We start from the raw sequence: 230,686 nt of genomic DNA, 5'->3' as shown, positions 1-230,686 counted from the left end.
CGTCTTCGCCGGGTTGGTGACGATGGTGGAGAAAAACCCCGACGATCAAGCCTTCCAGTACGAGCTGATCCTCGAGTGCCGACGCCGGCCGGAACTGCGCCCGTACGTCGAGTCGATCTACCAGGCGTACATCGATGGGCTCCAGTTCGAGCTCGAGTGCGCCGGGATGGACCCCGACCCCGCCTTGAGCCACCTGATCTATGCGGCCGCCGACGGCCTGGTTTTCCATCAGATCACCATCGGCTGCCCCGAGTTGACCGAACGATCCCTCACGCATCTGCGAGCCCTGCTCCAGCAGAGCAGATCCGGGCGAGGAGTATCGCCGTCTTCGTCGAAGCCGGCGGAGCACCTGCACTCCGGTATCGAGGACCGAGTCAACTATGGGTGAGATCGTCGAACGTCGGAATCGATCCGTCGATCTCGACACGTTCCGAGCGTCGGTGATCGACAGCTTCGTCCCCCTGGAGACGTCGATTGCCCCGGACACCGATTTCGAGGGCTACATCCACGGCACCTCCCTCGGTCAGGTCCAGGTTGCCGAGGTTGTCGCGTCGGCGCACACCGTGCGCCGCACTCCGAGGACGATCCGCGCGAGCGATCCGGGTTTCTACAAGGTGGGGTTGCAGGTCCGCGGCTACTGCGTGCTGACGCAGGACGACCGTGAGGCAGCGTTGACCCGGGTGACTTCGCGATCTACGACACGACGAGGCCCTATCAACTCTCGTTCGACGATCGGTTCCGGATGCTGGTCATGATGTTCCCGCGCGAGCTGCTGCGGGTCCCGCCCACAGGAATAGCCGAGCTCACGGCGCGGAGGATCTCCGGCCGCCAGGGCATAGGCGCGCTGGTCGCTCCGTTCGTCAAGGATCTGGGGGAGCGGGTCTTCGATACCGCGCCCGCCGTGGCGGTGCATCTCAACGACGCGGTCCTCGATGTGCTCGCCGCGGCATTTGCCGAACAGCTGCAGATCACCGACAGCCTGTCGCTCGAATCGCGGCACACGGCTCTCCGCGTTCGGGTCGGTTCGTTCATCGAGGATCACCTGTCGGATCCGGGCCTCGATACGGCGATGGTCGCTGCCGCGCATCACATTTCGGTGCGGCATCTGCAGAAGATCTTCGAGGCGGACGGCACCCCCGTTGGCGGGTGGATCCGGGAGCGCCGACTCGAGCAGTGTCGGCGAGATCTCCTCGATCCGCGACATTGCCACCTCCCGGTGGCCGCCGTGGGAGCGCGCTGGGGGTTCTCCGACCCGGCGCACTTCTCCAGGTTGTTCAAGACCCGTTTCGGAGTCACCGCCGGCCGCTATCGGTCTGCCGGCGGTGCCCTCGATCAGGCTCTTGACTGAAAGTGCTTGTTCAGCAGCATTGTTTGTTGTCGCCTACTCGACCATCTGCGGAACCGGCGTGGTGACGACAGGCGTGGCGATCCGCCGGGGTTGGGCAGCGATGATCAGTGCCAGCGACAGGACCAGTCCCGCAGCACTGACCGCGATCAACGTTCCGTATCCGCCTGCGCTCTCGACGAGGCGGCCTCCCATGAACGGGCCGATCGCGAAGCCGCCGCCGATTGCGATGTTGGCCAGGTTCACCACCCGCCCCGACCGGTCCAGGCCGGACAGGGTGGACATGATGTAGGGGAGAATGAACGTCCAGGTGAACTTGAAAAGGAGTGCTGCAATGGTGAACCGGAGCAGCCCGGGCATTCCGGCGAGCAGGCCGACCGACAGCGTCATCGCCACATACCCGACGAGGAGGTTGGTTCTCGTGCTCGGCCGGGAGCCCAGGACAGTGGCCAGCGCAGAACCGGCGATACCCAGGACGGTGGCGACCGACAGGATCGAACTCGAGGTTTCGGTGTCGATGGTGGATGCCGCGGCAACGCCGCCGACGAACGTCCAGACTCCGCTGAGGCTCACGTAGAAGGCGAGCACGGCGACGAGTCCGAGTGCGGCGCGCAGCACGTAGTTGCGCGTCGGTCCGGTCTCGTCGTTGCCGTCGTGGTCGGCCGTGACGTTGCGCTCCGGCAGGAATCGTGCGAGCGGGAGAACGAGGATCATCAGCACGGCGAGGGTCCAGTACACGATGCCGATTCCGAAGCTGCCGAAGAAGTGCGGAAGCACCGCCAATCCGATCGCCCCGAAGGACAATTGCCCCATCACCCACAGTCCGTACACGCGGTTGCGGTCGCGGGTCTGGGCGGCGAGCGACATGCACAGGACCATCAACGACCCGCCCGCGAGGGAGGTGAGAAAGCGTACGGCGAGTAGGGTGCCGTAGTCATCGATGTACGCGGAGCTGACGTTGCCGGCGATGAAGATCACGCCGAAGATCGTGGACATCGTCCGGATGTTGAATCTCTTCATCCACCACAGTGCGGGGATCGAGGCGAAGCTCATCGCACCGAGTTCGGCAGAGAACAAGTCACCCGTCTGCGAGGGATTCAGTCCCAGCTGAAGTTGGAGCTGACTGGCCACGGCAGGAGCCATGAGCAGGAGAGTGCCGACAACGGAGGAGAAGAGAACGATCAGTGCCACGCGTCCCCTGGAGTTGGGATCGGTGCTGTCGAAGGGGGTGCGTCGACCGTCGAGAGTGTGGGGCATCGGGTGGTCCTTCGTGATTGGGGGAAGTTGGATTCACTGCAGTCCGAGCTGGGTGAGAACGGTGAGCTGATCCCAATACCGCCGGGTCGAAGCGATCCGGCCGTTCTCGACCCGGTGGATGTCGCAGAAGGGAACCGACAGTGTGCGACCGGTGGGGCGGATGTCGTCTCCGTCCGGGGTCGGGAGGGGGCCGGTGTGGGTGCCGACGGCGACGAACTCCGTGACGACAAGACCGTCCCCCCCCGCGAAGGTCAGCTTCTCGCACGTTCCGTCGCGGAACGGCCCGTCCCAGTGCCGGTAGTTGTCCGCCATCCCGTCGTGGCCCGCATGGATCTCTCCGGTGGGCAGATTCGTCCAGGTCGCGTCGGGGGTGAAGGAATCGACCCAGGCCGCGATGTCTCGGGTGTTCCACGCCTCGTACAAGGCTGCGACGATGTCGAAATCGGGATTGGACACGGTGGGTCCTCCAGGATTGGTCAACGGTTGGTAGGGGTGTACTGCGCTCAGCGCTGATGAAGATCGGTGGCGGTCGATATTTCGGCGTCGAAGACGGTGCGCCCCTCGAAGAGGGTCCGCAGCACCTGCGTGGATCCGACGTGCTCGGAAGGGACCTCGAAGATGTTGCGGTCGAGCACGATCAGGTCGCCGGACTTCCCGGGGGTGATCGTGCCCTGCACGTGGTCGCGACCGACGACCCGTGCGCCGCCGAGGGTCATCAGATACACAGCGGTGGCGAGATCGACGGCCTCGTCTCCGCGTTGCAGCATGCCCTGAAGGGCAGGGAACAGGTTCGGATTCGGGGTGATGATCCAGTCCGAGCCAACGGTCATCGTGGCACCCGAGTCGAGGATGGTGCGGAATTTGAATGCATCGTCGTGCCCGGGAATGTCGAGGTGCCAGATCGCGGGCGACATCTCGGCGATCACGTCGAGCTGGCCGAATCTCTTGTAGTCGTCGTCGTGGATGAATGGGCAGTGCGCGATCTCGTGAGCTGGGCCGCGTGTGCCGTTGATCCGGCGGACGGTCTCGAAGGCGTCGAGTGCGGCGCGCACGGAACCCGCACCGGCGCAGTGAATTTTCACCGACAATCCGGCCGCGTCGAATCCGCGTAGCACCTCGGTGAGTTGATCTTCGTCGACGAGAATGTTGGTGGGGTCGACGCTGCCGTGGGCGTCGAGGTCCGCCTGTGTCATGTGCGGCGGCAGGGGTGACCCGTCGAGCCAGATCTTGATGCGTTCGGTGTCCAGATGTTCACTGGTGAACGTCGCCCGTTCGGCGATGGTGCGGTCGAGTTCGGCGGTATCGGCCATGCCGAAACCCTCCTCCTTCCAGACCAGGTGCGCGGCAACGTGCAAGTTCAGTGCGCCGTCCCGGTCGAGGTCCCGGTAGGCCGCGAGCGCCTGCGGAGACGCGGAGGCCTCCTGGACGGACGTGATGCCGTACCGATGGCACACCGACGCCGCCCAGGCAACCGCGTCACGATAGATGTCGGCACGGTAATCGGACATGGCGCGCATGACGGGCCAGCGGGCCTGCTCGACGAGTTCCCCGGTCAGCTCGTTCGTCCCTTCCCGGCGGACCAGTCGGCCACCAGGTGGGTCCACCGAGTCTTCGGAGAGCCCGGCGAGGTCGAGTGCGGTGGAGTTGGCCAGGGCGTGGTGAATGGTGTAGTCGTACAAGAACACCGGCTGATCAGGAAACGCTTCGTCGAGGAATTTGCGGTCCAGTTCTCCCGCGGCGAAGTCGGCAGGAACGAACTCGCCGCCGACGATCCAGGGCTGCACGTCCTCGTCGACGAGTTCGGCGCATCTGCAGTGACCGAGGTCGTGCACGATCTCCTTCGGGGAGCCACCCGGTGTCAGGCGGGTCTCGTAGCGAAACTTCAACCCGCTGAACAGCAGATGGGTATGGGCATCGTGCAGTCCGGGCATCGCCATGCGGCCGTCGAGGTCGACGAATTCGGTACCGTCCGGGGCGGCGTCACGGACGTCGTCGTCGGACCCGACGACCGTGAAGACGCCGTTGTCGACCAGAACGGCCTGCACCCAGGGTGCGGCCGGGTCGACGGTGTAGATGCGGCCGTTGAGCAACGCGGTAGGCATCGGTTCTTCTTTCCATCGTGGGTAGGGGCGTCGATTTGAGCAGTTCGCACTGTGGTCCGTCAGGGCATGGGGACGGCGAGCGAGAATCGTGGGTCGAGGGAGACGGTGCCGACGTCGACCGCGCTGTGCCCGCCGTCCACCGGCAGCACGGCGGCGTTGACATAGGAAGCGGCGGGGGAGAGCAGCCACGCAATGGTGGCGGCAACTTCGGCGGCATACGCGGGCCGAGGCAACGGGACGAGTGCGGAGGCGAGGCGATAGGCCTGCTCCGCGTCGACGCCGCGTTCACCGCCGAGTTGGGCCATTTCCTCGTCGGCCATCTCGGTGCGGGTCCAACCGGGGCAGACGACGTTGGCGCGCACTCCTCGCGGCCCGTAGTCGACGGCGACCGACTGCAGCAACATGCTCAGTCCCGCCTTGGTGGCGTTGTAGCCGGGGGTTCCGCCCGAGGCGCGCAGCCCGCTGACCGAGGACACGCCGACTACTGCCCCGCTGCTCCTGACGAGGTGCGGCAGGGCGGTGTGCAGCAGGCGGTAGGGGGCGGTGAGGTTGGTCTCGACCATCGCCGCCCAATCGCTGTCGGACAATTCGCCGACCGGCCCGGGGCGGACGACTCCGGCGTTGAGGACCAGTCCGTCCAGGCGCCCGAAGCGGGTGACGGTGCTCTCGACGAGGCGGGCCACGGCGGCCTTGTCGGTGGTGTCGGTGACGATCGGATGTGCCCCGGTGGCGTCGGCCACGCGCTCGAGGGCTTCCGCCCGCCGCCCGCAGATCGCAACGGACCAGCCGACGGCCGTGAGCGCCTGCGCGGTGGCAGCGCCGATCCCGCTCCCGCCGCCGGTGACGATGGCGACTGCGCCGGACGCCTCCCGGTCAGTGAGTGTGGCCTGCGGTTCGTGGTCCGCCGTGTTCGTCATGGTGGGGGCTCCTTCTGAGTGCCGAGGGCAATGGCGCGGTCGAAGCGGACCGCGAGCGAAGAGAGGCGAAATATCCAGATGGATAGATGTGATCAGTGGCACAAATATGCCCCGTGCTGTACAACTAGTCAAGTGGATAGATGAAAAGAATGTTGGAGGACACCGATGACCGCTGTTGCGTCCACACCGGGTCGGAGTTCGCCGATGTATGGCGAGGGCAGGCAGGCGCTGCTCGCCGCCGCCGTCCGTGTCGTCGCCGCCCAGGGGTTGCGACATCTGACCTACCGCGGCGTCGCCCGCGAGGCGAACGTCACGCACGGCCTCGTCGCCCACCACTTCGGCAGCCGCGACGCCCTGCTCGAAGCTGCCCTGCAGTATTCCGTCGAGAACAGCGTCACCTCGATCAGTACCCGGCCCGGCACCGGTGATCTCGACGCGATCTTCGCCGGACTGATCGGGATGGTCGTAGTCAATCCTGACGAGCAGGCCTTCCAGTACGAACTGATCCTCGAATCGCGGCGCAGTCCCGAGCTGCGTCCGCACGTCGAGTCTCTGTACGGCACCTATCGGCAGGCCCTCCGTGAGGAGTTGGCGCACGGCGGAATCGACTGCGACGAGGCGATGGCTCAGCTGTTCATCGCGGCCGCCGACGGACTGATCTTTCAGCAGATCACCCTTGACCGCCCCGAACTCAACGAGGCCGCGCTCGCGCACCTGCGCCGGTTTCTGCGCACGCTTGTCGAGTGAGGTGCGTGGCTCCGTGCTCCCTCAAATAGGTTCTGGTGACATGGTATTCGCCTCCGGTCGTCGTGCGTTGTCGCTTCGCCGCCCGCCCCGCCTCGTCGTCCGTCGGCCGTGGCGCTCTCGATTGACCTGTCGCCGCCGAAGGTGTGCGGGATTAGTCAATGCTTGTACGGACTTCGGCAATGCATTCCCACAGATCCCGGAGCAGAGTGAGACTCACGTCACGTGACCTGGTCACGAGTATTTCGAGGAGTTCTCACAATGGATGTGCGCGAGCAGTTGCTGATCGACGGCCGGTGGGTTCCGGCCCGGTCCGGTGCCGAGTTCAAGACCTACGATCCGGCGACGGGTGAGCCTCTGGGCACGGTCGCGGACGCCGGCGCAGCGGACGTCGACGCCGCGGTCGCGGCGGCGCGGCAGGCGCTGACCGATCCGGCGTGGAAGGCACTGGTGCCCGCCGCCCGCGCACGGCTGCTGTGGAAGGTCGCCGACCTGATCGAGCAGCACGCGGACGAACTCGCCGAACTCGAAACCCGCGACCAGGGCCAGCCGCTCGGGGTCGCGAAGACCGTCAGCCTCACCATGGCCGCCGAGGTCTTCCGCTACTACGCCGGCTGGTGCACCAAGATCGAGGGCAAGAACTCGGCGGTGTCGATCCCCAACACGATGCACTACACCCGCCGGGAACCGGTCGGAGTGTGTGCCCTGATCACTCCGTGGAACTTCCCGCTGATGATCGCCGCCTGGAAGCTGGCCCCGGCGCTGGCCTGCGGCAACACGGTGATCCTCAAGCCCGCCGAACAGACGCCGCTGAGCACCGTGTTCCTGGCCGGGCTGTGCGTGGACGCCGGTTTCCCGCCCGGAGTCGTGAACTGCCTGACCGGCGGCCCCGAGGCGGGCAAGGCCCTCACCGAGCACGTCGACGTCGACAAGGTGTCGTTCACCGGGTCGACCGCGGTCGGTAAGCAGATCGTCGTCGCCGCCTCGGGCAACCTCAAGCGCGTCACCCTCGAACTCGGCGGCAAGGCACCGAGTGTCATTGCGCGAGATGCGGATATCGACGCAGCGGTCGCGGGGAACCTACAGGGCGCCCTGCTCAACAGCGGTCAGGTGTGTGCCGCCTACACGCGGTTCTTCGTCGACTCGAAGAGGGTGGACGAGTTCACCGAGAAGATCGCCGCGGCGGCGAGCGTGCTGCCGATCGGTCCCGGCATGTCGCCCGAGACGGTGATCGGCCCGCTGGCCTCGCCCGAGCACGCCGACCACGTCGAGCGGCTGGTCAACGCCGGGGTCGCCGAGGGCGCGCAGTTGGTGACCGGCGGCAGCCGCGTCGGCGGAGAGTTGTCCGGCGGGAACTTCTTCGCGCCCACCGTGTTCTCGGGTGTGCGTGACGACATGACCATCGCCCGGGAAGAGATCTTCGGGCCGGTGTTGTCGATCCTGTCCTATGACGACGCCGACGAGCTCGCCGCCCGCGCCAACGACACCGATTACGGTCTGGCCGCCTGCATTTGGACCAAGGACCTCGAGCTGGCGCACAACCTCGCCGCGTCGATCCACGCCGGCAGTGTCTTCGTCAACATGCTGCCGTTCCTCGATCCCGCCGCCCCGTGGGGCGGATTCGGTTCCAGCGGATGGGGCCGGGAGATGAGCTCCAACGCCATCGACGAATTCACCGAGACCAAGGGCGTCTGGGTCAACCTCGGCTGACCCGGCCCCGAACGACCCACCGGAAATCCCTCCACAGATTCAAGGACACCTGACACCATGAGCACCTCCACTACCTCGGCCTTCAGCTGGAACAAGGACGACTGGGCGTCGCTGAGCGAGATGGCCGACGGCTTCGACGAATACCGGCCCGCCTACAGCCGCGCCCTCGACGGCCGGGAACTCAGCCTGAACGCCCGCTTCGTGGATTCGGGTGACGAGTTCACCCTCACCCACGCATTTTCCGAAGGAGAACTGAGCTGGCGCACCGGCGAGCAGGCCGGCACCGAGACTTACGAACTGTTCGAGATGCAACCCGGACTGTTCTACCTGCACTACCGGCGCAGCGGCGAGGACCACCCGGTCGTCGTCAGCGCGGCGCTCGATCTGACCACCGGTCAGGTCACCGGCGCGGTCGGCGAACTCGGACTCGGCCCCAACCCTCACCTCGCCCGCCAGCGGTGGTTCCAGGGCCAGATCGCCGGCAGCACCGCCACCGCGGCCGACGCCCACGAGCCGACCGACGAGCTGATCGGGCGCCGGGTGCGCTACGCCTACAGCGGCGACGACGTCTACGACCACGTCTACCTCAACGAGAACCTCTTCACCTGGCTGTGCATCGGCGGTGCCGAGCTGGGAGTGGGGGACACCGACAGCTGCACCTACTGGAAGCTGCGCGAGAACACGTACCTGTTCTCCTGGCTGGAGAAGAACGTCGGCGTCGAGGGCATGGTCCTGGTCGACCTGAACGCTCTCCGCACCGTCGGCATCCAATTCGGCATCGACCAGCAGAGCGGTGACCTGGTCAACATAACCATGGGCTCGTACGCGCGCGAATTCGAACGCACCCCGTCCGTCGACGACGCCCGCCCCGGACCCACGGCCTGACGCGGATCCGTCCGCCAACTGTCAACCACGAACACGCCGCGACACCCACCCCGCACTACCCCGCGAATGTCTTTCTTCGGAGGCTCCAATGTCCACCCCTCCCCACCAGGCCGTCCCGCCGCAGAACACCGGTCACAACGAGCCCCCCGGGGAGGGGCGGGCGGGGTTGCGGGCCGGCAGGCTCGGGGTCGCGGCGATCGTGTTCTTCGTCGTCGCCGCAGTCGCCCCGATGGCCGCGATCGTCGGCGCCTCTCCCGTCGTCTTCTCCGTCAACGGCGTCGCCGCCCCCGCGACGTATCTGCTGGCGGCCCTGTTGTTCGTCGTCTTCTCCGTGGGGTATGTGACGATGAGCCGGCACATCACCAATGCCGGCGGCTTCGTCGCGTACATCGCGCAGGGATTCGGGCCGCGACTGGCCACTGCCGCCGCCGGGCTGGCCATCCTGGCCTATACGGCGCTGCAGGCGGCCCTGTGGTCCCAGTACTCGGTGTTCGCGCAACAGTTGATCACCGACAAACTCGGTGTCGACGTGCCGGCGTGGGTGCTGCTGTTCGCCACCTTGGCCGTGGTCACCGCACTCACCGTCCGCGGTGTCGACGTCAGCCTGAAGGTGCTGGGGCTGCTCGTGCTGCTCGAGGTCGCCGCCTTCGTCGTCCTGGACGTCGCGATCATTTTCGGGGGCGGCGTCTCGGGGAACTCGCTGGCGGCCTTCGATCCGTCCGCGCTGGTCGGTCCGGGGCTCGGTGTGGCGTTCCTGTTCTGCATCACCTGCTTCACCGGTTTCGAGGCCACCGTCGTCTTCTCCGAGGAGGCGAAGGACCCACACCGCACCATTCCTCGCGCCGTGTACACCTCGATCGCGTTCATCGGCGTCTTCTACGCCCTGACGACCTGGGCGCTGGGCAACTCAGTCGGCGCGGACGCCGTCCAGGCCGCCGCCACCGACGACCCGGCCGGATTCGTGTTCGCCATCGCCGAGGCCGAAGTCGGTGCCTGGTTGAGCACGGTGATGGAAATCCTGGTGGTCACCAGTTTCATCGCCATGCTCATCGGCTTCCAGAACATGCTCTCCCGCTACCTCTATGCGCTGGGACGAGCGAAAGTGCTGCCGCACCGCCTCGGTGAAGCCAACGCCAAGACCGGCACCCCCGCTGCGGCCGCCTTGGTAGTCGGCGTCGCGCTCGCGATCATCCTCGCTGTCTTCGAACTCGCCGGCGCGGACCCGATCACCGTCACCTTCAGCTGGTTGCTGTCCCTGGGCACCGTCTCGCTCATCGTGATCCTCGCCCTCACCTCGGCGTCGATCATCGCCTTCTTCGCCCGCACCCGCCTGGAGACGAGCATCTGGAAAACCAAGGTGGCACCCGCCGGCGCACTCCTCGGGTTCGCGGTGGTCGGATGGCTCGCCGTGCAGAACTACGACGTCCTGCTCGGCGGACAGGGCGGCGTCGCACGATGGCTGCTGCTGCTGATCCAGCTCTGCGCGGCACTGGGATTCGGCTGGGCGGCACTACGTCCGGACATCGACTACCAGGCCGAACTCGTCTGACCCTCACCCCTACTCCGCCGCCCACACAGTCGCGGGGCGTGCCCCAGCCGGCACCCACACACCACCTCGGACATCGCGAATGACCTCACCGCTCACTCCTGCCTCGACACCAGCGATCATCCTCGCCCTCCCACCACACGGTGAGGCGTCACTCATCACCCGGCTCTCAGCCGACGCCGGCTTCCGCGTGATCCGCGGAGCAGCCGTGCAGTCCACGCCTGAGCGACCCGATGTCGTCATCATCGACTCCCGAGTCCCGTGCTTCGACGGCCTCGCGGTTTTACGGGACGTCAGAATTGCAGAACCGGACATCGGCATCGTGGTGATCACCGGACCGCAACCGACCGGCTCCGACAGCGTGTGCGAGTTCCTCGAGGCGGGCGCCGACGACGTCTTGATTGCCCCGGTTGTCCACGATGAAGCCATCGCCAGGCTACGCGCGTTGCTCCGGCGCCTCGCACCCCCGGCACTGAATCCGTCACACCCCGCGTACATCGCCCTGGATGTTGCGCGCAGGGCAGCCGAAATACACGACGCCCGAATTCTCCTGACCAGAACCGAATTCGAACTGATGGGCATCCTCACCGAGAACGCGGGCCGTGTCGTCAGCCGCCCACACCTCCTCCGTACCGTCTGGGGCTATCCCGGCGAAGCCCGCACCAACGTGCTCAACATGTGCGTCAGCTCGTTGCGCCGCAAGCTCGCATCGAGCGGCATCCCGCCCCTCATCCACACCGTCCGCGGGATCGGCTTCACACTGCACGCCTGATCTACGCCGGGCATCGTGCGGATCCGGAAGGGCGACATCGATATCGGCGGCCGAGCTGGGTGTCCGGCCGCCGATACCGGTCACGTCAGGCCGGTGCCATGCCGGCCCGGCGGAGGTGGCGGGCGAAGAACCGGGCCGAGCTGTCACGCTCGTACTCGGGCACCTGGTTGTACCCGCCCGGGTGGGCGTGCAGTGTCTTCTCCCTCGAGCCGAAGGCGTCGAACAACGCGAGACCGGCTCGGCGGTCAATGTATTCGTCGTCCCACGGAATCCGGTACTCGACCGGGACGGTGATCGTTCGTGCCGTCTCGATCAGAGCGTCGTCCACGAAGACCGCACCGATGCTCAGGGCAGCGATCCGGGGTTCGACCGTCGCCAACATCAGCCCGGTCACGACACCCAACGTCATGCCGCCGTAGCCGACGGGCGCTCCGGAGCCGATCTCGGGCAGCGCCTGCAGTGCGTCGAGGGTTTCCTGCCATTCCGGCACCGCACGCTCCGCGAGCGAGGTGTTGTAGTCGATGACGATCGGGGCGATCGGCTCGCCCGCCGCCCGGGCCTGATGGATCGCGTCGCCCCACCGCTGATCCTGAGGGCTCCGCGGCCGGTCACCGTGTCCGGGCGCGTCGATGGCGGCGACGGTGTACCCGTAGGTGCTCACGCAGTGGAGTGCGCCGGCCACCAGTCCGGGCGCCTTCTTGTGCATGCCGCCGCTGTGCCCCGACAGCAGCAGCGGTGCGCCGACCGTTCCGGATGCGGGTGACCAGAGCACGCCGGTGATCTCGCCCAGGGTGAAGTTGCGTTCGATGACACCGTTCGACGATGTCTCAGAGGTGAAGTGCATGGTGTTGCCTTTCGGGATTGCCTTGTTGTCGAGGCGCTCCCGGCGACATCTACGTCGATCGCCCGGCCGTGAAGAGGGGGAGCACCCACCTGCGTACTGCGTTCATGGGTCTCACCTCCTCGCTCGAAGTCACGGTCCTCCGAACGTTAGCAGTGCGGGCTTCGTGCCCGCCAACCATTTTCCGGCCGCCCGTCGGGTCTCACGACCGTCTCCCCGCAATCGCTGACATGCCGAAATGGCGCGTGGCCTGTGGTGCCCGCGCCTTGTTCCATCCGACTTCTCGGGAGCTGTGGCGCCTTGACAACCACCGCCCTCTGTGACCACGATTACTCCATCACGTGATAGACGTTATCACAGTATGAGAGGAAATTATGAAGGTCGCTGTTCTCGGGCTCGGTGAAGCCGGAAGTCTCTACTCGTCGGGATTCCTCGCGAAGGGCTGGGAGGTGACCGGCTTCGACCCCGCAGACACCGCCACCCCGGCGGGGGTGCTGCGCTTCGACGCCGTCGCCGACGCTGTCCGGGGCGCGGATCTGGTGCTCAGCCTGACCAGTGCGAAGGTGGCCGTGCGGGCCGCCACCGACGCTGCCCCCCATCTGTCGGACGGCGTCTGCTTTGCGGACATGAATGCCGCTGCGGCCGAGATCAAGGCGCAGGTCGCCCACGTGGTCACCGCAGCCGGTGCCTCGTTCGCCGACGTCGCAGTCGTCGGCTCGGTTCCCGCCAACGGGGCGCGCACCGCGCTCGTGATCAGCGGCGACGGATCAGCATCGGCAACAGCATATTTCGAGGAACTCGGCGCCTCGGTCGAGGACATCGGCAGCGCCCCCGGGGACGCCTCGAACCGCAAGCTGCTGCGCAGCACCTTCATGAAGGGCCTCGGCGCGTTGATCGTCGAATCGGTCGATGCCGGGATCGCCGCCGACGCCGAGCAGTGGGTGCGTGCCCAGATCGCCGGCGAGCTGTCCGGCAGCTTCGCGGCCCTGGACCGGTTGCGGGACGGCACCCGCAAGCACGCCGCACGACGCTCGGTGGAGGCGACCGCCTCGGTCGAACTCCTCGACACGCTCGGCGTCCGCCCGGTCCTCACATCCGCAACGGCACAGGCCCACCGCACGCTCGCCGATGCGAACGGCCGCGCCGCCGACGAACTGCTCGACTCCTACGCCGGGCTCCCGGTCGCCAACATCGGCGACGCCCGCCAGCGCATGGGAATGGTCGATTCGGGTATCCACGCAATGTGGAAGGGTGCACGTATCGTCGGTCGCGCCCGCACGGTGTGGACCCGCGCCGGTGACAACAAGGCGCTGCACGAGGCGCTGGCGAAGGTGCAGCCGGGTGAGGTGATCGTCATCAACGGACAGGGCGACCAGAATCGGGCCCTGATGGGTGAACTGATCGCCGAACGCGCCCGCTCCCGCGGCTGCGTCGGCATGATCATCGACGGCGCCGCCCGCGACATCGACGTCCTGCAGGAAATCGGGTTCGGCGTCTGGGCCCGCGCGGTCAACCCGGCAGGCCCCTACAAGGACGGCCCCGGCAAGATCGACGTCCCGGTCGCGGTCGGCGGTGTCGTCTGCGCCCCCGGCGATCTGGTCGTCGCCGACGACGACGGCGTCATCATCGTCCCGGCCGCCGAGGCGTTCACCAGCCTCGCCGGTGGCCGCGCGGTCGAAGCCGACGAGGCGCAGCGCCGCGCCGCGATCATCGCCGCGCGCAAGGTCGCATCATGATCGCCATCTGGGCGTTGCTGGCGTTCATCGCCTCCATCGTCTTCTGGAATGCGGTCCTCAAACGCAACATCGGCGAGGCGATGATCGTCGGGTTCGTCGTCGTCGGTGCGTTCGCCGGTCGCGACGCCCCGAAATACATGTGGGACGGCTTCGTCGATTCGATGCAGGAGGAAGTGACGTTCGCCGGTTTGGCGTTCATCTTCATGAGTTTCATCCTCGCGAAGACGCCGGTGCTGGATCGGCTCATCGACATCCTCAACTCCTTCCTGGGACGGCTGCGCGGCGGCCCGATCTACACCTCCACTGTCGCGGGCGGCATGTTCGGTGCCATCGCCCACGTCGGGGCCTCGGTCACCGCAGCGGTCGGCTCGGTCACCGTGCCGTGGATGAAACGCTCCGGCGTCAGCGGTGAACTGTCCGCCACCGTCGTCGCCGGCTGCGCCGGCATGGGTGTGACCTTCCCGTTCAGTGCGACCATGTTCATCCTGGTCGGGTCGAGCACCGTCACCGGCATGATGGCCGCCGACGACATCATCGTCCCGCTCGCGATCGCCGGCCTCTGGTGCCTCGGCTACCGGCTGGTGCTGAGCTACTACCTGGTGCGAAAGAACGGCCTGCAGCCCATCGCCCCCGAGGACCGCATCCCGGTCAAGCGGAGTCTGCGCGTCGGCTGGACCTCGCTGTTGCTGTTCGTCCCGATCGTGATCCCGCTGCTGCTCACCCGCGGGCCGATCGCCGCCCCCATCGCGCACTACACCGACCTGGTGATGTCGAGTGCCCTGAGCCTGATCACCTGGATCCCGGTCCTGATGATCCTGCTGGTGCTCTTCCTCGGCCGCCGGCACCTGCCCAAGACCACCACGGGCTGGTGGAAGGTCCTCGGCGACGCGGCACCCCAGTTCGGCGTCATCGGCATCACCATCGTCGCCGCGTTCTCCGCTTCGGCGGTGCTGGCCAAGCTGAAGCTGCCTCAGCAACTGACCGCGATGCTCGAAAGCCTCAGCGCACCGTCCTGGTTGATGGCGATCCTCGTCGGCATCATCATCGTCATCATCGCGATCCCGCTGACCGCCTCCGCCACCATGGCCTCGGTCGGCCCCGTCGCAGTCGCCGCACTGGTCGGCACCGGCATCGCCGCCCCCGTGGCCGCGGCCGCCGTCCTGGTGTTCGCGTCCACCGAAGGCGCCTCCCCGCCGTCCGGCGCCCCGATCTACGTCGCCTCCGGCATCGCCCGGATCGACCCGTCGAAGATCTTCATGCCGCTCCTGAAGTACTACTGCGTCCCCATTCTTGGCATCGGAGTGCTCATCGCCCTCGGCCTCCTCCCCGTCTGACCCTCGCGACAGGACACGTCATGTTCCAGAAAAGCTTCTCCACCCTCTTCCGCATCAGCGTCGTCGCATTCCTGCTCGGCGGACTGGCGATCGTGCTCGGCCAGACCGTCGGCCTGATCCTCGGTGACGGCCACATCGTCACCCACGTCGAGGAACTGCTCGCCTCCTACGCCTACGGCGCCGCGGGCATCGCCGGACTACTCGCCTTCGTACTGTCGTACTTCCACCACGGCGGAGAGGAGGACGCCCTCGGAAACGAGGACTCTCCCGCCCGCGCCGCCGAGCACGTCGGATGACCAGTCCCGTGAGCACGATCGGCCCCGACTCCACCTACACCGACCTGTGCGCCCGCACCGACGGCGCCCCGGCGGGGTCGAGCTGGGGAGTCTTCGACGACCCCGACCGGGGGACGGCGAATTTCGCCGGCCCCGAACAGGTCCGGGCCGCCGCGGAGCTCGTCCGCCGCGGAGCCGTGTTCGCCCTCGACCATCCGCTCGGCGCGTTCGATCCGCCGATGGCGCGGTCGCGCACGGCGCCGAAGCACACCATCGTCTCCGCGCACGCCGAATCCCGCGACGACCTCCTCGACGGCTTCTACCTGCAGGCCAGTAGTCACCTCGACGGGCTGCGCCACCGACGGGTGTCCGGACACGGCTTCTACGACGGCACCCCCGACGGCCAGGTCACCGAGAACGCCCCCGCTCTCGGAATACAGGCCTGGTCACAGAACCCGATCGTCGGCCGCGGACTGCTCCTCGACCTCGAGGGGCTGTTCGCGGACCGGGGCACCCCACTCGATCACGTTCGCGGACCGGCGGTCCAGGCCGCCGACCTCGACGCCGCCCTCGACCGTCAGAACACCCGGATCCAGGACGGAGATCTGATCCTCGTCCACACCGGCTGGGCGCACTGGTACCTGACCGCCACCGACGACCAGCGCAACGAGGTCCGCGCCGGCCGCCGCTCCACCGGATTCGCACAGAGCCGCGAACTCGCACGATGGTTGTGGGACGACAAGATCGCCCTGTTCGGCACCGACACCTTTGCCGTCGAGGTCCTGCCCGTCGTCCCAGGCAGCCCCTTCGCCGAGTCCGCTCCCGAGGACGCCGGCATGATGCACCAGGAACTGATCGGCAAACTCGGCGTCCCACTCGGCGAACTGTGGAACCTCACGGCCCTCGTCGAGGACAGCCGCCGCACCGGTACCTGGGACGCCCTCGTCACCGTGAAACCGCTCAACTTCGTCGGTGGCGTGGGTTCACCGTGCAACGCGACCGCCATCCGCTGACCGTTCTCGCACAATGATAAGTTCGATCGAAAGTGGGTCCATCGAGGAGGACAAATGGCGGTGCCGACCAACAACATGCGCTCCCTGGACCGCGCGTTCGACGTCCTCGGCGTCCTGCAGGACGCCAAGCAGCCACTGCGATTGAGTGAGGTCGCCCGGCATGCCTCTCTGCACGTCGCCACCGTCCAGCGCATCCTCGGGGTGCTCCTCGACCGCGGCTACGCGGCCCGGATCGGCGACACCTACACCGCAGGCCCCGCCGCGCTGGCGGTCGCCCACGCATTCATGGTCACCAACCCGCTCAGCGTCCTCGCCCAGCCCACGCTGCAACAACTCGCCGCCAACACCGGTTTCACCGCGTCGATGTACGTGCGGGTCGAAAACTCGCGAGTCCTGATCGCCCGAGTCGAAAGCGAACACCCGCTCAGCTACATACTTCCCGTCGGCGAGCGCCTCCCGCTGTACCTCGGCGGCGCCGGCAAGACCATCCTCGCCCACCTCGGCGCCGAGGAACTCGAGACGATCCTCGCCGGCATCGGCGACGTCCCCCTCGCCGGCGGCGGCACACTGCGGAAGGACGAACTGCCCGCCCAGCTCGACAAGATCCGCAGCGACGGCTTCGCGGTCTCGGTCAGCGAACGCCTCTTCGGCATCGTTTCCGTCACCGCTCCCGTCCGGGCCGCCGACGGCACCCTCGTCGCCGTCCTCGGCGTCACCGGACCCACCGACGCCCTCGACGACGCCCAGATCGCGCACCTGATCCCCGAAGTCCGTCGCGCCGCCACCACCCTCGGCGCCCGGGTACCGGTCACCGGCTAGCGGATCTCTCCACCCCGCGGTTCCCGCGCGACCCGTGTGGGCGGCGCGGATCGGTGAGGACGCCATGGATCGTTAGGGTGTTGCCATGGAGCGCCGGATCGACGAAGCCGTGGTCCATTGGGTCGAGCACGGCGGTGGTGTGCCGATTGTCGCCCTGCACGGCGCCGGCGTGGATCATCGTGAGATCGAGGCGGCGATCGAGGCCGTCGTCCCGGGCACGGGGTACCGGCGGATCTACCCGGACCTGCCGGGGATGGGCCTGTCGACAGCAGACGGGCTGACCTGCAACGACGATGTGGTGACGCTGCTCGGCGACTTCATCGACGGCCTCGGGGCGGGCCCGGTGACGCTGGTGGGGCATTCGTACGGCGCCTATCTGGCTCGCGGTGTGGCCGCGCAGAGGCCAGACGTGGTGCTCGGTCTGGCGTTGTTGTGTCCGGTCGGCGAGCGGTCGCGGAACGTACCCGACCACACTGTGGTTCGTCGGGACGCCGATGCCTACGACGAACTCGACCGTGCGCAGTGGGCGGGGTTCGACGAGTACTTCGTCGTTCACACCCGGGCCACCGCTCGCCGCTACCGCGACCATGTGGTGCCGGGTTCGACGCTCGTCGACGAGGAGGCGCTCGGACGTATCTTTGCCGGGTGGGCGGTCGACGTCGGGTCGAGTGTGTTCCCGGGGCCGACGGTGATCGTGGCCGGCAGGCGCGATTCGGTCGCCGGGTACGCCGACGCGTGTGAATTGCTCGAGCGCTATCCGCACGCCGCCCTGGCTGTCATCGAGGACGCCGGTCATGCGCTCGTGCACGAGCGGCCCGAACTGCTCGCCCCGCTGCTCGGCAACTGGCTCGATCGCCTCGATCGAAAATAGTCCCGGAGACGATGTCGAGAACCGGTGATCGGCTCCGTCCCTGTGGTGAATGCGGCCAGAATGGGTCGCACCCGTACCGAGGAGAACATGATGGCCAAGTACCTTCTGCTCAAGCACTACCGCGGCGCGCCGGCGGCGGTCAACGACGTGCCGATGGCGGAGTGGACGCCGGAGGAGATCTCGGCGCACGTGCAGTACATGCAGGATTTCGCGACCAAGCTGGAGGGGACCGGGGAGTTCGTCGACGGTCAGGCGCTTGCTCCGGAGGGGACGTTCGTCCGCTACGACGGTGAGGGACGGCCGCCGGTCACCGACGGCCCGTTCGCGGAGACGAAGGACCTGATCGCGGGCTGGATGGTGATCGACGTCGAGACCCACGAGCGCGCGCTCGAACTGGCCGGCGAGCTGTCGGCGGCGCCGGGTGCGGGCGGGAAGCCGATCCACGAATGGCTCGAGCTGCGGCCGTTCCTGTCCGCGCCGCCGACCATCTCGGACTGCCACGGTGGATCAGGCCTCGAGGCCTGACGCATTTCGGCCGGCATCGAAGCCCCGTGGCAGGCTGGGGCGAGGGGAACCGATTCGGACGACCCCCTCGGCCTGGCCACACGAAAGGGGACGTCGCTGATGACCGTCCGTACCGTGAATACAGAGGCGGGGCGACTCTCCGGTGACCACACCGACGGGGTCGCCCGCTTCCTGGGAATCCCCTACGCGGCAGCCCCGGCGGGCGAACGCCGATTCGCACCGCCGGCCCCGGCCGAACGATGGGCAGGGACCAGGGACGCCACCGGCTACGGCGCGACCGCACCCCAGCCGCAGTTGCATCCCACTCAGGCGTGTCTGGCGCCGCTGGTCGGGCCCGGATGGGTAACCGGAGACGGCAACTACCTCAATCTCAACGTCTGGACACCCGACCCCGGCACGAGCGGGCTCCCGGTGATGGTCTACCTCCACGGCGGCGGGTTCATGATCGGTTCGGGTGCCGCACCGGCGTTCGACGGCACCGCGTTCGCGCGCGACGGCGTCGTCCTGGTCACCGTCAACTACCGACTCGGCGCGGAGGGCTTCCTCGCGCTGCCCGGTGAGATCACGAACATCGGACTGCGCGACCAGATCGCCGCACTGCACTGGGTTCGCGACAACATCGCCGGGTTCGGCGGGAACCCGGACAACGTCACCGTCTTCGGCGAATCGGCCGGCGGCACCTCGGTCGCGTTCCTGCTGCACTCCCCGCCGGCCACCGGACTGTTCCGGCGTGCGATCGTCCAGAGCGGACACGACGAGATGGCCCGCCCGCTCGCGCTCACCGAAGAACTGACGAAGGCAGTCGCCGCCCGGCTCGGAACCTCCCCGACCGCAGACGCATTCCGAGCATGCTCTGCCCCCGACCTGCTGCGCGCGCAGGGCGCCCTGCTCAGAACCGCACCCCGCCCAGACCTGCGCGACGACAACGGTTTCGACCCGGGCCACGGACGCGCACTGTTCCTCCCCACCACGGGGGACGACGTCCTCCCCGACCCGGTCGGGGTCCCGAGCACCCACGCGCGCGGCGGCGAGCTGTTGATCGGCACGACACTCGAGGAAGCCAACCTCGGTTTCGGTGCCGACGGGTTCGCCGCCTTCGACGCGGACGACGCGGTCGCCGAACTGGCCGCCACCTACCCCGAGGCCGAAGCGCTCCTGGAACGACACCGTCTCCACGACCCGGCCGTGACCCCCGCGCAGGCACTCACCGCCGCCTACACGGACCTGATGTTCCGGTCGCCGAGCCGCCGCACCGCGCACCGTCACCCCGGCCCCGCTTACGTCTACGAATTCGCATGGCGATCACCACTGCACGGCGCAGCACACGGCCTCGACGTTCCCTTCGTCTTCGACACCACACAGACATGCCGCGGCCTCGTCGGCGACGACGCTCCGGACGCCCTCACCCGTGCGATGCACCGAACCTGGCTCGACTTCGCAGCGCACGGGGATCCCGGCTGGCCCACCTACGACATCGCCGGACAAGCGATGAGGTTCGACGCCGACCCCCGACTCGGCGAGGACACCGCTCCCGACGACATCGGCGCCGGATTCAGTCGGTGGCCTCGTCCCGTCGGCGAGCAGGAAACACGACACGAACGGTCAGTGCGCTGCCGGTGAGGAGTGCTCCGACAGCGCACCACGGTGCGGCGAGGGGCCACCCGGTGGACGGCACGGCGTCGATCAGGGCGCCGACGGCGACGGATCCCAGCAGGACGGCGGCTCCACCGATGGAGGCGAACACGCCGTAGTACGTTCCGAGCCGGCGGCCGGAGGCCATGCGGGCAATCGCATCTCGTGCGACGGGCATGGCGATCATCTGGCCGAGTGCGAGCAGGAGTACGAACGCGGCGGGTGGAATCAGTCCGGGTATCCCGCGGGGTTGCGCGGGGACGGCGACGGCCATGACGGCGAAACCGACGGCCATGACGGCGAGGCCGAGGGGAAGCGCGGCGTGGGTGTGCGCCCGTTTCGTGATGGGGAGTTGGGCGGCGACGACGAATACCGAGGACAGGGCGAAGAACCAGCCGAGCGGGGATTGCGAGCCCCAGGCCCGCTCCACCTCCAGCGGCAGTAGCAGGTACAGCTGGTTGTACGCGACCAACTGCGTGCTCATCGCCGCGGCGAAGAGGAGGAACGGCCTGTTTCCGAGTACTTCCCGCCAGCCGTCGCGCCAACTGTCGGTGGCGTGGACGCCGGGCCCGGACGGCAGCCACCGCAGGTGCGCGAGCATGATTGCGACGAATACCCCGGCTGCGGAGAGGCACGCGGCCGAGAAGTCGGCGAGCAGCAGGACCGATCCGACGAGCGGCCCGGCGAACGACCCGATCTGCCCGCACACGTTGAACAGTGCGAACGCGTCCACCCGGGACCGTCCCCCGTCCTCGGTTCCGCCGGCGGCCGTGGCGAGCGCCGATTCGACAGCGGGCGAGAACAGCGCGCCCGCGAACCCGGTCAGGACGGTCGCGACCACGATCCCGGGCACGGACGTGAACAGTGCCAACCCGGCGAAACCGAGGATGCGGCAGACACAACCGGTGAGGACCACCGGTTTGACGCCCCAGCGGTCGGCGAGCGAACCGCCGACGAAGAACAGCCCCTGCTGCGAGAAGGTGCGGAGACCGAGCACGGCGCCGACGAACGCCGCCCGCAGACCGAGATCCTCGAACAGGTACACCGACAGGTAGGGCAGCACCATGAAGAAGCCGACGTTGAACGCGAGTTGGGTGAGGACGAGCAGCCGGACCTCCGGGGTCGCCGCGGCCAGACTGCTCAGCAGCGACCATCGACCCACGAAGCGCCGGCGGGTGTCCGTCTCCGTCACGAGTTGTCGTTCCTCAGTGGACGGGAACGGGAACCGGACCCGGCTCGAACAGGATGGACAACCGCCCCTTGGGCTCGTCGACGAGTACCTCGGCCCGGACGTTGTACATCTGGGCGATCAGGTCCGACGTCAGCACGTCGGCGGGGGTTCCGCCGGCGACGACGCGACCCTCCTTCAGCACGATGACGGTGTCGCAGAACATGGCGGCGAGATTGAGGTCGTGCAGGGCGATCACGCTCGTGACCGGCAGCCGCGTGACGAGCGAGAGCAACTCCAGCTGGTGATGGATGTCGAGGTGATTGGTCGGCTCGTCGAGGAGCAGCTCGCGCGGTTGTTGCGCTAGGGCACGGGCGATCTGCACTCGTTGCTTCTCGCCGCCGGACAGTCTGTGCCAGAGGCGATCCGCCTTCGCTGCGAGGCCGGTGTGCTCGAGAGCGGCGGCGACGGCGGCCTCGTCGGCGGCCGGGTTGCCGCCGAACGTTCCGCGGTGCGGGATGCGTCCGAGTCGCACCACGTCGCGCACGCTGATGTCGACGTCGGTGTCGGCGTGCTGGCTCACGACGGCGACGGCGCGCGCAATGTCCTTGCGACGCACGGTGGTGAGGTCGTTGCCGTCGAGGGTCACGACACCCGAGGTGGGGCGGACGACGCCGTTCAGCAGGCGCAGGAGCGAGGACTTGCCGGATCCGTTGGGTCCGAGCAGACCCACCGTCGCACCCTGTGCCGGTGTGACGGTGACACCGTCGACGACCAGTGCGCCCCCACGATTCCAGGTGACGCCGTTTGCGTGGAGTGTCACTGGGCTCTCCTTCGCCGGGACAGGATGAGGATGAACGCGGGAACGCCGACGAGGGCGGTGCCGACACCCACCGGCAGCGGTGTGGGTGCGAACGCGACCCGGGAGACGGCGTCCACCCACACCATGAAGACGGCGCCCATCACCGCGGTCGCCGGGATCAGCCGACTGTGTGTGGGGCCCACGAGGAATCGTGCGGCGTGGGGGAGTACGAGTCCGACGAAGCCGATCGCGCCGGCGACGCTGACGAGGGTCGCGGTGATGATCGCCGTGACGACCAGCAGCAGGAGGCGGACCTTGCCGACGGCGATGCCGAGCGACGCTGCCACCTCGTCGCCGAAGGAGAAGGCGTCGAGGACGTACGCGTAGCGCAGGCACAGGGCGGTGCCGGCGAACACGACGATCGCGCACAGGGTCACGTCGTCCCAGCGGACGCCCTCGAGGGAGCCGAGTAGCCAGAACATCACGCCGCGGGTCTCGTCGGAATCGGCGAACGCGAAGATGACGAACGACGTGAGCGCCGAGAACAATTGGGTGCTCGCGACGCCCGCGAGGATGACACGGTCGTTGTTGCCGCCGGAGATGTGGGCGAGCAGCAACACGAGCCCGAACGCGACCAGTGCGCCGATGAATGCGCCTCCGGACAGTCCGAGCGCGGCGCCACCGACCCCGAGCACACCCACCACCACCGCGCCGGTCGACGCACCCGACGAGATCCCCAGCACGAATGGATCGGCGAGGGGATTGCGCAGCAGTGACTGCATGATGACGCCGCAGAGTCCGAGTCCGGCGCCGCACGCGGCGGCGACCAGTGCCCGGGGCAGGCGCTCCTCCCACACGATCGCGTTCTTCGACAGCCGCACCGGAATATCCGCCAGCCCGGTGTGATTGAGCAGCACGTCGCGGACGTTGACCAGTGAGACGTCCGCCGGTCCGAGCGTGACTGCGACGAGAATCGACAGTCCGAGCGCGACGATCCCGCCGGCCGCGATCAGGGTCCCGAACACCCACCGCCGCCGAACCGGTGCGGGGACACCGGTGTCGGCGTGGTCGAGGGTGGCGGTCAGGACGGGACCTTCTGATCGCGCAGGCCGGCAGCGACCTTCTCGAGGCCGTCGACCGCGCGGATGGACGGGTTCATCTCGGCGCCGTGCAGGGCGATGTACCGCTTGTTGCGCACCGCGTCGAGGTTCTGCGTCACCGGATCGGATTCGAGGAACGCGATCTTGTCCGCCAGCAGGTCGCCGGGGAAGCGGTTGCGGAGCAGGTCGCCGAGGATCAGGACGTCCGGGTTCCGTTCCACCACGATCTCCCAGCCCACGGGCGACCAGTCGTCGGTGAGATCGGAGAACACGTTGGTGGCACCGACGGAGCGGGCGAGGAGGCTCGCGGACCCCAGACCGCCGGCCACGTACGGACTCTTGGTGTCGGCGAACCAGAATGCCGTCGACGCAGTCGACTTCTCGATGGACGCCAGTGCGGCGGTTTCTCGTTCTTTCAATTCGTCGATCAGCTGTGTGCCGCGCTCGGTCACGTCGAACACCGCGGCGAGCTCACCGATTTCCTGGTACAGCGCTTCCATGGTCAGCGGGTTCGTGCGCTTGCCGCCGCCGTTGATGCTGACCCCGTTGTCGCAGTCGGTGGGAGACAGGTACGACTCGACTCCGGTCTCGGCGAACCGGGCGCGCTCCGCCACGCCACCCTGCTTGAAATGCCGGCCGAACGACGCCGTCACGAAGTCGGGATCGGCGTCCAGGACCACCTCGTACGTCGGGGCGTTGTCCGCGAGCCGCGGCACCGACGCGTTGGCCACCGCGAGGTTCTCGCGGATCGGGTCCGTCCATGACGCCGTGCCCACCAGCCGGTCGGCGAGGCCGAGCGACAGCAGGATTTCGGTCGAACCCTGGTCCAGTGACACCACCCGCTGCGGCGCGGCGTCGACGGTGACCTGCTGTCCGCAGTTGTCGAGGACGAGGGGGTAGCTCGTGCTGCCCTCGCCGGTCGACGCGGCGCCGGAGTCGTCGACGGTTTCGGATTGCCCACAGGCGGCCAGGGTGCTCGCCAGTACTGCAGTGATGGCCACGAGGCCGATTCGGCCCACGGATGTTCTCACGCTCGTCATGCTTTCTGTTCGTCCAGGATCAGCGCCCCACTCGGGCGTCGATCCCGGCTGTCGAACGAAAAGAGCGATCAGCACGTGCACGCGAGGAAGCGCGTGAACGTTATCACGAAGTAAACCTAACCTAATTTACTGGTGTGGTCTCGGCCTACTTCGTCGAGGCCAGCGAGCGCAGGAAGAACGCCAGGTTGGCGGGGCGTTCGGCGAGGCGGCGCATGAAGTAGCCGTACCACTGCTCGCCGTAGGGGAGGTAGACCCGCAGGTGCTGCTGCTCACCGATGAGCCGCAGTTGTTCGGCGTCCCGGATGCCGTAGAGCATCTGGAGTTCGAATTCGTCGACGTCGCGGCCGTTCGCCTCTGCGTACTGCAGTGCGGCGTTGATCATGGCGGGGTCGTGCGAGGCGACCATCGGGTAGCCACGGCCGTTCATCAGGATCTGCAGGCACCGCAGGTAGGCGTCGTCGACGGCGGCCTTGCCCTGGTACGCGACCGAGGCCGGTTCTTTGTAGGCGCCCTTGCACAGCCGGATCCGGGATCCGGGGCCGGAAAGATCCTTGCAGTCGGCCTCGGTGCGCTTGAGGTAGGCCTGCAGTACGGTGCCCAGCGACGGGAAGTCCTGCCGCAGCTCGCGCACGATGGACAGGGTCGAGTCGGTGGTGGTGTGGTCCTCGGCGTCGACGGTGACCCATGCCCCGGCTTCCTCGGCGGCGGCGCAGATCTTGTGTGCGTTCTCGAGCGCCACCTTGTGCCCGTCCCGGGGCAGGAACTGACCGAGTGCCGACAGCTTCAGGGAGACCTCGATGTTGCGTGGCTCACCGGTGTGCGCACCGGCGGGTGCGAATTGCGCCAGCGAGGACAGCAGCGTGAGGTAGTGCGAGACGGTGCTGTTCGCCTGGGCGAGGTCGGTGGTGTCTTCGCCGAGGTAGTCGATGGTGATGTAGCGGCCGGAATCGAGGATGCCCGTGGACGCGGTGACGGCCTGGTCCTCGGTTTCGCCGGCGACGAACCGGTCGACGAGGTTGCGGGTCACCGGGATCTTGGTGATGGTGCGTTCCATGCGGGGGGAGCGGGCGGCGGCGAGCAGCGCCGGACGGAGCAGATCGGAGGCGGCCATCAGATGTCCTGGTGGGGGTAGTGGTGGTCGGTGGCGGGGACGAACGTTTCCTTGATGGTGCGGGCGGAGGCCCAGCGCAGCAGGTTCTGCGGGGAGCCGGCCTTGTCGTTGGTGCCCGACGCCCGGGCTCCTCCGAAGGGTTGCTGTCCGACGACGGCGCCGGTGGGCTTGTCGTTGATGTAGAAGTTGCCGGCCGCGAATCGCAGGTCCTCGGTGGCTTTCGCGACGGCGGTGCGGTCGTCGGCGATGATCGAGCCGGTCAGCGCATACTTCGAGCCCTTGTCGACCAGGTCGAGCACGGTGTCGAAGGATCCGGCGGCCGAGTCGTCGTAGACGTGTACCGCCAGGATCGGCCCGAAGTATTCGGTGCGGAACGCGTCGTCGGTGGGGTCGTCACCGAGCAGCACGGTGGGGTCGACGAAGTAGCCGACGGAGTCGTCGGCGTGGCCGCCTGCGGCGATGGTCAGGCTGGGGGTGGCCTTGGCGCGGGTGAGGGCGTCGGCGTTGCGGTCGAAGGCCCGCTTGTCGATGACGGCGCCGCCGAAGTTCGAGAAGTCGGTGACGTCGCCGTATGTCAGCGTCGACGCCTTGTCGATGAAGTCGTTGCCCATTTTCGCCCACACCGATTTCGGGACGAACGCGCGGGAGGCGGCGGAGCACTTCTGCCCCTGGTAGTCGAAGGCGCCGCGGATCAGGGCGGTGGTGAGGGTGTCCGGGTCGGCGGAGCTGTGGGCGAGGACGAAATCCTTGCCGCCGGTTTCGCCGACCAGGCGCGGGTAGGAGTCGTAGTGGGCGATGTTGGTGCCGACCTGACGCCACAGGTGCTGGAACGTGGCGGTGGAGCCGGTGAAGTGGATCCCGGCCAGGCGACGGTCGGCCAAAACGACGTCGGAGACGGCGGCGCCGGGGCCGTTGACGAGGTTGATCACGCCGGGCGGCAGGCCGGCGGCCTCGAGGAGTTTCATCGTCCAGTACGCGGCCACGGCCTGGGTCTCGGAGGGCTTCCAGATCACGGTGTTGCCCATCAGGGCGGGGGCGGTGGGCAGGTTGCCGGCGATGGCGGTGAAGTTGAACGGGGTGATGGCGTAGACGAAGCCCTCGAGGGGGCGGTATTCGACCTTGTTCCACACGCCGGGGGAGGAGATGGGTTGGTCGGCGAGGATCTGCCGGGCGAAGTGGACGTTGAACCGCCAGAAGTCGATCAGCTCGCACGGGGTGTCGATCTCGGCCTGGTACGCGGTCTTGGATTGGCCGAGCATGGTTGCGGCGGAGAGTGTTTCGCGCCAGGGACCGGACAGCAGGTCGGCGGCGCGGAGGAACACCGCGGCGCGGTCCTCGAAGGAGAGGGCTCGCCAGGCCGGGGCGGCGGCGGTGGCGGCGGTGACGGCGTCCTGGATGTCCCGGGCGCCGGCGTTGGTGAAGGTGCCCAGCACCGCGGCGTGCCGGTGCGGCTGCACCACGTCGATCGTCGGGCCGTTGCCGCGTCGGTGCTGCCCGCCGATCACGTGGTGGATCTCGGTGGGGTTCGATCCGAGTTCGGCGAGCTTGGCCTGCAGCCGCGCCCGCTCGGGGCTGCCCGGCGTGAAACTGCCGACCGGCTCGTTGACCGGCTGCGGGGTGGTGGTGACGGCGTCCATGAAACCTCCTACGAGATGTGGCGGCGAGTGGACCGCCGCAACGAACTAGTCACAGTGAACACCGGAAAAGCCGCTGGTTGATGAGTCAGCCGAACAAATTATGGTTCACTGAGTTGTACGCTTGGCCAAGCTGCTTTTCGATTTCCGAACTGGAGACATCACCATGAGCCGCCGCGATCGACCCGTATCTCCGATCCCGGAGAAGGCACCGGACGAGGTCGAGATCATCACTCTGCGTGAGCTTCTCAGTGCTCTCGACACCGCGGTCGTCGAACTGGTCGAGGCTCCCGCCGGTGACGACGTCGTCCTCGAATCGGTCGCCCTGGTCGACGGCACCGATCTGGCCGCCGAGATCGAATCGCAATCTCCGCTGCCGGACCTGCTGTTGCACGTCGGGGTCGGCAAGGCCGAGGCGGTGCGCTGGTTCGATCGCGTTGCGCAGCGGCCACCGGGACAGCGACCGCGCGCAGTGATGTCGAAAACGGCAGTCGACCCGCGCGCACTTCAGGCCGCGGCTCGCCGCGCCGGTGTCGCGCTGGTGGCCGTGCACCCGAGGGCCCGGTGGGACCATGTGTTTCCCCTGGTGCAGCGCATGCTGGACCGTTCCCGTCGGCTGCAGACCGGTCTGGGAGACCAGGAACTGCTGGCCACCGACACCGACCTGTTCGGACTCGCCCAGATCGTGGCCCAGAACTCCGGCGGGATGGTGTCGATCGAGGACGCGCAGTCGCGCGTGCTGGCGTATTCGTCGTCCGACGAGTCGGCGGACGAGCTGCGGATGCTGTCGATCCTCGGCCGCGAGGGACCGCGGGACTATCTGCGCGTGCTGCGGAAATGGGGCGTGTTCGACCGGCTTCGCAAGAGCGACGAGGTCATCGACGTCCCGGCACACCCGAAGCTCGGTACCAAGCGGCGGCTGGTGGTCAGCATCCGGGAAACCACCGAAGGGGCGAGTGTGTCCCGGCTGCTCGGCTCGATCTGGGTGCAGCAGGGCGACGCACCACTGACGCCGGACGCGGCCGACGTGCTGCGGGGCGCGTCGGCGATTGCCGCACGGATCATCTCACGCACCCTCAACGCCCCGTCCACGGAGGCGTTGCTGATCCAACGGCTGTTCGGTGCGCGCGGGGGAGGGGTGGACGTCCCGTCGGTGGCCAGTGCCCTGAATCTGCCGGTGACCGGCCCGGCCGCCGTCGTCGGGTTCGCTCCGACCGCCACGGACACGGCAGCGCCGATCGGCGACTTCGCGGAATCGGGCAGCATGCTGCGCCTGCACGCCAGTTCCTTCAGCCGCGACTCGGTGGCCACCATCATCGGCGACCGCGCGTATGTGCTGTTGCCGCGCTACAAATCGGCGAACACCGTCGCCGCTTGGACCCGGCAACTCGTCGACCAGTTCGAAACGAAACGGTCGATCGTCCTCCGGGCGGCGATCGCCGTCCCGGTCATGGATCTCGGGCACGTCGCCGGCGCGCGGACCGAGGTCGACCGGGTCCTCGACGGCACCGCCGCCACCTTCCCGGAGGGGCGGGTGACCACCCTCGCCGAATCGCGCACCGCGGTGCTGCTCGGCGAGATCCTGGACCTCGTCGATCAGCACCCCGAACTTCACGATCCACGATTGGATGCTCTGTTCGAGTACGACACCACACACGCGTCGAACCTGAGCGAGAGTGCTGAAAGCTACCTCGCGCATTACGGCGACGTCCGCAGCGCCGCGGCGGCCGTGCAGGTGCATCCGAACACCCTGCGGTACCGGATCCGCCGCGTCGAGGAAATCGTCGGGGTGGATCTCCAGGACGCCTCCGATCGCCTGCTCCTCGAGTTGCAACTCACCCTGCGCCGACGCCGCGATCGGGAGAAGCCCGCCACCTGAACGGGTTCGGAACCGTGAGACAAGTACTGCAAGTACCCAAGGGTGAACCTGCCATTCGACGGAAACAGCATGACTGGTCCGTGACTGTCCCGGGGGTCCTCCGTCCATTTCGAACGGCGGAATGCCTATCCGACGTGCGAAGCCGAGGTCCGCGGCCCTCGTGGGCGCGGACCGGGGGAGACACCGAGCACGACGAGCGGGCGACGCTCTTCGTCCGGCAGCGCGTCGGCCCGCCACTTCTTCACCGCTCGATAGAGCCACTGGCCCACCTGTTCTCCGTCGGCGGTGACGTAGTTCGCAGGAACGAGTGCGTTGCCGTGCTCTTCGCGGTAGGCGGCGATGGCGGTGAGCATTCGTCGCCGCTTGCTGTCGGCCGGTGACACGGCCGGGAGCGGGACGGCGTCATCGCTCCACAGGAAGCCGATCGCGTCGAGTTGCTGGATGCGTTGGGGCGGCAGGGTGCCCAGCATGCGGGCCACGCGCTGGCGATCCTGCCAACGTCCGAGTCGGAAACCGCAGTCGGTGACGTAGTCGGAGGGCATCACGCTGCGCGGATGCTGGTGTCGAAAGGCGCAGTAGAGTTGCAAGGCGGAGGCTGCGGACTGGTTATCTCGCATCGAGATCGCATCCTTGTGAGAGCCGTGAAACATTGTCCGGGTAGTCATTAGTTCAAGTATGTCAAACACATTGACGATCTGTCACGGAAGTCGGCTCGTGTTGGGGTGCAATTGTGTGCGAATGACCGTCCTTGCGGGCGTTACACCGCCATCTCCCGTGTCTTCTGCGCCAGCTCGCCGAGGCGCCGGGCCCGGGCGATCTCGGCCGGCGTGAACGGCTCGTCCGCCGACCGCACGAAGATGAGCAGCTCATCACCCGACGGGATCTCGACACTCGCTGCCGTGGTGGGAACGTCGCTCACGCGCGTATCGACGTATTGGGCCCCGAGGAGTTCCGCGATCGACAGGGGAAGTTCGGACGGATCGGCCACCACCCGCGACGCCAACGTCAACGCCTTGGTCTGGCCGTCGATCAGGGCGAGCGCCGATGCCGGCCAGATGCCGACATCGTGACCGCCGCCTGCGCGAACGGCATTCGACAGCGCCTCGGGCGACGTGTCCCGGCACGCTCCGACGATCAATTCGTCGAGTGAACCGCCGTCCAGGTGATGGACGTGCACGGTCAGGATGTTGGCGTCCAGCTCCGCGAGGTTGCGGGCCAGCGATTCCAGCTGCCCCGGGCGATCGCTCACCCGGACACGGATGCGCCAGAGCGACTGTCCGGTCGCGAGGTGGCCGTGCTTACCGTCCGCGGGACCGTGCAGCCACCCGCCGAGGAGCCGCATCGCCGACGGCTCGACCACCCAGATGACCAACACGGTGGTGGTGACGGTGAGAACCGCGACGGTGATCAGATAGGAGACGTGGAAATGAATGACCAAGGCATGGAGCAACAGCTCGACGGGAAATATGGCGCACAGCTTCGCCAGCGCCAGACGAACGCGGCGGGGATGCGGAAGCCGGCCGCACGCCTCGCACGCGTTGACGTGAACTCCGGGTTCTCTCACGGGATCGTTCATGCACCCACTGTCGTCCCGCAGTGTTGCGAAGCGGTTTCCTCGCACGGTCGGCGATGTGACGGTCATCGTGAAATACGTTGGCGTGCAGCGGACATGTGGCGCGGCAGACATGTGGTGCGGAAAACACCGCGCGGCCGGTGTGAGCGGGAACATGGAAGCGCCGCTGCCGCCGGGGACTGGCGCCCGGCAGCAGCGGCGTGTTCGGGGAGAACTCAGCGCAGTGACGCCGCGTCGCTCAGGTCCGTTCCCCGAGTCTCCGGGGCCATGAGGAAGCTGACGAGTGCGCCCACTCCGGCGATGCCCGCGGCGATGTACATCGTTGCGGAGAGTCCGAGGTTGGACAGCGCCCACGGGGTGGCGAACGTGCCGATCGCCGCACCGATCCGGCTGATTCCCGTGCACAGGCCGACGGCGGTGGCCCGCACCTCGGTGGGGAACAGTTCGTTGGGGTAGATCCATTCGAGGATGGAGGGTCCGCCGTTGAAGAGCGCATAGATCGCGAACGCGAATGCGATCACCCACAGGCCCGCGTCCGGCTTGATCGCGAGGAACAGCAGTCCGAGACCGGAGAGCACGAAACCCCAGATCAGGATCGGCCGTCGCCCCAGTCGATCGACGAGGAGCAGTGCGACGACATTGCCGATCAGGAAGAACAGGTTGATGAGGCCGTATCCGATGTGGGCGAGATTTCCGGAACCGAGGTTGAAGAGTTCGAGGATCTGCGGGCCGAAAGCGTAGATGGCGAACAGCGTCACGATCGTGCACGTCCAGAAGATCGAGATGAACACGACGCGCTTCAGGTATACGCCGCGCATCAATCCGCGGATGGACGTGCTTCCCTCCTCGTCGGGCAGGTCGTCCAGCGTGGCATCCGTCCCGATCGTCTTTCGCAGCACGGTGAGTGCCTCGTCGGACCGCCCCTTGCTCAGCAGCCACCGGGGAGACTCGGGGATGCTCGTGCGTGCGACGACGATCAGGGTGGCGGGAACCGCGGAGGAGAGCAGCATCCACTTCCATCCGTCGGGGTTGCTGAGCAGCAGGTATCCGACGAACGCGGCTGCCGTTGCACCGACGAACCACATGGCGTTGAGGCCGCCGACGAGTTTGGCGCGCCACGCCTTCGGCGCGAATTCCGTCACCAGCGCGGTGGCGATCGGATAGTCGGCGCCGACCGCGATGCCGATGATCAAGCGCAGTATGAACAACTGCATCTCGTCCGCGGCGAAGAACTGCAGTACCGAGCAGACGATGATCACGATCAGGTCGATGGTGTACATCAACTTCCGGCCGATCCGATCGGTCACCGCACCGAACACGGCCCCACCGAGGAACACCCCGATGAGCGCGGAGGATCCGATGAGGCCGGCCCACAGTGCGCTCATGTCCCACTGTGCCTGGATCTGCACCATCGCGATGCCGATGATGCTGAGGATGTAGCCGTCGAGGAAGGGGCCGCCCGAGGAGAAGAGGGCGAGCTTGGCGTGAAAGCCGTTGAGTCTGGCGCTGTCCAGTGTGACGCCCGATCGGGCGGAGACGGTGGTGTCGAGGTTCATCTGAGGAATCCCATCGGGGGTGTGGGCTTGAGGGTGTGTCCCCACGTGATGTGGTTGCTGCCACAGTAGGAAGAGAATTCGCGGCGCGGAATTACCAATCTCCTACCAATTCATGCTCTGTGCTTATCAATTCGCCGGGTCGACGGCCGCGATCCCGTCGATCTCGATTCGCTTGTCGCCGCGGAACCGAGCAACCTCGACAGTCGTCCGCGGCGGCAGGGGAATGCCGTCCAGCCGGGCCAGGTACGCGGTGTTGTATTCGTCGAACTCCGACAGGTCGGCCAGGTACACCGTGGCCTTCAGAAGGGTGTGCAGGCCACCGCCCGCAGTGTGGAGGGTGGCCTCCAGATTGTCGAGCGCGACCCGGACCTGGTCGCCGATCGCGGTCGGGGTCCGTCCGTCCGCGGTGGTGGGGATCTGCCCGCAGGCCCAGATGGTGCCGGCGAACACCGCCGCCCGCGCGTACGGTCGCTCGGTGCCCGCGGGATGTGGGACGAGTTCACGCTGATCGGTCACGAATGTGCCTCCGGGACGAGGAATCGCCTGCCGAGTTCGTAGGCGCGCGACCACGTCGCGGCGTCGACGAACACGCCGTAGGAGACGGCGTGGCGGTAACGCGTCTCCCGTTCGGCGGCGGTGTGGACGGGACGGGACAGGTGTGCAGCGGGCGGTGCGGTCTGGAGGAGCGTTCCCGCGATGGCCGGTACGCCGGTGGTGAGCGCCGCGGCGGCGGCGTCGCGGTACATGTCGCCCGCCTCCGTCACGACGGTCGCGCCGGCCGGGTGCCCACCGTCGTCGAGCGTGATCAGGCGCAACGTGGCACCGGACCGGGAGACGGCGTGCAGGGCGTACCAGGCGACGGCCTCGTGATCGACGATCCGGGGCAGGAGAACCGGACGAGACTGCGACAGCGCCAGATCGACCGCCGGCGGACCCGTGAGCAGTGCACTCCGCGGTGACCGGGCGACGATGTCGACTTCCGGACCTCTCGTCAGCGTGACGTCAGCGGCCCCGGCCGGTGACTCGAGTTCGGCGATCGTCGTCAGGAGTGTGTCGATGCCGTTGCGGGCGTGAAGTTGCATCGCCGTCACGACGTCGGCCGCGCCACCGGCTTCGCCTGCGCTTACGCCCGCGGCGTAAAGGGCGCGGAACGCCGTCTCGCGAACCTCCCGTACCGCCAGCCTGATTCGGTTTCCCGGCGGGAGAGCGGTGACGTCTTCGAGGGTGTGGGTGAGCATGTCGGTCATCGGCGTTCCTGTGATTCGGGCAGTCCGGGGAAGACGTCGTCGAAGATCCGCAACCAGTTCTCGCCGAGGATCTTCGCGATGGTCGCGTCGTCGAGGCCGACCTTCTGCAGGCACTCGGTGAGAACCGGAAAGTCCGCCGGACCCGAGAACCAGTTCGGCCACATCGGCCACTCGGGCTCGACCGGATTCTGGCTGGGCGGTCGCCAGCGACCGTTCCGCAACCACGCGACGTAGTCCTCCGACCAGTTGCGGGTGCAGTCACTACCGATCGCGACGTGGTCGGGACCGATCTGGTCGACGAGCCGCGCGACCATGACCGCGAAATCCGCGCTGGACGTCGCTTCCCCACCCAGGACGTTCGGGTAGAGGCAGCAGCCGATCACACCGCCGCGCGCGGCCAGCGCGTCGATGACCTCGTCCGGTTTGTTGCGGGGACTGTCGACGAACCAGGTCGGGTTCGAATGCGTGATCGCGACGGGCGTGCGCGAGGCGTCGATCGCGTCCAGGCAGGTGCGGTTCCCGACGTGGGAGAGGTCGACGAGCATGCCGACCCGATTCATCTCCGCAATCATGATGCGCCCGAACGCGGTGAGTCCAGAATCGTGCTCGTCGTAGCAGGCGCCGCCCGCCAGGTTCTGAATGTTGTAGGTGAGCTGCGCGACGCGCACCCCCAGCCGGTGGAAGATCTCCACCATGCGATAGTCGTCCCCGAACGGCGACGAATTCTGGAACCCGAGCAGCACGGCGATCCGGTTGTCCCGCTTCGCGTTGCGAATGTCGTCGGAGATTTCCGCGAGGGTGACGATGTCGTCGTTGTCGGCGGCGAGCTGATACCACTGTGCGACGGCGCCGAGCGTGTCGGCCGGACCGTCCCACACCGCGCAGGTGGCATTCACGCCGGTGACCCCACCGGCGCGCAGTTCTTCGAGGACTTTCCGGTCCCAGTTGTTGATCCGTGAGTCTTTCGGCGCAAACCCGGTCCTTCAGGGCCGGGGTAGCCGATCCGACTTTGTCGGACCGTGTGGCTAGTGTCTGGGTCATGGCGGGGAAGGTGGTGAAGCGGGCGTTCAAATACCGCTTCTATCCGACTGCAGTGCAGGCGGAACAGCTTGCTCGGACGTTCGGGTGCACCCGGTATGTCTACAACCGGGCACTGGCCGAGCGGACGCGGGCCTGGTCGCAGGAGCAACGGCGGGTCACCTACGCGGACACCTCGAAGATGCTCACCGGATGGAAACGCGACACCGAGACCGCGTGGTTGTCGGAGCCGTCGAAGGGGCCGCTGCAGGAATCGCTGCGGCAACTGCAGGGCGCGTTCGAGAAGTTCTGGCGCAAGCAGACCCGCTACCCGCAATTCAAGAAGAAGGGCCAGTCGAAGGATTCGGCGACCTACTTCTCGAACTGCTTCACCTACCGGGGTGGGCAGGTCCGGTTGGCCAAGCAGTCCGAACCGCTGGATATTCGGTGGTCGAGGCCGCTACCGCAGGGGGTGACACCGTCGCAGGTGACGGTGTCGCGCAATGCTCGTGGTCAGTACCACATCTCGATTCTCGTCGAGGACACCATCAGCGAACTCGAGCCGGTCGATCGGGTGGTCGGGCTCGATGCCGGGATCACGAGCCTCTACACGCTCTCGACGGGGGAGAAGATCACCAACCCGCGCCACGAGCGCGCGGACCGTGCGCGGTTGGTGAAGGCGCAGCGGGCACTGGCCAAGAAGGAGAAGGGATCGCGTAATCGGGCCAAGGCCCGACTGAAGGTCGCGAAGATTCATGGTCGGATCGCTGATCGGCGTCGCGATTATCTGCACAAACTTTCCACTCGGCTGGTGCGCGAAAATCAAGTGATCGCCATCGAGGATCTGAGTGTGCGGAACATGGTGAAGATTCGGTCGTTGTCGCGGGCGATCTCGGATGCGGGGTGGTCGGAGTTCCGGTCGATGCTCGAGTACCAGGCCGAGTGGTACGGGCGGCGGGTGGTGGCGGTCGATCGGTTCTGTCCGTCGTCGAAGACCTGCTCGGTGTGCGGGGTGATCGCGTCGGCGATGCCGCTGGATGTGCGGGTGTGGGCGTGCCGGTGCGGCGTCGTCCATGATCGGGATGTGAATGCGGCGAGGAATATTTTGGCCGTCGGACTGGCGGTGGCAGCCTGCGGAGATGGTGTGAGACCGCCTCGCACATAACGTGTGGGGCGGCGACTGTCGGTGAAACAGGAATCTCGGGACGTGAGTTCCGAGGGGAATCTCGGTCGTTCACTGCCGAGAGGAGGTCAACTGGAGTCCGTCCACCACCAGCAGGTCGGAGTGTGTGAGCGTGTGCACTAGGCGTCCTTTCGCGGCTTGCGGGTGAAGATCCAGTCGTCGTCCACCCCGGCGGCGACGTCTTCGGCCCGTGGGGCTCCCGAGTAGAGGGTCACCCGGAGCCAGTCGGTCGATTGCGGCATGTAGTTGTCCATCCCGTACATCGCCAGCTGGAAGCGCTGCAGATTCAGGGGCAGGAAGTTCCGGGCGAGCAGGTTGTCGTGGGCCTCCGCGTACGGGACGCCGGTGAGCGTCTGCACGCGGGCGACGATGCCGCGGTGCCGCGGATGTTCGACGAGAAACGCGGCGACCGTGGTCTCGTCGCGGGCGGACGCCAGATCGCGTTCCAGGGCGGTCACGGATCGGGCGACATCGATCGGATGCTCGACGTGCTCGCCCGGATCGACACCGCGGCGTCCCCGGCGCGGCTCCTCGTTGTTCTCGGACGAGAACCAGAAATGGGCCTGCTCGTCGGGATCGTCGAAGTCGAACCGCTGCACCCACGCGTAACGGTCCCGGAGGACGGCGCGGAGTTCGGCGCAGGTCTGCGCCGGTTCGACGGCCAGCCGCTGATCGCAGCACAGCAATTCATCGACCTCGGTGTCGAGTTCCGGATGGACCTCGACGATCACGGAGTCCATCACTCCGCGGGCCTCCGCGCCGATCGACGCGGCCCGGTCGTGCAGCGCCCGCCAGGCGTGGTCGGTCGGCGTCCCGCCGACGGTCCCCGACCCGATGTACTCGGACAGCAGGTCCCGGAGCACGGCGAGTTGGGAGGCAAGCTCGCCGCAGGTGACAAAGGGCGCGGTCGACATGTCTGCTCGCTCGCCGAAGTAGAGCGTGGCACGGTCGAGCAGGTCACGGGCGCGGTGGATGCGCGGGCCGCCGGGTGCGGTCGTCTGCGCCAGCGCATGCGCGAGAGGCAGTTCGCGGGTGGCGCACCAGGCGTCGAGCACCTGCGGATGATTGACGACGTACGGCACCATGCCGAGACCGGTCGCATTGCCGAGCCCGAGGTAGCGTCGCCAGTCTCCGGACAGCCGCGCCGCCCGCGGGTTCCGGGCCCGGGCACAGTGCTCGACCAGGTCGTAGCTGAACTCACGCAGCAACCAGGCGGTCAGCATGTGTGCCCGGTACGGCAGTCGCAGGGGATGGTCGGCACCGAGCCGATCGAAATCTGCCAGCCCGAACTTCCCGTTGCTGTAGAACGCGGTGCTCCGCAGGATGTAGGCGGCGTCGCCCATCGTCTTTATGTCCGGTTGACCGCCCGCGGACAGGCGATCGGCGACGTAGTCGAAGAACCGTGCGCTGCGATTCGCCCGGGTCCAGATGAGGGTGCCGTCGTCCGCCCGGCCTTCTTCCTGACGCGGCACCTGCATTCGCAGTGCGCTCGAACGACTCTCGGTGAGCGGCCCCTCGATCAGGGCTGCGGTGACGTCCCAGGCCTTGGCGATGACGCGGTCAGTTCGGTCGCGCTCGGCGAGGGTCGTCGAGAACACGACGAATCTCACCTCCCGCGCGCCGATCCCGACGCGGTAGACGACCTCGCCGCGGCCGTCGGCGTCGACGTCCCACCGCTCGCGTTCGACCCGCCAGTTCTCGGCGGCCGCGGTTCTGAGGAAGGACCGCGCGAAGCTGTGCCGGGTGTAGCGGGCGGCTCCCATGTCGGCCGGGTCCAGACCTGTTCGGGTGACCGGGCGGATGTCTGCGTCCGCCGCAGCAGTTCGGTCGGTCTCATGCCTCGCTCCTCGGTGTTCCGGTGCGGGAGTAAGCGATCTTGCTCCAGGTGAAGAACTCGGCGCTCGTCGCCGCATTCTGCTCTCGGGGAGCGGGGAACGACGAATCCTTGAGTCCGCCGAAGGGAGCGTGCAGTTCGGACCCGGTGTTGGGTGCGTTGACCTTGATCAGGCCGGCGTCGAGGTCCCGGATGCAGCGGCGGACGGCCCGCTCGTCGCACGTGAAAACCGCGGCGGTGAGACCGAACGACGTCGCGTTCGCGAGGGCGATGGCCTCGTCGAGGTCGCGCGCACGCAGGACGAGGGTGACCGGACCGAACACCTCGTCCCGGCTGATGGTCAGCGCCGGCGTGCCGGCGAGCAGTGTCGGGGCCACGAAGGCCGCACCCGACTTGGGGAGTGGTGCAGACCCCAGCAGTTCCGCGCCCTCGGACAGCGCCTGGTCGATCGCGGCAGTCACTTCCTTTGCCGCGCGGGCGGAGACGAGCGGGCCGATCTGCGACTCCGGGGCAAGCCCGTCGCCGACGACCAATTGCTCGACCCGTGCGACGAGTTCGGGCACGAGGTCGTCATAAGCGTCGCCGACGGCGATGATCCTCCGCGTCGCCGTGCATTTCTGGCCACTGCTACCCATCGCCCCGGCGATCAGGACCGCCGCTGCTTCCCTCGGATCGACGTCGGGGAGCACGATTGCCGCGTTGTGCCCGCCGAGTTCCATCTGCACCTTCGCGCCGCGCGGCACCGCGGCGGCCTGGATCGACCTGCCCACCGGAACCGATCCGGTGAAGGTGACTCCCGAGATCTCCTCCCGCGCCACCAGTTCGGCGCCGATCGTCCCCGGGCCCAGGATCATGTTGAGGACACCCGCCGGAACACCCGCTGCGGCAAGGACTTCGGCGAAGACTGCCGCGACCGCGACCGTGTCGCTGGCGGGTTTCCAGACCACCGTGTTGCCCCACAGCAGCGCCGGCGCGAGCTTCCACGCCGGAATCTGCAGCGGGAAGTTCCACGGGGTGATCGCGGCGACCACGCCGAGCGGTCGGCGGACCGTGCGGATCACCTCCTCGGGATGCGAGGAGGGGAACGTGGCGCCGTCGGCGTTGCGCGCCTGCGCCGCGTGGTAGTGCAGGGTCTCGACGGTGGCTCCCACCTCGGCCCGCGATTCGGGGAGCGTCTTGCCCTGCTCCCGGGTCATGAGTTCCGCGACCGCGTCGGCACGCTCGGCGAGGATCTCGGCCGCCCGGCGGAGGACGAGTCCGCGTGCGATGATTCCGCGGTCGTCCCACTCGCGGCGTGCCGACACCGCGGCAGCCACCGCCGCGTCGAGGAGCCGGCTGTCGGCCGGATGGTATTCCGCGACGACCGTCTCGTCGGCCGGGTTCGTCGTCGCTGCGACCGGACCGTCGCCGTCCACCCACTCGCCGCCGATCAGGTGGCGGAGACGGGTGTCCGTGTCTGGTGCGGTGAGATGGTGCTCCACTGCTGACTCCTCGAAGGGCTGGTAATTCGGTGCCCTCAACGCTAGGCCCGGCGACCACCGTGCAGAAGTACCTATTGTCAACCGACTGATAAGTTGCAAGTATCAATCGGGTGGAACTGCGGCAGCTTCGATACTTCGTCACGGTGGCCGAGGAGATGAACTTCAGGCGCGCCGCGGAACGCCTGCACATCGCGCAGCCCGCGCTCAGTCAGCAGATCAGCAAGTTCGAGAAAGAACTGCGCACCACCCTGTTCGAGCGGACGACGCGACGCGTCGAGCTCACCGACGCGGGTCGGGTACTCCTGGACGAGGGCAGGCGTGTCCTCGCGGAAGCCGATCACGCGCTCGCCGCGGTGGAACAGGTCGCCCACGGGGAGGTGGGGCTGCTCCGCATCGGTTTCGTCAGTTCCGCGGCACTGCGAATCGTCCCCGCGACCATGCTCGCCCTGCAGAAGGAGTGGCCCGGAGTTCAGGTGGAGTTGTCCGAGTCGACGACCGACCGCCAGCTGTCGGCGATCACGGACGGCATCCTCGACATCGGGCTGGTCCGCGAAGTCGACCGCGCGGACGGCATCGTGGTCCGGCCGCTGACCCGCGAGCCTCTGCTGGTGGCGATGCACTCGTCGCACCCCTTCGCCGCCCGGGAGTCGGTGCGGCTCGTGGAATTGCGCGACGAACGGTTCCTCACGTTTCCGCGCGGCCAGGTGTCACGACTGTACGACCACATCGCCGCCCTGTGCCATCACGCGGGCTTCCGGCTGGAGGCCGCGCAGGAGGCCGTCCAGTTTCCCACCCTCCTCGGGTTGGTGGCGGCGAACACCGGCGTCACCATCGTTCCGGCCAGCCTCCGGGCCCTGCACCTCCCGGACCTGCGGTACGTCGCACTCTCCGACGCGCAGGCGGTATCGACGGTGTCGGTCGCGTATCGCGCCGACCGGCAACAGATCCCGGCGATCCGGCACTTCCTCGACGTGGCGACCGCGCTCGACCTGTCCTAGCGTCCAGGACAGTCGGGCGTCCGGGGTCGTCGGGGCGGCTACTCGACGTCGAAGTCGTTAGACGTCCCGGTGAACGAGGTGACCGCTCCCGCCGCGTTCCGGCTGTCGCCGTAGTGCTGCACTCGGTATCGGCCTGCGGGCGTTCCGGGCGGAACGTCCCACGTGATGCGCGCGACCGACCGGTGGGGCTCGGTGCGTGTCCAGTGGTACTTGGTCGACCAGTCGCCGTCGTCGGCGTGCCGGAGCCAGTGGTCTCCGCTCAGGCGCTGGATCTCGAAGAACGTTCCCCCACGGCGCGGGTTGTCGCGCGGGTGTCCGGTGACGAACTCGACGGTGACCTGTTGGCCCGACTGTGTTTTCGTGGCCGGCTGGGTGAGTGTGTCGCCGAAGGCGCGGCCGGCGGGTCGCTCGTCGTGGTCGATGCCGGGACCGAAATACGGCTGGAACTGCGACAGGTCGCGAGGTGCCGGGCCGCGCGGGACGTCGCTGCCGGAGTAGCCCATCATCCCGACGTCGGCGACCGGCCCGGTGGCGTCGGAAATGCCGACGCCGACCAGGAATTCGCCGGAGTCAGGGCCGCGCCCACGAGCACGCTGCGTCGTGTGATCTGCACTACCGGTCGTCCTTTCGGCGGCAACCCCACGTGAGTGACAAAGCGTGCCGGGGCACACTTTGCCACTCACCTGCGGGTCAGGCGGGCTGCGCGTCCCCGAACGTCATCTTCAGTTCGGGAATCGACGACGTGAGGAGCGCCCGCTTCGGAAGTCCCAGCGACCGCAGTTCGTCGGCGATCGGGTGGCTGCCCAGTTTCAGTTCCGCGCCTCCCGGCCGGGAGCGGACGCCGGTCGGGCTCATGTCCCAGGTGGTGAACCGGGTGAGTCCGTCGAGGTGCGAATAGGCGGCGAGTGACGTACTCGCGCCCGAACCCGGCACCGGAATGCCCTGTTTGACACTCAATTGGGCGATCAGCCGACCGCCCTGGCTCACCGACCCACGTTTGACGGAGCCGGAATGGTCGACGTCGAAATGGGCGAGGACCTTCGGGAAGCCCCAGATGCCGCGGCCGGCGGCCAGGGTGAAGTCGCCGTCGACCGGCAGGTGGTGGATCAGCGCCCCGGCCCGGCCCTGGGTCAGCGCCTTCAGATCCTGCGGGACCGAGGTCCCGGCGGCCCGGTGGTCGCGGACGAGGAACGACACCCCGAATTCGTTGTACGGGCCGAGGTCGCCGTCCACGTAGTCGACGAACACCAGCACGCACACGCCGCGCCCGGGCCGGAACTGCAGGATCTCCAGTCCGGTGGAGTCGATCAGCGACTGGGCCGCGGCGGTCGGCACCGAATACATCGCCGTGAACGCCGATGCCGCCCGGATCTCCACGGGCATGTCGACCTGCTTGCCCAGAACCAGGTGCGACGTCACGGCGCGACCACCCCGCGCAGGCCGTCGGCGCCGAACATGGGCTCGAACATCGACCCGAAGTCGGGGCCGCGCCGCAGCATCTGCCCGCCGTCGACGTTGATGATCTGACCCGTGATCCAGGTGGAGTCGGGGCCGAGGAGGAACTTGGCGAGCGCGGCGATGTCGGTGACCTCGCCGACCCGCGAGATCGGGGTGTTGGCCAGGTAGTCGTCCAGGACGGGTCCGCCGTCGGTGATGAGCGCGACGAGGTCGGTGCGGGTGAGTCCGGGGCGGATGCAGTTGACGCGGACGTTGCTGGCCCCGAGTTCGTCGGCGGCGAGTCGCGTCAGGTTGTCGACGCCCGCCTTCGACGGGCCGTACGCGCCGAACCAGCGGTGGGTGTTGCTGCTCGCGATCGAGGAGATGGTGACGATGGAACCGCCGCCCCCGGCGACCAGTGCCCGGGCGGAATGCTTGATCGTCAGCATCGTGCCGGTGACATTGAGATCGACGGTTCTGCGCCAGGCGTCGACGTCGAGTTGGGTCACGGGCCCCACCGTCTCGTTGCCGCCCGCGCAGGTGACGACGCCGTCGAGTTGCCCGGTGCGCTCGCACGCCTTCGTGACCGCGCGGACGACGTCGTCCTCGTTCGTGACGTCGGCGGTCACCGCGTCGACCGTCCCCGTCGGGTTGTCGGCGCTGATCTGCTCCGCCGCGCGTGCCAGCTTCTCCTCGTTCCGACCGCAGATCGTGACGTGGACGCCCTCGGCGGCCAGTGCGGTGGCGATGCCCAGTCCGATGCCACTGCCGCCGCCGGTGACGAGCACGGACGTCTTCGCGAGCCCGCTGCTGCCGTCGTTGGTAACCACGCACACCTCCAGGTAATAGAACTCGTGTCAATTCTCGAGCCGTGGATCTGTGAAAACTGCCGCTATACCTCTGCGTCATAGTAGGAACACGTTCTATTATCGGGGCACGAACGGCGGGATTCAATGCGGAGGAGCGTCTCGATGACGGACAGGCCGGAATTCGATCTCATCGACGGACGGTTCTACTCGGGCGAACTCGGCGACCCCCGGCAGGCATACGCCTGGATGCGCGCCCACGAACCGGTGTACCGGACAGGCGGCATTCTCGGCGCCGCGTCGTACGAGGCCGTCCTGGCCGCCGAACGCGATCCGGAGTTGTTCTCGAACGCGGGCGGAATCCGGCCCGGGGTGGGCCCGCTGCCCCAGATGATCGACATGGACGACCCCCAGCACCTGCAGCATCGCCGACTCGTCAACGCCGGCTTCACCCGCAAACAGGTGGAGGCGAAGGTCGGCCGGATCCGCGAGATCTGCGACCACCTCATCGACGCCGCGTGCGACAAGGAGGAAGTGGACTTCGTGCGCGATCTGGCGGCGCCGCTGCCCATGGCCGTCGTCGGCGACATGCTCGGCGTGCGCCCCCAGGAACGCGACCTGTTCCTGCAGTGGTCCGACGACCTGATGAATGCGCTCGGCAGCAACGCCACCCCGGAAGGACTGCAGGCACAGGCCAACGCCTACCTCGCGTTCAACGAATTCACGCTCCGCACCATCGAGGAACGGCGGCAGAACCCGACGGACGACCTCACCAGCATCCTCGTGCACAGCGAGATCGACGGGCACCGGCTGAGCGACGCGGACATCGTCGGCGAAACCCTGCTGATCCTCATCGGCGGCGACGAGACCACCCGGCACGTCCTCAGCGGCGGCATGGAACAACTGCTGCGCCACCCCGAACAGCAGGCGCGTCTCGTGAACGACCCCGACGGCATCCCGACGGCGGTCGAGGAGATGCTGCGCTGGTCGTCGCCGATCAAGAACATGTGCCGCACCGTCACCCGCGACGTCGACTTCTTCGGAACCGCCCTCCGCGAGGGCGAGAAGATGATGCTGCTGTTCGAATCCGCCAACTTCGACGAGGCGGTATTCCACAACCCCGACGTGTTCGACATCGGACGGTCCCCGAACCCGCACGTCGCATTCGGCTTCGGCACCCACTTTTGCCTCGGCAACCAACTCGCCCGGCTCGAAGCGAAGATCATGTTCGAGCAACTGCTGTCGCGGCTACCCGACATGATGCTCGTCGACGACACCCCGCTGCGGCGTCGTCCTGCCAACTTCGTGTCCGGGCTCGAGGAGATGCCGGTCAAGCTGTAGGCGCTTCGCGCCCGTGAGTGGTTGAGGAGTCTCTGGACTCGCTAACCGCGCACGGGCGCGAAGCGCCTATTCCGGGGCGCCGATGTTCAACTCGTCCGGGTGGGCTCCGACGCGGGCGCCGTCGTCCATCGTCTCGATCTCGCTGAGGTCCTGCTCGCTGAGTTCGAAATCGAACACGTCGATGTTCTCGCGGATCCGCGACTCGTGGACCGACTTGGGGATGACGATCAGCCCGCTCTGCAGATGCCAGCGGATCAGCACCTGGGCAGGGCTCTTACTGTGCCGGTCGCCGATGCGCGTGATGATCGGATCGGTGAGCAGGACGTTCGGCTTCGAGTCGTCGCCCCACCCCGAGTTGCTGGTGCCGCCGAGCGGGCTCCACGATTCGACGGCGATGCCGTGCTCGACCGCGTACGTCCGGATCTCCTGCTGGGCCAGATGCGGGTGCAACTCCACCTGGTCGACCGCCGGGACGACGCCGCCCCGGTCGATCAGCAACTGCAGGTGGCGCGGTTCGAAATTGCACACACCGATCGCCTTCGCGCGCCCGGACTCGGCGATCTTCTCCAGCGCGTCCCACGTGCGGAGGATGCGGTCGTCGTCCTGCAGCGGCCAATGGATCAGGTACAGGTCGACGTAGTCGACACCGAGACGTCCGAGGCTGGCGTCGAACGCTTTCAGCGCCGGCTCGTAGCCCTGGTCCGAGTTCCACAACTTGGTGGTGAGGAAGATGTCCTCGCGCGGGACTCCCGAGTTCGCGATGCCGCGGCCGACCCCCTCCTCGTTGCCGTACGCGGCGGCCGTGTCGATGTGCCGGTAGCCCGCCTCGTCCAGGGCGAACCCGACGGCGTGTTCGGTCTCGTCGTTGTCGGCCTGCCAGACCCCCAAGCCGAGCTGGGGGACGATGGTTCCGGAATTCAGCACGATGCTGGGTACTCGAGGACTCATGCTGTCCAGGCTATCGACTGCGATGGGGTCGTGAGGGGTACATGCGCCGCCTGGCATCATGCGGAGGTGACCCGAATTCGGCTATTGGCGACGGACCTCGACGGCACCCTGCTGCGATCGGACCGCACGATCTCCCCGCGCACCGCGCAGGCGATGGAGGATGCCCGACGGTCGGGGGTCGAGGTGGTGTGGGCCACGGCCCGCGCCCGGCATTCGGTGCACGAACTCGCGCAGTCGTGCGGATTCCGCGGCAAGGCGATCTGCGCGAACGGTGCGGTCGTCCTCGACCTGGCCGACGGCACCCCGGTGATCACGGCGACGACGACCATCGCGATGGCGTCGGCCGCCGCGGCAATGGACCGGGTGCGGACGCTGATGCCCGGTGTCGTATTCGCGAACATCGGCCCGACGCGCTTCGTCGCCGAACCGGCGTACGCGGCACTGTGCGAGTTCGCCGACCACCACCGGCATCCGCACGAGATGATGCTGTCGGAACTGCTGCCCGATATCGACGAGCCGATGGTGAAGATCGTCGCCCGGCACCCCGAGGTTCCCAGCGCGGACCTGTACCGCGCGGCGGTGGCCGCCGGCGTCGACGGCGTCGAACTGACGCACTCCGGTGCGCCGTACGTCGAGATGGCGGCGTCCGGTGTGTCCAAGGCGAGTGCGCTCGCCGAACTGTGCGCCGTCGACGGGATCTCGACGGACGAGGTCGCCGTCGCCGGGGACGCCATCAACGACGTCCCGATGCTGACATGGGCGGGCACGGCGCTGTGCCCGTCCAACGCGCTGCCCGAAGTTCTCGCCCTCGCCGACCACGTCCTGCCCAGCAACGACGAGGACGGGGTCGCCAGCTACCTGGAGGGGCTGCGCCCGTGAGTGGTTGACGAGTGCAGAGACTCGTGAACCACGCACGGGCGGCGGAGCCGCCTAGAGTCCGGCGGCGGTAGCGAGCTCGGCGAGGTAGTCGCGCGGCTGCCCGAAGAGCTGCGCGCTCCCGTGCGCGCGTTTGAAGTACAACTGCGCGTCGTGCTCCCAGGTGATGGCGATGCCGCCGTGCAGCTGGATGGCCTCGGCCGCGACGTTCTGAAGCGCCTCCGAGCAGTACACCTTCGCGACGACGGCATCGTCGTGCGTCCCCGACAGCGCCGCCGCGTACGACATCGACCGGGCCGTCTCGACGAGCGCGTACATGTCGGCCATGCGGTGTTTCAGTGCCTGGAAGGATCCGATGGCGCGCCCGAACTGCTTGCGCGACTTCGCATATTCGACCGTCTGTTCCAGCGCCGCGGACGCCGCGCCGACCTGTTCCGCCGACAGCGCGACCAGCGCGACGGTGCGCAACTGGTCGACGAGGTCGGTGGGGGAGACGAGCCTACGCGCCGCGACGCCGTCGAACACGACCTCCGACAGCGCGCGCGTCGGGTCCATCGCCGGGACGCGACGACGCGTCACGCCGTCCGCCGCCGGGTCGACCTCGAACAGGCCTTCGGATGTAAGAACCAGCAGCACGTCCGCGACGTCACCGCCGAGCACGTACGACGCCGTCCCCGACAGCGTCTCGCCCGATGCGGTGACCCCGAAACCGGACCAGCCGTCCGGGCCCGCCCAGCACAGCGCGGCCACCGAACCCGCCGCGATGCCGGGGAGCAGCCGGGCGCACGCGTCGTCGTCCCCCGACAACACCAGCGCCTGCGCGGCCAGCACGGCGCTGCCGAGCATCGGCGACGGCGTCAGCGTGCGGCCCAGTTCTTCCTGCACCACATGGACTTCCAGCAGCGACGCCCCGACGCCGTCGTACTTCTCCGGGATGGCGAGCGCGGCGACACCGATCTGCTCGCACAATCTGGACCACAGCGCGTCGTCGTAGCCGTGCCCGGTGGTGATCGCCCGGCGGACGGCGGCGGAGTCGGAGTGCTTGCCGAGCAGGTCCCGGACCGACGACCGGAGCGCGGCGCGTTCCTCGTTGTCGAAACTCATGATGCCTCCACGAGCGAGTCGACGACACGACCGCGGTGGAACGCCGGCGTGCCCCAGGCGGTGATCAGTGCCCGGACCTTGGTGAGCCACAGCGACAGGTCGTGCTCCTGGGTGTACCCGATGGCGCCGTGTACCTGCAGCGCCGCCCGCGCGGCCCGGTACGCGGCATCTCCGCACGCCACCTTCGCGGCCGACACGTCCCGGGAACTGTCTGCGGAGCCGTCCCGCACGGCCAGCGCCGCACCGTGCAGAAGCGGCCGCGACATCTCCAGCCCGACAGCCACTTCCGCCAGGTGATGTTTGATGGCCTGGAACTGTCCGATCGGCTTGCCGAACTGCTTGCGCTGCTTGGCGTAGTCGGTGGTGACGTCGAGCAGGGTCTGGCCGAGTCCCTGCAGTTGGGCCGCGGTCGCGAGGGCGCCGAGGTCGAACGCGGGTGCGAAGTCCACGTCACCGAGGGTCTCGCCGGCGGTCAGCGGGAACAGCCGCCGAGACTGATCCACCGAGTTCTGCACCGCACCGGCCTGTCCGAGAGACAGGGTGGCACCGTCGACGAGCAGGACCAGATCGGCCGAGTCCGCGTCCACCGCGAACGGCACGTGCGGGCCGGCGGCGACTGTGGCGAGCAAACCGGAAGCCAACGCCGACAGCCGGTCCGATGACACCTGCGCGAGCAGCGCCGGCGCGACGGCGACGGTCTCGGCCACCGGGCCGGGGACCGCGTGGCGTCCGAGTTGTTCGACGGCCACCGCGAGGTCGACGGCGTCGGCGCCGAGGCCGTCGTGTTCCTCGGACACCAGCAATCCGTTCACGCCCGTCTCGGCGAGGCGCTGCCACACCTTCAGGCCGGGGCCGGTGTCGCCGGTGTTCCACGACCGGATCACCGCCGGCATGTCGGCCTTCGACAGCAGTGCGTCGATGCTGGACGCGAAGTCCTGATGGGAGGAGTCGAGTGTGAATCTCATCGATCCGCCTTCGGTAGGCCGAGCAGGCGCTCGGCGATCACGTTCTTCTGAATCTCGTTGGTGCCGGCGTAGATCGGGCCGGACAGGGAGAACAGGTAGCCGTCCGTCCAGTTGTCGGCGAGCTCCGCCGAGGCGCCCTGCAGCTCGAGCGCAGTCTCGTGCGTGGTGATGTCCCACTCCGACCAGAACACCTTGTTGATCGACGACTCGGCCCCGAGTTGGCCGCCGTCCGCGAGCCGGGTGACGGTGCCGAACGTGTTCAGCTGGTACGCGCGGGCACCGATCCAGGCGTCGGCGACCCGGTCGCGCAGCGCGGTGTCGTCGGTGCGTCCGGAGGTCTCGAACAGCGCGACCAGCCGGTCCACCGTGGCAAGGAACCGTCCCGGGCTGCGCAGCGACAGTCCGCGCTCGTTGGACGCGGTGCTCATCGCGACCCGCCAGCCCTCGTTCACACCGCCGATCACTCCTGACTCGCCGGGGTTCGCGGGGTCGTCCGGCACGAAGACGTCCTCGAGGAAGATTTCCGCGAACCCGGGTTCGCCGTCCAGCTGGTCGATCGGGCGGACGGTGACACCCTGCGACCGCAGGTCGAACATGAAGTACGTGATGCCCTTGTGCCGCTGGGCGTCCGGGTCGGACCGGAACAGCCCGAAACCCCAGTCAGCAAAGCTCGCGCGGGAGCTCCACGTCTTCTGCCCGTTCAGCACCCAGCCGCCGTCGACACGGCGGGCGGTGGAGCGGAGCGACGCGAGGTCACTGCCCGACTCCGGTTCCGACCAGGCCTGCGCCCAGATGTCGTCGGCGCGGGCCATCCGCGGCATGATGCGGGCCAGCTGCTCGGCGTTCGCGTGCTCGAACAGCGTCGGGGCGAGCAGGAAGATGCCGTTCTGGCTGACGCGTCCGGGTGCACCGGAGCGGTAGTACTCCTCCTCGAACACCACCCATTCCAGCAGCGACGCGTCGCGTCCGCCCAGTTCCTCCGGCCACGACACCACGGACAGCCGGGCGTCGGCGAGAGTGCGTTCCCACGCGCGGTGCGCCTCGAAACCCTCCGCGGTGTCCATCGACGGTAGCGGCTCGGCGGGAACGTTGTCGCGCAGAAAGGTTCGCACCTCCTCGCGGAAGGCGACGGTGGCGTCGTCGAACTCGAGATCCACTTACTTGGCTCCTTCGTTCGAGTTGCGGGCGCTGGCGGCCATCGACTTGGCGTCCATGCCGCCGAGCGGATCGGTGTCGATCTCCGCGTTGTGCGCGTGCGCGAAGTGGTGGAGGCCGAAGACGGAGTCCATGCCGTTCCGCATGCCCATCTGGTCTTCGCACTGGTTGACGGCCTTCTTGGTGAGCGCGAGACCGAACCGGGGCATCGCGGCGATGCGGCCGGCGATCGCCAGGGTCTCCGTCTCGAGGTCCTCGCGCGGCACGACGCGGTTGACCATGCCCACCTCGTACGCGCGCTGCGCGGTGAACCGGTCGCCGGTGAAGAGGATTTCCTTCGCAAACCGCGGTCCGAGCATCCACGGGTGCGCGAAGTACTCGACTCCGGGGATGCCCATACGTACGACCGGATCGGAGAAGAAGGCGTCGTCCGACGCGACGATCAGGTCGCACACCCACGCCAGCATCAGGCCGCCGGCGATGCAGGCGCCCTGGATCATCGCGATGGTCGGCTTCGGGATCTCGCGCCAGCGACGGCACATCCCGAGATACACCTCCATCTCGCGGGCGTAGCGCTGGTCGCCGCCGGGCTTGTCGACGTGGTCCCACCACATCACGGCCTTGTTGTCGTAATGGACGTGATGGTCGCGGCCCGGGGTGCCGATGTCGTGCCCGGCGCTGAAGTGCTTGCCGTTGCCTGCGAGGACGATCACCTTCACGTCGTCGTCCTCGACGGCCCGCTCGAACGCGGCGTCGAGCGCGTACGTCATCACCGAGTTCTGGGCGTTGCGGTAGTCGGGGCGGTTGAGCGTCACGAATGCGACACCGTCGCGCACGTCGTAGGTGACGACGTCACCCTCGTCCGGAACCGTCATTTCTTCTCCTCACGCAGAACGTTTTTCATGACCTTCCCGGAGGGGTTCCGGGGGAGGGAGTCGACGAAGCGCACCGAGCGGGGCACCTTGAAGTTGGCGAGGCGTTCCTTGCAGAACGCGATCACGTCGGCCTCGGCGAGCGCGGTACCCGCCTTCGCCACGACGAACGCGCGCCCGACCTCGCCCATCCGCTGGTCGGGAACACCGATGACGGCAGACTCCGCGACACCGTCGAGCCTGGCAAGGGCGTTCTCCACCTCAGCGGGATACACATTGAACCCGCCGGAGATGTACATGTCCTTGAGACGGTCGGTGATGTCGACGTATCCGCGGTCGTCGAGGGTGCCGACGTCGCCGGTGTGCAGCCAGCCGTCGGCGTCGATGGTCTTGGCGGTGGCTTCGGGGTCGTCGAGGTAACCGAGCATCACGTTCTCGCCGCGCACCAGGATCTCGCCGTGATCGCCGATCCGGACCTCCATCCCGGGGATCGCGCGACCGGACGTGGTCGAGACGGTCACCGGGTCGTCGTCGGTCCGGCACATGGTGACCACCACGGCCTCGGTCTGGCCGTAGGCGGTGAGGACGGCGTCGAAGCTGAGTTCCGACTGCATGCGTTCCACCAGGGCGACGGGCACCGCGGCCGCGCCCGTGATCGCGACCCGCAGGCTGGACAGGTCGTACTTCGGGCGGTCGGGGTGGTCGAGGATCGACTGGAAGATCGTGGGGGCGCCGGGCAGCACCGTGATCTGCTCGTCGTGCACGGTCGCCATCACCTTGGGGACGTCGAACACGGCCATCGGCACGACGGTGACCCCGTTCAGCAGGCACACCAGGAACCCGGCCTTGTAGCCGAAGGTGTGGAAGAACGGGTTGATGATGAGGTAGTTGTCGTCCGACGTCACCTCCGCGCACTCACCCCACGCCCGGGCGATGCCCACCGACTGCCGGTGCGCGCTCATCACCCCCTTGCTCCGGCCCGTGGTGCCCGACGTGAACATGACGTCGGAGACGTCGTCGGGGGAGACGGCGGCCGCGCGGGCGTCGGCCTCGGCGCGGGTGTCCTCGTCGGCGAGGGCGAGGAAGTCGTCGAAGTCGACGACACCCGGGGTCGGGGTGTCGCCGCCGTCGACAGGTACGCGGACGACCGTCGGCAGGTCGAGGGTGCTCGACTCGTCGCGCAGCGACGCGTACCGGTCGGTGCCGAGGAAGTTGCCCGCGACGACGAGTGCGGTCGTCTTGGTGCGCTCGAGGATGTCGAGGGTCTCCGGTGCGGTGTACCGGGTGTTGATCGGGACGAGCGTCGCGCCGGCGTAGTGGATGCCGAGCGCGGCGACCACCCAGTGATACGTGTTGGGCGACCACACCGCGACGTGGTCGCCGGGCCGCACGTCCTGCGAGCAGAGTGCGGCGGCGAAATCGCGGACACGGTCGTGCAGTTGTGTGAAGGTCAGACGGACGTCGCCGTCGGACACCGCCGGAAGCTCGCCGTATGCACGCGCGGCGTGGATGACGGCGGACGGGATGGTTCTCGGATGTTCGGTCACTGGGCTCCCTACCTACCTAGCAAGTGCTTGGTAGGTTATCTTACAGACGTGGACCAGAGCGAGAGCCCGGACGGGCTGATCACCGACGACGACTTCGCCGAGAGCGTCAGAACGTGGCTGAAAAACAATCTGACCGGCGACTTCGCCCGGCTGAAGGGCAAGGGCGGCCCCGGTAGCGAGCACGAGTTCTTCGAGGAACGGCTCGCCTGGGACCGGCACCTGGCGGCCGCCGGATGGACGTGCCTCGGCTGGCCGAAGGAATACGGCGGGCGCGGAGCGACGCTGGCTCAGCAGGTCGTGTTCCACGAGGAATACGCGAAGGCAGGGGCACCGGCACGCGTCAGTCACGTCGGCGAGGAATTGCTCGGACCGACGCTCATCGCGTTCGGCACCGAGGAGCAGAAACGACGCTTCCTGCCGGGGATCAACACCGTCACCGAACTGTGGGCGCAGGGCTACTCCGAGCCCGGTGCCGGCTCCGACCTCGCCAACGTCGCGACCACCGCACGACTCGACGGCGACAAGTGGGTGATCAACGGCCAGAAGGTGTGGACGTCGCTCGCGCGCGTCGCGCAGTGGGCGTTCGTGCTGTGCCGCACGGAACCCGGGTCGAAGCGGCACCAGGGGCTGAGCTTCCTGCTCGTGCCTCTGGACCAGCCCGGCGTCACCGTCCGGCCCATCCAGCAACTCACCGGCACGTCCGAGTTCAACGAGGTGTTCTTCGACGACGCCGTCACCGACGCCGATCTGGTGGTCGGGGAACCCGGCGACGGCTGGCGGGTCGCGATGGGGCTGCTCACCTTCGAACGCGGCGTGTCCACGCTCGGGCAGCAGATCGGATTCGCCCGCGAACTGCAGGGCGTCGTCGACCTCGCGAAAACCACCGGCGCAGCGTCCGACCCGAACATTCGCGAGAAGATCGCCCGCGCCTGGGTGGGGCTGCGCGTGATGCGCGCCCACGCCCTGCGGACCCTCGAGGCCGTCGACGCCGGAACGTCCGGGCCCGAGGCGTCCGTCGCGAAACTGCTGTGGGCCAACTGGCACCGCGACCTCGGACAGCTGGCGATGGAGGTGCAGGGTGCGTCGTCGCTCCTCGCCCCCGTCGACCCGACGTCCGACATCACCGATCCCGAACATCTCGAACTCGGCGGATGGCAGCGGCTGTTCCTGTTCACCCGCGCCGACACCATCTATGGCGGATCCAACGAGATCCAGCGCAACATCATCTCCGAGCGCGTGCTCGGACTCCCCCGAGAGGCACGACCGTGACAAAACCCGCACCGCTCGCCACCGCACCCTTCGAGACGCCGGGCCACGACCTGCTGAAAGGAAAGAAGGTCGTCGTCACCGCCGCCGCGGGCACCGGCATCGGCTACGCGTCCGCGCATCGTGCCCTGCTCGAGGGCGCCGACGTCCTGGTGTCGGACTGGCACGAACGACGGCTCCGCGAGACCCAGGAGAAGCTCGCCGCCGAGTTTCCCGGGCAGGCCGTCGAGGCGCTGACGTGCGACGTGTCGAGTACCGAACAGGTGGACGCCCTGATCGCCGGGGCGGCCGACGCCCTCGGCCGGATCGACGTCCTCGTCAACAATGCCGGACTCGGCGGTGAGACGCCGCTCGTCGACATGACCGACGAGGAGTGGGACCGCGTCCTCGACATCACCCTGAACGGGACATTCCGCGCCACCCGCGCGGCGCTGCGCTACTTCAAGGGCGTCGAGCACAACGGAGTGCTCGTCAACAACGCGTCCGTCCTCGGCTGGCGGGCGCAGCACTCGCAGGCCCACTACGCGGCGGCGAAGGCCGGCGTCATGGCCCTCACTCGGTGCAGCGCGATCGAGGCCGCCGAATACGGGGTCCGGATCAACGCCGTCGCACCGTCCATCGCGCGGCACGCCTTCCTCGCCAAGGTCACCAGCGAGGAACTCCTCGACAAACTGGCATCCGACGAGGCCTTCGGCCGCGCCGCTGAGGTGTGGGAAATCGCCGCCACCATCGCCATGCTGGCCAGCGACTACACCACCTACCTCACTGGCGAGGTCGTGTCGATCTCGTCGCAGAGGGCGTAGCCGCCCCGTGCGCCTTTTTGGTAGCTCCGACAACCAGAAAGGCGCACGGGGCCGGAGGCCCTAGCAAGCGCTTGGTTGATAGGATGTGACGATGACCCCACCCCTCGACGACACGACCGGCAAGACCGGACGCAGGGCCGAACTCCTCGACATCGCGGCCACCCTCTTCGCCGAACGCGGCCTGCGGGCCACCACCGTGCGCGACATCGCCGACGCCGCGGGCATCCTGTCGGGCAGCCTGTACCACCACTTCGACTCCAAGGAGTCGATGGTCGACGAAATCCTACGGGGCTTCCTCGACGACCTGTTCGGCAAGTACCGCGAGATCGTCGCATCCGGACTCGACAGTCGCGCGACCCTCGAAGCGCTGGTCACTACGTCCTACGAGGCGATCGACGCGTCGCATTCGGCGGTCGCGATCTACCAGGACGAGGTGAAGCATCTCGTCGCCAACGAGCGCTTCACGTACCTGTCCGAACTGAACACCGAATTCCGCGACCTATGGATGGGTGTGCTCGAGGCGGGGGTGAAGGACGGCAGCTTCCGGGCCGACATCGACGTCGAACTCGCCTTCCGTTTCCTCCGCGACACCGCCTGGGTCGCCGTCCGCTGGTACCGCCCCGGCGGTTCCGTCACGGTCGACACCGTGGCCAAGCAATACCTCTCGATCGTCCTGGACGGACTCGCGAGTCCCCAACACTGACTAGGAGTTTCACATGACCGAGGCCTACATCGTCGACGCCGTTCGCACCCCGATCGGCAAGAAGAACGGTGGCCTGTCCGGCGTGCATCCCGCCGACCTGGGTGCGCACGTCATCAAGGCCGTCGTCGAGCGCACGGGCATCGACCCGGCCGGTGTCGACGACGTCGTCTTCGGTTGTGTCGACGCGATCGGCGGACAGGCAGGCAACATCGCCCGCACCGCGTGGCTCGCCGCCGGCTACCCGGAAGAGGTCCCGGGGGTCACGGTCGACCGGCAGTGCGGGTCGAGCCAGCAGGCCGTCCACTTCGGTGCGCAGGCGATCCTCAGCGGCACCGCCGACCTGATCGTCGCGGGCGGTGTGCAGAACATGAGCCAGATCCCGATCGCGTCGGCGATGGTGGTCGGGCAGCAGTACGGATTCGACACCCCGTTCGGCGGATCGACGGGCTGGGCCGAGCGCTACGGCGACCAGGAGGTGTCGCAGTTCCACGGCGCCGAACTGATCGCGGACAAGTGGGACATCAGCCGCGAGGCACTCGAACGCTGGGCGCTGCAGAGCCACGAGCGGGCGCGGACCGCCATCGCCGAGGGTCGCTTCGACCGCGAGATCGTGCCGGTGGGCGACTTCACCACGGACGAGGGTCCGCGCGAGACCAGCCTCGAGAAGATGGCCGCCCTGAAGACCCTCACCGACGGCGGACGTCTCACGGCTGCGGTCGCGAGCCAGATCTCCGACGGTGCGAGCGCGGTGCTGCTGGCCTCACCGGAAGCGGTCGAGCGGTACGGCCTGACGCCCCGCGCCCGCATCCACCACCTCAGCGCCCGCGGCGCCGACCCGATCTTCATGCTCAGCGCGCCGATCCCCGCGACCCGCTACGCGCTGGAGAAGACCGGCCTGAGCATCGACGACATCGACCTGGTCGAGATCAACGAGGCCTTCGCGCCGGTGGTCCTCGCGTGGCTCGCGGAGATCGGCGCCGACCCGGCGAAGGTCAACGTCAACGGCGGCGCGATCGCCCTCGGCCACCCACTCGGCGCGACCGGCACCAAGCTGATGGCGACGCTCCTCAACGAACTCGAACGCACCGGCGGCCGCTACGGTCTGCAGACCATCTGCGAAGGCGGTGGCACCGCGAACGTCACCATCATCGAACGCCTGTGAGTACTTGTTAACCGCCCGCGGTTAACAAGTACTCACGGGTGCGAAGCGCTACGCTCGAACAGGATAGTGACGAGTCCTGAACGGGGCCGTGATGCACGAATTGGCAATCACCCAGAGCGTCGTCGACGCCGTCTGCGAGACCGCTGCGGGACGGACGGTCCACAGCGTGCGGGTGCAGGTGGGGGCGCTGACTGCGGTGGTCGCCGATTCGATGCAGTTCTGTTTCGAACTGGTCACCGAAGGGACCGTCGCGCACGGTGCCCGTCTCGACATCGACCACACGCCGGGCGGTGCGCACTGCCGTGAATGCGGCGACGACTTCGTGCTCACGGACCTGGTGTTGCTGTGCCCGTGCGGAAGTGCGGACGTGGAGGTCACGTCGGGTCGGGAACTACGAATCCTCTCGATGGAAGTGAGCTGACGCAAATGTGTGCCACCTGTGGATGCGGAGACGAGACGGGGACCAGGATCACGGTGCCCCACGAGCACCCCCACGACCACGAGCACCCGCACGACCACGAGCACCCGCACGAGCACACTCACGAACACCCCCACGACCACGAGCACGCACACACTCACGAGCACACGACCGAGACGGTCACCCTCGAACAGAAGGTGCTGGCGAAGAACGACCTCACGGCCGAGCGCAACCGGGGCTGGCTGGCGGGGCGCGGGGTGCTCGCCCTCAATGTGATGAGTTCGCCCGGGTCCGGGAAGACGACGCTGCTCGAACGCACCATCGCCGACATCGGTGGGCAGCGTCGGGTCTCGGTGGTGGAGGGCGACCAGGAGACGATGCTCGACGCCAACCGCATCAAGGCGACGGGATGTGCTGTGGTGCAGGTGAACACGGGCGCCGGGTGTCATCTCGACGCCGAGATGATGCGGGACGCGCTGACCGCCCTGGACCCCGAGCCGAATTCGCTGCTGTTCATCGAGAACGTGGGGAATCTCGTCTGTCCGGCACTGTTCGATCTCGGTGAGAAGAGCCGGGTGGTGGTGATCTCGGTGACCGAGGGGACGGACAAGCCGCTGAAGTATCCGCACATGTTCGCGGCGGCGAACCTGGTGATCGTGAACAAGGCGGACCTGTTGCCGTACGTGGACTTCGACGTCGACCTCTGCACGAAGTACGCCCGGTCGGTAAACCCGGACCTGCAGATGATCACATTGTCGGCGACGACCGGTCAGGGCATTCGGCAGTGGTACGACTGGATCGCGAAGCAATGAAGCCACTACACGACGGGGCCGGACGACGCGGCGCGACGCGCCGGGGACCGTTGACATCCGCTCGGCGGCGGAGCTAAATAAATATCAGCGCCACGCAGGTGGGCCGACGGTCGACTCCGGTGGCGACAGGAGTTGTGTTCACTCCGGAAAGCGACCTGATATGCCGACACAGGAAGCAATCAACGCCGAGGACACCCTGATTCACGTGCTGTGGATCAATGCGGGACTCAGTTGCGACGGCGATTCGGTGGCCTTGACGGCTGCGACGCAGCCCAGTGTCGAGGAGATTGCCCTGGGGGCCCTGCCGGGCCTGCCCAAAGTGGCCGTGCACTGGCCGCTGATCGACTTCGACAACGGTCCGGAGGGCGGCGCCAACGACTTCCTGGAATGGTTCTGGAAGGCGGACCGCGGCGAACTCGAACCCTTCGTGCTGGTGGTGGAGGGTTCCATCCCGAACGAGCAACTTCACGACGAGGGTTACTGGTGCGGCTTCGGCAACAATCCCGAGACCGGTCAGCCGGTGACGACGAGTGAGTGGCTCGATCGTCTGGCTCCGAAGGCGACGGCGATCGTCGCGGCGGGCACGTGCGCGACGTACGGCGGCATCCACGCGATGGCGGGCAACCCGACCGGGGCGATGGGTGTTCCCGATTATCTCGGCTGGGACTGGAAGTCGAAGGCGGGCATTCCGATCGTCTGCGTTCCCGGTTGCCCGATCCAGCCGGACAATCTGTCGGAGACGTTGACGTATCTCCTCTACATGGCCACCGAGCAGGCGCCCATGATTCCGCTCGACGACGCGCTGCGTCCGCAATGGCTGTTCGGCGCCACGGTGCACGAGGGCTGCGACCGCGCCGGCTACTACGAGCAGGGTGATTTCGCCACCGAGTACGGCTCACCGAAGTGCATCGTGAAGCTGGGGTGCTGGGGTCCTGTCGTCAAGTGCAACGTCCCGAAGCGGGGCTGGATCAACGGTGTGGGTGGGTGCCCGAATGTGGGTGGTATCTGCATCGGGTGCACGATGCCGGGCTTCCCGGACAAGTTCATGCCGTTCATGGACGAACCGCCGGGCGGCAAACTCTCCACTACGGCGTCCGGACTGTACGGATCCGCCATTCGCAGTTTGCGCAAGATCACCAAGAACACGTTGGACAAAGAGCCGCACTGGCGCAGTCGCGGTACGAAACTGACCACGGGCGCGACACGCACCTGGTAGTCCCGCTCGGGGTCTCGGGCGGTGGTCCGCCGGCCTCGAACACTGAGAGGTACGTCGATGACAACGATCATTCCGGAACCTTCGCACAAGTCGGAATCCGACGGCCTGGTCGAGATGGCGTGGGATCCGATCACGCGCATCGTGGGTAGCCTGGGCATCTATACGAAGATCGACTTCAAGCAGAAGGAAGTCGTGGAGTGCCACAGCACTTCGTCGATCTTCCGCGGCTATTCGATTTTCATGAAGGGTAAGGACCCCCGAGACGCCCACTTCATCACGAGCCGGATCTGCGGCATCTGCGGTGACAACCACGCGACGTGTTCGTGCTACACCCAGAACATGGCCTACGGTGTGAAGCCCCCGAACATCGGCGAGTGGATCGTCAACCTCGGCGAGGCCGCGGAATACATGTTCGATCACAACATCTTTCAGGAGAACCTCGTCGGTGTGGACTTCTGCGAGAAGATGGTCTCCGAGACGAATCCGGGGGTGCTGGCGCAGGCCGAGAAGACCGAGGCGCCGCACGCCGGGGAGCACGGCTACAAGACCATCGCCGACATCATGCGGTCGCTGAACCCGTTCACCGGTGAGTTCTACCGGGAGGCGTTGCAGGTCAGCCGGTGGACCCGAGAGATGTTCTGTCTCATGGAGGGTCGGCACGTGCACCCGTCCACCCTGTACCCGGGTGGTGTGGGAACGGTCGCGACGATTCAGCTGATGACCGACTACACGACGCGTCTGATGCGCTACGTGGAGTTCATGAAGAAGGTCGTCCCCATGCACGACGACCTGTTCGACTTCTTCTACGAGGCGATGCCCGGCTACGAGAAGGTCGGCCTGCGCCGGACCCTCCTCGGCTGCTGGGGGTCGTTCCAGGATCCCGCGGTGTGCAACTTCTCCTACAAGGACATGGAGAAGTGGGGTCGGGCGATGTTCGTGACGCCTGGCGTCGTGGTGGACGGAAAGCTGGTCACGACGTCGCTCGTCGACATCAACCTCGGTATCCGAATCCTGTTGGGCAGTTCGTATTACGACGACTGGACCGACCAGGAGATGTTCGTGAGGAACGATCCGCTCGGGAACCAGGTCGACCGCAGGCATCCGTGGAACCAGCACACCAACCCGCACCCGCAGAAACGCGACATGGAGGACAAGTACAGCTGGGTGATGTCGCCGCGCTGGTTCGACGGCACCGACCACCTCGCGCTGGACACCGGCGGCGGGCCACTGGCCCGGCTCTGGAGTACCGCCCTCGCGGGCCTCGTCGACATCGGGTACGTGCAGTCGACCGGTCACAGCGTGAAGATCAACCTGCCGAAGACCGCGCTGAAGGGCCCGGTCGAGTTCGAATGGAAGATCCCGCAGTACGGCAGCAACACGATCGAGCGGGACCGGGCGCGGACCTACTTCCAGGCCTACGCGGCGGCGTGCGCGCTGCACTTCGCGGAGCAGGCGCTCGCCGAGATCCGGGCCGGGCACACGAAGACCTGGGAGAAGTTCGACGTCCCCGACGAGGGGATCGGCTGCGGCTTCACGGAGGCGGTGCGCGGAGTCCTGTCGCACCACATGGTGATTCGCGACGGCAAGATCGCGAACTATCACCCGTATCCGCCGACGCCGTGGAACGCCAACCCCCGCGACAGCTTCGGTACACCGGGGCCGTACGAGGACGCGGTGCAGGGCCAGCCGATCTTCGAGGAGAACGACCGGGAGCACTTCAAGGGCATCGACATCATGCGGACCGTCCGCAGTTTCGACCCCTGCCTGCCGTGCGGTGTGCACATGTATCTCGGTGAGGGAAAGACGCTGGAGAAGCTGCATTCGCCCACCCAGTCCGTGACCGGCGAGTGACGGGGTACGCATGGAGAGTGGCGGATCGGAGACGTGGGGGAGTGACGAAGTAGCAGACGACCCCGATCGGTGGCGGACAGCCGGCGAACGGATCGACAGCCTGTTGGACGCGAGTTCGACAGGTGGCTCGGTGGCCCGCGAGCGCGCCGAGCAATTGGTCCGGGAGGTGGTCGAACTCTACGGCGCCGGGTTGCAGCGTGTCCTCGACATCATCGGTGACCGCGACGACGACCTCGTAGAACGTCTCGCCGCCGACGAACTCGTGGCCAGCCTGCTCCTCGTGAACGGACTCCATCCGCACGATGTCGAGACGAGGGTTGCCTCCGCACTCGACAGCGTGCGCCCCTACCTGGGCTCCCACGGCGGTGACGTGGAATTGCTCGGCGTGGTGGACGGTGTGGTGCGGTTGCGGCTGACCGGCAGTTGTCAGAGCTGCCCGTCGTCTGCGGTGACGTTGGAACTCGCCGTCAAGGACGCCGTGCTGGCGGCCGCGCCGGAGACCGTGGACATCGAGGTGGTGGGCGCCACCCCGGCCGCCGGTTCCGGGCTGATCGCCGCGGAATCGCTGTTCTCCCATGTTCATCCGAACGGATTGGACGGGTCGAGCGGCACCGGGACGTGGGTGTCGGTGCCCGAACTCGAGGAACTGACACCCGGGGAGGTGGCCGGGTTCTCCGTCGCCGGGCTGCCGATCCTGGTGTGCCGGATCGGGGAGCAGTTGTTCGCCTACCGCGACCGGTGCGCCGCCTGCACCCACTCGCTGGCCGGGGCCACGCTGCAACGGAAGGCGGGCGGTCAGGTGGGGGACGCGGTGCTGCGCTGCCCGTCGTGCCGGGCGCATTTCGACCCGCGTCGCGCGGGCCTGCGCCTGGACGGCGACGCGGACGCCGAAACGCTCTCGCCGCTCCCGGTCCTCGTGCGCGACGGCGTCGTCTCCGTGGCCGTGCCCGCCGCGGAGGTGGCGTGATGAGCCCGTCGGGGAACGGGCTGCGCATTCTGCAGCGCATCGCGTCCGAGCGGCCCAAACCGGTGGTCGGGGAACGGTGCGACATGTGCGCCGTGCCGATCGCCGACGCCCACCAGCACGTCGTGAACGTGCAGGACCGGCAACTGATGTGCGTGTGCCGCGGGTGCTACCTGCTGTTCACCGACGAAAACGCCGAACTGCGCTTCCGGGCCGTGCCGGAACGCTACCTGTCGTTTCCGAACTTCGAACTCGCCCCCGGTCGCTGGGACGAACTGGAGATCCCCGTCGGGCTCGCGTTCGTGTTCCGGAATTCGCTGCTGGCCAAGACCGTCGCGTTCTATCCCGGTCCGGCGGGCGCGACCGAATCGGAACTGCCCCTCGACGCCTGGGACGGTGTGCTCGCGGTGAACCCCGCGCTCGGCCGGCTGTCCGCCGACACGGAAGCCCTGTTGCTGCGGGTCCCCGAACACGGCGAGGGCGACCCCGAGTGCTACCTCGTACCCATCGACGCCTGCTACCAGTTGGTGGGGCAGTTGCGGCAGGTGTGGCGGGGATTCGACGGCGGCCAGGACGCACGGCGGGTCATCGACACGTTCTTCGACGACGTGCGGGCGCGCAGTCGCGTCGCGAAGGAGCCGACGTGACCGAGTTGACGTTCCGTGTGGCGGACGTGTTTCCGGAACCGTTCGCGGTTGCGCCGAATCTGACTGCGCGGGTGGAGGTGACGGAGTCCAGCGATGCTGTCGTGCATGCGATGGCCGTCCGCTGCCAGGTCCGCATCGACCCGCAACGCCGCCGGTACACGGACGGCGAGGCGGAGGGCCTCCTCGATCTGTTCGGGCCCCGCGAGCGGTGGACGGCCACGCTGAAGCCGTTCCAGTGGATGCAGACCAGCACCGTGGCCCAGGGGTTCACCGGGTCGAGCGTGGTGGAGTTGCCGCTGCCGTGCACGTACGACTTCGAGGTGACAGTCTCGAAGTACCTGCACGCCCTGGATGAGGCCGGGTCGACGGTGCCGCTGGTGTTCCTGTTCAGCGGAACGGTCTTCACGCGCGGGGTCGCCGGGTTCGGCGTGGAACGGATCCCGTGGGACCGCGAATCGACGTACGACCTGCCGGTGGCGGTGTGGCGCGAACTCGTCCAGGCGCACTACCCGAATACGGGCTGGGTGCGCCTCGATCACGACACGCTGGCGGCACTGGCGAAATACAAGGCGGCGCACGGACTGCTCGGACTGGACGTCGCCATCGCAAACCTGCTGCAGGGAGCCGGGGAGGTGATCGCATGATCTCCCCGGCGTCCCTGCAGCGAGTACGGGCCGTGGCCGACGCGGTCCTCTACGAGGGCTACCTGCTGTATCCGTATCGTGCGAGTTCGTCGAAGAACCAATCCCGGTGGCAGTTCGGCGTCCTCGGACCGCCGGGTGCGGCGGAATCGGGAGTCGGCGAGGAACCGCGCCTGTCCTGTCAGACGCTGATGCGCCCCCGTCGGGGTCAGCGGTCCGGCGTGTCGGTGACCGTCCGGTTCCTGCAACTGCAGGTGCGTGAGGTGGAGAAGGCCGCGGGGTCCGGGTTCGAGCCGGTCGGGGAACTCACCGTCGCCGGCCGCAGCTGGCTGTCGTGGGACGAGGCGGTGGAACGCGAGATCGATCTGGGCGCGGTGTTCCCGGCCGAGGAGCTCGAGGACTGCCGGCTCGACGTGGACGTCGAGGGGGGAGTGGACGTCGAGGAGTTGCGCGAGGACGACGGCACCCTCGCCGGGCGCGTGGTGCGGACCAGGTGGCCGCTGCGCGCCGTCGTCCGCGTCGGCAGCGACCGGCACGACGGACTGGACCTACTGCGGGTGTCGATCGAGAACGTGAAGATCGACGCGATCGGCACGTGGTCGAAGGATTCGGCCATCAGGCACTCGCTGATCGGGGCGCACCTGATGTTGGCTGCGGAGGACGCCGAGTTCGTCTCGCTGCTCGAGCCGCCCGACGACGCCGCGCCGCTCGCGTCGACCTGCCATCAGGAACGCTGCTACCCCGTGCTGGCCGGGCTGCCGGGGGAGACGGACCTCGTCCTGGTGTCGCCGATCATCCTGTACGACCACCCGGAGGTGGCCGAGCAGAGCGACGGCGCCCTGTTCGACGCCACCGAGATCGACGAGATCCTCACCCTGCGGGTCATGACGCTCACCGAGGAGGAGAAGCGTCAGGCGCGCGCCACCGACCCGCTCGCCGCCCAGATCATCGACCGCTGCGAGCAGATGTCGCCGGCGACGCTCGCCCAGATGCACGGCGTCCTGCGAAACCCGCATTTCCCGAGCCGCGACATCCCGGAGCAAGGTAACGCCGAGCGCGGCCTCCCCGACATGGGTCTCGTCCCGGAACTGACCGACGACGTGCCGTGGTGGGATCCGGACGCCGACACCGCCGTGCGCCCCGACATCGACGGTGTGATCGTCAACGGCGTCCGGGTGGCGAAGGGCACCGTCGTGCGGATCCATCCGTCGCGCCGCGCCGACGCCCAGGACCTGTTCTTCGCGGGACAGCTCGCTCGGGTGGTGACCGTGCACGCCGACGTCGACGGTGGCACCCACGTCGGCGTCGTGCTGATGGACGATCCCGCTTCCGAGTTGCACGAGTGGTACGGCAGGTATCTGTACTTCGCCCCGGACGAGGTGGAGCCCGTATCGGCAGACACCGGAAAGGAAGAACAGTCATGAAGATTCTCGGAGAGGCCACCACCGCCGCGCTGGCGTTGCTGGCGGTCGCCGGTGTGGCGGTCGCCGTCTTCTCGCTTCCCGACATCAAGCGGTACCTGCGTATGCGCAAGATGTGAGGCCACGTGACGGACAGGCGGGTGCTGGTTGCCGGTGTGGGCAACATCTTCTTCGGCGACGACGGATTCGGTCCCGAGGTGCTGCGTGGTGTCGCGACGAGGTCGCTGCCGCCGGGAGTCCGGGCCGTCGATTTCGGCATCCGTGGAACACATCTGGCGTACGAACTGCTCGACGGGTGGGGTGCACTCCTGCTGGTCGACGCCGTTCCCGATCGAGGTGAGCCGGGGGCATTGAGGGCGTTCGAGGTGGGACCCGATTCGGTGCCCGCGGCGCCGCTCGACGCGCACAGCATGGATCCGGGGGCGGTGTTCGCCAGTCTCCGCGCGCTTGGCGGAACCCTGCCGCGCGCCGTGGTCCTCGGCTGCCAGGTGGACAACACCGACGAGGGAATCGGGCTGTCACCGCGCGTCGCCGCCGCCGTCGCACCGGCCGTCGACACGGTCTTCGAAATCGTGGACCAACTGCTGGCGCCCCACGCAGCGACGCTGCAACCGGAGAAGACGGAGGGCTGAATCGTGTGTCTCGGAATTCCCGGCCGGGTGGTGCGCATGCTGGAGGGCTACGGCAACCAACTCGCGCTCGTCGACGTCGTCGGCGAACAGCGCAAGGTGAACGTCGGCATGCTGCCCGAGGACGTCAGCCTGGAACCGGGCGACTGGATCGTCATCCACATGGGATTCGCGATGGAGAAGGTGGACGAGGCAGGCGCCGAAAAGGCGATGGCGGGACTGGAGATGATGGGACGCTCGCGGACGGCGGACGAAGACTAGCTCTGCGTTCCGGCGTGGCGGGGGTCCGGCGGTCCGGCGACGAAGTCGCGCGCCCGATTCCAGCGGGCGTGGTAACGCTCCCCGAACCGCGCCTGGGAGCGCGCCAGCCGGCGCGGTCGGGTCCCGTAGCGGCGCACTGCCCACCAGGAATCGGGCTTGGCCAGGCGAATCGCGCCGACGATCGCGACGGGCTGGAACACGATCCCCACGATCCCCGTGACGAACTTGCCCTTGAGCAGGCAGATCAACGAGATGCCGAGTGAGATGAGCAGATAGCCGATCGACGTCCACCACTGGGCGGTGCCGATCTGCCCGCTCACGAGTTCGGCGCCCCCGATCATCAGACCGGTGATCATGAGCGCGCAGAAGATCGCGTCCACCGACTTTCGTCCGGACGTGCTCCAGTACACGTCGTCGAGGTGTACCCACAGAGCGAACTCGTCGAAGGTCAGTGCGAGACCGACCCCGAACAGCGCGGCGAAGACGTTGAGTGCCGTGCCCTCCGGGGTGGTCGCGATCAGTGCCAGCCCCGCCAGCGTCATGAACAGGATCCCGAAAACCTGGTGGTGCAGGTGCACCCCGCCGACGGTGATGTCACCGATCAGACCGCCCCCCGAGTCCGCGGCGTCGTCCGTGGGCTCCGCTCCCGTTTGCGAGCGAATACGGCGGGTGATGATCCGGGTGACCACGAACGTCACCAGAACCGCGATGAACAGCCACATCACGGGATACAGGACCACTATCCGGCTGTCGCCTTCGGTGTCCACGACGATTTCGGCGAGAAGGGCCATCTCGACACTCCGTCAGGTGGGGGAAATCGATCTCTATCCGGGTATACACCCCGACCGCGGACCGCAAACGACGTTCCGCCCACCGACTTCCTGCCGGACCTCGTCACGCCGGGAGACCGGCCAAAGGGCGGTGGCCGAAGGCCGTGCCGGTGGCGGTCAGCAGGCGGGTGGGGTCGTACCAGTGGTCGCGGCCGATCAGATCGAGGTGCCGTTCGGTGAGGCCGTGCCGGGTTCCGGCGGTGACGGCGTCGTCGAAGGTGAGAGAGCTGCCCAGCAGTCGGAGGCGTCCGGAGTCCGCGAGTGCCCGGCCGAGTTCGCGGACGGTGACAGGGTCGGGATGGCAGGCGTGGAACACGTCGCCGGAATGTGCCGGGGCCTGCGCGGCGAGGGTCGCGAGAATCCGGGCGAGGTCGGTCACCGCGACGACCGAGATCCGGGACCGCCCCTCGTCCACCCAGGCGCCCAGCGTCTCGAGGATCCGGATGAATCCGGGGACGAACCAGCGGTCGCCGGGCCCGTGGACGAATCCCGGCCGGACGACGCAGCCGCCCGATGCGAGGACGCGGTGTTCGGCGGTCAGCCTGCTCGCGCTCAGCGCCGAAACGGGTGCGGGCGTGGCGTCGAACTCACCGATACCGCTGTGCGGTCCGGGGCCGTACACGCCGATGGTGCTGACGTAGAGCACCCGGCGGATACCGTTCCGCGCGGCGGCGGCAAGGAGATTCTCGGTGCCGTCGACGTTCACCGCGATGCAGTGCGCCGGGTCGCTGCCGGTGTAGGAGGCGGCGTGGATCACGACGTCGACGCCGGTGAGCGCCCTGCGGAGGCTCACCGGATCGGTCAGATCCGCCTGCGCGGACGGCACGCCCGGAATGTCCTGATCCGACGGTGTGCGCGCGACCGCGGTGCACGCAATCCCGGCCGATACGAGGGCCCGCACGGTGGCGGATCCGATGAAGCCCGTCGCTCCCACGACCGCGACACGCACCGGCGCGGAGGGTGTTCGACCGCGCTCGCTCGCGGTCGACGCTGGTACCGTCTCTCCGGGCAATGGGCGCGTGTTCCGTGCTTTCATCGTCATCGTTCTTCTCTCGTGCGGCAGGGAAAGGTGTGAACGTGGTTCAGCAGGCGCGTGCTGCGGCGACTCGACAGCAGATCGTCCGCGGGGCGGCGGAGATGTTCGAGAAGTCGGGTTTCGAAGGAGCCAGACTCGGCAACATCGTCGAGAACGCCGGAATCACGAAGGGGGCCTTGTACTTCCATTTCCGTTCGAAAGAGGATCTGGCGCGTTTCATCATCGGTGAGCAACACCGGATCTCCATCGCGTCGGTCGAGGCGATCGGCCGCGAGCAGGTGTCGGCGATCGAGCAGATCGTGATGCTCTGTCACGAGATGGCTCGGCAGATCGTGAACGACCCGATTGTGCGAGCCGGTATCCGGATCACCCTCGAACTCAGTGCCGACGACCAGGGCCCCGCGGATCCCTATCTCGACTGGATCAACAGTTGCGAGATGCTCGCCACTCGGGCAGTCGAGCAGGGGGATCTCCGCGCGGACATCGACCCGCCGAGGCTGGCGCGGTTCATCATCGGCGCCTTCACCGGCGTCCAGACCGTCTCCCAGGTGTTGACGCAGCGCACGGACCTCGAACAGCGCGTCGACGACATGTGGGGGTTCCTGCTCCCCGGGATCATGCCCGCGACCCGGCACCAGGACATCGCCCGGATCCGGCGGGCCCGCTGGGTACCGGACGACGCCGACTAGCCGGACGCGCATGCGCTCACCGCGGTAGGTGCGAGCGCCGCGGTTCCGCGCACGACCGCCACACCGCCCTGCCGTATCGACCCGCTGATGGACAACGCGCCGTCGTCCATTACGTCCAGCCGGATCGTGGTCCGTTCGTCGAGTTCGGCGAAACGGTGGAACGTGGCGCCCAGGGACGCGAGATGCGCGTCCGGCAGGCCGAGTCGGGCGCAGGCCGCCTGCCGCATCGCCTCGAGCAGCAGCATCCCGGGAATGTGATCGCACGGATGGTCGAACAGCACGGGGTGCGCGTCGTCGATCCGCAACTCCCACTCGCTCTCGGAGCGTCGCGGACCGAGGACCACGTGCGCGTCGTCGACGTGACCGACCACCCCCGCCGGGACGGGAGCGGGACACCGCGGCGCTCCGATCGCCCGCGGGCCGCGCTCACCCCACCGGGCGCGTGAGTACGCGGCCGGAGGGAAAACTACCGCGTGACCCGTCGCGGAGCCGGCATCCTGTCCGTCGATCCGGAACCGCAGGTCGACGCGGAACGCGGACAGCGCCCCGCCGCGGTACACGTGCTGGGACACGGTGACCTCGACGACCACATCCGCGGCCGCCGCACCCACCGCGAGCGCGCCGGGTACCGCATGCACCTCGAGGTGCTGCATGACGAACCGGTTCGGCAGGGGGACGGAGAAGCGGGTGTGTCCCAGGTAGATGGCGGTCTGCCGGAGCGTTTCCGCCAGCAGCATGGTGTCGTAGTGCCCGTCTCGGGCGCGGTAGAAGCCGTGCAGGCGGGGCCACTGCGCGGCGACGACGAACCGATCCGGCGCAGGCAGCGAGACGCAGTCGGTGAGGAAGACCTCGGCCACGGATTGGCGGTGCACGTACCTGCGGGGCACGGTCCGCTCGAACGACATCGGAGGAAGGGCATCGGGTACCGGACGGGAAATTCGCGCCACAACCCCATCTCCCCACAGAACCGGTCGGCCCGATGCCGCGGACCGCCCGAACTATAGAACACAGACCGCGCGGTCTGTGATGTGGGGAGTGCGTTGCTACCGGCCCTTCAAGCTGCCGATTCGAAGCGATCCGGGGTTGTCGTCCTCGTCGAGGTCCTCTTCGATCTCGCGGACGTACTCCTTCGGGTCCTTGTCCGAGGTGTCCACCTCCGACACGGTGCGGTGAACGAGGAAGTATTCGGCGAACCGCCGCCCGAGCGACTCGCGAAGATCATCCGGTGCGGTCCGGAAATCGGCCAGGCCCTCCCGTTCCTCCTCGGCCATGTGTTCGTCGTTGGCCCGGCGCGTCCGTCCGACTGCCGCCCACCACTCCTCGGAGAGGACGGGGTTCCCCGCCGCCGCCCGGACGCCGTCGCGGATGTCGTTGTGGTCCCCGATCGCGTCGAGGGTCTCGGCTTCCGCCTCCGCGTCCTCGCCGACACGAAGGAGTTGGGGATAGAAGATTTCCTCTTCCGCTGCAGCGTGCAGATCCAGGCGTTTCGCCAACGGCGTCCACACCGCCTCCACGGCCGTGATCTCCACCCGGCGCCGAGACTTCAATTCGTCCAGTGCGGCGAACTGCCGCCGGAACCACTCGTGGTCGTCGAAAATCAACTCGATGATGTCGGTCATGATTCGATCCTGCATCTCTTCAGGCGGCTTCGCCGCCCGTGCGCCTTTTTGGTAGCGCGAACAACCAGAAAGGCGCACGGGCGCGGAGCGCCTGTCAGTCCCCGGTCGCCGCCTTCAGATGCGCGGCGGAGGCCGCCTTGAGATGGGTGAGATCGGACGCGACGGTCGCGAACGTGTATCCCTCCGCGAGTCGGCGGGCTGCTACCGAACCGTCGGGGGTGTGGATGCCCGCCGCGATGCCTGCCGCCGCGGCGGCTTCGCGGACGCGGACCAGGGCCGCCTCGAACTCGTCGTCGACGCTCGGATCGTTCGGGTGCGCACCACCCACGGCGAGGCGCAGGTCGGACGGCCCCACGTAGACGCCGTCGAGTCCGGGGACGGCGCAGATCTCTTCCACATTCGCCAGGCCCTGCGGCGTCTCGATCATCACGACGACGACAGTGTCGCGGTTGGCATCCGACGGGGTCGGGCCGATCCGCAGTTGCGAGCGCATCGGCCCGTACGAGCGCACGCCGGCGGGCGGGTAGGTTGCGGCAGCAACGGCGCGGGCAGCTTCCTCTGCCGTGTTCACCAGCGGAACGATCACTCCCGCCGCGCCGGCGTCGAGGGCCCGGCCGATCGGCGTCGGGTCGTTCGACTCGACCCGGATCATGCCGACGGTGGAAGCGGAGGCATCGATGGCGGTGAGTCCCGCGACCATGCCGGAGTATCCGATCAGGCCGTGCTGGAGGTCGAGGGCGATGTAGTCCCAGCCGACGTGGGCGAGCCACTCCGTCGACACCGGGCTGTCGATCACGGACCAATAGCCGACGATCCGTTCCCGGCCGCGGAGTCGGGCGGCGAATTCCTGGGCGCTCATGTGGGCGATTTCTCCTAGCGGTTGTAGTTGGGCATGGGTCCGCGCAGGGCGCTGCCCACTTCGTCGCACGCGTCGATCAGTTCGTCGTCGAGTGTGCCCTTCGCGACAGCGGCGATGTTCGACTGCAGGTGCGCGACCTTGGATCCCCCGAGGAGGATCGGCCCCGCCGCCGGCTTGGACACCAGCCAGCGCAGAGCGAGTTCGGTGAGCGGGATGCCGGCCTTGTCGGCGATCACCGACAGCTGGGTGATCGCATCGAAGATCGCGGTGTTCCAGTACCGGTCCTTGTACATCTGCGCCAGCCGCGAATCACCGAAGCGGCCGTCCGCCGGCTTCGTGTCGAACGAGTGCCGTCCGGTGAGGAGACCGCCGCCGAGCGGGTTGTAGACCATCGTGATCAGTCCGGTGACCGCGGCGAATTCGACGTACTCCTCCTCGATGCGCCGGGCCAGCAGGTTGTAGAGCTGCTGGGCGACGATCGGGCGGGGTGCGCCGACGGCGTCGGCGGTGTGGTTCAGTTCGGCGATCTGCCAGGCTGCGAAGTTGGAGACACCGAGGGCGCGGATCTTTCCCTCCGACACGAGTTCCGCGACGGTGGACAGGGTGTCGGCCAGGGGTGTGGCGCGGTCGGGCTGGTGGAGATAGAACAGGTCGACGTGATCGGTGTCCAGTCGTTTCAGGCTCGCTTCGACGCTCGACCGGAGACCGGCGGGGGACAGCGGTGAGTGGTCGCCCGCGTCGGGGTGGGGCATCCCGGCCTTGGTGGCGAGGGTGACGCGGTCGCGCCGGGTGGCCAGCAGCCGGGCGAGGATCTTCTCGGACTCTCCGCCGGCGTAACCGTTGGCGGTGTCGATGTGCGTGATTCCGGCATCGAGCGCAGCGTCGACCATCGCTGCGGCGCCGTCGAAGTCGACGGTGTCGCCGAAGGTCATCGTGCCGAGCACGAGTGAGGTCAGGTCGAGTTCGGGCATCAAGCTACTCCTCGGGATGTGGTGCGGGAAACGTCGGCAGCGCCGGGTGAACGCGAGACGAGGTGGCGGGGTTTGATCCCGACCATGGTGGTGGGGTCGAGCGCGGCGGCGCGCAGGGCCCGGGTGTACGGCTCGGCGGGACGTTCGAGAACGTCGGTGGTGGAACCGCTTTCGACCACCTGTCCGCGGGACATGACGATCACGGTGTCGCTGATCTCGCGGACGACGCCGAGGTTGTGGGAGATGAAGACGTAGGTCAGGCCGGTGTCGTGCTGGATCTCGCGGAGCAGATCGAGCACCTGAGCCTGCACCGACACGTCCAGTGCGCTGGTGGCCTCGTCGCACACGAGGAGTTCCGGCCCGCTCGCCAGGGCCCGGGCGATGCCGATGCGTTGCCGCTGACCGCCGGAGAACTCGGCGGGGCGGCGATGAAGCGCCGTGGCGGGCAGGCCGACGCGATCGATCAGCTCCGCGGCCCTGCGCGCCCGCTCGGACTTGCTCCGGACGCCCTGCAGGCGGAGCGGTTCGCCGACGATGTCGACGGCCGTCAGGTGCGGGTCCAGTGAGCCGTACGGGTCCTGGAACACCATCTGCACGCGAGACCGGAAGGGCCGCAGCGCCTTCTCCGACAGCTGCGCGATGTCGGCACCGTCGACGAGGATCCGGCCGAAGGTGGGGGTGAGCAGCCGGACGATCGATTTCGCGATAGTCGATTTCCCGCACCCCGACTCACCGACGACGGCGAGGGTCGCGCCCTTGTCCACCGAGAAGCTGACGGTGTCGACGGCGCGGAACACACCGTCGGGGACCGGGTATTCGACGACGAGGTCCTCGACGGACAGCAGAGGGGCATTCATGTCGACGCTCCTACGGTCGTGGTGAAGTCGCCGAGCCGCGGCACGGCGTCGAGCAGTTTCTTGGTGTAGGCGCTGCGAGGGTGGAGAACGAGGTCCTCGGCTCCGCCGTTCTCGACGAACCGGCCGTCCTTCATGACGTAGATGCGGTCCGACATCAAGCGGGCGACGCCGAGATCGTGGGTGATGACGAGCATTCCGACGCCGGTGCGCTCCTGGAGTTCGAGCAGCAGGTCGAGGATGCTGGCCTGCACGGTCACGTCGAGGGCGCTGGTGGGTTCGTCGGCGACGATCAGTTCGGGACCCGACGCGAGCGAGCAGGCGATCAGCACGCGTTGCAGCATTCCGCCGGACAACTGGTGCGGGTATTTCCCGAGTTGGCCGGCCGGGTTCTGGATCCGCACCTGTTCGAGCAGTTCGACGGCCCGCGCGGTTTCCTTCGACTTTCCGGTGATTCCGCTGTGGCGCACCGCCTCCCGCAGCTGGGATCCGATGGTGTGCACCGGGCTCAGCGCCGTCATCGGGTCCTGCGGGATCAGGGCGATGTGCCGTCCCCGGACCTTCGCGAGCGCTTTCTTCTGTCCGAGGATGTCGCAGTCCTTGAACCGCACCGCGCCGGAGAGGACGGCGAGGTCGTCGGGCAGCAGACCGAGGAGGCCCATCGCCGTGGTCGATTTTCCCGACCCGGATTCGCCGATGATCGTCACCGTTTCGCCGGCGTCGATGCTGAACGACACGCCGTCCACTGCGCGGATGACGCCCCGGGCGGTGATGAGTTCGATCTGCAGTTCGTCGACTCGCAGCAGATTCGTCATGTCACGCAATTCCCTTCCACGCCCGGAGTCGCTGTAGTACGCCCGGTTGCAGTCGCAGCGACTTCGGCCGATCCCGGAGCCCGTCGCCGAGCAGGTTGACACCGACGACGAGCAGCACGATGACGAGGCCGGGGAGGGTCACCAGCCACCACGAGGTGGTGATGTAGTCCTGCCCGTCGGAGATGATCCGGCCCCAGGTGGCGAATGGACGTTGCGGTCCGGCACCGAGGTAGCTCAGCGCGCTCTCGAGGAGCACGGCCTGCGCGAGCAGCAGCAGCACGACGAGGGACGCCTGCTTGATGATGTTGGGGACGATGTGGCGGAGCAGGATGGCGGTGCGTCCGAGTCCGAGCACGCGGGACGCCGCGATATACGGTTTCTCGCGTTCGACGAGGACGAGTGAACGGGTCAGCCGGGCGATCTCCGGCCACTGGGCAATGGCGATGACGAACGTGATGACCGGGATCGACGGGCCGAACAGGGCGACGACGAGCAGCAGCATCATGAGGAGCGGCAGCGACAGCTGGGCTTCGAGGAGACGGCTGACAACGGTATCGGCCCAGCCGCCGAGGTAGCCGGCGAGTGCGCCGAGGCACAGGCCGATCAGTCCGGACACGACCACCGCGAGAATTCCGACGGTGAGCGATACCTGCCCGCCGTAGAGGACGCGGGAGAGGAGGTCGCGGCCGAGTTGGTCGGTGCCGAACAGGTGCCCGGGTGTCAGCGGTGGCAGCCGGCGCTGGGCGAGGTCGGTGGCGTCCGGAGACGGCAGGGGCAGTAATTGTGCGCAGGCGACCGGCAGAATGACGGCCAGGGCGCAGATGCTGCCGATCCAGATCTTCACCCGGCTGTCGCGAGCGACTCGGGTGGCACCGGCCCGGGCGATGTCGCGGCGGGTGACCGTGGACGGGCGCGCATGCGCCGGGGGATCGACGATGGTGGTCATTTACTCGTTCCCTTTCCGAGTCGGACGCGCGGGTCGAGGAGCGGATAGCAGAGGTCGACGAGAAGCTGGACGAGAACGGCGAGTACTGCGGTCACCAGGACGGTGGCCTGGATGAGGGGGTAGTCCCTCGTCTCGAGTGCCCGTACGACCAGCGATCCGACGCCGGGCCACGCGAAGACGACCTCGACCACGACGACACCGTTGAGCATGGATGCGAACCGGGTGCCGAGAGCGGTCAGCACGGGGATCGCGGAGTTCCGCAGCGCGTACCGCCAGATGAGCTCCCGCTCCGGGACACCCCGCGAGCGGGCCACTGTCATGTACGGCGAGGAGAACGCGCCGACCATCTCGCGGCGGACCATGCGGGAGATCAGGGCAATCTGCAGGACGGCCACGGTCACGGTGGGCAACACCAGGCTGGACCAGGTCGTGAATCCGGCCGCGGGAAAAATCGGGATCAGGACAGCGAACACGGTGATGAGCATCAGCCCGGTCCAGAAGTCGGGCATGGACTGGCCGGCGATCGTGACGACGTTGGCGCCGAGTTCGCGCCTCGTGTCGGCGCGGCGCGCCATCCACACGCCCAGCGGGATGGCCACCAGCGTGGTGAGCACGATCGCCGCGACGGACAGGGTGATCGTGTATGGCAGCCGGGCGAGGACGACGTCGAAGGCGGGTGCCTGGAACGAGTACGAGGTGCCGAGATCGAGGTGGAGAAGGCCGCGGAGATACAGCAGGTACTGGGTGAACACGGACTGGTCGAGGCCCATGTCCGCCCTGATGCGAGCCAGGTCCTCGGTGCTGGCCAGTGGCCCGGCCATCGAGTAGGCGGGATCGCCGGGCGCCATCCGGATGAGGACGAACACGGTGGTCAGCGTCAGGAAGACGGCCAGCGCGCTCTGTCCGAGGCGTTTGACGACGTAGCGGGGCATGGCCGCCGTCAGCACCCTCGGGGCGCGGGAGGTCCGGGTCCGGCGGGGAGCCGATGATGCCGAGTCCGGGGGCTGGGCTGCAAGCGCCGTGTCGGCGGCGTGCTGCGTCATGAGGTCACCGGCCGTTCGGGGTCTGCGTGAGGGGTCATCGTCGACCTTTCGATAACGCCGGCGATGGAGGAGTCGACACCGCGGCGTGTCGGGTACAGCAGCTTCGTTTGTAACTCAGCTCACAATCGCACTAATGCGCGTTGTGCGCAAGTCCCGCTCGCCATCTTGCGCATCTCAAGCAACTCTGAGTAGAGTTTGGATGTGCCGGCGATCACATCGCCTGGTGGGCAACCGCCTCGCGCCGTGCCTGATCGCTGCGCCCCACACCCATAGTCCCGAGAGGTCGACGATGACCAATTCTCTTTTCGAACAGCGTTTTTCGAGGAGAACGCTGCTCAGGTCGGGTCTCCTGCTCGGCGCCGGCCTCACGCTCGGTTCCGCAGCGGGCTGCGCGACGCCGACCGGAACACCCGGACCGAGGACCGTGAGCCTGGCCCTGAACCGATCGCTCGTGAGCCTCGACAACAAGCTGAACCAGTTCGATGCGGCACTGACGGTGCAGCGGGGGGTGCGGCAGGCCCTCACCGAAATCGACCGCGACCTGCGGCCCCGGCTCGTTCTGGCCGACCGGTTCGAACTCGTCGCACCCACCCAGTGGTACGTGCACCTGCGGCCCGGCATCCGCTATTCGGACGGAACGCCGGTGCGGGTGCAGGACGTCGCGACGGCCCTGCAGATGTACAGCCAGGTCGACGGATCCTTCGTCGGCGGATTCTTTCCCGAGTGGCCCACGGTCGACCAGATCGACGACACCAGCTTCACCCTCAATACCGAACGTCCCGTCCCCGTGCTCGACTACCTCATGTCGAACATTCTCGTCACCCCGGCGGCCGCGAACCTTCCCGAGGAACTGCAGTCCGGTGTGGGAACCGGACCGTATGTCGTGACCGAAAGCGACCGCGGCACCGGCAACTACACACTGGTGCGCAACGAGAACTACTGGGGAACGCCGGCGCAGATCGAATCGGTGCGTGTCCGCTTCGTCCCGGACGAGTCGAACCGCGTCGTGACGTTGCGGAGTGGCGAGGTCGACGTCATCGACTCCATCACCCCGGACGCGGCGGACCAGCTCGCCGGACTGTCGGGTGTCTCGATCGACCGGATCGACGGCGTGCGACTGAATCAACTCTTCTTCAATTTCCGGAAGCCGCAGGGGCATCCGCTGGCCGACGCGCGGGTGCGCAGGGCCCTGACCTACGCGATCGACGGGCGAGCCCTCGTCGACCAGGTTCTCCAGGGCTCCGCCACCCAGTCGCGCGGGGTCATTCCCCTCACCCTCGACGGCGCTGTCGAGACCGGCGAATACAGCTACGACCCGGCGCGTGCCCGCGGCGAACTCGACGCCCTCGGGGTCCGCGACCTGGAGCTGAAGATCATCTGGGAGACAGGCGAGTTCGCCGCCGACACCGACATCATGGAATCGGTGCTGCAGATGCTGTCCGCGGTCGGTGTGCGAACCACCCTGCAGCAGTTCGAACCCGGCGGCGACATCTCGCAGTGGCGTCAGGGCAAGGCCGGCGACTGGGACGTCCTCGGCAACGGCTTCCCGAGCCCGACCGGTCTGGCCCTGACCATCATGCAGGGCATGTACGCCGGCACCGCGGAGAAGGAAGCGACCCGGGACACCTACCACGGGTACATCTTTCCCGAGATCACCCAGACCATCACCCAGGCCTCCGAGGAGGCCGACGCCACCCGGCGCGGCGAACTTCTCGCGGATGCGCAACGCCGGATCTGGGACACGTGCCCGTGTCTGTGGTCGTTCGTCCCGAAAGCGGTCCTCGCGCGCCGCTCGCGGATCGACGGTGTCGCGTTGCGGCCCACGAATTCCTACGACCTGAGTGTCGCGGCGCTGCATGCCTAGACGTGACGCGACCGCCGCCGTCGACAACCCGCCCGCCACCATCCACGCACTGGAGACGCAGATGACCACACCGAGTCCCGCAACCGATACCCGGCCCACCGACGGCGTCCTACGCGACGTCGCCGAGGCGGGTCGACGCGACGCTCTGCTCCCCGCGCCACAGGTGCAGAATCACGCGGCCAATCTCACGGTCCTGCCCGACGGGTCCCTCGGGTGCGTGTGGTTCGCAGGCACCCAGGAGGGCGTGCCGGACATCAGCGTCTGGTTCTCCCGGCTCGCCCCGGGCGTGGGCGTGTGGTCCGGGCCGGTGCAGCTGTCCGATGATCCGACGCGGTCGGAGCAGAATCCCGTTCTGCACGTGACGAAGACGGGCGCCGTGTGGTTGCTGTGGACGTCCCAGCACGCCGGCAACCAGGACACGGCGCGGGTCATGCGGCGCATCTCCGCCGACGGCGGCCGGACGTGGGGCGAGGCGCACATCCTGCTGCCGGAGACCGACGCCGGCGGCGTGTTCGTGCGGCAACCGGTCATCGCACTCCCCACCGGGCGGCTCCTGCTGCCCGTGTTCCACTGCGTCCGCATCGAGGGCCGCAAATGGGTGGGCGATCGCGACTACAGCAGCGTGATGATCTCCGACGACGGCGAGTCCTGGCGGGAGGTGGTCGTGCCGGGCAGCGTCGGCTGTGTGCACATGAACATCGGACGCCTCTCCAACGGCACCCTCGTCGCCCTCTACCGCAGCCGCTGGGCGGACTCGATCTACCGCAGCGTCTCGACGGACGACGGCGACACCTGGACCGAGCCGGAGGCCACCGAACTGCCCAACAATAATTCGTCCATCCAGTTCGTCGTGCTGTCCGACGACCGGCTCGCCCTGGTGTTCAACGAGTCCAGCGCCGTGAACGCCACCGCGCGGCGGACGTCCCTGTACGACGAGATCGACGACGACGGACTCGCCGACGCACCGCCCGCGGCGGCGGACGCGGAACCGGAACCACTCGACGACGGCGACAGCCGCAGCGCGTTCTGGGGTGCCCCCCGCGCGCCGATGACGCTGGCGATGTCCGAGGACGGTGGCCGGACGTGGCCGCATCGCCGCGACATCGAGGTCGGCGACGGCTACTGCCTGTCCAACAACTCCCGCGACGGCCTGAACCGTGAGTACTCGTACCCCAGCATCACCGCCGGGAACGACGGTCACCTGCACGTGGCGTTCACCCGGTTCCGTCAGGCGATCGAGTACGTCGAACTCGAGGCGGGCTGGATTGCCGACGGGGGCCGGTCGTGACGGGGGATGCGAAGCGGGCGGTCGTGACCGGGGTCAGCTCCGGCATCGGCGCCGCCACCGCCCGCCGGCTTCTGGACGACGGGTGGTCGGTCACCGGATTCAGCAGGCGGGATCCCGGCATCGATCACGATCGGTTCGCCCGGGTTGCCGTCGATCTCGGTGATCTCGACGCGTTGTCCGCGGAGGCGACGGCGGTCGGTCCGGTGGACGCCGTCATCCATGCGGCCGGACTGCAGTCCTCGGCGCCCCTGGGGAAACTCCGGGTGGAGGACGGCCTGGACATGTGGCGTATCCACGTCGCGGCCGCCGAGGTCCTCGTCAACGGGCTCGTGCCGTCGATGCGCGACGGTGGCCGGGTGGTCCTGGTCGGGAGCCGCACGATGTCCGGGGCGGCGGGCAAGAGTCAGTACGCCGCCACCAAGTCGGCCCTCGTGGGGATGTCGCGGTCCTGGGCCGCCGAGTTGGTGCACCGGGCGATCACGGTCAACGTGGTCGCGCCGGGGCCGACGGACACCCCGATGCTGAACGATCCGGCACGCACGTCGACGCCCCCGAAGCTTCCGCCGCTCGGCCGTTTCATCGCGCCGGAGGAGGTGGCGGGGCTGATCGGCTTCCTCGTCGGACCGCTCGGCGGGAGCATCACGGGTCAGGCGATCGTGCAGTGCGCGGGGGCTTCACTGTGAACATGCTGCGCGCAACGCGCATAACTGCTAGCATTCGATGCACGGAACGCGCACATAATCGGGCAAAGGCGGCGTCATGAGACCGAACTCGATCGGACCGGATCCGGCCGTCGCGGTCTTCGCCGACGACCTGTCCGGTGCGGCGGAAGTGGCGAGCGCCTTTCTCGACCGGAGTGCGCCCCTGTCGCTTCTTCTCGGCGCCGGCGAGGCGCACGCGGCGGGCGGAGTCGTCATCGCGGATCTCGACACCCGGTCGATGAGCGCCGAGGGTGCGGCCCGGACGATGCGCCGTGCCCTCGACGGCGTTCCGTCCGGCACGCTCGTGGTGAAGAAGATCGACTCACTTCTGCGCGGGAACATCGGGGCCGAGGTGGGAATTCTCGCCGACAGCGGTCCGGTGGTTTTCGCGGCGGGCCTGCCCGCACTCGACCGGACCGTGCGCGGCGGCGTCGTGCACGTCGGTTCGACGCCACTCCATGCCGCCGGCGTCTGGTCGGCGGAACCCACCCCGCCGCCGGAATCGGTGGCCGCACTCTTCCCGGGCCGTCCCACGCGGTGCGTGCCCCGCGGTCCCGGCGTCGGCCAGGCGCTGGCCCGCGCGGCGTCCGACGGCGCCATCGCGATCTGCGACGTCGAGACCGAGACCGACCTCGACTCGATCGTCCTGGCCTGCCGCACCATTCCCGGAGTGCGACTGGCCGGGACGTCCGCCCTCGCCGCGGCCGTGGCGCGCACCCTGCCCCGACGCGACGTCACCGCTCCCGCGGTCACGCCCGCGGACTCCGTCCTGACCGTCGTCGGAACGGCGGAACCCATTGCTGTGCAACAGGTTGCATCACTCGTCGCCGACGGTGCCCGGCACATCCCCGTCGGCGCCCGCAACCTTCTCCTCGGCGACGTCGACACCGGGCCCCTGAGCCGCGCACTCGACAGCGGTCACGCAGTCCTGACGGTCACCGGAGACGTCGACCCGTCGAACGCGCGGACGCTGTCGGCGGCGCTCGGCCGACTGGTCGCCGCCCTGCAGAACGGCCACCGCTCCGATCTTGTGCTCACCGGCGGGGAGACGGCGCGGGCCATCGTCGACGCGCTGGGCATCACGTCACTCCGGCCGGTCCACGAGGTGCACCACGGCGCCGTCGCCTCCGTCGCGTCCGACGGCCGTCGCGTCGTCACCAAGCCCGGCAGCTTCGGCGACACCACCAGTCTCTCCGCGATCGCGGCCTACCTGCGCGGCCATGAGCCGCCCACCCACACTCCCACACAGCGAGGACCTCACATGAGCGCGTCAACCGATACCGCGAACCTGCCCATCGTCGCCGTCACCATGGGCGACGGCGCCGGAATCGGCCCCGAGGTGATCGTCCCCGCCCTGCTGGACGAGGCCACCCTGTCCTGGTGCAAGCCCGTCGTCATCGGCGATGCGAAGCGGCTGCGTCTCGCGGCGAACGTGCTCGGCATCGACGTCGACATCGTGACCGTCGAATCGATCGCCGACGCGCAGTCGGTGCCCGGGCGCGTCAACGTCATCGATCTCGACCTCCTGCCCGAAGACCTGGCGTGGGGCGAACTGTCCCCGGTCGCCGGTCACGCCGCGTACGAGTACATCCGCGTCGCCAGCGAACTCGCGGTGCGCGGGGAGGTGCAGGCCATCTGCACGGCCCCGCTCAACAAGGAGGCCCTGCACGCCGCAGGCCACATCTTCCCGGGGCACACGGAACTCCTCGCGCACCTCACCGGCACCGAGGAGGTGTCCATGATGCTGTCGACGCCGAAGCTGAAGGTGATCCACGTGACCACCCACATCGGCCTGCTCGACGCCGTCGCGAAGATCGAACCCGGACTCGTCGAGCGGACGATCCGGCGTGGGCACGAGGCGCTCGTGCGCTCCGGAATCCCGGAACCGAAGATCGGGGTGTGCGGCATCAATCCGCACGCCGGCGAGCACGGGCTGTTCGGCTACGGGGAGGAGGAGCAGAAGATCATTCCCGCGGTCGAGCTGCTGAAGGCGGACGGCATCGACGTCCACGGACCCCTGCCTGCCGACACCGCATTCTTCCTCGCGGGACGCGGCGACTACGACCTGATCGTGGCGATGTACCACGATCAGGGGCACGGGCCGGTGAAGGTCCTCGGCATCGAGGCGGGTGTCAACATCACGGTCGGGCTGCCCGTCATCCGGACGTCCGTCGACCACGGCACCGCCTTCGACATCGCAGGCAAGGGTATTGCGGAGGCCGGTAGTATGGTCGAAGCTCTTCGTCAGGCTGCCGAATTGGCAACCAGCACAGCGGTTGTGAAGTAGGGGGACGAAACATGGCGGTTCGCGAGTCGGAAGCACGCCGATCCGAGATCGTGCGGCTGGCCCGGTCGAGCGGGCTGGCCAGCGTCGACGACCTGTCGGCACAGTTCGGTGTCACCGCCTCCACCATCCGGCGGGACCTGAGCCAGCTCACTTCCCAGGGGCTGATCGCCCGCACCTACGGTGGCGCCATCGCGCTCGACCCCCAGCAGGAATCGTCACTCCGCCAGCGCGCTCTCGAGGGTTTCGACGCGAAGCGCGCTATCGCGGAATGGTCCGCCAGCCAGGTCCGGCCGGGCGAGACCATCCTGCTCGACGCGGGCACCACGGTGGGTGCGATGGGGGAGTTTCTGCGCGACATCGAAGACATCACGGTCATCGCGGCCGGTCTGACCGCCCTCGAATCGCTCGCCGACGCCGACTCCGTGCGCGTCGAGTGCATCGGGGGAACACTCCGCCATCTCAGTCAGGGGTTCGTCGGACCGCTGGCGGAGGCCACCCTCCAACGTGTCACGTTCGATCGCGCGTTCCTCGGGGCGGATGCCGTCACCGCGGATCTGGGCATCTGCGAAGCCGAACTGGAGCAGACGCGCCTCAAGGAAATCATGATCGCCCGCGCGGACGAGGTGTACGTGCTGGCGCACGCGGCAAAACTCGGGCAGCGCCCGTTCCATGCGTGGGCGCCGATCCCACCCGGAACCACCATCGTCACCGACGACTCCGCCGACATCGGGGAGACGGCGTCCTTCGAAGCCGCAGGGATGCGTGTCGTGCGCGTCTGACGCCGGTTTACCGCTTGTCCTTCTTCGCTTGTTTCCGTGCGCCCGCGGCGATGGTGGAGGCTTCGAATTTCTTGCGGCCGGACGATTTCCGGGTGGCGTCGACGCGGGCCTTGCCGGACGAGCCGACCTTGCCGTCACTGTCGCCGAGTTCGCTGAAGGAGGGGGAGTCGCTGCGGGCGCGGGCGAGTCGTTCGTCCTTCAAGTCCTGAGCGCTGGCGCGTGCCGCCGTCGCCAACTGGCGGCTCACCCGGCTGAGTGCTGCCTCGAAGACTTCGGCCTTGTCGGCGTTGCGGACGTTGGCCGCCTTACCGGCCCCACGCGCTCCCTTGTCCTCGACCTTCGCTGCGCCTTCCTGGCGGTACAGCTTGACGTGCTTGTTGCGGGCGCGGCGAACGCGGGTGTGCAGCTTGATCAGCTTGTCCTCGTCCAAGCCGGCCATCTGCGCCTTCTTGGTCTCGCGAATCAGCACGAACTCGTCCTCGGACAGGGAATTGAGAATCTTCTTCATGTCGGCTCCGATCCGGCCACAGGCCGTGAGTTGTAGTCATGGTAACCGGGAAACGTTCCCGTCGGTCCGTTTCGGTGAAGTGGTGGTCACCTCCCGGTCGAGTCGTCGATTGGTCTGTGCAAGTTGCCATTCCGTCTGCCGGGCCAACCGCTCGACCTGGTCCGGGTCGAGGCGGTCGCACACGAAATCCCAGTGCACCGCCACCCGGTCGCCCACGGCGAGATCGTGCACGAAAGTTCCCTCGGGCACGCGGTAGTCGGCCGGGTCGTCCTGCTCGGGGCCGAGCGACAGCCGGGTTCCGTCCCACGACAGGCGGCGCGACCGGACAAGCGCACGATCGGTGTCGACCCCCACCACCTCACCCCAGCGGATGCGGCAGGAGTCGAGAACCTGCAGTGGCTGCGGCATTCCGGTGTCCAGCAGCCGCGACCACGGGTACACCCCGAACACGTGAAAGTTGTGGGTGGGCGCCGCCTCCCCGAGCAGGTCCGAGGTGAGGTGCTTCCAGTAGTGACCGGCCTGCGACGCGAGGCGGGACAGCAGGGCGGAGCCGAACTCGGCCCGGTCGATGTGGTCGGAGAGTTCGTCCGCGATCCAGTACCCCCGGACAACCCTCTCGTCCAATGGGTCCGCGATTCCGGCGAGCCGGGCGATCACCTCCTGGTACGGCCACGCGCCGCTGAACTGCCTCGCCATCGCCACCACATCGGTCTCCGGCGTGCCGCCGCACGCGACGGCCTGCAGTCGCTCCGAGCCGGGAGGACCGCAGTACCCCAGGGCATTCGGGGCGTGCGCGTACTGCGCGAACACGCGGTGCCCGGGAGGGATCACCTGGTCAGCCTCGCTGACCCAGCAATTGCGCCGTCTCGCGGTGGAGCCGGCCGAAGTTGTAGTACGCGGCGCACGCACCCTCGGGGGAGACCATGCACGTGCCGATCGGAGTCTCCGGGGTGCACGCCGTCCCGAACACCTTGCATTCCCAGGGTTTGATGACGCCCTTGAGGACCTCGCCGCACTGGCAGGCCTTCGGATCAGCCACCCGCACACCCGGCATCGAGAACTTCTCCTCGGCGTCGAACTCGGCGTAGTTCCGGTGGACCTTGAGCGCGCTCTGCGAGATGAAACCGAGTCCGCGCCATTCGAAGTGCGGGCGCAGTTCGAACGTCTCGGCCATCAGCTTCAGTGCCTGCACGTTGCCCTCCGCGCGCACCACCCGCTTGTACTGGTTCTCGATCTCACAGCGGCCCTCGCGAATCTGCTGGAGCAGCATGTGCACCGACGCGAGGATGTCGAGAGGCTCGAAGCCCGCGACCACCATCGGCTTTCCGTACACCTCGGACACGAACCGGTACGGCCGCAGCCCCACCACGGTGGACACGTGGCCCGGGCCGAGGAAACCCGACAACCGCAGGTCGGGGGATTCGAGGATGGCCTTGATCGGCGGAACGATCGTGACGTGGTTGCAGAACACGCTGAAGTTCTGCACGCCCAGCGCCCGCGCGCGCACCAGGGTCACCGCGGTGGACGGCGCGGTGGTCTCGAACCCGACGGCGAAGAACACCACCTGGTGGTCGGGGTTGTCGAGGGCCACCTTCAGCGCGTCCAGCGGCGAGTACACGAAGCGGACGTCCGCGCCGCGGGCCTTCGCCTCGATGAGGTTTCCCCTGGATCCGGGCACCCGCATCATGTCGCCGAACGTCGTGAAGATGACGTCGGGTTGCTCGGCCAGCCACATGGCGTCGTCGACTCGGCCCATCGGGATGACGCACACCGGGCATCCGGGGCCGTGCACCAACTCCACGGACTCCGGAAGCAGGTGTTCGATGCCGTGCCGGTAGATGGTGTGGGTGTGCCCGCCGCACACCTCCATGAACTTGAACTCGTCACCGCGGGCCAGTTCGGTGATGGATTTGACCAGGGCGCGCGCCGCCGCCGGGTCCCGGAATTCGTCGACGAACTTCATCCCTGTTACCTCGTTCTTGCTGTTGTCACGCGATTTCGGACGAGTTGAACGCGTCGATCTCGTTCACGTAGTCGGCGCCCATCTTCTGCACCTGATCCAGCGTCAGCTGCGCCTCGATCTCGTCGATCTTCGCCATCGCGAAGCCGACGTGCACGAGCACCCAGTCACCGACGACGAGACCCTCTTCGGCGAGCAGTCGCACACTGATCGTTCTCTGGACGCCGTTCACGTCCACCTTGGCCAGATGCTGTTCGGCGTCGACGATGTCGACCACCTGACCGGGTATCCCCAGACACATCGTGGTTCTCCTTCTCGGGCTGTTCTTCAGCAGATTCGGGGGAGCGGGTCACCGACGAGCATGTCGACGATCCGGCTGCCGCCGAACGAGGTTCGCAGTGCGACGATTCCCGGCGGTTCGGCCAGGATCTCGCCCACCGCGGTCGCGTCGGCTCCCCGCGGGTGGGCTCGCAGCGCCGCGACGGCCGCGTCCGCCTCCTCCGCCGCGACGATGGCGACGAACTTGCCCTCGTTCGCGACGTACAGCGGGTCGATGCCGAGCATGTCGCAGGCACCGAGCACCTGAGGCTCGATGGGCAGCGACTGCTCGTCGATGATCACGGCGAGCTGGCAGGCATGGGCCAGTTCGTTGCACACGGTGCCGACGCCGCCGCGGGTGGCGTCGCGCATCCACCGCGTCGACGGGGCCGCCTCCAGCAGCGTCTCCACCAGGGAATTGACGGGGGCCGTGTCGGAGGCGATGTCGGCCTCGATGGCCAGGTCGCCGCGGGCGAGCATCACGGCCATCCCGTGTGCGCCGATCGTGCCCGACAGCAGCACCTTGTCGCCCGCGCGCACGAGGTCGGGCGACAGCCGCCTGCCCTCCGGGATGACACCGACGCCGGCGGTGGAGATGTAGACCCCGTCGGCGGCGCCCTTGCCGACGACCTTGGTGTCGCCGGTGACGATCTGCACCCCGGACAGGACGGCCGCCTCGCTCATGTCGGCGACGATCTCCCGCAGTTCGGCGATCGGGAAACCCTCCTCGATGACGAACGCCGCCGACAGCCACCGCGGGCGCGCACCGGACACGGCGAGATCGTTGACGGTCCCGTGCACCGCGAGATGCCCGATGGAACCGCCGGGAAACCGCAGCGGCTGAACCACGTACGAGTCGGTGGAGAACGCGAGCCGCTCACCCGAGGGCATGGTGAGCGCAGCGGCGTCGCCGAGTTGCTCGAGTTCCTCGTTGCGGAACGCCTCGACGAACACCGCGTCGACGAGCGCGGCCGACGACTTTCCGCCCGCACCGTGGGCGAGTGTCACCACCTCGTCGAGCAGCCGGGGCCTGCGCTGCCGGAACTTGTCGATCCGCTCCAGCACCCGGTCTTCGCGTTCCGCCGACGTGGCCGGTTCAGTTGTGCTCATGAAGCCTCCACGGAGTTGGGAGCGGGCCGCGTCATGTGTTCCTGGGCCACCGACCACAGCCGGTACCCGAGCATCGCGTGGCTCTCCTGAATCCGGTGGATGCTCTGCGAATGGACGGTGTAGCAGAAATCGAGTTCGCCTGCGGACGCCATCGCCGCCATCCGGCCGCCCTCGTGCCCGGCGAACCCGATGGTCAACAGCCCCCGCTGCTTCGCCTCGGTGAGCGCGGTCATCAGGTCGTCCGAGTTCCCCGACGTCGACAGCGCGATCGCGACGTCGCGGTCCCGGGCGTGGGCGATGATCTGCCGTTTGAAGATCAGATCGAAGCCCACGTCGTTGCCGAGCGCCGTCACCACGGCCTGATCGGCGGCGAGCGACCAGGCCGCCACCGGGCGTCCGCGGGCGGGACGGCTGAACAGCGACGCCAGCGTGGCGGCGTCGGTGGAGCTGCCGCCGTTGCCGAACGTGTAGAGGCGGCCGCCGCGGCGGAACCGGTCGGCCATATCGATCCCGGCCGCCGTGAGACCGTCCCCGTACTCGTCGAGGGACGCCTTCTGCAGGCGCGCGCTCTCGGCGGCCTTCCCACGGGCGGATGCGGCGAGGTCGTCGAGGAGGCTCTGGGCGTCGGTTTCCTCCGAGTCGATGAACGGGTAGAGGAAGCTGGTGCTCTCCGAGTCGTGGGTGGTCATCGGTTCGCCTCCGGACTCGTGTCGTCGAGTCGCGTGATCGCCGCGCCCGCGTGCACCAGGACGAGGTCGTTGGGCCGGACGTCGCCGAGGACGCTGACGTCCACCCATTCCTCGCCGGCGGCCGTGCGGACCAGGGCGGGGCCGAGGGGTTCGGCGGGCTCGATCACCACTTCACCGAGACGGCCCTCGTCGCTGCACGTGACGCAGACCGTCTCGTCGCACTCCTCGGCGTCGGGCTTCAGCAGTCCCGAGTGCTCGAAGCAGACGTGCGTGAGTTCCCACAGCAGGTGGTACATGAGGACGAACCGTCCGGTGGCGGGGACCATCGGGTCGTCCGAGTCGACCCAGAGGATGTGGTTCGCCGCGCCGGCCGGTGGCCGCGGGCCCGCCCCGATCCACATCGTCATCGCCCCCCACGCCGGTGCGCGGCGCATGGCGTCGACCACGGCGGGTTCGTTCGCCGACGCCACCGCCAGCAGGATGTCGCCGGGCCTGCTCGCCACCCGGGCCTGCGCCACCGGATCGGGTTCGACGAGGGCCACCGACGGCAGCGCCCGTTTGCCCATGATCACGGGATGGACGAATTCGACGGCGACGTGATGGGCGTGCGGTTCCCACTGCGGTGAGATCACCCAGAGCGTCGCCCCGTCATGGAATTTGCGGGCGAGCGACAACGCCGCGGCGGCGAGATCCGCGGACAGGTCCGTGTCGACGAGGTGCCCGCCCGCCTCTGCGGTGGTGGTCATTCACTAGCTCCCGTCCCGGGCCGTCCGGTCGGGGGCTGCCGACGTCACGGTCCGCGCATGGTTGCCGCGGCACCGATCACCGCCTGGCCGAGGGAGAGTCCTCCGTCGTTGGGAGGCACCCGGTGGTGGGTGAGGACTCGATAACCGCTGCTCTCCCAGTGTGCTCTCACCAGTGCGAGGAATAAACGGTTTTGAAAGACTCCTCCGGTCAGCCCGATCGTCGACGCACCGGTCGCGGTGGCGGCCCGGTCGACGAGGTCCGCCGTCGCGCCCGCGAGGGCATGGTGGAAGCCGAGCGCGAGCGCCGCGGGCGGGGTTCCGTCGCGCAGACTTGTGACGATGCCGGACACCAGAAGAGGCAGAGTGAGCTGGTCGTTCTCCACCTGCATGGTGAGGGGCGCGGGGTGCGGGGCGGTCCGGGCGAGGGCCTCGAGTTCGATGGCCGCCTGCGCCTCGTACGTGACGCGGTGCCGGACCCCGAGCAGCGACGCGACGCCGTCGAACAGGCGGCCCGCGCTCGTCGTCCTGATGCATCCGACACCCGAGACGAGTTGCGATTCCACGGCCGCGCGTTCCGCGGCGGGGATCGCCGTCACGCAGGGCAGTCCGCCGACGTCGGTGATGCCGCACTCGTGCAGCAGCGCGAGTGCCACCCGCACCGGATTCCGGACGGCCGCGTCGCCACCCGGCAGTGAGAACGGCTGCACGTGTCCGACCCGCCGCGAGTCGAGGATGTCCGGGCCGACGAGGAGGAGTTCGCCGCCCCACACGGTGGTGTCGCAGCCGTACCCGGTCCCGTCGAACGCGACACCGAGCACCGTCGTCCCGACCAGTCCGTGTTCGGCCATCAGCGATGCGACGTGCGCGTGGTGGTGCTGCACGGTGAGCAGCGGGACGCCGGTGCTGTCGCTGTAGCGCCGGGCCCAGTGGCGCGTCGAATATCCGGGGTGCCGGTCGGCGACCACGGCCTCCGGGGTGATGCCGTGCAGCTGCGTCAGCTGCCGCACCGACGTCTCGAAGGCGCGCTGACTCTCCAGGCTGCCCATGTCTCCGAGGTGCGCCGAACAGAACGCGTAGTCCTGCCGGGTCAGGCAGAAGGTGTTCTTGATCTCCGCGCCCACCGCCAGGATCTCCGGGCCGTGCGCGGGCAGCACCACCGGCAGCGGCGCGAACCCGCGCGAGCGCCGGATCGGCAGCACCGCCGCATCCGCCACCGCCAGCACGGAATCCTCGCACGGCACCGCGATCCGGCGGTCGTGCATCAGGAACACGTCGGCGATGTCCCGCAGCCGGGTACGGGCGTCGTCGTTGTCGAAACACAGCGGTTCGCCGCTGAGGTTGCCGGACGTCATGACCAGCACCCGCGGTGGGTCGACGTCGCTGCCGGGGGTCCGGGTGAAGAGCAGGTGATGCAGGGGGGTGTACGGCAGCATCACGCCGAGGTCGTCGATCCCGGGCGCGATTCCGTCGGCAATCGTGGCAGTATTCCGCTTGTGCAGCAACAGGATCGGCCGGGCCGCGTGCCGCAGCAGCGCGCTCTCGGGTTCGGAGATCTCGCACAGTTCGGCGGCGATGGACAGGTCTGCCGTCATCACCGCGAACGGCTTGTCCGGGCGGTGCTTGCGTGCCCGGAGGGTCGCCACGGCGGACGCGTCGGCGGCCTCGCACACGAGGTGGAACCCGCCGAGGCCCTTGACCGCCACGATCCGGCCGCCCCGCAACGCCCCCTGCACCGCGGTGATCACGGCGTCGTCCCCGTCCACCCGGCGACCGTCGATCTCGGCGAACAGGTGCGGACCGCAGTCGGGGCAGCACACCGGTTGCGCGTGGAACCGGCGATCGGCAGGGTCGCGGTACTCGGCCAGGCACGCCGCGCACAGCGGGAACTCGGCCATCGTGGTGTTCGGCCGGTCGTAGGGCAGGTCGGTGATCACCGTGAACCGCGGCCCGCAGTTGGTGCAATTGACGAACGGGTGCCGATACCGGCGGTCGTGCGGATCGGCCAGTTCGCGAAGGCAATCCGCGCACGTCGCTACGTCCGGCGACACCAGCGTCCGTGCGCCGGGGACGTGCCTGCTGTCGATGATCCGGAACGACTCGTCCCCGCGCACCGGCACGGGCTGGACCGTCGCGTCCACGATCACGGCCATCGGCGGCGCGTCCGTGCGGAGCCGCCGCACGAACTCCGACACCGACGCGGACTTGCCCTCGATCTCGATGAACACGCTGACGTCGTCGTTGCCGCAGTGGCCGTGCAACCCCAGGTCACCGGCCAGTCGCGCGACGAACGGGCGGAAACCGACCCCCTGCACGACCCCGTGGACCGTGATGCGCGATCGTTCGACCGTCATCCTCGGATGATTCCCCCGCCGAGGTGCGGGGCGCAAGAGCCGCGCCCGCGGTCCGCCTGCCGGATCACTCGCCTTCGACGGTGCGCGCACCGGTGATCGTGTCGATCAGCCCGTAGTCGCGGGCCTCGTCGGCGGTGAGGATCCGGTGGTCCCGCATGTCTGCGATCACCGTGTCGACGGGACGCCGGCAGGAGTCGGCGATCCGCTGCTGGAGTCTGCGCAGCTGTTGCTCGTGCTGTTCCGCGGCGATGGCGACGTCCGACGCCGGACCGGTGCAGGACGTCCGCGGTTCGAGGAGGTGGAACGTGGCGTGCGCCGCCGCCGTCCGGCGGTCGGCAGGCGCGAGGAGAGCGATCGCCGTTCCGCGGACGTCGCCGCGGCAGTGCACGTGCAGCCGGACGCCCATCAGGTCCAGGGTGTCGAGGAGCGTGGCGGCCGCGTCGACGTCGGCGTCGACGCCCTGCAGCCACAACTGGACCTCGTCGTCGCCGGACGCGTCGAGCAACGCCAGCGACGCCGCCGCGCGGTTCGTGGCCTCCGCGTCGAGCCGGCCGGTGAGCGAGACGATCCGCTTGTCGAACAGGCGCTCGGCCAGCCAGTCGGGACCACCGGTAGCGCCGACGGACGTGACGGGCATCGGTGCCGACGGTAACCGGGGGTCCGGCTGCCAGGGCGTGTGAAAAGGCGGGACCGACGGTGGGGTGGGTGGTGGCCAGATCATGGTGACTCCCGGTGCGGTGAGATCGTCCAGTCGACCGTCCCGCCCACGGCCTCGGCATACCGTTCGAGTGTCGACAGGCGGGGATCGACGTCGCCGCGTTCGAGCCGTGCCACGGCCGACTGCGACGTGCCCATGTGGGCGGCGATCTCCGTCTGCGTCAGACCCCGCTCGCGGCGGGTGGTGACGAGTTCGTCCAGCAGCGCTCGACGCCGATCGGACAGGTTCCCCAGTCCGGGAAAAGACGTGCGTCGAGGGGTGGTCGACATACCATCGATGGTATCTCGAAAACGGTATACGGAGGGGTGCTCATGGCGAAGGTTCGTGCGGCCGTCATCGGCGGCGGCATCATCGGTCTGGCGGTCGCCCGGGAACTTCTGCACCGGATGGACGCCGTCGAGGTGACGCTGTTCGAGAAGGAAACGCGGGTCGCGGCCCACCAGACCGGGCACAACAGCGGCGTCGTCCACGCCGGTCTGTACTACCCGCCGGGCAGCCTCAAGGCGCGCCTGTGCCGCCGCGGCGTCACCCTCCTGCAGCAGTACGCGCAGGACAAGGGTGTGGCCTACGAGGAGTGCGGCAAAGTGGTGGTCGCCCACGACGCGTCCGAAGTGGGCCGGATGGACGCCATCTTCGACCGGGCGGTGGCCAACGGGGTTCCCGGTATCCGCAAGATCGCGGGGGCGGAGATCCCCGAGATCGAACCGCACGCCCGCGGGGTCGCCGCCGTGCACTCGCCGCACACCGCGATCATCGACTACGTGGCGATCGCGGAGGCCCTCGCCGCGGACATCGCCGCGGCGGGGGGACGCGTGCTGCTCGGCCGGGAGGTCGTGGGTCTGGACAGCCGGGCGTCGGAAACGGTGGTCACCACCGGGCACGGCAGTGAGGTCTTCGACCTGGTGGTCACGTGCGCCGGACTGCAGTCCGACCGGGTGGCGCTGCTGTCGGGTGAACCGCGAACCCCCCGGGTGGTGCCGTTCTTCGGCGACTACTTCCTGCTCGAGCCGGAGCGGTCCTCACTCGTGAAGGGGCTGATCTACCCGGTCCCGGATCCTCGGTACCCGTTCCTCGGTGTCCACCTCACCAAGCGGATCGACGGGCGAATCATGCTCGGGCCGAACGCTTTTCTCTCCCTCGGGCGGGAGGCGTACGACCGTCGGGGGTGGTCGGCATCGGACGTGGTGTCCGCGGTCGGGTTTCCCGGATTCTGGCGGTTCGCCGCGCACAACACCGCGGCGGCGGTCCGCGAGGCCCGCACCGTCCTCAGTACGGGCCAGTTCGTGAAGGAGGCGCAGAAGTATGTGCCCGACCTGCGCCGCTCCGACGTCACCCGCGGCCCCCGGGGCATTCGCGCCCAGGCGATGAACGCCGACGGCAGCCTCGAGGACGACTTCGTCATCACCGGGGGGCACCGCGTGATCCACGTCCGGAACGCGCCCTCCCCGGGTGCGACGTCGTCGCTCGCCATCGCCGAACACGTCGTGACGGAAGTTCTCGAACGCACGACCACGTGACGGTCTACGACGTGGTGTCCCGCCCGAGCGGCAGCCCGTCCTCGAGGAATTCCAGTGCGCGCAGGGCGAGCGGCAGATTCCCCGGCAGCAGATCGACCACACCGAGGACGACGCCGACGATGGCCCCGGCGAGCGCGCGGACCTCGAAGTCGTCGGCGGTGCGCCCGACCCTGCGCGCCGTGACGCCCGCGATCATGTCGATGCTGCGCACCATCTCCTGCATGATGGCCCCGCGCAGTTCCGGGACCGAATACATCAGTTCCTGACGCGTCCGCTCGAACTCCATGTCCGCCTCGGACAGACCGGCGAACACGGACTCGGCGGCCTTCCGGAACGCGGTGATCAGCGGGACGTCCGGCGGCTGCGCCTCGATGGCCTCGATCATGGGCGGATCGAGATCGTCGGCGAGGACCAGTTGTTCCTTGGTGGGGAAGTACCGGAAGAACGTGCTCGGCGACACGTCCGCGGCCTCCGCGATCTGCTCGATCGTGGTGTCGGCGTAGCCCTGTTCGTGGAACAGCCGAAACGCCTCGGCGCGGATGGTCAGCCGGGTGCGCGCCTTCTTCCGCTCCCGGAGGCCTGGTCGGGCATCAGTGGACATGTACCGATTCTGACTCATCCTGCGCAGGGACCGGGGTATCGCGGGGCGTGAAACGCGCTGCGAGCACGACCGCGACGGCGCAGATTCCCGCGCAGATCCACAGCATGAGGCTCATCCCGGAGACGAAAGACGCCTGGACGTGCTCGAGCATCGACGGGTCGCCGGTTGCCTTGGCCACCGCGACGCCGGCGTTGACGCCGTCGCGGACCGGATTCACGTCCAGTTCGCCCAGTTCGGACCGGTACCGGGTGGCGAGGACGGTGCCGAGCACCGCGACCCCGATCGTGCCGCCCGCCTGTCGCAGCGCCTGGATCAGTGCCGAGCCGGAACCGGACCGTTCAGCCGACAACGCCCCGAGGGCGGCACCCATCGCCGCCGGCATCACGAAACCCATTCCCGCGCCGACGAGTGCGATCCATGTCGCGGTGAACCAGTACGCGGAATCGATGGACGTCAGGGCGCCGGTCGCGAGACCCGCGGTGAGCAGTGCGAACCCGATGACGATGACCGGCCGGGCGCCGGCCCGCCGAAGCAGTTGGTCGCAGAGCCGGGTGCCGACCAGCAGTCCGCCGATCAACGGCAGCAGGCGGAGGCCGCTGCCCAGCGCGTCCACTCCGAGCACGGCCTGAAAGTACTGCGGCACCGTAAAGAACAGCCCGAACATCCCGAAGTTGACGAGCGTCGTGAAGATCGTGCCCCAGCGGAATCCTGGGCTGGCGAACAACGACGTGTCGATCAGCGGATGCCGTGACCGCCGTTCCCACATCGCGAACAGCCCGAGCACGACCACGGACGCCGCGATCGACGTCAAGGCCAGTGCGTCGCCCCAGCCGTCCTGGCCGGCCTTGATGAAACCATAAGTGAGGCTGAGCAACCCGAGCGACGACAACACGGCGCCGAGGTAGTCGGTGGTCGACCGCTCCTCGCTACGCGATTCCGGCACCAGGGTTGCGACGGCGATCGCGCCGACGACGACCAGGGGCACGTTGATCAGGAACACCGATCCCCACCAGAAGTGCCCGAGCAGCCAGCCGCCGAGGATCGGACCGAGGGGCAGTCCGATCGCGGTGGACGTCACCCAGATGGTCAGTGCCCGCGACCGTTCGTCGGCGTCGGCGTCGGGGAACAGGACGGGCAGCACCGCCATCGACAGCGGCATCATCACCGCGGCTCCCAGCCCCAGCAAAGTGCGTCCGGCGATCAGCTGACCCGACGTGCTCGCGTAGCTGCAGAGCAGCGACGCGGCACCGAACAGGACGAGTGCGCCGAGCAGCAGTTTCTTGCGGCCGTACCGGTCGCCGAGTGCCCCGGCAGGCAGGAGAGCCGCGGCGAGGACCAGCGTGTATGCGGAACTGAACCACTGCAATTGCGAGTTGTCCGCTCCGAGATCGACCGCCAGCGTGGGCAGCGCCACCGTCAGGACCGTGATGTCGAGACCGATGGTCAGCATGGCCACGGACAGGGCGCCGAGCGCCCACCAGCGGCGCGGGGTGACTTCGATGACCGTCGTTTCACTCATGACAGCTCCACTCGAAAGGAAGTTACTATATTTTGATAGTAACTCTCACTTTGTGGCTGTCAAGGGGCGGCAGTGCTCAGCGTCGGCGTAACTGCAGCGTGAATCCCTCCGGCATGAGGGTGAGCCGCTCGGCGACCTTCAGGCGGTAGCCGGGGTCGCCCGCGATGTCGTACCGGCGCAGGATCGTGCCGAGAACCAGCACCGCCTCGTGGAGGGCGAACTGCCGTCCGATGCAGGCGCGCTCGCCGGTCCCGAACGGCTTGTACACGTGCGCGGGACGGGACCGGATGCGCTCGGGCAGGAAATGGTCGGGGTCGAACGCCTCCGGGTCGTCACCCCACACGGGGTCGCGGTGCAGCGCGGGTATGAGGACGAGGACCCAGTCGCCGACCTTCATCGGGTACGTGCCGACGAGGGTCGTGTCGACCGTCGCCTCCCGGCCGTACGCGGGCGCCGTCGGCCACAGCCGCAACGATTCGTCCAGCACCCGGCGCACGTAGCGGAGCTTGGCGACCTGCTCGAACGCGGGTTCCTCGTCGCCCCACACCGCATCGACCTCCGCCTGAGCCTTCGCGAGGACGTCGGGATGCCGCGACAGGTAGTACAGGGCGAAGGACAGTGCACCGGAGGTCGTTTCGTGTCCGGCGACCAGGAACGTCACCACCTGGTGGCGGATGTTCAACTCGTCGATCCGGTGGGGGTCGTTCTCCCGGGCCGCCCGCAGCATGAGTTCGAGCAGGTCCTCGGGGCCGGCCTCGGCGCTGTCGCGGCGGGCGCGGATCACCTCGTCGACGACCTCGGCCATGTGTTCCAGGTTGGCGACGTTGCGGCGATCCGACCGCCGGACCAGCAGGCGTCCGAGCGCCGTCGACTTCACGAACGTGGTGCGCTGCGAATGGCTGAGCGCGCCGACCATTGCCTGCACGAATGGGTGCGGGCGCTCGCGTCGGAAGGAATCGAAGGAATAGCTGAACCCCGTCCGGCCGATGGTCTCGAGCGTCAGCTTCGTCATGTCGGACGACACGTCGACGGGGGAGTCGCCCACGCGCTCGTCCCAGTGCTCCGTCAGTTCGCCGGCAACGTCGAGCATCGTGCGGTGATACGAGCGCATCGCGGATTTCGTGAACGCCGGTGCGAGGAGGTTGTGTGCCTTGCCCCAGTTCGGCTCGTGGTTGTACGCGGTGAACAACCCGTCGCCGCCGACCTCACGCAGCGACGCGACGCCGGGTGCCAGGTGCTTCGCGAACCGGGATTCGTCGGAGAGTTCCGCGACCATGTCGGCGCCGGAGGCGAACACGAACCGGTTGCCGAGAATGTCGCGTTCGAAGATGGGCCCGAGTTTTCTGCCGATCTCCATCGAATTCTGCACGGGAGTGCGGATGCTGATCCCGAACACGTCGCCGAAGACGGGAAGCCGCCATCGGGGATGCGGAATCGTCGCCTCCGCTGTGCTGTGCAGTGATCCGACGCTCATTGTCGACCCCCGTGTCGATGTGGCCCGCGTTACTGAATTGATGTCTAGTACGCAAGGTACGCCTTACTGAACCGGTGTCAAGCAGTACGGTGGCTGGCATGACCAGCGCCCGCCGTCGACTCGCCCCGGAGCAGCGGCGCGCGCAGTTGCTTGACATCGGCGCGCGGTTGTTCGCGGACCGCCCCTACGAGGATGTCTGGATCGAGGAGGTCGCGGAACTCGCTGAGGTGTCGCGCGGATTGATGTACCACTACTTCCCGACGAAGCGGGATTTCTTCGCCGCGATCGTCGAACGCGAATCCGAACGACTCCTCGACGTGACGGCCCCCGACTCCACACTCCCCGTCGAGGAACAGGTCGCGGCCGGACTCGACGCGTACTTCGAGCACGTCGCGAGCCACCGGCACGGAGTCCGGGCCATCAACCGCGGCGCGCTGTCGGCCGACGCCGACATCCGGGCCATCGTCGACCGGGAACTAGACGCGCAGCAGCGCCGCATCGTCGACGCGCTCGATCCGCCCGCCGGCGAGCGCGAACTCGTCGGCGTCGCCGTGCGCGGCTGGATCGCCTTCGTCCGCGCCGTCTGCATGGACTGGCTCGACCACCCCTCGATCGCCGAGAGCGAGCTACGGGAACTCTGCCTCCGCTCGCTGCGGGGCATGCTGAGTGGACGGCTCGACTGAGCCGCTCGTCTCGACGACGTCAACATGTCGATCACGTGTAGCCAAACACTGGCACTTAAATAAATCAGTTGATATATTTAAGCCGAAATCCGTTCCGTGATCAAGGAGATCCCGCATGAGTGCACCCACTGTTACGTCGCAGGGCCGAACGAATCCGGTGAAGACCGAGACGGAACTGCGTCGTGAACTCGCGGCGGTGTACCGACTGCTCGCGCATTTCAAGATGACCGACCTGATCTTCACGCACGTCTCGGTCCGGCTGCCCGGGCCCGAACATCACTTCCTCATCAACCCGTACGGCCTGCTCTTCGAGGAGATCACCGCCTCCAACCTGGTGAAGATCGGACTCGACGGCGAACTCGTCGAACCATCCGAATATCACGTCAACCCTGCGGGATTCGTGATCCACGGCGCGATCCACGAGGCCCGGACGGACGCGCAGTGCGTGCTGCACACCCACACGAAGGCCGGGTGCGCGGTGGCCGCGCAGGAGCAGGGCCTGCTGCCGCTGAACCAGATCTCGATGGAGTTCTACAACCGGGTCGGCTACCACGACTACGAGGGCATCGCCCTCAACACGGCCGAGCGGGTGCGGTTGGTCGAGGACCTGCGCGATCACCCCGCGATGATCCTGCGCAATCACGGACTGCTCACCGTCGGCGAGTCCGCCGCCGAGGCGTTTCTGCGAATGTTTTACCTGGAGAAGGCGTGTGACATCCAGATCGCCGCCCAGGCGTCGGGCGACCTGCGCGTTCCATCGCCCGAGATCGCCGAGCATACGGCGCGGCAGTTCGCCGGCGAGGCCACCGACGACTTCGCCGACGACCAGGCCTACGAGATGGCGTGGGCGGCGCTGCTGCGGATGCTGGACCGGACCGCCCCCGAGTACAAGGACTGAACAGCGCCACAAGGACTGACAGGGGCAATCACATCCCCGGTGGGGCAACGACTCCCACCGGGGATGCGCCCGTCAGGACCGCGGCGACGTTGCGCGCCGACTGCTCCGCCAGCGTGCGCGCGACCTGCGGCGAGTACCACGCGGCGTGCGGGGTGATCACGAGGTTGGGGATGTGCAAGATCGGATCATCCTGTGCGGGAGGTTCGTTCGGAAGGACGTCGACGGCAGCACCGGCCAGGTGCCCGCTGCGCAGTGTGGCTCCGAGCGCGTCGTGGTCGACGAGTCCGCCGCGGGAGACGTTCACCAGATACCCGCCGCGCCGCATCGTCGCCAGCGCACGCTCGTCGATCAGCCCCTGCGTCTCGGGGGTCAGGGGAACGTGCAGACTCAATACGTCGGAGCGGCGCAGTAGTTCCTCGAACCCGACCACCTCGATGCCGTCGGCCGCCAGTTCCGCGGTGCGGTCGCTCAGCCCGCGACCGCTGACGAGCACGGTCATCCCCACCGTCCGGGCCCGCACCGCGAGCGCGCCGGCGATCCGGCCGAAGCCGTAGAGGCCCAGCACGGTTCCCGCGATGCGCCGCGGTGGTGCGGCCGTGACGTCCCACCCGCCGGCGCGTACGGAGCCGTCGAGGGTGTGGGTGGATCGGATCAGTCCGAGGGCGAGCGCGAACGCGTGGTCCGCGACCTCCTCGGTGCAGTAGTCCACTGCCCGCGTGACCCACAGGCCGCGTTCGTGCGCCGCCGACACCGGCAGGTGGTCGTACCCGGCGGAGGTGGCCGACAGTAGTCGCAGGTCCGGGAGTGCCGACAGGTGACGCGGCTCGAGTCCGGTGTTTTCCGGACCCACCAGCAGGGCGACGACACCCGGTCCGGACGGGAACTCGGACTGATGAATCACCTCCGCGGAAATACCCGCGGCGGCAAGAGAATCGGACAGCACTTCGGCCGGGATGAAGCCGTCGAGGACGACGACACGGTCGGTCATGTGCCCACCGCTCCCGCTTCTTCGGTGGTGCGTCGCACGGCGGCGTCGACGCAGCGCGCGGCCGCGTCCCCGGTGCTGATCGCTTCCATCACAACGGGATCCAGGATGGCCTGCAGTGCAAGCCCGTCGGTCAGCGCCACCAGTGCGACGGTGACGGCGTCCGTGTCGAGGTCGGCGGAGACGATGCCCTCCCGCTGTGCGGCGACGACCGCCTCGCGCACGACGCCGCGCCAGCGGGCGAGGAAGCCCGCGATCTCACCGCGGGCCGTGTCCTCGGCCGCCCCCTCCGCATAGAAGAACAGGAAGACGCGGGTCATCGCGAGTCGGCGTTCGTCGAGCGGCAGGATGCTGGCGGTGATGTTCCGCAGCTTCTCGATCGGACCGGCGCCCTCCTCCTCGAGGATCGCCCGGTACAGGTCGCCCTGGATGTCGCCGGCCCGGCGAAGCGCCCCGAGGAGCAGTTCGTGCCGGGACCCGAAGTAGTGGTTCAACACTCCGGTCGACCATCCGCTCTCCTCCGCCACCGCCCGCGTGGTGACGGCGGAGATTCCCTCCCTGGCGATCAACGCGAGAACGGCGTCGGCGAGCGTTTGTCTCCGCTCGTCGTGGTCGACGATCTTCGGCACGATCATTCCTCCCGCTCGTGCGCACTCACCCTCGTGCGCCGGTGTCCCTCAGGCTATCGGTGTCGATGTGCTCGCGACGCTCGGTGTCGATGTGCTCGCACCGCTCGGTGTCGATGTGCTCGCGACGCTCGGTGCCGGGACCGGAACCGGCTCTTCCTCGTCCTTTCCCGACACTCGCGCGTTCCACACCGACATCACGTTCGCCGGGGTGGGTTCGGTGAACAGGCTGGTCGCGACGAATACCACCAGGGCGCTGACGAGTCCCACGTACACCGGTTCGTTCGCCATGACGTCGCCGACGACGAACATCGTGGCGATGGTCGCGAGGGTGCCCACCGCCATGGCCGCCATCGCGGCCGTTCCCGTGGCGCGCTTCCAGACCAGTCCGCCGAGGATGGGGACGAGGAGTCCGCCGACCAGGATGTCGTAGGCGATCGTCAGCGCGGAGACGATGTCGTTGATGAGCGCGGCGATCACGATGCTGACGAGGCCGATCACGATCACGTAGAGACGGTTGCCGCGCACGTCGGCTTCCGGGTCGGACGTGTCCAGTTCGGGCCGGGTACGGCCGAAGATCTGGGCGACCAGCGGAAGGACGTCCTGCCGGGCGACCGTGGCGGTCGCGATCAGCGCGCCGGACGCGGTCGACATCATCGCGGCCACCGCGGCGGCGAGGACGATGCCGCTGAGGCCGACGGGCAGGACGTGGACTGCGACGTCGGCGTACACGTCGTCGGACGAACCGATGTCGGGCATGAGGGCGGATGCGGCCAGACCGATCAGCGCGCCCGCGACGCCGTACAGCAGGCAGTAGATGCCGGCGGTGACGCCGCCCCACCGTGCGACCTCCGGCGACTTCGCGGTGAACACGCGCTGCCAGATGTCCTGTCCGATGAGGATGCCGAGGGTGTAGACGACGAAGAACGTGATGATGGTGCCGGTGCCGATGGTGCCGAGCCCGAGTGCCTGTTCGCCCACGCGTTCTTTGATGCCGGCGTACCCGCCCGCCTTGCTCCACGTGAACGGCAGCAGCAGGACGAAGACGCCGATGGTCTTGATGACGAACTGGACGACGTCGGTGAGCGTGATCGACCACATGCCGCCCATCGCGGAGTAGGCCACGACGATGAGGCCGCCGAGGACCACCGACAGCGTCCGGTCGAAGCCGAACAGCACGTTGAAGATGGTGGCGTAGGCGATCGTGGACGTGACGGTGAGCATCAGGGTGTACGCCATCATCACGAGACCGGACGCGCCGGTGGCGTCGATGCCGTAGCGGAGTTTGAGCATCCCCGAGACGGTGTAGACCTTCAGGCGCTGAATCCGCGCCGCGAAGAGCAGGCTGAGCAGCAGCACGCCGGCGGCGATCGACACGACCAGCCACATTCCGGAGATGCCGTACTTGTAGCCGAGGCCGACGCCGCCGACGGTGGAGGCGCCGCCGATGACGACGGCCGCCATCGTGCTGGTGTAGAGGACTCCGCCGAGGCGGCGGCCTGCGACGAGGTATTCGCTGGAGTTGCTCGCCCGGCGTTTGCCCCACCAGCCGAACGCGAGCATCGCGCCCAGGTAGAGCAGGATGATGGTGATGTCCATGATGCGTCCTTCACGTGTCCTAGCGGATCGGTGATGACGGGCGCGGGTCCCGTCGGTGCCGGTCTCGTCAGACCGTTGCCCTAGACGGTAGGAGAACATTGACGTGAAATAAATCACTTGATACAAATAATCACTTCAGAAAATCGTGAAGTAATGGTGCGAGCCAGCTCACACCCTGTTTTCGACCCCGCCGGAGGAGCACGATGCGCAGTTCGCTGCCCGATCTGAAGCTCCTCCAGATCTTCGCGGCCGTCGTCCGTCACCAGGGGTTCGCGCCCGCGCAGCAGGAACTCGGACTGTCGGCGTCGGCGATCAGCACGTACATGAGTCAGCTCGAACGCCACCTCGGCATCGTGCTGTGCCACCGCGGCCGGGGCGGATTCGGTCTCACCAGCAAGGGCGAGCTCTACCACAAGGAATGCCTCCGCATCCTGGGGGAGCTCGAGGGCTTCGAACGCTACGGCGCCGCGCTGCAGGGCGAACTGCGGGGCACCCTCACCATCGGGGTTCTCGATTCCACCGTCACCGACGCCACCCTGCCGCTCGCCGACGTGATCGGCGTGTTCAGCAAGGACCATCCCGCCGTCTACCTCGACCTCAAGATCCAGACCCCGCACGAACTGCAGGTCGGGGTGCTCGACGACCGGATCGACGTCGCGGTCGGCGCGTTCGCCTCACCGATGAACGGCCTCGTCTCCCAGGCGCTGCACCGGGAACAGCACTGGCTGTACTGCAGCGACAAGCATCCGCTGTTCGGCAGGAAGCGGGTGCCGCCCGAGGTCATCACGCAACAGAGGATGGTGACCCGGGGCTACTGGTCCGAGCAGGAACTCGCCCGCCAGGGATTCCCGCAACCCTCGGCGACGGTGGAGAACATGGAGGCGCAACTCATCCTCGTGCTGTCCGGCGCCTACATCGGATACCTGCCCGAGCACTACGCGGAGTACTGGGTGGACCGGAACCGGCTGCGCCCGATCCTGCCCGCGTCGTTCGGCTATCAGGCGCCGTTCTCGCTGATCTACCGGCGCGGCCGGGCCCGCGAACCGATGGTCCTCACGTTCCGCGAGTTCGTCCGGACCAGCATGGACAGCTGACCGTCGCTCACTCGGTGGGGGAGCCAAGTTCCGCCGACAGCGCACGGCAATGTTCGACCAGGACGAGACCGTGCTGTGCGCACAGCGCGTCGTCGAGGCGGAACGACGGCCCGATGACGCTGAGCGCGCCCACGATCCGCCCCACCGCGTCGTAGATGGGGGCCGCCACACCCGTCGACTGGTCCTCGATGGTGTCGTGGGCGATCGCGTATCCCTCGCTCTGGAGGTCGCCCCGCAGCGCGGCGCCGACGGCCGTGCCCTCGAGCGGCACCGTCTGCCCCACCCAACCCATGTGCCGGATGGCGTGGGTGCCCTCGATCTGCGCGAGATACAGGGCGGTGCCCTTCGGGCCGTGGGTCGACAGGTACGTGGATTCGCGGGTTCCCTCCGCGATCGCGACCATCGCGGGCCGGGCCCGGGACAGCAGCTGGTTGTCGCTGATCGCCCGGGCGCCGATCTGGAGAAGTCGCGGTCCGGCCCGGTAGACGTTGTCGTCGCCGCGGACCAGGAACTCGCTCTGCTCCATGCTGCGGATCAGGCGCAGCGCGGTACTCGTGGCGAGGCCGGCGGCCTTCGCGGCGTCGCCGAGCGTCAACCCGCCCTGCTCGGTGATCGCGCCGAGCAGTTCGAAGGTGCGGCTCGCGCTGCGGGTCACATCTCCGGGGGCCATGGGTTCTCTCCTGACGGTCGCGGGTGTCGGCGTGAATCTACCGTGACGCGATCTCGGACAGCAGGGGCTGCCGGTGTTCGTCGAGCAGCGGGCTGCGGCGGACCCCGGGGCGTGCGCTGTCGCCGAACACGACCGGCTGCCGCACGTAGTCGATGGTTCCCGCGACGGGATGCTCGAACGATTCGACGAGTCCCCGGTGCCTGCTCTGCTCGGACGACAACGCCTGTTCGACGTTCCAGATCTCGGAGCCCGCCAGTCCGGCCGCGCCGAGGATCGCGACCACCTCGGCGACCGTCTTGTCCTTCGCCCAGATCTCGATCTCGGTGCGCAGGGCGGGTTCGTGATCGGTGCGGGAGGTGTCGTCCGCGAAACGGTTGTCGCCGAGAAGATCTGCGCGATCCATGGTGTGCGCGAGCTTCTCGAACCCGGACTGGCTGGCGACGGCGAGGACGAACAGGCCGTCCGACGCCCGGTACGTGTCGAACGGGGTGGACACGGGATGGCGATTTCCCACGCCTGCCGGCGCGACCCCGGAGGCCTGCAACTGACTGTGCGCGGTGGGCAGCATGGCCAGCATGCTGTCGAACATGGCGACGTCGAGGTGTTGCCCCACACCCGATTCCCGGGTGCCGACGAGGGCGGAGCTGATGCCCCACGCCGCGAACAGGCCCGCGACGAGGTCTCCGAACGATTCACCGAGCCGGGTCGGCCCGGATTCGGGGGAACCGGTGATGCTCATGATCCCCGACATCGCCTGCACGACGAGGTCGTACGCGGCCGCACCCGCGAGCGGCCCGTCCTGCCCGAAACCAGAGATGGACGCGTACACCAGCCGGGGGTTGCGGGCGTGGACGGTGTCGTAGTCGATGCCGAGCCGGGTGGTCACGCCGGGCCGGAAGTTCTCGACGAGGACGTCTGCCGTGTCGAGGAGGTCGAGCAGGACGGCGCGATCCGCTTCGTCCTTGAGATTGAGTGCCAGTGAGCGCTTTCCACGGTTCAGCACGTTGAAATAGATGCTCTCGCCGTCGCGGAACGGGCCGAGGTGCCGCGAGTCCTCGCCGGCGGCGGGCTCGATCTTGACGACGTCGGCGCCGGCGTCCGCGAGCAGCGCCGTGCAGTACGGCCCGGCCAGAACACGGGAGAGATCGACGACGCGGATGCCGTCGAGGGGAGGCAGGGTAGGCATAACGAGCCCTTCTCAGAATTCGGTCGAGCGCGGCGACGGCGCGTTGGCGGCGATGGTGAGCAGCTGGATCTGCGAGGTGCCCTCGAAGATCCGGAGGATCCGGCAGTCGCGGTAGAGGCGTTCGATCTCGGATTCGCGCATGAACCCGGCGCCGCCGTGAATCTGCACGGTCTGGTCGACGATCGAGAAGCAGGCCTCCGTCGCCACGTACTTCGACACCGAAGCGGCGCGGCGCAGGTCCGCTCCGGCGTCCTTCACGTCCGCCGCCCAGTCTGCGGTGACCCGGGAGGCGACGAGTTGTGCGTCGCACGCACCCAGCAGCAACTGGATCGCCTGGAATTCGGCGATGGGGTGTCCGAACTGTTTGCGCTCGGCCGCGTAGGACCGGCCCAGTTCCCAAGCACGCAGCGCGATTCCGTTCGCCATCGCGGCCACGTCGATGCGGGCGCGGTTGAGGGCGGCGAGTGCGATGTTGCCGCCGCGCCCCTCCGTTCCCACCACCGCGTCGTGGGGCAGCACCACGTCGTCGAGGTACACGGTGTAGGTGGGCGCCGATCGGATGCCCAGCTTGTCCTGCGGCTCCGAGTAACTCACGCCGGGAGTGCCCTGGGGGAGGACGAACGCGGTGATGCCACGGAAGCCGGCGGACGGATCGGTCTTGGCGAAGAGGACGACCAGGTCGGCCTCCTTGGCGTTGGAGATGTACGTCTTCGACCCCGACAGGTGCCACCCGTCGTCCTCGCGCCGCGCCGTCGTGCGCATCGACGCGATGTCGGAGCCGGCGTCCGGTTCGGTGAGGGCGAACCCGGCGAGCAGTTCCCCGGACGCGAGGCGGGGCAGCCACCGGTGCTTCTGCTCCTCGGTGCCGCCGACAAGGATCGGCTCGAGCCCCAGGTAGTGCGCGGTGTAGATCGAGGCGAGGGCGGCGTCGGTGCGGGCCACCTCCTCGATGGCGATCAGCTGCGTCTTGGTGGACATGCCCAGTCCGCCGAATTCCTCGGGCACCGAGATCCCCATGAGGTCCTGTTCGCCCAGTCGCTTCACCAGTTCCGCCGGGAACTCCCGCCTCTCGTCCCGGAAGGCCGCGCCGGGGTGGATCTCACGGTTGGCGAAGGCGCGCACTGCGCCGCGGAACTCGGCGGCATCGAGCAGCTGATCGGTCACGGGAACTCCTGTCGGAGGATCGAAATTGCCATCTAGTGAAATAGCAATGCCACTTGGTGGCATATCGACTATGAAGGAGAATGCCGAATTTGTCCAGAGGTGCCGGTGTCCGACGCACACGAGGGGGTACTCGACGAAGGACGGACAGCGCACATCCCGTCCGGCAGGGCAGGGGGAGGCAAGAATGCGTGCGATCACACGAGGGATCGTCATCGTGGGAACCGCGATCGGTGCCGCACTCGTCGGCGCAGGGACTTGCGTGGCCCAACCCCCGGTACCGTCCGGCACCTATCAGGGAACGACCACCGCACCCGCGGGAGAGTTGATCTGGAAGGGGAAGACCTTTCAGGGCGACACGGTCGTCAACAACTTCGCGTTCGGACTGACCGGACTCGCGGGCACGACTTCGCAGGACGGGAACGGAAACACCGTCATCGACTACAGCCCATCAGGTCTGGGGTTCCTGACCGACAGGATCTCCCCCAACGCCGACGGGAGTTACACCGGGGCCGTCTACGTGGGCGGCAGCCAGGTGGGAAGTTTCGGCCTCTCGAGATAGCTGTCCCGGGGCCTGCTACGACAACGAGGCCGCACCGCTCGGGTGCGACCTCGTCGTCACAGTGTCATCGGGGCGTCGGTCAGACGGCCCGCACGTTTTGGGCCTGCGGGCCCTTCTGGCCCTGTCCGACCTCGAACTCCACCCGCTGGTTCTCCTCCAGCGACTTGTAGCCGCTGCCCGAGATCTCGGAGTAGTGAACGAACACGTCCGCGCTACCGTCGTCCGGCGCGATGAATCCGAAGCCCTTCTCGCTGTTGAACCACTTCACAACACCCTGCGCCATACCGTTCACTCCCTGAGTTGCCGCCCGGGATCTCACATCGAGATCCCGTTCGCGTAAATCTCATCCTGTCATCTAGCCGCGCGTGCTTCCAGTGGTAGGCCCACGAATCCTCCGGATCCTGGGCTCCGGGGAGGTCATGGGCGAGAAATTTTCCCCACATGACCGATGATTCTGCCCGTCGGGGGCGGTCCTACCTGCGACCGATGATCACCTGCAACGAGGAGAACTCGATGAATTCCGCATCGACCGCCACCACCCACGCCCGGACCCTCGACGTTCCCGGTGCCAGGCTGTACTACGAGGTACGGGGCTCGGGTCCCGTCGTGGTGCTCGTCGGCGCCCCGATGGACGCCGACTCCTTCGCGCCCGCGGCCGATCTGCTGGCCGCCGGATACACTGTGCTCACGACGGACCCGCGGGGCATCCGCCGCAGCCCGGTCGACGACCGCGACCGCGATTCCACCCCGGAGATGCGCGCCGACGACCTCGCCCGGTTGCTGATGCACCTCGACGCAGGCCCCGCCGTGGTGTTCGGTTCCAGCGGCGGCGCCGTCAGCGCGCTCGCGCTCGTGCAGGCGCATCCCGACCTGGTGCACACCGTGGTGGCTCACGAGCCGCCGCTGGACGAACTGCTCGACGACCGCGAGCAACTGCGCGTGAAGACCGACGAGATCATCGACGCCCACCTCGGCGGGGACGTCGCAGGGGCGTGGAGGAAGTTCCTGGACCTGGCGAACATCCACCTGCCCGAGGAGGTGTTCCAGCAGATGGTCGGGGGTGAGCGGGACGAGCAGACCGAGGCCGACGAGTACTTCCAGCACGCGCACATGCTGCGCCCGACCACCCGCTGGTGCCCGGACGTCGCCGCGCTGCGCTCGGCGTCCACCCGCGTCGTGGTCGGGATCGGCGAGGAGTCGGGAGGTCAACTCTGCGACCGGACGTCGCGGGCGCTCGCCGCCGAACTGGGCGTCGAGCCCACACTGTTCCCGGGTGATCACATCGGCTTCGCCCACGACCCGGCCGCGTTCGTCACCCGCCTGCGCGCAGTGCTGCGGGAGGGCTGAGCGCAGGCTCCCCGGGCGATCTCAGCCCACGATCGGAATGCGCTTCGTGGCGATCCGGTGGATGAATCGGGCGGCGGTGCGGGCGGTGCGGTTGTCGATGTCGAACGATGGATTGAGCTCGGCGACATCGACAACCGCGAGCTTTCCGCTGGCGGCGACCGCGTCGCACACGAATTGAATCGTCTCCGCGGGCACGCCGTACGCTGCGGGAGCGCTCACTCCCGGCGCGACCGCGGCGGGGAGGACGTCGAGGTCGATGGTGAGGTAGACGAGATCGACGTCCGACAGGAACTCGCTGACGAACACGGCCACCCGGTGCCGGTCGGAGACCGAGCACTCATCGTCCAGGAGGTACCGGACGTCGTACCCGCGTGCGGTGTCGAACAGCGCGGTGGTGTTGCTCGGCTGGCTGATGCCGAGCACGGAGTACTGCAGGGTGGTGCCCGCCGCGTGTTCCCGTTCGAGGATCTGCCGGAACGGTGTGCCCGAACTCGGCACCGGATCGGACCGCAGGTCGAAGTGCGCGTCCAGGTTCAGGATTCCGACCCGTTTGCGCGGGGTCCGGACCGCCGCCTGCGCCAGACCGAGGTACGTCCCGAACGCCACCTCGTGGCCGCCGCCGAGGACCACCGGGAACTGGCCGGCGTCGAGCGTCGCGGCAACCACCGCGCCCAGCGCCTCCTGCCCGGCTTCGAGGCGATTGTCGGTGACCGCGACGGTGCCGGCGTCATACGCGCGGAGCGGCTCGGCGAGCGCCATAGACGACAGCGCGCTCCGCAGCGCGTCCGGACCGCGGGACGCCCCGCGGCGCCCCTTGTTCCGTTCCACGCCCTCGTCGCTGGAGAATCCGATGAACACGCAGGCGCCCGGCTCGGCGCCGTCCCGGAGCGGGGTCACCGCCTGGTGCCAGCGGAGGTGGTGACTCGACGTGCCGTCCATCCTGCCGACCCAAGGGGGTGGCGGTATCAACAGGTTCTCCATCATCGCAATGCCCTCGCTTTCTCGTGACCGACGTGCGCGGACCAGGCGAGTTCGCCGCCCCGCCACACATCGCTGACCAGGGGGACGCCGGGCCGGTAGGCCAGGTGCAGGTACGACGGCGCGTCGAGGGAGAGGGCATCGGCCCGCGCTCCGGGACGCAGGACCCCGACGTCGGCGCGTTGCAGCGCGCGGGCGCCGCCCGCCGTCGCCGCCCAGATCGCTTCGTCCGGGGTCATGTGCATGTCCCGCACCGCGATCGCGATGCAGAACGGCAGGCTGGTGGTGTAGCTGGTGCCGGGGTTGCAGTCCGCGCCCAGCGCGATCGTGACCCCGGCGTCGAGCAGGGCCCGGGCATCGGGGTACTTGTTGCGGGTCGAGAAATCCGCGCCGGGCAGGAGGGTCGCCACCGTCGAACTCTGCGCCAGCGCGTCGATGTCGGCCTGCGTGGTGTAGCAGACGTGGTCGACGGACGCGGCGCCGAGTTCGACGGCGAGCTGGACTCCGGGCCCCTCGCGGAGCTGGTTGCCGTGGACGCGGGGGATCAGTCCCTTCGCCATTCCGGCGGTGAGCACGGCGTGCGCCTGATCGCGGTCGAACGCGCCGGTCTCGCAGAACACGTCGATCCATTTCGCCTGCGGTGCACAGGCATCGATCATCTCCGAGCACACCATGGCGACGTAGTCGTCGGCGCGGCCCGCGTACTCCGGCGGCGGAACGTGAGCGGCGAGCAGCGTCACCTCGTCGGTGAGGGACGCCGCAATCCGCGTGCTGCGCAGTTCGTGCGCGACCGTCTGCCCGTAGCCGGTCTTGCACTCCACCGTGGTGCTGCCCGACCGCAGCGACTCGTCCAGCAGTCGCCGCGTGTTCGCCTGCAGTTCTTCGTCGGTGGCGTTCCGCGTCGCCTCGATCGTGTTGCGGATGCCACCCGCCGCGTACGGCTGCCCGGCCATGCGGGCGGCGAATTCCTCCGCGCGTTCCCCGCCGAACACCAGGTGCGAGTGGCTTTCGACGAAGCCCGGCAGCACCGCCCGGCCGTCGAGGTCGTGCCCGACGTCCGCGGCGGGCGCCGCGTCGGTGCTGCCGACCCAGGCCACCACGCCGCCGTCGAAGACGACGGCGGCGTCGCGGATCAGCCCGAGCGGACCTTCCCCCACTGTCGGGTCGTTGGTCACCAGGGTGCCGATGCCGGTCAGCGCTGTGGAGCGGGAGGTGTTCGCTGTCACTGCTGTTCCTTCCAGTGGTTCGAAGATACGGTCGCTCGGGCGGATGGTCATCCCTCGGACATCGGCACGCGGACGCCGCGCTCGCGGGCGACGTCGGCGGCGTGGTCGTAGCCGGCGTCGACGTGCCGGATGACGCCCATGCCGGGGTCGTTGGTCAGGACCCGCTCCAACTTCTCCGCGGCCAGGTCGGTGCCGTCCGCGATGCACACCTGACCGGCGTGGATGGACCGGCCCATGCCGACCCCGCCGCCCTGGTGGATGGACACCCACGACGCGCCCGACGCGGTGTTGACGAGCGCGTTGAGCAGCGGCCAGTCGGCGATCGCGTCGGAGCCGTCGAGCATCGACTCGGTCTCACGGTACGGCGACGCGACGGATCCGGAATCGAGGTGATCGCGACCGATGGCGACGGGCGCCGACAGCTCACCGGACGCCACCATCTCGTTGAACTTCAGGCCGGCCTTGTGCCGTTCGCCGTAGCCGAGCCAGCAGATCCGGGCCGGCAGACCCTCGAACGCCACCTTTTCGCCTGCCATCGTGATCCAGCGCTTGAGGTGCTCGTTCTCGGGGAACAGTTCGAGGATCGCCTTGTCGGTGGCCTCGATGTCCTTCGGGTCGCCCGACAGCGCGGCCCAGCGGAACGGGCCGAGGCCCTCCTCGAACAGCGGACGGATGTAGGCCGGCACGAATCCGGGGAAGTCGAACGCGCGGTTGTAGCCGGCCTTGCGGGCCTCGTCACGGATGGAGTTGCCGTAGTCGAACACCTCGGCGCCCTTGTCGAGGAAGCCGACCATCGCGGCGACGTGGCGGGCCATCGACGCGCGGGAGTCCTCGGTGAACTTCACCGGGTCCTTGTCGGCCATCGCTTTCATGTCGGCGAAGTCGATGCCGAGCGGCAGGTACGACAGCGGGTCGTGTGCCGACGTCTGGTCGGTGACGATGTCGATGGGGGCGTTCATGGCCAGCAGTTCGGGGAAGATCTCGGCGGCGTTGCCCTCGAGCCCGATGGACAGCGGACGCTTCGCGTCGCGGGCCTCGATCGCCAGACGCAGGGCGTCGTGGATGTCGGTGGCCTTGGTGTCGAGGTACTTGTGCGCGATCCGGCGGTCGATGCGGGTGACGTCGCAGTCGACGCAGATCGCGACGCCGTCGTTCATCGTCACGGCGAGGGGCTGGGCGCCGCCCATGCCGCCGAGGCCCGCGGTCAGGGTGATGGTGCCGGCGAGCGAGCCGCCGAAGCGCTTCCGGCCGACCGCGCCGAACGTCTCGTACGTGCCCTGCAGGATGCCCTGCGTGCCGATGTAGATCCACGACCCGGCCGTCATCTGCCCGTACATGATCAGTCCGAGGGCGTCGAGCTTGCGGAACTCCTCCCAGTTGGCCCAGTCGCCCACCAGGTTCGAGTTCGCGAGCAGGACGCGGGGCGCCCACTCGCTGGTGCGGAACACACCGACCGGCTTGCCGGACTGCACCAGCATCGTCTCGTCCGACTTCAGGGTCTTCAGCGTGCGGACCATCGCGTCGAACGCTTCCCAGCTGCGCGCGGCCTTGCCGGTGCCGCCGTAGACGACGAGCGAGTCGGGGTGCTCGGCGACCTCGGGGTCGAGGTTGTTCATCAGCATGCGCAGGGCGCCTTCTTGCTGCCAGCCGAGGGTCGTCAGTTCGGTGCCGCGGGGCGCCGACACGTGGCGGGGTCCGGAAACCGGAGGCGTCGTGGTGGTCATGTCGTGTACTCCTTGATGGTCGAACGAGAGAGGTGGAAGAGTTTGGGGGTCAGCGTGATTCACTGTCGTGTGTCAGCCATGGCGGTGTGTTCCGGGTAGATCATGGCCGGGGGCGGGTTGCTGCTGCGCCGTGCGAGCGGGTAGTAGATCGCGGCGGTGAAGACGATGCCGACGATCCAGGAGATGTCCGCGCCGCCCAGCATGTCCGTCACCGGGCCGGTGTAGAGCTTCTGCGCGAGGAACGGGATCTGCGCGACGACGCCGATGGCGTAGCAGCTCATCGCGGTCTTGTTCCAGCGGCCGTAGCGGCCCGCCGGGTCGTACAGGGCCGGGATGTCCACGCGCTCCTTGGAGATGAGGTAGTAGTCGATCAGGTTGATGGCGCTCCAGGGCGTGAAGACCATCAGCAGCACGAGGACGAAGTTCTTGAAGTTGTTGAGGAAGTCGGCGCTGGCACCGATCGCGATCAGCATCGACACCGCGACGAACCCGATGATGTACAGGGTGCGGGCCCGGGACGAGATGCGCGACTGCCCGTTGAACGCGGTCACGGTGGTCAGGATCGACATGAATCCGCCGTACGCATTGAGGCAGTTGACGGTGAGCTTCCCGACCAGGATCACCAGGTAGATCATCAGGGCGATGACGGCGGGTCCGGCGAGTTCGCCGATGAAGCCGACCTGGTCGCTGAGGAACGCGTCGCCGGCGACGGCGGCGACGAGCGCGCCCAGCGTCATCGACCACTGCGAGCCGATCACGCTGCCCGCGAACGTCGACCAGAACGTCGTCCGCTCGCTCGTCGAGCGCGGCAGGTAGCGGGAGTAGTCCGCGACGTACGGTCCGAACGTCAACTGCCAGCCGGCTCCGAGCGAGATCGCGAGGAGGAACGTGACGATGTCGAAGCCCTTGATCCCGACGAACGCGGCCACGTCGTACTCGGCGAACAAGCGGATCAGCAGGTAGGTGAAGCCGATGATGCCGACGACGGTCGCGACCTTGCCGACCACGTGGATGAGCTTGTACCCGGTCACCGCCACGAACGCGGTCATCGCGCCGAAGATGAGGATGCCGACGGTGGCGTTGTCGATGTGGAGGATCTCGTTCACGGCCTGACCGGCGAGGACGCTGCCGGTCGCGGCGAAGCCGAGATACATCAGGACGACCAGGACGAGCGGGAGCACGGCGCCGAGGACGCCGAACTGGGCCCGGCTCGAGATCATCTGCGGCAGACCGAGGCGCGGCCCCTGAGCGGAGTGCAACGCCATGACGGCACCGCCGAAGACGTTGCCGATCAGCAGGCCCACGATGGCCCACAGCGCGTCCGCGCCGAAGACGACTGCCAGGGCGCCGTCCACGATCGCGGTGATCTGCATGTTGGCGCCGAACCAGAGCGTGAACTGGCTGCGCGGAGATCCGTGGCGCTCGTCGTCCGGGACGACGTCGATGGTGCGACGCTCCGGCGCGAGGCTGATCTCGGGAGGTCCCTCGTGTGTCATAGGCCTGTTCTCTCTGTGACGAGTCCGGCAGCTTCTGGTCGGTCCCGGGTGCTCTGTCCCATGTCCTGAATCCAGTGTGCTCTGACTCACGTTTTTTATCGCCTTAGATGTATAGTCCTGTATAGACAACCCCCTGTCAAGCGTTCTCCACGGACCCAGCCGAGAAGCGTGCCGGCCCGCCACTGCACCAGCCGGGAGTCCCGATGCTCCCGACGGAAGGTACTGACATGAGAGTAATTTCGACGTCCTCACATCCGCTCGAGCGCGATGAGCAGCTGTTTTCCGATCACGAGGCGCGCGAGCGCTTCCTCGACCTCTACCTCCGCACCGCAGGTCACCCCTACGCCGACAACGCGGATCCCGAGGCACGTGATCGGATCGCGAACACACATCTCGAGACGGGGCGGCACCGGATCCCCGGGACCGCGGTCGTGCGCGGAATCGACGCCGCGGACCCCAGCGGGATCGGACCCGCCGTGCAGATCGTCACCGACGACATGGCGCTGCTCGTCGAATCGGTACTCCTCACCGCGGCCAGGGTCGGCGCCCCCATCGAGGAGGCACTGCACCCGGTCGTTGCCGCCCGCCGCACGGAGTCGGGCACCCTCACCGACGTGCGTCCGGCCACCGAACCGGGGACGGCGGAGTCCTGGATCCACGTGGGACTTCGCTCCGACACCGGCGAGACGGTCGTCGCCGCACTCGTCGAATCCCTGACCGCCGTCCTCGCCGACGTGCGCCGGGTCAACACGGACCTGGCGCGCATGCGCGAACTCCAGACCCAGGTGTCCGGGCAACTCGACGCGCAGGCAGGCCAGGACGCGCTGTCCGAAGAACTCCGCGAGGCCGCCGACTTCCTGCGCTGGTGCGAAGCGGGCAACTTCACCGTCCTCGGATACGCGCGGTACGGCGCCGACGGCGCACCCCGGGAAGGTCTCGGCGTTCTCCACGACCGGGAGGGCGACCGTGCACCGGCCACCGATGCCGGTCCCGTCCTCGCGATCGGGCAGGCGGCGCTTCCGGTGTCCGTGCACCGTTCGTCGTATCCGTCCTTCGTCGGTGTCCGGGCCGCAGGGGAGGAGCACCGCTTCGTCGGCGTGTTCACGCCCGCGGGCAGGCACGAGAACGTCCTGGACATCCCGGGTGCGGGCCGCCGGGTGCGGGCCCTGCTCGACCGCGCCGGCTTCGATATCGATTCCTTCTCCGGACAGGCCGTGCTGCAGGTCGTGCAGGCGCTGCCGCTGACCGAGTTGTTCGCAGCGAGCCCGGACTCGCTGCATTCGGCCCTCACCGAGGTCGCCGGCATCACCGCGCGCGAACACATCCACCTCTTCCTGCGCACGGACGTCCCCGGCGACAGCATGTCGGCGCTGGTGTTCATCCCTCGCGACCGGTACAACACGCGGACGCGCCTGGTGGCCCAGCAGGTCCTCCTGGACGAGTTGAACGGCACCGCCGTCGAATACACCACGAACGTGTCCGAGTACCCGCTGGCGATGGTGCATTTCACGATGCGCGTTCCTTCGGACACCGAGGTGACGGACACACGGCGACTGGACATTCAGCGCCGGATCGCCAGGGCCTGCCGGACCTGGGAAGACCGATTCCGCACGGGCGGCGACGACGAACTCGGCGCCGCGTTCGAACGCGAACTCCTCGCGCACTATTCGGAGAACTTCCCCGCGGTGTACAAGCACGACTTCGACGCCCGGCGCGCCCGGACCGACGTCGCGGTGTTCGAGACACTGACGGACGGCGCGATCGAGACGCGACTCGACACGCAGGCCGCCGACTGGCGTTTCACCTTCTTCGTCGGCGGCGCCCCCGCCTCGCTCAGCGACGTGCTGCCGATCCTGCAGAGCATGGGCGTCGCGGTCCTCGACGAGCGCCCGTACACGGTCGCGAACAGCCGCGGAACCGTGTGCTGGATGTACGAATTCGGGATTCGCCACACAGCGGCCGGGCCGGTGGACGACGCACTGCCGCACCGCTTCACGGAGACGTTCGCCGCGGCCTGGGAATCCCGTGCGGAGACCGACAGTTTCAACGAACTCGTACTCCGGGCGGGCCTGGATTGGCGGGAGGTGGAGGTGCTGCGGGCGTACGCGCGTTACCTCCGGCAGGGCGGGTTCCCGTACAGCCAGAACCACATCGCGACGGTCCTCGGGGATCACCCGGAGATCTCGCAGGCGCTGATCCGGCTGTTCGCCGCGAGGTTCGATCCGGACGCCGCGGAGGAGTCCGGCGAACTGGTCGGCTCGCTGGAAACGGCGATCGGCGACGTGCTCGGCCTCGACGCCGACCGCATCCTGCGCGCCTACCTCAACGTGGTCCTCGCGACCCTGCGCACCAACCGCTACGTTCGTACGGGCCGGGAACGGGAGGTCCTGTCGTTCAAATTCGATCCGCAGCGGATCCCCGAATTGCCGCAGCCGCGGCCCCGTTTCGAGATCTACGTGTACTCGCCGTGGGTCGAGGGTGTGCACATGCGGTTCGGCGCCGTCGCGCGAGGCGGCCTGCGGTGGTCCGACCGCAAGGAGGATTTCCGCACCGAGGTGCTCGGCCTGGTGAAGGCGCAGGCAGTCAAGAACTCGGTGATCGTGCCCGTCGGCGCGAAGGGCGGGTTCATCGTCACGCGTCCGCCGGCACCCACCGGCGACCCGGCGCGGGATCGGGACGCGCAGCGCGCCGAGGGTGTGCGCTGCTACCGCAGCTTCATCAGCGGACTGCTCGACGTCACCGACAACGTGGACCTCGCGAGCGGCGCCGTGATCCCGGCGCCCCGGGTGGTGCGGCACGACGGAGACGACACCTACCTCGTCGTCGCCGCGGACAAGGGCACCGCGACGTTCTCCGACATCGCGAACGACGTTGCGGCGCAGTACGGGTTCTGGCTCGGTGACGCATTCGCGTCCGGCGGATCCGTCGGGTACGACCACAAGGCGCTCGGCATCACCGCCCGCGGCGCGTGGGAGAGCGTGAAACGGCACTTCCGGGAGATGGGGGTCGACACCCAGTCGGAGGAGTTCACCGCCGTCGGGATCGGCGACATGAGCGGCGACGTGTTCGGCAACGGAATGCTGGCCAGCCCGCACATCCGGCTCGTCGCCGCATTCGATCACCGGCACGTGTTCCTCGACCCGAATCCCGACGCGGCCACCTCCTTCGCGGAACGGGAACGCCTGTTCGCGATGCCGCGGTCGTCGTGGGCGGACTATGCGCCCGACCTGATCAGCGCGGGCGGCGGTGTGTGGGAACGGTCGAGGAAGAGCGTTCCGGTCAGCGACGAGGCGCGGCGCGCGCTCGGGCTGGCGCCCGGGACCACCGAACTGTCACCACCCGACCTGGTTCGAGCGATCCTGCGGGCACCGGTGGATCTGCTGTGGAACGGCGGGATCGGGACGTACGTGAAGGCGGGCACCGAAACCCACCTCGACGTGGGGGACAAGGGCAACGACGGCGTGCGGGTGGACGGCGCCGACGTCCGGGCGCGGGTGATCGGTGAGGGCGGCAACCTCGGCCTCACCCAGCTGGGACGCATCGAATTCTCCCGCAACGGCGGGCGGATCAACACGGACGCTCTCGACAACTCGGCGGGTGTGGACTGCTCCGACCACGAGGTCAACATCAAGGTCCTGCTCGACGCCCTGGTCAGCGGCGGCCGTCTCGCCGCCGAGGACCGCGCGGGTCTGCTCGCCGAGATGTCCGGGGAGGTGTCGCGTCTCGTGCTGTCCGACAACGTCGCCCAGAACGACGTGCTCGGCACGAGCCGGGCCGACGCCGCCGCGTCCCTCGCGGTGCACGGACGGCTCATCGGCCACCTGGAGGGCCGCTACGGTCTGGACCGCGCCATCGAGGTGCTGCCGTCCCGGAAGGAGATCGCCGCCCGGGAACGCGCGGAGGCGGGACTCACCTCGCCGGAACTCGCGACGCTCATGGCGCACGTCAAACTGGCGCTGAAATCGGACCTGCTCGCCGGCGACCTGCCCGACAGCCCGGCGTTCGCGGACGCCCTCGCCGGGTACTTCCCGCGCAGACTCCGGGAGTCGTTCGGTGACGCCATCGGCGAACACCCGCTGCGCCGGGAGATCGTCGCGACGGTCCTCACCAACGACGTCGTCGACAACGGCGGCATCACGTACGCCTTCCGGCTGGGGGAGGAGGCCGGTGCGAGCGGCGCCGACGCCGTGCGCGCGTTCGCGGTGGTCTCGGAGGTGTTCGACCTGCCGTCGCTGCGCCGCGACATCCGGGACGCCGACCTCGACGCCGCGCTCTCGGACGAGTTGACGCTGTTCACCCGGCGGCTGCTCGACCGGGCGTCGCGGTGGATGCTCACCCGCAGGCCCCAGCCGCTGGCGGTCGGGGCGGAGATCAGCCGATTCCGTGACCGGGTCGCGGACCTGACACCGCACGTCGCGGGCTGGCTGTGCGGCGAGGACTCGGAGAGTCTCCGCAGCCGCACGGCGGCGCTGGTGGCCCGCGGTGTCCCCGCCGACCTGGCCGGGCGCGTCCAACTGCTGCTCGATCGGTTCGCGCTGCTCGACATCGTCGAGATCGCCGACATCACCCAACGCGACCCCCGCGAGGTGGCCGAGGTGTACTACCGGCTCGGGGAGTGCCTCGGCCTGGTTCACCTCCTGGTCGGGGTCTCGCAGCTGGGACGGGGTACGCGGTGGAACGCGCTGGCCCGGTTGTCCTTGCGCGACGAGTTGTACGACACGGTGCGGGCCCTGTGCCTCGACGTGATCGCGGGCAGCGAAGTCGCGGACACGGCGGAACAGAAGATCGGGGAGTGGGAGGACCGCAACGCCGCCCGGCTGGCGCGGGCCCGCCACACGCTCGACGCCGTCACGGAATCGGGTGAGCACGACCTGGCCGCCCTGTCCGTCGCGACCAGGCAACTCCGCAGCATGGTGAGGTGACGTCGGGCGCACCGCGCGGTTGCGGCTTACCCGTGCAGTCGGCCGATAGACTGCAGACGGCCGACTGCACGGGAAGTTCGTCGGTGCCGCAGAGGAATGGGTGTCAGTGGTAGAGATCGCAGTAGTCGACGCGGAGCTAGCTGCGTTGTACAACGGACCGGGGACGGAGTCGGCCCCGGCGTACGAACGCGTCAAGCACCTGATCGTGTCGCAGATCAACGCCGGCCGCTGGCAGGAGGGCGATCAACTGCCCTCGGAGAATCAGCTCGTCGGCGCTCTGGGGCTGTCCCGCATGACCATCAACCGCGCGCTGCGCGAACTCAGCGCCGAGGGCCTCGTGGTGCGCCTGATGGGGGTGGGCACGTTCGTGGCGGCCACGAAGACGGCGTCGCCGCTGTTCGAGGTCAAGAACATCGCGGACGAGATCCAGCAACGCGGACACCGCCACCGAACCGAAGTGGTGTACGTGCGCGAGGAAGACGCCGATCCGGCCAACGCCTTCATCCGGGATTCGATCCGCGGCAAGGTGTTCCACTCCCTGATGATCCACTACGAGGACGACACACCGATCCAGCTCGAAGACCGGTTCGTCAATCCCGCCGAGGCGCCCGGCTATCTCGATCAGGACTTCACCCAGCAGACGCCCAATCACTATCTGAGCGTGGAAGCCCCGCTGACGAGGGGTGAGCACGTCGTCGAGGCGATCCTCGGATCGCCCGAGGAATGCCGGCTCCTCCACATCGAGCGTTCCGAACCCTGCCTGCTGATCCGACGCCGCACCTGGTCGTCCCGAGGACTCGTCAGCGCCGCGCGTCTCGTCCATCCCGGTTCGCGGAACCGGCTCGAAGGGACGTTCGGGACGGGCTGATCGGTTCGGGCCACGCGAGGCGTCCGTCGCGGATGCTCGCGATCGTCGACGCGATCCAGTCCAGTTCGGCCCGTGCGGCGTGGAGTGCGTAATCCGCCTCGACGACGAACAGGGCGGGCACCCCGTCGCCGAGCGCGCGGGTGAGCTTGGTGTGGTCGGATTCGATTCTCGCGGTAAGTCGTTGGGCGCGTTCGGTGAGCGCGTCGACGGCGCCCTCGCGTCCCAGCGCGCCGAGATAGCTGATCGCGGCGAAGAACGGTGAGAATTCCCTTGCGGCGCTGCGGATCTGGATGTCCAGTCGGCTCACCAATTCCGCGCGCCCGGCGTCGGTGAGGGCGTAGACGGTGCGGACGGGCCGACCCTCCCGCTGCGCACGTTCGTGTTCCTCGATCCAGCCCGCCGCCGCGAGGGCGGCGATCACGTTGTTCAGTGAACCGCGGTTGAGCGGCCACTGACCGTCCTCGCTGCGCTCACGCAGCGTGACCTCCACCTGGTAGGGGTGCATCGGCGATTCGAGGAGCAGGCCCAGCACCGGCAGAACGAGCGGATTGTCGAGGACGCGTCCGGGCATGATCGAAATATACCAGTCTAAATAAACTAGGACGAAGCACGCGGTTCGGGCGCCACGACCTCGCCTTTATCACGATTGGGTCACGGCCCGCTACGGTGGACCGTTGACCACGACGCCGATCATGAAAGAACAAATTCTTGTTACAGAGTGAATCGAAGTTCAGGGATTATCGCCTCCATGCCGTCGCGCTCCTCGTGGGCGTCCTCTCCGTGGGGGTGGTGGCCTACCGAGAGTTCGATGCGGCAACGGGCTACCTGATGGACCTCTCCGTGTTCCGCGACGCCGGCCACGCCTTCGTCGGCGGGCTGCCGCTCTACTCCGCGGACTTCCCGAGCAGTTCCGGGTTCAGGTTCATCTACGCACCCTTCGCGGCGATCCTTTTCGCGCCGATGGCCGAGATCGACCCCGCGGTCCTGCAGGCGCTGTGGTGCGCCCTCAACCTCGGGCTCGTGTGGTGGATGGTCAAGGTGGCGCTGTCGAAACTCGACGTCGGCCGCCCCGAACTTCTCGCTCTGCTGTCGATGGGCCCGGTACTGCTCCTCGAACCGATGCGCTCGAACTTCGACTTCGGTCAGATCAACATCATCCTGATGGCGCTCGTGGTCGCCGACTGCACCGGAGTAATCCCGAAGAGGTTCCGCGGAATCGCGATCGGCCTCGCCGCCGCAATCAAGATCACCCCCGCAGCCTTCCTGCTCGTCCTGCTCGTCCGCCGCGACTTCCGCTCGATCGGACGGTCGCTCGCCACGATCCTCGTCACCGTCGGACTCGGTTTCTGGCTGCTGCCGCAGTCGTCGGTGTGGTTCTGGACCACCGAATTCTTCGCCACCGGCCGTGCGGGCGCGCCCGACTTCTTCCGCAACCAGGCCGTCACCGGCGTCATCGCCCGGCTCGGGGCGGAGGGCAGGCTCGCCAGCGTCCTCTGGGTGCTCAGCGCGGCCGTCATCGTCTCCGCCGCCGCATGGTCGGCGTACCGGTTCACCCGGTCGGGTGAACACCTGATCGCGCTGTCTGTCGTGGCCCTGGCATCGCTGCTCGCGGCGCCGTTCGCAGTCACCCACCACTGGGCGTACAGCATCCTGCTCATTCCGATCCTGATCGCACCGCAGTACCGCAGCTGGCGGCCGGTGGTCGGCGCCGCGACGCTGATCTTCCTGATCGGCCCCAACTTCGTGCTGCAGTCATCCTCGTCCGGCTGGGTGGAGGCCGCCGTCCGCGAGGTGATCGGCAGCTCGCAGTGCCTCGTCGCCCTCGTCTTGCTCGGCGCCGCGGTCGTGGCCGCGCGATCCCGCACCCCGCTCCCGGACGTCGAGACCGACGCGGTGCCCGCCGACGAAGGCGCTCTGGAGCCCGCCCGCAGCTGACAACCCGCTTTTCCGCCGGGCCGCGCGGAGGACCGGGCGGCGCTATCGTCGAGTCATGTGCCGAAACATCACCGAGCTGCGCGGACTCGAACCGGCGGCCACCGCGGAGGAGATCGAGGCGGCGGCGCGTCAATATGTCCGGAAGGTCAGCGGAATCCAGAAGCTCTCCGACGCCAACCGTGAACCGTTCGAGGAGGCGGTTGCCGTCGTCACCGAGGCCACCACGAAGCTCCTCGCCGCACTGCCGGCGCGCAAGCAGCCCCCGCAGACCGTGCCCCCGCTGCGACGGCCGGAGGTCCGGGCGCGCATCGCGGCGAAGGCCGCGTCATCCAGCTGAGCGCGGCGAAGGCCGCCACTTCCTAGCCGGACGAACGGGACGCTCGTTGCGTCAGATCCAACGAGCGTCCCGTTCGTCCGGTCTCAGGCGCGCAGGGCGCCGAGTGCGTCGATGCGTTTGATCGCGTCGGCGACGATGCCGTCGATGAGGTCCTTGCACGTGGGCAGGTCGTCGAGCAGTCCGACGACCTGACCGGAGGCGAGGACGCCGGCGTGGGTGTTGCCGTCGACGAGCCCGGCCTTGAGCAGCATCGGGGTGTTGGCGGCCATGATGATCTGCTGCCAGGTGCGGTCGCCGGACTTCTTCATGGCGAGACCGTCCTTGACGAGCGTCGACCATTTCATGCCGGTCATGGCCTTGAATTTCGACGCGTTGCGGGCGGCGGCGACCAGCCCGCGCACATTGCCGGAGTGTTCGAGGCTGTCGACGAGTTCGGTGTTGAGGACCCGGTGGGGCATGCCGTCGACCTTGTGGGAGACCGTGGTGTCCTGCAGTCCGCGGGCGAGGTATTCCTGTTTGACGGAGTCGGGGACCGTCGATTCCTGGGTGAGCAGGAAGCGGGTGCCCATCGCGACGCCGGCGGCGCCGTACGCGAGGGCGGCGGCGAGCCCGCGGCCGTCGTAGAAGCCGCCCGCCGCGACGACGGGGATGTCGACGGCGTCGAGCACCGACGGCAGCAGCAGGGTGGTGGCGACGGGGCCGGTGTGACCGCCGCCCTCGCCGCCCTGCACGATCACCGCGTCGGCGCCCCACGACGCCACCTTCTTGGCGTGTTTCGCGGCGCCGATCGACGGAATGACCACCACCCCGGCGGCTTTCAGCTTCGCGATCAGTTCCTGCTTGGGGGCCAGTGCGAACGACGCGACGCGCACGTTCTCCCGGATGAGCAGGTCGATGCGTTGCGGGGCGTCGGTGGCGTCGGCGCGGATGTTCACCCCGAACGGCTTGTCGGTGAGCGTCTTCGTCTTCGTGATCGCGGCGGCGAGTTCGTCGTACGTCATCGTGGCCGACGCGAGGATGCCGAGACCGCCGGCGTTGGCGGTGCCCGCGACGAGGCGCGGTCCCGCGACCCAGCCCATTCCGGTCTGCACGACCGGGTGCTGCACACCGACCAGGTCGGTCAGTGCGGTGCGGAGCGTGCTCATACCGACACCTCCCGGTCGCGCAGGGTGCGGGGGTCGAGGACCTCGCGGATCAGCCGCAGTTCTTCTTCGGTGGGTTCGCGGGTCACGCCGGCGTCGGCCAGCCCTGCCACCTCGAACGAGGTGTTCTCGGCGACCTGTTCGGCGGTGACGCCGGGGTGCAGCGACAGCGCCCGGAACGTGTGTCCGGGTCCGCCGAAGTCGAACACCCCGAGGTTGGTCACCACCCGGTGCAGGTGGTGGAACCGGTAGGCCGGATTGTCGGGGTCGATCCGGTCGTAGCCGACGCCGGAGACGATGTCGACGGTGTCGCAGAACACCCGCGACGTGTGCTTGCCCACCCAGTAGCTGGTGGGGTGGTTGATCGTGTTGCCGGGCGCGCCGCGGACGCCGAACATCTGCCGGGTCGGCTGCTGCAGCGGGCCGAACGCCGAGAGGTTCTGGTTGCCGTGCCGGTCGATCTGGTTGGCGCCCATCACCACGTGGCGGCGACCGGACGCGACGACGTCGAATACCTTCCGGAACGGCATCCAGCCCTCGACCGGTGCCTTCGCGCCGACGGCGGGGGTGTCGGCGAAGATCAGTGCTTCGCCGTCGGTGATGAGCAGGTCGGGTTCGGTGGTCAGTCGCGCGAGCCGGGCGCCGATCAACGGCAGCGTCGCCATCGGGCTGGCCATGATCTCGCCTGCGCCGGAAAAGATCTCGGCGCACGCGATCGCGCAGTACTCGGCGCGGGTGACGCCGGTGGTGGTCTCGGTCATGCCTGGGACTCCTCTGCAAATCGCTTCACGGCCGCCTGGTAGTCGTCCTCACTGCCGGACAGGTAGGTGTCGACGAACTGCTGCCATCCCTCGGGGGTCTTCGCCGCTTCGGCGTAGTGGCGCTGGAACTTCTCGTCGCGGCCGTAGCTGTCGCCTGCAAGGGTGAAGTGGGCGCCGTTCGGTGCCTCGACGACGCCGTCGACCATCATGCGGTTGAGGATCAGGTTCTGCAGCGGAACGGTTTTCACCAGCTCCTCGGTCTCCACCACGCGTTCGACGGAGACGAACCGCTTCTCGGCGGCCGCGCAGTACAGGTCGTCGAAATAGGGGTCGACGCCGGTGTAGGCGGCGTTGCCGTGCTTGTCGCCCAGGTTCAGATGCACCAGTGCCGCATCGAGATTCAGGGCCGGCATCGCAATCAGCGTCTCCGACCGGCCGGACGCGTCGGGGTAGGGGGAGGTGACGGTGCGCAGTTCGTCGCCCCAGAAGTTCCGGACGTCGGAGCCGAGTCCGGCGCGGATCGGCAGGAACGGCAGCCGGGCGGCGGCGGCCTCGAGTCCGCACTTGACCATGCCCTCGTCCATTTCGCGGACCTCGATCTCGCCGCCGGTGCGCGCCTTCGCGAACCACGGGTCGTAGAACGGGGCCGAATCGAGGGACACGAACCCGTAGTACGCCTTCTTCACCTTGCCCGCCGAGCAGAGCAGCCCCAGGTCGGGGCCGCCGTAGGTGACGACGGTGAGGTCGGTGACGTCCGAGCGCAGCAGCGCCCGGACCAGCGCCATCGGCTTACGGCGCGAACCCCAGCCGCCGAGGCCGATGGTCATCCCGCTGCGCAGTTCCCCGACCGCGTCGTCGAGCGACATCCTCTTGTCGCGCTTGCTCGCCATCGATGTCAGCCTTTCCTGTTGTTCGAGTTGGAGCGGGGCTTGCCGGTTTCAACGAACTCGTCGCGGTGCTCGTCCGCGACGCCTGCCAGGTTGAGTTCGAAGGTGTAGCCCTGCTCGAGGCGGTAACTGGTCTTCACGTCGACGGGGTCGATGCCGTTGATCGCCTCCTTGGCGCAGCGGATGACCCGGGTGTCCTTGGCCGCGATCTTGGCGGCGATGTCGCGGGCGGTGTCGTCGAGTTTCTCGCGCGGCACCACCTCGTACACCGACCCGAAATGCTGGAGTTGCTGGGCGGTGACGTTCTGCGCCGTGTAGTACAGGGTGCGCATCATGTGCTGCGGGACGAGCCGGGCGAGATGGGTGGCGGCGCCGAGCGCCCCGCGGTCGACCTCGGGGAGACCGAAGACGGCGTCGTCGGATGCCACGATCACGTCGGCGTTGCCGACCAGCCCGATGCCGCCGCCGACGCAGAACCCGTTGACCGCGACCACCACGGGCACGGCGCAGTCGTAGACGGCGGCGAACGCGGCCGCGCAGCCCCGGTTGGCGTCGACCAGCGCGCCGTACCCCTCGGTGGCCTGCATTTCCTTGATGTCGACGCCGGCGTTGAACCCGCGTCCCTCGGCTCGCAGGATCACCACGTGGGTGTCCGGGTTCCGGCCCGCGTCGAGCACGGCGTCGGCCAACTCGAACCAGCCCCGGGAGGGGATGGCATTCACGGGCGGGTAGTCGACGGTGACCGTGGTGATGCCCCCCGGATCTGTCTCGCTCCGAATTCCCACTGTTTTCTCCTCGTCAGATCCGCACTTCACGCACCAAGCAATTGCTTGGTAGGGTAGCACGATGGAAACAGGTTCCAACATGACCGGAAGTGTCGTGCTCGTGACCGGCGGAGTTCGCGGGGTGGGCGCGGGCATCAGCCGCACCTTCCTGCGGGCGGGGGCGACGGTGGTCGCCTGCGCTCGCCGACCGGGCGACGACCCCGTGGAGGTGGACGGACGCGCCGCCGAATTCCTGCCGTGCGACATCCGCGACCCGGAGCAGGTGCAGGGCCTCGTCGACCGGATCGTCGAGCGCCACGGCCGCCTCGACGTCCTGGTCAACAACGCCGGCGGGGCGCCGTTCGCCCTCGCGGCGGACGCGAGCCCGAAGTTTCACTCGAAGATCGTCGAGCTGAACCTCCTTGCCCCGCTGCTCGTCTCGCAGGTCGCGAATGCTCAGATGCAGACCCAGGATTCGGGTGGCGCGATCGTCAACATCTCCAGCGTCAGCGGGTCGCGGCCCTCGCCCGGCACCGCGGCGTACGGGGCGGCGAAGGCGGGCGTCGACAGCCTGACCACCAGCCTGGCGGTGGAGTGGGCGCCGAAGGTGCGGGTCAACTCGGTGGTCGTCGGCCTGGTCCGCACCGAACTCGCGCACCTGCACTACGGGGACGAGGCGGGGATCGCGGCGGTCGGGAACACGGTCCCGCTGGGCCGGATGGCCTGCCCCGAGGACGTCGGCAACTGCGCGGTGTTCCTGGCTTCACCGTTGGCGGCGTACGTCAGCGGTTCGACACTGACCGTCCACGGCGGCGGGGAACGTCCCGCCTTCCTGGCGGCAGCAACAGCATCTACATCAGCTACAGCATCTACAGAGGAGAAGGCATGAGTGGAGTGGTCGACGGTCGCGTCGTCATCGTGACGGGCGCCGGGCGCGGAATCGGACGCGCCCATGCGCTGGCGTTCGCCGCCGAGGGGGCGAAGGTCGTGGTCAACGACATCGGGGCCGGACTCGACGGTTCCGCGACCGGGGAGAGTCCCGCCGAGCAGGTGGTCGCGGAGATCGTGGCCGCGGGCGGCGAGGCCGTCGTCAACGGCGACGACGTCGCGGACTGGGCCGGGGCCGAGAACCTGATCCGGACGGCGATCGACACGTACGGGCGGCTCGACGTGCTGGTGAACAACGCCGGATTCCTGCGCGACCGCATGCTCGTCGGGATGAGCGAGCAGGAGTGGGACGCCGTCGTGCGGGTGCATCTCAAGGGGCATTTCGCGACGCTGCGGCACGCCGCCGCGTACTGGCGGGCCGAGGCCAAGGCGGGCAATCCGGTGGACGCCCGGATCGTCAACACCAGTTCCGGTGCCGGACTGCAGGGCTCGATCGGGCAGGGCAACTATGCCGCCGCGAAGGCGGGGATCGCGGAGCTGACCATCCAGGCGGCCGCGGAGTTGAAGAACTACGGCGTCACCGTCAACGCGATCGCGCCCGCCGCCCGAACCCGGATGACGGTCGGCGCGGGCGGCGCGATGGCCGAGGCGATGGCCGCGCCCGAGGAGGGGTTCGACGCGATGGCGCCGGAGAACATCTCCCCGCTCGTCGTGTGGCTGGGCAGTGTGGACTCGAAGGACGTGAGTGGGCGGGTGTTCGAGGTCGAGGGAGGCAAGATCACCGTCGCCGAGGGCTGGCGGCACGGCCCGGCCCAGGACAAGGGCGCGCGTTGGGAGCCGAAGGAGATCGGGCCCGTCGTCGCGGACCTGCTCGCGAAGGCGGAGGACCCGGTCCCGGTCTACGGCGCCTGAGCAGGTGAGTGGCGATGTGTGCTGGGGGACGCATTGCCACTCACCTGGGCGGGACGAACGGGACGCCCGTTGCCTCAGATCGAACGAGCGTCCCGTTCGTCCGGCCGCGCGGAGAACTGGAGAGTTGTTTGGACACATTGATAAACAGGTGTCCAGAAGTTAGTGTGCTTGAAGGAAAAGGCTCTCGGCCAAGGAGAATTCGTGAAATTCGGCATTACGTTGTTTACGAGTGACCGCGGGATCGGGCCGGCCTCCGCTGCGAGGGGTGCAGAGGTCACCGGATTCGACTCGTTCTACGTGCCCGAGCACACGCACATTCCGGTGAAACGCGATGCGGCGCATCCTCAGACGGGAGACGCGTCGCTGCCCGACGACCGGTACATGCGCACCCTCGACCCGTGGGTGGCCCTCGCCACGGCGGCTGCGGTCACGGAGCGGATCGAACTGGGCACGTCGGTGGCGCTGCCCGTCGAGCACGATCCGATCACGCTGGCCAAGACGATCGCCTCGCTCGACCACCTCAGCGGCGGGCGGGTGATCCTCGGCGTGGGGTACGGGTGGAATCTGGACGAGCTCACCGACCACAACGTCCCGCCGGGCCGGCGGCGGACGATGCTGCGGGAGTACCTCGGGGCGATGCGTGCGTTGTGGACGCAGGACGAGGCGTCCTACGACGGCGAGTTCGTGAGCTTCGGTCCGAGCTGGGCGTGGCCCAAGCCGGTGCGGGTGCCTCCGGTGGTCGTCGGCGCCGCCGGCAACGACAAGAACTTCAAGTGGATCGTGAAATCCGCCGACGGCTGGATGACCACCCCGATCGAGCAGGACATCGACGACCGCGTCGCCGCGCTGCGACGGATGTGGCGGGAGGCCGGCAGGGACGGCGAACCGCGGATCGTCGTGCTCGACGGCAAACCGGACGTCGACAAGTTGCGCCGGTGGAAGGACCTCGGCGTCACCGAGGTCGTGTACGGGGTGCCCGACCGCAGCGAGGAGGACGTCCTCGCCTACCTCGGACGCCTGGCGGGAAAACTCGAGGGATTGCGCGAGTCGACCGCGGTGGGGTGAGTGAGTGCGGTTGGATGGAACGAGGACACACCCCGAGTAGGAACGTGTTCTAGTATTGCTTGCCAGTTGCTCGAGGAGAGGCCGAAGTCCGTGCGCATCGCACTCTTGTCGTACCGAAGCAAGCCCCACTGCGGTGGGCAGGGTGTGTACGTCCGCCATCTCAGCCGTGAGCTGGTCGAACTCGGCCATCAGGTGGAGGTGTTCTCGGGCCAGCCGTACCCGGACGTCGACCCCCGGGTGACGCTGACGAAGGTCCCCAGCCTCGATCTGTACCGCGAGCCGGATCCGTTCAGAACGCCGCATCCCCGCGAGTTCCGCGACGCCGTCGACGTGCTCGAGGTCGCGACCATGTGGACGGCCGGTTTCCCGGAGCCGCTCACGTTCAGCCTCCGCGCCGCGCGACTGCTGAAGGATCGCGCCGACGAGTTCGACGTGGTGCACGACAACCAGTGCCTCGGCTACGGGCTGCTGCAACTCCAGAAGGCCGGGCTCCCCGTCGTCGCCACCATCCACCACCCGATCACCCGCGACCGCGAGCTGGACCTGGCGTCGGCGAAGTGGTGGCGCAAGCTGACGGTCCGCCGCTGGTACGGCTTCCTGCGCATGCAGAAACGGGTGGCGCGCGCCATCCCCGCGCTGCTGACGGTGTCGCAGTCGTCCGCCGACGACATCGGTGCCGCGTTCGACGTTCCCGCCGCGAACCTGCGGACCGTCCCGCTGGGGGTGGACACCGAGGTGTTCCGGCTCCCGTCCGCCGCGCGGGTGCCGGGCCGCATCGTGTGCGTCGCCAGCGCCGACATGCCACTCAAGGGGGTGTCGACGCTCCTCGAAGCGGTCGCGAAGGTGCACACCGAGCGCGCCGTCGAACTGGTGCTGGTCACCAAGCTGGCACCCGGCGGAGTCACGGAGAAGCTCATCGAGGAATTGGCCATCGGTGACGTCGTCCGGACGGTGTCGGGCATCGACGACGCCGAACTGGCCGCGCTGCTGGCGTCCGCCGACGTCGCGTGCGTGCCGTCGCTGTACGAAGGCTTCTCGCTGCCTGCCGTCGAGGCGATGGCGTGCGGTACCCCACTGGTCGCGAGCCGCGCAGGCGCCATTCCCGAGGTGGTGGGAACGGATGAGGAGGCGGGTGTGCTCGTGACGCCCGGCGACCCGCAGGAACTCGCGGACGTGCTGGGTGCGTTGCTCGACGACCCGCAGCGCCGCGCCCGGCTCGGCGACGGTGGCCGCCGTCGCGTCCTCGAGCGCTACAGCTGGGCCGCCGTGGCCGCGAGAACCGCGCAGACCTATGCCGAAGCGATAGCGCAGACCCGTGAAGGAGGCCGACCGTGCTGACCGTGGACTTCGACCGGCTGGGTGTGAAGCCCGGCGACAAGGTGATCGACATCGGGGCGGGCGCCGGACGGCACTCGTTCGAGCTGTATCGACGCGGCGCCGACGTCATCGCCTTCGACCAGAACGCCGACGAACTCGCGGACGTCGAGAAGATGTTCGTGGCGATGGCCGAGGTCGGTGAGGTCCCGGCGGGCGCGTCGGCTCGGGTGGAGGTCGGCGACGCGCTGAACCTCCCGTACGAGGATGCGACGTTCGACGTCGTCCTCATCTCCGAGGTCCTCGAACACGTGCCCCGCGACGGCCGTGCCATCGCCGAGCTGACCCGAATCCTGAAGCCGGGTGGCGTTGCGGCGGTGACGGTTCCGCGGTGGCTGCCGGAGAAGATCTGCTGGGCGCTGTCCGACGCGTACCACGAGGTGGAGGGTGGGCACGTCCGCATCTACCGCGCCGACGAGCTCGCGGAGAAGCTGACAGCCGCGGGCCTGGAGGTCCGCGGCCGGGATCATGCCCACGCCCTGCACTCGCCGTACTGGTGGCTCAAATGTGCGGTCGGGGTGGAGAACAACGACAACCCGCTCGCGAAGGCCTACCACCAGGTTCTGGTGTGGGACATGATGAAAGCGCCCTGGCTCACCCGGACCGCCGAGAAGGTCCTCAATCCGGTGGTCGGCAAGAGCGTCGTGTTCTACCTCGAGAAGCCGAGGGAACCGAGCGTGGTGAAGGCGCCGCGGTGAGAGCCGCCGGCGTCCCGTCGGTGCCGAACGTGCTGTCGGAGAGCCAGGTCCGGCTGACGGCACGGTCGATCGCGGCAGCGCAGGAGTCGTCGGGGGCGCTGCCGTGGTTTGCCGGTGGGCACACCGACCCGTGGGATCACGTCGAATCCGCCATGGCGCTCACCGCGGCCGGCCTGATCGAGGAGGCGGAGGGTGCGTACGAGTGGTCGCGGCGGACGCAGCGACCGGACGGGTCGTGGCCCATGAAGTTCCGCGACGGGACCGTGGAGAATCACGATTCCGACAGTAACTTCTGCGCGTACCTCGCGGTGGGGGTGTGGCACCACTACCTGATCACCGGTGACCGCAATTTCGTCGACAGGCTGTGGCCGTCCGTGCAGGGCGGTCTCGATCTCGTTGTCGACATGCAGTCGTCGAGCGGCGAAATCTGGTGGGCCCGCGGTCAGAACGGTCAGGACTGCCCCGAGGCGCTGCTGACGGGGAACTCCAGCATTCATCACAGCCTGCACTGCGGGCTGCTCCTCGCCCGGCTGGTCGACGACCCGCAACCGGAATGGGAGTTCGCGAAATACACGCTGGGCCATGCGATCAGGCAGCACCCGGAGTCGTTCGCGATCAAGGACGAATACTCCATGGACTGGTACTACCCGATCCTCGGGGGCGCCGTCCGCGGTGAGGCCGCGTCGGATCGCATCGATTCGCGGTGGGACGACTTCGTGGTCGAGGGGCTGGGTATCCGCTGCGTGAACCACCGGCCGTGGGTGACCGGCGCCGAGACGTGCGAGCTGGTGCTGGCGCTCGACGCGATGGGGAGCACGCCCGCGCGCTCGCGCAGTTCACCGCCATGCAGCACCTGCGGGATCCGGACGGCTCGTACTGGACCGGCCTCGTCTACAGCGACGGCAAGCGGTGGCCGGTCGAGCAGACCACGTGGACGGGCGGTGCGATGATCCTCGCTGCGGACGCGTTGTCCCGCACCACGCCCGGACACGGGATCTTCCGGGACGCGGCGCTGCCCGTGGGACTACCGATCGGTCTCGACCGCTGCGGCGACTACTGTCACGCCAGCGGTTCTCCCGTCTGACCGCCCACCCGCTCGAGAACGCGCAGCGACCCGGTGACGGACGTTTCCTTGAATTGTCCTGTCGCCAGGGCTCGTTTGTAGATCTCGAACGGCGGCCGACCACCGTCCGCCGGGTCCGGGAACACGTCGTGGATCACCAGGGCGCCGCCCACGTTCACCCAGGGCGCCCACCCCTCGAGGTCCGCCGACGCCGCCTCCGACGTGTGGCCGCCGTCGATGAACACGAAGTTCACGGGGGTGCGCCAGAACGTCGCCACCGTCGACGACCGGCCCAGCACCGCCACCACGTACTCCTCGAGCCCCGAATCCGCCATCGTGTGCCGGAACCGGCCGACCGTGTCGAGCAGACCGGTGTGCGGGTCGACGAACGCCGGTTCGTGATACTCCCAGCCCGGCTGGTGCTCCTCGGAACCGTGATGGTGATCGACGGTGACGACGCGGGCGCCGCGCGCCCTGGCCGCCGCCCCGAGGTAGATCGTGGAGCGGCCGCAGTACGTGCCGATCTCGACGCCCAGCCCACCGGGAGTCAGGTACTGCATCGCGGCCTCGTGCAGGGCCGTCCCCTCGTCCTCCGGCATGAAGCCGGGGACGGAGTCGGCGAGTCGAAGTAGCTCTGGTGTCAGATGTTCGGTGCTCATGTGGCCTCTGCGTCCGGGGCGGCCGCTCTGGCCGCTTTCTTCCGCTTGTGTAGCACCCCGCCGATCATCGCGTCGAGTTTCGTCCCCAACGGCCAGCCCACGTAGTGGCACAGGAACAGGGCGATCTCCCGGAGTTGGTCCTCGTCCAGCTCCTCGTTGTGCAGGGCCGCCCCCACCTGGATCTCGGCGACGTCGACGAGTCCCTGCGCGGTGAGCGCCCCGAGGAGCAGAAGCCGGCGGTCGCGGATGCTCAGCCCGGGCCGCGACCAGATGTCGGCGAACAGGTGGTCGGCGGTCACGGCGAAATGCGCGCCGGGCCCGTCCTGCATCTCGAACCCGTAGACCTGCTCCATCATGGCCAGGCCACGGGTGCGGGTGTCGTCGGTCATGGTTGCTCCTCCTTGTCCACGATCTTGTCCACGGTGCTGTCGACGCCGAGTCCCGGACCCAGGCCCGAGAGCGCGAGCCGGGCGAGCGGCAGCGCGACGTCGAGTCGTTCGGCGAGCCCGATCGCCAGCGACAGGTCCTTCTCCCCGAGGTCCCGGACGTGGGACATGATCGGGTACCAGTTGTCGTTCTCGTCGAGAGCGTCGGTGGTGTCGCGGAGCATGATCGCGCCCGCGCCACCGGTGATCGCGTCGGTGTGCCGCACCACCTTCCCGAGTTCGGTGATGTCGAGACCGGCGGCCTCGGCGAGCCGCTGCGCCTCAGCGGCGGCGGTGAACGAGACGAAGTGCAACAGGTTGCGGGCCAGCTTCATCCGCGTGCCCGCGCCCACGTCTCCGGCGTGCACGACCAGTTCGGCCCAGTGCCCGAACGGCTCCCGCACCTTCTCGAACGCGTCTTCGCTCGCTCCGACCATCACAGCCAGCTTCCCCTTGTACGCGCCGGGTGCGCCGCCGCTGACTGGCGCGTCGATCAGATCGACGCCGTGCGCGCGGCAACGGTCGGCCAACTCGACGGCGGTGACGTCGCTGATGGTGGAGTGCACCGCCACGACGGTGCCCGGCCGCGCGGCCTCGAGGATCTGGGTGACCACTGCGCGCACCTGCTCGTCGTTGAGCACGGTCACGGAGATGACGTCCGCGTTCTCTGCCACCTCCCGCGGACTCGACGTCACCTTCGCACCCGCCTTGCCGAACGGTTCCAGCGCCTCCGGCCGGGTGTCGCACACGATGAGTCCGCCGGGCCGGGCCAGCAGCCGCTTGGCCATGGGCGCACCCATGTTGCCGAGGCCGATGTAGCCGACGGACACCTGCTCGGTCGTGGTCATGATCGGAAGATCTGTCCGCCATCGACGTTGAAGATCTGCCCGGTGATCCAGCTCGCCTCGTCGGACAACAGGAACAGGCAGGCGCCGACGAGGTCGTCGGGGGTGCCCATCCGCTTCAGTGGCAATGTCTTGACCATGTCTGCCACCATATTTCCCGGTGTCACGGTGCGGGTGGCTTCGGTATCGATCGGTCCGGGCGCGATGGCGTTGACCCGGATGTTCATGCCGCCCACCTCGTGGGCCAACTGCTGGGTGAGTCCGTTGATCCCGACTTTCGCGAGCCCGTAGAAGCCGGAGTACAGCCACGCCGCCGTCGACGACTGATTGACGATGGAGCCGCCCCCGCGCTCGTTCATCGCCGGCCACACGGCCCGCGTCACGTTGAGGGCGCCGTCGAAGTTCACGGCCATGAACTTCTTGTAGTAGTCCCACGGCACGGTGATCAGCAGGTCGAGTTTCATGGCGCCGTAGATCGCGGCGTTGTTCACCAGATGATCGATGCCGCCGAACTTCTCGACGGTGAACGCCGCGAGTTCCTGCGCCGAAGCCTCGTCGGCGACGTCGACGTCCTTGAACACCGCGGTCCCGCCGTCGGCGGCGATCTGCTTGGCCACGGTCTCGCCGAGTTCCGCGTTGAGGTCGGCCACCACCACGTTGGCGCCCTCGCGGGCAAGAGCACGCGCGTACCCCTCGCCGATGCCCTGTGCGGCGCCGGTGACGATGGCCGTCTTACCGTCGAAACGTCCCATATCGATTGACTCCCTGCATTATCGGGCCGGCTCGCCGGCGTATTATCGGGCCGGCTCGCCGGCGTATTATCGGGCCGGCTCCGCGACCAGCTTGGTTTCCAGGTATTCCTCGAAACCGGCCACACCCATCTCGCGGCCGATTCCGGACTGCTTGTAACCGCCGAACGGGGCGTCGGCGGAATACCAGACGCCGCCGTTGACGCTGAGCGTGCCCGTGCGCACGCCGTCGACCACGCGCTGCACCCGTGCGGGATCCGTGCCCCACACCGATCCGGACAACCCGTAGGGCGAATCGTTGGCGATGCTGATCGCGTCCTCGTCGCCGTCGTGCGGAATGATCACCAGCACCGGTCCGAAGATCTCTTCCCGGGCCACCCGCGCGGTGTTGTCGAGGCCGCTGATCAAGGTGGGTTCGACGAAGAACCCGCGGTCCCGATCGGCCGGGCGGCCGCCACCGACCACGATCGTGCCGCCCTCCTCCCGGGCGAGTCGCAGGTACTCCTCGACCCGGGCACGTTGCCGGGCGGAAATGAGCGGCCCGCAGATGGTGCCGGGTTTCGCAGGATCGCCTGCGCTCAGTCCGCCGAGTGTGCGGGCCGTCGCCTCGACTGCCTGGTCGTACTTCTCGCGGGGCACGAGCAGCCGGGTGGTGATGGCGCAACCCTGTCCCGCGTGGGTGGAGACGGTGAACGCGGCGACCCCGCACGCCCCGGCGAGGTCGGCGTCGTCGAGCACGATGAACGCGGATTTGCCGCCGAGTTCGAGGAACACCTTCTTCAACGATTCGGACGCCGCCGCCATGACGGCTTTCCCCGTGGTGCTCGAACCGGTGAACGATACGAGGTCGACTCGGGGGTCGGTGGCGAGCTGTGCGCCGAGGGCATGGTCGCTCGACGTGACGATGTTGACGACACCGGCCGGAAGATCGGTCTCCTCAGCGATGAGGTGTCCGACGAGGGCGGCGCACCAGGGAGTGTCGGGTGCGGGTTTGAGCACCACCGTGTTGCCGGCCGCCAGCGCGGGGCCGATCTTGGCGAAGTTGATCTGGTGCGGGAAGTTCCACGGTGTGATGGCCCCGACCACCCCGACGGCCTCCTTGAGGACACGTCGGCGGGTCCTGATGCCCATCGGTTCGGCGACGCCCAGATCCTGTTCCCAGGAATAGCTTTCGGCGAGGTCTGCGAAGTAGCCGAGGTCGGCGACCGGGCCCTCGAGCTGCGGTCCGCTGGTGAGGAAGGCGGGGGCGCCGACCTCCGCGATGGTGAGGTCGCGCAGTTCCTCGATGTGGGATTGCAGTACGTCGCGCAGCTGTCGCAGGCAGCGGGCGCGGAAGCCGTGGTCGCGGGACCACGTGGTGTGGTCGAAGGCTCGCCGGGCCGCGGCGATCGCGGCGTCCATGTCGGAGTCGGTTGCGTCGGCGGCCCGTCCCAGCACTTCCTCGGTGGCCGGGTTGATCACCTCGAACGTGCCGCCGGAACCGGGAATCAGTTTGCCGTCGATCAGGAGAGCAGAGCTGTCGGTGGGGCGCAGAGTCATCGATTTTCGCTTCCGAGTCGGGTAAGTGTCACAGCGATCTCTGAAAACTGGACATGTGTCTGGACTATAGTTTGAACAACTGGATGCCGCAATGACGAGTTCCCGGAGGTGCGAGGACGGCGCGCGCGAAAAGGCGACTGGAAGGGTGGGGAGCCGGCGACCTCGCCACAGGCATCACCGGGCGAATCTTCGCCGGATCAGTTTGCTTCGTCGGTAGATTCGACCGACCGACTCCGACACTGCTGGCCTACCGCGGCCACGCGACAGAGCCGCCGTGGTCGCTCGACGAACTGGCGGAGCTGGTGGGTGCGGCATCACCCGGCTTACGAGGATGCTCGATATACCAACGATGTCTATAACTACGTTTGAGGTGCTAAAAGTAAGTTAAGGTAGCCGTTATCTTACGTTCGTCCTCGAACGAGGAGATTGTTGTGATCTGGCCGCCGCATCGAAGAGAGTCTCGAGAGTGGAACCCGCGTCATCGGCAGGGTTCGCGCGCCGACCGCACTCTGGAGTCGGTCGACGTTTCGATTCCGCCGATGATCGGTTCCCTCCACTGCGACCTGGTCGGTGCTGTCGCTCGCGTGCACGAGGAGGCGGTCATCTCCGTTGCCCGCCTCGAAGCTGGTTTCGGCGAGCACCTGGTGCCGCTGTCGGATTTTCTGCTGCGCAGCGAGTCGGTGGCGTCGTCGAAGATCGAGCACATCGATGCGGGCTGGCGGGCGTTCGGCAAGGCGCTGGCCGGCGGTAAGGCGAATGAGGAGGCCAAGTCTCAGCTCGCCGCGGTCAAGGCATTGATTGTGATGGTCGACGCCGCCGGCGGTGGCCCGATCACGCTCGAGACTCTGCTGAGTGCGCACCGGCTGTTGATGGCACCGGACTACTACACCGCCCGCGACTCCGGCAAGGTCCGCGACGTGCAGCACTGGGTCGGTGGCAGCGATTACACCCCGATCGACGCGCTTTACGTGCCGCCGCCGCCGGAACTGGTTGACGATCTGATGGCCGATCTAGTGGAATTCGCGAAGCGCACCGATCTGCCGATTCTCGCGCAAGCGGCGATCGCGCACGCCCAGTTCGAGTCCATCCATCCGTTCATCGACGGCAACGGCCGCATCGGCCGAGCCCTGATCAGCGCGATTCTTCGACGCCGCGGCCTGACGCGCCGCGTCACTGTCCCGTTGGCGCCGGTGATGCTCGCGGACACGCGCCGCTACTTCGACCAGCTGACCCGCTACCGTGCGGGTGACGCCGACGAGTTCGTCGAGTACGTCGCCCGCGCGGCGATCGTCTCCAGCGAGGCCGCTCAGGACTCTGCCCGCGCCCTGGCCGAACTCCCCAGCTATTGGCGGGATATCGCACGGCCGCGCAGCAATTCCGCCGACGAGAAGATCATCGACGCCCTCCTGGACATGCCGATCTTCAGCGCCGACACCGCCCAGCGGATCACCGGCACCACCGATGCCAGCACGTACCGCGCCTTGGGCCGGCTCACCGCGGCCGGGGTGCTCGAGGTGCTGTCCGAGAGCAAGCGCAACCAGATCTGGGCCGCCACCGGTGTGCTCGCCGAACTCGACGCCCTGACCACCACGATCGGCAGACGCACCACCGAGCACCCGTAACCGACGGGCAGTCACACGCCCGCGGTCGCCGGTGCGCGGACCGACACCTCTTCCGTGACGGCGGCTGCGGCGTCGATCAGCGCCTGTCCGGGTCGGCGAGTCGCGAGGTCGGGAAGCGCGGCGCGCAGGCGATCCGCGTGTGCCGCGTTCGCCACTTCCCAGTCCAGCCGGATCAGTTCGATGACGGCGCCGTCGTCGGTGCCCATGACGCGATCGACGTTCAAGGTCGCGGACACGGTGAGCGCGGCGGACTCGGCGATCGCAACCTCGCCGAGGAGCCGCAGCACCACGAGGGAGGCGGCCGCGATGCCGGCGAGCATGTGTTCCACCGGGTTTGCGCCGGAATCGTGCCCGCCGTACTGCTGGGTTTCGTCGATCGTCAACTCGTGCCTGCGCGCGGTGACCGTCGTGCCGTGGGTCCCGGGCAGCGCGTGCACGACCAGTTGCTCACGTCGAGAAGTAGTCATCGAACCGCCTCATAGAAGTCTGCGGCGGTGTTCCCGCCTGTATTCAACACGTCTGCAAGCCATTCGATCGCATCCGCACCGGCAGCTCGGACGTCACGTGGATCGGGACCGTACTGAGGGGACAGGTAGTCCGCCAGCAAGCGCTGCGCATCTGTCCCGCTGTCGTCGTGGAGCAGCGACGCCACGGCGTCGAGTGCCACAGGATCTCTGCTCCTGACCTTGGCGATCGCCGCCGTCTGTGCGGCGACGACCTTTCGTACCGACGGATGGTCGATTCCGGTCTTGTCCACGTCGACTGCGACACCTGCGGTGGGGAACCTCAGGGCGACGCCGAAGAACAACGATTCGGCGAGCCCGAGCCGTGACAGGGTGCCGGGAGCGAATGCGGAGCCCAGAACCGCGGCGTCGGCTTCTCCGGATCTCAGTGCCTCCAGTCGCTGCCGATCGCCTGCGCTTCCTGCGGGGAAGCGCAGCATCGACGGGGTGCCGTGGCCTGCCCAGCGATAACTCAGCATCCGCTGGGTGAATGCGCACACGATCGATCCCTCCGGGTGGCCGGCCACGACGGTCGGCCCGGCTGATCGTGTGTCACCCTTTCGCGTCCAGATCCAGAACAGCGGGTGGAGGGTGTGGACGAGCGCAACTTTCCAACGACGTTGCCCCCGAAGGGTTTCGACCAGAGATCCGCCGAGCCCAGCAGACAGGGCGGCCTCCGGATGGTCTGGGCCGGACACCGCTTTCACGTCGATGCCCAGACGGTCGTAGTAGCCCGCTCGCGCGGCGATCTCGTGGCACACCAGTTCGTGGACATTGTGATCGCGATACCCCAGCAGAATCATTCCTGTTCCTTACTCGGCGAGTTCGGTCAACCGCTCTGTTCATTATGCTGAAGCCGATACGATATTTGGAACACGCCGAACATATGATCCGCGCCGGAATCTGTCAAGCACCCCTCATCGAATCTTCTGAGCGCTCCTGTAGGTCAACAGGATCGATTTCGTCGCGATCGTCACCACGAGGAGAGTCGCGGCGCCGAGCAGTCCGGCCGTGAGGGGCTGCCAGGCACGTGGCTGTACGAGGTGAAGCCACGTGATGGTGAGGGCGACGACACTCGCCACCGGAAAGGTGAACGACCAGAAGCCGTGCGAGAACGTCAGGGCGCGGTAGCGCGTCAGCAAGGGCGCCTGGACCATGACCATGAACGCCGTGACGGCGGTGAGCGCCACGAACAGGGCGTCGGGTCGCCCGTTCGAGATGGTCAGCCATGCTGCCGAGCCGACTGCCGGCGGAGCGATCATGATCGCGAGTGTCGGGGTCAGGGGCGCGGGCATGGTGGGGCGCAGCGCGAGTCTGAGGAACAAGAACACGGAAATGATCACCCAGAAGAACAGGCCGACCGCGAAGCTTCCGACGGCGAGCCAGTCGAGACCGATTTGGGCTGCGGCAAGCGCACCGACGAGGCCGGCTGCGCTGAGGGGGAGGTAGTAGCCGCCGTGCACGGATTCGAGCGCCATCTCTCCGCTCATCCAGAAGCTCAACATCCATGCGCCGAATACCGCCCCGGCCGTGATGGCGAGCAGGGTCAGAGCCGTGCCGGCGATCGGAAATGTGCGGTGCAGGTTTGCTCCGAGCAGCATCGCCGAGATCGGAAGTAGCGCCGCGAGTGGGCCGTGGACGAAGTGTGTGAGCTGTTGCGAAATCCCGTGGTCCGCGCGTCTGGCGCGATGCGTGTGTGCGGTGGCGGTCCAGATCCAGGCGAGCGCTGCGAGCAGCCAGAACGCCTGGGTCAGCGCGAACGGAGTGCCGAGCGCGGTCGTGGCGACCGACCAGGCCTGGGCCAGTCCGGCGAGACCCAGAGGGATCGCGAACAGGTTCAACGGTCGGTGGGCGCGGACGCGTGACTCACGGGCAGTGCTCGGGCGGTGATTGGACAAGGAAAATGCCTTCCTTCTCGAAACGGCGTACTCCGTTATTGACCTAGAGGTCTAATATGGGCGAGGGTCACCGTATTGCTATTTGACCTTGAGGTCAAATAGCGATCGCGAGTAACCTACTTCGGTGGCTAGACCGAGGCTGTTCGAGACGGATGCGGCGATCGACAAGGCGATGGACCTGTTCTGGCTTCAGGGGTACGCCGCGACGACGCCCCAGGAACTCGCCGGTCAGATGGGGATCGGCAAGGGCAGCTTGTACAACACATTCGGGAGCAAGCACGACTTGTTCCTGCGAGCGCTTCGGCGTTACACCGCGATGCGGCTCGAATACCTCGCCGATCTGTTCGCCGCGCCCGGCCCGGTCGGGCCCCGCCTCGAGACGGCGATGGCGGTACTCGCCGGGGTCGGCGAGCACCGGCGTGGGTGCGTCATGGTCAATGCCGCGGCCGAGCTCGGCACCGTCGACGACGAGGTGAACCGCATCGCGGACGAGCTGTTCGCCCGGATCGAAGGCATCTTCAGGGACGCGATCGAGCAGGGGCAGCAGTCCGGGGAGTTCGGAGCGGACCGGCCTGCCGACATTGCGGCGCGTCAATTGCTCGCGTCGGTGATCGGACTCAGCGTGCTCGTGAAATCAGGTGGCCGACCCGAGGCGTGTGCGACCGTCGTCGCGGGGTGCGTCGGCGGACTGTGATCTGCGCAAGACCGGGGTGTCCGGAACTCGAGTCGGCGACGTTCAGATGCTCCCGCGCGCAGGGTCTGCAGCGATATCCTTGTGGGCACGCCATCGAGAGGCGAGTCCACGGTTGTATCTGTGCTCTGGTCGTGCCGTCGGGACCGGTGTTCGGGACCATGAGCCGACGGGGTGAGTAGACCGTCCGATGGGTGAAGCCGATCCGCTCGACACGCAGCGGTACGTCGTCCCCGTCGTGGCGTCGGAGCTGAGTGCGGCGGGTTTCGACGACGCCCGGGAGATCGGGCGCGGCGGCTTCGGGGTGGTGTACCGCTGCATTCAGGCGGATCTGGATCGCACGGTGGCGGTGAAGGTGCTCACCGTCGATCTCGACGAGGAGAACCGGGCCCGGTTCTTCCGGGAGCAGCGGGCGATGGGCCGGCTGACCGGTCATCCGAACATCGTCGGCGTATTGCAGGTCGGCGCCACCGACAGCGGCCTTCCCTACATTGTGATGCCGTATCACCCGCAGGACTCGCTGGAGGTCCGGGTTCGTCGGGACGGCCCTCTCGAACTGGACAGAGTATTGCGGCTGGGGGTGAAGATGGCGGGTGCGGTCGAGACCGCGCATCGGCTCGGGATCCTGCACCGGGACGTGAAACCCGCCAATATTCTGCTCACCGATTACGGCGAGCCGGCGCTGACCGATTTTGGCATCGCGCACATCTCCGGCGGTTTCGAGACCGCGACCGGTGTCGTCACCGGGTCGCCGGCCTATACGGCACCGGAGGTCCTCGAGGGCGATCCGCCGAGCCCGGCCGCGGACGTCTACGGTCTCGGGGCCACGCTGTTCAGCGCTCTCACCGGTCATGCCGCGTTCGAACGCGGCAGTGGGGAGCAGGTGGTCGCGCAGTTCCTGAGGATCACCACGCAACCCGTGCCCGACCTGCGGGAGCACGGGATCCCCGACGACGTGGCCGACGCGATCGCGCGCGCGATGTCCCGTACTCCCGGCGAACGTCCTGCGACGGCGGCAGATTTCGGAGAGGAACTGCGCCGGATCCAAGTCGATCACGGTCTTCCGGTCGACGACATGGCCCTCCGCATGGAATCCGACGCGCACGGGAACGACGGACAGCCGGTGTCCGGCCGGTTTCGATCCACGGGCACTACCGGTACGTCCGCGCGGAGTGGCGGGCGGAACCTCCCCCTGGAACTCACCAGTTTCGTCGGCCGCCGGAACGAGCTCACCGAGGCCAGGAATCTGCTCGCGGGGTCGCGGTTGGTGACGTTGACCGGGATCGGAGGGGTCGGCAAGACGCGGCTGGCGATGCGGGTCGCCGCGGCGGTGCAACGGGACTACGGCGATGGCGTGCGGCTGGTCGAGTTGGGCGAGGTGCGTGAGGAGTCTTCGCTGGTCGACGCGGTGGCCGCGGCGGTGGGTGTGCGGGATCATTCGGCGCGGCCGCTACGCGAGGTGTTGATCGAGTTCCTCGCTTCCAGGGAACTGCTGCTGGTCCTCGACAACTGTGAGCACCTGGTGGACGCTGTGGCGGAGCTGGCCGAGACACTGTTGCGGGTGTGCCCGGCGCTGCGGATCCTGGCCACCAGCCGCGAACCCCTGGTCATCGGTGGGGAAGCGGTGTTGCGGGTGCCGCCGCTGGCCGTGCCGGAGCTTGACCGGAAACCGTCCCTGCGGAGTGTGCGCAGATACGAGGCGGTGTCGTTGTTCGTCGAACGTGCCGCGGCCGCGGTTCCCGGGTTCGAGCTGACGGAGGACAACGCGGCGGCGGTGGCGGGGATCTGTAATCGCCTCGACGGGTTGCCGTTGCCGATCGAATTGGCCGCGGCTCGGTTGCGGGCGATGTCGCCCGAGCAGATCCTGCACCGTCTGACCGACCGCTATTCCCTGCTGTCGCGCGGCAGCAGGGGTGCGCCGACGCGGCAGCAGACCCTGCGGTTGTCCATGGACTGGAGTTTCGAATTATGCACCGCCGGTGAGCAATTGGTGTGGGGACGGCTGTCGGTCTTCGCGGGGAGCTTCGAACTCGATGCCGCCGAGCAGGTGTGCGGCGACGGACTGGGCCCGGACGAATTGCTCGACACGCTGACCTCCCTGGTGGAGAAGTCGATCCTGATCCGGGAGGGGCACGGGTCGGTGGTGCGGTTCCGGATGCTCGAGACCCTCCGCGAGTACGGTTGCGAGAAGCTCGAGCAGACCGGCGAGACCGTGACTTTGCGTCGTCGTCACCGTGATTGGTACGAGACGCTGGCGCTCGAGGCGGAGTCCGAGTGGATCAGCGCCCACCAGTTGGACTGGATCCGCAGGTTGAAGCGCGAGCAACCGAACCTGCGGGAGGCCCTCGAATTCGGTGCCGACGACGATCCCGCCGCAGCACTGCGCACCGCATCCGCACTGTTCCTGTTCTGGGGCTCCCAGGGTCTGTACGGCGAGGGGCGGCGCTGGTTCGCGCAGTTGCTCGCCCGGCAGAGTGGTCCGCCGACAGTCGAGTGGGTCAAGGCACTCCAGCGTGCCGGCATGATGGCCAATGTGCAGGGTGACCTGCAGGCGGGGGCGGCACTCGTGGCGGAGGCGCGGACTCTCTCCGCGCACACGAGCGATCCCATGATGCGCTCTCTCGTTGCCTATGCCGAGGGCATGCTGGCCCTCTACAGCGGTGAACTGGAATCTGCGTCCTCGCACCTGGAAACGGCGCTCGCGGAGTTCGCCGAACGCGGCGATCGCACGCTCGAAGTCGCCGTCCTGTACCCGTTGGGGCTGGCGTACGGGCTCCGCGACTTGACGGACCCGGCGATCGAATACCTCGGGCGTGTTCTCGCGATCACGGAACACCACGGCGAGAAGATGTATCGGTCGCATTCGCTGTGGGCCTTGGGGATTGCCGTGTGGCGACAGGGCGACGACGATCGCGCGGTCCGGGTGCTCGAGCAGTCGCTGGAGCTGACCCGGCAGGTGCACGGCCCACGCGTCGCCGCGTCGGGGCTCGAGGCACTCGCCTGGATCGCCTGCGGGCTCCGCGACGAACCGAGGGCCGCGGTGCTGCTCGGAGCAGCGGAAGGGTTGGCGCGATCGGTGGGAAGCGCTGCGGTGATCTATTCCGATTTGCTTGTCTACCATGAAGAATGCAAACAAAAGAGCCGGAAGGCACTCGGAGGCAAGGTGTTCGACGCTGCCCACCGCAGAGGTGAGCAGCTCGGCTTCGATGCGGTCATCGCCTACGCCCTGCATGAACAGCCGGCCGGCACGTCCGCGCACGGCACCGGCCCGTCGACGCGTCTGACCAAGAGGGAGCGTCAAGTCGCCGACCTCATCGCCGAAGGGCTGACCAATCAGGCCATCGCCGACCGCCTGGTGATCTCGCCGCGCACCGCTCAGGGGCATGTGGAGCACATCTTGGCGAAACTGGGCTTCACCTCGCGAGCACAGGTCGCGGCCTGGGTCGTGGAGCAGACCGGCGGCTGAACGCAGGCACGTCCGTTCTAGTCGAACGGATGAAAATCTGTGGTCGGCAAACGTGTATCTCGCGCTTCGCAAGTCTTCGCGGCGAGGTCCGGCAGCGGTGCCGTCCTGGGGCCGAGTCGCGCACTCTGCCCGCCGATCGGCGGCAAATCCCCTCTTGACAGCGGGTGGCGGTGCTCGTAACGTCCGTGGAGTTCCAAATAATGATGTCAGTTCAGGATTATGAACGGAGCTTGTGATGGGGTTCACCGGAAATAGCGGAGCGTTGTCGGGCATCAAGGTGATCGACGCCGCGACGATGGTGGCCGGCCCGTTGGGCGCGTCGCTGCTCGCCGACTTCGGTGCCGACGTCATCAAGGTCGAGCCGATCGGTGGTGACGAGTCGCGGACGTTCGGACCGGGACGCGACGGCATGAGTGGCGTCTACTCGGGCGTCAACCGAAACAAGCGCGCTGTCGCGCTCGACCTTCGTACAGCGGCAGGTCTCGAGCTGTTCCACGAGCTCTGCTCGACGGCGGACGTGCTCATCGAGAACATGCTGCCCGGGGTTCGTGAGCGATTCGGGCTGACCGCCGCCGAGCTTCGCGAACGGCACCCTCACCTGATCTGCCTCAACGTCAGCGGGTACGGCGACAGCGGGCCCCTCGCGGGCCGTCCTGCCATGGACCCGGTCGCTCAGGCGCTCACCGGCCTCATGGAGGCCACCGGGGAACGCTCCGGGAAGCCGCTCAAGGCCGGGCCGCCCGTAGCCGACAGCGCCGCGGGCTACCTGGTCGCGATCGCCGCCCTCGTCGCACTCTTCGCGAAACAGCGCACGGGGGAGGGGCAAACGGGCTCAGTGTCCCTGGTCGGGGCGTTGTTCCATCTGCAGACTCCGTGGCTGGGGCAGTACCTCCTCGCCGATTACATTCAGGGCAAGGTAGGCAACGGCAGCAATTTCTACGCGCCGTACAACGCCTATACGACCCGTGACGGCGGCGCGGTCCACCTGGTCGCGTTCAACGACCGCCACTTCGTCAAGCTGACCCGGGCGATGGGTGTGGAGGCTCTCGTCGACGATCCGCGCTTCGCGGACGCCGCGTCCCGGTTGGAGCACCGCGAGGCCCTCGACTCCGCCTTCGCGCCCTGGTTCGCCGCCCGCGATCGTGACGACGTGGTCGAGTTGCTCTCGGCTCACGACATCATCTGCGCCCCGGTCCTCGCATACGACGAGGCCGTCACCCATCCCCAGATCCAGGCCCTGGACCTCGTCGTCGACATCGACCACGACCAACTCGGACCGCTGCGGGTCCCGGGCCTCCCGGTCAAGCTCTCGGGCACCCCGGGTCACGTGCATCGCCCACCGACTTCGCTGGGCGAGCACACCACCGAGATTCTCCGGGATCTCGGCTACCAGGACGACCGGATCGCGGCCCTCCGGGCCGACAGCGTCGTCCGATGACCACCGAACACGGCGAAAGGAAGCATCAATGAAGGTCGGAATCAGGATCCCGGGAGCGGGACCGTGGGCAGGGCCCGAGGCGATCACGGAGGTCTCGCGGTACGCGGAGAAGATCGGCTTCGACTCCCTCTGGATGACTGATCACGTCGCGCTGCCGACCCGAGTCGAGACGCCGTACCCGTACACCGAGGACGGCAAGTTCCTGTGGGACCCCGCCACGCCGTACCTCGACTGCCTCACGTCGTTGACGTGGGCGGCGGCGGCCACCGAGCGGATCGAGCTCGGCACGTCGTGTCTGATCCTGCCGTGGCGTCCCCTCGTCCAGACCGCGAAGACGCTGGTGAGCATCGACGTGATGTCGCGCGGGCGGCTTTCGGTCGCCATCGGCGTGGGCTGGATGAAGGAGCAGTTCGAACTGCTGGGAGCGCCCTTCAAGGACCGCGGCAAGCGGACCACCGAGATGGTCAACGCGATGCGGCACATGTGGAAGGAAGACGAGGTCGACTTCGACGGCGATTTCTACCAGCTCCACGACTTCAAGATGTACCCGAAGCCGGTGCGTGGCACGATCCCCGTCTGGTTCGCGGGGTACAGCACCGCCTCGCTGCGCCGCATCGCCGCGATCGGCGACGGCTGGCACCCCCTTGCGATCGCGCCCGACGAGTACGCCGGATACCTGGCCACCCTGCAGCAGTACGTGGAGGAGGCGGGCCGCGACATGAGTGAAATCACGCTCACCGCAAGGCCTTTGCGGACGGCGCCGTACAACGCCGAGACGATCGAAGCGTACGGCGACCTCGGTGTCACCCACTTCATCTGCGACACGTCGTTCGAACACGACACCCTCGAAGCAACCATGGAGGAGCTCGCGGAACTCGCTGACGCCGTCCTCCCCACCGCACACAACCTGGCCTGACGGCCCGGCGGAAGAAAGGACGAGAATTGTGCAGGCACTCACCTCGACAGTTCCCCTCGTCATCGGCGACCAACTGAGCCCGTCGTCGACAGGGGCGACCTTCGACTCGATCAACCCGGCCGACGGGTCGCACCTGGCCACGGTGGCCGAGGCGACGGTTCAGGACGTCGCGCGCGCCGTCGAGTCCGCGAGGGTCGCGGCCAAGGCGTGGCAGCGCATGCGTCCCGCCCAGCGGACCCGGCTCATGTTCCGCTACGCCGCGCTGATCGAGGAACACAAGATCGAGCTCGCCCAGCTGCAGAGCCGGGACATGGGCAAGCCCATCCGAGAGTCGTTGGGCGTCGACCTTCCGATCATGATCGAGACCCTCGAGTACTTCGCGGGCCTCGTGACGAAGATCGAGGGTCGCACGACGCCGGCTCCCGGCCGGTTCCTCAACTACACCTTGCGTGAGCCGATCGGCGTGGTGGGTGCCATCACCCCGTGGAATTTCCCTGCAGTGCAGGCGGTCTGGAAGATCGCGCCAGCTCTCGCGATGGGCAACGCCATCGTGCTGAAGCCTGCGCAGCTCGCCCCGCTCGTCCCCGTGGCGCTCGGCGAGCTGGCCCTCCAGGCCGGGTTGCCGCCCGGGCTGGTCAACGTCCTGCCCGGTCGGGGCTCGGTGGCGGGTAACGCCTTGGTGCAGCACCCGCTGGTCGGGAAGGTGACGTTCACGGGCTCGACCGAGGTCGGCCAGCAGATCGGCCGGATGGCGGCCGACCGCCTCATCACGACCTCCCTCGAGCTCGGCGGCAAGTCGGCGCTCGTGGCGTTCGGCGACTCGTCCCCGAAGGCGGTCGCCGCCGTGGTCTTCCAGGCGATGTACGGCAACCAGGGCGAGACGTGCACGGCTGCGAGCCGGCTGCTCGTCGAGCGGCCCATCTACGACGAGGTGGTCGAACTCGTCCAGAAGCGGGTCGAGGCCGCCCGGGTGGGCGATCCCCTCGACCCCGAAACGGAGATCGGCCCGTTGGTCAGTGCCGCGCAACGGGAATCGGTCCACTCGTACGTCGTGGCCGGGACCGAGGAGGGCGCCAAGCTGATCAGCGGCGGCGGCCAGTCACCGAACGGAGCCGCGGAGCAGGGCTTCTACTACCGTCCGACGCTGTTCGCCGGAGTCACCGCGGACATGCGCATCGCCCGGGAGGAGATCTTCGGACCCGTGCTGTCGGTCCTGCCGTTCGAGGGCGAGGACGAGGCGATCACCCTCGCCAACGACACCATTTACGGGCTGGCCGCGGGCGTGTTCACCCGCGACGTCGGCCGCGCACTGAGGTTCGCGCAGACCCTCGACGCCGGCAACGTGTGGATCAACACCTGGGGAGTGCTCAACCCCGCGTCGCCGTACCGCGGCTTCGGACAGAGCGGCTACGGCAGCGACCTCGGCCAGGCCGCCATCGAGAGCTTCACCAAGGAGAAGAGCATATGGGCACGCCTGGATTGACCTCCGGGCCGTCCCGGCCACAGATCGTGGGACGGCTGATCGACGCCCGCCACGTTCAGGACTGGGAGCCCGCGGCGGACTACACGATCACCGAGGACGCCCTCTTCTCCCGCGATCCCGACGCCGTTGCCGTGCTGCGCGAGGGGACCCACGCGCCCGAGAAGGTGACATTCGGTCAGGTGCAGCGCGTCGCCGTGCGCATCGCGGGTGTCCTCCGCGCCCGCGGGGTCGAGCCCGGTGACCGTGTCGTCCTGTACCTCGACCCGTCGGTCGAGGCCGCCGAGGTCGTGTTCGGGGTGCTCGTCGCCGGGGCCGTGCTCGTGCCGGTCCCGCGACTGCTCACCGGCAACTCGGTGGGGCACCGGCTCGCCGACTCGGGTGCGACCGTGCTGGTCACGGACGGTCCGGGCGTCGACCGGCTCGAGTCGACGGGGTGCTCGCTGCGCGACGTCGACGTGCTCACGGTGGACGGCGCGCGTGGTCCGAAGCTCGGGGACCTCGCCCGCCGGGTCGACCCGTTGGCCCCGGTGCCCGGCCGGCCCTCGGACCCGGCCCTGCTGATGTACACATCGGGCACCAGCGGTCCACCGAAAGGCATCGTTCACGGACACCGCGCCCTGCTCGGGCACGCGGGCGTCGATTACGCCTTCGAGCTGTTCAGGCCCGGGGACGTGTATTTCGGCACCGCGGACTGGGGTTGGATCGGCGGCCTGATGCTCGGGCTCCTGGTCCCGTGGTCGTTCGGCGTCCCCGTCGTGGCTCATCGGCCACAGCGTTTCGACGCCGCCGCCACCCTGGACATGATGGCCCGCTTCGGCGTGACCACCGCCTTCCTGCCCGCGTCGGTGCTGCGGATGTTCGCCGAGCACGGGGAATCGGCACGGCAACGCCTCCGCGCGGTCGTGACCGGGGGAGAGCCCGCCGGTGCTGCGGAACTCGGCTGGGCCCGCAGCCACCTCAGTGACTGCGTCAACAAGGCCTACGGCCAGACCGAGGCCAACGCCCTCATCGGCGACTCCGCGGCTCTCGGATCGGTCGACGACGCAACCATGGGCGCCCCGTACCCCGGGCACCGCATCGCAATTCTGGACGAGGACGGCGTCCGCGTCGCACCCGGTGAGGTCGGTGAGATCGCGCTCGAACTGCCGGATCCGGTTGCACTCCTCGGCTATTGGGACTCGTCTTCGGCTCGGGCGGTACCCCCTCCGGGGGATTGGCACCGGACGGGCGATCTGGCGCGGCTCGCACACGGGCGCCGGCTGGAGTACCTGGGCCGCGCCGACGACGTGATCAAGAGCCGCGGCTACCGCATCGGCCCCGCCGAGATCGAAGAGGCCCTGAAGCGTCATCCGCAGGTCCTGGACGCGGCAGCGGTGGGGCTGCCCGACCGGGAGATGGGCCAACAGGTCAAGGCGTTCGTGCACCTCGCTGCCGGAGAGCTCACGGAGGAGATCGCGGCACAGCTCCGCGAACTCGTCACGGCGGCGGTGGGTCCGCACGCCCGGCCCCGTGAGATAGAGGCAGTCGCAACGTTGCCGCGCACGGAGACCGGAAAGGTCCGGCGTCGCGAGTTGGTGCGGCCCCCGGCTTGAGCACTCGGCGAATCCCGCGAACCCGCGGAGCGCCATCCATCGACCCAGCTAGACGAACACGAAGGACGAAGCAATGCGAAAATTCTGGCACGTCGGCATCAACGTGACCGACATGGACAAGTCGATCGACTTCTACCGGCGAATCGGCTTCCAGGTAGCGCAGGACAAAGAGGTCGACGACAGCAACCTCGCGCGGGCATTCATGGTCGAAGGGGCCAGCAAGCTCCGCTTCGCGCACATGCGCCTGAACAACTCCCCGGACGAGGCCATGCTCGACCTCATCCAGTGGCGGGACGCACGCTCCGAGGGGCGGGCGCAGAGCGACCTCGTACACCCCGGCCTGTGCCGATTCTCGATCCTCACCGACGACATCGACGCCGAATACGCACGGCTGGCGGACGACGGTGTCGAGTTCCTGCACTCGCCGCAGACCATCATGGGTCCGGACGGAGTCAACGGCTGGCGGCTGCTCTTCGCCCGCGATCCCGACGGCACACTGTTCCATTTCGCCGAACTGCTGGGGCAGGCCGCTACGGTCGGCTGACAGCATTCGCACGACGAAGGTAGGAACCCTTGACCAAGGCAGAAGTCCCGGGAAGCGGCACGACCGACGAGCGGGGCGAGCAAACCGGCGAACAGTTGGTCCCCGCTGTCTCACGCGCCACCCGCGTGCTCGAGACGCTGGTCCAGCAGTCTGCCGGTGCCACGCTCACCGAGCTGGCCAAGCGCTGCGCCCTGGCGAAGAGCACGGCGTCGGTCCTGCTCCGGACCATGGTGGTCGAGGGTCTCGTCGTGTACGACCAGGAGACGCGCCGGTACAACCTCGGTCCGCTGCTCGTGGAATTCGGGGTCGCGGCGATCGCGCGAACGTCGGCCGTCGCCGCGTCGCGGACGTACATGGAATGGTTGGCCGAGCGGACCGAGCTGGCCTGCCTGGCCATCCAGCCGATGCCGGACGGTCACTTCACGGCGATCGCGAAGATCGAGAGCCGCAAAGCCGTCAAGGTCACCATCGAGGTCGGTTCGCGCTTCGACCGCACTACCCCGTTGATCAGCCGATTGGCGGCAGCATGGCCGGGCCGGGGGTGCCCGGGGCCCGTCTCGTTCCCCGACTCCGAACTGGAGCAGCTCCGGGCGCAGGGCTACGGCGCGGTCTACGGCGAGTATCGCCCCGAACTCAATGTCCTGGGGGTCCCGGTATTCGACCGGGACGGCGTGCCATGCCTGTTCATTGCCCTGCTCGGCATGGGTGACGACCTGACGGTCGAGGGCGTGGCCGGCATCGCCGACTACCTCGTCACGGCGTCACGGGAGATCAGCTCGCGCATCGGTGGACACATCCCCGCGGACTACCCGACTCCCGCCGGGGCGCCGGACCTCGACGCCGGACGCGGCTGACCGACCCGCACTTTTTCTTTCCTGCGGCGACCCCACCCGGGGCCTGCCGCTCCGAGTCGACCCTCGATGGTCGGCTGCCCACCTCCGGGTGCCACGCGCCCGAGGTATCCCCGTCCACTGTTCGTAGGAGACATAGATGACCAGCAACAAGATCGCCGTCGTCGGCGGCACCGGGCCCCAGGGAAAGGGGCTGGCGTACCGGTTCGCAGCGGCCGGCAGACACGTCGTGATCGGATCGCGTTCGATCGAACGCGCCGAGGAAGCGGCCGCCGAGGTGCGCAGACGCGCCGGTGACGGCGCCCGGGTCAGCGCTGCCGACAACGCGTCGGCCGCCGCCGACTGTCCCATCGTCCTGTTGGCCGTCCCGTACAAGGGCCATCGTGAGCTGGTCTCCGGGTTGGCTCCCGTTTTCGCGGGCAAGCTCCTGGTCAGCTGTGTGAACCCGCTCGGCTTCGACAAGGCCGGGGCGTACGGTCTGGACGTCGAGGAGGGCAGCGCTGCCGAGCAGTTGCGGGACCTGGTGCCCGACGCCACCGTCGTGGCTGCGTTCCACCACCTGTCGGCGGTCACACTCTGGGAGCACGAAGGCCTCGTCCAAGAGGATGTGCTCGTGTGCGGCGACGACCGGACCGCCAAGGACGAGGTGGCCCGGCTCGCAGTCGCGATCACGGGCCGGCCCGGCATCGACGGCGGGGTACTGCGGGTGGCGCGGCAGCTCGAACCGCTGACCGCCGTTCTCATCAACGTCAACAAGCGCTACAAGACGCACTCGGGTCTCGCTGTGAACGGGGTTGTTCATGATCCACGAGCTGCGTGAGTACATCGCTCTACCGGGCCGCGCCGACGACCTTCATCGCAGGTTCGCCGACGAGACCCTGGCCCTGTTCGCGGAATTCGGGCTGCAGGTCGACGGCTTCTGGCACGAGGCGGGCAACCGCGGCCGGATCGTGTACCTGGTGGCCTTCCCCGACGCCGAGGCCGCGGACGCGCACTGGGCACGGTTCCAGACCGATCCTCGGTGGCTCGCGGTGAAGGCGCGCACGGAGAGCGACGGGCCGCTGATCTCGGAGATTCGAAGCACGTTCCTGGTCACTCCGGCGTACGCCCGGCCCTGAGCGGCGCCCGAAGAGGTTGGGCCCGACTCTTGACCGTCGCCGCATCCTGCCCCTAATCTGTTCCATATAGTGATTCGAGTTCAATATCATGAAGAGAAGTTCCATGATCAAAGGAATCCAGCTTCACGGCTGGGCTGACGGGCCACAGATGGTGGAAGTGGCAGAGATCGCTGCTCGGAGTTTCGAGACCGTCTGGCTCAGTGACCAACTCCAGTCCCGAGGCGTTGCGGTTCTCCTCGGCGCCATCGCTGCGCGCACCGGCGCGGGCGTCGGCACGGCGGTGACGTTCCCCTTCGGACGCAACCCGCTCGAGATGGCGTCCAGCATGGCCACCCTCGCGGAATTCATGCCCGAAGGACGCCGGGTCAGCATGGGAATCGGCACCGGGGGTGGGTTGGTGAGTGCGCTCATGTCGCTGCAGAATCCGATCGAGCGGGTGGCCGAGTTCATTGCGATGTGCCGACTTCTCTGGCAGGGCGACGCGATCCGAATGGGTGACTACCCCCAGATCTGCGCAGGCCTCGGATTGCGTGAGGATGCTCGGGCGTCGTTCTCCTGGACGAGCAAGCCCGACGTGCGCGTCGTGGTCGCCGGCGCCGGACCGAAAGTACTGGAGATGGCCGGCGAGCTTGCCGACGGCGTCATCTGCGCCAGCAACTTCCCGGCGCACAGCCTCGCGGCCTTCCGCAGCGGCCAGTTCGACGCGGTGAGCAACCTCGATTCGCTCGACCGGGGACGACAGCGCAGCCAGCGGGGAGAGTTCACCCGGATCTACGGTGTCAATCTGTCCGTCTCCGCGGACCGGGACAGCGCCTGCGCGGCGGCGCGGCGACAGGCCACACTCATCGTGAGTCAGCAGCCTCCGGAGAACCTGCACCGGGTGGGCTTCGAGCCGTCCGACTACGCCGCCACCCGAGCGGCGCTCAAAGCCGGTGACGGCGTGGACGCCGCTGCCGACCTTCTCCCGCAGGAAGTCGCGGACCAGCTCGTCGTGTCCGGCACACCGGGCGACTGCATCGAGGCGCTGGCCGAGCTGCTCGAGTACGCGGAGGACGCCGGATTCACGGAGGCCTACATCGGTGCCCCGGTCGGCCCCGATCCCCGTGAGGCAGTCGAGCTGCTCACCTCCCAGGTCCTGCCGGAGCTCCGATGAGCGCGAATAGGGAAGTAGCCCTGGACTTGTGCCTGGCCGAGCACCACGACGGTCTGGTCGTCCTGACACTCAATCGTCCCGAGGCACGCAACGCCCTCGACGTCCCCCTGCTCGAGGCGTTCGTCTCCGCACTTGCCGAGGGAAAACGCGCGGCCGTCGATGTCCTTCTCGTGCGGGCGGAGGGACCCGCGTTCTGTGCAGGAGCCGACGTGCGTTCGGACGACGGCACCGCGACCGGCCGCCCGGGTCTCCGGCGCCGGCTGATCGAGGAAAGCCTCGACCTGATCGGCGACTACCCGGCCGCAGTGGTCGCGGTCCAGGGCGCCGCGGTCGGCGCCGGCTGGGCCATAGCCGCGGCCGCGGACATCACCCTGGCCTCACCTGCCGCTACGTTCCGATTCCCCGAGCTCCCACTCGGGTTCCCGCCACCCGACAGCACGGTGCGCCGACTCGAGGCCGCCGTCGGCCCGGCGCGGGCACTGCGGCTCCTGGCCCTGAACGAGCGCTTCGTCGCCGACGACCTCGCCGGGCTCGGTCTGGTGGACGTCGTTCCCGAGGATTCGCTCGACGTGACGGCGCGCGAGACGGCCGCCCGACTCGCGGTTCTTCCGCCCGAGCTGTTGCGCGATCTCAAAACAGGGCTCTCCGCCTGGAAGCGGACCTCTCTACCGAACACCCTCGAAAGGCAATCATGACCACCAGCATCCACATCCAGACCGACGAGCAGGCGCACCTGCGCACCACGGCCCGGGCGTTCCTGGCCCGACACGCTCCCGCGCTCGACGTGCGAATCTGGGACGAGGCGGGGACGTACCCCGAGCACCTGTTCCGCGAGATCGCCCGCCTCGGGTGGTACGACGTGGTGGCCGGAGACGAGGACGTCGACGGTACGGCCGGCCTGCTGATCACGCTCTGTGAGGAGATCGGCAAGGCGAGCTCCGACCTCGTGGCCCTGTTCAACCTGAACCTCAGCGGGCTGCGCGACATCCACCGCTGGGGCACGCCCGAGCAGCAGGAGACGTACGGTGCCCCGGTGCTGGCCGGCGACGCGCGCCTGTCGATCGCGGTCAGCGAACCCGACGTGGGCTCCGACGCGGCCAGCGTGGCCACTCGCGCCGAGAAGGTCGGGGACGGTTGGGTTCTCAACGGCCAGAAGACCTACTGCGAAGGCGCGGGCCTGCCCGGCGCGGTGATGGAACTCGTCGCCCGGGTGGGCGGCGGTGGCCGCAAGCGCGACCAGCTCGGCGTATTCCTCGTCCCGGTCGACCATCCGGGTGTCGAGGTCCGCCGGATGCCGGCGCTGGGACGGAACATCAGCGGCATCTACGAGGTCTTCCTGCGCGACGTCACCCTCCCGGCGACGGCGGTGCTGGGTGAGCCCGGTGAAGGATGGCAGATCCTCAAGGAACGCCTGGTGCTCGAACGCATCATGATCAGCTCCGGCTTCCTGGGCAGCGTGGCCGCGGTGCTCGACCTGACGGTCCACTACGCCAACGAGCGCGAGCAGTTCGGCAAGGCACTGTCGACCTACCAGGGCGTGACCTTGCCCCTCGCCGAGATGTTCGTCAGGCTCGACGCGGCCCGATGCGCCGTGCGCCGTTCGGCCGACCTCTTCGACGCGGGTCTGCCGTGCGAGGTGGAGAGCACCATGGCGAAGTTCCTCTCCGGTCAGCTCTACGCAGAGGCCTCCGCGCTGGCGATGCAGATCCAGGGCGCCTACGGCTACGTGCGCGACCATGCCCTGCCGATGCACCACTCCGACGGGATCATCGCCCGTGTCGTGGCGGGGCCGCCCTCGGTGCAGCTCGACTTCATCGCCCGGTCGATGGGCTTGGGGACAGGAGCGAGCAGGTGACGGGTCTGAGGCGCGCACTCGCGCGGGCGAGCGCCGGCAAGACCATCGACGCCGGTGAAGCCGAGGCCCTCCTCGGTGCGCGCGGCGCCGACCTCGACCGACTGTGCGAGGTCGCCGCGGGCGTCCGGTCGGCGGGCCTGTTCGACGCAGGCCGCCCGGGGGTGGTGACCTACAGCCGGAAAGTGTTCATACCGCTCACCCGCCTGTGTCGCGACCGCTGCCACTACTGCACCTTCGCAACGACCCCCGGGCGGGTCGACGAGCCGTTCCTCTCTCCCGACCAGGTGCTCGAGATCGCCCGTGCGAGCGCCCGGATGGGCTGCAAGGAAGCGCTTTTCACGCTGGGCGACCGGCCCGAGGATCGGTGGGACGCCGCCCGCGACTGGCTCGAGTCGCGCGGCTACGCCGACACACTGTCCTACGTGCGGGCCATGGCGGTGCTGGTCCTCGAGGAGACCGGCCTGGTGCCCCATCTGAACCCGGGGGTCATGAGCTGGGCGGAACTCCAACGCCTCAAGCCGGTGGCCGGTTCCATGGGACTGATGCTCGAGAGCACGGCCCGCTCGCTGTGGGCAGAGCCCGGCGGCTGCCACTACGGCTCCCCGGACAAGGATCCCGCCGTCCGACTGGCCTGCATCGAGGACGCGTCCCGCACCAACATCCCCTTCACGACCGGGATCCTGGTGGGGATCGGCGAGTCGTACGCCGATCGGGTGGAGTCCATCCTCCAGATCCGCCGGATCGCAAAGCAGTACGGCTCCATCCAGGAAGTGATCGTCCAGAACTTCCGCGCCAAGCCCGACACCGCGATGCGGTCCGCCAACGATGCAGACCACGAGGAGTACCTGGCCACGATCGCGGTGGCACGCATCCTCCTCGGACCTTCGATGCGCCTGCAGGCCCCACCCAATCTGTCGGAGCCGGGTGAGCTGCGCCGGCTGTTGGCGGCGGGCATCGACGACTGGGGTGGGGTGTCGCCGCTGACCCCCGACCACGTGAACCCCGAACGCCCCTGGCCGGAGATCGACCGGCTCCGTGAACTGAGCGCTGCCGCCGGTTTCGAGCTCCGGGAGCGCCTCGCCGTCCAACCGCAGTACGTCCTCGCGGGAGATCCGTGGATCGACGCCCGGGTCCGGCCGCACCTGCTGGCGCTCGCCGACCCGGAGACCGGTCTGGCCGCGGACGTGCTTCCGGAGGGCCGGCCGTGGCAGGATGCCGCGCCCGTAGAATCCAGTGGCCGAACCGATCTGCACCTCGAGATCGACGCGGAAGGGCGTCGTACCGATACCCGCAGCGACTTCGCGAACGCGTTCGGTGACTGGACGGTACTCGGCGAGGAGATGAACGCACGCGCGGCGGCCGGCGCCCATCCCCGCCTGGGCGGTGAGGTGCTCGCCGCCTTGCGCACGGCCGAGCGGGACCCCGCGGGTCTCAGCGACGACGAGGCGCTGGCGCTCATCCACTGCGACGGCGCCGATCTGGATGCCTTGTGCGCCTTGGCGGACCAGGTCCGGCAGTCGACGGTGGGCGACGCGGTGACCTACGTCGTCAACCGGAACGTCAACTTCAGTAACGTCTGCTACACCGGCTGTCGATTCTGCGCGTTCGCGCAGCGCGCCAGCGACGCTGATTCGTACCGGCTCTCCGTCTCCGAGGTGGGGGACCGGATCGCCCAGGCCTGGGACGTCGGCGCCACCGAGATCTGCATGCAGGGCGGGATCGATCCCGGTCTCCCCAGCACCATTCATCTGGACCTGGCCGCCGAGGCGAAACGCCGGGCCCCGAAGATCCACCTCCATGCGTTCTCGCCGATGGAGATCGTGAGCGGGGCGTCGCGCATGGGCATCTCGGTGGCCGAGTGGCTGACCGAGGCGCGCAACGCCGGGCTCGATTCCGTGCCGGGCACCGCCGCCGAGATCCTGGACGACGAGATCCGGTGGGTGCTCACCAAGGGCAAACTGCCTGCGGCCGAGTGGATTCGGGTAGTCAAGACCGCGCACGAGCTCGGGATCCGCACCACCGCGACGATGATGTACGGGCACGTGGACGAGCCCCGGCACTGGGTCGGTCACCTTCGCGTGCTGCTGGACATTCAGCGGGAGACGGGCGGCTTCACGGAGTTCGTTCCGCTGCCGTTCGTGCACCAGAGTTCACCCATCTACCTCGCAGGTCTGGCGAGGCCGGGCCCGACCCGACGGGACAACCGCGCGGTACACGCATTGGCGCGGTTGATGTTGCACGGTCAGATCGACAACATCCAGTGCTCGTGGGTCAAGCTCGGTCCGGACGAATGCGTGGAACTGCTTCGCGGTGGCGTCAACGACCTCGGCGGCACCCTGATGGAGGAAACCATCAGCAGGATGGCCGGTTCGACCAACGGATCGATGAAGACCATCGCCGACATCACCAACATGGCCGCGGCGGCAGGCCGACCTGCCCGGCAGCGCACCACCACATACGAAGCCGTCGACGCCGAACGAACCGCCGCAGCCGAACGGTTCGACGACAGGGCGAGGTCCGTGCTGCCGCTCGCCGTCGGGATGGTCGGCCAGTGACCGCACATCCAGCTCCCGAGAGTGGTGGAACCCGCAGTCGAGGTCCCCGCGGGCCGTGGGTGGCCGTGATTCCCCAGCGGGACATCACGTCGGCGAAATCCCGGCTCCTGCTCCGGCCGGAGGCCCGGCAGGCGGTGGTTCGCGCAATGTTCCGAGACACCGTCTCTGCGGTTCGGGCTGCCTCGCAGGTGGAGGCGGTGCTCGTTGTCGTCGACCGGATTCAGGACGCGGCCCACGTGCGGTCGCCGGGTGTCGTCCCACTCGTATTGCCGGGCACGCCGGGCATGAACGCCGCCCTGCGCGAAGGTGGGCGCCGGGCCCGCGAGTGGTGGCCGCGCTGCCGGCTGGCGGGACTGCCCGCCGATCTTCCGAGCCTTCGCAGCGAGGACCTGGACGTCGCGCTGAAGGTGGCCGGGCGGCACGAGCGCACATTCGTGGCGGACCGAAGACGCGAGGGGACAAGTCTTCTGACGGCCTCCGAGGGCGTCGACCTCGATCCGGAATTCGGGGAGCGCTCGCGGCTGGCGCACCTGGGCTCCGGGGCGGTGGAGACGCTCGACCCGAACATCGAGTCCCTGCGGCGGGACGTCGACGATCTCGACGACCTGCTGGACGCCGCACTGGGACATCCCGGTGCCGCGCTGGGCGCCGTGCTGCGCAGTCTGGGTCACCCGTTCGATCGGATGTCGGCGCGGCAGCGGTCCGGCTCTTCCTCGGTGGCGCCCTGACTTTCGTTTCGGCGCACTGATTTTCATCCCTATACAGCGGTGATCGGCTCGATGAGGGTGACCTGTCGGTGACCTCGCGAGCATCGATCGCGTGTCTCGCTGTGTTCTCGGTCGGCCTGAGTGGGAATGTGCTCGATGGTCGATTCTCTTCATCTCCACCAGTATTCAGAGCGGCTCCCTTACTTTCTTCGAGGAGACACATGAACAATCGGCTCAGCTTTCCTGCATATGTGGGCGTCGCCGCCCTGGCATTTCTCGCGATAGCCGCTGACGGCTACGACCTCGCCATCTTCGGTGCCGCGACGCCGAACTTACTCCACTACGCAGATTGGGGTCTGACGACCGCGCAGGTCGGAGTGATCGCCAGTGCGGCGATCCTCGGGATGGGCATCGGATCCATCGCCGCCGGAGTGCTCGCCGACCGATACGGTGTTCGGCGGTTGTTCCTGCTCTGCGTCAGCTGGTTCTCGGTCGGCATGATGCTGTGCGCCGTGGCACCCACCGCCGAACTGCTGGGTGCCGCCCGGTTCTTCGCAGGGTTCGGCCTCGGCGGGGTCGTGCCCACCGCGGTCGCGGTGACGATGAGCGTCGCACCGGCAGACCGGAAGAACTTCCTCAACGGCGTGATCCTGGCCGGCATACCCATTGGCGGCGTCCTGGCCGCTCTCACCGCCCTGGCCTTCCTCGACGTGCTGGGCTGGCGCGGCGTCTTCTTCGTCGGGGGCGCTTTTCCCCTGCTGACCGTGGTACCGATCGCCGCGGTGAAGCTCCGGCGGTGGGTACCCACGCCGAACGCTCTGCGTTCGGACGGCGCGGCCGACCGCCGCACCTTGCGTGTCGTCTTCAAGAATCTCGGACCGACCGGATGGGGAGCGCTGGCAGTGTTCACCGCGCTGACCTTCTGCGGCCAGATCCAGTGGTACGGACTGCTCACCTGGTTGCCGCAGATCATGAAGGCCAGCGGTTACTCCCTCGGATCCGCATTGGTCTTTCTGGTGATCTTCAGCCTCGGAGCCGCCACCGGTGCGTCCGGAGGTTCCTGGATTGCGGACAAGTTCGGAGAACGTCGCGCAGTTCTCGCCGCGTTCACAGTCGGCGCGGTCGCCGTCATGACCCTCGCGGTACACCTGCCGTCACCCGTTCTCTACGTCTTTCTGTTCCTCGCCGGGGCGGGGACGGGCGGAACGCAGCCGATCGTCTTCGGCTACGTGGCCACCTACTTCCCCGTCGACATCCGCACCAGCGTTCTCGGATTCGTTGCCGGAGTGGGCCGGATCGGTGGTGTCTGTGGACCGATCCTGGGCGGCCTTCTCGCGGGCCGGCCGCCGATCGTCATCTTCTCGGTCCTCTCTGGGATCGGGGTGTTCGCCGCACTGCTCTGCGCTGTCGCGCTGGCGGCGCGCAAGGCCGAGAAGGACCACACCACCGTTACGGCGAGCACTCCAGCCGAGGTCTGAGTGAACGTGACTGTAGTGGTTGGCGGGGTCGGTGGGGCCCGGTTCCTGCAAGGGGTGCGGCGGCTTCTCGGCGTTGATGCGCCGGATGGTGGGGGTTCGTCGCATCGGATCACGGCGGTGGTCAATGTCGGTGACGATGTGTGGATGCACGGGTTGCGGATCTGCCCGGATCTGGACACCTGCATGTACACCCTCGGCGGGGGTATCGACACCGTCCGGGGGTGGGGGCATGCGGGTGAAACCTGGAACGCGAAGGAAGAACTCGCCGCGTACGGGGCGAAGCCGGAGTGGTTCGGGCTCGGCGACCGGGACATCGCGACGCATCTGATCCGCTCCCAGATGCTGCGGACGGGGTATCCGTTGTCGGCGGTCACCGAGGCGTTGTGCAACCGGTGGCGGCCGGGGGTGACGTTGCTGCCGGTCACCGACGATCGGAGTGAGACTCACGTGGTGATCACCGACCCGGAGGACGGGGAGCAGCGGGCGATCCACTTCCAGGAGTGGTGGGTTCGGCACCGCGCGCAGGTCCCGACGCACAGCTTCGCGCACATCGGCGCCGAGCAGGCGTCCCCGGCGCCGGGGGTGCTGGAGGCGATCGAGGGCGCCGACATCGTGTTGCTGGCGCCGTCGAATCCGGTGGTCAGCGTCGGCGCGATCCTGGCGGTGCCGGGGATCCGGGGGGCGCTGCGCACCACCACCGCGCGGGTGGTCGGGGTGTCGCCGATCGTCGGCGGGAAACCGTTGCGCGGCATGGCCGACGAATGTTTGGACGTGATCGGGGTGGAAACCTCCGCGGAGGCGATCGGGCGCTGGTACGGGGCGCGCAGTGGCACGGGGATCCTCGACGGGTGGCTGGTCCACGACACCGACACCGCCGACGTCCCCGGGGTGGCCGTGGCCAGTGTGCCGTTGCTGATGTCCGACCCGGACGCCACCGCGGACATGGTCCGCTCCGCATTCGACCTGATGGGAGCCCTGCTATGACCGAACCGGAAAGACCGGCCGATCATGCGCCAGGCGGCGCGATCGAAATCCGGCCCATCGCGGGTCTGCCCGAGTTCCGGCCGGGCGACGACCTGGCTGCCGCGATCGTTGCCGCCGCGCCGTGGCTCGAGGACGACGACGTCCTCGTGGTCACCAGCAAGGTGGTGTCCAAGGTGGAGGGCCGGATCGTGTCCTCTCCCTCCGATCCCGATGCCCGTGAGGCCGCTCGGCGCCTCCTCGTCGAACAGGAAGCCGTCCGGGTCGTAGCGCGCAGGGGCCCCATCCTGATCACCGAGAACCGGCTCGGGATCGTCCAGGCGGCGTCGGGGATCGACGGCTCGAACGTCGACGGCGCCGAACTCGCTCTGCTGCCGGAAGATCCGGACGCCAGTGCCCGCACCCTGCGCGATGCGGTGAAGGGTGCATTGGGTGTCACCGTCGCGGTGGTGGTCACCGACACCATGGGCCGGGCATGGCGCAACGGCCAGATCGACGCCGCGATCGGTGCGGCCGGGGTGCCGGTGCTGCACGGGTACGCCGGGGCCCGGGACTCGCAGGGCAACGAACTCATGGTGACGGAGGTCGCGGTGGCCGACGAGATCGCCGCGGCCGGGGATCTGGTGAAGGGCAAGCTCGGTGGGGTGCCGGTCGCGGTGGTCCGCGGTCTGGGTTTGGCCGACGACGGGTCGCGGGCGCGGGATCTGATCCGGGCCGGTGAGGAGGACCTGTTCTGGCTCGGGACCGCCGAGTCGGTGGAGCGGGGGCGGGCGGAGGCGGTGCTGCTGCGCCGCTCGGTCCGGGAGTTCGCCGACGATCCGGTCGATCCGGGTGCGGTGCGGGCGGCGATCGGAGAGGCGTTGACCGCCCCGGCGCCGCATCACACCCGGCCGGTGCGGTTCGTGTGGGTCCGCACCCGCACGGTGCGCGAGGAGTTGCTGACCGCGATGCGGGAGCGGTGGCGCACCGACCTGACCGCGGACGGTATGGACGGGGCGGCGGTGGCGGCGCGGGTGGCGCGGGGGAACATCCTGTTCGACGCGCCGGAGGTGATCGTCCCGTTCTGCGTGCCCGACGGCGCGCACCCCTACCCGGATCCGCGTCGGCGGGCGGCGGAGGCGACGATGTTCACCGTCGCGGTCGGTGCGGCCGTGCAGGGGCTGCTGGTGTCGCTGGCGACCAAGGGGATCGGCAGCTGCTGGATCGGTTCGACGATCTTCGCCCCGGACACGGTGCGCGGTGTCCTCGACCTGCCCGACGACTGGCAGCCGCTCGGCGCGATCGCCGTCGGCTACCCCCTCGAACCACTCACACCCCGCCGGCCCACCGACCCCGGCGACGCCCTCATCGAGAAATGACCCACACACCATGAGGCACCTGAACGAGGCGAGAGCTCCTTGCGCCGCGCACGCACACGCTGATCGATTGTGACGACACGCTGACGTGGATCGTCGAAACCGAAAGGGAATGAGTAGAGAATGACCATCGTGTCCGAACCCACCGCATCGCAGAAGGTCGAGCTGACCGACGAGGAGATTTTCGCCGGCCACGTCGGGGGAAAGCTGTCCGTGGAGTTGACGACCCCGCTGGACAGCCAGCGCGACCTGTCCATCGCCTACACCCCCGGTGTCGCGCAGGTCTCCCGCGCCATCGCCGCCGACGAGACCCTCGCCGACCGCTACACCTGGACCAGCCGCCTGGTGGTCGTCGTCTCCGACGGCTCCGCGGTCCTCGGTCTCGGGGATATCGGCCCGCGTGCCTCCCTTCCGGTGATGGAGGGCAAGTCGGCCCTGTTCAAGAACTTCGCGGGCCTGAACTCCATCCCGCTGGTCCTCGACACCCAGGACCCCGACGAGATCGTCGAGACCCTGATCCGGCTGCGCCCGAGCTTCGGTGCCGTGAATTTGGAGGACATCTCCGCGCCCCGCTGCTTCGAGATCGAACGGCGCGTCATCGAGGCCCTGGACTGCCCGGTCATGCACGACGACCAGCACGGCACCGCCATCGTCGTCCTGGCCGCGCTGAAGGGTGCGGTCAAGGTCCAGGACCGGGACATCCGCGGGTTGCGCGTGGTCATCTCCGGTGCCGGCGCCGCCGGTGTGGCGTGCGCGAACATCCTGCTCGCCGCCGGGATCGCGGACGTGACGGTCCTCGACTCGAAGGGCATCGTCTCCGTGGATCGTCAGGATTTGAACGCGGTGAAGGTGGATCTGGCCGCGCGCACCAACCCGGCCGGTCGCCGCGGTGGCGTCGCCCGGGCCCTCGACGGCGCGGACGTGTTCCTCGGGGTGTCCGCGGGCACCGTGCCGGAGGAGTTGATCGCGACCATGGCGGAGAACTCCATCGTGTTCGCACTGTCGAACCCGGACCCGGAGATCCACCCCGACGTCGCCCGCAGGCACGCGGCGATCGTCGCCACCGGACGCTCGGATTTCCCGAACCAGATCAACAATGTGCTGGCCTTCCCCGGTGTGTTCAAGGGTGCCCTGGATGCCGGTGCCCGCCGGATCACCGAGGGCATGAAGCTCGCCGCCGCCGAGGCGATCCTCTCGGTCGTCGGTGACGAGTTGGCTGTGGACAAGATCGTTCCCAGCCCGCTCGATCCTCGTGTCGCCCCCGCTGTCGCGGAGGCAGTCGCCGCCGCTGCTCGCGCAGAAGGCGTCACCGACTAGCGAGAATCCAGCCGAGCACCCCGATCCGGAACCCGCACCCACGGTTCCGGTGTCGGGGTGTCCGTGACGAACAGGCACGAACGCATCCGAGGGTGCGAGTGACACACCGCGGCATTCGGCTCATTGTTGGTGGAGGGGACACCGGTCCGGCTGACCGGTCAGGACAGTCGCCGCGGCACGTTCGTCCAACGCCTCGCCGTGCTTCACGCCCGCGACAATGGTCAGGAATGGTTTCCGCTCACCAACATTGCCGAGGGCCAGGGTCGGTTCTGGATCTACGACTCGCTGCTCAGTGAGTACGCCGTAATGGGATTCGAATACGGCTATTCGGTGGAACGGCCCGGCGCGCTGGTTCTGTGGGAGGCGCAGTTCGGCGATTTCGCGAACGGTGCCCAGATCGTGTCGCCGGCCGATCAGGAAACAATGTTGCGGGAGAACGCTATTGGTGCAGGATTTCGGATCTGCCGGGATCGCGGCCCGTGTCCCGGGGGGAGCAGCGTGCGGGGCGTGGCCGGATGCTCGACGACGCGGCCGGGGCCGGCTCCCGGTGGTGTGGGGTGGTGTGGCGGGATCGATTGACCCGGTTCACAGGTGGCGCGGATCGAGCGGTTCTTGTCGGAGGTCGGCGTTACAGTCGAAGCCCTACGAGAGGTGGCGTGCCAGACGGTGGGAAAGAGGCAATCGATGAGCTTTTCGGGCGGCGGCGACTCTGCTCGGAAGACCGATGAGCCCGGGTTGATTCGGGTTGTGCCTGGCGCCGGGTCGGCCGGCATGACCGGGCCGGGATCGCCCGCGCCGCGGCAGTTCGCGTTCACCACCCGTGCCCATGTGGCGGTCGACGACGCGACCGGCGAACCGATCGGACTCGACGAGGTCGACACCCGGGTGCGGTGGCTGCTCGACCTGATTGTGGCGGCCGGCGGCGAGTTGGTGTCGCGGCTGTGGCAGCCGGTCACGTTCGATGTGCTCGCCGCCGGACGGGACCGCCAGGACCGCAGGCTGCCTACTCAGGGGCATGTCGCCGCGGCCCGCCTCGGCTGGAACCCGCAGTACCCGGACGGGGTGTACGTGCCCTCACGAGTGAGCAGGGTGGTGACGGCGCAGGTGATGGCGACCTTGCGGACCCTGGCCTACCGGGACACCGCGGTCACATCGCTCTCGCAGCGATTCGACCCGGCCACCGGCACTCTGGCGCCGCCGACCGAACCGGGCGAATGGGTGCCGCCCGGTTTCGCTCGGGGCGTGCGTCGCCAGCTCATCGCACGCGCCCGCCGCGAGGGCGGGGCGCCCTCGACCCGGTTGCGGATCACCGACGTCCAGGAATCACCGCGGGTCGCGGCGATGGCACGGCTCTCGGCCGCCGACCGGCAGCTCGCACAGATCACCGCGACAGACCGCGAGCTGGTGTTGACGGTGAAACTGCCGACCTGCCCGGCCCCGGCGGGACGGGCGCAGTGGCGCAGTGTCCGGCTGACCGCCACCATCCCCGCGCACCTGCACGGTCGGGCGATCACCGACTGGCATCTCCCGACCCTGATCCTCGACCGGAAGGGGCTGTTGTGGCGGTGCGCCGCGACCGAACTCGTCCCCGACTGTGACCTGGGATCGGCCACCGTCGCGGTGGGGGTCGACTGGTCCCCATCCACACTCGGCGCCGCCGCCATCACCACCGAGAACCCGGACGGGCTGTCCTCGGATTACCGGGGCTTCACCTACGACGACCGCGGCCTCGGGACCAAACTCGCACGCCTACAGGCCGAGGGGCAGATGCTGCACCGCAAGACGGCCCGGTTGACGCGGCTGGCCGCCACCGCCGCACCCGAGGTCCGCGCACAACTCGAGGAGAAGATCGCCGTCCTCAACGAGCACCGCACCGCTGTCGGCGTTAAGCGGGGCAGGATCAACCGAGAACTGGGATTCCACTTCGCCCGCCAGGTCACCGACTACGCCGAGGCGGCGGGCGCGACGGTGATCGCGGTGGAAGATCTCACCACCCTCGAGACCCGCGGGCACGGACATGTCAACAACAACCGGGCCGCGCAGTCCGCCCGCCGTAAAGCGGTCACCGCCCTCGCGCACACCGCCGCCGGTGTGGGCATCGCGGTGGTCTCGGTACCCGCCCGCGGATCCTCCGCACGGTGTCCGGGCTGCGACGAACCGCTCGCCCGCCCCGGCGGCTACCACACCGCGTGGTGTCCCCGCTGCCGGGTCGGCGGCAACCGCGACCACGTCGCCGGGGTGAACCTCGCCAAACGCGCGCTGCTCGGCAGAAGCAAGGTCGCCCATCGGCGGGGGCAGCTGCCCGCGATCCGGGTCGCCGAGCACGCGCCGGTCCGAAAGTCCCGGGACAAGACCAGCCCGACCCCGAGCAGGCCACGGCATCGCCGGGTCCGCCGCAGCCTGCCCACCACAACGCCGCGGTCGGGGGTGACTCCGAAACAGCATGTTCCTGCACTACAAGCGTCGGTGTGGGGCACGGTCAAACCCGCACCACCGCACGGTGATGCGGGTAGCCGTGACAGACGTACATCTCGAACACACGCCACACCAGTGGCAGAGAGTATGAGATCTACGTAGACGCTCGCCACGTCTCCGGATCCGCAGATCGCGCTGGTGAGAATCGAACAGTTCTACCCGCTGCCCGAAACGGAGCTGGCCGACGTCGTCGGCTCCTACCCCAACGCCGAACTGGTATGGGTGCAGGAAGAGCCGAGAAACCAGGGTGCCTGGACGTTCCTCCTCAGCGAACTCGGGACCATCGGCTCGCGTCGCCTCGGCCTCGTGTCGCGCCCGGCGTCCGCCGCCCCGGCGACGGGCTCGAGCAAACGCCACGCCCAGGAACAGAGGAAGCTGATCGACGAGGCGCTGGAGAAGTAGGCCGCGAATCACGGCGTGAGAGCGCGCGTCAGTAGCGCGGTTTGTTACTCGCGGGTAGCGGTGCTCGAACAAGTCGCCGGCGATGCCGCAACGTAACCTGATAGTCGTCGCGATCCGATAGCTGCACGCTGAACCTGTGAAATTTAACCGAACTGACGCGGGAGAACAACAACAATGAGCGCCCATAAGCCGCCGACCATCATCTACACGTTGACCGACGAGGCGCCGCTGCTCGCGACCTACGCCTTCCTGCCGATCGTGCGGACCTTCGCCGGTGCCGCGGGCATCGAGATCGACTCCAGCGACATCTCCGTGGCGTCGCGGATCCTGGCCGAGTTCCCCGAGAACCTCACCGAAGAGCAGCGCGTCCCCGACAACCTCGCCGAGCTGGGTCGCCTGACGCAGCTGCCCGAGACGAACATCATCAAGCTGCCCAACATCAGCGCGTCCGTGCCGCAACTCCTGGCCGCCATCAAGGAACTGCAGGGCAAGGGCTACAAGATTCCCGACTTCCCGGACGACCCCAAGTCCGACGAGGAGCGCGATATCCGTCAGCGCTACGGCAAGATCCTCGGCAGCGCCGTAAACCCGGTCCTGCGTGAGGGCAACTCCGACCGTCGCGCACCCCGGGCCGTCAAGCAGTACGCCCGCAAGCACCCGCACAGCATGGACGAGTGGTCGATGGCATCGCGCAGCCACGTCGCACACATGCGGCACGGCGACTTCTACCACTCCGAGAAGTCGGTGACGCTGGACCGGGCGCGCAAGGTCCGGATGGAACTGGTCACGAAGGCCGGCGAGACGATCGTCCTCAAGCCCGAGGTGGACCTGGGCGAGGGCGACATCATGGACAGCATGTTCATGAGCAAGAAGGCGTTGCTCGACTTCTACGAGGAGCAGATGGAGGACGCGCGCAAGACGGGCGTCATGTTCTCGCTCCACGTCAAGGCGACGATGATGAAGGTATCGCACCCCATCGTCTTCGGCCACGCGGTGAAGACGTTCTACAAGGATGCCTTCGCCAAGCATCAGGCGCTGTTCGACGAACTGGGCGTCAACGTCAACAACGGCCTCGGTGACCTCTACGACAAGATCGAGACGCTGCCCAGCACGCAGCGCGAGGAGATCATCCAGGACCTGCACGACTGCCATGAGCACCGTCCCGAGTTGGCCATGGTCGACTCCGCCCGTGGCATCTCGAACTTCCACTCGCCCAGCGATGTGATCGTGGACGCCTCGATGCCCGCGATGATCCGCTCCGGCGGCAAGATGTACGGCGCGGACGGACGGCCCAAGGACGCCAAGGCCGTGATGCCGGAGTCCACGTTCGCGCGCATCTACCAGGAGATCATCAACTTCTGTAAGACCAACGGCGCATTCGACCCGACGACCATGGGCACCGTCCCCAACGTCGGGCTCATGGCGCAGAAGGCCGAGGAGTACGGCTCGCACGACAAGACCTTCGAGATTCCGGAGGAGGGCGACGCCAACTTCGTGGACGTCGAGACCGGTGAGGTGCTGCTCACCCAGCACGTCGAGGCCGGCGACATCTGGCGCATGTGCACCGTCAAGGACGCGCCGATCCGCGACTGGGTCAAGCTCGCCGTCACCCGGGCACGCAACTCCGGCATGCCGGTCCTGTTCTGGCTCGACCCGTACCGCCCGCACGAGAACGAGCTGATCAAGAAGGTCAACCTGTACCTGAAGGATCACGACACCGAGGGCCTCGACATCCAGATCATGTCGCAGGTGCGTTCGATGCGGTACACCCTGGAACGCCTGATCCGAGGGCTGGACACCATCGCCGCGACCGGCAACATTCTGCGCGACTACCTCACCGACCTGTTCCCGATCCTGGAACTCGGCACCAGCGCGAAGATGCTGTCCATCGTGCCGCTGATGGCCGGTGGCGGCATGTACGAGACGGGTGCCGGCGGCTCGGCGCCCAAGCACGTCAAGCAGCTGGTGGAGGAGAACCACCTGCGCTGGGATTCGCTCGGTGAGTTCCTGGCGTTGGCCGTCAGCCTGGAAGAACTCGGCACCAAGACCGACAACGAGCGCGCGAAGATCCTCGCGAAGACGCTCGATGCGGCCACCGGCAAGCTGCTCGACGAGAACAAGAACCCGTCGCGCAAGACCGGTGAGCTCGACAACCGGGGCAGCCAGTTCTACCTCGCGAAGTACTGGGCGCAGGAACTTGCCGCGCAGAGCGAGGACAAGGAACTGGCGGAACGCTTCGCCACGCTCACCCAGGCGCTGGACGAGAACGAAGACACCATCGTGCGGGAGCTCATCGAGGTGCAGGGAACCGCGGTCGACATCGGCGGCTACTACAAGCTGGACGGCGACAAGACCGCCGCTGTGATGCGTCCGAGCGCGACGTTGAACAGCGCGCTGGAGGCCGTGCAAAGCTGAGCCTGAACCACGACACCCCCGGGTCGGACCCGGGGGTGTCGTGGTTTATCGGAACTGTTCCCGTACAACATAATTCAGTGATAGCGATGCCTGTGCCGTGGTTGCGGGGCAATGGCCGGTCGTGGTCCCTCCCCCTTCCTTGCCTCCGCTGCGGACGATGAGTGCCGTCTTCCAGTGACGAAATGCGGTCAGCTGCCGAAGATTTTGCCCAGATCTCCCGCGTCGGGGATGGCGGCGGCGGGTGGCGCGGGGGCGACGCTCGGCACGGTGACCACCGAGGATGCTTGCTCCACGGTGTAGGCGGTCATCGGGAACTGGACCAGGAATTGCTCGATGCCGGGGTAGTCGGACACCCACAGGGCCGGGGCGTTGCCCTCCCGCCCGCAGGAGGCGAGTGCGACATAGGAGCCGTCGGGGACGTCGAGCACCGACTGGGTGGTGGTCCCGGGTGGTATGTCGTCGTGCTGGTAGAGGGACTGTCCGGGGCCGACGACTTCGGCAACCGGTGGGAGCACGCCGTCGGGGGCGAGGGCGAGCGAGGTCGTGCAGCCGATGGTGGCACCGGTGTTGTTGGTGATCGTGTTGGTGACGGTCGATCCGTCGACGCCGAAGGCGTAGGTGACATCGGTGGCTTCCGCGGCCGATGCCGGGGCTGCGGCGATGGCCAGGGGGATGGTCGCTGCGGCGAGGAGGGTGGTGCGGGCGATCGTGCGCATCCTGGTGTCCTGTTCGTCGGGGCGTGAGTCGTCCTCTGTGAATGGTGCAGCAAAAAGCGACCGATCGGAATGGTTTTGGTGAATTGCGGGCACTCCCGGTCGGTGGACATGCTCGCGCGCTGCTGTCAGGACCGTGTGGACGTGCGCTCCGGCCACCCGACGCTGGAGAGTGCTCCGCGCAGTACGGATTCGTAGATCGCGTCCAGATCCAGTTCGTTGCCGAGGAAGTCGGTGTTCACCAGCATCACGAAGCCGTGCATGGCGGCGAAGACGCTGACGGCGGCGTCGAGGGTGTCTTCGGGTGGCAGTCCGCACGACGCCAGCATTGTGCGTAGTGCCGTGTTGGCGTCGAGTGCGGCGGAGATGAAGGCGTCCCGGTCGACGGGGCTGGTGGTGAGTGTCTGGTACCGGTGCGGATGTGCGGTCGCCCAGGCGCGGTGCGCGTCGACGAGGGCGCGGAGGCCGTCGGGACCGGTTCGGCCCATGGCGATTTCGCGCAGGTGCGCGCCGAGTTCTGTCATGGTGCGCACCTGAACGGCGCCGCGGATGTCGTCGAGGTTGCGGACGTGGTTGTACAGCGAGGCGGTGACGACGTTCAGCCGGGCCGAGAGGCTCGTCATCGACAGTTGCTCCCAGCCGAGTTCGTCGATGATCTCGATGGCGGCATCGACGACCTTGTCTCGGGTGAGGGTGCGACGTCGGATCGGTGCGTTCTGTCCTTTCGCCATGGCCTCAGCATACGGTCTTCCATTCTAAATGAAAGTGTGTAGTTTAAGACGCATCACATTCGTTTATCGATCGAGGAGCAGTGAATGACCGCATCTCGGATTGATCTGAAATCCCCCGATGTCTACACCGAGGGAGTGCCCTACGCGTTCTTCGACCACCTGCGGTCGAGCGAACCCGTCTACTGGCAACCCGAGGAGAACGGCACCGGATTCTGGGCGGTGACCAGGCACGCCGACGTCGTCGCCGTGTCCCGCGACAGCGCGACCTTCTCGTCGGCGGTGGGCACCACCCAGATCGACGACTTCGACGAGCAGACCCGCGCGAAGCAGGCCGCCATGCTCGTCAACCTCGACCCGCCCGACCACACCCGGTTGCGGCACCTGGTCAGCCGCGGATTCACCCCGCGCACGGTGAAGGTGCTCGAGGGCCACATCCGCGACATCTGCACCCGGATCGTCGACCGACTCCTCGAGGCGCGTGACGTCGACTTCGTCCCCGAGGCGGCGGCGCCGCTACCGCTCGAGGTCATCGCGGCACTGCTGGGTGCGCCGCCCGGGGACGTCGACAGGCTGTACGACTGGTCCAACCGGATGATCGGCTTCGACGATCCCGAGTACGGCACCACCCAGGCCGACGGGGAGATGGCTGCGGCCGAGATCTTCCTGTACGCGAACGAGCTTGCCGCGCAACGCCGCATCGAGCCGCGGGACGACATCGTCACCACACTCGTGCAGCCGGACGAGAACGGCGACACGCTCACCGAGATGGAATTCAACATGTTCTTCGTCCTGCTCGTGGTGGCGGGGAACGAGACGACGCGCAACGCGACCGCCGGTGGGATGCAGGCGTTCATCGACCATCCCGATCAGTGGCGGCGACTGCAGTCCGAGCCCGAACTGGTCGCGAGCGCGGTGGAGGAGATCCTGCGGTGGGTGACCCCGGTGATGGATTTCCGGCGCACCGCCACCCGGGACGCGTACATCGGCGACCAGTTGGTTCGGGCCGGCGACAAGGTGGTGATCTACTACCCGAGCGCGAACCGGGATGAGGCGGTATTCGACGAACCGTACCGGTTCGACATCGGCCGGAGTCCCAACCCGCAGATCGCGTTCGGCGGAAGCGGGGTGCACTTCTGCCTCGGTGCGCACCTGGCGCGACTCGAACTGAGGATTCTGTTCGAGACCCTCGCCGCGCGGATTGACCACGTGGAACCCACCGGGCCGGTGTCCCGGCTGCGGTCGAATTTCATCAGCGGCATCAAGACGATGCCCGTGCGGATTCACCCGCGCAGTCCGGTGTGAGACCCCGGTTTTCGTTGCCACCCGGCGGTAACTGTAGTAGCGTCCAGACACGTGTCCAGTAGTATGAATTTCGAGTCCACTCGCCGCCGTCTGACCGAGAAGCAGGCCGACACCGTCGACCGCCTCACCAGGGCGGCCGTCGAAGTACTGCGTGAAGAGGGCTTCGCAGGGCTCACCGTCCGCTCGGTGGCCGGGATCGCCGGGGTCGCACCCGCCACGGCCTACACGTACTTCTCGTCGAAGGAGCACCTCGTCGCCGAGGTCTTCTGGCGGCGTCTCGCCGCCGCACCGCAGCCGGCGGACGAGGGACTCGACCGCACCGGACGCGTGGTCGCCGTGCTCCGCCACATCGCCCTGCTGGTGGCGGACGAACCCGAACTCGCCGGAGCCGTCACCAACGCGCTACTCGGCCGCGACCCCGACGTGGAGCACCTCCGCGCCCGCATCGGGCTCGAGATCCGGGATCGCCTCGCCACCGCACTGGGCGACGGCCACGATCCCGACGTCCTCGAGGCGCTGGAGCTGCTGTACGCCGGCGGCCTGGTCCGCGCGGGAATGGGATACGGGTCCTACGCCCAATTCGCCGATCGACTCGAAACTTCCGCCAAGCTGATTCTGGAGTAGATGCCATGACCGCAGCCTCGATGCCCGGGGTGTCACACAATCCGGTGACGTTCAATCCGTACGACTATGGCTTTCACGAAGACCCGTACGTCACGTATCGAAGACTGCGGGAAGAAGCACCGGCCTACTACAACGAGGAACTCGACTTCTGGGCGTTGTCCCGGCACGAGGACGTCGTCGCGGCCTTCCGCGACAACCAGCGCCTGTCGAGCGCGAACGGGGTGTCGCTCGACCCGGCGGCCTACGGTCCGCACGCCCACAAGACGATGTCCTTTCTTGCACTGGATGATCCGCGGCACATGCGGATGCGTCAGTTGGTGTCCCGCGGGTTCACCCCGAGGCGGGTGAACGAACTCGAGGGGCGGATCCTGGACCTGACCCGGCAGTACCTCGACCCGGCACTCGAGGTGGGCGAGTTCGACTGGATCGCCGAGTTCGCGGGCAAACTGCCGATGGACGTGATCTCGGAACTGATGGGGGTACCGGAGGCCGATCGCGTCGAACTCCGCCGCCTCGCCGATCTGGTGGTGCATCGCGAGGAGGGCGTCCTCGACGTGCCGCACGCGGCGATGGAGGCGTCGCTCTACCTCGTCGGCTACTACGCCGACATGCTGGCGGAGCGGCGCAGGAAGCCGACCGAGGATCTGACGTCCGCGCTGCTCGAGGCGGAGATCGACGGCGACCGGCTCACCGACGACGAGATCATCGCGTTCATGTTCCTGATGGTGGTGGCGGGCAACGAGACCACCACCAAACTGCTCGGCAACGCGCTGTACTGGGGATTCCGCTATCCGGGCGAGGCCAGGCAGGTGTTCGAGGACGCGAGCCGGGTGCCGGACTGGGTGGAGGAGACGCTCCGCTTCGACACATCCAGCCAGATGGTCGCGCGGACGGCGGCCGTCGACCTGGACTTCCACGACCGGACGATCCCCGCCGGCGACAAGGTGCTGATCCTCATCGGCTCAGCGAACCGCGACTCGGCGGTATTCGAGGACGCCGACGAATACCGGATCGGCCGGGACACATCCAACAAGCTGGCGAGCTTCGGCGGCGGCACCCACTTCTGCCTCGGCGCCCACATGGCTCGGCTCGAAGCACGGATCGCGCTCACCGAACTCGTCTCCCGCATAGACGATTACGACGTCGACGAGGCAAACAGCGTGCGGGTCCACTCGACCAACGTCCGTGGTTTCGCCACCCTTCCCCTGAAAGTGCAGGTCCGCGATGCCTAGGTTCGAACCCAATCCGCAGCGCCGGCCGTCGATCGTCGCCGGGGCGTCGTCGGGCATCGGCACGGCGACGGCCTACGCGCTCGCCGAGGCAGGCCACCCCGTCGCGCTCGGCGCCCGCCGGGTCGCGGAGTGCGAGGAGATCGCGGAGAAGATCCGCAGCAACGGGGGAGAAGCGTTCGCGCACTTCCTCGACGTCACCGACACCGCGTCGGTCGACGAATTCGTCACCGCCGCGGAGAACGCGCTCGGCCCCACCGAGATCGCGTTGTCGGGAGCCGGCGACCTCGAGTTCTCCGTCGCACACGAGATGGACCCCGACCAGTTCCTGGACCAGGTCAACGTCCACCTCGTCGGGGCGCAGCGTCTCGCGCACCGCATCGTTCCCGGCATGATCGAACGCCGGCGCGGAGACTTCGTCCTGATCGGCTCCGACTGTGCGGACTCGCCCCGGCCCCGGATGGGGGCCTACAACGCGGCGAAGGCCGGTGTCGAGATGATGGGCCGGCAGATGCGGATGGAACTGGAAGGCACCGGCGTCCGGGCGTCGGTCGTGCGGCCGGGGCCCACCCAGACGTCGATGGGAATGAACACCACCGAGGAGGTCATCGGACCCGTCCTCGAAGACTGGGCGACATGGGGATTCGCCCGGCACTCGTACTTCCTGCGCGCCTCCGCGATCGCCGACGCCGTCGTCGCCGCCGTCAGTGCACCCCGCGGCGCGCACATGGTGCTGATCGAGGTGCAGCCCGAGGCGCCCCTGCGAAAGGATGGAGAATGAATCTGGTTACCCCGCAACGTGTGTCCGGCGGTGAGCACGAGCACGGACATCTCGAGGAGCTGCGCACCGACCCGATCGCGCTGATGCGCCGCGTTCGGGAGGAATGCGGAAACGTCGGCGTCTTCCAGCTCGCCGACAAGAAGGTGGTGCTGCTGTCCGGCGCCGAGGCCAACGAATTCTTCTTCCGCTCCACCGACGAGGATCTCGATCAGCAGGCCGCCTACCCGTTCATGAAGCCGATCTTCGGCGAGGGGGTCGTGTTCGACGCGAGTCCCGAGCGTCGCAAGGAGATGCTGCACAACCAGGCGTTGCGCGGTGAGCAGATGAAGGGGCACGCCGCAACGATCGCCCACGAGGTCGACCGCATGGTGGCGCAGTGGGGCGACGAGGGCGAGATCGATCTGCTCGAATTCTTCGCGGAGCTGACCATCTACACGTCCTCGGCCTGCCTGATAGGCACGAAGTTCCGGGAACAACTTGACGGCCGGTTCGCGCACCTGTACCACGAACTCGAGCAGGGCACCGACCCCATCGCCTACGTCGACGCGTACGCCGACATCGAGAGCTTCCGCAGGCGGGACGAGGCGCGGGTGCAGTTGGTGGCCCTCGTCCAGGACATCATGACCGGGCGCATCCAGAATCCTCCGCAGGGCAAGGAGGGTCGGGACATGCTCGACGTGCTCGTCTCGATCAAGGACGAGGACGGAAGCGAGCGCTTCACCGCCGACGAGATCACCGGCATGTTCATCTCGATGATGTTTGCCGGGCATCACACCACGTCCGGCACCGCGGCCTGGACGCTGATCGAACTGCTGCGGCACCCGGACTACGCGAAGCAGGTGGTCGCGGAACTCGACGACCTGTATTCGGACGGCTCCGACATCAGTTTCGGAGCGCTCAGGCAGATCCCGAAACTCGAAGCGGTACTGAAGGAGACGCTCCGGCTGCACCCTCCGCTGATCATCCTGCTGCGCGTCGCGCGGGGCGAGTTCGAGGTCGGCGGCTACCGGATCGCGGAGAACGATCTCGTGGCGGCGACGCCGGCGATCTCCAACCGGATCGCGGAGGACTTCCCGAACCCGGACACGTTCGACCCCGAGCGCTACATCGACCCCAACCAGGAAGACATCGTCAACCGCTGGACGTGGATTCCGTTCGGCGCGGGCAGGCACCGCTGCGTCGGAGCGGCGTTCGCGCTGATGCAGCTGAAGGCGATCTTCTCGATCCTTTTGCAGGACTGGGAGTTCGAGTTGGCGCAACCGTCCGAGACGTACCGCAACGATCACAGCAAGATGGTGGTGCAACTGCAGCAGCCCTGCACCGTGAGGTACCGGAAGCGAAGCACGTGATGAAAGTCGAAGCCGATCTCGACCTGTGCCAGGGCCATGCCGTGTGCGAGATGGAGGCACCCGACGTCTTCGTCGTCCCCAAACACGGCAAGGTCGAGATCCTCGACAGCAACCCACCCGAGAATCAGCGCGCTGAGGTCGAGAGCGCCGTGCGTTTCTGCCCGACCCAGGCCCTGCGGATCTTCGCGGACACCGACTCAGAAGGAGAATCCTGATGGCACCTTTCGACCGCGCCGAACTCGACGAGATGGTGCAGCGCTGGGTGGACGAGAACAAGCGGTGCGAGGCGCTCGGCGACTGGAAGCCGCTGGCCGAGATGTACACCGAAGACGCCACGTACGGGTGGAACTACGGGCCGAAGGACGACTTCATGGCCGTCGGCCGGGACGAGATCCGCGACCTGGCGCTCGGTCAGGAAATGGACGGCCTTGAAGGCTGGGAATATCCGTACCAGCAGTTCGTCATCGACGACCGCAGCGGCGACGTCATCGGATTCTGGAAGCAGGTGTCCGAACGCACCCGGGACGACGGCACCCACTATCAGGTCACCGGGATCGGCGGCAGCTGGTTCCGGTACGGCGGAAACTTCCAATGGTCCTGGCAGCGTGACTTCTTCGACTTCGGCAACGTCTCGAGCCTGTTCCTCGAGATGATCACGAACAACGCGATGTCCGACGGCATGAACGCGCGGATCCAGCGCGCGACGTCCGGTCGGCTGCCGGGGTGGTATCCGGTCGGGAAGGCGCCGGTCTCGCTGTGGTGAGCACGGTGAAGGTTCCGGCGTCGTTCGCGGATCTGTCCCGCGAGGATCTGGCGATCCTCGTGCCGGAACTGCTGCTGTGCGGTCATCTCATCGACCGCTCCGGGATGCCGCACCTGATCGGGGCGTTCGGACGCGAGGGCATGACGCAGGTCGCGATCGAGGAATGGATGGCGTCGAGCCCGATCTACGCGAGGCGCATGCAACGCGCGCTGGGGTTCGAGGGCGACGGCGTCGTGACGATCTTCAAGGGCCTGCAACTCGACATCGGTGCGCCGCCCCAGTTCATGGACTTCCGGTACCGCGTCGCCGATCACGACCACGGCGAGTTCTGGCTGAATCACTGCGGGGCGCTGATGGACGTCGAGCCGATGGGCGACGAGTACGTCACGGCCATGTGCCACGACATCGAGGACCCGACGTTCGACGCCACCGCCCTGGCCACCAACCCGCATGCGCAGGTGCGTCCCGTGCACCGTCCGCCGCGACGGCCCGCGGACCGGACACCGCACTGCCTCTGGACGGTCGCCATCGACGACACGAACGAGCCGCCGCCGGTCCCGGACGGGCTGGTGACGGTGGGGAAGTCGCGGGCGGCGACGGTGGGGCTGTCGCCGATCGACACCGGCGGTCCGGGACAGCACGACTACGCGGGCGCGCTCCTCGCCGACCTGCGGTTCCCGGACTTCTCCCATTCGGCGCTCACCCGGATCGCGGAGGAGGTGTGCGTGCAGCAGCACCTGTTGACGCTCGGTTTCCTGCTCGCGGTGCGGGCTCGCACCGACGCCGCGGCCGCGCTGGACATCGCCCGCAAGCAACTCACCGGCATCGCCGGCCTCACGTCGGAGCGGATCCGGAACGCGCTGGGCCTGCCCGCGGATCTGGAGGGGCTGGCCGTCGTCCTCGCCGTGCACCCGGCGCTCAATCCCCGGCAGTACGTGGACGTCACGATCTCCCTCGGCGACCGACTGCTGCTGACCCTGGGCCGCGAGTGCGGCGCGTCGGAGGACGGGGCGTGGCCGTCCATGATCGACGGCGAGCATCTCGCGCCGTTGACGGCCCTGGTGCGCGGGGTGTCGCCGCGGTTCGCCGTGCAGGTGGTCGAGGAGACGGACACGGCGCTGACGGTGGAGGTCGTGACCGGTGAACCGCCGGCGAAGGAGGCACCCGAAGTCGCGCTCACCCGGTTCAGCACCGGGGCCGATTTCGCCTTCACCGATCGAGGGATTCCCCTTCCACTCACCGTCGTCTGAGAGGACACTCCCGTGGCCTACAACCTGGCAGATCTGTTCGAGCACTCCGTCGACGTGATGCCGGAGCGGGTGGCGCTGATCTGCGGCGCTCGCCGCGTCACGTACCGGGAACTGGAGGACCGCGCCAACCGGTTGGCCCACCACTTCCTGGACGCAGGACTGACCGCCGGTTCGCACATCGGCGTGCACCTGCACAACTCCATCGAGACCATGGAGACGCTGGTGGCGGCGTACAAGATTCGCGCGGTTCCGGTGAACATCAACTACCGCTACACCAGCGACGAACTCGCCTACGTGTACGGCAACGCGGAACTCGACGCCGTGGTCCACCATCGGATCTACTCGCCGCGCATCGCGGAGGTCCTGCCCTCGCTGCCGAGGATCCGGCACACCGTCGTCGTCGAGGACGATCTCGGCGGCGCCGGTCTGCCCAGCGGCTCCGTCCCGTACGAGGAGGCGCTGTCCGGCAGCGGCGACCGCGACTTCGGCGGACGCAGTTCCGAAGACCTGTTCATCATGTACACCGGCGGCACCACGGGACGTCCGAAGGGTGTGGTGTGGACGCACGAGGCCATCTGGCGCGTCCTCGCGGGCGGTCTCGACTTCTACACCGGTGAGGCGATCGACGACGAGTACCAGCAGTCGCGGGTCGGGGCGCAGGGGGAGCCGACGCTGTGGTTCGCGTTGCCGCCGCTGATCCACGCGGCCGCGATGATGCCGACGTTCACCGCGCTGTTCAGCGGGAACACGGTGCTGCTGGAATCGAAATTCGACGCCGACCGGACGTGGGACCTCGTCGAGCGGCACCGGGTGCAGATCCTCATCATCACCGGCGACGCGATGGGGCGGCCGCTGATCGAGGCCCTCGACCCGGCCCGGACCGACACGTCGAGTCTCGGTGTGGTCGCGTCGGGAGCCGCGCTGTTCTCCCCGGTGATCAAGGACGCGTTCCTCGAGGCGTTCCCGGGGCTGCTGGTGTCCGATTCGATCGGCGCGTCCGAGACCGGTTTCGGCGGAATCGGTTTCGCGACCAAGGGGGAGACGCAGGTGGGTGGTCCCCGGGTCCCGCCGGGGCGGTACGCGCTGGTGATCGACGACGCGGGGCGTCCCGTCGAACCGGGCTCCGGGGTCGACGGCTGGTTCGCCAAGGGCGGCTACGTTCCGCTGGGCTACTACAACGACCCGGAGAAGACCCGAGAGATCTTCCGTGAGGTCGACGGACGATCGGTGGTCGTCACCGGCGACCGCGCGCGGATCGAGGCCGACGGGTCGATCACGCTGCTCGGTCGCGGCAACATGGTGATCAACACCGGCGGCGAGAAGGTGTTCGCCGAAGAGGTCGAGAGCGCGGTGAAGGCGTACCGCGACGTGTACGACGCCATCGTGGTCGGCGTTCCCGACGAACGGTGGGGGCACCGGGTGTCCGCGGTTGTGCAGGCGCGCGACGGCCGGGGCGTCGACTTCGCCGGCCTCGAGCAGCACGTGCGGCAGAGCCTGGCCGGCTACAAGATTCCGAGGCTGGTGTGGGTGGAAGACGCCGTCCATCGCACACCGAGCGGCAAACCCGACTACCGCTGGGCCCAGGGCGTCACCAAGCAGCGCGGCCCCGACCACCGCACGTGAGTGGCGAAGTGTGCTCCCGCACGCTTCGCCACTCACATACGGGTCAGGCGGGAGCGCGGACGACCAGGACCGTTCCCGGGAACTCCGCGGCGAGTTCCTGACGGCTGTGCTTCACGGCCGCGGTGCCGTAGCCCTTCTTCCGGGCGTCGGGGGAGATCCAGATCGCGACGTCGACCTCGCGTCCCGACAACTCGCCGAACACCATGCCGACGGCCGTGTTCTCCTCGGTGTCCTCACACACGAACCACGCGGCGGACTCGTCGTCGACCCGGCTCAGGCCCTCCGCGCGCTCCTTCTCGACCCGCTCCTCGGACCATTGCGTGCCCGCGTCGTCGACCTGTTCGACGCAGCGGCGCCGGAACAGTTCGGCGTCCTCGTCGGTTTCGGTGAACGGGCGGAGGCGGAAGTTCCGGCCGGTGCTCGCAGGCCGGTCCGTCGACGTCCACTCCAGCGTGGCGTCGAGGTCCTTCAGTTCCGTCTGGATGCGGCGCCGCTCGACCTTGGTGAGACGGCGAAAGGTCAGGTTGAGGACGGCTTCCGCGTACGCCTCGGTCGTCTCGAGGAGCCCGGCGACGGTGGTGAGGGCCTCGGCGTGGTCCTCACTGTCGACGATGGCGTCGAGAACCTCGTGCCGCTGCTCCAGTGCGCGCAGCAGGACCGCGGTGAGCTCTCGACGGTCGTGTATCCGATCTTGAACCTGTGTACTCATCTGCAATTCCTCGCCCTCGGCCGTCCTACAAGTCCGTACGCGTCAATACTGCAAGAAGTCCTCCGACATGGCACGCGTTACCCGACGGTACATACAACTGCTATCGGGGTGTGCAGACGACGACGGGGATCGTGCGGTCCGTCCAGGCCTGGTAGTTGTCGAAGTCCGCGTACATGTCGACGAGCCGCGGCCACAGCCGCGCGCGTTCCCCGGGGTCCGCCACCTGGGCGGTCATCGGCCGGATCCGCGACTTCACCTGGACGGTCACCTGCGGGTTCGCGCGCAGGTTGAGGTACCACATCGGGTGTTTCGGGAGGCCGCCCTGCGACGCGACGAGGATGATGCGGTCGCCGTCCTCGAGGAACAGCAGCGGGCTGATCCGGGGCTCGCCGCTCTTGCGGCCGGTGGTGGTGAGCAGGCAGACGGGCAACCCGCGCGGGAAGGCGCTGCCGACGCGCCATTTGCTGCCCAGTCGCCCGCCCGTCCGCCGGTACAGCACGACGTTGATCTTCGACATCCACTTGATGAGGGAGGCCGTCCACTTCGAGTCGAGACCGGGCGGTCGAGCGGAGCGAGGGGAATTTGGCTCGGGTCGGGCGGGGGCGGGCGCATTCATCGGGCGGCCCTAGATCCGCTCGATGATGGTGCCGGTGGCCAGTGCGCCGCCGGCGCACATCGTGATCAGGGCCGTCGACCCGTCGGTGCGCTCGAGTTCGTGCAGCGCCGTCGTGATGAGCCGGGACCCGGTGCTGCCCACGGGATGTCCGAGTGCGAGCGCGCCGCCGTTGACGTTCACCCTGTCCATGTCGGGCTCGTGCACCGACGCCCACGACAGCAGGACCGAGGCGAACGCCTCGTTCACCTCGAACAGGTCGAGGTCGCCGATCTTCATGCCGCTGCGTTCGAGGACGCGCGCCGTGGCCTGGACAGGTCCGTCGAGGTGGAATTCGGGTTCGGAACCGACGAGCGCCTGGGAGATGATGCGGGCCCGCGGTTTCAGGCCGAGGGCGCGCGCCCTGGCCTCGTCCATGAGCATGACGGCGGCGGCGCCGTCGGAGATCTGCGAGGAGGTGCCCGCCGTGTGGATGCCGCCCTCGAGTACGGGCTTCAGCCTGGCGAGCGATTCCGCGGTGGTGTCGCGCAGACCCTGATCGCGCGTCACGATCCGGGTCTCCCCGGTGAGGTTGCCGTCCTTGTCGACGACGGGCGCCGCCACCTGCAGCACTTCCCGGTCGAAGCGTCCTTCGTCCCACGCCTGCTTGGCACGGGCCTGCGAACGCACTCCGAGGGCTTCGACGTCGGCGCGGGTGATTCCGCGGCGGCGGGCGATGCGCTCGGCGGCCTCGAACTGATTGGGCATGTCGATGTCCCAGTCGGCGGGCCTGCGTGGGCCGGCGTTCTCCCCGACGTTCGCCCCGAGCGGCACCTGGCTCATGGCCTCGATGCCGCAGGCGATTCCGACGTCGATCGCGTCCGTGGCGATCAGGCCCGCGATCAGATGGTTGGCCTGCTGCGCGGAGCCGCACTGACAGTCGATCGTGGTGGCGCCGACCTGCCAGGGCAGTCCGGCGTGCAGCCACGCGGTTCGGGTGATGTTGTTCGATTGCGCACCGGCCTGGGTGACGCAACCACCGATCACCTGCTCCACCAGGTCGGGGTCGATGCCGGAGCGGTCGAGGATGCCCCGCTGAGCGGCGCCGAGGATCTCGGCGGCGTGCAATCCGGACAGCCAGCCACCGCGCTTTCCTATGGGGGTGCGAACTGCCTCGACGATGACGGGTGTGCCCACGGCGGGCTCCTTTCCTTGTTCTCAGAAAATAGAACAGGTTCTGCTGTCTGGGCAAGGTCTGATTGAGCTTTCCTTTGCTAGTCGCCCGGCTTGTGCTTCAATGCTAGTAGAACGTGTTCCACATCACTGAGTGGTGTATGGCTTAGGGCAGGAGACAGCAGTGGCGCAGCCCAATCTTCCAGAGGGTTTCGACTTCACCGACCCGGACATCTACGCAGAACGCATCCCCTACCAGGAGTTCGCCGAACTGCGGAAGACTGCGCCGATCTGGTGGAACCCGCAGCCGCCGGAGATCGGTGGCTTCCACGACGACGGCTACTGGGTCGTCAGCAAGCTCGAGGACGTCAAAGAGGTGTCGCGGCGCAGCGACGTCTTCTCCACCCACGAGAACACCGCGATCGTGCGCTTCGCCGACGACATTCCGCGCGAGAACATCGAGATGCAGCGCTTCATCCTCATCAACAAAGACGCTCCCGAGCACACGAAACTCCGCAAACTCGTCTCCCGCGGCTTCACACCCCGCGCGATCAACAGCCTGCGCGAAGAACTCACCGAGCGCGCCGAGAAGATCGTGAAGGAGGCCGCCGAATCGGGGGCCGGCGACTTCGTCACCCAGGTGGCATGTGAGCTTCCGCTGCAGGCGATCGCCGAACTGCTCGGCGTGCCGCAGGAGGATCGGCTGAAGGTGTTCGACTGGTCGAACCAGATGACGGGCTACGACGACCCAGAACTGGACATCGACCCACAGGCCGCGTCGATGGAGATCCTCGGCTACGCGTACCAGATGGCGGACGAGCGCAAGAAGTGCCCCGCCGACGACATCGTCACGACGCTGATCGAAGCGGACATCGATGGAAATGAGCTCTCTCCCGAGGAATTCGGCTTCTTCGTGATCCTGCTGGCGGTCGCCGGCAACGAGACCACCCGCAATGCCATCACACACGGCATGATGGCGTTCCTCGACCATCCCGATCAGTGGGAGCTCTACAAGAAGGAGCGTCCCAAGACGGCGGCGGACGAGATCGTCCGGTGGGCGACCCCGGTCAACTCGTTCCAGCGCACCGCACTGGAAGACACCGAGCTCGGCGGCGTGCACATCAAGAAGGGGCAGCGGGTCGTAATGCTGTACGGCTCCGCGAATTTCGACGAGGATGCATTCGAGAATCCCGAGAAATTCGACATCCTGCGGGAGAACAACCCGCACGTCGGGTTCGGCGGTACGGGCGCGCACTTCTGCCTCGGAGCCAACCTCGCCCGCCTCGAAATCGACCTGATCTTCAATGCGATTGCGGATCACCTGCCGGATATCAGTAAGCTGGGAGATCCGCGGCGGTTGCGCTCGGGCTGGCTCAACGGTATCAAGGAGTTTCAGGTCGATTACAAGCCTGCGTCAGGCGGTTGCCCGGTCAGGCACTGACCCCACTGATTCAGCGGCGTCGGAGGGCACCCTCATCCTCTCCGACGCCGCTGTTCCCTTTCTGTCCGAGGAGGGTGGGAGCAGGTCATGACTGTGCGGTCCATCGTCCACGACCCGGGTGCCGGTTTCTCGGCGCCGGGAGATCCGAGCGTCACTGCCGCCCTCGACGCGTTCCTTCGCCGCCTGGACGCCGCTCCTCGCCTGCTCGGGTTCGGCGAGCCCATGCACGGGGAGGAGAGCTTTCTGCTGCTCCGCAATCAGATGTTCCGATACCTCGTCGAACACGAGGGCTATCGATCCATCGCGATCGAAAGCAGTTGTCTGAAAGGGATACTCGTCGACTCCTTCGTGCGGGGCGCGAACGGCGTGCCACTCGACGACGTCATGGAACACGGTTTCAGCCACGGCTTCGGAGAGTCCCGGGCCAACCGCGACCTGATCCGATGGATGGCCGACCACAACAGCCGACGCGAACCGGGCGAGCACGTGCGGTTCTTCGGTTTCGACGCCCCCATCGAGATGACGTCCGCCGACAGCCCCCGGCAGGCCCTGACCTTCCTCGACACCTACCTGCGGACCCACCTCGACGAGCGGGATCTGCCCTGCACTCCGGACCGGATCTCCGCCCTGATCGGCGACGACGACCGCTGGAGCGACCCGGCCGTCGCCATGGACCCGGCCCGATCCGTCGGTGCCACCGCCGAGGCCGGACAGTTGCGTCTGATCGCCGACGACCTGATGACGCTGCTGGCCTCGGAGGCGCCTCGCCTCGTCGCTGCGGGCACGCGAGACGAATGGTGGGGGGCCGAACTGCACGGTCGCGTCGCCACCCGCCTGCTCAGCTATCACGCCGGAATGGCAGAGAACTCCCCACGCCGCATTGCCCGCCTTCTGGGGATCCGCGACACCCTCATGGCGGACAACCTGTCCGCGCTGGTGCGGAGGGAGGCGGATCGGGGGCCGACATTCGTCTTCGCCCACAACGGCCATCTGCTGAAGGGCGAAACCCACTGGGATCTCGCCGGAATGCACCTGCACTGGTGGTGCGCCGGCGCCCACCTGGACTTGCGGTTCGGCGACGCGTACACGGTCATCGGTTCCGCGGTCGGTGAGGCGCCCGGTCACGGCATCGGACAGCCGCCACCGGGCACCCTCGAGGATCTGCTCTTCGCGGTCGGCGAGAGTTGTCTCGTGCCTGCCGCGGCGATGGCGGACGCCGTCCGCGGCGCACAGAAGCGCGCCGACCCGTCGAGCAACTCCACATACTTCCCGCTCGACCCCGCGTGCCTCGGCGAACTCGATGCCGTCCTCTTCGTCCGGCACCTCGACGAGGCCGCCGGGTGATCCGAATCCTCAGACCTTGCGCAGCGTCTTCATCGCCCGCTCGACCTCCCAGAAGGCCCGTAGCGACGTGATCTTGCCTTCGTCGTCCACGCGGTAGACGAACACGCCCTCGGCGTCGATCTGCGATCCCGCCACCGTCGACCGGATGGTCCCGATGTTCACGTTCTCGTTGCCGCACACCAGTGAATCGGTGATGAGGAATTCGAGCGATTCGGTGGTCGCGATCGTCATGTCGTAGAACCGGGAGATCGCATCGAGGCCGTGGTGCCCCTTCCCTTCGGGGTCGAAACCCGAAGGGCCGACGGGATCTTCGACACATGCGTCCTCGGCGAACAGGGCCAGCCACTCCTCCTTGCGCCTGCCGCTGGCCGCCGCGCGGGACGCCTGTCCGGCGAGGCGGGCAGGATGGTCGGTCGTCGTCATGTCCACACTCCTATCCGATGTACTGATCGGCGAACTTGCGCAGCGACTCCTGTTTGGCGTCGAGCGGTCCGTCGAAGCCGATGCCGTCGAACACCCACGGGACGACGATCGTGTCGGTCACCCCGGCGTCCGCGAGTTCGGCGTAGCCGTCCTTGCCGAAACGGTCGATGCAGACCGTCTGGATCTCGTACGGCAGATCGGCGCGGCCGTACTCCTCCCGCAGTTCCCGCAGTCGCGCGATGACCTGGACGAGATCGTCGAACTTGATCATCGCCGACGTCCATCCGTCGCCCACCCGGGCGGCGCGCCGGAGTGCGACGTCGGTGTGGCCGCCGACGTAGAACGGCACCGGCTTCGTCGGGGCCGGGCTCATCTGCAGGCGGTCGAAGTCGTAGAACTCACCGTGATACTCGACCATCCCGCCGCCGAGGATCAGTTTGATGACGTCGATCATCTCGTCGACGCGTGCGCCGCGTTTCGCGTACGGCACCCCGCACCACTCGAATTCCTCGGGCGCCCAGCCGATCCCGACACCGAAACCGAACCGGTTGCCGATCAGGTTGGCCACCGATCCCACCTGGCGGGCCAGGAGCACCGGATTGCGGGACCCCAGCTTGAGGACCTGGGTGTAGAACTCGATCTTCGACGTCACCGCACCCATGGCGGCCGCCGCGATCAGCGGATCCACCCACGGCGTCTCCTCGGTCCACATCCGGGAGCCGTCCGGTGTGTACGGGTAGTCCGCGCTCTGCTTCTCCATGAAGAACAGCGAGTCGGGGAGTGCGATGGACGAGAATCCGCACTCCTCGGCTGTTTTCGCGAGAGCCGGCAACTGATCGAGGGGATTCATGGCGATGCCGACGGTGAATTTCACTGGTGACGTCCCTACTACTTGTTGTTCGGCCGGTCGGAACCGACCACCCACATCGAGAAGTACTGCGAACCGCCGCCGTAGGCGTGGCCGAGTGCCTTGCGCGCGTCCTTCACCTGGTGGTCGCCGGCGCGGTGCATCACCTGCATCGCCGCCTCGGCGAACCGGATCATCCCGGAGGCGCCGATCGGGTTGGACGACAGGACGCCGCCCGATGCGTTGAGCGGGAGCCGGCCGCCGATGGCCGTCTCGCCCGCCTCGGTGAGCTTCCAGCCCTCGCCCTCGGCGACGAAGCCGAGATTCTCGAGCCACATCGGTTCGAACCAGGAGAAGGGGACGTAGATTTCGGCGACGTCGATCTCGTCGAGCGGATCCTTGATGCCCGCGGCCTTCCACAGTGCGGCCGACGCGTCCCGTCCGGCCTGCGGATTCACCTGGTCGCGTCCGGCGAACGTGGTGGGCTCGGTGCGCATCGCGGTCGCGTGTATCCAGGCCACCTCACGGCCGTCCGCGACGACCTGCTCGGCGGCCTCCTCGTTGCCGATCACCAGCGCGCAGGCGCCGTCCGAGGACGGACAGGTCTCGTCGTAGCGGATGGGATCCCACAGCATCTGCGAGGCCTGCACCGATTCGAGCGTGATGTCGGGCTGCTTGAGGTGGGCGTACGGGTTGAGGCTGCCGTTCAGCCGGTCCTTCACCGCCACCATCGCGCCGATGTGATCGGGTGCGCCGGACCGCCGGATGTACGAGCGGACGTGCGGGGCGAAGTACCCGCCCGCGCCCGCGCCGACCGGCATGTGGAACGGAATGGGTGTGGACAGCGCCCACATGGCGTTCGACTCGGACTGCTTTTCCCACGCCACCGTCAGCACCCGCTTGTGCACCCCCGACTTCACGAGGCTCGCCGCCACGCACGCGGTCGAACCGCCGACCGAGCCCGCGGTGTGCACACGCAGAAGCGGTTTGCCGTTGGCGCCCAGTGCGTCCGACATCGCGAGCTCCGGCATCATCGACCCCTCGAACAGGTCGGGGGCCTTGCCGATCACGACGGCGTCGATGTCGTCCCAGCCCACCCGCGCGTCTTCCATCGCGCGGCCGATCGCCTCGCGCACCAGCCCGGCCATGGACACGTCGTGCCGTTTCGCCACGTAATGGGTCTGACCGGTGCCCAGTACGGCGGCCAATTGATTCGCCATCAGTTGCGTCCCTCCAAGACTGCGACCAGATTCTGTTGCAGCACAGCACCACTCGTGGCGTGCGCCAGCGTGCGCCCGGCGTTGCCGTCCATGATGGCCTTGGCTGCGTAACCTATGCGTTCCAGACCCGCGGAGAACATCGGGTTCCCGCTCAGCGGGCCGCCCGACGGGTTGATCGTCGTCGCATCGGACAGCCCGATGGCCTCGCGGAGGATCAGTTCCTGATGGGTGAACGGTCCGTGCAGTTCGGCCACGTCGATACCGCCGACGTCCCCGCCGGTGGCCGCCCGCGCCGACGCCGTCGTCGACGGCGAGACCGTCAGGTCACGGGCGCCGAAGTTCGGGGAGTCGATCCGATGCTCGATCCCGGTGATCCACGCCGGTCGCTCGCACAGCTCTCGGGCACGGTCTCCGGAAGCGAGAACGACGGCAGCGGCGCCGTCCGTGATCGGCGCGCAGTCGTGGGCGCGCAACGGATCCGCGACGAACGGTCTCGCGAGCAGTTCGTTGATGTCGACGTGCCCCGACAACTGGGTGTTCGGGTTGCTCTCGGCCGCGGCCCGGCTGCGCGCGGCCACCGCCGCCATCTCCTCGGACGTCCACTTCCCGGCGTCGAGTCCGAGACGCGCCTGCAGTCCGGCGAGCGACACCGAGTCCAGGGCCAGTGGCGCGACCAGGTAGGGGTCGAGTTGCATGGACAGGACCTTGCGGAGATTGCCGGCCGAGGACTTCCCGAACCCGTACACCAGGGCGGTATCGACCTCGCCGGTCATGATCTTGATCCAGGCCTCGTAGAACGCCCAGGCGGCGTCCATCTCCACGTGCGACTCGTTGATCGGGGGTACCGCGCCGATCGAGTCGACCGCCGAGATGAAGGAGAACGCACGGCCGGCCAGGTAGTCCGAGGATCCCGAACACCAGAAACCGATGTCGGACTTGGTGATCCCGAGATCCTCGTACAGCTGCTGGAAGCAGGGAACCAGCATCTCGACGCCGTTGGTGGTGCCGGTGGTCTCACGCACGTGCGGTGCGTGCGCGAACCCGACGACTGCGATATCTGTCATTGTGCCGCGCCCTCACAGGTGGTGTTTGTAGGTGTCGTACTCGGCGTCGGGCTCGCCCGTCGGCCTGAAGTACTCGATGTTCTCGAGCGTGTAGTCCCACTCCTCGCGTGGCTTCCACTTGGCCTCCACTCGCATGCCCATCCGCACGTCGGCGGCATCGCAGTCGAGGATCAGGTGCAGGAACGCGATGTCCGCGCCGTCGAGCAGCACGTAGGCGGCGACGTACGGCGGCTTGATCCGCTGCCCGAGGAAGGGGACGTTCACGATGCAGAACGTCGTGACGATGCCCCGGTCCGGCAGTTCCACCTGCTCCTTCGTCGGGATGCCGTCGGTGGGGTTGGCGCTGCGCGGCGGGATGTACACCTTGCCGCCCGGGCCGGTGCGGCCACCGATCAGCTTGCCCTCCTTCAACCCTCGGAGGTAGAAGCTCTCCTCGGCGGACGCGGAATGCAGGTAGTCGAGATCGATCGGCGTCGTGACCATCGTGACCGGTTCCGACTCCGAGGCCGGTCCGGGTTCGCCCGTCGACTCGCCGGGTTCGAAGCACACGATGTCCTGGATCCGCCCGACGCGTTCCTGCGCCCACCGTGCCCGCACCCGCATGCCCGTGCTCATTCCGGCAGGGGAGGCGACGTCCACGGCATGCACCAGCGACGTGTCGGCGCCGTCCAGCTTGATCAACGCCCACGCGAACGGGGTGGTGAGAGGTTGCCCGGCAATGGGTTCCGGCATCCACGTCCAGCTCACCACGGTGCCTGCGTCGGACACCCCGACGAAGTCGGTGAGTGGTTCGGCGGTGTCCGGGTCGAATTCGGGCGGTGGGACGTAGACGCGTCCGTCCGAGCCGCGAGCGCCGATGACCTTGCGGTCGCGCAGCGCGGTCACGAAGGCGCCGATGGTCGGGCCCACCGATCGGGTGTAGTCGAATTGAAGTTTCAGCGGGGCGCTCAACGGTTCGTTCGAGAATTTTTCGGCCACCGCGCTCTTTCCCATGCTCACAACTTCGAGTAGAACAGGTTCTAGTGTTTGTGGCAAGGGTCACTTCTGACGACGGTCGATGCGGAGGCACACGATGAAGCTCGGGTTGCAACTCGGATACTGGGGCGCACAGCCGCCGGCGAATGCCCCGGAGTTGATCGCCGCCGCCGAAGCCGAGGGATTCGACGCCGTCTTCGCCGCCGAATCGTGGGGATCCGACGCCTTCACCCCCCTCGCCTGGTGGGGATCGAGCACCGACCGCGTCCGCCTGGGCACGTCCGTCGTGCAGATCTCCGCGCGCACACCCACCAGCACCGCGATGCACGCACTCACCCTCGACCACCTCAGCGGCGGCCGGGCGATCCTCGGGCTCGGCGTGTCCGGGCCGCAGGTCGTCGAGGGGTGGTACGGGCAGCCGTTCACGAAACCGCTCGCCCGCACCCGCGAATACGTCTCCATCGTCCGCAAGGTGCTGGCGCGGCAGGAACCCGTCACCAGCGACGGCCCACACTTCCCGCTGCCCTACACCGGTCCCGGCAGCACCGGACTCGGGAAACCACTCAAGCCGATCACCCACCCCCTCCGCGCCGACATCCCGATCTGGCTCGGCGCCGAAGGTCCGAAGAACGTCGCGCTCACCGCCGAGATCGCCGACGGCTGGCTCGCCATCTACTACTCACCCCGCCTCGCGCCCATGTACAACGAATGGCTCGACGAGGGCTTCGCCCGCCCCGGCGCCCGTCGCTGCCGCGAAGACTTCGAAGTCGCGGCCACCTGTCAGGTGATCGTCACCGACGACCGTGCCGCCGCCATCGCCGGCCTCAAACCCGTCACCGCGCTGTACGTCGGCGGCATGGGCGCCCCCGAACTCAACTTCCACGCCCAGGTTTACACCCGCATGGGTTACGGCGAACAGGTCGACGAAATCGGACGCCTCTTCCGCGCCGGCCGCAAGGACGAAGCCGCCGCCGTCGTCCCCGACGAAATGGTCACCGAAACCATGATCATCGGCAACGTCGACGAAGTCCGCGCCGACGTCAAACGCTGGGCCGACGCCGGCGTCACCATGCTCCTCGTCTCCTGCCGCGACGCCGACCACGTCCGCGAACTCTCCGCCGCGGTCCTGGGCTGACCCCTCCGGCCGACCTCCCCGGCCCGGGCGAATGTACCTTTCGGCGCACCTGAGGCGTTGAACGGTGCATTCACCCGGGCGCTCCGAGCATCCGGACCTCAGGCCGGGGCCGCGAGGACGCCAGCTGGTAGTGCGACTGGAGGTCGGCGATCACGCGGTCGGGGTCGTCGCGGATAGCGCTCGGCAACGTCGGCAGCACAATAATGCCGTGGTTCTGCATCCGGGTGCGGCGCTCGACGGTCGATTTGTACGCCTTCGGCGCCAGATGCCAGTCGAGAGAGTCGATGTCCCACGCGAACGCGACATCGTCGATCCAGCCGTCGGGCATGGCGATGAACTGCCCGGCAACGTCGCCGATCCTGCGGTTGAAGACCATTCGGGGCAGTCCGCTGCGCAACCACAGCCGACGGGCTTCGGCCTCGGACACCGAGTGGACGTCGGCACTCACTTCGCGCAGCACTGTCCGGGGGAGTGCGGCACCCCGGCCGCTACCCGAGTTCAACTCCGCGATCAGCTCGGCGACACTCACCTCGCCTCGCTGGACTACCTCCGCGATGAGGGATCGAGTGCTGTCCAGGGTGCGGCACCGCCGCGCCGCGTCGAGCAACGCGCGCGGAAGCGGGGCACAGGGAAGTCCGTTGCGCGTCACGGGTGCCGGCAAACGCGTCGTACGTTCGACGAGCACGAAGCCCGTGGACTGCACGCGCCGATGCGTGGCGATCAGAACATGGGCATCCCCGGAGTACGACGTGCCGTACCCGTATTCGTGCAGCGCTGCGCGCCCCGTGAGGACTGCGTTCTCGCCGCTGAGCACGATCGCGGCCACCGCACGCTGACGCGCGGTCGGGTGGCCGTTGCCGAGCATCACGACACCCGGAAGGATGCGTTGCCACGGCCCGCCCGGACGGCATCGAGCGTCGATCGCCGAATTCGACACGCCCCATTGCCTCAACTCGGCGGTGCGGATGATCCCGGACCGGCTCACTCCGTACAGGTCTTCGAGGCGATGCCCCCACTCTCCCCGTCGCATGAGTTGATGATGACGCACCCGGTGCGGGCGGCAGCTTCGGTCACCAGGCTTTTTGGTGGGGCCTGTGGATAAGGTGGGGCTGTGGATAACCCTCACACCCTGGGCGAATGTACCTCTCGGCGCCGCAGATGCGCCGAAAGGTACATTCGCCTCCGGGGTTATCGCACCGCGGTCAGCGACCCTCGAACTTCGGCGCGCGCTTTTCGGAAAAGGCGCGGGGACCTTCCTTCGCGTCGGCGCTCTTGAAGACCTCGGTGCCGAGGGCGGCGTCGATCTGAAAGGCCTCTTCCTCGTGCATGCCTTCGGTGTCGCGGATGGTCTTCAGGATCGCCCGGACGGCGAGGGGACCGTTGGCGGAGATGAGGTCGGCGAGTTCGAGGGCCTTGTCGAGGGCCTGGCCGTCGGGGACGACGTGCCCGATGAGGCCGATTTCCTTGGCCTCGGGGGCCTTGATGTGACGTCCGGTGAGCAGGATGTCGGCTGCGACGGTGTACGGGATCTGCCGGACGAGGCGTACGGCGGAGCCGCCGAGGGGGAATAGTCCCCATTTCGCTTCGGAGACACCGAATTTAGCGCCCTCGCCGGCGACGCGGATGTCGGTGCCCTGCAGGATCTCGGTGCCGCCGGCGATGGCGGGACCCTCGACTGCGGCGATGAGAGGTTTGGTGAGGCGCCGTCCCTTCAGCAGCGCCTCGATCTTGGACAGGTCCCAGCCCGAATTTTTCCCCTCGCTCTGCTCGCCCGCGCCGGAGAAGGAGTCGCCGGGGTGCTGCGACGTCATGGCCTTGAGGTCGGCGCCGGCGCAGAAGGCACCGCCGGCGCCGGTGAGGATGGCGACCCGGATGTCCGGGTCGGAGTCGACCTGATCCCACGCGTCCCGCATGATCGTCATCATTTCGCCGGACAGCGCGTTCTTCGCCTCGGGGCGGTTCATCGTGACGATCAGGACGTGCCCGCGTTTCTCGACGAGGCAGTGCGGCGACTGTGCCGAAATGTCGGATTTCTCGGTCGTTGTAGAGGACACTGAAGTCTCCCGAAGGGTGTGTGAGCTGGCTCTCAAATTAGGTCTTGCCAGAAACGGTAACACGTTCTACTTTGTTGACGTGGCCCTTAATATCGCAGACCTCGTAGAGCACGCAATCGACCTCGTTCCGGACCGCGTCGCGTTGGTGTCCGACGACCGGGAAGTGACGTACGCGCAGATGGAGGAGAGGGCCAATCGCCTCGGCCACTACCTGCGTGAACAGGGTGTCCGGCCCGGTGACAAGGTGGGCATCTACTGCCGCAACACCATCGAGGCCATCGAGGCCATGGTGGCGGTCTTCAAGATTCGTGCGGTGATGGTGAACGTCAACTACCGGTACATCGAGAACGAGTTGCAATACATCTTCGACAATTCGGACATGGTCGCGCTCGTCCACGAACGCCGGTACTCCGACAAGGTGGCGAATGTGCTCCCCGAGACGCCGCTCCTGAAGACCACCGTGGTGGTCGAGGACGGCACCGATCTCGACTACGAGGGGGTCGAATACGAGGCGGCGCTGGCGCAGGGTTCCCCCGACCGCGACTTCGGCGAGCGCAGCAATGACGACCTGTACATGCTCTATACCGGTGGCACCACCGGAAAGCCGAAGGGGGTGATGTGGCGTCACGAGGACGTCTGGCGGGTGCTCGGCGGCGGCATCAACTTCATGACCGGTGAATACGTCGAGGACGAGTGGGATCTCGCGAAGCTGGGCGCCGAGAGCCCCGGCATGACGCGCTTCCCGATCCCGCCGATGATCCACGGCGGCAGCCAGTGGGCGGTGTTCCAGAGTCTGTTCGGCGGCGGAAAGTGCGTCATGCACCCCGAATTCGACGGCCACGACGTGTGGCGGATCGTCGACCAGCACAAGGTCAACCTCATCTTCATCACCGGCGACGCGATGGCGCGCCCGATGCTCGACGCGCTGGTGGAGGGCAACGAGGCAAGCGGCGAACCCTACGACCTGTCTTCGCTGTTCCTGATGGCGAGTTCGGCGGCGCTGTTCTCGCCCAGCATCAAGGAGAAGTACCTCGAACTGCTGCCCAACCGGATGATCACCGACTCCATCGGTTCGTCCGAGACGGGTTTCGGCGGCCTCAGCGTGGTCGCGAAGGGCGACTCGCACGGTGGCGGCCCGACGGTGAAAATCGACGCGTCCACCTCCGTCCTCGGCGAGGACGGCAACCCGGTCGAGCCCGGCTCCGGCGTCGTCGGCATCCTGGCGCGCCGGGGGCACATCCCGATCGGCTACTACAAGGACGAAGAGAAGACCAAGGCCACGTTCAAGGAGATCAACGGCATCCGCTACTCCATCCCCGGCGACTTCGCGCAGGTGGAGGCGGACGGCACGGTGACGATGCTGGGCCGCGGTTCGGTGTCCATCAACAGCGGCGGCGAGAAGATCTTCCCCGAGGAGGTCGAGGGCGCACTCAAGTCGCATCCCGACGTCTTCGACGCCCTCGTGGTCGGCATTCCCGACGAACGCTTCGGCCAGCGGGTGGCCGCCGTCATTCAGACCCGTCGTGGGGTGCGTCCGAGCCTGCACGAGATCGCCGACGCGGCACGCAAGGAGATCGCGGGATACAAGGTTCCGCGCAGCCTCTGGTTCGTCGACGAGATCAAGCGCTCGCCTGCGGGCAAACCCGACTACCGCTGGGCCAAGGAACAGACCGAGACCCGGCCGGCCGACGACCACAACGGCAACGGTTCGCCCGAAAGCAAAGGCGCGTAAATGCATACGAGTTTGAGTGAGAAGTTCGGCATCGAGTACCCGGTGTTCGGGTTCACGCCGTCCGAACACGTGGCCGCGGCGATCTCCCGGGCCGGCGGCCTGGGTGTGCTCGGCTGCGTCCGGTTCAACGATCCCGAGGAACTCGAGGCCGTCCTGGCGTGGATGGACGAGAACACCGACGGCAAGCCGTACGGCGTCGACATCGTGATGCCCGCGAAGGTGCCCACCGAGGGCACGTCGGTGGACCTGGAGTCGCTGATCCCCGCGGAACACCGCGCGTTCGTCGACCGGACCCTGTCCGAACTGGGGGTGCCGCCACTGGATTCGGGGGTCGAACACGCGACCGGCGTGCTCGGCTGGCTGCACTCGGTGGCGCGGTCGCACGTGGACGTCGCCCTGAATCATCGAATTGCGTTGATCGCCAACGCCCTCGGTTCACCCCCGAAGGACGTCATCGACCAGGCCCACGAGAAGGGGGTTCCGGTGGCCGCGCTGGCCGGCGCCGTGGAGCACGCGCGCAGGCACGTCGCGAACGGTGTCGACATCGTCATCGCGCAGGGGTACGAGGCCGGTGGGCACACCGGGGAGATCGCGTCGATGGTGCTGGTTCCCGAGATCGTCGACGCCATCGGAGATTCCGCCGGCGTACTCGCGGCCGGTGGTATCGGCAGCGGACGCCAGGTGGCCGCGGCGCTGTCGCTGGGGGCGGCGGGGGTGTGGATGGGGTCGTACTGGCTCACCACGTCCGAGTACAAACTGGGCAGCGCGTCGGCGGAGGGTCCGTCCGCGATCCAGCGCGCCCTCCTCGGGGCGACGTCGGCGGACACGGTGCGGTCCCGGATCTACTCGGGCAAACCCGCGCGCCTGCTCAAGACCAAGTGGACCGACGCGTGGTCGAAGCCGGACGCGCCCGCGCCGCTGCCGATGCCACTGCAGAATCTGCTGGTCAGCGAGGCGCATCAGCGCATCGCCGCGTCCGAGAACCCGGATGTCGTGGCGATGCCGGTGGGGCAGATCGTCGGGCGGATGAACGAGATCCGGCCGGTGGCCGAGGTGATGGACGAACTGGTCAAGGGCTTCGACTCGGCGGTGTCCCGCCTCGACAGCTTCCGCTAACCCAGGTGAGTGGCAAAGCGTGCGCCAGCACACTTTGCCACTCACCTGGGGGAGTAGCGGTCTCCGTCGCGGACCCACACCGGATCGGCGCACTGCGTGGCCTCGGCGCTCAGCGCGCGGGTGAGCACCTTGAACGTGGCCGTCCGCGGGAACTCGACACACACCCGGATCAGACTCGGGCGCTGCTTCGGACCCAGATCGGATTGCGCGTCGAGGAAGTCCGCGAAGGCCACGGGATCGAACTCCCGGGTCGGTACGACGGCTGCCATCACCCGGTCCCCGACCTCGACGTCGGGCACCCCGTACACCGTCACCTGGGCGAAGCCGTCGTACCGCAGGAGGATGCGCTCGATGGGCGCCGAACCGAGGTTCTCGCCGTCGACGCGCAGCCACCCGGAACTGCGGCCCGCGAAGTAGACGAATCCCTCGGCGTCCCGGTAGGCGAGGTCGCCACTCCAGTACCGACCGTCGCGGATCCGTTCAGCGTCGGCCTCGGGATTGTTGTAGTAGCCCGCGAACGCCCCCGACCCCGCGACATTGACGAGTTCACCCGTTGCGGCCTCGGCATTGACGACCCGGCCGGCCGCATCGAATTCGGCTGGCGGGCAGGGATCTCCGGTCTCGGGGTCGAGGATCGCGACGCCCTCGGGGAGCCTGCCCAGAGAACCCGGCGGTGCCCCGGGTGCCGAGGAGATGGCGATGCCGCCCTCGGTGGAGCCGAACCCGTCGATCACCGCGGTGCCGAAGCGGCGCGCGAACGCCGCGACCGCGGGAGCGGACCCCTCGTTGCCGTACATCACCCGCAGGGTGTTGTCGGCGTCGTCGGGCATGTCGGGAGTCGCCAGCACATACGACAGCGGCTTTCCGACGTAGTTGGCGTACGTGACGCCGAATCTCCGCACGTCGGGCAGGAAGTTCGACGCGGAGAACCTGCGCCGCAGCGCAATCGAGCTGTGCCCCGCGAGCGCCACGGACCACGCCGCCATCATGGCGTTCGAATGGAACATCGGCATCGACATGTACACGACGTCGTCCGGGGACAGCGCGAAGCGCTCGGCGAGCATGACGCCGGGGCCGGTGATCTTCGCGTGCGTGCAGCGCACCGCCTTCGGGTCGCCGCTCGTGCCCGACGTGAAGATGAGCATGAACAGGTCTTCGGGCGCGGCGGCCTTCGGGGTGAAATCGGGGCGCTCCTCGGCGAGCAGATCGGACCATGCCGGTGAATCCACGTCGACGACGGGAACACCGGGGTCGACACCGTCCAGCAGGGCGGGCCGGCCGGATTCGGTGAAGACCACCTGGCAGTCGGCCAGCACGATGTCGCGGGTCAGCGCCTCCCCGCGCCGAGTGGTGTTGAGCCCCACGAGCACGGCGCCGGACAGCGCCGCCGCCCCGGCGAGCAGGGAGAACTCGGGGACGTTGTCCATCAGAACCCCGAAGTGCCGGGGCCGCTGCGCGTCGAGGAGGTGGTCGAGAATCGCGGCGCGGCGCAGGCTCGCCCGCACGTGTTCGGACCACGACACGAACCGGTCCTCGAAGTACAGCCCCTGCGCGCCGGAGTGCGCGACACCGAGCAGCAGGTCCGATACCGTGCGGGCGAGCGTGGCGGTCATGCCGGGACGGTGGCCAGTTCGGCGCCGAGGACCCGCAACTGCTGCGTGGCCGAACCGAGCCGGAACTCGAGCGCCTTGGCGGCGAGGAAGTACCGGTGCACGGGGTGGTCCTCGTCGAGTCCGACGCCACCGTGGACGTGGACGAGGGTGTGGGACACCCGGTGTCCGGCGTCGGACGCCCAGAAGTTGGCGGTCTGGACATCGCCTTCACTGGGCAGTCCCTCACTGAGCCGCCACGCCGCCTGCCACAGTGTGAGCCGGACGCCCTTCACGTCGATGTAGCCGTCGGCGAGTCGCTGGGCTACGGCCTGGAAGCTGCCGATGGGCCGGCCGAACTGCACCCGCTCCCGGGCGTAGGCCGCGGTGAGTTTCAAGGATTCGTCGAGGACGCCGTACTGATACGCGCACGCGCCGAGCGTGCCGCGCTCGACGATCCAGTCGACGATCTCGTGGCCCCGCTCGACGCTGCCGAGAATGCGGTCCCCGGCCAGTGACACTCCGCGGAGGGTCACCTCACCGACGCTGGCCAGGTCGACGGTCTGCTGGCGGGTGACGGTCACCCCGGCATCGTCCGGGCGGACGAGGAAGACCGCGACCCCGTCCGGGGTGGTTGCCGGGACCAGGAAGAGGTCCGCGGACGGTGCCGCGTCGACCACGATCTTGATGCCGTCGAGCGTCCAGCCGTCCGCGCCGGGTTCGGCACGGGTCGTCGGCGCGGCCGGGTTGTCGCCCAGTTCCTCGTCGAGCGCCACGGTGAGGATCTTCTCGCCCCTCGTGGCCGGAGTGCCCCAATCGGCACGCTGCTGTTCGCTTCCGTACTGCGCGATCGCCCCAGCCGCCATCACGATCGACGACAGGTAGGGGACCGCTGCCACGGCACGGCCCAGTTCGACGAGAATGCTGCACTGCTCGAGGACGCCGAAACCATCGCCGCCCACCGACTCCGGCAGTGCAGCGCTCAGCACGTCGGACGACGCGAGCGCGGACCAGAGCCGGCGATCGAGACGGTCTTCCGCCGCGTCGAGTTCGCGCAGCCGGTCGTTGGTGACGAGATCCGAGACGATTCCTCGGGTGAGCCCGGCAAGATCCTGCTGGGCCTCGGTGGGAGTGAAGTCCATGGTGATAGTCCTAACGCTTCGCGGGGGGCAGGCCGAGGGCGGTCATGGCGATGATGTCGCGCTGCACCTCGTTGGTTCCGCCGCCGAACGTGAGGATCAGCGACGACCGGTGCATCCGCTCGAGCCGCCCGCGCAGCAGGACGCCCGGGGAGTTCTGCCGCAGCGTGGCCGACGGTCCGAGGATCTCCATCAGCAGCCGGTACGCCTCGGTGGCGAACTCCGTGCCGTACACCTTGTTCGCCGACGCCGCCTCCGGGCCGGGGGCGTGAGCTGAGTCATCCCCCGTCGCTTCGCTCGCCCCGGTCGACGAGGCGATCTCCCAGTTCATGAGCTTCAGGTACTCGGCCTTCGCGTGGACGCGCGCGAGATTGATCTGCACCCATTCCTGGTCGATGACGCGGCGACCGTCCGGCAGCTTGGTGTTCTGCGCCCATTCGCGCACCTCCCGCTGGGCGGTGAGGACCGGCCCGGCGGACGTCAGGGCGACGCGTTCGTGATTGAGCTGGTTGGTGATCAGCGCCCAGCCGCCGTGTTCGGGGCCGACGAGCGCGGACGAGGGCACCCGCACGTCCTGGTAGTAGGTGGCGCTGGTGTCCGGGCCCGCCATCGTGTGCACGGGGGTGTACGAGAAGCCTTCGGCGGTGGTCGGGACGATCAGCATGCTGATGCCCTTGTGCTTCTTCGCTTCGGGATCGGTGCGGCACGCCAGCCACACGTAGTCGGCGTACGCGATCAGACTCGTCCACATCTTCTGGCCGTTGATGACGTAGTCGTCGCCGTCCTTGACCGCGGTGGTGCGGAGGCTGGCGAGGTCGGTCCCCGCTTCGGGCTCGGAGTAGCCGATCGAGAAGTGCAGTTCGCCGGCCGAGATCTTGGGCAGGAAGAACGATTTCTGCTCGGGGGTGCCGAAATGCATGATCGTCGGCGCGACCGAGTTGATCGTGAGGAAGGGGACGGGCGCGCCTGCGATGGCTGCCTCGTCGGTGAAGATCAGCTGATCCATGGCGGATCGTTCCTGGCCGCCGTACTCCCTGGGCCACCCGAGTGTCAGCCAGCCGTCCCTGCCCATCTGGGCGACGACGTCGCGGTAGACGTTGCCCTCGCCGTATTCGCCGGTGGTGGCGGCCAGTGCCTCTCGACGCTCCGGCGTCATCAGCTTCGCGAAGTACGCGCGCAGCTCTTCCCGCAGCTGTTGCTGCTGCGGTGTGTACGTGATGTGCATCGAAATACCTCTCCGGTCCGAGAGCGAAATCAGCGGAAATCTGGCACAGGTTCCAGTCTCTGCGGTGCATCGGCGGAGTCGGCTCGGGCCGGCCCCGGAGCGTGCCCGGTAGGCGTGCCCGCAGTCGTGGAACGAATCATTGCACACGACTGGAACAGGTTCTAGTGTTATCGGAGGAACGGCGTGCGCCACAGCCCGGCTGCACCCGGATCCGCGAGTGACGAGACGAGAAGAAGTGAGGGTTGCCATGGAGGTCAGAGTCGATTTCGACCGTTGCGAGGCCAATGGTGTGTGCGTGGGGATCGCACCCGACATCTTCGAGCTCGACGACGACGATCAGCTGCACATCACGAGTGCCGTTCCTCCCGCTGACCGGGAGGAAGACGTGCGTACGGCGATCGCCCAGTGTCCGAGGGCCGCGCTCACCGAGCACCCCTGAGGATTGTTGCCCGGAATGAGAACACGTTCTACAGTGACGTCGACCTACCGCCGCGCCGTGGTTCACGACCTGCGGCGAGCGCACAGAACCAGGAGAGCGTGTTCATGAATGCTGTGGCTGACCGCGAAGTGAACGTGGACGGCAAGGTCGCCGTCGTGACCGGTGCCGGATCCGGCCTCGGAAAGTTCGAGGCGATCGCACTGGCCCGTGCGGGTGCGTCCGTCGTCGTCAACGACCTGGCCGCGAACGAGGCCGTCGAGGAAACTCTGGAGGAAATCCGGGGCCTGGGCGCAAAGGTCGAGTTCGTGGCAGGCGACATCGGCGAACGGTCCACGGCCGACGCGATCATGGAGGCGGCGCAGAGCCGGCTCGGCAGCCTCGACATCCTGGTGAACAATGCGGGCATCACGCGGGATCGCATGCTGTTCAACATGTCCGACGAGGACTGGGACCTGGTGCTGAAAGTGCATCTGCGCGGCCACTTCCTGCTGTGCCGTTCCGCCGCGTCGTATTGGCGGGGCAGGTCGAAGGAGGCCGGCGCGCCCGTGTACGGGCGGATCGTCAACACCTCGTCCGAGGCGGGACTGCTCGGACCCGAGGGGCAGGCGAACTATGGTGCCGCCAAGGCGGGCATCACGGCGCTCACGCTGTCGGCGGCCCGTGGGCTCTCCCGGTACGGCGTCCGGGCCAACGCGATCTGCCCTCGGGCCCGCACGTCGATGACGGAGAGCGTCTTCGGGGAGGCTCCCGCCGAGGGAGTCGATCCGTTGTCGCCCGAGCATGTGGCCGCGCTGGTCGCCTACCTCGCATCTCCCGCCGCCGACTCCGTGAACGGCCAGGTCTTCGTCGTCTACGGCCCGATGGTGGCGTTGATGGCGGCGCCGGTCGTCGAGCGGCGCTTCGACGCCGTGGACGGCCGCTGGACACCCGGTGCGCTCGCGGAGGAGCTCGGGACCTACTTCGAGGACCGGGATCCGGCCGCGATGTTCTCGGCCTCCGCGGCGCTGCGCGAACTGGGCTGATCCGCGTCCTGCGGGTCGAGGAATCGACACGACCCGGGTTTGCGTATCGTTTCCGCAGGTAATGCGTCCGCGATGGGCGATACTGAAGGCAACTGAACAGCTGCGGAGCGGGGCCGGGTGACGGTGGAGGGGGTGTGGAACGCGTGCCGGATTTGACTAGATCGTGTTCTAGTTTTCCGCCGTCGACCGGTTCGATCACCCTTGCCTGCGACACTCCCGAAGCGCTGGTGCCCGGCGGGCGCGCCCGGTCGCCGGAATCGGACGCAAAGGCGATTTCCGCGCTCGCCCGTGCGCGATGATATTTATTCAAAGGTCTTGTGCTATAACAACTTAGCGCCAACGCTTTGTGTTTCCGGCTGGCACCAACTTCCAGGTCCGATCGCGGGGTGACACGCCCTGATTTTCGGTCGAATCCGACCCTCGGAGCGTGCTGAATATGGGACGATTCTTGCTGATGAGCGGCCACCTTTGACAGGTGAACACGTTCTAGTTAATATGACCTGAGTCACAGACCGTTGGGGGGCTGGGCTCGAACTGACAGTCGGTGCTGGGCGAGATCATGGACGAGGAGGACGGATGGTAGACCTCCTCGAGGTGCCGTTGCGTGCGGTCGGCGGGTTCTTCACGATGTCGGGCGAAACGTTGAGGGCAGTCTTTTCGAGGCCCTTCCAGCGTCGCGAGTTCGTCGACCAGGCGTGGTTCGTCGCCCGGGTCTCGATGGTGCCCACCGTGCTGGTGGCCATTCCGTTCACCGTGCTGGTGAGCTTCACGATCAACATCCTCCTCCGTGAGATCGGCGCCGCCGACCTCAGTGGCGCCGGCGCCGCTCTCGGCACCGTCACCCAGGTCGGCCCCATCGTCACCGTGCTCATCGTGGCGGGTGCAGGCGCCACCGCCATCTGCGCAGACCTCTCCGCCCGCACCATCCGCGAAGAGATCGACGCGATGCGCGTGCTGGGCATCAACCCGATCCACCGCCTGGTCGTGCCGCGCGTGCTGGCCTCGACCGTCGTGGCGCTCCTGCTCAACGGGCTGGTCTGCACCATCGGCATCCTCGGCGGTTTCGTCTTCTCGGTCTACATCCAGGACGTCAACCCGGGTGCGTTCGTCAACGGCATCACGCTGCTCACCGGTTTCGGGGAACTCGTGATCTCGGAAGTCAAAGCCGGTCTGTTCGGCATGATCGCCGGCCTCGTCGCCGCCTACCTCGGCCTGAATGTCAAGGGTGGCGCGAAGAGCGTCGGTGACGCCGTCAACCAGACCGTCGTGTTCTCGTTCATGGCCCTCTTCGTGGTCAACGTTCTCGTCACCGCCGTCGGCATCAAACTGACGGCAGGGTGATCGACTTGGTGGTGGAGTAGATGGCACTAGCGGCGGCCGGGCGCTTTCCCCGAACTCGCAGACGGTTCGCGTCGGCGTCCCGCTCGATCGACCGGCTCGGTGAACAGGCACTGTTCTTCGCGCGGGCCATCGGCTCGGCGCCCCGCGCCCTGATGCACTACCCGAGGGAGACGCTGCGGCTGATCGCCGAGATCAGCATGGGCACCGGTGCGCTCGCGGTGATCGGCGGAACGGTCGTCATCGTCGGCTTCCTGACTCTGTTCACCGGCGGCACCATCGCCGTGCAGGGGTACAGCTCGCTCGGCAACATCGGTGTCGAGGCACTCACCGGCTTCTTCGCGGCATTCATCAACGTGCGCATCGCGGCGCCGGTCATCGCGGGCATCGGGCTGGCGGCCACCATCGGCGCCGGCTCCACTGCCCAACTCGGCGCGATGCGCGTCTCGGAGGAGATCGACGCACTCGAGACGATGGCGATCCCGTCGATCCCGTACCTGGTCAGCACCCGCGTGATGGCGGGCATGATCGCGATCATCCCGCTGTACGCCCTGGCGGTGATCGCGTCCTTCATGGCGAGCCGGTTCGCGACCGTCGTGCTGTACGACCAGTCGTCCGGCGTCTACGACCACTACTTCTCGACGTTCCTGATACCCACGGACATCCTGTGGTCGTTCGCCCAGGCCATCGTCATGGCGATCGCGATCATGCTCATCCACACCTACTACGGCTTCAACGCCTCGGGCGGCCCGGTCGGCGTCGGTGTGGCCGTCGGCAACGCGGTGCGCTCCTCGCTGATCGCCGTCGTCACCGTCACCCTGCTCATCTCGCTCGCCATCTACGGCGGGTCCGGCAACTTCAACCTTTCGGGATAGGAGTGCCGGTAGATGACTGATTCGAGTGGGAAGAAGAAGCTCGCGGCACTCGTACTCGTGGTGAGTCTTCTCGCGATCATCGGTGTGTCACTGGCCATGTTCAACGGCACGTTCAACGAGACCACGCCCGTCACCGTGACGTCGGATCGCTCCGGACTGGTGATGGAACCCGACGCCAAGGTCAAGCTCCTCGGTGTCCAGGTCGGCCGCGTCGCCGCCATCGAGCACGTGACCGACGGCGCCGAGCTGAAACTGGCGATGTACCCCGACATGATGTCTCTGATTCCGTCCAACGCGACTGTGGAGATCAAGTCCACCACCGTGTTCGGCGCCAAGTACGTCAACTTCGTGATGCCGGAGAACCCGTCGTCCACCCCTCTCCAGTCGGGGGACGTCATCGCATCCGACAACGTCACCGTCGAATTCAACACGGTCTTCCAGCACCTGTCCGACGTGTTGGCCAAGGTGCAGCCGGAGAAGCTCAACGCCACCCTCGGTGCCATCTCCTCGGCGCTGCACGGGCGGGGTGACGAACTCGGCGCCCTGCTCGAGCAGAGCGACAGCTACCTGGCGGAGATGAACCCGAGTCTGCCCCAGTTGCAGGAAGATCTGGCGAAGGCGGCGCAGGTCACCGACGTGTATGCCGACACCGCGCCCGACCTGCTCCGGGTGCTCGACAACGCGACGGCCACCAGCGGCACCGTCGTCGACGAACAGGACAACCTGGACGCCGTGCTGCTCAACGTCACCGGGCTGGCCGACACGGCGAACACCGTCCTGACCGAGAACGAGCAGAACCTGGACTCCGCTCTCGGCCTGCTGCTCCCGACGACGGATCTGCTGGCCGAGTACTCGCCCGAGATCTCCTGCTTCATCGTCGGCCTGAACAACGTGATCCCCCTCGCCGAACAGCTCATCGGCGGCAATCAGCCGGGTATCGCGCTGAGTGCCAGCTTCATGTACGGGCAGGAGCCGTACACCTATCCGAAGGACCTGCCGAAAGTGAACGCGACAGGTGGGCCGAACTGCCACGGTCTTCCCAACCCTGATCTCAGCAAGCACGCGAACTTCGTCGTGGCCGACACCGGCACGGTGCCGTTCGTGCCGTCGACGGAAGTCCAGGTACATCTGCCGAAGGTGTTCCAACTGTTGTTCGCGGGCGTGTACCCCGGGCAGGGTGGGCAGTGACTGTGCGAGCGACCACGGTCAAGCTGCTGATCTTCGCGACGGTGATGTCGGTGATCTTCGCCGGGCTCGCCCTGGTGTTCAGCCAGTACCGCTTCAGCAGTTCCGACGGCTACCACGCCACGTTCACCGACGTGTCCGGGCTCAAGCCCGGCGACAAGGTCCGCATCGCCGGCGTTCCCGTCGGCGCCGTCGAGAAGGTGGGCATCGACGACGACAACCTGGCCGACGTCGACTTCACCGTCGACACCAAGTACTCGCTGTTCGACGGGACCAAGGCGACGGTGCGGTACGAGAACCTCGTCGGCGACCGGTACATGGAACTCCTCGAAGGCGCCGGATCGGTGGAACCACTGCCAGACGGTGGTTCGATCCCCGTCGAGAACACCTCTCCCGCACTCGATCTCGACCTTCTGCTGGGCGGGTTCAAGCCGCTGCTCCGGGCGCTGGACCCGCAGCAGGTCAACGACCTGTCGCAGGCGCTGGTCCAGGTGTTCCAGGGGCAGGGCGGCACGCTCGTCTCGCTCCTCGGCAGCACGAGTTCGTTCACGAACACCCTCGCCGACCGGGACCAGTTGATCGGCGAGGTGATCACGAACCTCAACCAGGTGCTCGGGACCATCAACGACCGCGGCGACCAGTTCCGGTCGACGCTCGACCAGTTGCAGCAGTTGGTGAGCGGGCTCTCCCAGGACCGCGATCAGATCGGTGACGCCATTCCCCGCATCGCCGGGGCGACGGGCGATCTCGCACATCTGCTCGAAGGTGCGCGGCCGCCCCTGCAGAGCACGATCGCCGAGGCCAACCGCACCGCGACTCAACTCCAGGCGGGCGAGGACGACCTCGACTGGGTGTTCCAGAATCTGCCCGACGCGTACCGCAGGCTCATCCGCATCGGCACGTACGGCAGCTTCTTCCAGATGTACGTCTGCACGGTCAAGTTCAAGTTCTCCGGCCCGGACGGATCGGATCTGCTCCTGAACATGCCGGGCGGTCAGACGGCAGGGAGGTGTGCACCGTAGCCATGAAGAGTGAACGCAATCCCGTACAGGTGGGACTCATCGGTGTCGCCGTCGCGAGCATGATCGTGATCGCGACCCTGCAATACGATCAGCTGCAATTCCTTTCGGGCGGCACGCAGTACTCCGCCTATTTCGAGGACGCGGGTGGGCTGATGACCGGCGACACGGTGACCCTCGCCGGTGTCGACGTCGGGAAGGTCGCCGAGGTGGAACTCGACGACCAGAAGGTGCTCGTCACGTTCACCATCCAGGACGGCATCGCCCTCGGCGACGCCACCGAGGCGAACATCAAGACCAACACCGTTCTCGGGCGCAAGTCCCTCGCCGTCACCCCGCTCGGGCACGACACGATGCGGGTGGGATCGACTATTCCGTTGGAGCGCACCAACTCTCCGTACTCGCTCAACGACGCACTCGGCGATCTGTCGACCACCGTCTCCGAACTCGACACCGACGAGGTCAACAACGCGTTGAACGCGATGTCCGGCGCTCTCGAGAACACGCCGCCCGAGCTGCGCACCGCACTGGACGGCCTGACCCGGTTGTCGGAGAGCATCAACTCGCGGGACGAGAGCCTGCGGCAGCTGCTCTCGCGGGCCGAGAACGTGACCGGAATCCTCGCCGAGCGCAGCGGGCAGATCAACTCGCTGATCGTCGACGGAAACGAGCTGTTCGGTGAGCTCGACCGTCGCCGCGCGGCGATCAGCCAGCTGATCGTGAACATCTCCGAGGTGTCCCGGCAGCTCACCGGGCTGGTCCAGGACAACGAGGAGCAGATGAAACCGACGCTCGACAAGCTGAACTCGGTGGTCGACGTCCTCCAGCGGAACAAGGACAACATCTCGCAGGCGCTCGACGGCCTCGCACCGTACGCCACCCAGCTCGGCGAGTCGGTGGGTAGCGGTCCGTTCTTCATGGCGTACGTCTACAACATCGGCATCGGTAACCTGTTCCAGGGGCTCAGCGACGCGGTGACGTGGCCGGAGCATCTGCCCAACGACCTCCAGGCGTACCTGCAGACGGGTCCGTCCATCGAGCTGAGGGAACCGCCGCGATGACGACGAACCCGGAAATCACCAACACGCGGAAGAAGTGGCTGATCCGCGGCGGCGTCGCCGCGGTCGTGGTGGTGCTGATCGTCGGCGCCGCAGTGATGTTCGTGCCCAAGCTGTTCCAGAACACGATCACCGCCTACTTCCCGGCGACCACCGGGCTGTATTCGGGCGACGACGTCCGCGTCCTCGGTGTGAAGGTGGGGACGATCGATTCGATCGAGCCCGGCGCCGACTTCGCGCGGGTGACGATGAACGTGAACAAGAGCGTGAAGATTCCGGCCGACGCGAAGGCCGTCATTGTCGCGCCCAGCCTGGTGTCGGGACGGTTCGTCCAGCTGACACCCGTGTACGCGGGTGGGCCGACGATGGGCGACGGCGCGAGCATCCCGGTGGAGCACACCGCCGTCCCGGTGGAATGGGACGAGATCAAGACCGAGCTGAACAAGCTGTCGGAGGCGCTCGGACCGCAGGGCGCCGACCCGCAGGGCTCGCTCGGCACGTTCATCGACACCGCCGCCGCCAATCTCGACGGGAACGGCGAGTCGCTGCGCAACACGTTGCGGGAACTGTCGGAGACCATGCGGACCCTGTCCGACGGCCGCACCGACCTGTTCTCGACCATCCGCAACCTGCAGACGTTCGTGGCGGCGCTGTCGTCGAGCAACGAGCAGATCGTCCAGTTCGAGGGCAGGCTCGCGTCGGTGTCGAACATGCTCGCCACCAACTCCGACGAACTCGGAACCGCCCTGAACGACCTCGACCTGGCGCTCGGCGACGTCAACCGGTTCGTGGCGGAGAACCGCGCCGCCCTCAGTGAGCAGGTCGGCCGTCTGGCGGACGCCACCCAGGTGCTCGCCGACAAGAGGCCCCAGATCGAGCAGGTGCTCCACGTGGCGCCCACGGCGCTGGCGAACTTCAGCAACATCTACAAGCCGGCGCAGGGGTCACTGGTCGGTGCGGTCGCGTTTGCGAACCTCGGAAACCCCGTGAACTTCATGTGCGGCGCCATCCAGAGCCTGCAGGCCAACGAGGCGAATCGCAGTGCCGACCTGTGCACCCAGTACCTGTCGCCGGTCCTGAACTCGCTGACGATGAACTATCTGCCCGTCCTCACCAACCCGACCACGGGAGTGAATGCGTTCCCGGATCAGATCGAGTACACCCCGCCGAGTCTCGAGGCCTCCGTGCCGCCGCGGTCCGCGCCCCCGGTGACCGGCACCCTCGCCGGGATGCCGACGGTGGACGTGCCCAGGGACCTGAACGATCTGCTGCAGCCGGGAGGTGGGCGATGACGAAGCACGCACGGATGCGTCGCGGTGGCATCGCCGCGGTGGCGATCACACTGACGCTGACCCTGACCGGATGCGAGTGGGAAGGGCTGAATTCGCTTCCCCTGCCGGGGACCGAGGGGCAGGGCGACGACGCCTACACCGTCGAGATCCAGATGCCCAATGTGACGACGCTGTCGCAGAACTCGCCCGTCCGGGTGAACGACGTGACGGTGGGTTCGGTGACGGGCATCGAGGTGCAGGACTGGCACGCCCTGGTCACCGTGTCGATCAACGGCGACGTCCAGTTGCCCGCCAATGCGACCGCCAAGATCGGCCAGACCAGCCTCCTCGGCTCGCAGCACCTCGAGCTGGCTCCGCCGAGCGACGTCGAGCCCGAAGGCAAACTCGAGGACGGCGACGTCATCCCGATCGAGCGGGCGGGCGCCTACCCGACCACCGAGCAGACGCTGTCGTCGCTGTCGGTGGTGCTCAACGGCGGCGGCATCGCCCAGATCCGCGACATCACCCAGGAACTCAACGCCGCGCTGGGCGGACGGGAGGAGTCCATCCGCGACCTCCTTCCGCAACTCGACCAGCTCGTCACGAGCCTCGACCGGCAGCGCGGCGACATCATCGGTGCGATGGAGGGGCTCGACCGGTTGTCGGGCACCGTCAACGAGCAGAAGGCCACCCTGGACGCGGCGCTGGACGGCATCCCGCCCGCGCTGGACGTGCTCGTCACCCAACGGCAGAATCTCACCACCGCTCTGGTCGAGGTGGGCAAGCTCAGCGACACCGCCTCCCGTCTCGTCGAGAGCAGCGGCGAGGACCTGAAGGCGAACCTGCGCAACCTCACCCCGGTGCTGCGTGAACTCGCCAACTCGGGGAGCGCGCTGACCGAGGTGCTGACCCTGATGCTCACGTACCCCTTCCCGATGAAGACGATGGACAAGGCGATTCAGGGCGACTACGCGAACCTCATGATGACGATCGACATGACCAACGAACGCGTCGACAGCAACTTCCTGACCGGAACCGGGCTCGGCGGATCACTCGGCGGCGTGGAGGGCGCCGTGGGATCGCTCGCCGGGGTGGCCGGACAGTCCGGCGATCCGCTGCAGGCGCCGCTGCAGCCGGCGCCGAAACCGGCACCCGCGCCGCCGGTGATTCCCGGGCTCCCGCAGATACCCGGACTGCCGCAGATACCGGGCCTTCCGCCGCAACTGGGAGGGGCGCCGACACCATGAGAATGACGAGATTCGTTCGTATTCAGCTGATCATCTTCTCGATCCTCACCGTCATCGGGCTCGTCGTGATGTCGATCCAGTACATCAAGGTGCCGGTGCTGTTCGGCGTCGGACGCTACGAGGTGAGCGTCCGGCTGCCGTCCACCGGCGGGCTCTACTCCCACGCCAATGTCGCGTACCGCGGCACCAACATCGGTGTCGTCGAGAACGTGACGCTCACCGGCGAGGGTGTGGAGGCGAAGATGTCGCTCGACAGCGACTACAAGATCCCGGCCGACGTCGACGCGGCGGTCAAGAGCGTGTCGGCGGTCGGCGAGCAGTACGTCGACCTGATCCCGCGGGAAGGCACAGCCGACGGCCCGTACCTCGCGAACGGCGATGTGATCCCGGAGGATCGGGCGACCATCCCGCAGGACGTCGGCGAGATGCTCGACCAGGCCGACGAACTGCTCGCCAGCATTTCGGACACCAGGCTGCAGACGGTGATCGACGAGGCGTTCACGGCGTTCAACGGATCCGGTCCCGACCTGCAGCGGCTCATCGACTCGGCCCGCCTGTTCGTCGAGGAGGCCGACGCGAACAGCGACGCGACAAAGGCCCTGATCGACCAGGTCGGTCCGCTGCTCGACACCCAGACGGTCAGCAGCGACGCCATCCGCTCGTGGACCCAGGACCTCGTGACGTTCACCGACCAGTTGCGGGCGAGCGACCCGAGCCTGCGGTCGGTGCTGGAGAAGGGTCCCGGCGCGGCGCAGGAAGCCACCCAGCTGTTCCAGGACCTGCAGCCGACGCTGCCGATCCTGCTGCGGAATCTGGTGAGCGTCGGGCAGGTCGGGGTGATCTACAACAAGAGCATCGAGCAGGTGCTGGTCATCTACCCGCCGCTGACCGCGGCGCTCGTGACGGCGGCGACCGGCGGGCCCGTGGAGGACGGCGCGATCGTCGACTTCGCCCTGCAACTGCACGACCCCCCGGCGTGTACGACGGGATTCCTGCCCCCCGACCAACGCCGGTCGGGAGATCAGACCGACCCGATCGCGACACCGAACGACCTGTACTGCAAGGCCGCTCCGGACGACCCGTCCGTCGTGCGCGGCGCGCGGAACCTCCCGTGCATGGAGTTCCCCGGACGCCGCGCACCGACGGTCGAGGCATGCCGCGAGGGCTGGGAGGCGTCGGGCAACAACCCGCCGTACGGGCCGATCATGCCGCCGGATGTACCCTCGTACACAGCCGTTCCGAGTTCCTACGAAGGCTCCGCGGGTGCACCGGTCGCGGCCGTGCCCTACGACCCGGCCACCGGTAGCTTCATTGGTTCGGATGGAAAGACGTACACCCAACCGGATCTGGCGGTGCAGGGAAAGGACTCGACGTGGCAGACGATGATGACAGGTCAGCAGATTTGAGTTCCGGCACGGACGAGCGCGTGACCGACTCCGCGGATCAGGCGCAGCAGACACCCGCATCGACGGACCGGACGAGACGCCGGGCCGTCCGGCACGCCGGCCCGCCGGTGGGGGAGACCGAGGCCCCGAAGCCGGTGGTCCTCGCCAAGCCGGCGGTCGCGCAGGCCACTCCCGAGGCGGAGAAGGTCTCCACGACGACGTCCGCACCACAGGCGTCCGAGGCGCCGCCGATCGAGGCGCCGAAGCAGGGTCGGCCCCTGAAGTCTTTGCTCGCGTGGGGCGTTACGGCGGTGGTGATTGTCGCACTGGTCGTCGCGGCGGTAGTCCTGCTGCTCGACCAGCTGTCCGCGCGCGAACGGGACGACCGCCGTCAAGCCTTCGTCGACACGGCCCGGCAGACGGTGCTCAACCTGACGACCATCCACCCCGAGACCGCGAAGGACGACGTCGCCCGAATCGTCGCCGGTGCTTCCGGCCAGTTCCTCGAAGAGTTCCAGGGCCGGGAGGATCCGTTCGTCGGTGTCGTGCAGGACGCGAACGTGACCACCGAGGGCGAGGTCATCGAGGCCGGCATCGAGAACGGTACCGAGACGTCGATCTCGGCGAACGTCCTGGTGGCCGCGCGGACGATGGTGAGCAGCAAGGAACAGCCGGAACCCTCACCGCGCGACTTCCGGATGCGGGTGACGATCAGCGACGTCGACGGCAAGTTGACCGCATCGAAGGTGGAGTTCGTCCCATGAGCGACAACAACGAAGGCAAGCGAAAGTTCGCAATCACCAAGGGCGCAGCGCTGAAGATCGCGGCCGCGGTCGTGGTGGTCGCGCTCGCCGTCGGGGTGGGCTTCCTCTGGTACGGCCACCGGCAGGATCAACTCTCCGAGCAGGCGCGCATCGACGCCGTCGACGCCGCGGGCAAGCAGGCCGTCGCGATGCTGGCGTACGACTTCGCCGACGTCGACAACCAGTTGGCCTCTGCCGCAGACGGACTCACCGGTTCGTTCCGTGACGACTACACCACGCTCGTCCAGGAGACCATCGCACCGGGCGCCAAGCAGAAGCAACTCACCGTGCAGGTGTCGGTGCAGGCCGCCGCGCCGGTGTCGACCACACCCGACGAGGCGGTGGTTCTGCTGTACCTGAACCAGACGACGACGAGCGCCGACGCCCCCGACGCCCGAACGTCGGGCAGCCGGGTGCGGGTGTCGCTGCAGAAGGTCGACGACCGCTGGCTCGTCGATCAGCTGACCCCGGTGTAGCTGCGCTGCCTGTGAGTACTTATTAACGTCGGGCGGTTAAGAAGTACTCACGGGGCGGAGCCACCCCCTTCACAAAATGAAACAAGTTCTAGTAGTCTCGGGGTTTCCTGGCCGGGTGCCGACGCACGACGCTGTGTCGCACGGCCACAACCGAACGGGGAGTCGTCGATGAAGGTTGCAGTAACCGGCGCCGCGGGATTCGTGGGCAACAATCTGCTGAATCTGTTGGTCGAGGCAGGGCATGAGGTGACTGCCATCGACCGCGTCCGTTCCCGGTACGCACCCGAATACGGGGTCACCTGGGTGAACGCCGACGTGCTCGACGTCGAATCCATGAAGCAGGCGCTGGACGGCGCCGAGGTGGTCTACCACCTGGTCGCGATGATCACCCTCGCCCAGAAGGACGACCTGGCGTGGACCGTCAACACCAAGGGTGTTCGCGCCGTCGCCGAAGCCGCTCTCGCGGTGGGAGTTCGGCGGATGGTGCATTGCAGTTCTGTGCACTCCTTCGACCAGAGCAGTTGCGGCGGAACGCTCGACGAGCACTCGCCGAGGTCCGTCGACGCGTCGATCCCCGTGTACGACAGGTCGAAATGGGCAGGCGAGATCGAACTCCGCGAGGTGGTCGACGCCGGCCTCGACGCGGTGATCTGCAACCCCACCGGGGTGTACGGGCCCGCCGACTACGGACTGTCGCGGGTGAACGCGTTGCTGCGCAACGCCGCTCGTGGCCGGGTGCCCGCGGCGGTGCAGGGCGGGTTCGACTTCGTCGACGTCCGCGACGTCGCCGCCGGACTGATCGCCGCAGGCGAGAAGGGCCGGACCGGTGAGAACTACCTGATCTCGGGGCACATGCTCGGCATGCATGATGTCGTGAGGAGGGCAGCGCGTGCGGCGGGCCGTCGGGGGCCGCTGTACTCGTTCCCGCTCAGTGTCATCGAACGCGTGCTGCCGATCGCCGAACCGATCGGGACCCGCTTCGGGTCGGACGTGCTGTCGCGGTCGGCGATGTCGGCGCTGCTCGCGGCGCCGGACGTCGACGGTGGCAAGGCGCGGTCCGAACTCGGTTACGCCCCACGTCCCGCCGACGAGACGATCCGCGACTTCGTCGCCTTCCTGGTGACGTCCGGTCAGCTGAGCCGGGGAGGTCAGCTGTTCCCGGTCGCGTCTTCGGTGTAGTCGGACTCGGAAGCCTCGGCGGGAGCGATCAGCGCGGGGCCCGCGGCGCCGCCGTGTGCGAGGGCGTCGAGGAAGGACCGGGCCCACCGGTCGACGTCGTGTGCGAGGACCTGCCTGCGCAGGGCCCGCATGTGGCGTCGGCCGTCCTCCTTCGGCTGGTTCAGGGCCTGCTCCATCGCGTCCTTGACGCTGTCGAGATCGTGCGGATTGCACAGGAACGCCTGACGCAGTTCGGCGGCCGCACCGGTGAACTCGCTGAGCAGCAGCGCGCCGCCGAGATCACTCCGGCACGCCACGTACTCCTTGGCGACCAGGTTCATGCCGTCCCGCAGCGGGGTCACCAGCATCACGTCGGCGGCGACGAAGAACGCGATCAGTTCGTCGCGGGGGATGGGCCGGTGGATGTAGTGCACCACGGGCCTGCCGACCTCGCCGTACTCGCCGTTGATCCGCGACACCGACTGCTCGATCTCGCCGCGCATGTGGACGTAGCTCTCGACGCGCTCGCGGCTGGGTGTCGCGAGTTGCACGAGCACGGTGTCGGCGGGGTCGACGCGGTTCTCGTCGAGCAGTTCGTGCAACGCGGCGAGGCGGACGTCGATGCCCTTCGTGTAATCGAGGCGGTCGACGCCGAGCATGATGTGTTTGGGATTGCCCAGTTCCTTGCGGATCTTCCTGGCGCGGTCCCGGATGGACTTGGACCGGGACTGCTCGTCCAACTGCCCCGAGTCGATGGAGATCGGGAACGCGCCGACGCGGACCGTGCGGAAACCTACCTGCACGACGCCCAGCTTGGAGCGGACGCCCACGTTGCCGCGGGACGTCTGCTGGCCGGCGAGCTTGCGGGCCAGGTAGAGGAAGTTCTGGGCACCGCCCGGGAGGTGGAACCCGATCAGATCGGCGCCGAGCAGGCCCTCGATGATCTCGGTGCGCCACGGCATCTGCATGAACAGTTCCACCGGCGGGAACGGAATGTGCAGGAAGAACCCGATGGTGAGGTCGGGTCGGAGCATGCGCAGCATCTTCGGAACGAGCTGCAGCTGGTAGTCCTGGATCCACACGGTGGCGCCCTGCGCGGCAGCCTTCGACGTGGCCTCCGCGAAACGGCGGTTGACCTCGACGTAGGCGTTCCACCAGGCGCGGTTGTACTCGGGCTTGACGATGACGTCGTGGTACAGCGGCCACAGGGTGGCGTTGGAGAAGCCCTCGTAGTAATCGGCGATCTCCGCGGCGCTCAGCGGAACCGGGTACAGCTCGAGATCGTCCTCCACGACGGGATCGAGTTCCGCGTCCGGGACCCCCGCCCAGCCGACCCATGCGCCCTTGTTGCGGCGCAGGATCGGCTCGAGCGCGGTGACGAGGCCACCGGGGCTGCGCTTCCAGCGGGTGGTGCCGTCCGGAAGGCGTTCGAGATCGACGGGGAGTCGGTTCGCGACGACGACGAAGTCGGCTTGCCCGGAAACCGGATCAGAAGTCGAGCGTGATGACGATGCTGACGATTCCGAACTGGCAGCCACGGGCTTCCTTCGCAGTCGAAGTGGATGAAATTCTCAGTCGAGCTTGGAGGTGGGTCCGATTCCCAGCATCGCGAGCAGCATCCTGCACTCGTCGGCATCTTCGGCGTATGCAGCGACAACACGCTGCGCCTGGCGAGCGGTCTCGTCGGCTAGGGGTTCGAGATCCTCGTCCGCGATGTCGTTTTCGGCGGTCGTCTTCGCGGCCATCTTTGTCCTCTCGGGCTTGCTGCTGCGTCACGCGCAGTAGTTCGTATCGGCGACTCTATGAGAACCGGGCATGTCAACGCTAGTTGCCCATCGATTAGGGTTCATCTAGTTAGGGTCCGCTTACTTTGTGGTGGGTGGGGAAGCGTCGGCGTTGGGAGTTACGCGCGTGAAGACTGGTGGCACCGCAATTCTGCGTCGCACCCTGGTGCGGAATCGGGGACGGCTGGGCATCGGCACCGTACTCGTCTGCCTGCATCAGGTAGCCGAGACGCTGGTCCCGATCTCGATCGGTGTGATCGTCGACCGGGCCGTCGCGACCGGCGACGTGTTCGCGCTCACGGTGTGGCTGTGCGCCCTCGCACTGCTGTTCCTGGTGCTCACCGCGGCCTGGCGCTACGGTGCGCGTTTCATCGTCGTGGCGATGCAGAACGAGGCCCACCAGCTGCGGATGGAGGTCGCGCACCGCATCCTCGACCCGCGGGGGGTGCGCACCGAGCTGCGCGCCGGTGAGCTGCTGTCCGTGTCGACGTCGGACGCCGACCGCGCGGCCTGGATCGCGGACATCACCCCGCGCGCCGCCGCGGCCCTCACCGCGGCGATCGGATCCGCGATCGCCCTGCTGCTGATCGACGTGCCCCTCGGCCTCGCCGTCCTGATCGGCACCCCCGTCATCCTCGGACTTCTCCAACTCGCGGCACCGCTGATCACCCGCCGCGCCACCGACCAGCAGGCGGCGGTCGCGCGGGCGTCCGCGATGGCCACCGACCTCGTGAGCGGGCTCCGCCCCCTGCGCGGGATCGGCGCCGAGGTGTCGGCGTCGCGCCGGTACCGGGCGGCCAGCCGCGACGCACTCGGCGCCACCCTGCACACGGCGAAGAGTTCCGCCGTGTTCGCCGGGGTGTCGATGACCGTCAGCGCACTCCTCGCCGTCGGGGTCGCGGGTTTCGCGGGCTGGTTCGCGCTCGAGGGCCGCATCACTATCGGCGAACTGATCACCGTCGTCGGACTGTCCCAGTTCTTCATCGAACCGCTCGGCGTTCTCGCCGGCCTGCCCGGGTTCCTCGCCCTCGCCCGCGCGTCGGCGGACCGCCTCGCACTCGTACTGGACGCGGAACCCCTGCTGCCCGCCGGGGCGGGCCGGACACTCGACGGCAGCGAACTCAGCCTCACCGGCGTGTCCTACCGGTCCCTGAGCGGACTGGACCTCCGGGTCACCCCCGGCGAACTGCTCGGCGTCGTCGCGTACCGCCCCCAGGACGCGGAGGCGCTGGCCGCGCTGCTGTCCGGGCAGGTTCCGCCCGACCGCTACGACGGCGAACTGACGGTGGGCGGTGTCCGGCTGTCGGACGCGGATCTTTCGCACGCCCGCCGGACGCTGCTCGTCGAACCGCACAACGGCGACCTGTTCTCCGGAACCGTCGCATCGAACGTGACCGCGGGCAGGCCCGGCGCGACGGCGTCCGAGGTACACGCGGCGCTGTCCGCGTCCGCGGCGGTCGACGTCGTCGAAGCGCACCCCGAGGGGCTCGACCACGAGGTCGCCGACCGCGGGTCCTCGCTGTCCGGTGGTCAACGACAGCGCGTCGCCCTGGCACGCGCACTCGTGGCGCAGTCGCCGGTGATGGTGCTGCACGATCCGACGACGGCGGTGGACGCCGTCACCGAACACGCGATCGCGGGCGGAATCGCGGACCTCCGGCATCGCGGCTCCCCGGATCGCCAGACCACGATCCTCATCACGAGCAGCCCCGCGCTGCTGTCCGTCACCGACCGCGTCGTCGTGCTCGACGACGGAACGGTGGCCGGTGAGGGCACCCACTCGCAACTGGCCACCGAGAACGCGAACTACCGTCAGGCGGTCCTGCGATGAGTGAACTGCTTCCCATCGCGAACGCGCGCGACACGTGGGCGTGGCTGAGGTCCGAGCTGGGACAGCGCCGCGGCCGGAGCGTCTTCACGCTGCTGGTGGCGGCTGTCGCGGCCGGCATGGCGCTGGTCCCTGTCTACGTCTTCGGCGTCCTCGTCGACCGCGTCCAGGACGGTGCGCCGCCGTCCACCATCGGCTGGGTGGTCGCGGTGATCGCGTCCGCCGCGGTGATCGGCGGACTGTGCGCCGGGTTCGCGTCGTACCTGATCCGCAGTCTCGGCGAGGGAATCCTGGCGGACCTGCGCGAGCGGACCGTCGACCGGGCGCTCCGGCTGCCGATCCAGACGGTCGAACGGGTCGGCAAGGGCGACCTGCTGTCGCGCGTCGGCGACGACGTCGCGGTGATCGGCAAGGCCGTCACCGACGTGGTCCCCAATCTCGTCACGGCGGTCCTGCTGGTGGTGCTGAGCATGGTCACGATGCTCGGCATCGACTGGCGGCTCGGGCTCGCGGGCATGGTGGCGCTGCCGATGTACGCGCTGGCGATGCACTGGTACCTGCCGCGGTCGGCGCCGGTGTACGCCGCCGAACGCGTCGCGATGGGGGAGCGTTCGCAGGCCCTGATCAGCAGCATGCAGGGTGCCCGGACGGTGCGCGCCTACGGCCTGGAAGACAGCCACCTGGGTCAGATCAACGGCGCGTCGGAGAAGGCCCGCGACCTGTCCGTCGGCGTCTTCGCACTGTTCACCCGGTTCGCGGGACGCGGCAACCGGGCCGAGTTCGTGGGGCTGGCCACCATCCTCGCCGCCGGATTCGCCCTGGTGAACGCGGACATCGTGACAGTCGGCCAGACCACGACCGCGGCGCTGCTCTTCCACCGGTTGTTCAATCCGATCGGCATGCTGATGTACACGTTCGACGAGGTGCAGTCTGCCGGTGCGAGCCTGGCGCGGCTCGTCGGCGTCGTCGACCTCGACGACGAATCCTCCGCCGGGACCGCCGCCGCCGGGGAGAACACGGACGCGACGCTCGAACTCGACGGCGTCCGCCACACCTACGACGGCAGCCACGAAGTGGTGCACGGCATCAGCCTGCACGTGAAGTCGGGTGAACGTGTCGCCCTCGTCGGCTCGACCGGGGCGGGCAAGACGACGGTCGCGGCGATCGCGGCCGGGTCGATCGTCCCGACGTCCGGCTCGGTGCGGATCGGCGGAACCGCGCTGGCGGACCTCGAGCCGGGTGGCCTCCGTCGCCGGGTCGCGATCGTCAGCCAGGAAGTCCACGTGTTCGCCGGACCGCTGATCGACGACCTGCGGCTCGCGGCACCCGACGCGTCCGAGGAGGACGCGGCGATGGCATTGAAGGCCGTCGGCGCCGACGGCTGGGTGACCGCTCTGGACGACGGGGTCCACACCGTGGTCGGGGAGGGCGGACACGAGTTGACCGCCGCCCAGGCGCAGCAGCTGGCCCTGGCGCGACTCGTCCTCGCGAACCCGGCGGTCGCCATCCTGGACGAGGCGACGGCCGAAGCGGGCAGCGCGGGTGCCCGCGAACTCGAGGCGTCGGCGGAGGCCGCGACCCGCGGTCGCACGACGCTGGTGGTCGCCCACCGGCTGACGCAGGCGGCCGCCGCAGACCGGGTCGTCGTCCTGGAACACGGCCGGATCGTCGAGGAAGGTCCGCACACCCGGCTCGTCGCGGCCGGCGGACGCTACGCCGAGCTGTGGTCGGCGTGGGAGGGGCGGTAGGGCGTTCCGCCCCGTGCGCCTTTCTGGTAGCACCCACTACCAGAAAGGCGCACGGGCGTCAGCTGAGGTAGCCGCCGCCGTGGGGGAAGAAGTCGGTCCCGGCGAGTTCGGTGCCGTCGTCGAGGCGGACGCGCTGGATCTTCAGGCCCTTGTTCTGTCCGGTGCGGGCGTCGGGTCCGGCGACGATGACCATTCCGTCGCCTTCGTGGATGAAGACACGCCCGGGCGTTCCACCGTAATTTCCCTCGGATACGGCGGCCTTCAGAACCCGGACACGCTGACCCTTGAAATGGGTGAAGGCGTTCGGGTACGGGTCGGACTGCGCGCGGACGAGGCGTTCGATGGCGTCGGCGGGCCACGTCCAGTCGATGAGGCTGTCCTCGGGGGCACGCTTGTGGAAGAACGTGGCCTGCGAGCGGTCCTGCGGCGTCCAGTCCGTGCGACCGGACTCGATCAGTGCGAGCGCGTCGAGCGTGATCGGGCCGATCATGTCGACGGTGCGGTGGAACAGATCGGTGACGGTGTCCGTCGGCCCGACCCGCGTCGACCTCTGCAAAACGATGTCGCCGGCGTCGAGTTCCTCGTCCATCAGGTGCGCGGTGAGGCCGACTTCTTCCTCGCCGTTGATGAGCGCCCAGATCAGCGGGGAGAATCCTGTGTACTTGGGCAGGAGCGAATCGTGAATGTTGAGGGTGCCGTAGCGGGGAGAGTCGAAGACGTCCCGCGGCAGCCACGTGCGCCAGTTGTTGGCGACGACGATGTCCGGGTCGGCCTGCTTCAGCGCGGCCTTGAAGTTCTCGTCCGGCTTGGTGGCGATGTGCACGGGCACCCCGTGCTCGGTGGCCAGGTCGGCGACGGAGTCCGCCCACATCTGTTCGTAGACGTGATCGCTCTTGGGGTGGGTGATCGCGAGGACGACCTCATGGTCGGACTGGAGCAGGGCCTGCAGGGTACGGTGACCCCAGGTTTGATATCCGAGTGTGGCGACTCTCAACGCGGTCCTCCTGGACGAGCTTGTCGGTCAGCGCCGCTTTTGAGCGGCGACGAAGCCAGCTTAGGCTATCCAATCTAGTTCGGTGAGACCGCCCAGGGAAGGAAGGCAAGATGACGATCGCCACGATCAACGGGATCCCCCTGAATTACCAGGTCAAGGGATCCGGCGATTTAGTGGTGCTCATCATGGGAACCGGAAGCCCGGGGCGGGTGTGGGATCTGCATCAGACCCCCGCGCTCGTCGACGCCGGCTACCGCGTCTGCACGTTCGACAACCGGGGCATCGCGCCGTCCGGTGAGAGCGTCGACGGGATCACCATGGACGACCTCGTCGCGGACACCGCGGGACTGATCGAGCACCTCGGTGGCGGACCGGCCCGTGTCGTCGGCACCTCGATGGGCGCCCGTGTCGCGCAGGAACTGGCACTGTCCCGCCCCGATCTCGTGCTCAAGGCGGCCTTCCTCGCCGGCCACGCCCGCATGGACTACTTCCAGCAGACCCTCACCGAGGGCGAGCGCGCCCTCCACGACAGCGGGGTCGAACTCCCCGCCAAGTACCGGGCCGCGGTGACCGCCGTGATGAACCTGTCGCCCGCGTCGCTCGTCGACCCGCACACGGCCCGCGACTGGCTCGACCTGTTCGAGTTCAGCGGCGGCCGGACGTCGGACGGTGTGCGCGCGCAGATGGAGATGGACCGCAGCTTCGACCGCAGGCAGGCCTACCGGGCGATCACCGCGCCGTGCCTGTCCGTCGGTTTCGCCGACGACAGGATGATTCCGCCGTACCTCTCGCGTGAGGTGGCCGAGGCGATCCCGTCGGCCCGGTACTACGAGATCCCCGACGTGGGGCACTACGGCTACCTCGAACAGCCCGAAGTGGTGAACAAGGTACTGCTCGAGTTCCTCGCCAACTGACCGGTGGCTGCCGCCACCGTTGTGAGTAGGGTGGATCTTCGAGTGGCTGGGGGGCGATCACGGTGACGGCGAGGACCTGATGGCGTTGGGCATTCCGCGCCTCGGGGTGGGCATCGTCCGGTACGACGTCATGAACGGCACCTTGTGGTGGGACGAGAAGGCCGCCGCCATCTTCGGGGACGACGGTTCCCTGCCGCCGCTCGAATTGTGGCGGGAGCGCGTCCATTCCGAGGACATCGGCACGGTGCGCCGGATGTTCGAAGACACGGCCGGCTCGGTCGGCGCGGAATGCGTGTTCCGTATCGTGCTGACGGATCGGTCGACCCGGTACATCCTCACCCGCAGCATCGACGTCACCACCGATGCGTCCGGCGATCCCGTCGAGTTGACGGGGGTCGTCATCGAACTCGGACACGTCGCCGGCCGGGACGCCCAGCTCGCGTCTCTGCTCGACCGGGTGGGCCTGGGGTTCATGGCGCTCGACGAGGACCTTCGGATCATCTACGTCAACTCCGTCTGCCTGCGGCACGTACGACGGTCGCGGGAGGAGTTGCTCGGCCGCGTCGTCACCGAGGTTCTCCCCGAAACGCAGGGCAGCTACTTCGACGCACTGTGCCGCAAGGTCCTCGCCACCGGGACTCAGCAGCAGACCCGGGTGGATTCGTTGTATCGGCCCGGGGCGACGATCGAGGTGACCGCCGCGGCCGACGCCGGCGCGCTGGTCGTGCATTTCCGGGACGTCACCGCGGAAGTCACCGCCCAGAAGCAGGCGGAGGAGGCGCATGCGCTGCTTCTGCACGAGGCCACGCACGACAGTCTCACCGGGCTGCTCAATCGCGCCGCCATCACGGAGCATCTGCAGCGCCTGTTCGAGCCCGGCGTGGGTCCGGCGGTCGCGTTGTTCCTCGACGTGGACGGGTTCAAGGAAGTCAACGACACCCGGGGCCATCGCGTCGGCGATTCCATCCTGCAGGCGGTGTCCGAGCATCTGCGGCACGCGATGCGGACGCCGTCCGCGGTGGGCAGACTCGGCGGCGACGAGTTCGTCGCGATCCTTCCGGACATCGACGAACTGGACGCCGACGACGTGGTCGACCGGATGCTCGCCTCGATCATGACGCCGATCGACGTCGGGGACGAACTGCTCGTCGTGACGATCAGTGTGGGGATGGCGCGCAGTACGTCGGCCCGCACGGTCGACGAGTTGCTCCATCACGCCGATATCGCCCTCTACGCCGCCAAGCGCCGGGGCGGGAACACCGCGGTCTGGCACGAATAGGTTTGCCGGGCGGCTGCGGTTGCTGGACGGCTGCCCCCGGAAACCGGCATCGCCCGGGCCTCCCGAGTGAACGAACGCACGGTATGTTTATGGGGCAAAACCCGACGTAGTGACCGCTTTGGCGCGGGGAATTCTGTTGGCAGTGCGGGGGACACGCGGCCGGGGAGATTGAACCGAAATTGCCGCCGTGATAACCATCGCCTGTGAACTTGCTGGCAACCGGCTTGTTGCTGGTGGGTAGCCTAACCTAAACTTCCTCGGGTGCCCGTCGTTGGACGGGCGCTCTCGACGGACGATCGGATCACCCATGTCTCCGGACCACTCGGCGGCTGCTCGCCTTCAGCACCTTTCGGCTGAGAGCGCTTCTTCCTCGATCGGCGCCAGTTCGACGCCTGTCGTGTTGCCGGTGACGGCCGCGCAGTCCGAGGTGTGGGTCGGGCAGCAGCTGAACCCGGGCAGCCCGGTCTACAACCTCTCGCTCGTCGTGGAGGTCGCGGGCCCGATCGATCTGGACCGGACGGTCGCGGCGATCCGGAAGACCGTCGCACGGGCCGACGCCCTGCACGTGCGCTTCGAGCGCGGTGAAGGCAACGAATTGCTCCAGGTGCCGACAGCGCCCGGCGAGTGGACCCTGAGCGTCGTCGACCTGCGCCGCGAAGAGGATCCCGAAGCGAGTGCGCGCGCGTGGATGGACCGCGACATGGAGACGGTCGTCGACATCGAGGGCGACGAACCGCTGTTCCGGCACGCCCTGCTGCGCACCGGAGACGAGTCGGTCATCTGGTACCAGCGCTACCACCACAGCCTCATCGACGGGTACGGCATCACCCTGCTCGTGGCGGACGTCGTCCATCGATACGACCATCCGGAACTCGAGACGTCCACGGCGCCGTGGCCGCTCGACTCCCTCGTGGCGTCCGATCGCGACTACCGCGCCTCGGAGCGTTTCGAATCCGACCGCGACTTCTGGATCCGGCAGGTCGTCGACGCGCCGGAACCGCCCCGCCTGCTCCCGCAGGTCGTCGACCACTCCGGGACGCCGATCTCCGCCCTCGTCGAGATCGACGGGGACGACGCCGACGCGCTCTACGCCTTCGCCTCCGATGCCGGGATCCGGCGCACCCGGCTGCCGCTCGCCGCGGTCGTGGCATACATCCACCGGCTCACCGGCCGCCGCGACCTCACGTTGTCGCTGCCGATGACGGCGCGGGTCGGGCGCGAACTGCGCCGCATCCCGGGGATGTGCTCGACGATCCTGCCGCTCCGGGTGCAGGTGGATCCCGAGATGACGGTGGGTGAGCTCGCCACCCGCATCGACACGACGCTGATCTCGGTGCTGCGGCACGGGCGTTACCGCGGTGAGGACCTCGCCCGCGAACTGCGGTCGATCGACCCGGACCGCCAGATCTTCGGTCCCGGAATCAATTCCATGATGTTCGAGCATTCGCTGACGTTCGGCGGATTCCCGGCGTGGGTGCGCGGTTCGGCGACCGGACCGGTCCGCGACCTCGACTTCTCGATCCGCGGTGGGCAGGATTCGGAGCCCATCCAGATCGACCTCCGGGCCCCGGCCGGTCTCGGGGCCGAACTCGAGGAGCACCGCCGTCGGCTCGAGCACTTCGTCGGGCAGATCGTCGCCGACCCGGCGCAGCCCATCGCGTCGCTCGATCCGATGACCGTGGCCGAGCGCCGGCAGTTGCTGGTGGAGTTCAACGACACGGCGTCCCCGCAGGAATCGGTGACGGTCCCCGAACTGTTCCACGCCCAGGTGGCGCGGACGCCGGATGCCGAGGCCCTGATCGCCGGCGACGTCCGGTTCACCTACCGGGAGCTCGGGGAGCGGGTGGCGCAGCTGTCCCACCACCTCCTGGACCGCGGTGCCGGGTCGGAAACCGTTGTGGCGATAGGCCTTCCGCGCTCCGCGGAAATGGTGATCGGACTGCTCGCCGTCATGTGCTCGGGTGGGGCGTTCGTGCCCCTGGACCCGTCGTGGCCGGAGGACCGCCGGACGTCGGTGCTCGCCGACGCCGGGGCCGCCCTCGTTCTCACCGGCCCCGGCGGGGTCACCGACGCGGGGGAGCGGGCCGTGCCCGTCGACCTCGCGGCGTGGGCGCACGCCGGGCAGCCGACCGAACCGCCCGCCGTGACCGTGCAGGGTGCGCGGCTGGCGTACGTCATCTTCACGTCGGGTTCGACGGGCAGGCCAAAGGGGGCCATGATCCGGCACGAGGCCGTCTGCGCGAGACTGCTGTGGCAGCGCGACGAGATCCTGGGATTCGGACCTTCGGACGCGTCGCTGTTCAAGGCGCCGCTGTCTTTCGACATCTCCGTGAACGAGATCCTGCTGCCGCTGGTGGCGGGTGCCAGGCTGGTGGTGGCCGAGCCTGGCGGGGAACGGGACCCGCAGTATCTCCTTGACCTGATCGCGCGCGAGTCGGTGACGTTCGTCTACCTCGTGTCGTCGATGCTGGACGTGCTGCTCGACCTGTCCCGGGGCACGGACCGGATGTCGGCGCTGAAGCACGTGTGGTGCGGCGGTGAGGTTCTCACACCCCGGCTGTTCGAGAGGTTCCGAGCGCAACTGGCCATCACGATGTACCACGGCTACGGTCCGGCGGAGGCGACGATCGGGGTATCGCACGTGATCTACCGGGAGGACGCCGCGCGGATCGCGACGTCGATCGGGCGCCCGAATCCCAACACCCAGCTGTACGTGCTGGACGAGCACCTGAACCCGGTGCCGCTCGGCACCGGCGGTGAACTGTACGCAGGCGGATTCCTCCTCGGCCGCGGCTACGTGGACGCACCGGAGCTGACGGCGTCCCGCTTCGTCGCAAACCCGTTCGCGGACGACGGTTCCCGGCTGTATCGGACCGGCGACCTCGCCCGCTGGGCGCCGGACGGCACCCTCGACTTCCTCGGACGCGCCGACAACCAGGTGAAGATCCGGGGCATGCGGCTCGAACTCGAGGACGTCGAGGCGGGCATCGTGTCGCATCCCGCCGTCCGGCACAGCGCCGTCGTCGTGCGGGAAACACCGACGGGTACAAAGTATCTCGCGGCCTACGTCGTGGCGAAGCAGGACTCGGTGCCGGACGTCGCCGAGCTGCGGGTCTGGGCGTCGTCGAAGCTGCCGGAGTACATGGTGCCGTCGGCGTTCGTCGTCCTCGACCGGTTCCCGCTCACCCCCAACGGAAAACTGGACCGGCGCGCACTGCCCGAGCCGGACCTCGGCGCGGCCGGTGAGAACGTCGCGCCCCGCACCGCCGCCGAGGAAACCCTGTGTGCGCTGATGGCGGGTGTTCTCGGGGTGGAGTCCGTCGGTGTCACCGACGACTTCTTCGCGCTGGGCGGCGACAGCATCGTCGCGATCCAGCTGGTCAACCACGCTCGGCGGGAAGGGCTCTCGATCAGCCCGCGGGAGATCTTCCAGCTCCGCACCGCGGAGGCGCTCGCCCGGGCGCAGGACGGCCGGACCGTGGCCGCCGCCGATTCGGACGACGTCGCGGTCGGGGACGTTCGCAGCACCCCGATTCTCGCCCGCACCGCCGAGAGGGGCGGCGAGATCGCCGCGTTCCACCAGTCGGTGCTGGTGCAGACTCCGGCGGCCCTCGACGAACCCGCCGCGCGGGCGGCCCTGGCAGCCGTACTCGAGCGGCACGACGCCCTGCGCGCGACGCTGGTGCGCGGTAACGGAAGCGGCCTCCGCCGCGGGGGCGACCACTGGACACTGTCCGTGCCGGAATACTCCCCGGCGGCGGTCGACGGAATCTTGCGGGTCGTCGAATTCGACGGCAGCGCAGAGCAACTCGACAGCGAGACCCGCGCGGCGGTTGCACGGCTCGACCCGGACACGGGCACGATGATGCAGGCCGTCCTCTTCTCCACGGTCGAGGGGTCCGGCCGGTTGTTGCTGATCGGCCACCACCTGGTGGTCGACGGAGTGTCCTGGCGCATCATCCTCGAGGATCTCGCCCGCGCGGGCACCGCGGCGGCGGCCGGGGGCGTCCCCGAACTGCCCCCGGCCGGGACGTCGCTGCGCCGCTGGTCCGAATTGCTCGACGAGCACGCGAAGTCGGGCGCGTTCGACCACGAACTGCCGTTCTGGGCGGACGTCGCAGCCACACCCGATCCGCTCCTCGGCTCGCGGGCGCTCGACCCTGCCGTCGACCTCGCCGGTGACGCCGAAACCCTCACGGTGACCTTGCCTGCGGAGTTCACCGGGCCGCTGCTGTCCACGGTGCCCGCGGCGTTCCACGGCCACGTCAACGACGCTCTTCTCACCGGTGCCGCGGTGGCACTGCGGAGGTGGCGCGGCGGCGAACCCGGCCCCGTGCTCCTCGACGTCGAAGGGCACGGACGCGAGGAAGACCTCGTCCGCCGCAGCGACGGACCCGCCCTCGACCTGTCCCGGACCGTCGGCTGGTTCACCACGGTCTACCCGATGGTGCTCGACCCCGGTGCGGCCGCGGACGAAGCGGGAATCGCCGACGCACTCAAGGCGGTCAAGGACCAGTTGCGCCGCATCCCGGGTGCCGGGTTCGGCTACGGCGCCCTGCGCTACCTCGGTGCCGCGAAACCGGAACTCGCGCACACGCCGGCACCGCAGGTGCTGTTCAACTACCTCGGGCGGGTGACGTCCGGCACCGGCGCCGATTGGCTGCCGCAAGCGATGGGCGGCGCCGACGACCGGCGGATGCCGATCGGACATGCCCTCGCGTTCGACGTGATCGCCGAGGACGGTGCCGGCGGTCCGGTGCTGCGGACGACGCTGACGTGGGCGCCCGGTGTGCTCACCCGCGACGCCGTCCGGGCCCTCGCCGACGAGTGGACCGCGGTGCTGCGGGTGCTCGCCGGGGTCGGTGATCTAGGCGGTCACACGCCGTCGGACTTCCCGCTCGTGTCGCTGACCCAGCCGGACGTGGACGCGCTGGCGGGGGCGGCCGACGTGCTGCCGCTGACACCGCTGCAGGAGGGCATCTACTTCCAGTCGGCGTTCGAGGACACCGGCACGGACCCGTACGTGGTGCAGCAGGTGATCGAACTGACCGGACCCGTCGACGCGGCGGCGCTGCACCGCGGACTGCAGGCCGTCGTCGACCGGCACGCGGCCCTGCGCGTCGGGGTGCGGGCGGTATCGGACGGCCGGGTGGTCCAGGTGGTCGCCGACGACGTCCGGGTGCCGATGGAGGTACTCGATCTCACCGGCGTCGCGGATCCGGCGCAGCGCGTGGACGAAGTGCTGGCGGCGGACCGGGCGCGGGGCTTCGACTTCGCCCGCGGACCCCTGCTGCGCTACACGCTCGCCCAAACCGAACGTGACAGGTTCCTTCTGCTGCAGTCGATTCACCACATCGTCGCCGACGGGTGGTCGGTGCCGGTGATGTTGCGCGAACTAATGGCCCTGTACAGCGTCGAGGGGACGCCGCAGGCGCTGCCGACGCCGACGCCCTACCGGAACTACCTCGAATGGCTGGGGGTGCGGGACCGACAGGCGTCGCTCGCGGTGTGGCGGGAGGCGCTCGCCGATGCTCCCGAGCCGGTGGAACTCCCTGCACCCACGCGGACGGGCGAGTCCGGGATCCGCAGTGTCCGGGTGGCACTGCCGTCTGAAGACACCGCCGCCCTCACCGCGGTCGGCCGGACCCGCGGGCTGACGCTCAGCACGCTGGTGCACGGCACGTGGGGCCTGGTCCTCGGCCGCCTCACCGGCAACGAGGACATGCTGTTCGGTTCGACGGTGTCGGGCCGCGGCGGCGATCTGCCCGGCATCGAGACCATGGTGGGCCTGTTCATCAACACCGTTCCCACCCGACTGCGGTACCGGCCCACCGACACGGTGGCCGCGGCCCTCGCCCGGTGGCAGCACGAGCAGTCGACGCTGCTCGACCACCAGTACCTCGGACTGGCCGAACTGCGCCGGGAAGCGGGACTGCAGAACCTGTTCGAGACACTGGTCGTGTTCGAGAACTATCCGCTCGGCGACGGCGCGGTCGCGGACCCGTCCGGTGCGGTGCAGTTGACCGGCATCCGTTTCGACGAGCACCCGCCGTACGCAATGACGCTGATCGTGATGCCCGGCGACGCGCTGACCCTCGAGCTGAAATACGACGCCGCCCGCATCGACGCGGCGACCGCGACCCGGTTCGCGGAGTCGACGATCGCCTATCTCACCGAGCTGACCCGCGACGCCGACCAGACCGTGTCCGCCGTCCCGCTGGCGTCGCGTCAGCCGATCGAGGCCGCACTGCGGGACGTCGAGGTGGAGTTCCCCGACACGACGGTGACCGCCCTGCTCGAGGAGCAGGCCGCGCGGACGCCGGACGCGGTGGCCGTCGCGATCGACGACGACCACCTCACGTACGCGGAACTGCACGCACGCGCCAACCGCCTCGCCCGGCTGCTCGCCGAGCGTGGGGTGGCACCCGAGTCGAAGGTCGCGGTGGCACTGCCGCGTTCGCTGGACTTGATGGTGGCGCTGCTCGCGGTCGGGAAGGCGGGCGGCGCCTACGTCCCGCTCGACACCGGGTACCCCGCGGACCGGCTGGCGTACATGCTGGCCGACGCGGAGCCGGTGTGCGTTCTCACCGACGGCACCGTGACGTTCGCCGGTTCCGGCGTCCCGGAGGTCCGGGTGTCCGACGCCGACCGGTACTCGCCCGAGCCGCTGACCGGTGTCCCGCTCGCACCGCAGCACCCGGCCTACGTCATCTACACGTCCGGCTCGACGGGACGGCCCAAGGGGGTCGTCGTGCCGCACACCGGCATCGTCAACCGTCTGCTGTGGGTTCAGCAATTCCGCCCGATCACCCCTTCGGACAACGTGTTCCAGAAGACGCCGTCCAGCTTCGACGTGTCGGTTCTGGAATTCTTCGGACCGCTCCTCGCCGGCGCGACGCTCGTGCTGGCCCGGCCGGACGGCCACAAGGACCCGGCGTACCTCGCCGACGTCATCCTGCGGCAGTCGATCACGCGCGTGCACTTCGTCCCGTCGATGCTCGAGGTGTTCCTCGCCGAGCCGGCCGCCGCCCGGTGCACCGGTCTGCGGATCATCTCCTGCAGCGGTGAGGCGCTGCCCGTGGCGTCCGCGCGGCGCGTCGCCGAACTCCTGCCGGGAGTGGAACTCGACAACCTCTACGGCCCCACCGAGGCGTCGGTCGACGTCAGCTACGCCGCGTCCGTCCAGGGAATCGACGCGGCCGCGCCGTCCGTGCCGATCGGCCTGCCGACGTCCAACACCGGCCTGTACGTGCTCGACCGGTATCTGCAGCCCGTGCCCGCGGGCGCCGCCGGTGAGCTCTATCTGTCCGGTCCGCAGCTGGCCCGCGGCTACCTGGGCAGGCCCGGGTTGAGCGCGGAACGCTTCGTCGCCGACCCGTTCTCCCGCAACGGGTCCCGCATGTACCGCACCGGCGACGTCGCCCGGGTCGACGCGGACGGTGCCGTCGAGTACCTCGGCCGGATCGACGATCAGGTGAAGCTGCGCGGCTTCCGGATCGAACTGGGCGAGATCGAAGCGCAGATGGCCGCGTGCCCCGGCGTGCGGCAGGCCGCCGCCGTCGTGCGCTCGGACGCGCCCGGCCGGCAACAGCTGGTCGGGTACGTCGTCGGGGACGCCGATCTGAACGACGTCCGTGCGCGCCTCGCCTCGGCGCTGCCGGAGTTCATGGTGCCCGTCGCGTTCGTGAACGTGACCGAATTCCCGCTCGGCCCCAGCGGCAAGCTGAACCGCAAAGCCCTTCCCGCGCCGGACTTCGCGGCGCAGGCGAGCTCCGAGCCTGTTGTGGAGAGCGGGACCGCGGGGGTGCTCGCCGCCCACTACGCCGAGGTTCTCGGTCTCGGGGCGGTCGGGGTGGACGACGACTTCTTCGCCCTGGGTGGAGACAGCATCCTCGCCATCCGCCTGGTGAATCTCGCTCGCCGGGAGGGGATCACGGTCACCCCGCGGCAGATCTTCGAGCAGCGGACACCGGCCGCGCTCGCGCGACTGGTCGCGGCCACCGCCGTCGCACCGGCCCCGCGGGTGGAGGAATCGGGCATCGGCGTCCTGCCGCCCCTTCCCGTCGTCCACCGGCTGTCCGAGTGGAGTGGCGGAAAGAACCGCTTCAACCAGGCCGTCCTCCTCCACACCCCGGCCGGCACCGACGCCACCGTCCTCACGGCGGCCCTGCACTCGGTGATCGCCCACCACGACGGCCTGCGGCAGACGCTCACCCGGCACGCACCGGGCGTGTGGTCGCTCGAGATCGCGGCCACCGCCGACCTGACGCTGCGCCGCGTCGACGTCACCGGACTCGACGCCGACGCGCTGCGCGAGATGGTGGCGGCCGAATCCGACGCCGCCACAGACCGTCTGAACCCCGACGACGGCACCGTGCTGTCCGCGGTGTGGTTCGACGCAGGCCCGCAGGAACTGGGCAGGCTCCTGCTCGTCGCGCACCACCTGGTGATCGACGGGGTGTCGTGGCGGACCCTGATCGAGGACCTCGCCATGGCGTGGGTGGCCGCCGACAGCGGCGAGAACGCGGCACTCGACCCGGTGCCCACGTCGCTGCGCGGATTCGCCCGCGTCGTCACCGAGCAGGCACAGGAACCGGCCCGCCTGGCAGAACTCGACCACTGGCTGCGGGTCACCGAACCCGGTGCCGACCTGGTGCCCGGCACCGACGGACACGCCGTGGTGAGCAGCGGCGCCCGGCGGACGGTCCGCCTGGACCGGACACTCACGACGGCCGTGCTGACCACCGTGCCCGCCGTCGTCGGCGCGGACGTCACCGACGTGCTGCTCGCGGCGCTGCGACTGTCGGCCGACCGCTGGCTCGCCGAGCGCGGACGCGCCAACGACCTGCTGGTCGACCTCGAGCGGCACGGACGCGAAGAACTCGCCGAGGGCGTGGATCTCTCCCGCACGGTCGGCTGGCTCACCAACGTCACCCCCGTCCGGTTGCGCAGCCGGGCAGGCGCGCTCGACACGCTCAAGGACGTGAAGGAGCAGTTGCGCGGCGCGCCCGAAGGCGGCATCGGCTACGGCATGCTCCGGTACGTCAACGCGCGCACCGCCGGTCTCCTCGCGGCACGGTCCGAATCGCAGGTGCTGTTCAACTACCTGGGCCGCATGCCGCACGCCGCGCCCGGACAACCCTGGACTCCCGCGGTCGAATCCGACTCCCTGGCAACCGATCCCGATGCCGACCTCGGCGGTCCGTACCGTCTGGTCATCAACGCGCTGTGCGAGGAATCCGCAGAGGGCACCGAACTGCAGGCCGTGTTCGCCTGGTCGGACGCCGACCTGAGCGAGGCCGACACCGTCGCGTTGAGCGACGGCTGGGTGGCCGCCCTTCGTGAACTCGCCGACGCCGCCGCAGCACACGACGGACCGGCGATGCTCACGCCGTCCGACCTGCCGCTCGTGACGCTGACGCAGGACGAGATCGACCGGATCGTCCAGGCGAGCCCGAGCGGGGTGGACACGGTGCTGCCGCTGTCGCCACTGCAGGAGGGCCTGTACTTCCAGGCCGGGTTCGACTCCGGCACCGACATCTACACGGCACAGTTCTCCCTCGACTTCGAGCACCGCCTCGACGCCGATCAGCTCGCCGCCGCGCTGCGAACCCTGCAACGCCGCAACCCCACGCTGCGAGCAGGATTCGTCAGCGCGGGCCTGCCCGCGCCGGTGCAGTTCTTCGGCACCGGACTGGACGTGCCCGTCGCCGAGTTCGACCTGCGCGAACTCGACGAGACCGAACGCGACTCCTACGCCGCACAATTGACGGCGCAGGACCGGCTGACACCGTTCGACCTGACCGCCCCGCCGCTGTGGCGGGCAATGGTGTTGCGACTCGGTGATTCCCACGACCGACTGGTGATCAACCGGCAGTTCCTGCTGTGGGACGGATGGTCCAACGGTCTCGTCGTCAGTCAGCTGCTCGCCCTGTACGAATCGGGTGGCGACGACACCGGGTTCGCCGCCCCGGAAGGGTCCTTCGAGGACTACCTGCAGTGGCTGGCCACCCGGGACGCGGACGCCGCGCAGTCGGCGTGGACCGACGCCCTCGGCGGGCTCGACGAACCGACGCTGCTGGCCGCGACGGTCACCGGGGAGCCGCAGCCGCCGCAGCGCCGGGACGCGGTGCTGTCCGAGGACCTGAGCGAACGGCTCCGGGCCGGTGCCCGCGGCGCCGGTGTCACGTTCAACGCGGTACTGAACGCCGCGCTGGCCGTCGTCCTCGGAATCGAGACGGGACGCCGCGACCTCGTGTTCGGCACCACCGTGGCCGGACGGCCACCGGAGGTCCCGGGCATCGACGCGGTGACGGGCATGTTCCTCAACACCGTCCCCGTCCGGACGACACTGCGCGCCGACGAGACCGTCGCCGACCTGCTGCGGCGCATCCAGTCCGAGCGGTTGGCGCTGACCCCGTACGACTACCTCGGGCTCGCCTCCATCCAGCGAGTCTCCGAGCACCGGCAACTGTTCGACGTGCTCTACGTGCTGCAGAACTTCGTGGACGAGAAGCAGGTGTCGGCGCTCAACGCGGCGCACGACATCAGCGGCGGCGACAGCATCGACCACACGCACTACCCGGTCACCGTCGTCGTGACACCCGGCGCGAGCGTGAAGGTGAAGTTCGAGTTCCATCCGGAGAAGATCCCGGCGTCGCGGGTCGAACGCATGCTGTCGCGGTACGTGACCGTGCTCGAGGAGTGGTCCACGGACCTGTCGGGCATGGTCGGCGGAATCGCCGGTGCCGCAACACCCGTGCCGATCCAGCCGAAAGCCCTGCCCGACGCGACCATCGCCGACCTGTTCGCCGACGCGGCGCTCGTCCGTCCCGACGAGACGGCCCTCGTGTTCGGGGACCGCGCCGTGAGCTACGCCGAACTCGACGCCGACGTGAACCGGATGGCCCGGCTGCTGCTGGGCCGCGGCGCGGGACCGGAACGGATCGTCGCGCTCGCACTGCCGCGGACGGTGGAGATGGTGGTGGCGCTGTTCGCCGTCCTGCGCACCGGATCCGCGTATCTGCCGCTCGAACTCGACCATCCGGCCGAGCGTCTCGTCGCGATGCTCGACGACGCCCGGCCGACGGTCCTCGTCACCACGTCGGACGTCGCGGGCACGCTCGCCGCGGCCACCGTCGACACGCTGGCCGTCGACACCCTCGACCTCGGCGCGGTCGCGTCCGCACCGCTGTCGGAGGCCGAACTCGGCGGGTTCGCGCCCGGAACCCCGGGGCGCCTGGACCATCCGGCGTACGTCATCTACACGTCGGGGTCCACCGGCAAGCCGAAGGGCGTCGTCACCCCGTACCGCGGCCTGACCAACATGCAGTTCAACCACCGGGAGGCGATCTTCGAACCCGTCGTCGCCGCGGCGGGCGGCAGGCGACTGCGCATCGCCCACACCGTGTCGTTCGCGTTCGACATGTCGTGGGAGGAACTGCTGTGGCTGGTGGAGGGCCACGAGGTCCACATCTGCGACGAGAACCTGCGGCGTGACGCGGAGGCGCTCGTGGCCTACTGCGACACCCACGAGATCGACGTCGTCAACGTGACACCGACGTACGCGCAGCACCTGATCGAGGAGGGTCTGCTCGACGACGGCCGGGGACGGCACCGGCCGCCGCTGGTGCTTCTCGGCGGCGAAGCGGTGTCGGATTCGGTGTGGAACCGGTTGCGCGACACGGACGGAACGTGCGGGTACAACCTGTACGGACCCACCGAGTACACTATCAACACGCTGGGTGCCGGCACCGCCGACAGCGCGACGCCCACCGTCGGCACACCGATCTGGAACACGTCCGCCTATGTGCTGGACGCCTGGTTGCGTCCGGTTCCGGACGGCGTTCCCGGTGAGCTGTACATCTCCGGGGTGGGGTTGGCCCGCGGCTACCTCGACCGGTTCGCGTTGACGGCGGAGCGTTTTGTCGCCGACCCGTTCCGTCAATCCGTACGTATGTATCGGACGGGCGACCTCGTCCGCCGGCGTGACGACGGGAACCTCGACTTCCTGGGTCGCACGGACGATCAGGTGAAGATCCGCGGTCACCGGGTGGAACTCGGCGAAATCGCCTCGGCGCTCGAAGCGCTGGACGGCGTGCGCCAGGCGGCGGTCGTCGTCGACTCGGGGCCGGGCGGGTTCAAGCGGCTCGTCGGCTACGCCGTCCCCGTGAGTACTTATCAACCGCCGGACGTTAACAAGTACTCACAGGCGCTGCGCGCAACGTTGCCGGACTACATGGTGCCCGCCGCGGTCATCGAGGTCGACAGGCTGCCGATGACGGTCAACGGCAAACTCGACGTCAAGGCGCTGCCGTCGGCGGACGACGTGCTCGGCCGGAGCGGCGGTGCGCGCACCGAACCCCGCACCGACACCGAACGGGTGCTGTCCGAATTGTTCGGCGAGATCCTCGGCGTTCCGGCCCCCGGGGTCGACGACGACTTCTTCGACCTCGGCGGTCACTCGCTGCTCGCCACCAGGCTGATCAGCCGGGCACGGGCCGCGCTCGACACCGACCTCACCATGCGCGACCTGTTCGAGGCGCCGACGGTGGCCGAACTCGCCACCCGGATCGGCGACGACACCGCGTCGACGCGTCCGGTGCTGGCGGCCAGGCCACGGCCCGAGCATCTGCCGCTCTCCGCTGCGCAGCAACGCCTCTGGCTCCTGCAGCAGATGGAAGGGGCGTCGGTTCGAGATGGGGCGGGCGCCGCCGTCGCCTACAACTTCCCGATCGTCCTGCGACTGCGGGACGCACTCGACCCGGAGGTGTTCGAGCAGGCGCTGACCGACGTGGTGTCGCGGCACGAGTCGCTGCGCACCGTGTTCGGGGAGCACGACGGGGAACCCGTGCAGGTGATCCTGGACGACGTCCGCCCCGACGTCGCGGTCGTGGACGGCACCGGGGCCGATCTGGTCCGGCTCGTCACCGAGACCGTCGGCCGGCCGTTCGACCTGGCCACCGAGATCCCGGTGCGCGCGAGCCTCATCCGGGTCGGCGACGAGCAGGTGCTGGCGATCGTGCTGCACCACATCGCAACCGATGAGTGGTCGGACCGGCCGTTCCTGCGGGACCTGATGACGGCGTACGCCGCTCGCGCGCAGGGTTCGGCACCGGGGTGGACGCCGCTGGCCGTCCAGTACGCCGATTACACGCTGTGGCAGCGCGACGTCCTGGGTGACCCGCAGGAGAAGTCCAGCCTCGTCAGCCGTCAACTCGACTACTGGGCGAAGACCCTCGACGGGGCGCCGGAGGAGTTGGTGCTCCCCGCCGACCGCACCCGGCCGGCGCGGCCCAGCTTCGCGGGCGGCGCCATCGAGGCGACGCTCGACGCCGCGACGACGCGGGCGCTCCGTTCGCTCGCGCGGACGTCGGGGACCAGCATGTTCATGGTGCTGCACGCGGCGTCGGCGGCGTTGCTGCACCGTCTCGGCGCGGGCGACGATCTGCCGATCGGGGCACCGGTCGCCGGCCGCAGCGAACTGGGCCTCGACGACCTGATCGGGTTCTTCGTCAACACCGTGGTGCTGCGGACGGACGTGTCGGGCAACCCCACGTTCGACCAGCTGCTGGCCCGGGTCCGCGACACCGACCTGGCGGCCTTCTCGCACTCGGACGTTCCGTTCGAAACCGTTGTGGAGAAGGTGAATCCGGCGCGGACGCTGGCCCGGAACCCGCTGTTCCAGGTGATGGTCGGCTACCACAGTCGGACGTCCGATTCGGCGCAGGCCGCCGGATCGGCCCTCACCCCGGTGGTGTTCGAGGAACGCACGGCCAAGTTCGACCTGGTGTTCAACTTCACCGAGTACCTCGACGACGACCGGGTCGAACTGCGCCTCGAATACGGTTCGGACCTGTTCGACAAGGCCACCGCGGAGAAGATCGCGCGCAGGCAGGTCGAGGTGCTCGGCGCCGTCGCGTCCGACTCGGGGCGCGCCGTCGGCGACCTCGA

202 protein-coding genes and 4 pseudogenes (2 of these 206 only partly in view) are annotated in these 230,686 nt (G+C 68.1%); 113 read left to right on the top strand and 93 right to left on the bottom strand.

The features are described from left to right. Together BLV94_RS22260 and BLV94_RS22255 are read left to right on the top strand one after the other, a co-directional pair. A protein-coding gene (locus BLV94_RS22260; protein ID WP_072939099.1) for a TetR/AcrR family transcriptional regulator crosses the window boundary here: on the top strand, positions 1 to 388 show its 3' portion. Its footprint begins 281 nt before the window's first position; only the last 388 of its 669 coding nucleotides appear in the window; its start codon lies beyond the left edge, outside the window; its stop codon occupies positions 386 to 388. Then, a pseudogene (locus BLV94_RS22255) lies at positions 381 to 1,348 on the top strand (AraC-like ligand-binding domain-containing protein). The gene BLV94_RS22260 and the pseudogene BLV94_RS22255 overlap by 8 nt, the downstream one beginning before the upstream one ends. A gap of 33 nt (positions 1,349 to 1,381) precedes the next feature. On the opposite strand, the gene BLV94_RS22250 reads toward BLV94_RS22255, so the two are convergent. From BLV94_RS22250 to BLV94_RS22235, 4 genes are read right to left on the bottom strand one after another with little or no spacing between them, the layout of a single operon-like run. Continuing rightward, positions 1,382 to 2,602: an MFS transporter gene (locus tag BLV94_RS22250; RefSeq protein WP_072939097.1), complete on the bottom strand. Its 1,221-nt coding sequence runs from the start codon at positions 2,600 to 2,602 to the stop codon at positions 1,382 to 1,384. A 33-nt stretch (positions 2,603 to 2,635) separates the two neighbouring features. Then, entirely contained in the window at positions 2,636 to 3,058 is a 423-nt protein-coding gene (locus tag BLV94_RS22245; RefSeq protein WP_072939094.1) for an ester cyclase, read from the bottom strand. 47 nt (positions 3,059 to 3,105) lie between these two features. Further along, entirely contained in the window at positions 3,106 to 4,704 is a 1,599-nt protein-coding gene (locus tag BLV94_RS22240) for an amidohydrolase (RefSeq protein ID WP_072939091.1), read from the bottom strand. 59 nt (positions 4,705 to 4,763) lie between these two features. After that, complete coding sequence (locus BLV94_RS22235; protein ID WP_083395639.1) at positions 4,764 to 5,621, bottom strand: SDR family NAD(P)-dependent oxidoreductase; 858 nt, start codon at positions 5,619 to 5,621, stop codon at positions 4,764 to 4,766. Between the two features lie 165 nt (positions 5,622 to 5,786). Between BLV94_RS22235 and BLV94_RS22230 the strand changes: the two genes are divergently transcribed. From BLV94_RS22230 to BLV94_RS22210, 5 genes are all read left to right on the top strand, one after another. Then, positions 5,787 to 6,368 carry a TetR/AcrR family transcriptional regulator gene (locus tag BLV94_RS22230; RefSeq protein ID WP_072939089.1) on the top strand — a complete coding sequence of 194 codons (582 nt, stop codon included), beginning with the start codon at positions 5,787 to 5,789 and terminating at the stop codon, positions 6,366 to 6,368. 258 nt (positions 6,369 to 6,626) lie between these two features. Next, positions 6,627 to 8,075, top strand: coding sequence for an aldehyde dehydrogenase family protein (locus tag BLV94_RS22225; RefSeq protein WP_072939086.1), 1,449 nt, complete (start codon positions 6,627 to 6,629; stop codon positions 8,073 to 8,075). A gap of 57 nt (positions 8,076 to 8,132) precedes the next feature. After that, positions 8,133 to 8,960: a MoaF C-terminal domain-containing protein gene (locus BLV94_RS22220; protein WP_072939084.1), complete on the top strand. Its 828-nt coding sequence runs from the start codon at positions 8,133 to 8,135 to the stop codon at positions 8,958 to 8,960. A gap of 88 nt (positions 8,961 to 9,048) precedes the next feature. Beyond that, the gene (locus BLV94_RS22215; protein WP_072939081.1) at positions 9,049 to 10,509 is read left to right on the top strand and encodes an APC family permease; all 1,461 of its coding nucleotides are present in this window, start codon (positions 9,049 to 9,051) and stop codon (positions 10,507 to 10,509) included. 79 nt (positions 10,510 to 10,588) lie between these two features. Beyond that, the gene (locus tag BLV94_RS22210; RefSeq protein ID WP_072939078.1) at positions 10,589 to 11,278 is read left to right on the top strand and encodes a winged helix-turn-helix transcriptional regulator; all 690 of its coding nucleotides are present in this window, start codon (positions 10,589 to 10,591) and stop codon (positions 11,276 to 11,278) included. An 85-nt stretch (positions 11,279 to 11,363) separates the two neighbouring features. Here the strand turns inward: BLV94_RS22210 and BLV94_RS22205 are convergent, their stop codons facing one another. Continuing rightward, positions 11,364 to 12,122 carry an alpha/beta hydrolase family protein gene (locus BLV94_RS22205; RefSeq protein WP_072939076.1) on the bottom strand — a complete coding sequence of 253 codons (759 nt, stop codon included), beginning with the start codon at positions 12,120 to 12,122 and terminating at the stop codon, positions 11,364 to 11,366. A 371-nt stretch (positions 12,123 to 12,493) separates the two neighbouring features. Between BLV94_RS22205 and BLV94_RS22200 the strand changes: the two genes are divergently transcribed. The 8 genes from BLV94_RS22200 to BLV94_RS22165 all read left to right on the top strand — a co-directional run bounded on the left by BLV94_RS22200 (position 12,494) and on the right by BLV94_RS22165 (position 20,312). Next, positions 12,494 to 13,855 carry an RraA family protein gene (locus BLV94_RS22200; RefSeq protein ID WP_072939073.1) on the top strand — a complete coding sequence of 454 codons (1,362 nt, stop codon included), beginning with the start codon at positions 12,494 to 12,496 and terminating at the stop codon, positions 13,853 to 13,855. Beyond that, entirely contained in the window at positions 13,852 to 15,189 is a 1,338-nt protein-coding gene (locus BLV94_RS22195) for a TRAP transporter large permease subunit (RefSeq protein WP_072939070.1), read from the top strand. Before BLV94_RS22200 ends, BLV94_RS22195 begins: the two co-directional genes overlap by 4 nt. A 20-nt stretch (positions 15,190 to 15,209) precedes the next feature. Next, positions 15,210 to 15,485: a hypothetical protein gene (locus BLV94_RS22190; protein ID WP_072939067.1), complete on the top strand. Its 276-nt coding sequence runs from the start codon at positions 15,210 to 15,212 to the stop codon at positions 15,483 to 15,485. Continuing rightward, entirely contained in the window at positions 15,482 to 16,477 is a 996-nt protein-coding gene (locus tag BLV94_RS22185) for a cyclase family protein (RefSeq protein WP_072939064.1), read from the top strand. Before BLV94_RS22190 ends, BLV94_RS22185 begins: the two co-directional genes overlap by 4 nt. Positions 16,478 to 16,531: 54 nt before the next feature. Continuing rightward, positions 16,532 to 17,296 (top strand): IclR family transcriptional regulator, encoded by a 765-nt coding sequence (locus tag BLV94_RS22180; RefSeq protein ID WP_072939061.1) that lies wholly within the window; start codon positions 16,532 to 16,534, stop codon positions 17,294 to 17,296. Between the two features lie 85 nt (positions 17,297 to 17,381). After that, the gene (locus tag BLV94_RS22175; protein WP_072939059.1) at positions 17,382 to 18,167 is read left to right on the top strand and encodes an alpha/beta fold hydrolase; all 786 of its coding nucleotides are present in this window, start codon (positions 17,382 to 17,384) and stop codon (positions 18,165 to 18,167) included. 90 nt (positions 18,168 to 18,257) lie between these two features. Continuing rightward, on the top strand, positions 18,258 to 18,692 hold the full coding sequence (locus BLV94_RS22170) for a YciI family protein (RefSeq protein ID WP_072939544.1): 435 nt from the start codon (positions 18,258 to 18,260) through the stop codon (positions 18,690 to 18,692). A 114-nt stretch (positions 18,693 to 18,806) separates the two neighbouring features. Further along, positions 18,807 to 20,312 (top strand): carboxylesterase/lipase family protein, encoded by a 1,506-nt coding sequence (locus BLV94_RS22165; RefSeq protein WP_244163645.1) that lies wholly within the window; start codon positions 18,807 to 18,809, stop codon positions 20,310 to 20,312. Here the strand turns inward: BLV94_RS22165 and BLV94_RS22160 are convergent. The 6 genes from BLV94_RS22160 to pruA form a co-directional block, all read right to left on the bottom strand. After that, positions 20,245 to 21,516, bottom strand: coding sequence for an MDR family MFS transporter (locus BLV94_RS22160; RefSeq protein ID WP_244163644.1), 1,272 nt, complete (start codon positions 21,514 to 21,516; stop codon positions 20,245 to 20,247). The two genes, BLV94_RS22165 and BLV94_RS22160, sit on opposite strands and share 68 nt — an antisense overlap. Positions 21,517 to 21,529: 13 nt before the next feature. After that, positions 21,530 to 22,315: an ABC transporter ATP-binding protein gene (locus BLV94_RS22155; RefSeq protein WP_072939056.1), complete on the bottom strand. Its 786-nt coding sequence runs from the start codon at positions 22,313 to 22,315 to the stop codon at positions 21,530 to 21,532. Next, the gene (locus BLV94_RS22150) at positions 22,312 to 23,319 is read right to left on the bottom strand and encodes a FecCD family ABC transporter permease (protein WP_083395637.1); all 1,008 of its coding nucleotides are present in this window, start codon (positions 23,317 to 23,319) and stop codon (positions 22,312 to 22,314) included. The genes BLV94_RS22155 and BLV94_RS22150 overlap by 4 nt, the downstream gene beginning before the upstream one ends. Before the next feature lie 56 nt (positions 23,320 to 23,375). Continuing rightward, on the bottom strand, positions 23,376 to 24,434 hold the full coding sequence (locus tag BLV94_RS22145; protein ID WP_072939054.1) for an ABC transporter substrate-binding protein: 1,059 nt from the start codon (positions 24,432 to 24,434) through the stop codon (positions 23,376 to 23,378). Positions 24,435 to 24,579: 145 nt separating this feature from the next. Next, a complete protein-coding gene (locus tag BLV94_RS22140; RefSeq protein ID WP_072939052.1) occupies positions 24,580 to 25,545 on the bottom strand; it encodes a proline dehydrogenase family protein in 966 nt (321 codons plus the stop codon). Further along, positions 25,545 to 27,182: an L-glutamate gamma-semialdehyde dehydrogenase gene (gene pruA, locus BLV94_RS22135; protein WP_072939049.1), complete on the bottom strand. Its 1,638-nt coding sequence runs from the start codon at positions 27,180 to 27,182 to the stop codon at positions 25,545 to 25,547. The genes BLV94_RS22140 and pruA overlap by 1 nt, the downstream gene beginning before the upstream one ends. A gap of 163 nt (positions 27,183 to 27,345) precedes the next feature. On the opposite strand from pruA, the gene BLV94_RS22130 reads away from it, so the two are divergent. After that, positions 27,346 to 29,058: a PucR family transcriptional regulator gene (locus BLV94_RS22130; protein ID WP_072939046.1), complete on the top strand. Its 1,713-nt coding sequence runs from the start codon at positions 27,346 to 27,348 to the stop codon at positions 29,056 to 29,058. Positions 29,059 to 29,183: 125 nt separating this feature from the next. On the opposite strand, the gene BLV94_RS22125 is transcribed toward BLV94_RS22130, so the two are convergent. The 6 genes from BLV94_RS22125 to BLV94_RS22100 all read right to left on the bottom strand — a co-directional run bounded on the left by BLV94_RS22125 (position 29,184) and on the right by BLV94_RS22100 (position 34,387). Then, positions 29,184 to 29,675: a helicase associated domain-containing protein gene (locus BLV94_RS22125; RefSeq protein WP_072939043.1), complete on the bottom strand. Its 492-nt coding sequence runs from the start codon at positions 29,673 to 29,675 to the stop codon at positions 29,184 to 29,186. Between the two features lie 140 nt (positions 29,676 to 29,815). Then, a complete protein-coding gene (locus BLV94_RS22120; RefSeq protein ID WP_072939536.1) occupies positions 29,816 to 30,634 on the bottom strand; it encodes an ACT domain-containing protein in 819 nt (272 codons plus the stop codon). Positions 30,635 to 30,846: 212 nt separating this feature from the next. Further along, positions 30,847 to 32,187 (bottom strand): MFS transporter, encoded by a 1,341-nt coding sequence (locus BLV94_RS22115; protein ID WP_072939040.1) that lies wholly within the window; start codon positions 32,185 to 32,187, stop codon positions 30,847 to 30,849. A 126-nt stretch (positions 32,188 to 32,313) separates the two neighbouring features. After that, complete coding sequence (locus BLV94_RS22110; protein ID WP_072939038.1) at positions 32,314 to 32,703, bottom strand: RidA family protein; 390 nt, start codon at positions 32,701 to 32,703, stop codon at positions 32,314 to 32,316. After that, positions 32,700 to 33,434, bottom strand: coding sequence for a hypothetical protein (locus BLV94_RS22105; protein WP_072939035.1), 735 nt, complete (start codon positions 33,432 to 33,434; stop codon positions 32,700 to 32,702). The genes BLV94_RS22110 and BLV94_RS22105 overlap by 4 nt, the downstream gene beginning before the upstream one ends. After that, on the bottom strand, positions 33,431 to 34,387 hold the full coding sequence (locus BLV94_RS22100) for a membrane dipeptidase (protein ID WP_072939033.1): 957 nt from the start codon (positions 34,385 to 34,387) through the stop codon (positions 33,431 to 33,433). Before BLV94_RS22100 ends, BLV94_RS22105 begins: the two co-directional genes overlap by 4 nt. Before the next feature lie 86 nt (positions 34,388 to 34,473). Between BLV94_RS22100 and BLV94_RS22095 the strand changes: the two genes are divergently transcribed. Then, on the top strand, positions 34,474 to 35,616 hold the full coding sequence (locus BLV94_RS22095; protein ID WP_072939031.1) for an RNA-guided endonuclease InsQ/TnpB family protein: 1,143 nt from the start codon (positions 34,474 to 34,476) through the stop codon (positions 35,614 to 35,616). Positions 35,617 to 35,753: 137 nt separating this feature from the next. Here BLV94_RS22095 and BLV94_RS22090 read toward each other — a convergent pair whose 3' ends face one another. After that, complete coding sequence (locus BLV94_RS22090) at positions 35,754 to 37,397, bottom strand: hypothetical protein (protein ID WP_143051410.1); 1,644 nt, start codon at positions 37,395 to 37,397, stop codon at positions 35,754 to 35,756. Positions 37,398 to 37,467: 70 nt separating this feature from the next. Further along, on the bottom strand, positions 37,468 to 38,949 hold the full coding sequence (locus tag BLV94_RS22085) for an aldehyde dehydrogenase family protein (RefSeq protein ID WP_072939029.1): 1,482 nt from the start codon (positions 38,947 to 38,949) through the stop codon (positions 37,468 to 37,470). Positions 38,950 to 39,059: 110 nt separating this feature from the next. On the opposite strand from BLV94_RS22085, the gene BLV94_RS22080 reads away from it, so the two are divergent. Continuing rightward, entirely contained in the window at positions 39,060 to 39,947 is an 888-nt protein-coding gene (locus BLV94_RS22080; RefSeq protein ID WP_072939026.1) for a LysR family transcriptional regulator, read from the top strand. 38 nt (positions 39,948 to 39,985) lie between these two features. Here BLV94_RS22080 and BLV94_RS22075 read toward each other — a convergent pair whose 3' ends face one another. From BLV94_RS22075 to BLV94_RS22065, 3 genes are all read right to left on the bottom strand, one after another. Then, the gene (locus BLV94_RS22075) at positions 39,986 to 40,453 is read right to left on the bottom strand and encodes a neutral/alkaline non-lysosomal ceramidase C-terminal domain-containing protein (RefSeq protein ID WP_072939023.1); all 468 of its coding nucleotides are present in this window, start codon (positions 40,451 to 40,453) and stop codon (positions 39,986 to 39,988) included. A 184-nt stretch (positions 40,454 to 40,637) separates the two neighbouring features. Next, positions 40,638 to 41,366, bottom strand: coding sequence for an acetoacetate decarboxylase family protein (locus BLV94_RS22070; protein ID WP_072939021.1), 729 nt, complete (start codon positions 41,364 to 41,366; stop codon positions 40,638 to 40,640). Beyond that, the gene (locus BLV94_RS22065; RefSeq protein WP_072939018.1) at positions 41,363 to 42,214 is read right to left on the bottom strand and encodes an SDR family oxidoreductase; all 852 of its coding nucleotides are present in this window, start codon (positions 42,212 to 42,214) and stop codon (positions 41,363 to 41,365) included. Before BLV94_RS22065 ends, BLV94_RS22070 begins: the two co-directional genes overlap by 4 nt. 141 nt (positions 42,215 to 42,355) lie before the next feature. Between BLV94_RS22065 and BLV94_RS22060 the strand changes: the two genes are divergently transcribed. Next, a complete protein-coding gene (locus BLV94_RS22060; RefSeq protein WP_072939016.1) occupies positions 42,356 to 43,531 on the top strand; it encodes a cytochrome P450 in 1,176 nt (391 codons plus the stop codon). Between the two features lie 66 nt (positions 43,532 to 43,597). On the opposite strand, the gene BLV94_RS22055 is transcribed toward BLV94_RS22060, so the two are convergent. Beyond that, on the bottom strand, positions 43,598 to 44,479 hold the full coding sequence (locus tag BLV94_RS22055; RefSeq protein WP_072939013.1) for an aldo/keto reductase: 882 nt from the start codon (positions 44,477 to 44,479) through the stop codon (positions 43,598 to 43,600). A gap of 66 nt (positions 44,480 to 44,545) precedes the next feature. Here BLV94_RS22055 and BLV94_RS22050 point away from each other — a divergent pair, with 66 nt between their 5' ends. After that, positions 44,546 to 45,358 (top strand): HAD family hydrolase, encoded by an 813-nt coding sequence (locus tag BLV94_RS22050; RefSeq protein ID WP_072939011.1) that lies wholly within the window; start codon positions 44,546 to 44,548, stop codon positions 45,356 to 45,358. Between the two features lie 51 nt (positions 45,359 to 45,409). On the opposite strand, the gene BLV94_RS22045 is transcribed toward BLV94_RS22050, so the two are convergent. Genes BLV94_RS22045 through fadD3 form a run of 5 tightly spaced genes read right to left on the bottom strand, consistent with a single transcriptional unit; the run spans position 45,410 to position 50,998 of the window. Beyond that, positions 45,410 to 46,459, bottom strand: coding sequence for an acyl-CoA dehydrogenase family protein (locus BLV94_RS22045; RefSeq protein WP_072939009.1), 1,050 nt, complete (start codon positions 46,457 to 46,459; stop codon positions 45,410 to 45,412). Continuing rightward, entirely contained in the window at positions 46,456 to 47,424 is a 969-nt protein-coding gene (locus tag BLV94_RS22040) for an acyl-CoA dehydrogenase family protein (protein WP_072939006.1), read from the bottom strand. The genes BLV94_RS22045 and BLV94_RS22040 overlap by 4 nt, the downstream gene beginning before the upstream one ends. Further along, positions 47,421 to 48,581: an acyl-CoA dehydrogenase family protein gene (locus tag BLV94_RS22035; RefSeq protein WP_072939003.1), complete on the bottom strand. Its 1,161-nt coding sequence runs from the start codon at positions 48,579 to 48,581 to the stop codon at positions 47,421 to 47,423. The genes BLV94_RS22040 and BLV94_RS22035 overlap by 4 nt, the downstream gene beginning before the upstream one ends. After that, entirely contained in the window at positions 48,582 to 49,454 is an 873-nt protein-coding gene (locus BLV94_RS22030) for an enoyl-CoA hydratase (protein WP_072939001.1), read from the bottom strand. It lies immediately after the preceding gene. Then, the gene (gene fadD3 / locus BLV94_RS22025) at positions 49,451 to 50,998 is read right to left on the bottom strand and encodes a 3-[(3aS,4S,7aS)-7a-methyl-1,5-dioxo-octahydro-1H-inden-4-yl]propanoyl:CoA ligase (RefSeq protein ID WP_072938999.1); all 1,548 of its coding nucleotides are present in this window, start codon (positions 50,996 to 50,998) and stop codon (positions 49,451 to 49,453) included. Before fadD3 ends, BLV94_RS22030 begins: the two co-directional genes overlap by 4 nt. A gap of 48 nt (positions 50,999 to 51,046) precedes the next feature. Between fadD3 and BLV94_RS22020 the strand changes: the two genes are divergently transcribed. The 15 genes from BLV94_RS22020 to BLV94_RS21955 all read left to right on the top strand — a co-directional run bounded on the left by BLV94_RS22020 (position 51,047) and on the right by BLV94_RS21955 (position 63,792). After that, positions 51,047 to 52,267 carry an acyl-CoA dehydrogenase family protein gene (locus tag BLV94_RS22020; RefSeq protein WP_072938997.1) on the top strand — a complete coding sequence of 407 codons (1,221 nt, stop codon included), beginning with the start codon at positions 51,047 to 51,049 and terminating at the stop codon, positions 52,265 to 52,267. After that, positions 52,264 to 53,067 (top strand): SDR family oxidoreductase, encoded by an 804-nt coding sequence (locus BLV94_RS22015; protein WP_072938995.1) that lies wholly within the window; start codon positions 52,264 to 52,266, stop codon positions 53,065 to 53,067. The genes BLV94_RS22020 and BLV94_RS22015 overlap by 4 nt, the downstream gene beginning before the upstream one ends. 91 nt (positions 53,068 to 53,158) lie before the next feature. Beyond that, the gene (locus tag BLV94_RS22010; RefSeq protein ID WP_072938993.1) at positions 53,159 to 53,770 is read left to right on the top strand and encodes a TetR/AcrR family transcriptional regulator; all 612 of its coding nucleotides are present in this window, start codon (positions 53,159 to 53,161) and stop codon (positions 53,768 to 53,770) included. A 13-nt stretch (positions 53,771 to 53,783) separates the two neighbouring features. Next, on the top strand, positions 53,784 to 54,932 hold the full coding sequence (locus BLV94_RS22005; protein ID WP_072938991.1) for an acetyl-CoA C-acetyltransferase: 1,149 nt from the start codon (positions 53,784 to 53,786) through the stop codon (positions 54,930 to 54,932). A gap of 91 nt (positions 54,933 to 55,023) precedes the next feature. After that, on the top strand, positions 55,024 to 55,353 hold the full coding sequence (locus BLV94_RS22000) for a hydrogenase maturation nickel metallochaperone HypA/HybF (protein ID WP_072938989.1): 330 nt from the start codon (positions 55,024 to 55,026) through the stop codon (positions 55,351 to 55,353). Positions 55,354 to 55,358: 5 nt separating this feature from the next. Further along, positions 55,359 to 56,162 carry a hydrogenase nickel incorporation protein HypB gene (hypB, locus tag BLV94_RS21995; RefSeq protein WP_072938987.1) on the top strand — a complete coding sequence of 268 codons (804 nt, stop codon included), beginning with the start codon at positions 55,359 to 55,361 and terminating at the stop codon, positions 56,160 to 56,162. A gap of 160 nt (positions 56,163 to 56,322) precedes the next feature. Continuing rightward, on the top strand, positions 56,323 to 57,378 hold the full coding sequence (locus BLV94_RS21990; protein ID WP_072938985.1) for an NADH-quinone oxidoreductase subunit B family protein: 1,056 nt from the start codon (positions 56,323 to 56,325) through the stop codon (positions 57,376 to 57,378). Between the two features lie 57 nt (positions 57,379 to 57,435). Next, a complete protein-coding gene (locus BLV94_RS21985; RefSeq protein WP_072938983.1) occupies positions 57,436 to 59,229 on the top strand; it encodes a nickel-dependent hydrogenase large subunit in 1,794 nt (597 codons plus the stop codon). A 10-nt stretch (positions 59,230 to 59,239) separates the two neighbouring features. After that, the gene (locus BLV94_RS21980) at positions 59,240 to 60,196 is read left to right on the top strand and encodes a NifU family protein (RefSeq protein ID WP_072938981.1); all 957 of its coding nucleotides are present in this window, start codon (positions 59,240 to 59,242) and stop codon (positions 60,194 to 60,196) included. Continuing rightward, the gene (locus tag BLV94_RS21975) at positions 60,196 to 60,840 is read left to right on the top strand and encodes a DUF5947 family protein (protein ID WP_072938979.1); all 645 of its coding nucleotides are present in this window, start codon (positions 60,196 to 60,198) and stop codon (positions 60,838 to 60,840) included. Before BLV94_RS21980 ends, BLV94_RS21975 begins: the two co-directional genes overlap by 1 nt. Beyond that, the gene (locus BLV94_RS21970; RefSeq protein ID WP_072938976.1) at positions 60,837 to 61,484 is read left to right on the top strand and encodes a DUF6084 family protein; all 648 of its coding nucleotides are present in this window, start codon (positions 60,837 to 60,839) and stop codon (positions 61,482 to 61,484) included. The genes BLV94_RS21975 and BLV94_RS21970 overlap by 4 nt, the downstream gene beginning before the upstream one ends. Continuing rightward, positions 61,481 to 62,905 (top strand): hypothetical protein, encoded by a 1,425-nt coding sequence (locus tag BLV94_RS21965; protein ID WP_072938973.1) that lies wholly within the window; start codon positions 61,481 to 61,483, stop codon positions 62,903 to 62,905. Before BLV94_RS21970 ends, BLV94_RS21965 begins: the two co-directional genes overlap by 4 nt. Further along, the gene (locus BLV94_RS52135) at positions 62,902 to 63,021 is read left to right on the top strand and encodes a DUF6893 family small protein (RefSeq protein WP_371851542.1); all 120 of its coding nucleotides are present in this window, start codon (positions 62,902 to 62,904) and stop codon (positions 63,019 to 63,021) included. Before BLV94_RS21965 ends, BLV94_RS52135 begins: the two co-directional genes overlap by 4 nt. Positions 63,022 to 63,027: 6 nt before the next feature. Continuing rightward, the gene (locus tag BLV94_RS21960; protein WP_072938970.1) at positions 63,028 to 63,534 is read left to right on the top strand and encodes a hydrogenase maturation protease; all 507 of its coding nucleotides are present in this window, start codon (positions 63,028 to 63,030) and stop codon (positions 63,532 to 63,534) included. Between the two features lie 3 nt (positions 63,535 to 63,537). Then, entirely contained in the window at positions 63,538 to 63,792 is a 255-nt protein-coding gene (locus BLV94_RS21955; protein ID WP_072938967.1) for a HypC/HybG/HupF family hydrogenase formation chaperone, read from the top strand. On the opposite strand, the gene BLV94_RS21950 is transcribed toward BLV94_RS21955, so the two are convergent. Together BLV94_RS21950 and BLV94_RS21945 are read right to left on the bottom strand one after the other, a co-directional pair. Next, on the bottom strand, positions 63,789 to 64,583 hold the full coding sequence (locus BLV94_RS21950; protein ID WP_072938965.1) for a hypothetical protein: 795 nt from the start codon (positions 64,581 to 64,583) through the stop codon (positions 63,789 to 63,791). The genes BLV94_RS21955 and BLV94_RS21950 overlap by 4 nt on opposite strands. 103 nt (positions 64,584 to 64,686) lie before the next feature. Then, a complete protein-coding gene (locus tag BLV94_RS21945) occupies positions 64,687 to 65,664 on the bottom strand; it encodes an NAD-dependent epimerase/dehydratase family protein (RefSeq protein ID WP_072938962.1) in 978 nt (325 codons plus the stop codon). A gap of 35 nt (positions 65,665 to 65,699) precedes the next feature. On the opposite strand from BLV94_RS21945, the gene BLV94_RS21940 reads away from it, so the two are divergent. Continuing rightward, positions 65,700 to 66,347, top strand: coding sequence for a ScbR family autoregulator-binding transcription factor (locus tag BLV94_RS21940; protein WP_072939534.1), 648 nt, complete (start codon positions 65,700 to 65,702; stop codon positions 66,345 to 66,347). Here BLV94_RS21940 and BLV94_RS21935 read toward each other — a convergent pair. The 8 genes from BLV94_RS21935 to BLV94_RS21900 form a co-directional block, all read right to left on the bottom strand. After that, a complete protein-coding gene (locus BLV94_RS21935; RefSeq protein WP_072938959.1) occupies positions 66,344 to 67,294 on the bottom strand; it encodes a ScbA/BarX family gamma-butyrolactone biosynthesis protein in 951 nt (316 codons plus the stop codon). The two genes, BLV94_RS21940 and BLV94_RS21935, sit on opposite strands and share 4 nt — an antisense overlap. 96 nt (positions 67,295 to 67,390) lie before the next feature. Beyond that, positions 67,391 to 67,966, bottom strand: a complete 576-nt coding sequence (locus BLV94_RS21930; protein ID WP_072938956.1) for a hemerythrin domain-containing protein — start codon at positions 67,964 to 67,966, stop codon at positions 67,391 to 67,393. Between the two features lie 94 nt (positions 67,967 to 68,060). Beyond that, positions 68,061 to 68,825, bottom strand: coding sequence for an HpcH/HpaI aldolase family protein (locus tag BLV94_RS21925; RefSeq protein ID WP_072938954.1), 765 nt, complete (start codon positions 68,823 to 68,825; stop codon positions 68,061 to 68,063). Positions 68,826 to 68,839: 14 nt separating this feature from the next. Then, on the bottom strand, positions 68,840 to 69,796 hold the full coding sequence (locus BLV94_RS21920; protein ID WP_072938951.1) for an aldo/keto reductase: 957 nt from the start codon (positions 69,794 to 69,796) through the stop codon (positions 68,840 to 68,842). Next, complete coding sequence (locus tag BLV94_RS21915; protein WP_072938948.1) at positions 69,796 to 70,653, bottom strand: ATP-binding cassette domain-containing protein; 858 nt, start codon at positions 70,651 to 70,653, stop codon at positions 69,796 to 69,798. The genes BLV94_RS21920 and BLV94_RS21915 overlap by 1 nt, the downstream gene beginning before the upstream one ends. Further along, positions 70,650 to 71,465: an ABC transporter ATP-binding protein gene (locus BLV94_RS21910; protein WP_072938945.1), complete on the bottom strand. Its 816-nt coding sequence runs from the start codon at positions 71,463 to 71,465 to the stop codon at positions 70,650 to 70,652. Before BLV94_RS21910 ends, BLV94_RS21915 begins: the two co-directional genes overlap by 4 nt. Position 71,466: 1 nt before the next feature. Next, positions 71,467 to 72,411: an ABC transporter permease gene (locus tag BLV94_RS21905; RefSeq protein ID WP_072938942.1), complete on the bottom strand. Its 945-nt coding sequence runs from the start codon at positions 72,409 to 72,411 to the stop codon at positions 71,467 to 71,469. Then, positions 72,408 to 73,343 carry an ABC transporter permease gene (locus tag BLV94_RS21900; protein ID WP_072938939.1) on the bottom strand — a complete coding sequence of 312 codons (936 nt, stop codon included), beginning with the start codon at positions 73,341 to 73,343 and terminating at the stop codon, positions 72,408 to 72,410. Before BLV94_RS21900 ends, BLV94_RS21905 begins: the two co-directional genes overlap by 4 nt. A gap of 400 nt (positions 73,344 to 73,743) precedes the next feature. Here BLV94_RS21900 and BLV94_RS21895 point away from each other — a divergent pair, with 400 nt between their 5' ends. The 5 genes from BLV94_RS21895 to BLV94_RS21875 all read left to right on the top strand — a co-directional run bounded on the left by BLV94_RS21895 (position 73,744) and on the right by BLV94_RS21875 (position 80,373). Beyond that, positions 73,744 to 75,318: an ABC transporter substrate-binding protein gene (locus tag BLV94_RS21895; protein ID WP_072938936.1), complete on the top strand. Its 1,575-nt coding sequence runs from the start codon at positions 73,744 to 73,746 to the stop codon at positions 75,316 to 75,318. Then, a complete protein-coding gene (locus tag BLV94_RS21890; RefSeq protein ID WP_244163641.1) occupies positions 75,311 to 76,606 on the top strand; it encodes a sialidase family protein in 1,296 nt (431 codons plus the stop codon). The genes BLV94_RS21895 and BLV94_RS21890 overlap by 8 nt, the downstream gene beginning before the upstream one ends. Next, positions 76,603 to 77,289: an SDR family NAD(P)-dependent oxidoreductase gene (locus BLV94_RS21885; RefSeq protein ID WP_072938933.1), complete on the top strand. Its 687-nt coding sequence runs from the start codon at positions 76,603 to 76,605 to the stop codon at positions 77,287 to 77,289. The genes BLV94_RS21890 and BLV94_RS21885 overlap by 4 nt, the downstream gene beginning before the upstream one ends. Positions 77,290 to 77,365: 76 nt before the next feature. Then, on the top strand, positions 77,366 to 79,594 hold the full coding sequence (gene pdxA, locus BLV94_RS21880) for a 4-hydroxythreonine-4-phosphate dehydrogenase PdxA (RefSeq protein WP_072938930.1): 2,229 nt from the start codon (positions 77,366 to 77,368) through the stop codon (positions 79,592 to 79,594). Positions 79,595 to 79,605: 11 nt separating this feature from the next. Continuing rightward, complete coding sequence (locus tag BLV94_RS21875) at positions 79,606 to 80,373, top strand: DeoR/GlpR family DNA-binding transcription regulator (protein ID WP_072938927.1); 768 nt, start codon at positions 79,606 to 79,608, stop codon at positions 80,371 to 80,373. 7 nt (positions 80,374 to 80,380) lie between these two features. Here the strand turns inward: BLV94_RS21875 and BLV94_RS21870 are convergent, their stop codons facing one another. From BLV94_RS21870 to BLV94_RS21825, 10 genes are all read right to left on the bottom strand, one after another. After that, positions 80,381 to 80,881, bottom strand: coding sequence for a hypothetical protein (locus BLV94_RS21870; RefSeq protein WP_072938925.1), 501 nt, complete (start codon positions 80,879 to 80,881; stop codon positions 80,381 to 80,383). 36 nt (positions 80,882 to 80,917) lie between these two features. Next, positions 80,918 to 81,709, bottom strand: coding sequence for a DUF6390 family protein (locus tag BLV94_RS21865; RefSeq protein ID WP_072939530.1), 792 nt, complete (start codon positions 81,707 to 81,709; stop codon positions 80,918 to 80,920). A gap of 7 nt (positions 81,710 to 81,716) precedes the next feature. Beyond that, complete coding sequence (gene hypD / locus BLV94_RS21860) at positions 81,717 to 82,844, bottom strand: hydrogenase formation protein HypD (RefSeq protein WP_072938922.1); 1,128 nt, start codon at positions 82,842 to 82,844, stop codon at positions 81,717 to 81,719. Positions 82,845 to 82,869: 25 nt separating this feature from the next. Further along, positions 82,870 to 83,142: a HypC/HybG/HupF family hydrogenase formation chaperone gene (locus tag BLV94_RS21855; RefSeq protein WP_005244643.1), complete on the bottom strand. Its 273-nt coding sequence runs from the start codon at positions 83,140 to 83,142 to the stop codon at positions 82,870 to 82,872. A gap of 26 nt (positions 83,143 to 83,168) precedes the next feature. Continuing rightward, positions 83,169 to 84,269 carry a hydrogenase expression/formation protein HypE gene (gene hypE, locus BLV94_RS21850; RefSeq protein ID WP_072938920.1) on the bottom strand — a complete coding sequence of 367 codons (1,101 nt, stop codon included), beginning with the start codon at positions 84,267 to 84,269 and terminating at the stop codon, positions 83,169 to 83,171. Beyond that, the gene (locus tag BLV94_RS21845) at positions 84,266 to 84,958 is read right to left on the bottom strand and encodes a D-sedoheptulose-7-phosphate isomerase (protein ID WP_072938917.1); all 693 of its coding nucleotides are present in this window, start codon (positions 84,956 to 84,958) and stop codon (positions 84,266 to 84,268) included. Before BLV94_RS21845 ends, hypE begins: the two co-directional genes overlap by 4 nt. Beyond that, on the bottom strand, positions 84,955 to 85,704 hold the full coding sequence (locus tag BLV94_RS21840) for a hydrogenase assembly protein HupF (RefSeq protein WP_072938914.1): 750 nt from the start codon (positions 85,702 to 85,704) through the stop codon (positions 84,955 to 84,957). The genes BLV94_RS21845 and BLV94_RS21840 overlap by 4 nt, the downstream gene beginning before the upstream one ends. A gap of 44 nt (positions 85,705 to 85,748) precedes the next feature. Then, complete coding sequence (gene hypF, locus BLV94_RS21835; RefSeq protein ID WP_072938913.1) at positions 85,749 to 88,055, bottom strand: carbamoyltransferase HypF; 2,307 nt, start codon at positions 88,053 to 88,055, stop codon at positions 85,749 to 85,751. A 64-nt stretch (positions 88,056 to 88,119) separates the two neighbouring features. Further along, a complete protein-coding gene (locus BLV94_RS21830; RefSeq protein ID WP_072938910.1) occupies positions 88,120 to 88,692 on the bottom strand; it encodes an ATP-dependent Clp protease proteolytic subunit in 573 nt (190 codons plus the stop codon). Between the two features lie 80 nt (positions 88,693 to 88,772). Further along, a complete protein-coding gene (locus BLV94_RS21825; RefSeq protein ID WP_072938908.1) occupies positions 88,773 to 89,042 on the bottom strand; it encodes a helix-turn-helix domain-containing protein in 270 nt (89 codons plus the stop codon). A gap of 42 nt (positions 89,043 to 89,084) precedes the next feature. On the opposite strand from BLV94_RS21825, the gene lhgO reads away from it, so the two are divergent. Then, positions 89,085 to 90,290 (top strand): L-2-hydroxyglutarate oxidase, encoded by a 1,206-nt coding sequence (lhgO, locus tag BLV94_RS21820; RefSeq protein WP_072938905.1) that lies wholly within the window; start codon positions 89,085 to 89,087, stop codon positions 90,288 to 90,290. Between the two features lie 4 nt (positions 90,291 to 90,294). Here the strand turns inward: lhgO and BLV94_RS21815 are convergent, their stop codons facing one another. From BLV94_RS21815 to BLV94_RS21805, 3 genes are all read right to left on the bottom strand, one after another. After that, entirely contained in the window at positions 90,295 to 90,891 is a 597-nt protein-coding gene (locus BLV94_RS21815; protein WP_072938902.1) for an acyl-CoA-like ligand-binding transcription factor, read from the bottom strand. Further along, the gene (locus tag BLV94_RS21810; protein WP_072938899.1) at positions 90,881 to 92,410 is read right to left on the bottom strand and encodes an MFS transporter; all 1,530 of its coding nucleotides are present in this window, start codon (positions 92,408 to 92,410) and stop codon (positions 90,881 to 90,883) included. The genes BLV94_RS21815 and BLV94_RS21810 overlap by 11 nt, the downstream gene beginning before the upstream one ends. 76 nt (positions 92,411 to 92,486) lie before the next feature. After that, a complete protein-coding gene (locus BLV94_RS21805) occupies positions 92,487 to 93,884 on the bottom strand; it encodes a cytochrome P450 (RefSeq protein ID WP_072938896.1) in 1,398 nt (465 codons plus the stop codon). A 98-nt stretch (positions 93,885 to 93,982) separates the two neighbouring features. Here BLV94_RS21805 and BLV94_RS21800 point away from each other — a divergent pair, with 98 nt between their 5' ends. Next, positions 93,983 to 94,567 carry a TetR/AcrR family transcriptional regulator gene (locus tag BLV94_RS21800; RefSeq protein WP_072938894.1) on the top strand — a complete coding sequence of 195 codons (585 nt, stop codon included), beginning with the start codon at positions 93,983 to 93,985 and terminating at the stop codon, positions 94,565 to 94,567. Positions 94,568 to 94,682: 115 nt separating this feature from the next. Further along, the gene (locus tag BLV94_RS21795; RefSeq protein ID WP_072938892.1) at positions 94,683 to 95,465 is read left to right on the top strand and encodes a class II aldolase/adducin family protein; all 783 of its coding nucleotides are present in this window, start codon (positions 94,683 to 94,685) and stop codon (positions 95,463 to 95,465) included. A gap of 28 nt (positions 95,466 to 95,493) precedes the next feature. Here the strand turns inward: BLV94_RS21795 and BLV94_RS21790 are convergent, their stop codons facing one another. The 3 genes and pseudogenes from BLV94_RS21790 to BLV94_RS21780 all read right to left on the bottom strand — a co-directional run. Continuing rightward, complete coding sequence (locus BLV94_RS21790) at positions 95,494 to 96,453, bottom strand: C-terminal binding protein (protein WP_072938890.1); 960 nt, start codon at positions 96,451 to 96,453, stop codon at positions 95,494 to 95,496. Further along, on the bottom strand, positions 96,450 to 97,085 hold the full coding sequence (locus BLV94_RS21785) for a TetR/AcrR family transcriptional regulator (RefSeq protein ID WP_072938888.1): 636 nt from the start codon (positions 97,083 to 97,085) through the stop codon (positions 96,450 to 96,452). Before BLV94_RS21785 ends, BLV94_RS21790 begins: the two co-directional genes overlap by 4 nt. A 123-nt stretch (positions 97,086 to 97,208) precedes the next feature. After that, positions 97,209 to 98,675: pseudogene (locus BLV94_RS21780) on the bottom strand (sodium:solute symporter family protein); the annotation flags it as partial. Between the two features lie 203 nt (positions 98,676 to 98,878). On the opposite strand from BLV94_RS21780, the gene BLV94_RS21775 reads away from it, so the two are divergent. Continuing rightward, positions 98,879 to 99,769 (top strand): LysR family transcriptional regulator, encoded by an 891-nt coding sequence (locus tag BLV94_RS21775; RefSeq protein WP_072938885.1) that lies wholly within the window; start codon positions 98,879 to 98,881, stop codon positions 99,767 to 99,769. Positions 99,770 to 99,776: 7 nt separating this feature from the next. On the opposite strand, the gene BLV94_RS21770 is transcribed toward BLV94_RS21775, so the two are convergent. Genes BLV94_RS21770 through BLV94_RS21760 form a run of 3 tightly spaced genes read right to left on the bottom strand, consistent with a single transcriptional unit; the run spans position 99,777 to position 102,789 of the window. After that, the gene (locus BLV94_RS21770; protein WP_072938882.1) at positions 99,777 to 100,439 is read right to left on the bottom strand and encodes an IclR family transcriptional regulator; all 663 of its coding nucleotides are present in this window, start codon (positions 100,437 to 100,439) and stop codon (positions 99,777 to 99,779) included. A 37-nt stretch (positions 100,440 to 100,476) separates the two neighbouring features. Next, entirely contained in the window at positions 100,477 to 101,625 is a 1,149-nt protein-coding gene (locus tag BLV94_RS21765) for a CaiB/BaiF CoA transferase family protein (protein ID WP_072938879.1), read from the bottom strand. Positions 101,626 to 101,637: 12 nt separating this feature from the next. Beyond that, entirely contained in the window at positions 101,638 to 102,789 is a 1,152-nt protein-coding gene (locus BLV94_RS21760; RefSeq protein ID WP_072938876.1) for an acyl-CoA dehydrogenase family protein, read from the bottom strand. A gap of 184 nt (positions 102,790 to 102,973) precedes the next feature. Here BLV94_RS21760 and BLV94_RS21755 point away from each other — a divergent pair, with 184 nt between their 5' ends. Continuing rightward, positions 102,974 to 103,348 carry a hypothetical protein gene (locus BLV94_RS21755; RefSeq protein WP_072938874.1) on the top strand — a complete coding sequence of 125 codons (375 nt, stop codon included), beginning with the start codon at positions 102,974 to 102,976 and terminating at the stop codon, positions 103,346 to 103,348. A 79-nt stretch (positions 103,349 to 103,427) separates the two neighbouring features. Here the strand turns inward: BLV94_RS21755 and cspE are convergent, their stop codons facing one another. Next, positions 103,428 to 103,631: a transcription antiterminator/RNA stability regulator CspE gene (gene cspE, locus BLV94_RS21750; protein WP_005244612.1), complete on the bottom strand. Its 204-nt coding sequence runs from the start codon at positions 103,629 to 103,631 to the stop codon at positions 103,428 to 103,430. Positions 103,632 to 103,861: 230 nt separating this feature from the next. On the opposite strand from cspE, the gene BLV94_RS21745 reads away from it, so the two are divergent. Next, the gene (locus BLV94_RS21745; RefSeq protein ID WP_072939527.1) at positions 103,862 to 104,695 is read left to right on the top strand and encodes an alpha/beta fold hydrolase; all 834 of its coding nucleotides are present in this window, start codon (positions 103,862 to 103,864) and stop codon (positions 104,693 to 104,695) included. Between the two features lie 21 nt (positions 104,696 to 104,716). On the opposite strand, the gene hutG is transcribed toward BLV94_RS21745, so the two are convergent. From hutG to BLV94_RS21725, 4 genes are read right to left on the bottom strand one after another with little or no spacing between them, the layout of a single operon-like run. Further along, positions 104,717 to 105,679 (bottom strand): formimidoylglutamase, encoded by a 963-nt coding sequence (hutG, locus tag BLV94_RS21740; RefSeq protein WP_072938871.1) that lies wholly within the window; start codon positions 105,677 to 105,679, stop codon positions 104,717 to 104,719. Further along, a complete protein-coding gene (gene hutI, locus BLV94_RS21735) occupies positions 105,676 to 106,899 on the bottom strand; it encodes an imidazolonepropionase (RefSeq protein WP_072939525.1) in 1,224 nt (407 codons plus the stop codon). The genes hutG and hutI overlap by 4 nt, the downstream gene beginning before the upstream one ends. A gap of 47 nt (positions 106,900 to 106,946) precedes the next feature. Next, a complete protein-coding gene (hutU, locus tag BLV94_RS21730) occupies positions 106,947 to 108,623 on the bottom strand; it encodes a urocanate hydratase (protein ID WP_072938868.1) in 1,677 nt (558 codons plus the stop codon). A 59-nt stretch (positions 108,624 to 108,682) separates the two neighbouring features. After that, a complete protein-coding gene (locus BLV94_RS21725; protein ID WP_072938865.1) occupies positions 108,683 to 110,119 on the bottom strand; it encodes a purine-cytosine permease family protein in 1,437 nt (478 codons plus the stop codon). Between the two features lie 227 nt (positions 110,120 to 110,346). On the opposite strand from BLV94_RS21725, the gene BLV94_RS21720 reads away from it, so the two are divergent. Together BLV94_RS21720 and hutC are read left to right on the top strand one after the other, a co-directional pair. After that, positions 110,347 to 115,041, top strand: a complete 4,695-nt coding sequence (locus BLV94_RS21720; RefSeq protein WP_072938863.1) for an NAD-glutamate dehydrogenase — start codon at positions 110,347 to 110,349, stop codon at positions 115,039 to 115,041. Positions 115,042 to 115,141: 100 nt separating this feature from the next. Next, positions 115,142 to 115,909, top strand: coding sequence for a histidine utilization repressor (gene hutC / locus BLV94_RS21715; RefSeq protein ID WP_072938860.1), 768 nt, complete (start codon positions 115,142 to 115,144; stop codon positions 115,907 to 115,909). Here the strand turns inward: hutC and BLV94_RS21710 are convergent. Then, a complete protein-coding gene (locus BLV94_RS21710) occupies positions 115,842 to 116,480 on the bottom strand; it encodes a PadR family transcriptional regulator (RefSeq protein WP_072938857.1) in 639 nt (212 codons plus the stop codon). The two genes, hutC and BLV94_RS21710, sit on opposite strands and share 68 nt — an antisense overlap. A 137-nt stretch (positions 116,481 to 116,617) precedes the next feature. Between BLV94_RS21710 and BLV94_RS21705 the strand changes: the two genes are divergently transcribed. Both BLV94_RS21705 and BLV94_RS21700 read left to right on the top strand, forming a co-directional pair. Then, positions 116,618 to 117,844: a glycosyltransferase family 87 protein gene (locus BLV94_RS21705; RefSeq protein WP_072938854.1), complete on the top strand. Its 1,227-nt coding sequence runs from the start codon at positions 116,618 to 116,620 to the stop codon at positions 117,842 to 117,844. Between the two features lie 55 nt (positions 117,845 to 117,899). Beyond that, positions 117,900 to 118,181: a DUF2277 domain-containing protein gene (locus BLV94_RS21700; RefSeq protein WP_072938852.1), complete on the top strand. Its 282-nt coding sequence runs from the start codon at positions 117,900 to 117,902 to the stop codon at positions 118,179 to 118,181. A gap of 83 nt (positions 118,182 to 118,264) precedes the next feature. Here BLV94_RS21700 and ipdC read toward each other — a convergent pair whose 3' ends face one another. Genes ipdC through echA20 form a run of 4 tightly spaced genes read right to left on the bottom strand, consistent with a single transcriptional unit; the run spans position 118,265 to position 121,756 of the window. Next, positions 118,265 to 119,326: a (3aS,4S,5R,7aS)-5-hydroxy-7a-methyl-1-oxo-octahydro-1H-indene-4-carboxyl-CoA dehydrogenase gene (gene ipdC, locus BLV94_RS21695; RefSeq protein ID WP_072938849.1), complete on the bottom strand. Its 1,062-nt coding sequence runs from the start codon at positions 119,324 to 119,326 to the stop codon at positions 118,265 to 118,267. Beyond that, positions 119,323 to 120,084 (bottom strand): cholesterol ring-cleaving hydrolase subunit IpdB, encoded by a 762-nt coding sequence (ipdB, locus tag BLV94_RS21690; RefSeq protein ID WP_072938846.1) that lies wholly within the window; start codon positions 120,082 to 120,084, stop codon positions 119,323 to 119,325. The genes ipdC and ipdB overlap by 4 nt, the downstream gene beginning before the upstream one ends. Beyond that, a complete protein-coding gene (gene ipdA, locus BLV94_RS21685; protein ID WP_072938843.1) occupies positions 120,081 to 120,974 on the bottom strand; it encodes a cholesterol ring-cleaving hydrolase subunit IpdA in 894 nt (297 codons plus the stop codon). The genes ipdB and ipdA overlap by 4 nt, the downstream gene beginning before the upstream one ends. Positions 120,975 to 120,979: 5 nt before the next feature. Beyond that, on the bottom strand, positions 120,980 to 121,756 hold the full coding sequence (gene echA20 / locus BLV94_RS21680) for a (7aS)-7a-methyl-1,5-dioxo-2,3,5,6,7,7a-hexahydro-1H-indene-carboxyl-CoA hydrolase (RefSeq protein WP_072938840.1): 777 nt from the start codon (positions 121,754 to 121,756) through the stop codon (positions 120,980 to 120,982). 61 nt (positions 121,757 to 121,817) lie between these two features. On the opposite strand from echA20, the gene BLV94_RS21675 reads away from it, so the two are divergent. From BLV94_RS21675 to BLV94_RS21650, 6 genes and pseudogenes are all read left to right on the top strand, one after another. Then, a complete protein-coding gene (locus BLV94_RS21675) occupies positions 121,818 to 122,624 on the top strand; it encodes an SDR family oxidoreductase (protein WP_072938838.1) in 807 nt (268 codons plus the stop codon). Continuing rightward, the gene (locus BLV94_RS21670; protein ID WP_072938835.1) at positions 122,621 to 123,535 is read left to right on the top strand and encodes an SDR family oxidoreductase; all 915 of its coding nucleotides are present in this window, start codon (positions 122,621 to 122,623) and stop codon (positions 123,533 to 123,535) included. Before BLV94_RS21675 ends, BLV94_RS21670 begins: the two co-directional genes overlap by 4 nt. A 201-nt stretch (positions 123,536 to 123,736) precedes the next feature. Beyond that, positions 123,737 to 124,600, top strand: a complete 864-nt coding sequence (locus BLV94_RS21665) for a TIGR03619 family F420-dependent LLM class oxidoreductase (protein WP_072938832.1) — start codon at positions 123,737 to 123,739, stop codon at positions 124,598 to 124,600. 90 nt (positions 124,601 to 124,690) lie between these two features. Continuing rightward, the gene (locus BLV94_RS21660; protein ID WP_072939522.1) at positions 124,691 to 125,938 is read left to right on the top strand and encodes a glycosyltransferase family 4 protein; all 1,248 of its coding nucleotides are present in this window, start codon (positions 124,691 to 124,693) and stop codon (positions 125,936 to 125,938) included. Further along, the gene (locus BLV94_RS21655) at positions 125,932 to 126,672 is read left to right on the top strand and encodes a class I SAM-dependent methyltransferase (protein WP_011597010.1); all 741 of its coding nucleotides are present in this window, start codon (positions 125,932 to 125,934) and stop codon (positions 126,670 to 126,672) included. The genes BLV94_RS21660 and BLV94_RS21655 overlap by 7 nt, the downstream gene beginning before the upstream one ends. After that, positions 126,669 to 127,756: pseudogene (locus tag BLV94_RS21650) on the top strand (prenyltransferase). The gene BLV94_RS21655 and the pseudogene BLV94_RS21650 overlap by 4 nt, the downstream one beginning before the upstream one ends. On the opposite strand, the gene BLV94_RS21645 reads toward BLV94_RS21650, so the two are convergent. The 5 genes from BLV94_RS21645 to BLV94_RS21625 all read right to left on the bottom strand — a co-directional run bounded on the left by BLV94_RS21645 (position 127,732) and on the right by BLV94_RS21625 (position 131,952). Next, entirely contained in the window at positions 127,732 to 128,394 is a 663-nt protein-coding gene (locus tag BLV94_RS21645; protein WP_072938827.1) for a class I SAM-dependent methyltransferase, read from the bottom strand. The pseudogene BLV94_RS21650 and the gene BLV94_RS21645 sit on opposite strands and share 25 nt — an antisense overlap. Continuing rightward, entirely contained in the window at positions 128,391 to 128,783 is a 393-nt protein-coding gene (locus BLV94_RS21640) for a carboxymuconolactone decarboxylase family protein (RefSeq protein WP_072938824.1), read from the bottom strand. Before BLV94_RS21640 ends, BLV94_RS21645 begins: the two co-directional genes overlap by 4 nt. Then, the gene (locus tag BLV94_RS21635; protein ID WP_072938821.1) at positions 128,780 to 129,667 is read right to left on the bottom strand and encodes an NAD(P)-dependent oxidoreductase; all 888 of its coding nucleotides are present in this window, start codon (positions 129,665 to 129,667) and stop codon (positions 128,780 to 128,782) included. The genes BLV94_RS21640 and BLV94_RS21635 overlap by 4 nt, the downstream gene beginning before the upstream one ends. Further along, on the bottom strand, positions 129,664 to 130,416 hold the full coding sequence (locus BLV94_RS21630) for an SDR family oxidoreductase (protein WP_072938818.1): 753 nt from the start codon (positions 130,414 to 130,416) through the stop codon (positions 129,664 to 129,666). Before BLV94_RS21630 ends, BLV94_RS21635 begins: the two co-directional genes overlap by 4 nt. Positions 130,417 to 130,482: 66 nt before the next feature. Beyond that, entirely contained in the window at positions 130,483 to 131,952 is a 1,470-nt protein-coding gene (locus BLV94_RS21625; RefSeq protein ID WP_074933793.1) for an aldehyde dehydrogenase, read from the bottom strand. Positions 131,953 to 132,383: 431 nt separating this feature from the next. Here BLV94_RS21625 and BLV94_RS21615 point away from each other — a divergent pair, with 431 nt between their 5' ends. After that, a complete protein-coding gene (locus tag BLV94_RS21615; protein WP_072938806.1) occupies positions 132,384 to 133,574 on the top strand; it encodes a Fic family protein in 1,191 nt (396 codons plus the stop codon). A gap of 11 nt (positions 133,575 to 133,585) precedes the next feature. Here the strand turns inward: BLV94_RS21615 and BLV94_RS21610 are convergent, their stop codons facing one another. The 3 genes from BLV94_RS21610 to BLV94_RS21600 form a co-directional block, all read right to left on the bottom strand. After that, positions 133,586 to 134,041: an OsmC family protein gene (locus tag BLV94_RS21610; protein ID WP_072938803.1), complete on the bottom strand. Its 456-nt coding sequence runs from the start codon at positions 134,039 to 134,041 to the stop codon at positions 133,586 to 133,588. Next, entirely contained in the window at positions 134,038 to 134,880 is an 843-nt protein-coding gene (locus BLV94_RS21605; RefSeq protein ID WP_072938800.1) for a substrate-binding domain-containing protein, read from the bottom strand. The genes BLV94_RS21610 and BLV94_RS21605 overlap by 4 nt, the downstream gene beginning before the upstream one ends. A 114-nt stretch (positions 134,881 to 134,994) precedes the next feature. Beyond that, positions 134,995 to 135,975 carry an SLAC1 family transporter gene (locus tag BLV94_RS21600; protein WP_072938798.1) on the bottom strand — a complete coding sequence of 327 codons (981 nt, stop codon included), beginning with the start codon at positions 135,973 to 135,975 and terminating at the stop codon, positions 134,995 to 134,997. A gap of 124 nt (positions 135,976 to 136,099) precedes the next feature. Between BLV94_RS21600 and BLV94_RS21595 the strand changes: the two genes are divergently transcribed. The 23 genes and pseudogenes from BLV94_RS21595 to BLV94_RS21485 all read left to right on the top strand — a co-directional run bounded on the left by BLV94_RS21595 (position 136,100) and on the right by BLV94_RS21485 (position 164,767). After that, a complete protein-coding gene (locus BLV94_RS21595) occupies positions 136,100 to 136,669 on the top strand; it encodes a TetR/AcrR family transcriptional regulator (protein ID WP_072938795.1) in 570 nt (189 codons plus the stop codon). Between the two features lie 187 nt (positions 136,670 to 136,856). After that, on the top strand, positions 136,857 to 140,132 hold the full coding sequence (locus tag BLV94_RS21590; RefSeq protein ID WP_072938792.1) for a protein kinase domain-containing protein: 3,276 nt from the start codon (positions 136,857 to 136,859) through the stop codon (positions 140,130 to 140,132). Positions 140,133 to 140,367: 235 nt separating this feature from the next. Beyond that, a complete protein-coding gene (locus BLV94_RS21585; protein WP_072938789.1) occupies positions 140,368 to 141,570 on the top strand; it encodes a CaiB/BaiF CoA transferase family protein in 1,203 nt (400 codons plus the stop codon). Between the two features lie 28 nt (positions 141,571 to 141,598). Continuing rightward, positions 141,599 to 142,486 carry an LLM class F420-dependent oxidoreductase gene (locus BLV94_RS21580; protein ID WP_072938786.1) on the top strand — a complete coding sequence of 296 codons (888 nt, stop codon included), beginning with the start codon at positions 141,599 to 141,601 and terminating at the stop codon, positions 142,484 to 142,486. A gap of 28 nt (positions 142,487 to 142,514) precedes the next feature. Then, positions 142,515 to 143,969, top strand: coding sequence for an aldehyde dehydrogenase family protein (locus tag BLV94_RS21575; protein WP_083395636.1), 1,455 nt, complete (start codon positions 142,515 to 142,517; stop codon positions 143,967 to 143,969). After that, on the top strand, positions 143,951 to 145,561 hold the full coding sequence (locus tag BLV94_RS21570; protein ID WP_072938783.1) for an AMP-binding protein: 1,611 nt from the start codon (positions 143,951 to 143,953) through the stop codon (positions 145,559 to 145,561). Before BLV94_RS21575 ends, BLV94_RS21570 begins: the two co-directional genes overlap by 19 nt. A gap of 73 nt (positions 145,562 to 145,634) precedes the next feature. Further along, the gene (locus tag BLV94_RS21565) at positions 145,635 to 146,105 is read left to right on the top strand and encodes a VOC family protein (RefSeq protein WP_072938780.1); all 471 of its coding nucleotides are present in this window, start codon (positions 145,635 to 145,637) and stop codon (positions 146,103 to 146,105) included. A 29-nt stretch (positions 146,106 to 146,134) separates the two neighbouring features. Continuing rightward, the gene (locus tag BLV94_RS21560) at positions 146,135 to 146,959 is read left to right on the top strand and encodes an IclR family transcriptional regulator (RefSeq protein WP_072938778.1); all 825 of its coding nucleotides are present in this window, start codon (positions 146,135 to 146,137) and stop codon (positions 146,957 to 146,959) included. A 136-nt stretch (positions 146,960 to 147,095) separates the two neighbouring features. Beyond that, positions 147,096 to 147,776, top strand: coding sequence for an NADPH-dependent F420 reductase (gene npdG / locus BLV94_RS21555; protein WP_072938776.1), 681 nt, complete (start codon positions 147,096 to 147,098; stop codon positions 147,774 to 147,776). Continuing rightward, positions 147,757 to 148,074, top strand: coding sequence for an NIPSNAP family protein (locus BLV94_RS21550; RefSeq protein WP_072938775.1), 318 nt, complete (start codon positions 147,757 to 147,759; stop codon positions 148,072 to 148,074). Before npdG ends, BLV94_RS21550 begins: the two co-directional genes overlap by 20 nt. 103 nt (positions 148,075 to 148,177) lie before the next feature. Beyond that, positions 148,178 to 149,227 (top strand): LLM class flavin-dependent oxidoreductase, encoded by a 1,050-nt coding sequence (locus tag BLV94_RS21545; protein ID WP_072938773.1) that lies wholly within the window; start codon positions 148,178 to 148,180, stop codon positions 149,225 to 149,227. After that, positions 149,224 to 149,922, top strand: coding sequence for an enoyl-CoA hydratase/isomerase family protein (locus BLV94_RS21540; RefSeq protein WP_072938771.1), 699 nt, complete (start codon positions 149,224 to 149,226; stop codon positions 149,920 to 149,922). The genes BLV94_RS21545 and BLV94_RS21540 overlap by 4 nt, the downstream gene beginning before the upstream one ends. Next, positions 149,919 to 151,082: an acyl-CoA dehydrogenase family protein gene (locus tag BLV94_RS21535; RefSeq protein WP_072938769.1), complete on the top strand. Its 1,164-nt coding sequence runs from the start codon at positions 149,919 to 149,921 to the stop codon at positions 151,080 to 151,082. Before BLV94_RS21540 ends, BLV94_RS21535 begins: the two co-directional genes overlap by 4 nt. Continuing rightward, positions 151,079 to 153,637 (top strand): bifunctional FO biosynthesis protein CofGH, encoded by a 2,559-nt coding sequence (locus BLV94_RS21530; RefSeq protein ID WP_174705464.1) that lies wholly within the window; start codon positions 151,079 to 151,081, stop codon positions 153,635 to 153,637. The genes BLV94_RS21535 and BLV94_RS21530 overlap by 4 nt, the downstream gene beginning before the upstream one ends. Next, positions 153,634 to 154,365 (top strand): 2-phospho-L-lactate guanylyltransferase, encoded by a 732-nt coding sequence (cofC, locus tag BLV94_RS21525; RefSeq protein WP_083395635.1) that lies wholly within the window; start codon positions 153,634 to 153,636, stop codon positions 154,363 to 154,365. Before BLV94_RS21530 ends, cofC begins: the two co-directional genes overlap by 4 nt. 200 nt (positions 154,366 to 154,565) lie before the next feature. Next, positions 154,566 to 155,822 (top strand): MFS transporter, encoded by a 1,257-nt coding sequence (locus BLV94_RS21520; RefSeq protein ID WP_072938765.1) that lies wholly within the window; start codon positions 154,566 to 154,568, stop codon positions 155,820 to 155,822. Then, the gene (cofD, locus tag BLV94_RS21515) at positions 155,823 to 156,806 is read left to right on the top strand and encodes a 2-phospho-L-lactate transferase (RefSeq protein WP_074933790.1); all 984 of its coding nucleotides are present in this window, start codon (positions 155,823 to 155,825) and stop codon (positions 156,804 to 156,806) included. Then, positions 156,803 to 158,161: a coenzyme F420-0:L-glutamate ligase gene (locus BLV94_RS21510; protein WP_072947811.1), complete on the top strand. Its 1,359-nt coding sequence runs from the start codon at positions 156,803 to 156,805 to the stop codon at positions 158,159 to 158,161. Before cofD ends, BLV94_RS21510 begins: the two co-directional genes overlap by 4 nt. A 120-nt stretch (positions 158,162 to 158,281) precedes the next feature. Beyond that, a complete protein-coding gene (locus BLV94_RS21505; protein ID WP_072947813.1) occupies positions 158,282 to 159,475 on the top strand; it encodes an NAD(P)-dependent malic enzyme in 1,194 nt (397 codons plus the stop codon). A 111-nt stretch (positions 159,476 to 159,586) separates the two neighbouring features. Continuing rightward, positions 159,587 to 159,877 (top strand): annotated as a pseudogene (locus tag BLV94_RS50995) (hypothetical protein); the annotation flags it as partial. A 369-nt stretch (positions 159,878 to 160,246) separates the two neighbouring features. Then, entirely contained in the window at positions 160,247 to 162,052 is a 1,806-nt protein-coding gene (locus BLV94_RS21495; protein WP_072947815.1) for a zinc ribbon domain-containing protein, read from the top strand. 27 nt (positions 162,053 to 162,079) lie between these two features. Beyond that, positions 162,080 to 162,352 (top strand): hypothetical protein, encoded by a 273-nt coding sequence (locus BLV94_RS21490; RefSeq protein WP_083395634.1) that lies wholly within the window; start codon positions 162,080 to 162,082, stop codon positions 162,350 to 162,352. Positions 162,353 to 162,526: 174 nt separating this feature from the next. Then, positions 162,527 to 164,767, top strand: coding sequence for an NADP-dependent isocitrate dehydrogenase (locus BLV94_RS21485; protein ID WP_072947817.1), 2,241 nt, complete (start codon positions 162,527 to 162,529; stop codon positions 164,765 to 164,767). A 188-nt stretch (positions 164,768 to 164,955) separates the two neighbouring features. Here BLV94_RS21485 and BLV94_RS21480 read toward each other — a convergent pair whose 3' ends face one another. Further along, a complete protein-coding gene (locus BLV94_RS21480) occupies positions 164,956 to 165,483 on the bottom strand; it encodes a hypothetical protein (protein WP_072947819.1) in 528 nt (175 codons plus the stop codon). 125 nt (positions 165,484 to 165,608) lie between these two features. Further along, positions 165,609 to 166,211 (bottom strand): TetR/AcrR family transcriptional regulator, encoded by a 603-nt coding sequence (locus tag BLV94_RS21475; protein WP_072947822.1) that lies wholly within the window; start codon positions 166,209 to 166,211, stop codon positions 165,609 to 165,611. A gap of 84 nt (positions 166,212 to 166,295) precedes the next feature. On the opposite strand from BLV94_RS21475, the gene BLV94_RS21470 reads away from it, so the two are divergent. The 9 genes from BLV94_RS21470 to BLV94_RS21430 all read left to right on the top strand — a co-directional run bounded on the left by BLV94_RS21470 (position 166,296) and on the right by BLV94_RS21430 (position 175,132). After that, positions 166,296 to 167,513 (top strand): cytochrome P450, encoded by a 1,218-nt coding sequence (locus BLV94_RS21470; protein WP_074933788.1) that lies wholly within the window; start codon positions 166,296 to 166,298, stop codon positions 167,511 to 167,513. A gap of 63 nt (positions 167,514 to 167,576) precedes the next feature. Further along, the gene (locus BLV94_RS21465; protein WP_072947826.1) at positions 167,577 to 168,137 is read left to right on the top strand and encodes a TetR/AcrR family transcriptional regulator; all 561 of its coding nucleotides are present in this window, start codon (positions 167,577 to 167,579) and stop codon (positions 168,135 to 168,137) included. Positions 168,138 to 168,142: 5 nt separating this feature from the next. Further along, positions 168,143 to 169,369, top strand: a complete 1,227-nt coding sequence (locus tag BLV94_RS21460; RefSeq protein ID WP_072947828.1) for a cytochrome P450 — start codon at positions 168,143 to 168,145, stop codon at positions 169,367 to 169,369. Then, the gene (locus tag BLV94_RS21455) at positions 169,362 to 170,147 is read left to right on the top strand and encodes an SDR family oxidoreductase (protein ID WP_072947831.1); all 786 of its coding nucleotides are present in this window, start codon (positions 169,362 to 169,364) and stop codon (positions 170,145 to 170,147) included. Before BLV94_RS21460 ends, BLV94_RS21455 begins: the two co-directional genes overlap by 8 nt. Next, complete coding sequence (locus tag BLV94_RS21450) at positions 170,144 to 171,496, top strand: cytochrome P450 (protein WP_072947834.1); 1,353 nt, start codon at positions 170,144 to 170,146, stop codon at positions 171,494 to 171,496. Before BLV94_RS21455 ends, BLV94_RS21450 begins: the two co-directional genes overlap by 4 nt. After that, positions 171,496 to 171,711, top strand: a complete 216-nt coding sequence (locus tag BLV94_RS21445; protein WP_072947837.1) for a ferredoxin — start codon at positions 171,496 to 171,498, stop codon at positions 171,709 to 171,711. The genes BLV94_RS21450 and BLV94_RS21445 overlap by 1 nt, the downstream gene beginning before the upstream one ends. Then, positions 171,711 to 172,259, top strand: coding sequence for a Cif family virulence factor (locus BLV94_RS21440; RefSeq protein ID WP_072947839.1), 549 nt, complete (start codon positions 171,711 to 171,713; stop codon positions 172,257 to 172,259). The genes BLV94_RS21445 and BLV94_RS21440 overlap by 1 nt, the downstream gene beginning before the upstream one ends. After that, positions 172,253 to 173,509, top strand: coding sequence for a hypothetical protein (locus tag BLV94_RS21435; RefSeq protein WP_072947842.1), 1,257 nt, complete (start codon positions 172,253 to 172,255; stop codon positions 173,507 to 173,509). The genes BLV94_RS21440 and BLV94_RS21435 overlap by 7 nt, the downstream gene beginning before the upstream one ends. 12 nt (positions 173,510 to 173,521) lie before the next feature. After that, complete coding sequence (locus tag BLV94_RS21430; RefSeq protein ID WP_072947844.1) at positions 173,522 to 175,132, top strand: acyl-CoA synthetase; 1,611 nt, start codon at positions 173,522 to 173,524, stop codon at positions 175,130 to 175,132. Between the two features lie 43 nt (positions 175,133 to 175,175). Here the strand turns inward: BLV94_RS21430 and BLV94_RS21425 are convergent, their stop codons facing one another. From BLV94_RS21425 to BLV94_RS21415, 3 genes are all read right to left on the bottom strand, one after another. Next, positions 175,176 to 175,841, bottom strand: coding sequence for a GNAT family N-acetyltransferase (locus BLV94_RS21425; protein ID WP_072947847.1), 666 nt, complete (start codon positions 175,839 to 175,841; stop codon positions 175,176 to 175,178). A 100-nt stretch (positions 175,842 to 175,941) separates the two neighbouring features. Further along, entirely contained in the window at positions 175,942 to 176,457 is a 516-nt protein-coding gene (locus BLV94_RS21420) for a nitroreductase family deazaflavin-dependent oxidoreductase (RefSeq protein ID WP_072947849.1), read from the bottom strand. Positions 176,458 to 176,466: 9 nt separating this feature from the next. Beyond that, complete coding sequence (locus BLV94_RS21415) at positions 176,467 to 177,630, bottom strand: steroid 3-ketoacyl-CoA thiolase (protein ID WP_072947852.1); 1,164 nt, start codon at positions 177,628 to 177,630, stop codon at positions 176,467 to 176,469. A gap of 160 nt (positions 177,631 to 177,790) precedes the next feature. Between BLV94_RS21415 and BLV94_RS21410 the strand changes: the two genes are divergently transcribed. Both BLV94_RS21410 and BLV94_RS21405 read left to right on the top strand, forming a co-directional pair. Next, positions 177,791 to 179,047 carry a cytochrome P450 gene (locus BLV94_RS21410; protein ID WP_072947854.1) on the top strand — a complete coding sequence of 419 codons (1,257 nt, stop codon included), beginning with the start codon at positions 177,791 to 177,793 and terminating at the stop codon, positions 179,045 to 179,047. A gap of 87 nt (positions 179,048 to 179,134) precedes the next feature. After that, the gene (locus BLV94_RS21405) at positions 179,135 to 180,391 is read left to right on the top strand and encodes an erythromycin esterase family protein (RefSeq protein ID WP_072947856.1); all 1,257 of its coding nucleotides are present in this window, start codon (positions 179,135 to 179,137) and stop codon (positions 180,389 to 180,391) included. A gap of 9 nt (positions 180,392 to 180,400) precedes the next feature. Here the strand turns inward: BLV94_RS21405 and BLV94_RS21400 are convergent, their stop codons facing one another. From BLV94_RS21400 to BLV94_RS21380, 5 genes are read right to left on the bottom strand one after another with little or no spacing between them, the layout of a single operon-like run. Then, positions 180,401 to 180,814: a nuclear transport factor 2 family protein gene (locus BLV94_RS21400; protein WP_072947859.1), complete on the bottom strand. Its 414-nt coding sequence runs from the start codon at positions 180,812 to 180,814 to the stop codon at positions 180,401 to 180,403. 10 nt (positions 180,815 to 180,824) lie between these two features. Next, positions 180,825 to 181,688 (bottom strand): TIGR03619 family F420-dependent LLM class oxidoreductase, encoded by an 864-nt coding sequence (locus tag BLV94_RS21395; protein ID WP_072947861.1) that lies wholly within the window; start codon positions 181,686 to 181,688, stop codon positions 180,825 to 180,827. Positions 181,689 to 181,702: 14 nt separating this feature from the next. Continuing rightward, positions 181,703 to 182,881 (bottom strand): thiolase domain-containing protein, encoded by a 1,179-nt coding sequence (locus BLV94_RS21390; RefSeq protein ID WP_072947864.1) that lies wholly within the window; start codon positions 182,879 to 182,881, stop codon positions 181,703 to 181,705. Then, positions 182,881 to 183,945, bottom strand: coding sequence for a thiolase domain-containing protein (locus BLV94_RS21385; protein WP_072947866.1), 1,065 nt, complete (start codon positions 183,943 to 183,945; stop codon positions 182,881 to 182,883). The genes BLV94_RS21390 and BLV94_RS21385 overlap by 1 nt, the downstream gene beginning before the upstream one ends. A gap of 12 nt (positions 183,946 to 183,957) precedes the next feature. Next, positions 183,958 to 184,938 (bottom strand): Zn-ribbon domain-containing OB-fold protein, encoded by a 981-nt coding sequence (locus BLV94_RS21380; RefSeq protein ID WP_072947869.1) that lies wholly within the window; start codon positions 184,936 to 184,938, stop codon positions 183,958 to 183,960. 79 nt (positions 184,939 to 185,017) lie between these two features. Between BLV94_RS21380 and BLV94_RS21375 the strand changes: the two genes are divergently transcribed. Further along, a complete protein-coding gene (locus BLV94_RS21375; protein WP_072947871.1) occupies positions 185,018 to 186,055 on the top strand; it encodes an LLM class F420-dependent oxidoreductase in 1,038 nt (345 codons plus the stop codon). Between the two features lie 70 nt (positions 186,056 to 186,125). Here BLV94_RS21375 and BLV94_RS21370 read toward each other — a convergent pair whose 3' ends face one another. After that, positions 186,126 to 187,085 (bottom strand): hypothetical protein, encoded by a 960-nt coding sequence (locus tag BLV94_RS21370; protein ID WP_072947949.1) that lies wholly within the window; start codon positions 187,083 to 187,085, stop codon positions 186,126 to 186,128. A gap of 172 nt (positions 187,086 to 187,257) precedes the next feature. Next, positions 187,258 to 188,109 (bottom strand): crotonase/enoyl-CoA hydratase family protein, encoded by an 852-nt coding sequence (locus tag BLV94_RS21365; RefSeq protein ID WP_072947874.1) that lies wholly within the window; start codon positions 188,107 to 188,109, stop codon positions 187,258 to 187,260. 79 nt (positions 188,110 to 188,188) lie between these two features. On the opposite strand from BLV94_RS21365, the gene BLV94_RS21360 reads away from it, so the two are divergent. Together BLV94_RS21360 and BLV94_RS21355 are read left to right on the top strand one after the other, a co-directional pair. Further along, the gene (locus tag BLV94_RS21360) at positions 188,189 to 189,841 is read left to right on the top strand and encodes an acyl-CoA synthetase (protein ID WP_072947876.1); all 1,653 of its coding nucleotides are present in this window, start codon (positions 188,189 to 188,191) and stop codon (positions 189,839 to 189,841) included. Continuing rightward, positions 189,842 to 190,957, top strand: a complete 1,116-nt coding sequence (locus BLV94_RS21355) for an NAD(P)H-dependent flavin oxidoreductase (protein WP_072947879.1) — start codon at positions 189,842 to 189,844, stop codon at positions 190,955 to 190,957. 41 nt (positions 190,958 to 190,998) lie between these two features. Here BLV94_RS21355 and BLV94_RS21350 read toward each other — a convergent pair whose 3' ends face one another. Genes BLV94_RS21350 through BLV94_RS21340 form a run of 3 tightly spaced genes read right to left on the bottom strand, consistent with a single transcriptional unit; the run spans position 190,999 to position 194,910 of the window. Then, positions 190,999 to 192,570, bottom strand: a complete 1,572-nt coding sequence (locus BLV94_RS21350) for a long-chain-fatty-acid--CoA ligase (RefSeq protein ID WP_072947882.1) — start codon at positions 192,568 to 192,570, stop codon at positions 190,999 to 191,001. After that, on the bottom strand, positions 192,567 to 193,688 hold the full coding sequence (locus BLV94_RS21345) for an acyl-CoA dehydrogenase family protein (RefSeq protein ID WP_072947885.1): 1,122 nt from the start codon (positions 193,686 to 193,688) through the stop codon (positions 192,567 to 192,569). Before BLV94_RS21345 ends, BLV94_RS21350 begins: the two co-directional genes overlap by 4 nt. Positions 193,689 to 193,698: 10 nt before the next feature. Next, positions 193,699 to 194,910: an acyl-CoA dehydrogenase family protein gene (locus BLV94_RS21340; protein ID WP_072947887.1), complete on the bottom strand. Its 1,212-nt coding sequence runs from the start codon at positions 194,908 to 194,910 to the stop codon at positions 193,699 to 193,701. A 247-nt stretch (positions 194,911 to 195,157) separates the two neighbouring features. Between BLV94_RS21340 and BLV94_RS21335 the strand changes: the two genes are divergently transcribed. From BLV94_RS21335 to BLV94_RS21275, 13 genes are all read left to right on the top strand, one after another. Then, the gene (locus BLV94_RS21335; protein ID WP_072947890.1) at positions 195,158 to 195,349 is read left to right on the top strand and encodes a ferredoxin; all 192 of its coding nucleotides are present in this window, start codon (positions 195,158 to 195,160) and stop codon (positions 195,347 to 195,349) included. A 104-nt stretch (positions 195,350 to 195,453) separates the two neighbouring features. Next, positions 195,454 to 196,371, top strand: coding sequence for a 3-oxoacyl-ACP reductase (locus tag BLV94_RS21330; protein WP_072947892.1), 918 nt, complete (start codon positions 195,454 to 195,456; stop codon positions 196,369 to 196,371). A 576-nt stretch (positions 196,372 to 196,947) separates the two neighbouring features. Then, entirely contained in the window at positions 196,948 to 197,712 is a 765-nt protein-coding gene (locus BLV94_RS21325; RefSeq protein WP_015888557.1) for an MlaE family ABC transporter permease, read from the top strand. Between the two features lie 20 nt (positions 197,713 to 197,732). Next, complete coding sequence (locus tag BLV94_RS21320; RefSeq protein ID WP_072947894.1) at positions 197,733 to 198,584, top strand: MlaE family ABC transporter permease; 852 nt, start codon at positions 197,733 to 197,735, stop codon at positions 198,582 to 198,584. Between the two features lie 12 nt (positions 198,585 to 198,596). After that, positions 198,597 to 199,772 carry an MCE family protein gene (locus BLV94_RS21315; RefSeq protein ID WP_072947897.1) on the top strand — a complete coding sequence of 392 codons (1,176 nt, stop codon included), beginning with the start codon at positions 198,597 to 198,599 and terminating at the stop codon, positions 199,770 to 199,772. Next, positions 199,769 to 200,791, top strand: coding sequence for an MCE family protein (locus BLV94_RS21310; RefSeq protein WP_083395633.1), 1,023 nt, complete (start codon positions 199,769 to 199,771; stop codon positions 200,789 to 200,791). The genes BLV94_RS21315 and BLV94_RS21310 overlap by 4 nt, the downstream gene beginning before the upstream one ends. Positions 200,792 to 200,793: 2 nt before the next feature. Continuing rightward, positions 200,794 to 201,849 (top strand): MCE family protein, encoded by a 1,056-nt coding sequence (locus tag BLV94_RS21305; RefSeq protein ID WP_072947901.1) that lies wholly within the window; start codon positions 200,794 to 200,796, stop codon positions 201,847 to 201,849. Further along, positions 201,846 to 203,138: an MCE family protein gene (locus BLV94_RS21300; protein WP_072947903.1), complete on the top strand. Its 1,293-nt coding sequence runs from the start codon at positions 201,846 to 201,848 to the stop codon at positions 203,136 to 203,138. The genes BLV94_RS21305 and BLV94_RS21300 overlap by 4 nt, the downstream gene beginning before the upstream one ends. Next, a complete protein-coding gene (locus BLV94_RS21295; protein ID WP_072947906.1) occupies positions 203,135 to 204,364 on the top strand; it encodes an MCE family protein in 1,230 nt (409 codons plus the stop codon). The genes BLV94_RS21300 and BLV94_RS21295 overlap by 4 nt, the downstream gene beginning before the upstream one ends. After that, positions 204,361 to 205,770, top strand: coding sequence for an MCE family protein (locus BLV94_RS21290; RefSeq protein WP_072947909.1), 1,410 nt, complete (start codon positions 204,361 to 204,363; stop codon positions 205,768 to 205,770). The genes BLV94_RS21295 and BLV94_RS21290 overlap by 4 nt, the downstream gene beginning before the upstream one ends. Then, positions 205,767 to 206,513, top strand: a complete 747-nt coding sequence (locus BLV94_RS21285; RefSeq protein ID WP_072947911.1) for a hypothetical protein — start codon at positions 205,767 to 205,769, stop codon at positions 206,511 to 206,513. The genes BLV94_RS21290 and BLV94_RS21285 overlap by 4 nt, the downstream gene beginning before the upstream one ends. Then, positions 206,510 to 207,028 (top strand): h domain protein, encoded by a 519-nt coding sequence (locus tag BLV94_RS21280; protein ID WP_072947914.1) that lies wholly within the window; start codon positions 206,510 to 206,512, stop codon positions 207,026 to 207,028. The genes BLV94_RS21285 and BLV94_RS21280 overlap by 4 nt, the downstream gene beginning before the upstream one ends. 168 nt (positions 207,029 to 207,196) lie before the next feature. Further along, complete coding sequence (locus tag BLV94_RS21275) at positions 207,197 to 208,207, top strand: NAD-dependent epimerase/dehydratase family protein (RefSeq protein WP_072947916.1); 1,011 nt, start codon at positions 207,197 to 207,199, stop codon at positions 208,205 to 208,207. Here BLV94_RS21275 and BLV94_RS21270 read toward each other — a convergent pair. Then, complete coding sequence (locus tag BLV94_RS21270) at positions 208,177 to 209,724, bottom strand: alpha,alpha-trehalose-phosphate synthase (UDP-forming) (protein WP_072947918.1); 1,548 nt, start codon at positions 209,722 to 209,724, stop codon at positions 208,177 to 208,179. The two genes, BLV94_RS21275 and BLV94_RS21270, sit on opposite strands and share 31 nt — an antisense overlap. Positions 209,725 to 209,757: 33 nt before the next feature. Next, entirely contained in the window at positions 209,758 to 209,931 is a 174-nt protein-coding gene (locus tag BLV94_RS49640) for a hypothetical protein (protein ID WP_167372178.1), read from the bottom strand. 166 nt (positions 209,932 to 210,097) lie between these two features. Here BLV94_RS49640 and BLV94_RS21265 point away from each other — a divergent pair, with 166 nt between their 5' ends. Together BLV94_RS21265 and BLV94_RS21260 are read left to right on the top strand one after the other, a co-directional pair. After that, positions 210,098 to 211,801, top strand: a complete 1,704-nt coding sequence (locus BLV94_RS21265; protein WP_072947921.1) for an ABC transporter ATP-binding protein — start codon at positions 210,098 to 210,100, stop codon at positions 211,799 to 211,801. Further along, the gene (locus tag BLV94_RS21260) at positions 211,798 to 213,546 is read left to right on the top strand and encodes an ABC transporter ATP-binding protein (protein WP_072947923.1); all 1,749 of its coding nucleotides are present in this window, start codon (positions 211,798 to 211,800) and stop codon (positions 213,544 to 213,546) included. Before BLV94_RS21265 ends, BLV94_RS21260 begins: the two co-directional genes overlap by 4 nt. Positions 213,547 to 213,604: 58 nt before the next feature. Here BLV94_RS21260 and BLV94_RS21255 read toward each other — a convergent pair whose 3' ends face one another. Beyond that, a complete protein-coding gene (locus BLV94_RS21255; protein ID WP_072947926.1) occupies positions 213,605 to 214,540 on the bottom strand; it encodes a methionyl-tRNA formyltransferase in 936 nt (311 codons plus the stop codon). Positions 214,541 to 214,650: 110 nt separating this feature from the next. Between BLV94_RS21255 and BLV94_RS21250 the strand changes: the two genes are divergently transcribed. The 3 genes from BLV94_RS21250 to BLV94_RS21240 form a co-directional block, all read left to right on the top strand. Further along, complete coding sequence (locus BLV94_RS21250; protein WP_015888572.1) at positions 214,651 to 215,454, top strand: alpha/beta fold hydrolase; 804 nt, start codon at positions 214,651 to 214,653, stop codon at positions 215,452 to 215,454. Positions 215,455 to 215,533: 79 nt separating this feature from the next. Beyond that, complete coding sequence (locus BLV94_RS21245; protein WP_072947928.1) at positions 215,534 to 216,733, top strand: sensor domain-containing diguanylate cyclase; 1,200 nt, start codon at positions 215,534 to 215,536, stop codon at positions 216,731 to 216,733. A 307-nt stretch (positions 216,734 to 217,040) separates the two neighbouring features. Beyond that, on the top strand, positions 217,041 to 230,686 hold the 5' portion of the coding sequence (locus tag BLV94_RS21240; protein ID WP_072947931.1) for a non-ribosomal peptide synthetase. 3,118 nt of this gene lie beyond the right edge of the window; 13,646 of the gene's 16,764 nt are visible here — the first part of the coding sequence; the start codon lies at positions 217,041 to 217,043; its stop codon lies beyond the right edge, outside the window.

Origin of the sequence: Rhodococcus koreensis (assembly GCF_900105905.1) — a bacterium.
Classification (GTDB): Bacteria; Actinomycetota; Actinomycetes; order Mycobacteriales; family Mycobacteriaceae; genus Rhodococcus_F; species Rhodococcus_F koreensis.
Note: the sequence above shows the minus strand (reverse complement) of the source record. Positions and strands in the feature narration are given on the sequence as shown.

Excerpts from the sequence above, each read along its gene's own strand:
- BLV94_RS21485 (WP_072947817.1), top strand. The coding sequence starts at position 162,527 with ATGAGCGCCCATAAGCCGCCGACCATCATCTACACGTTGACCGACGAG.
- BLV94_RS21810 (WP_072938899.1), bottom strand. The coding sequence starts at position 92,410 with ATGAGTGAAACGACGGTCATCGAAGTCACCCCGCGCCGCTGGTGGGCG.
- BLV94_RS22130 (WP_072939046.1), top strand. The coding sequence starts at position 27,346 with ATGAGCCGCCGCGATCGACCCGTATCTCCGATCCCGGAGAAGGCACCG.
- BLV94_RS21795 (WP_072938892.1), top strand. The coding sequence starts at position 94,683 with ATGAGTGCACCCACTGTTACGTCGCAGGGCCGAACGAATCCGGTGAAG.
- BLV94_RS21815 (WP_072938902.1), bottom strand. The coding sequence starts at position 90,891 with ATGTCCACTGATGCCCGACCAGGCCTCCGGGAGCGGAAGAAGGCGCGC.
- BLV94_RS22235 (WP_083395639.1), bottom strand. The coding sequence starts at position 5,621 with ATGACGAACACGGCGGACCACGAACCGCAGGCCACACTCACTGACCGG.
- BLV94_RS21470 (WP_074933788.1), top strand. The coding sequence starts at position 166,296 with ATGACCGCATCTCGGATTGATCTGAAATCCCCCGATGTCTACACCGAG.
- BLV94_RS21830 (WP_072938910.1), bottom strand. The coding sequence starts at position 88,692 with ATGCCCGTCACGTCCGTCGGCGCTACCGGTGGTCCCGACTGGCTGGCC.
- BLV94_RS21420 (WP_072947849.1), bottom strand. The coding sequence starts at position 176,457 with ATGAATGCGCCCGCCCCCGCCCGACCCGAGCCAAATTCCCCTCGCTCC.
- npdG (WP_072938776.1), top strand. The coding sequence starts at position 147,096 with ATGACCAGCAACAAGATCGCCGTCGTCGGCGGCACCGGGCCCCAGGGA.
- BLV94_RS21345 (WP_072947885.1), bottom strand. The coding sequence starts at position 193,688 with ATGGACTTCACTCCCACCGAGGCCCAGCAGGATCTTGCCGGGCTCACC.
- BLV94_RS21275 (WP_072947916.1), top strand. The coding sequence starts at position 207,197 with ATGAAGGTTGCAGTAACCGGCGCCGCGGGATTCGTGGGCAACAATCTG.
- hypE (WP_072938920.1), bottom strand. The coding sequence starts at position 84,269 with ATGAGCACAACTGAACCGGCCACGTCGGCGGAACGCGAAGACCGGGTG.
- BLV94_RS21305 (WP_072947901.1), top strand. The coding sequence starts at position 200,794 with ATGAAGAGTGAACGCAATCCCGTACAGGTGGGACTCATCGGTGTCGCC.
- BLV94_RS21895 (WP_072938936.1), top strand. The coding sequence starts at position 73,744 with ATGACCAATTCTCTTTTCGAACAGCGTTTTTCGAGGAGAACGCTGCTC.
- BLV94_RS21505 (WP_072947813.1), top strand. The coding sequence starts at position 158,282 with ATGACCATCGTGTCCGAACCCACCGCATCGCAGAAGGTCGAGCTGACC.
- BLV94_RS22105 (WP_072939035.1), bottom strand. The coding sequence starts at position 33,434 with ATGACCGACATGCTCACCCACACCCTCGAAGACGTCACCGCTCTCCCG.
- BLV94_RS21590 (WP_072938792.1), top strand. The coding sequence starts at position 136,857 with ATGGGTGAAGCCGATCCGCTCGACACGCAGCGGTACGTCGTCCCCGTC.
- BLV94_RS21460 (WP_072947828.1), top strand. The coding sequence starts at position 168,143 with ATGACCGCAGCCTCGATGCCCGGGGTGTCACACAATCCGGTGACGTTC.
- BLV94_RS21800 (WP_072938894.1), top strand. The coding sequence starts at position 93,983 with ATGACCAGCGCCCGCCGTCGACTCGCCCCGGAGCAGCGGCGCGCGCAG.
- BLV94_RS22010 (WP_072938993.1), top strand. The coding sequence starts at position 53,159 with ATGACCCCACCCCTCGACGACACGACCGGCAAGACCGGACGCAGGGCC.
- BLV94_RS21295 (WP_072947906.1), top strand. The coding sequence starts at position 203,135 with ATGACGAAGCACGCACGGATGCGTCGCGGTGGCATCGCCGCGGTGGCG.
- BLV94_RS21580 (WP_072938786.1), top strand. The coding sequence starts at position 141,599 with ATGAAGGTCGGAATCAGGATCCCGGGAGCGGGACCGTGGGCAGGGCCC.
- BLV94_RS22005 (WP_072938991.1), top strand. The coding sequence starts at position 53,784 with ATGACCGAGGCCTACATCGTCGACGCCGTTCGCACCCCGATCGGCAAG.
- BLV94_RS21550 (WP_072938775.1), top strand. The coding sequence starts at position 147,757 with ATGATCCACGAGCTGCGTGAGTACATCGCTCTACCGGGCCGCGCCGAC.
- BLV94_RS22045 (WP_072939009.1), bottom strand. The coding sequence starts at position 46,459 with ATGAGTTTCGACAACGAGGAACGCGCCGCGCTCCGGTCGTCGGTCCGG.
- BLV94_RS21450 (WP_072947834.1), top strand. The coding sequence starts at position 170,144 with ATGAATCTGGTTACCCCGCAACGTGTGTCCGGCGGTGAGCACGAGCAC.
- BLV94_RS21280 (WP_072947914.1), top strand. The coding sequence starts at position 206,510 with ATGAGCGACAACAACGAAGGCAAGCGAAAGTTCGCAATCACCAAGGGC.
- BLV94_RS21905 (WP_072938942.1), bottom strand. The coding sequence starts at position 72,411 with ATGACCACCATCGTCGATCCCCCGGCGCATGCGCGCCCGTCCACGGTC.
- BLV94_RS22240 (WP_072939091.1), bottom strand. The coding sequence starts at position 4,704 with ATGCCTACCGCGTTGCTCAACGGCCGCATCTACACCGTCGACCCGGCC.
- cspE (WP_005244612.1), bottom strand. The coding sequence starts at position 103,631 with ATGGCGCAGGGTGTTGTGAAGTGGTTCAACAGCGAGAAGGGCTTCGGA.
- BLV94_RS21495 (WP_072947815.1), top strand. The coding sequence starts at position 160,247 with ATGACCGGGCCGGGATCGCCCGCGCCGCGGCAGTTCGCGTTCACCACC.
- BLV94_RS52135 (WP_371851542.1), top strand. The coding sequence starts at position 62,902 with ATGAAGATTCTCGGAGAGGCCACCACCGCCGCGCTGGCGTTGCTGGCG.
- BLV94_RS21720 (WP_072938863.1), top strand. The coding sequence starts at position 110,347 with ATGAGAGTAATTTCGACGTCCTCACATCCGCTCGAGCGCGATGAGCAG.
- BLV94_RS21925 (WP_072938954.1), bottom strand. The coding sequence starts at position 68,825 with ATGAGCGCCCAGGAATTCGCCGCCCGACTCCGCGGCCGGGAACGGATC.
- BLV94_RS21480 (WP_072947819.1), bottom strand. The coding sequence starts at position 165,483 with ATGCGCACGATCGCCCGCACCACCCTCCTCGCCGCAGCGACCATCCCC.
- BLV94_RS21315 (WP_072947897.1), top strand. The coding sequence starts at position 198,597 with ATGACTGATTCGAGTGGGAAGAAGAAGCTCGCGGCACTCGTACTCGTG.
- BLV94_RS21385 (WP_072947866.1), bottom strand. The coding sequence starts at position 183,945 with ATGACAGATATCGCAGTCGTCGGGTTCGCGCACGCACCGCACGTGCGT.
- BLV94_RS21245 (WP_072947928.1), top strand. The coding sequence starts at position 215,534 with ATGGCGTTGGGCATTCCGCGCCTCGGGGTGGGCATCGTCCGGTACGAC.
- BLV94_RS21465 (WP_072947826.1), top strand. The coding sequence starts at position 167,577 with ATGAATTTCGAGTCCACTCGCCGCCGTCTGACCGAGAAGCAGGCCGAC.
- BLV94_RS21635 (WP_072938821.1), bottom strand. The coding sequence starts at position 129,667 with ATGACCACGACCGAGCAGGTGTCCGTCGGCTACATCGGCCTCGGCAAC.
- BLV94_RS21985 (WP_072938983.1), top strand. The coding sequence starts at position 57,436 with ATGACAACGATCATTCCGGAACCTTCGCACAAGTCGGAATCCGACGGC.
- BLV94_RS21640 (WP_072938824.1), bottom strand. The coding sequence starts at position 128,783 with ATGACCGACGACACCCGCACCCGTGGCCTGGCCATGATGGAGCAGGTC.
- BLV94_RS21260 (WP_072947923.1), top strand. The coding sequence starts at position 211,798 with ATGAGTGAACTGCTTCCCATCGCGAACGCGCGCGACACGTGGGCGTGG.
- BLV94_RS21355 (WP_072947879.1), top strand. The coding sequence starts at position 189,842 with ATGCATACGAGTTTGAGTGAGAAGTTCGGCATCGAGTACCCGGTGTTC.
- BLV94_RS21445 (WP_072947837.1), top strand. The coding sequence starts at position 171,496 with ATGAAAGTCGAAGCCGATCTCGACCTGTGCCAGGGCCATGCCGTGTGC.
- BLV94_RS21545 (WP_072938773.1), top strand. The coding sequence starts at position 148,178 with ATGATCAAAGGAATCCAGCTTCACGGCTGGGCTGACGGGCCACAGATG.
- BLV94_RS21520 (WP_072938765.1), top strand. The coding sequence starts at position 154,566 with ATGAACAATCGGCTCAGCTTTCCTGCATATGTGGGCGTCGCCGCCCTG.
- BLV94_RS22215 (WP_072939081.1), top strand. The coding sequence starts at position 9,049 with ATGTCCACCCCTCCCCACCAGGCCGTCCCGCCGCAGAACACCGGTCAC.
- BLV94_RS21980 (WP_072938981.1), top strand. The coding sequence starts at position 59,240 with ATGGAGAGTGGCGGATCGGAGACGTGGGGGAGTGACGAAGTAGCAGAC.
- BLV94_RS22190 (WP_072939067.1), top strand. The coding sequence starts at position 15,210 with ATGTTCCAGAAAAGCTTCTCCACCCTCTTCCGCATCAGCGTCGTCGCA.
- BLV94_RS21745 (WP_072939527.1), top strand. The coding sequence starts at position 103,862 with ATGAATTCCGCATCGACCGCCACCACCCACGCCCGGACCCTCGACGTT.
- BLV94_RS22170 (WP_072939544.1), top strand. The coding sequence starts at position 18,258 with ATGGCCAAGTACCTTCTGCTCAAGCACTACCGCGGCGCGCCGGCGGCG.
- BLV94_RS22055 (WP_072939013.1), bottom strand. The coding sequence starts at position 44,479 with ATGAGTCCTCGAGTACCCAGCATCGTGCTGAATTCCGGAACCATCGTC.
- BLV94_RS21390 (WP_072947864.1), bottom strand. The coding sequence starts at position 182,881 with ATGGCGAATCAATTGGCCGCCGTACTGGGCACCGGTCAGACCCATTAC.
- BLV94_RS21915 (WP_072938948.1), bottom strand. The coding sequence starts at position 70,653 with ATGAATGCCCCTCTGCTGTCCGTCGAGGACCTCGTCGTCGAATACCCG.
- BLV94_RS21770 (WP_072938882.1), bottom strand. The coding sequence starts at position 100,439 with ATGGCCCCCGGAGATGTGACCCGCAGCGCGAGCCGCACCTTCGAACTG.
- BLV94_RS21965 (WP_072938973.1), top strand. The coding sequence starts at position 61,481 with ATGATCTCCCCGGCGTCCCTGCAGCGAGTACGGGCCGTGGCCGACGCG.
- BLV94_RS21670 (WP_072938835.1), top strand. The coding sequence starts at position 122,621 with ATGAGTGGAGTGGTCGACGGTCGCGTCGTCATCGTGACGGGCGCCGGG.
- BLV94_RS21855 (WP_005244643.1), bottom strand. The coding sequence starts at position 83,142 with ATGTGTCTGGGGATACCCGGTCAGGTGGTCGACATCGTCGACGCCGAA.
- BLV94_RS21875 (WP_072938927.1), top strand. The coding sequence starts at position 79,606 with ATGGCGGTTCGCGAGTCGGAAGCACGCCGATCCGAGATCGTGCGGCTG.
- BLV94_RS21840 (WP_072938914.1), bottom strand. The coding sequence starts at position 85,704 with ATGACCACCACCGCAGAGGCGGGCGGGCACCTCGTCGACACGGACCTG.
- BLV94_RS22095 (WP_072939031.1), top strand. The coding sequence starts at position 34,474 with ATGGCGGGGAAGGTGGTGAAGCGGGCGTTCAAATACCGCTTCTATCCG.
- BLV94_RS22210 (WP_072939078.1), top strand. The coding sequence starts at position 10,589 with ATGACCTCACCGCTCACTCCTGCCTCGACACCAGCGATCATCCTCGCC.
- BLV94_RS21380 (WP_072947869.1), bottom strand. The coding sequence starts at position 184,938 with ATGGGAAAGAGCGCGGTGGCCGAAAAATTCTCGAACGAACCGTTGAGC.
- BLV94_RS21330 (WP_072947892.1), top strand. The coding sequence starts at position 195,454 with ATGAATGCTGTGGCTGACCGCGAAGTGAACGTGGACGGCAAGGTCGCC.
- BLV94_RS22200 (WP_072939073.1), top strand. The coding sequence starts at position 12,494 with ATGAAGGTCGCTGTTCTCGGGCTCGGTGAAGCCGGAAGTCTCTACTCG.
- BLV94_RS21785 (WP_072938888.1), bottom strand. The coding sequence starts at position 97,085 with ATGATCGTGCCGAAGATCGTCGACCACGACGAGCGGAGACAAACGCTC.
- BLV94_RS21950 (WP_072938965.1), bottom strand. The coding sequence starts at position 64,583 with ATGGCCCTTCTCGCCGAAATCGTCGTGGACACCGAAGGCGACAGCCGG.
- BLV94_RS21790 (WP_072938890.1), bottom strand. The coding sequence starts at position 96,453 with ATGACCGACCGTGTCGTCGTCCTCGACGGCTTCATCCCGGCCGAAGTG.
- BLV94_RS21805 (WP_072938896.1), bottom strand. The coding sequence starts at position 93,884 with ATGAGCGTCGGATCACTGCACAGCACAGCGGAGGCGACGATTCCGCAT.
- BLV94_RS21320 (WP_072947894.1), top strand. The coding sequence starts at position 197,733 with ATGGCACTAGCGGCGGCCGGGCGCTTTCCCCGAACTCGCAGACGGTTC.
- BLV94_RS21350 (WP_072947882.1), bottom strand. The coding sequence starts at position 192,570 with ATGACCGCCACGCTCGCCCGCACGGTATCGGACCTGCTGCTCGGTGTC.
- ipdC (WP_072938849.1), bottom strand. The coding sequence starts at position 119,326 with ATGAGCACGCTCCGCACCGCACTGACCGACCTGGTCGGTGTGCAGCAC.
- BLV94_RS22030 (WP_072939001.1), bottom strand. The coding sequence starts at position 49,454 with ATGACGGTTCCGGACGAGGGTGACGTCGTCACCTACGACGTGCGCGAC.
- pruA (WP_072939049.1), bottom strand. The coding sequence starts at position 27,182 with ATGGACGCCGTCACCACCACCCCGCAGCCGGTCAACGAGCCGGTCGGC.
- BLV94_RS22000 (WP_072938989.1), top strand. The coding sequence starts at position 55,024 with ATGCACGAATTGGCAATCACCCAGAGCGTCGTCGACGCCGTCTGCGAG.
- BLV94_RS21930 (WP_072938956.1), bottom strand. The coding sequence starts at position 67,966 with ATGACCGACATCATCGAGTTGATTTTCGACGACCACGAGTGGTTCCGG.
- BLV94_RS22250 (WP_072939097.1), bottom strand. The coding sequence starts at position 2,602 with ATGCCCCACACTCTCGACGGTCGACGCACCCCCTTCGACAGCACCGAT.
- BLV94_RS21370 (WP_072947949.1), bottom strand. The coding sequence starts at position 187,085 with ATGCGACGGGGAGAGTGGGGGCATCGCCTCGAAGACCTGTACGGAGTG.
- BLV94_RS21250 (WP_015888572.1), top strand. The coding sequence starts at position 214,651 with ATGACGATCGCCACGATCAACGGGATCCCCCTGAATTACCAGGTCAAG.
- BLV94_RS22075 (WP_072939023.1), bottom strand. The coding sequence starts at position 40,453 with ATGATGGGCTACTCCGGCAGCGACGTCCCGCGCGGCCCGGCACCTCGC.
- BLV94_RS21610 (WP_072938803.1), bottom strand. The coding sequence starts at position 134,041 with ATGACTACTTCTCGACGTGAGCAACTGGTCGTGCACGCGCTGCCCGGG.
- BLV94_RS21300 (WP_072947903.1), top strand. The coding sequence starts at position 201,846 with ATGACGACGAACCCGGAAATCACCAACACGCGGAAGAAGTGGCTGATC.
- BLV94_RS22175 (WP_072939059.1), top strand. The coding sequence starts at position 17,382 with ATGGAGCGCCGGATCGACGAAGCCGTGGTCCATTGGGTCGAGCACGGC.
- BLV94_RS21945 (WP_072938962.1), bottom strand. The coding sequence starts at position 65,664 with ATGACGATGAAAGCACGGAACACGCGCCCATTGCCCGGAGAGACGGTA.
- BLV94_RS22220 (WP_072939084.1), top strand. The coding sequence starts at position 8,133 with ATGAGCACCTCCACTACCTCGGCCTTCAGCTGGAACAAGGACGACTGG.
- BLV94_RS21335 (WP_072947890.1), top strand. The coding sequence starts at position 195,158 with ATGGAGGTCAGAGTCGATTTCGACCGTTGCGAGGCCAATGGTGTGTGC.
- BLV94_RS21440 (WP_072947839.1), top strand. The coding sequence starts at position 171,711 with ATGGCACCTTTCGACCGCGCCGAACTCGACGAGATGGTGCAGCGCTGG.
- BLV94_RS22185 (WP_072939064.1), top strand. The coding sequence starts at position 15,482 with ATGACCAGTCCCGTGAGCACGATCGGCCCCGACTCCACCTACACCGAC.
- BLV94_RS21710 (WP_072938857.1), bottom strand. The coding sequence starts at position 116,480 with ATGCCCGGACGCGTCCTCGACAATCCGCTCGTTCTGCCGGTGCTGGGC.
- BLV94_RS21570 (WP_072938783.1), top strand. The coding sequence starts at position 143,951 with ATGGGCACGCCTGGATTGACCTCCGGGCCGTCCCGGCCACAGATCGTG.
- hutG (WP_072938871.1), bottom strand. The coding sequence starts at position 105,679 with ATGATGGAGAACCTGTTGATACCGCCACCCCCTTGGGTCGGCAGGATG.
- BLV94_RS21890 (WP_244163641.1), top strand. The coding sequence starts at position 75,311 with ATGCCTAGACGTGACGCGACCGCCGCCGTCGACAACCCGCCCGCCACC.
- BLV94_RS22060 (WP_072939016.1), top strand. The coding sequence starts at position 42,356 with ATGACGGACAGGCCGGAATTCGATCTCATCGACGGACGGTTCTACTCG.
- BLV94_RS22205 (WP_072939076.1), bottom strand. The coding sequence starts at position 12,122 with ATGCACTTCACCTCTGAGACATCGTCGAACGGTGTCATCGAACGCAAC.
- BLV94_RS21565 (WP_072938780.1), top strand. The coding sequence starts at position 145,635 with ATGCGAAAATTCTGGCACGTCGGCATCAACGTGACCGACATGGACAAG.
- BLV94_RS21325 (WP_015888557.1), top strand. The coding sequence starts at position 196,948 with ATGGTAGACCTCCTCGAGGTGCCGTTGCGTGCGGTCGGCGGGTTCTTC.
- ipdB (WP_072938846.1), bottom strand. The coding sequence starts at position 120,084 with ATGACCGAGACCACCACCGGCGTCACCCGCGCCGAGTACTGCGCGATC.
- BLV94_RS21645 (WP_072938827.1), bottom strand. The coding sequence starts at position 128,394 with ATGAGCACCGAACATCTGACACCAGAGCTACTTCGACTCGCCGACTCC.
- BLV94_RS21920 (WP_072938951.1), bottom strand. The coding sequence starts at position 69,796 with ATGCCCGAACTCGACCTGACCTCACTCGTGCTCGGCACGATGACCTTC.
- BLV94_RS21775 (WP_072938885.1), top strand. The coding sequence starts at position 98,879 with ATGCGCAGTTCGCTGCCCGATCTGAAGCTCCTCCAGATCTTCGCGGCC.
- BLV94_RS21675 (WP_072938838.1), top strand. The coding sequence starts at position 121,818 with ATGGAAACAGGTTCCAACATGACCGGAAGTGTCGTGCTCGTGACCGGC.
- BLV94_RS21625 (WP_074933793.1), bottom strand. The coding sequence starts at position 131,952 with ATGACTCTGCGCCCCACCGACAGCTCTGCTCTCCTGATCGACGGCAAA.
- BLV94_RS21825 (WP_072938908.1), bottom strand. The coding sequence starts at position 89,042 with ATGTCGACCACCCCTCGACGCACGTCTTTTCCCGGACTGGGGAACCTG.
- ipdA (WP_072938843.1), bottom strand. The coding sequence starts at position 120,974 with ATGGCGAGCAAGCGCGACAAGAGGATGTCGCTCGACGACGCGGTCGGG.
- BLV94_RS22115 (WP_072939040.1), bottom strand. The coding sequence starts at position 32,187 with ATGAACCTCGACACCACCGTCTCCGCCCGATCGGGCGTCACACTGGAC.
- BLV94_RS21725 (WP_072938865.1), bottom strand. The coding sequence starts at position 110,119 with ATGACACACGAGGGACCTCCCGAGATCAGCCTCGCGCCGGAGCGTCGC.
- hypB (WP_072938987.1), top strand. The coding sequence starts at position 55,359 with ATGTGTGCCACCTGTGGATGCGGAGACGAGACGGGGACCAGGATCACG.
- BLV94_RS21375 (WP_072947871.1), top strand. The coding sequence starts at position 185,018 with ATGAAGCTCGGGTTGCAACTCGGATACTGGGGCGCACAGCCGCCGGCG.
- BLV94_RS22125 (WP_072939043.1), bottom strand. The coding sequence starts at position 29,675 with ATGCGAGATAACCAGTCCGCAGCCTCCGCCTTGCAACTCTACTGCGCC.
- BLV94_RS21535 (WP_072938769.1), top strand. The coding sequence starts at position 149,919 with ATGACCACCAGCATCCACATCCAGACCGACGAGCAGGCGCACCTGCGC.
- lhgO (WP_072938905.1), top strand. The coding sequence starts at position 89,085 with ATGGCGAAGGTTCGTGCGGCCGTCATCGGCGGCGGCATCATCGGTCTG.
- BLV94_RS22195 (WP_072939070.1), top strand. The coding sequence starts at position 13,852 with ATGATCGCCATCTGGGCGTTGCTGGCGTTCATCGCCTCCATCGTCTTC.
- BLV94_RS21340 (WP_072947887.1), bottom strand. The coding sequence starts at position 194,910 with ATGCACATCACGTACACACCGCAGCAGCAACAGCTGCGGGAAGAGCTG.
- hypD (WP_072938922.1), bottom strand. The coding sequence starts at position 82,844 with ATGAAGTTCGTCGACGAATTCCGGGACCCGGCGGCGGCGCGCGCCCTG.
- pdxA (WP_072938930.1), top strand. The coding sequence starts at position 77,366 with ATGAGACCGAACTCGATCGGACCGGATCCGGCCGTCGCGGTCTTCGCC.
- BLV94_RS21765 (WP_072938879.1), bottom strand. The coding sequence starts at position 101,625 with ATGCCTACCCTGCCTCCCCTCGACGGCATCCGCGTCGTCGATCTCTCC.
- BLV94_RS21455 (WP_072947831.1), top strand. The coding sequence starts at position 169,362 with ATGCCTAGGTTCGAACCCAATCCGCAGCGCCGGCCGTCGATCGTCGCC.
- BLV94_RS22230 (WP_072939089.1), top strand. The coding sequence starts at position 5,787 with ATGACCGCTGTTGCGTCCACACCGGGTCGGAGTTCGCCGATGTATGGC.
- BLV94_RS22140 (WP_072939052.1), bottom strand. The coding sequence starts at position 25,545 with ATGGCCGCCTCCGATCTGCTCCGTCCGGCGCTGCTCGCCGCCGCCCGC.
- BLV94_RS21630 (WP_072938818.1), bottom strand. The coding sequence starts at position 130,416 with ATGGGACGTTTCGACGGTAAGACGGCCATCGTCACCGGCGCCGCACAG.
- BLV94_RS22225 (WP_072939086.1), top strand. The coding sequence starts at position 6,627 with ATGGATGTGCGCGAGCAGTTGCTGATCGACGGCCGGTGGGTTCCGGCC.
- BLV94_RS21585 (WP_072938789.1), top strand. The coding sequence starts at position 140,368 with ATGGGGTTCACCGGAAATAGCGGAGCGTTGTCGGGCATCAAGGTGATC.
- BLV94_RS21755 (WP_072938874.1), top strand. The coding sequence starts at position 102,974 with ATGCGTGCGATCACACGAGGGATCGTCATCGTGGGAACCGCGATCGGT.
- BLV94_RS21900 (WP_072938939.1), bottom strand. The coding sequence starts at position 73,343 with ATGCCCCGCTACGTCGTCAAACGCCTCGGACAGAGCGCGCTGGCCGTC.
- BLV94_RS49640 (WP_167372178.1), bottom strand. The coding sequence starts at position 209,931 with ATGGCCGCGAAGACGACCGCCGAAAACGACATCGCGGACGAGGATCTC.
- BLV94_RS21290 (WP_072947909.1), top strand. The coding sequence starts at position 204,361 with ATGAGAATGACGAGATTCGTTCGTATTCAGCTGATCATCTTCTCGATC.
- BLV94_RS21975 (WP_072938979.1), top strand. The coding sequence starts at position 60,196 with ATGAGCCCGTCGGGGAACGGGCTGCGCATTCTGCAGCGCATCGCGTCC.
- BLV94_RS22180 (WP_072939061.1), top strand. The coding sequence starts at position 16,532 with ATGGCGGTGCCGACCAACAACATGCGCTCCCTGGACCGCGCGTTCGAC.
- BLV94_RS21845 (WP_072938917.1), bottom strand. The coding sequence starts at position 84,958 with ATGACCACCCACGACTCGGAGAGCACCAGCTTCCTCTACCCGTTCATC.
- BLV94_RS21990 (WP_072938985.1), top strand. The coding sequence starts at position 56,323 with ATGCCGACACAGGAAGCAATCAACGCCGAGGACACCCTGATTCACGTG.
- BLV94_RS21425 (WP_072947847.1), bottom strand. The coding sequence starts at position 175,841 with ATGAGTACACAGGTTCAAGATCGGATACACGACCGTCGAGAGCTCACC.
- BLV94_RS22090 (WP_143051410.1), bottom strand. The coding sequence starts at position 37,397 with ATGGGAGCCGCCCGCTACACCCGGCACAGCTTCGCGCGGTCCTTCCTC.
- BLV94_RS21910 (WP_072938945.1), bottom strand. The coding sequence starts at position 71,465 with ATGACGAATCTGCTGCGAGTCGACGAACTGCAGATCGAACTCATCACC.
- BLV94_RS22040 (WP_072939006.1), bottom strand. The coding sequence starts at position 47,424 with ATGAGATTCACACTCGACTCCTCCCATCAGGACTTCGCGTCCAGCATC.
- BLV94_RS21540 (WP_072938771.1), top strand. The coding sequence starts at position 149,224 with ATGAGCGCGAATAGGGAAGTAGCCCTGGACTTGTGCCTGGCCGAGCAC.
- BLV94_RS21475 (WP_072947822.1), bottom strand. The coding sequence starts at position 166,211 with ATGGCGAAAGGACAGAACGCACCGATCCGACGTCGCACCCTCACCCGA.
- BLV94_RS22120 (WP_072939536.1), bottom strand. The coding sequence starts at position 30,634 with ATGAACGATCCCGTGAGAGAACCCGGAGTTCACGTCAACGCGTGCGAG.
- BLV94_RS21510 (WP_072947811.1), top strand. The coding sequence starts at position 156,803 with ATGACCGAACCGGAAAGACCGGCCGATCATGCGCCAGGCGGCGCGATC.
- BLV94_RS22145 (WP_072939054.1), bottom strand. The coding sequence starts at position 24,434 with ATGACGAGCGTGAGAACATCCGTGGGCCGAATCGGCCTCGTGGCCATC.
- BLV94_RS21400 (WP_072947859.1), bottom strand. The coding sequence starts at position 180,814 with ATGACGACGACCGACCATCCTGCCCGCCTCGCCGGACAGGCGTCCCGC.
- BLV94_RS21700 (WP_072938852.1), top strand. The coding sequence starts at position 117,900 with ATGTGCCGAAACATCACCGAGCTGCGCGGACTCGAACCGGCGGCCACC.
- BLV94_RS21605 (WP_072938800.1), bottom strand. The coding sequence starts at position 134,880 with ATGATTCTGCTGGGGTATCGCGATCACAATGTCCACGAACTGGTGTGC.
- BLV94_RS21405 (WP_072947856.1), top strand. The coding sequence starts at position 179,135 with ATGACTGTGCGGTCCATCGTCCACGACCCGGGTGCCGGTTTCTCGGCG.
- hutU (WP_072938868.1), bottom strand. The coding sequence starts at position 108,623 with ATGACCACCACGACGCCTCCGGTTTCCGGACCCCGCCACGTGTCGGCG.
- hypF (WP_072938913.1), bottom strand. The coding sequence starts at position 88,055 with ATGACGGTCGAACGATCGCGCATCACGGTCCACGGGGTCGTGCAGGGG.
- BLV94_RS21870 (WP_072938925.1), bottom strand. The coding sequence starts at position 80,881 with ATGAAGAAGATTCTCAATTCCCTGTCCGAGGACGAGTTCGTGCTGATT.